This is a genomic window from Pseudomonas sp. HS-18 (assembly GCF_020401845.1).
Lineage (GTDB): Bacteria > Pseudomonadota > Gammaproteobacteria > Pseudomonadales > Pseudomonadaceae > Pseudomonas > Pseudomonas nitroreducens.
In genome coordinates this window covers 169195-393153 of sequence record NZ_CP084413.1, presented here as the reverse complement: position 1 = coordinate 393153, position 223959 = coordinate 169195, and the positions used below count along the sequence as shown (strand labels likewise).

The 223959-nt window shown below is 66.0% G+C and carries 210 protein-coding genes, 1 tRNA gene, 1 other RNA gene and 1 pseudogene (2 of these 213 cut by a window edge); 110 read left to right on the top strand and 103 right to left on the bottom strand.

Going from position 1 to position 223959, the window contains the following annotated elements; genetic code table 11:
- Positions 1 to 922 carry the 5' portion of an ABC transporter permease gene (locus tag LDJ84_RS01830; RefSeq protein ID WP_170858037.1) on the bottom strand. The gene continues 698 nt to the left of window position 1, outside the view, so 922 of the gene's 1620 nt are visible here — the first part of the coding sequence; its start codon is at positions 920 to 922; its stop codon lies off the left edge, out of view.
- Between the two features lie 176 nt (positions 923 to 1098).
- On the opposite strand from LDJ84_RS01830, the gene LDJ84_RS01825 reads away from it, so the two are divergent.
- Positions 1099 to 1437 carry a hypothetical protein gene (locus tag LDJ84_RS01825; RefSeq protein WP_226045823.1) on the top strand — a complete coding sequence of 113 codons (339 nt, stop codon included), beginning with the start codon at positions 1099 to 1101 and terminating at the stop codon, positions 1435 to 1437.
- A gap of 16 nt (positions 1438 to 1453) precedes the next feature.
- Here the strand turns inward: LDJ84_RS01825 and LDJ84_RS01820 are convergent, their stop codons facing one another.
- From LDJ84_RS01820 to LDJ84_RS01795, 6 genes are all read right to left on the bottom strand, one after another.
- Positions 1454 to 2455: an extracellular solute-binding protein gene (locus LDJ84_RS01820; RefSeq protein ID WP_024765739.1), complete on the bottom strand. Its 1002-nt coding sequence runs from the start codon at positions 2453 to 2455 to the stop codon at positions 1454 to 1456.
- A gap of 293 nt (positions 2456 to 2748) precedes the next feature.
- Positions 2749 to 3966, bottom strand: coding sequence for a 2-octaprenyl-3-methyl-6-methoxy-1,4-benzoquinol hydroxylase (locus LDJ84_RS01815; protein WP_226045822.1), 1218 nt, complete (start codon positions 3964 to 3966; stop codon positions 2749 to 2751).
- 50 nt (positions 3967 to 4016) lie between these two features.
- Positions 4017 to 4499: a DUF4442 domain-containing protein gene (locus tag LDJ84_RS01810; protein WP_024765741.1), complete on the bottom strand. Its 483-nt coding sequence runs from the start codon at positions 4497 to 4499 to the stop codon at positions 4017 to 4019.
- A gap of 4 nt (positions 4500 to 4503) precedes the next feature.
- On the bottom strand, positions 4504 to 5688 hold the full coding sequence (gene ubiH / locus LDJ84_RS01805) for a 2-octaprenyl-6-methoxyphenyl hydroxylase (RefSeq protein ID WP_226045821.1): 1185 nt from the start codon (positions 5686 to 5688) through the stop codon (positions 4504 to 4506).
- Between the two features lies 1 nt (position 5689).
- Complete coding sequence (pepP, locus tag LDJ84_RS01800; protein ID WP_024765742.1) at positions 5690 to 7024, bottom strand: Xaa-Pro aminopeptidase; 1335 nt, start codon at positions 7022 to 7024, stop codon at positions 5690 to 5692.
- A gap of 8 nt (positions 7025 to 7032) precedes the next feature.
- Complete coding sequence (locus LDJ84_RS01795) at positions 7033 to 7587, bottom strand: UPF0149 family protein (protein WP_024765743.1); 555 nt, start codon at positions 7585 to 7587, stop codon at positions 7033 to 7035.
- A 182-nt stretch (positions 7588 to 7769) separates the two neighbouring features.
- Between LDJ84_RS01795 and LDJ84_RS01790 the strand changes: the two genes are divergently transcribed.
- From LDJ84_RS01790 to LDJ84_RS01775, 4 genes are all read left to right on the top strand, one after another.
- Positions 7770 to 7979 (top strand): TIGR02449 family protein, encoded by a 210-nt coding sequence (locus LDJ84_RS01790; protein ID WP_017521390.1) that lies wholly within the window; start codon positions 7770 to 7772, stop codon positions 7977 to 7979.
- On the top strand, positions 7976 to 8305 hold the full coding sequence (locus tag LDJ84_RS01785; protein WP_226045820.1) for a cell division protein ZapA: 330 nt from the start codon (positions 7976 to 7978) through the stop codon (positions 8303 to 8305). Before LDJ84_RS01790 ends, LDJ84_RS01785 begins: the two co-directional genes overlap by 4 nt.
- A 32-nt stretch (positions 8306 to 8337) precedes the next feature.
- Positions 8338 to 8516: non-coding RNA, 6S RNA (gene ssrS, locus LDJ84_RS01780), on the top strand.
- 9 nt (positions 8517 to 8525) lie between these two features.
- On the top strand, positions 8526 to 9155 hold the full coding sequence (locus tag LDJ84_RS01775) for a 5-formyltetrahydrofolate cyclo-ligase (protein WP_226045819.1): 630 nt from the start codon (positions 8526 to 8528) through the stop codon (positions 9153 to 9155).
- Positions 9156 to 9179: 24 nt separating this feature from the next.
- Here the strand turns inward: LDJ84_RS01775 and LDJ84_RS30655 are convergent, their stop codons facing one another.
- Entirely contained in the window at positions 9180 to 9314 is a 135-nt protein-coding gene (locus tag LDJ84_RS30655; RefSeq protein WP_128082560.1) for a hypothetical protein, read from the bottom strand.
- Between the two features lie 308 nt (positions 9315 to 9622).
- Here LDJ84_RS30655 and LDJ84_RS01770 point away from each other — a divergent pair, with 308 nt between their 5' ends.
- Positions 9623 to 10084 (top strand): EVE domain-containing protein, encoded by a 462-nt coding sequence (locus LDJ84_RS01770; protein WP_037013444.1) that lies wholly within the window; start codon positions 9623 to 9625, stop codon positions 10082 to 10084.
- A 44-nt stretch (positions 10085 to 10128) separates the two neighbouring features.
- Positions 10129 to 12021, top strand: coding sequence for a diguanylate cyclase (locus tag LDJ84_RS01765; protein WP_024765747.1), 1893 nt, complete (start codon positions 10129 to 10131; stop codon positions 12019 to 12021).
- An 83-nt stretch (positions 12022 to 12104) separates the two neighbouring features.
- Here the strand turns inward: LDJ84_RS01765 and LDJ84_RS01760 are convergent, their stop codons facing one another.
- The 4 genes from LDJ84_RS01760 to LDJ84_RS01745 all read right to left on the bottom strand — a co-directional run bounded on the left by LDJ84_RS01760 (position 12105) and on the right by LDJ84_RS01745 (position 17677).
- Positions 12105 to 13229, bottom strand: coding sequence for an ABC transporter permease (locus tag LDJ84_RS01760; RefSeq protein ID WP_024765748.1), 1125 nt, complete (start codon positions 13227 to 13229; stop codon positions 12105 to 12107).
- A 3-nt stretch (positions 13230 to 13232) separates the two neighbouring features.
- On the bottom strand, positions 13233 to 15965 hold the full coding sequence (gene rbbA / locus LDJ84_RS01755) for a ribosome-associated ATPase/putative transporter RbbA (protein ID WP_226045818.1): 2733 nt from the start codon (positions 15963 to 15965) through the stop codon (positions 13233 to 13235).
- Entirely contained in the window at positions 15962 to 17035 is a 1074-nt protein-coding gene (locus LDJ84_RS01750) for an HlyD family secretion protein (RefSeq protein ID WP_024765750.1), read from the bottom strand. The genes rbbA and LDJ84_RS01750 overlap by 4 nt, the downstream gene beginning before the upstream one ends.
- A 228-nt stretch (positions 17036 to 17263) precedes the next feature.
- Positions 17264 to 17677, bottom strand: coding sequence for a flagellar basal body-associated protein FliL (locus LDJ84_RS01745; protein WP_037013440.1), 414 nt, complete (start codon positions 17675 to 17677; stop codon positions 17264 to 17266).
- Positions 17678 to 17836: 159 nt separating this feature from the next.
- Here LDJ84_RS01745 and LDJ84_RS01740 point away from each other — a divergent pair, with 159 nt between their 5' ends.
- Positions 17837 to 18814: an NADPH:quinone oxidoreductase family protein gene (locus LDJ84_RS01740; protein WP_065086212.1), complete on the top strand. Its 978-nt coding sequence runs from the start codon at positions 17837 to 17839 to the stop codon at positions 18812 to 18814.
- Between the two features lie 124 nt (positions 18815 to 18938).
- Here LDJ84_RS01740 and LDJ84_RS01735 read toward each other — a convergent pair whose 3' ends face one another.
- The 7 genes from LDJ84_RS01735 to LDJ84_RS01705 form a co-directional block, all read right to left on the bottom strand.
- Entirely contained in the window at positions 18939 to 20462 is a 1524-nt protein-coding gene (locus tag LDJ84_RS01735) for a malonate--CoA ligase (protein WP_226045817.1), read from the bottom strand.
- 9 nt (positions 20463 to 20471) lie between these two features.
- A complete protein-coding gene (locus tag LDJ84_RS01730) occupies positions 20472 to 21791 on the bottom strand; it encodes a malonyl-CoA decarboxylase (RefSeq protein ID WP_065086210.1) in 1320 nt (439 codons plus the stop codon).
- A gap of 24 nt (positions 21792 to 21815) precedes the next feature.
- Complete coding sequence (locus LDJ84_RS01725) at positions 21816 to 23276, bottom strand: amidase (protein WP_226045816.1); 1461 nt, start codon at positions 23274 to 23276, stop codon at positions 21816 to 21818.
- Between the two features lie 167 nt (positions 23277 to 23443).
- Positions 23444 to 24478, bottom strand: a complete 1035-nt coding sequence (locus LDJ84_RS01720; RefSeq protein WP_024765756.1) for an extracellular solute-binding protein — start codon at positions 24476 to 24478, stop codon at positions 23444 to 23446.
- 164 nt (positions 24479 to 24642) lie between these two features.
- Positions 24643 to 25449 (bottom strand): ABC transporter permease, encoded by an 807-nt coding sequence (locus LDJ84_RS01715; protein WP_024765757.1) that lies wholly within the window; start codon positions 25447 to 25449, stop codon positions 24643 to 24645.
- On the bottom strand, positions 25449 to 26375 hold the full coding sequence (locus LDJ84_RS01710) for an ABC transporter permease (protein WP_024765758.1): 927 nt from the start codon (positions 26373 to 26375) through the stop codon (positions 25449 to 25451). The genes LDJ84_RS01715 and LDJ84_RS01710 overlap by 1 nt, the downstream gene beginning before the upstream one ends.
- Before the next feature lie 12 nt (positions 26376 to 26387).
- A complete protein-coding gene (locus LDJ84_RS01705; RefSeq protein ID WP_084358385.1) occupies positions 26388 to 27506 on the bottom strand; it encodes an ABC transporter ATP-binding protein in 1119 nt (372 codons plus the stop codon).
- 249 nt (positions 27507 to 27755) lie between these two features.
- Between LDJ84_RS01705 and LDJ84_RS01700 the strand changes: the two genes are divergently transcribed.
- Entirely contained in the window at positions 27756 to 28676 is a 921-nt protein-coding gene (locus LDJ84_RS01700; protein WP_226045815.1) for a LysR substrate-binding domain-containing protein, read from the top strand.
- A 141-nt stretch (positions 28677 to 28817) separates the two neighbouring features.
- Here LDJ84_RS01700 and LDJ84_RS01695 read toward each other — a convergent pair whose 3' ends face one another.
- From LDJ84_RS01695 to trxA, 4 genes are all read right to left on the bottom strand, one after another.
- Positions 28818 to 29786, bottom strand: coding sequence for a CDP-6-deoxy-delta-3,4-glucoseen reductase (locus LDJ84_RS01695; RefSeq protein WP_024765761.1), 969 nt, complete (start codon positions 29784 to 29786; stop codon positions 28818 to 28820).
- Positions 29787 to 29853: 67 nt separating this feature from the next.
- Positions 29854 to 31320, bottom strand: coding sequence for a 4-hydroxy-3-polyprenylbenzoate decarboxylase (gene ubiD, locus LDJ84_RS01690; RefSeq protein ID WP_024765762.1), 1467 nt, complete (start codon positions 31318 to 31320; stop codon positions 29854 to 29856).
- Positions 31321 to 31425: 105 nt separating this feature from the next.
- Complete coding sequence (gene rho, locus LDJ84_RS01685; RefSeq protein WP_015475046.1) at positions 31426 to 32688, bottom strand: transcription termination factor Rho; 1263 nt, start codon at positions 32686 to 32688, stop codon at positions 31426 to 31428.
- Between the two features lie 238 nt (positions 32689 to 32926).
- A complete protein-coding gene (gene trxA / locus LDJ84_RS01680; protein WP_015475045.1) occupies positions 32927 to 33253 on the bottom strand; it encodes a thioredoxin TrxA in 327 nt (108 codons plus the stop codon).
- A 190-nt stretch (positions 33254 to 33443) separates the two neighbouring features.
- Between trxA and ppx the strand changes: the two genes are divergently transcribed.
- A complete protein-coding gene (gene ppx / locus LDJ84_RS01675) occupies positions 33444 to 34946 on the top strand; it encodes an exopolyphosphatase (protein WP_024765763.1) in 1503 nt (500 codons plus the stop codon).
- 149 nt (positions 34947 to 35095) lie between these two features.
- On the opposite strand, the gene ppk1 is transcribed toward ppx, so the two are convergent.
- Positions 35096 to 37300: a polyphosphate kinase 1 gene (ppk1, locus tag LDJ84_RS01670; protein WP_226045814.1), complete on the bottom strand. Its 2205-nt coding sequence runs from the start codon at positions 37298 to 37300 to the stop codon at positions 35096 to 35098.
- 20 nt (positions 37301 to 37320) lie between these two features.
- Positions 37321 to 38340: a porphobilinogen synthase gene (gene hemB / locus LDJ84_RS01665; protein WP_226045813.1), complete on the bottom strand. Its 1020-nt coding sequence runs from the start codon at positions 38338 to 38340 to the stop codon at positions 37321 to 37323.
- A gap of 233 nt (positions 38341 to 38573) precedes the next feature.
- On the opposite strand from hemB, the gene LDJ84_RS01660 reads away from it, so the two are divergent.
- Positions 38574 to 39134 (top strand): DedA family protein, encoded by a 561-nt coding sequence (locus tag LDJ84_RS01660; RefSeq protein WP_226046632.1) that lies wholly within the window; start codon positions 38574 to 38576, stop codon positions 39132 to 39134.
- Here LDJ84_RS01660 and LDJ84_RS01655 read toward each other — a convergent pair whose 3' ends face one another.
- Positions 39135 to 40373: a sterol desaturase family protein gene (locus tag LDJ84_RS01655; RefSeq protein WP_226045812.1), complete on the bottom strand. Its 1239-nt coding sequence runs from the start codon at positions 40371 to 40373 to the stop codon at positions 39135 to 39137.
- Positions 40374 to 40500: 127 nt separating this feature from the next.
- Here LDJ84_RS01655 and elbB point away from each other — a divergent pair, with 127 nt between their 5' ends.
- Entirely contained in the window at positions 40501 to 41151 is a 651-nt protein-coding gene (gene elbB / locus LDJ84_RS01650) for an isoprenoid biosynthesis glyoxalase ElbB (protein WP_226045811.1), read from the top strand.
- An 80-nt stretch (positions 41152 to 41231) separates the two neighbouring features.
- Here the strand turns inward: elbB and LDJ84_RS01645 are convergent, their stop codons facing one another.
- The 6 genes from LDJ84_RS01645 to LDJ84_RS01620 form a co-directional block, all read right to left on the bottom strand.
- Positions 41232 to 41702, bottom strand: coding sequence for a YaiI/YqxD family protein (locus LDJ84_RS01645; protein WP_037013429.1), 471 nt, complete (start codon positions 41700 to 41702; stop codon positions 41232 to 41234).
- Between the two features lie 74 nt (positions 41703 to 41776).
- Positions 41777 to 43681 (bottom strand): cytochrome c/FTR1 family iron permease, encoded by a 1905-nt coding sequence (locus LDJ84_RS01640; protein ID WP_226045810.1) that lies wholly within the window; start codon positions 43679 to 43681, stop codon positions 41777 to 41779.
- Positions 43682 to 43820: 139 nt separating this feature from the next.
- Positions 43821 to 44450, bottom strand: coding sequence for a LysE family transporter (locus LDJ84_RS01635; protein ID WP_024765767.1), 630 nt, complete (start codon positions 44448 to 44450; stop codon positions 43821 to 43823).
- A 243-nt stretch (positions 44451 to 44693) separates the two neighbouring features.
- The gene (locus tag LDJ84_RS01630; protein WP_170858046.1) at positions 44694 to 45452 is read right to left on the bottom strand and encodes a TerC family protein; all 759 of its coding nucleotides are present in this window, start codon (positions 45450 to 45452) and stop codon (positions 44694 to 44696) included.
- A gap of 15 nt (positions 45453 to 45467) precedes the next feature.
- The gene (locus LDJ84_RS01625) at positions 45468 to 46031 is read right to left on the bottom strand and encodes a mechanosensitive ion channel family protein (RefSeq protein ID WP_226045809.1); all 564 of its coding nucleotides are present in this window, start codon (positions 46029 to 46031) and stop codon (positions 45468 to 45470) included.
- The gene (locus LDJ84_RS01620) at positions 46031 to 47941 is read right to left on the bottom strand and encodes an ATP-binding cassette domain-containing protein (RefSeq protein WP_226045808.1); all 1911 of its coding nucleotides are present in this window, start codon (positions 47939 to 47941) and stop codon (positions 46031 to 46033) included. Before LDJ84_RS01620 ends, LDJ84_RS01625 begins: the two co-directional genes overlap by 1 nt.
- Before the next feature lie 47 nt (positions 47942 to 47988).
- On the opposite strand from LDJ84_RS01620, the gene LDJ84_RS01615 reads away from it, so the two are divergent.
- Positions 47989 to 48453, top strand: a complete 465-nt coding sequence (locus LDJ84_RS01615; RefSeq protein ID WP_226045807.1) for a TIGR02444 family protein — start codon at positions 47989 to 47991, stop codon at positions 48451 to 48453.
- A gap of 3 nt (positions 48454 to 48456) precedes the next feature.
- Here the strand turns inward: LDJ84_RS01615 and LDJ84_RS01610 are convergent, their stop codons facing one another.
- From LDJ84_RS01610 to LDJ84_RS01600, 3 genes are all read right to left on the bottom strand, one after another.
- Positions 48457 to 49635 (bottom strand): AlgP family protein, encoded by a 1179-nt coding sequence (locus tag LDJ84_RS01610; protein ID WP_226045806.1) that lies wholly within the window; start codon positions 49633 to 49635, stop codon positions 48457 to 48459.
- A gap of 678 nt (positions 49636 to 50313) precedes the next feature.
- Complete coding sequence (locus LDJ84_RS01605; protein WP_024766399.1) at positions 50314 to 50781, bottom strand: Rsd/AlgQ family anti-sigma factor; 468 nt, start codon at positions 50779 to 50781, stop codon at positions 50314 to 50316.
- Between the two features lie 257 nt (positions 50782 to 51038).
- Positions 51039 to 51524, bottom strand: a complete 486-nt coding sequence (locus LDJ84_RS01600) for a disulfide bond formation protein B (protein ID WP_065086199.1) — start codon at positions 51522 to 51524, stop codon at positions 51039 to 51041.
- Positions 51525 to 51640: 116 nt separating this feature from the next.
- Here LDJ84_RS01600 and LDJ84_RS01595 point away from each other — a divergent pair, with 116 nt between their 5' ends.
- The gene (locus LDJ84_RS01595; RefSeq protein WP_065086198.1) at positions 51641 to 52726 is read left to right on the top strand and encodes a PQQ-dependent sugar dehydrogenase; all 1086 of its coding nucleotides are present in this window, start codon (positions 51641 to 51643) and stop codon (positions 52724 to 52726) included.
- A gap of 48 nt (positions 52727 to 52774) precedes the next feature.
- Here LDJ84_RS01595 and LDJ84_RS01590 read toward each other — a convergent pair whose 3' ends face one another.
- The 6 genes from LDJ84_RS01590 to LDJ84_RS01565 all read right to left on the bottom strand — a co-directional run bounded on the left by LDJ84_RS01590 (position 52775) and on the right by LDJ84_RS01565 (position 58781).
- Positions 52775 to 54007, bottom strand: a complete 1233-nt coding sequence (locus tag LDJ84_RS01590) for a heme biosynthesis HemY N-terminal domain-containing protein (RefSeq protein WP_226045805.1) — start codon at positions 54005 to 54007, stop codon at positions 52775 to 52777.
- Positions 54004 to 55125 (bottom strand): uroporphyrinogen-III C-methyltransferase, encoded by a 1122-nt coding sequence (locus LDJ84_RS01585; RefSeq protein ID WP_169889123.1) that lies wholly within the window; start codon positions 55123 to 55125, stop codon positions 54004 to 54006. The genes LDJ84_RS01590 and LDJ84_RS01585 overlap by 4 nt, the downstream gene beginning before the upstream one ends.
- 27 nt (positions 55126 to 55152) lie before the next feature.
- Complete coding sequence (locus LDJ84_RS01580) at positions 55153 to 55911, bottom strand: uroporphyrinogen-III synthase (protein WP_037014658.1); 759 nt, start codon at positions 55909 to 55911, stop codon at positions 55153 to 55155.
- Positions 55908 to 56846, bottom strand: coding sequence for a hydroxymethylbilane synthase (hemC, locus tag LDJ84_RS01575; protein ID WP_084358393.1), 939 nt, complete (start codon positions 56844 to 56846; stop codon positions 55908 to 55910). The genes LDJ84_RS01580 and hemC overlap by 4 nt, the downstream gene beginning before the upstream one ends.
- Before the next feature lie 113 nt (positions 56847 to 56959).
- Positions 56960 to 57706 (bottom strand): alginate biosynthesis regulator AlgR, encoded by a 747-nt coding sequence (algR, locus tag LDJ84_RS01570; protein WP_226045804.1) that lies wholly within the window; start codon positions 57704 to 57706, stop codon positions 56960 to 56962.
- Between the two features lie 4 nt (positions 57707 to 57710).
- Positions 57711 to 58781, bottom strand: coding sequence for a sensor histidine kinase (locus tag LDJ84_RS01565; protein ID WP_226045803.1), 1071 nt, complete (start codon positions 58779 to 58781; stop codon positions 57711 to 57713).
- A gap of 233 nt (positions 58782 to 59014) precedes the next feature.
- Between LDJ84_RS01565 and argH the strand changes: the two genes are divergently transcribed.
- Entirely contained in the window at positions 59015 to 60409 is a 1395-nt protein-coding gene (gene argH, locus LDJ84_RS01560) for an argininosuccinate lyase (protein WP_037014656.1), read from the top strand.
- Positions 60410 to 60463: 54 nt separating this feature from the next.
- Here argH and LDJ84_RS01555 read toward each other — a convergent pair whose 3' ends face one another.
- From LDJ84_RS01555 to gabD, 3 genes are all read right to left on the bottom strand, one after another.
- Positions 60464 to 61660 carry an HDOD domain-containing protein gene (locus LDJ84_RS01555; protein WP_226045802.1) on the bottom strand — a complete coding sequence of 399 codons (1197 nt, stop codon included), beginning with the start codon at positions 61658 to 61660 and terminating at the stop codon, positions 60464 to 60466.
- Positions 61661 to 61910: 250 nt separating this feature from the next.
- Positions 61911 to 63191 carry a 4-aminobutyrate--2-oxoglutarate transaminase gene (gabT, locus tag LDJ84_RS01550; protein WP_024766390.1) on the bottom strand — a complete coding sequence of 427 codons (1281 nt, stop codon included), beginning with the start codon at positions 63189 to 63191 and terminating at the stop codon, positions 61911 to 61913.
- A 202-nt stretch (positions 63192 to 63393) separates the two neighbouring features.
- Positions 63394 to 64845: an NADP-dependent succinate-semialdehyde dehydrogenase gene (gabD, locus tag LDJ84_RS01545; RefSeq protein WP_024766389.1), complete on the bottom strand. Its 1452-nt coding sequence runs from the start codon at positions 64843 to 64845 to the stop codon at positions 63394 to 63396.
- Positions 64846 to 65501: 656 nt separating this feature from the next.
- Here gabD and LDJ84_RS01540 point away from each other — a divergent pair.
- Positions 65502 to 65578: transfer RNA gene (locus LDJ84_RS01540), tRNA-Arg, on the top strand.
- 239 nt (positions 65579 to 65817) lie between these two features.
- Positions 65818 to 66411: a hypothetical protein gene (locus LDJ84_RS01535; protein ID WP_024766388.1), complete on the top strand. Its 594-nt coding sequence runs from the start codon at positions 65818 to 65820 to the stop codon at positions 66409 to 66411.
- A 35-nt stretch (positions 66412 to 66446) separates the two neighbouring features.
- Here the strand turns inward: LDJ84_RS01535 and LDJ84_RS01530 are convergent, their stop codons facing one another.
- Together LDJ84_RS01530 and LDJ84_RS01525 are read right to left on the bottom strand one after the other, a co-directional pair.
- Positions 66447 to 67160 (bottom strand): hypothetical protein, encoded by a 714-nt coding sequence (locus tag LDJ84_RS01530; RefSeq protein WP_037014652.1) that lies wholly within the window; start codon positions 67158 to 67160, stop codon positions 66447 to 66449.
- A 77-nt stretch (positions 67161 to 67237) separates the two neighbouring features.
- A complete protein-coding gene (locus tag LDJ84_RS01525; protein WP_024766386.1) occupies positions 67238 to 67420 on the bottom strand; it encodes a hypothetical protein in 183 nt (60 codons plus the stop codon).
- 175 nt (positions 67421 to 67595) lie between these two features.
- Here LDJ84_RS01525 and LDJ84_RS01520 point away from each other — a divergent pair, with 175 nt between their 5' ends.
- Positions 67596 to 68030: a CBS domain-containing protein gene (locus tag LDJ84_RS01520; protein ID WP_024766385.1), complete on the top strand. Its 435-nt coding sequence runs from the start codon at positions 67596 to 67598 to the stop codon at positions 68028 to 68030.
- A gap of 15 nt (positions 68031 to 68045) precedes the next feature.
- Here LDJ84_RS01520 and LDJ84_RS01515 read toward each other — a convergent pair whose 3' ends face one another.
- Positions 68046 to 68783, bottom strand: coding sequence for a metallophosphoesterase (locus tag LDJ84_RS01515; protein ID WP_024766384.1), 738 nt, complete (start codon positions 68781 to 68783; stop codon positions 68046 to 68048).
- A gap of 354 nt (positions 68784 to 69137) precedes the next feature.
- On the opposite strand from LDJ84_RS01515, the gene LDJ84_RS01510 reads away from it, so the two are divergent.
- The 6 genes from LDJ84_RS01510 to LDJ84_RS01485 all read left to right on the top strand — a co-directional run bounded on the left by LDJ84_RS01510 (position 69138) and on the right by LDJ84_RS01485 (position 79447).
- Positions 69138 to 71354, top strand: coding sequence for a TonB-dependent receptor (locus LDJ84_RS01510; protein WP_024766383.1), 2217 nt, complete (start codon positions 69138 to 69140; stop codon positions 71352 to 71354).
- Positions 71355 to 71368: 14 nt separating this feature from the next.
- Entirely contained in the window at positions 71369 to 72442 is a 1074-nt protein-coding gene (locus LDJ84_RS01505) for an ABC transporter substrate-binding protein (protein WP_024766382.1), read from the top strand.
- 360 nt (positions 72443 to 72802) lie between these two features.
- Positions 72803 to 74965 (top strand): TonB-dependent receptor family protein, encoded by a 2163-nt coding sequence (locus tag LDJ84_RS01500; protein ID WP_226046631.1) that lies wholly within the window; start codon positions 72803 to 72805, stop codon positions 74963 to 74965.
- 46 nt (positions 74966 to 75011) lie between these two features.
- Positions 75012 to 76607: a GMC family oxidoreductase gene (locus tag LDJ84_RS01495; protein ID WP_226045801.1), complete on the top strand. Its 1596-nt coding sequence runs from the start codon at positions 75012 to 75014 to the stop codon at positions 76605 to 76607.
- A 10-nt stretch (positions 76608 to 76617) separates the two neighbouring features.
- The gene (locus LDJ84_RS01490) at positions 76618 to 78027 is read left to right on the top strand and encodes an aldehyde dehydrogenase family protein (protein WP_226045800.1); all 1410 of its coding nucleotides are present in this window, start codon (positions 76618 to 76620) and stop codon (positions 78025 to 78027) included.
- Positions 78028 to 78256: 229 nt separating this feature from the next.
- Positions 78257 to 79447, top strand: coding sequence for an MFS transporter (locus tag LDJ84_RS01485; RefSeq protein ID WP_226045799.1), 1191 nt, complete (start codon positions 78257 to 78259; stop codon positions 79445 to 79447).
- A 251-nt stretch (positions 79448 to 79698) separates the two neighbouring features.
- Here the strand turns inward: LDJ84_RS01485 and LDJ84_RS01480 are convergent, their stop codons facing one another.
- Entirely contained in the window at positions 79699 to 80430 is a 732-nt protein-coding gene (locus tag LDJ84_RS01480; protein WP_024766378.1) for a class II aldolase/adducin family protein, read from the bottom strand.
- Between the two features lie 339 nt (positions 80431 to 80769).
- Between LDJ84_RS01480 and LDJ84_RS01475 the strand changes: the two genes are divergently transcribed.
- The 7 genes from LDJ84_RS01475 (at position 80770) to LDJ84_RS01445 (ending at position 87680) form a co-directional block, all read left to right on the top strand.
- The gene (locus LDJ84_RS01475; protein WP_024766376.1) at positions 80770 to 81924 is read left to right on the top strand and encodes an LLM class flavin-dependent oxidoreductase; all 1155 of its coding nucleotides are present in this window, start codon (positions 80770 to 80772) and stop codon (positions 81922 to 81924) included.
- A gap of 17 nt (positions 81925 to 81941) precedes the next feature.
- Positions 81942 to 82997, top strand: a complete 1056-nt coding sequence (locus LDJ84_RS01470; protein WP_193452854.1) for an ABC transporter substrate-binding protein — start codon at positions 81942 to 81944, stop codon at positions 82995 to 82997.
- A gap of 86 nt (positions 82998 to 83083) precedes the next feature.
- Positions 83084 to 84139: an ABC transporter substrate-binding protein gene (locus LDJ84_RS01465; protein ID WP_024766374.1), complete on the top strand. Its 1056-nt coding sequence runs from the start codon at positions 83084 to 83086 to the stop codon at positions 84137 to 84139.
- Positions 84126 to 85340, top strand: a complete 1215-nt coding sequence (locus LDJ84_RS01460) for an MFS transporter (protein WP_226045798.1) — start codon at positions 84126 to 84128, stop codon at positions 85338 to 85340. Before LDJ84_RS01465 ends, LDJ84_RS01460 begins: the two co-directional genes overlap by 14 nt.
- Positions 85341 to 86102, top strand: a complete 762-nt coding sequence (locus tag LDJ84_RS01455) for an ABC transporter permease (protein WP_226045797.1) — start codon at positions 85341 to 85343, stop codon at positions 86100 to 86102. It begins immediately after the preceding gene.
- On the top strand, positions 86099 to 86860 hold the full coding sequence (locus LDJ84_RS01450; protein ID WP_037014639.1) for an ABC transporter permease: 762 nt from the start codon (positions 86099 to 86101) through the stop codon (positions 86858 to 86860). The genes LDJ84_RS01455 and LDJ84_RS01450 overlap by 4 nt, the downstream gene beginning before the upstream one ends.
- Before the next feature lie 25 nt (positions 86861 to 86885).
- The gene (locus LDJ84_RS01445; RefSeq protein WP_065086300.1) at positions 86886 to 87680 is read left to right on the top strand and encodes an ABC transporter ATP-binding protein; all 795 of its coding nucleotides are present in this window, start codon (positions 86886 to 86888) and stop codon (positions 87678 to 87680) included.
- A 263-nt stretch (positions 87681 to 87943) separates the two neighbouring features.
- Here the strand turns inward: LDJ84_RS01445 and LDJ84_RS01440 are convergent, their stop codons facing one another.
- A complete protein-coding gene (locus tag LDJ84_RS01440; RefSeq protein WP_024766313.1) occupies positions 87944 to 89581 on the bottom strand; it encodes a SulP family inorganic anion transporter in 1638 nt (545 codons plus the stop codon).
- Positions 89582 to 90053: 472 nt separating this feature from the next.
- On the opposite strand from LDJ84_RS01440, the gene LDJ84_RS01435 reads away from it, so the two are divergent.
- Positions 90054 to 90413, top strand: coding sequence for a multidrug/spermidine efflux SMR transporter subunit MdtJ (locus LDJ84_RS01435; protein ID WP_024766312.1), 360 nt, complete (start codon positions 90054 to 90056; stop codon positions 90411 to 90413).
- On the top strand, positions 90407 to 90736 hold the full coding sequence (mdtI, locus tag LDJ84_RS01430) for a multidrug/spermidine efflux SMR transporter subunit MdtI (protein ID WP_024766311.1): 330 nt from the start codon (positions 90407 to 90409) through the stop codon (positions 90734 to 90736). Before LDJ84_RS01435 ends, mdtI begins: the two co-directional genes overlap by 7 nt.
- A gap of 280 nt (positions 90737 to 91016) precedes the next feature.
- On the opposite strand, the gene LDJ84_RS01425 is transcribed toward mdtI, so the two are convergent.
- From LDJ84_RS01425 to flgB, 12 genes are all read right to left on the bottom strand, one after another.
- Positions 91017 to 92063, bottom strand: coding sequence for a hypothetical protein (locus tag LDJ84_RS01425; RefSeq protein WP_024766310.1), 1047 nt, complete (start codon positions 92061 to 92063; stop codon positions 91017 to 91019).
- 120 nt (positions 92064 to 92183) lie between these two features.
- The gene (flgL, locus tag LDJ84_RS01420) at positions 92184 to 93098 is read right to left on the bottom strand and encodes a flagellar hook-associated protein FlgL (RefSeq protein ID WP_226045796.1); all 915 of its coding nucleotides are present in this window, start codon (positions 93096 to 93098) and stop codon (positions 92184 to 92186) included.
- Positions 93099 to 93266: 168 nt separating this feature from the next.
- Positions 93267 to 94634, bottom strand: a complete 1368-nt coding sequence (gene flgK / locus LDJ84_RS01415) for a flagellar hook-associated protein FlgK (RefSeq protein ID WP_170858059.1) — start codon at positions 94632 to 94634, stop codon at positions 93267 to 93269.
- The gene (locus tag LDJ84_RS01410) at positions 94631 to 95671 is read right to left on the bottom strand and encodes a lytic transglycosylase domain-containing protein (protein WP_226045795.1); all 1041 of its coding nucleotides are present in this window, start codon (positions 95669 to 95671) and stop codon (positions 94631 to 94633) included. Before LDJ84_RS01410 ends, flgK begins: the two co-directional genes overlap by 4 nt.
- Positions 95671 to 96750, bottom strand: coding sequence for a flagellar basal body P-ring protein FlgI (locus LDJ84_RS01405; RefSeq protein WP_141678554.1), 1080 nt, complete (start codon positions 96748 to 96750; stop codon positions 95671 to 95673). The genes LDJ84_RS01410 and LDJ84_RS01405 overlap by 1 nt, the downstream gene beginning before the upstream one ends.
- Before the next feature lie 39 nt (positions 96751 to 96789).
- The gene (gene flgH, locus LDJ84_RS01400) at positions 96790 to 97452 is read right to left on the bottom strand and encodes a flagellar basal body L-ring protein FlgH (RefSeq protein WP_037016153.1); all 663 of its coding nucleotides are present in this window, start codon (positions 97450 to 97452) and stop codon (positions 96790 to 96792) included.
- A 2-nt stretch (positions 97453 to 97454) separates the two neighbouring features.
- Entirely contained in the window at positions 97455 to 98240 is a 786-nt protein-coding gene (gene flgG, locus LDJ84_RS01395) for a flagellar basal-body rod protein FlgG (RefSeq protein ID WP_024766305.1), read from the bottom strand.
- A gap of 27 nt (positions 98241 to 98267) precedes the next feature.
- Positions 98268 to 98996, bottom strand: coding sequence for a flagellar basal body rod protein FlgF (locus LDJ84_RS01390; RefSeq protein WP_024766304.1), 729 nt, complete (start codon positions 98994 to 98996; stop codon positions 98268 to 98270).
- A 9-nt stretch (positions 98997 to 99005) separates the two neighbouring features.
- Positions 99006 to 100193 (bottom strand): flagellar hook protein FlgE, encoded by a 1188-nt coding sequence (flgE, locus tag LDJ84_RS01385; protein WP_226045794.1) that lies wholly within the window; start codon positions 100191 to 100193, stop codon positions 99006 to 99008.
- A 35-nt stretch (positions 100194 to 100228) separates the two neighbouring features.
- Positions 100229 to 100900, bottom strand: coding sequence for a flagellar hook capping FlgD N-terminal domain-containing protein (locus LDJ84_RS01380; RefSeq protein WP_024766302.1), 672 nt, complete (start codon positions 100898 to 100900; stop codon positions 100229 to 100231).
- A complete protein-coding gene (gene flgC / locus LDJ84_RS01375; RefSeq protein ID WP_024766301.1) occupies positions 100900 to 101328 on the bottom strand; it encodes a flagellar basal body rod protein FlgC in 429 nt (142 codons plus the stop codon). The genes LDJ84_RS01380 and flgC overlap by 1 nt, the downstream gene beginning before the upstream one ends.
- A 4-nt stretch (positions 101329 to 101332) precedes the next feature.
- Entirely contained in the window at positions 101333 to 101698 is a 366-nt protein-coding gene (gene flgB, locus LDJ84_RS01370) for a flagellar basal body rod protein FlgB (protein WP_065086310.1), read from the bottom strand.
- Between the two features lie 309 nt (positions 101699 to 102007).
- On the opposite strand from flgB, the gene flgA reads away from it, so the two are divergent.
- Positions 102008 to 102571, top strand: coding sequence for a flagellar basal body P-ring formation chaperone FlgA (gene flgA, locus LDJ84_RS01365; protein WP_263987024.1), 564 nt, complete (start codon positions 102008 to 102010; stop codon positions 102569 to 102571).
- Between the two features lie 163 nt (positions 102572 to 102734).
- Here flgA and LDJ84_RS01360 read toward each other — a convergent pair whose 3' ends face one another.
- The 6 genes from LDJ84_RS01360 to LDJ84_RS01335 all read right to left on the bottom strand — a co-directional run bounded on the left by LDJ84_RS01360 (position 102735) and on the right by LDJ84_RS01335 (position 108541).
- Entirely contained in the window at positions 102735 to 103664 is a 930-nt protein-coding gene (locus LDJ84_RS01360; protein WP_226045792.1) for a phosphatidate cytidylyltransferase, read from the bottom strand.
- Position 103665: 1 nt separating this feature from the next.
- A complete protein-coding gene (locus LDJ84_RS01355; protein ID WP_226045791.1) occupies positions 103666 to 104295 on the bottom strand; it encodes a lysophospholipid acyltransferase family protein in 630 nt (209 codons plus the stop codon).
- Between the two features lie 14 nt (positions 104296 to 104309).
- The gene (locus LDJ84_RS01350) at positions 104310 to 104756 is read right to left on the bottom strand and encodes a hypothetical protein (RefSeq protein ID WP_226045790.1); all 447 of its coding nucleotides are present in this window, start codon (positions 104754 to 104756) and stop codon (positions 104310 to 104312) included.
- Entirely contained in the window at positions 104746 to 106086 is a 1341-nt protein-coding gene (locus tag LDJ84_RS01345) for a phosphatase PAP2/dual specificity phosphatase family protein (RefSeq protein WP_226046630.1), read from the bottom strand. The genes LDJ84_RS01350 and LDJ84_RS01345 overlap by 11 nt, the downstream gene beginning before the upstream one ends.
- A gap of 11 nt (positions 106087 to 106097) precedes the next feature.
- Complete coding sequence (locus LDJ84_RS01340; protein WP_226045789.1) at positions 106098 to 107855, bottom strand: bifunctional alpha/beta hydrolase/class I SAM-dependent methyltransferase; 1758 nt, start codon at positions 107853 to 107855, stop codon at positions 106098 to 106100.
- Positions 107856 to 107920: 65 nt separating this feature from the next.
- Entirely contained in the window at positions 107921 to 108541 is a 621-nt protein-coding gene (locus LDJ84_RS01335) for a CDP-alcohol phosphatidyltransferase family protein (protein WP_037017143.1), read from the bottom strand.
- Positions 108542 to 108847: 306 nt separating this feature from the next.
- On the opposite strand from LDJ84_RS01335, the gene lafA reads away from it, so the two are divergent.
- From lafA to LDJ84_RS01320, 3 genes are all read left to right on the top strand, one after another.
- Complete coding sequence (gene lafA / locus LDJ84_RS01330; RefSeq protein ID WP_054909512.1) at positions 108848 to 109729, top strand: lateral flagellin LafA; 882 nt, start codon at positions 108848 to 108850, stop codon at positions 109727 to 109729.
- Between the two features lie 289 nt (positions 109730 to 110018).
- The gene (locus LDJ84_RS01325; RefSeq protein ID WP_226045788.1) at positions 110019 to 110858 is read left to right on the top strand and encodes a winged helix-turn-helix domain-containing protein; all 840 of its coding nucleotides are present in this window, start codon (positions 110019 to 110021) and stop codon (positions 110856 to 110858) included.
- Positions 110846 to 111334 (top strand): hypothetical protein, encoded by a 489-nt coding sequence (locus LDJ84_RS01320; RefSeq protein ID WP_226045787.1) that lies wholly within the window; start codon positions 110846 to 110848, stop codon positions 111332 to 111334. Before LDJ84_RS01325 ends, LDJ84_RS01320 begins: the two co-directional genes overlap by 13 nt.
- Before the next feature lie 5 nt (positions 111335 to 111339).
- Here LDJ84_RS01320 and LDJ84_RS01315 read toward each other — a convergent pair whose 3' ends face one another.
- From LDJ84_RS01315 to LDJ84_RS01235, 17 genes are all read right to left on the bottom strand, one after another.
- A complete protein-coding gene (locus LDJ84_RS01315; protein WP_226045786.1) occupies positions 111340 to 112371 on the bottom strand; it encodes an OmpA family protein in 1032 nt (343 codons plus the stop codon).
- Entirely contained in the window at positions 112368 to 113240 is an 873-nt protein-coding gene (gene motA, locus LDJ84_RS01310) for a flagellar motor stator protein MotA (protein WP_024766288.1), read from the bottom strand. The genes LDJ84_RS01315 and motA overlap by 4 nt, the downstream gene beginning before the upstream one ends.
- A 13-nt stretch (positions 113241 to 113253) precedes the next feature.
- Positions 113254 to 114015: a FliA/WhiG family RNA polymerase sigma factor gene (locus tag LDJ84_RS01305; RefSeq protein WP_024766287.1), complete on the bottom strand. Its 762-nt coding sequence runs from the start codon at positions 114013 to 114015 to the stop codon at positions 113254 to 113256.
- 6 nt (positions 114016 to 114021) lie between these two features.
- On the bottom strand, positions 114022 to 114507 hold the full coding sequence (locus tag LDJ84_RS01300; RefSeq protein ID WP_024766286.1) for a flagellar basal body-associated FliL family protein: 486 nt from the start codon (positions 114505 to 114507) through the stop codon (positions 114022 to 114024).
- Positions 114508 to 114551: 44 nt separating this feature from the next.
- Entirely contained in the window at positions 114552 to 115706 is a 1155-nt protein-coding gene (locus LDJ84_RS01295; protein WP_226045785.1) for a flagellar hook-length control protein FliK, read from the bottom strand.
- 3 nt (positions 115707 to 115709) lie between these two features.
- Entirely contained in the window at positions 115710 to 116027 is a 318-nt protein-coding gene (locus LDJ84_RS01290; RefSeq protein WP_024766284.1) for a hypothetical protein, read from the bottom strand.
- On the bottom strand, positions 116011 to 116409 hold the full coding sequence (fliS, locus tag LDJ84_RS01285) for a flagellar export chaperone FliS (RefSeq protein WP_037017149.1): 399 nt from the start codon (positions 116407 to 116409) through the stop codon (positions 116011 to 116013). Before fliS ends, LDJ84_RS01290 begins: the two co-directional genes overlap by 17 nt.
- Positions 116406 to 117755, bottom strand: a complete 1350-nt coding sequence (fliD, locus tag LDJ84_RS01280) for a flagellar filament capping protein FliD (protein ID WP_065086317.1) — start codon at positions 117753 to 117755, stop codon at positions 116406 to 116408. The genes fliS and fliD overlap by 4 nt, the downstream gene beginning before the upstream one ends.
- A gap of 431 nt (positions 117756 to 118186) precedes the next feature.
- Positions 118187 to 118627, bottom strand: a complete 441-nt coding sequence (gene flgN / locus LDJ84_RS01275) for a flagellar protein FlgN (RefSeq protein ID WP_226045784.1) — start codon at positions 118625 to 118627, stop codon at positions 118187 to 118189.
- Complete coding sequence (flgM, locus tag LDJ84_RS01270; RefSeq protein WP_024766280.1) at positions 118624 to 118908, bottom strand: flagellar biosynthesis anti-sigma factor FlgM; 285 nt, start codon at positions 118906 to 118908, stop codon at positions 118624 to 118626. The genes flgN and flgM overlap by 4 nt, the downstream gene beginning before the upstream one ends.
- 190 nt (positions 118909 to 119098) lie before the next feature.
- Positions 119099 to 119521 carry a flagellar FliJ family protein gene (locus tag LDJ84_RS01265; RefSeq protein WP_226045783.1) on the bottom strand — a complete coding sequence of 141 codons (423 nt, stop codon included), beginning with the start codon at positions 119519 to 119521 and terminating at the stop codon, positions 119099 to 119101.
- Entirely contained in the window at positions 119521 to 120852 is a 1332-nt protein-coding gene (fliI, locus tag LDJ84_RS01260; protein ID WP_280048316.1) for a flagellar protein export ATPase FliI, read from the bottom strand. The genes LDJ84_RS01265 and fliI overlap by 1 nt, the downstream gene beginning before the upstream one ends.
- A 1-nt stretch (position 120853) precedes the next feature.
- The gene (fliH, locus tag LDJ84_RS01255; RefSeq protein ID WP_024766277.1) at positions 120854 to 121552 is read right to left on the bottom strand and encodes a flagellar assembly protein FliH; all 699 of its coding nucleotides are present in this window, start codon (positions 121550 to 121552) and stop codon (positions 120854 to 120856) included.
- Between the two features lie 6 nt (positions 121553 to 121558).
- Positions 121559 to 122599 carry a FliG C-terminal domain-containing protein gene (locus LDJ84_RS01250; protein WP_024766276.1) on the bottom strand — a complete coding sequence of 347 codons (1041 nt, stop codon included), beginning with the start codon at positions 122597 to 122599 and terminating at the stop codon, positions 121559 to 121561.
- Positions 122577 to 124268, bottom strand: coding sequence for a flagellar basal-body MS-ring/collar protein FliF (gene fliF, locus LDJ84_RS01245; protein ID WP_226045782.1), 1692 nt, complete (start codon positions 124266 to 124268; stop codon positions 122577 to 122579). The genes LDJ84_RS01250 and fliF overlap by 23 nt, the downstream gene beginning before the upstream one ends.
- A gap of 9 nt (positions 124269 to 124277) precedes the next feature.
- Entirely contained in the window at positions 124278 to 124625 is a 348-nt protein-coding gene (locus LDJ84_RS01240) for a flagellar hook-basal body complex protein FliE (RefSeq protein ID WP_084358415.1), read from the bottom strand.
- 25 nt (positions 124626 to 124650) lie between these two features.
- Positions 124651 to 126030, bottom strand: coding sequence for a sigma-54 dependent transcriptional regulator (locus LDJ84_RS01235; RefSeq protein WP_226046628.1), 1380 nt, complete (start codon positions 126028 to 126030; stop codon positions 124651 to 124653).
- A gap of 472 nt (positions 126031 to 126502) precedes the next feature.
- On the opposite strand from LDJ84_RS01235, the gene LDJ84_RS01230 reads away from it, so the two are divergent.
- Genes LDJ84_RS01230 through LDJ84_RS01200 form a run of 7 tightly spaced genes read left to right on the top strand, consistent with a single transcriptional unit; the run spans position 126503 to position 132802 of the window.
- A complete protein-coding gene (locus LDJ84_RS01230; protein WP_065086103.1) occupies positions 126503 to 127342 on the top strand; it encodes a FliM/FliN family flagellar motor switch protein in 840 nt (279 codons plus the stop codon).
- Entirely contained in the window at positions 127339 to 127710 is a 372-nt protein-coding gene (locus LDJ84_RS01225) for a FliM/FliN family flagellar motor switch protein (protein WP_024767369.1), read from the top strand. The genes LDJ84_RS01230 and LDJ84_RS01225 overlap by 4 nt, the downstream gene beginning before the upstream one ends.
- Entirely contained in the window at positions 127710 to 128480 is a 771-nt protein-coding gene (gene fliP, locus LDJ84_RS01220; RefSeq protein WP_413247440.1) for a flagellar type III secretion system pore protein FliP, read from the top strand. The genes LDJ84_RS01225 and fliP overlap by 1 nt, the downstream gene beginning before the upstream one ends.
- 19 nt (positions 128481 to 128499) lie before the next feature.
- Positions 128500 to 128772, top strand: coding sequence for a flagellar biosynthetic protein FliQ (locus LDJ84_RS01215; RefSeq protein ID WP_024767371.1), 273 nt, complete (start codon positions 128500 to 128502; stop codon positions 128770 to 128772).
- A 4-nt stretch (positions 128773 to 128776) separates the two neighbouring features.
- Positions 128777 to 129577: a flagellar biosynthetic protein FliR gene (gene fliR, locus LDJ84_RS01210; protein WP_226045781.1), complete on the top strand. Its 801-nt coding sequence runs from the start codon at positions 128777 to 128779 to the stop codon at positions 129575 to 129577.
- Positions 129570 to 130703, top strand: coding sequence for a flagellar biosynthesis protein FlhB (flhB, locus tag LDJ84_RS01205; RefSeq protein ID WP_226045780.1), 1134 nt, complete (start codon positions 129570 to 129572; stop codon positions 130701 to 130703). Before fliR ends, flhB begins: the two co-directional genes overlap by 8 nt.
- Positions 130704 to 130705: 2 nt before the next feature.
- Positions 130706 to 132802 (top strand): flagellar biosynthesis protein FlhA, encoded by a 2097-nt coding sequence (locus tag LDJ84_RS01200; RefSeq protein WP_038803758.1) that lies wholly within the window; start codon positions 130706 to 130708, stop codon positions 132800 to 132802.
- Between the two features lie 226 nt (positions 132803 to 133028).
- Here the strand turns inward: LDJ84_RS01200 and LDJ84_RS01195 are convergent, their stop codons facing one another.
- A complete protein-coding gene (locus LDJ84_RS01195) occupies positions 133029 to 133391 on the bottom strand; it encodes a PilZ domain-containing protein (RefSeq protein WP_024767259.1) in 363 nt (120 codons plus the stop codon).
- Between the two features lie 356 nt (positions 133392 to 133747).
- Here LDJ84_RS01195 and LDJ84_RS01190 point away from each other — a divergent pair, with 356 nt between their 5' ends.
- The 8 genes from LDJ84_RS01190 (at position 133748) to LDJ84_RS01155 (ending at position 144382) form a co-directional block, all read left to right on the top strand.
- Positions 133748 to 134869, top strand: coding sequence for a PAS domain-containing protein (locus LDJ84_RS01190; protein ID WP_024767258.1), 1122 nt, complete (start codon positions 133748 to 133750; stop codon positions 134867 to 134869).
- 10 nt (positions 134870 to 134879) lie between these two features.
- Positions 134880 to 136316 (top strand): sigma-54 interaction domain-containing protein, encoded by a 1437-nt coding sequence (locus tag LDJ84_RS01185; protein ID WP_054909494.1) that lies wholly within the window; start codon positions 134880 to 134882, stop codon positions 136314 to 136316.
- A gap of 521 nt (positions 136317 to 136837) precedes the next feature.
- The gene (locus LDJ84_RS01180; RefSeq protein WP_024767257.1) at positions 136838 to 137437 is read left to right on the top strand and encodes a dimethylamine monooxygenase subunit DmmA family protein; all 600 of its coding nucleotides are present in this window, start codon (positions 136838 to 136840) and stop codon (positions 137435 to 137437) included.
- On the top strand, positions 137434 to 138402 hold the full coding sequence (locus LDJ84_RS01175; RefSeq protein ID WP_024767256.1) for a PDR/VanB family oxidoreductase: 969 nt from the start codon (positions 137434 to 137436) through the stop codon (positions 138400 to 138402). Before LDJ84_RS01180 ends, LDJ84_RS01175 begins: the two co-directional genes overlap by 4 nt.
- Positions 138403 to 138416: 14 nt before the next feature.
- Positions 138417 to 139433, top strand: a complete 1017-nt coding sequence (locus tag LDJ84_RS01170; protein WP_226045779.1) for a heme-dependent oxidative N-demethylase family protein — start codon at positions 138417 to 138419, stop codon at positions 139431 to 139433.
- A 107-nt stretch (positions 139434 to 139540) separates the two neighbouring features.
- Positions 139541 to 141070: an APC family permease gene (locus tag LDJ84_RS01165; RefSeq protein WP_169889178.1), complete on the top strand. Its 1530-nt coding sequence runs from the start codon at positions 139541 to 139543 to the stop codon at positions 141068 to 141070.
- Between the two features lie 460 nt (positions 141071 to 141530).
- Positions 141531 to 143678, top strand: a complete 2148-nt coding sequence (locus LDJ84_RS01160) for an adenosylcobalamin-dependent ribonucleoside-diphosphate reductase (protein ID WP_065086110.1) — start codon at positions 141531 to 141533, stop codon at positions 143676 to 143678.
- Between the two features lie 17 nt (positions 143679 to 143695).
- Complete coding sequence (locus LDJ84_RS01155; protein WP_038803760.1) at positions 143696 to 144382, top strand: NrdJb; 687 nt, start codon at positions 143696 to 143698, stop codon at positions 144380 to 144382.
- 283 nt (positions 144383 to 144665) lie between these two features.
- On the opposite strand, the gene LDJ84_RS01150 is transcribed toward LDJ84_RS01155, so the two are convergent.
- Both LDJ84_RS01150 and LDJ84_RS01145 read right to left on the bottom strand, forming a co-directional pair.
- Entirely contained in the window at positions 144666 to 145616 is a 951-nt protein-coding gene (locus tag LDJ84_RS01150; RefSeq protein ID WP_226045778.1) for a homoserine kinase, read from the bottom strand.
- Positions 145617 to 145650: 34 nt separating this feature from the next.
- Entirely contained in the window at positions 145651 to 145938 is a 288-nt protein-coding gene (locus LDJ84_RS01145; RefSeq protein ID WP_024766803.1) for a DUF2782 domain-containing protein, read from the bottom strand.
- A gap of 74 nt (positions 145939 to 146012) precedes the next feature.
- On the opposite strand from LDJ84_RS01145, the gene polA reads away from it, so the two are divergent.
- Entirely contained in the window at positions 146013 to 148763 is a 2751-nt protein-coding gene (polA, locus tag LDJ84_RS01140) for a DNA polymerase I (protein WP_226045777.1), read from the top strand.
- A gap of 278 nt (positions 148764 to 149041) precedes the next feature.
- On the opposite strand, the gene yihA is transcribed toward polA, so the two are convergent.
- Complete coding sequence (gene yihA / locus LDJ84_RS01135; RefSeq protein ID WP_024766805.1) at positions 149042 to 149704, bottom strand: ribosome biogenesis GTP-binding protein YihA/YsxC; 663 nt, start codon at positions 149702 to 149704, stop codon at positions 149042 to 149044.
- 180 nt (positions 149705 to 149884) lie between these two features.
- Here yihA and LDJ84_RS01130 point away from each other — a divergent pair, with 180 nt between their 5' ends.
- The 8 genes from LDJ84_RS01130 (at position 149885) to LDJ84_RS01095 (ending at position 159127) form a co-directional block, all read left to right on the top strand.
- Entirely contained in the window at positions 149885 to 150175 is a 291-nt protein-coding gene (locus LDJ84_RS01130) for a c-type cytochrome (protein WP_024766806.1), read from the top strand.
- 47 nt (positions 150176 to 150222) lie between these two features.
- Complete coding sequence (locus LDJ84_RS01125; protein WP_017521245.1) at positions 150223 to 150828, top strand: c-type cytochrome; 606 nt, start codon at positions 150223 to 150225, stop codon at positions 150826 to 150828.
- Positions 150829 to 151007: 179 nt separating this feature from the next.
- Entirely contained in the window at positions 151008 to 151649 is a 642-nt protein-coding gene (locus LDJ84_RS01120; RefSeq protein ID WP_024766808.1) for a thiol:disulfide interchange protein DsbA/DsbL, read from the top strand.
- A gap of 12 nt (positions 151650 to 151661) precedes the next feature.
- Positions 151662 to 152534, top strand: a complete 873-nt coding sequence (locus LDJ84_RS01115; RefSeq protein ID WP_038803481.1) for an endonuclease/exonuclease/phosphatase family protein — start codon at positions 151662 to 151664, stop codon at positions 152532 to 152534.
- Positions 152531 to 154525, top strand: coding sequence for a diguanylate cyclase (locus tag LDJ84_RS01110; protein WP_226045776.1), 1995 nt, complete (start codon positions 152531 to 152533; stop codon positions 154523 to 154525). Before LDJ84_RS01115 ends, LDJ84_RS01110 begins: the two co-directional genes overlap by 4 nt.
- Positions 154526 to 154705: 180 nt before the next feature.
- The gene (locus LDJ84_RS01105; RefSeq protein WP_226045775.1) at positions 154706 to 155476 is read left to right on the top strand and encodes a DeoR/GlpR family DNA-binding transcription regulator; all 771 of its coding nucleotides are present in this window, start codon (positions 154706 to 154708) and stop codon (positions 155474 to 155476) included.
- A 12-nt stretch (positions 155477 to 155488) separates the two neighbouring features.
- Positions 155489 to 157324, top strand: coding sequence for a glutamine--fructose-6-phosphate transaminase (isomerizing) (gene glmS, locus LDJ84_RS01100; RefSeq protein ID WP_226045774.1), 1836 nt, complete (start codon positions 155489 to 155491; stop codon positions 157322 to 157324).
- 498 nt (positions 157325 to 157822) lie between these two features.
- Complete coding sequence (locus tag LDJ84_RS01095; RefSeq protein ID WP_024766812.1) at positions 157823 to 159127, top strand: MFS family transporter; 1305 nt, start codon at positions 157823 to 157825, stop codon at positions 159125 to 159127.
- 13 nt (positions 159128 to 159140) lie between these two features.
- Here LDJ84_RS01095 and LDJ84_RS01090 read toward each other — a convergent pair whose 3' ends face one another.
- Entirely contained in the window at positions 159141 to 160613 is a 1473-nt protein-coding gene (locus tag LDJ84_RS01090; RefSeq protein ID WP_226045773.1) for an MDR family MFS transporter, read from the bottom strand.
- A gap of 361 nt (positions 160614 to 160974) precedes the next feature.
- Between LDJ84_RS01090 and cfaB the strand changes: the two genes are divergently transcribed.
- Positions 160975 to 162162 carry a C17 cyclopropane fatty acid synthase CfaB gene (cfaB, locus tag LDJ84_RS01085; RefSeq protein ID WP_024766814.1) on the top strand — a complete coding sequence of 396 codons (1188 nt, stop codon included), beginning with the start codon at positions 160975 to 160977 and terminating at the stop codon, positions 162160 to 162162.
- Positions 162163 to 162292: 130 nt separating this feature from the next.
- Entirely contained in the window at positions 162293 to 162769 is a 477-nt protein-coding gene (locus tag LDJ84_RS01080) for a GNAT family N-acetyltransferase (protein WP_226045772.1), read from the top strand.
- On the opposite strand, the gene folE2 is transcribed toward LDJ84_RS01080, so the two are convergent.
- Together folE2 and LDJ84_RS01070 are read right to left on the bottom strand one after the other, a co-directional pair.
- A complete protein-coding gene (gene folE2 / locus LDJ84_RS01075; RefSeq protein ID WP_226045771.1) occupies positions 162766 to 163653 on the bottom strand; it encodes a GTP cyclohydrolase FolE2 in 888 nt (295 codons plus the stop codon). The two genes, LDJ84_RS01080 and folE2, sit on opposite strands and share 4 nt — an antisense overlap.
- Before the next feature lie 69 nt (positions 163654 to 163722).
- Positions 163723 to 164124, bottom strand: coding sequence for a hypothetical protein (locus LDJ84_RS01070; RefSeq protein WP_065086381.1), 402 nt, complete (start codon positions 164122 to 164124; stop codon positions 163723 to 163725).
- Between the two features lie 128 nt (positions 164125 to 164252).
- Here LDJ84_RS01070 and dksA point away from each other — a divergent pair, with 128 nt between their 5' ends.
- Genes dksA through LDJ84_RS01055 form a run of 3 tightly spaced genes read left to right on the top strand, consistent with a single transcriptional unit; the run spans position 164253 to position 166513 of the window.
- On the top strand, positions 164253 to 164657 hold the full coding sequence (gene dksA / locus LDJ84_RS01065; protein ID WP_024766818.1) for an RNA polymerase-binding protein DksA: 405 nt from the start codon (positions 164253 to 164255) through the stop codon (positions 164655 to 164657).
- Between the two features lie 21 nt (positions 164658 to 164678).
- Positions 164679 to 165881, top strand: coding sequence for a zinc metallochaperone GTPase ZigA (zigA, locus tag LDJ84_RS01060; RefSeq protein ID WP_037014261.1), 1203 nt, complete (start codon positions 164679 to 164681; stop codon positions 165879 to 165881).
- Positions 165881 to 166513, top strand: a complete 633-nt coding sequence (locus LDJ84_RS01055) for a DUF1826 domain-containing protein (RefSeq protein WP_065086383.1) — start codon at positions 165881 to 165883, stop codon at positions 166511 to 166513. Before zigA ends, LDJ84_RS01055 begins: the two co-directional genes overlap by 1 nt.
- 137 nt (positions 166514 to 166650) lie before the next feature.
- Here LDJ84_RS01055 and LDJ84_RS01050 read toward each other — a convergent pair whose 3' ends face one another.
- Complete coding sequence (locus LDJ84_RS01050; RefSeq protein ID WP_024766821.1) at positions 166651 to 167007, bottom strand: hypothetical protein; 357 nt, start codon at positions 167005 to 167007, stop codon at positions 166651 to 166653.
- A 76-nt stretch (positions 167008 to 167083) separates the two neighbouring features.
- On the opposite strand from LDJ84_RS01050, the gene LDJ84_RS01045 reads away from it, so the two are divergent.
- Together LDJ84_RS01045 and LDJ84_RS01040 are read left to right on the top strand one after the other, a co-directional pair.
- The gene (locus LDJ84_RS01045) at positions 167084 to 168046 is read left to right on the top strand and encodes a CobW family GTP-binding protein (protein ID WP_226045770.1); all 963 of its coding nucleotides are present in this window, start codon (positions 167084 to 167086) and stop codon (positions 168044 to 168046) included.
- 85 nt (positions 168047 to 168131) lie between these two features.
- On the top strand, positions 168132 to 169154 hold the full coding sequence (locus LDJ84_RS01040) for an energy transducer TonB (protein WP_226045769.1): 1023 nt from the start codon (positions 168132 to 168134) through the stop codon (positions 169152 to 169154).
- 145 nt (positions 169155 to 169299) lie between these two features.
- Here the strand turns inward: LDJ84_RS01040 and LDJ84_RS01035 are convergent, their stop codons facing one another.
- From LDJ84_RS01035 to LDJ84_RS01025, 3 genes are all read right to left on the bottom strand, one after another.
- Entirely contained in the window at positions 169300 to 169803 is a 504-nt protein-coding gene (locus LDJ84_RS01035; RefSeq protein WP_084358430.1) for a nucleoside 2-deoxyribosyltransferase, read from the bottom strand.
- A gap of 2 nt (positions 169804 to 169805) precedes the next feature.
- Complete coding sequence (locus LDJ84_RS01030; RefSeq protein ID WP_065086387.1) at positions 169806 to 170888, bottom strand: calcium:proton antiporter; 1083 nt, start codon at positions 170886 to 170888, stop codon at positions 169806 to 169808.
- Between the two features lie 101 nt (positions 170889 to 170989).
- Positions 170990 to 171481: a hypothetical protein gene (locus LDJ84_RS01025; RefSeq protein WP_084358431.1), complete on the bottom strand. Its 492-nt coding sequence runs from the start codon at positions 171479 to 171481 to the stop codon at positions 170990 to 170992.
- A 196-nt stretch (positions 171482 to 171677) separates the two neighbouring features.
- Between LDJ84_RS01025 and LDJ84_RS01020 the strand changes: the two genes are divergently transcribed.
- Positions 171678 to 172628 (top strand): adenosine deaminase, encoded by a 951-nt coding sequence (locus tag LDJ84_RS01020; protein WP_038803473.1) that lies wholly within the window; start codon positions 171678 to 171680, stop codon positions 172626 to 172628.
- A gap of 290 nt (positions 172629 to 172918) precedes the next feature.
- Entirely contained in the window at positions 172919 to 173599 is a 681-nt protein-coding gene (locus LDJ84_RS01015) for an SDR family NAD(P)-dependent oxidoreductase (protein ID WP_024766985.1), read from the top strand.
- Between the two features lie 222 nt (positions 173600 to 173821).
- Here LDJ84_RS01015 and LDJ84_RS01010 read toward each other — a convergent pair whose 3' ends face one another.
- Positions 173822 to 174736 (bottom strand): LysR substrate-binding domain-containing protein, encoded by a 915-nt coding sequence (locus tag LDJ84_RS01010; protein WP_226045768.1) that lies wholly within the window; start codon positions 174734 to 174736, stop codon positions 173822 to 173824.
- Between the two features lie 64 nt (positions 174737 to 174800).
- Here LDJ84_RS01010 and LDJ84_RS01005 point away from each other — a divergent pair, with 64 nt between their 5' ends.
- Complete coding sequence (locus tag LDJ84_RS01005; RefSeq protein WP_024766986.1) at positions 174801 to 175730, top strand: AEC family transporter; 930 nt, start codon at positions 174801 to 174803, stop codon at positions 175728 to 175730.
- Between the two features lie 128 nt (positions 175731 to 175858).
- Here the strand turns inward: LDJ84_RS01005 and znuA are convergent, their stop codons facing one another.
- Positions 175859 to 176800, bottom strand: a complete 942-nt coding sequence (gene znuA / locus LDJ84_RS01000; RefSeq protein WP_024766987.1) for a zinc ABC transporter substrate-binding protein ZnuA — start codon at positions 176798 to 176800, stop codon at positions 175859 to 175861.
- Positions 176801 to 176870: 70 nt separating this feature from the next.
- On the opposite strand from znuA, the gene zur reads away from it, so the two are divergent.
- From zur to cls, 14 genes are all read left to right on the top strand, one after another.
- The gene (gene zur, locus LDJ84_RS00995; RefSeq protein ID WP_015474971.1) at positions 176871 to 177377 is read left to right on the top strand and encodes a zinc uptake transcriptional repressor Zur; all 507 of its coding nucleotides are present in this window, start codon (positions 176871 to 176873) and stop codon (positions 177375 to 177377) included.
- Positions 177377 to 178177 carry a zinc ABC transporter ATP-binding protein ZnuC gene (gene znuC / locus LDJ84_RS00990; protein WP_226045767.1) on the top strand — a complete coding sequence of 267 codons (801 nt, stop codon included), beginning with the start codon at positions 177377 to 177379 and terminating at the stop codon, positions 178175 to 178177. The genes zur and znuC overlap by 1 nt, the downstream gene beginning before the upstream one ends.
- Positions 178170 to 178958 carry a zinc ABC transporter permease subunit ZnuB gene (gene znuB / locus LDJ84_RS00985; RefSeq protein WP_037016176.1) on the top strand — a complete coding sequence of 263 codons (789 nt, stop codon included), beginning with the start codon at positions 178170 to 178172 and terminating at the stop codon, positions 178956 to 178958. Before znuC ends, znuB begins: the two co-directional genes overlap by 8 nt.
- A 37-nt stretch (positions 178959 to 178995) precedes the next feature.
- The gene (locus LDJ84_RS00980; RefSeq protein ID WP_065086392.1) at positions 178996 to 179373 is read left to right on the top strand and encodes a hypothetical protein; all 378 of its coding nucleotides are present in this window, start codon (positions 178996 to 178998) and stop codon (positions 179371 to 179373) included.
- A 323-nt stretch (positions 179374 to 179696) separates the two neighbouring features.
- Positions 179697 to 180707: a methionine ABC transporter ATP-binding protein gene (locus tag LDJ84_RS00975; RefSeq protein ID WP_054910276.1), complete on the top strand. Its 1011-nt coding sequence runs from the start codon at positions 179697 to 179699 to the stop codon at positions 180705 to 180707.
- Complete coding sequence (locus LDJ84_RS00970) at positions 180704 to 181369, top strand: methionine ABC transporter permease (RefSeq protein WP_024766991.1); 666 nt, start codon at positions 180704 to 180706, stop codon at positions 181367 to 181369. Before LDJ84_RS00975 ends, LDJ84_RS00970 begins: the two co-directional genes overlap by 4 nt.
- 40 nt (positions 181370 to 181409) lie before the next feature.
- Positions 181410 to 182192 (top strand): MetQ/NlpA family ABC transporter substrate-binding protein, encoded by a 783-nt coding sequence (locus LDJ84_RS00965; protein ID WP_024766992.1) that lies wholly within the window; start codon positions 181410 to 181412, stop codon positions 182190 to 182192.
- Positions 182193 to 182621: 429 nt separating this feature from the next.
- Positions 182622 to 183431, top strand: coding sequence for an energy transducer TonB (locus LDJ84_RS00960; RefSeq protein ID WP_037016173.1), 810 nt, complete (start codon positions 182622 to 182624; stop codon positions 183429 to 183431).
- 49 nt (positions 183432 to 183480) lie between these two features.
- On the top strand, positions 183481 to 184197 hold the full coding sequence (locus tag LDJ84_RS00955; protein WP_024766993.1) for a MotA/TolQ/ExbB proton channel family protein: 717 nt from the start codon (positions 183481 to 183483) through the stop codon (positions 184195 to 184197).
- A 1-nt stretch (position 184198) separates the two neighbouring features.
- Positions 184199 to 184600: an ExbD/TolR family protein gene (locus LDJ84_RS00950; protein ID WP_024766994.1), complete on the top strand. Its 402-nt coding sequence runs from the start codon at positions 184199 to 184201 to the stop codon at positions 184598 to 184600.
- Between the two features lie 421 nt (positions 184601 to 185021).
- Complete coding sequence (locus tag LDJ84_RS00945) at positions 185022 to 185675, top strand: gamma-glutamylcyclotransferase (RefSeq protein ID WP_024766995.1); 654 nt, start codon at positions 185022 to 185024, stop codon at positions 185673 to 185675.
- A 118-nt stretch (positions 185676 to 185793) separates the two neighbouring features.
- Entirely contained in the window at positions 185794 to 186375 is a 582-nt protein-coding gene (locus LDJ84_RS00940; RefSeq protein WP_065086393.1) for an alpha/beta hydrolase, read from the top strand.
- A 93-nt stretch (positions 186376 to 186468) separates the two neighbouring features.
- The gene (locus LDJ84_RS00935) at positions 186469 to 187866 is read left to right on the top strand and encodes an amidase (RefSeq protein WP_038803471.1); all 1398 of its coding nucleotides are present in this window, start codon (positions 186469 to 186471) and stop codon (positions 187864 to 187866) included.
- 42 nt (positions 187867 to 187908) lie between these two features.
- Positions 187909 to 189342, top strand: a complete 1434-nt coding sequence (gene cls / locus LDJ84_RS00930) for a cardiolipin synthase (RefSeq protein ID WP_226045766.1) — start codon at positions 187909 to 187911, stop codon at positions 189340 to 189342.
- An 80-nt stretch (positions 189343 to 189422) separates the two neighbouring features.
- On the opposite strand, the gene ahpF is transcribed toward cls, so the two are convergent.
- Together ahpF and ahpC are read right to left on the bottom strand one after the other, a co-directional pair.
- Positions 189423 to 190988, bottom strand: coding sequence for an alkyl hydroperoxide reductase subunit F (gene ahpF, locus LDJ84_RS00925; RefSeq protein ID WP_169889215.1), 1566 nt, complete (start codon positions 190986 to 190988; stop codon positions 189423 to 189425).
- A gap of 197 nt (positions 190989 to 191185) precedes the next feature.
- The gene (gene ahpC, locus LDJ84_RS00920) at positions 191186 to 191749 is read right to left on the bottom strand and encodes an alkyl hydroperoxide reductase subunit C (protein WP_037016170.1); all 564 of its coding nucleotides are present in this window, start codon (positions 191747 to 191749) and stop codon (positions 191186 to 191188) included.
- A gap of 467 nt (positions 191750 to 192216) precedes the next feature.
- Between ahpC and xdhA the strand changes: the two genes are divergently transcribed.
- The 5 genes and pseudogenes from xdhA to LDJ84_RS30825 all read left to right on the top strand — a co-directional run bounded on the left by xdhA (position 192217) and on the right by LDJ84_RS30825 (position 198867).
- Positions 192217 to 193641, top strand: coding sequence for a xanthine dehydrogenase small subunit (gene xdhA, locus LDJ84_RS00915; protein ID WP_226045765.1), 1425 nt, complete (start codon positions 192217 to 192219; stop codon positions 193639 to 193641).
- Positions 193634 to 195973 carry a xanthine dehydrogenase molybdopterin binding subunit gene (xdhB, locus tag LDJ84_RS00910; RefSeq protein ID WP_226045764.1) on the top strand — a complete coding sequence of 780 codons (2340 nt, stop codon included), beginning with the start codon at positions 193634 to 193636 and terminating at the stop codon, positions 195971 to 195973. Before xdhA ends, xdhB begins: the two co-directional genes overlap by 8 nt.
- Positions 195970 to 196830: a xanthine dehydrogenase accessory protein XdhC gene (gene xdhC / locus LDJ84_RS00905; RefSeq protein ID WP_084358437.1), complete on the top strand. Its 861-nt coding sequence runs from the start codon at positions 195970 to 195972 to the stop codon at positions 196828 to 196830. Before xdhB ends, xdhC begins: the two co-directional genes overlap by 4 nt.
- Before the next feature lie 108 nt (positions 196831 to 196938).
- Positions 196939 to 197952, top strand: a pseudogene (locus tag LDJ84_RS30830) (cache domain-containing protein); the annotation flags it as partial.
- Positions 197953 to 198129: 177 nt separating this feature from the next.
- Complete coding sequence (locus tag LDJ84_RS30825; protein WP_401236519.1) at positions 198130 to 198867, top strand: methyl-accepting chemotaxis protein; 738 nt, start codon at positions 198130 to 198132, stop codon at positions 198865 to 198867.
- A gap of 471 nt (positions 198868 to 199338) precedes the next feature.
- Here the strand turns inward: LDJ84_RS30825 and LDJ84_RS00895 are convergent, their stop codons facing one another.
- The 4 genes from LDJ84_RS00895 to LDJ84_RS00880 form a co-directional block, all read right to left on the bottom strand.
- Positions 199339 to 199929, bottom strand: a complete 591-nt coding sequence (locus tag LDJ84_RS00895) for an IMPACT family protein (RefSeq protein WP_037009957.1) — start codon at positions 199927 to 199929, stop codon at positions 199339 to 199341.
- Complete coding sequence (locus LDJ84_RS00890) at positions 199926 to 200594, bottom strand: TetR/AcrR family transcriptional regulator (RefSeq protein WP_024766265.1); 669 nt, start codon at positions 200592 to 200594, stop codon at positions 199926 to 199928. The genes LDJ84_RS00895 and LDJ84_RS00890 overlap by 4 nt, the downstream gene beginning before the upstream one ends.
- 160 nt (positions 200595 to 200754) lie before the next feature.
- Positions 200755 to 201237: a hypothetical protein gene (locus LDJ84_RS00885; RefSeq protein WP_143514254.1), complete on the bottom strand. Its 483-nt coding sequence runs from the start codon at positions 201235 to 201237 to the stop codon at positions 200755 to 200757.
- A gap of 184 nt (positions 201238 to 201421) precedes the next feature.
- Entirely contained in the window at positions 201422 to 202258 is an 837-nt protein-coding gene (locus LDJ84_RS00880) for an outer membrane protein OmpK (RefSeq protein ID WP_024766263.1), read from the bottom strand.
- Between the two features lie 573 nt (positions 202259 to 202831).
- Here LDJ84_RS00880 and LDJ84_RS00875 point away from each other — a divergent pair.
- The 20 genes from LDJ84_RS00875 to LDJ84_RS00780 all read left to right on the top strand — a co-directional run.
- Complete coding sequence (locus LDJ84_RS00875; RefSeq protein ID WP_024766262.1) at positions 202832 to 203623, top strand: AraC family transcriptional regulator; 792 nt, start codon at positions 202832 to 202834, stop codon at positions 203621 to 203623.
- A gap of 348 nt (positions 203624 to 203971) precedes the next feature.
- Positions 203972 to 205279, top strand: coding sequence for an MFS transporter (locus tag LDJ84_RS00870; RefSeq protein WP_024766261.1), 1308 nt, complete (start codon positions 203972 to 203974; stop codon positions 205277 to 205279).
- 141 nt (positions 205280 to 205420) lie between these two features.
- Entirely contained in the window at positions 205421 to 206044 is a 624-nt protein-coding gene (locus LDJ84_RS00865) for an ATP-binding cassette domain-containing protein (protein ID WP_226045763.1), read from the top strand.
- The gene (locus tag LDJ84_RS00860; RefSeq protein ID WP_226045762.1) at positions 206041 to 206841 is read left to right on the top strand and encodes an ABC transporter permease; all 801 of its coding nucleotides are present in this window, start codon (positions 206041 to 206043) and stop codon (positions 206839 to 206841) included. Before LDJ84_RS00865 ends, LDJ84_RS00860 begins: the two co-directional genes overlap by 4 nt.
- Positions 206842 to 206890: 49 nt before the next feature.
- Positions 206891 to 207574, top strand: coding sequence for an SDR family oxidoreductase (locus LDJ84_RS00855; RefSeq protein WP_226045761.1), 684 nt, complete (start codon positions 206891 to 206893; stop codon positions 207572 to 207574).
- 278 nt (positions 207575 to 207852) lie between these two features.
- Positions 207853 to 209211 carry an 8-oxoguanine deaminase gene (locus tag LDJ84_RS00850; RefSeq protein ID WP_226045760.1) on the top strand — a complete coding sequence of 453 codons (1359 nt, stop codon included), beginning with the start codon at positions 207853 to 207855 and terminating at the stop codon, positions 209209 to 209211.
- Positions 209212 to 209716: 505 nt separating this feature from the next.
- Entirely contained in the window at positions 209717 to 210919 is a 1203-nt protein-coding gene (locus LDJ84_RS00845; protein WP_413247439.1) for a methyl-accepting chemotaxis protein, read from the top strand.
- 181 nt (positions 210920 to 211100) lie between these two features.
- The gene (locus tag LDJ84_RS00840) at positions 211101 to 211466 is read left to right on the top strand and encodes a response regulator (RefSeq protein WP_024766255.1); all 366 of its coding nucleotides are present in this window, start codon (positions 211101 to 211103) and stop codon (positions 211464 to 211466) included.
- An 11-nt stretch (positions 211467 to 211477) separates the two neighbouring features.
- Positions 211478 to 213379 (top strand): chemotaxis protein CheA, encoded by a 1902-nt coding sequence (locus LDJ84_RS00835; RefSeq protein WP_226045758.1) that lies wholly within the window; start codon positions 211478 to 211480, stop codon positions 213377 to 213379.
- On the top strand, positions 213366 to 213851 hold the full coding sequence (locus LDJ84_RS00830; protein WP_037012409.1) for a chemotaxis protein CheW: 486 nt from the start codon (positions 213366 to 213368) through the stop codon (positions 213849 to 213851). Before LDJ84_RS00835 ends, LDJ84_RS00830 begins: the two co-directional genes overlap by 14 nt.
- 21 nt (positions 213852 to 213872) lie before the next feature.
- Positions 213873 to 215897 (top strand): methyl-accepting chemotaxis protein, encoded by a 2025-nt coding sequence (locus LDJ84_RS00825; RefSeq protein ID WP_038803469.1) that lies wholly within the window; start codon positions 213873 to 213875, stop codon positions 215895 to 215897.
- 358 nt (positions 215898 to 216255) lie between these two features.
- A complete protein-coding gene (locus tag LDJ84_RS00820) occupies positions 216256 to 217098 on the top strand; it encodes a CheR family methyltransferase (RefSeq protein ID WP_065086404.1) in 843 nt (280 codons plus the stop codon).
- Positions 217098 to 217691: a chemoreceptor glutamine deamidase CheD gene (gene cheD / locus LDJ84_RS00815; protein WP_024766251.1), complete on the top strand. Its 594-nt coding sequence runs from the start codon at positions 217098 to 217100 to the stop codon at positions 217689 to 217691. Before LDJ84_RS00820 ends, cheD begins: the two co-directional genes overlap by 1 nt.
- Positions 217692 to 217706: 15 nt before the next feature.
- Complete coding sequence (locus tag LDJ84_RS00810; protein ID WP_038803468.1) at positions 217707 to 218762, top strand: protein-glutamate methylesterase/protein-glutamine glutaminase; 1056 nt, start codon at positions 217707 to 217709, stop codon at positions 218760 to 218762.
- A 190-nt stretch (positions 218763 to 218952) separates the two neighbouring features.
- Positions 218953 to 220941, top strand: a complete 1989-nt coding sequence (gene siaA, locus LDJ84_RS00805) for a biofilm regulation protein phosphatase SiaA (RefSeq protein ID WP_024766250.1) — start codon at positions 218953 to 218955, stop codon at positions 220939 to 220941.
- A gap of 10 nt (positions 220942 to 220951) precedes the next feature.
- Positions 220952 to 221494 carry a biofilm regulation protein kinase SiaB gene (siaB, locus tag LDJ84_RS00800; RefSeq protein ID WP_024766249.1) on the top strand — a complete coding sequence of 181 codons (543 nt, stop codon included), beginning with the start codon at positions 220952 to 220954 and terminating at the stop codon, positions 221492 to 221494.
- Between the two features lie 25 nt (positions 221495 to 221519).
- Positions 221520 to 221900, top strand: a complete 381-nt coding sequence (gene siaC, locus LDJ84_RS00795; protein WP_024766248.1) for a biofilm regulation phosphoprotein SiaC — start codon at positions 221520 to 221522, stop codon at positions 221898 to 221900.
- A gap of 5 nt (positions 221901 to 221905) precedes the next feature.
- Complete coding sequence (gene siaD / locus LDJ84_RS00790; RefSeq protein ID WP_024766247.1) at positions 221906 to 222694, top strand: biofilm regulation diguanylate cyclase SiaD; 789 nt, start codon at positions 221906 to 221908, stop codon at positions 222692 to 222694.
- Between the two features lie 89 nt (positions 222695 to 222783).
- Entirely contained in the window at positions 222784 to 223587 is an 804-nt protein-coding gene (locus tag LDJ84_RS00785; protein WP_024766246.1) for an NYN domain-containing protein, read from the top strand.
- Positions 223588 to 223674: 87 nt separating this feature from the next.
- Positions 223675 to 223959: the 5' portion of a DUF2845 domain-containing protein gene (locus LDJ84_RS00780; protein ID WP_226045757.1), read on the top strand. 30 nt of this gene lie beyond the right edge of the window; 285 of the gene's 315 nt are visible here — the first part of the coding sequence; the start codon lies at positions 223675 to 223677; its stop codon lies beyond the right edge, outside the window.

Sequence of the window (223959 nt, the reverse complement as noted above, 5' to 3'; positions counted from 1 at the left end):
CTTTCTGCCAGACCCACACCACCAGTTGCAGCACCGGGATGACGAAGGCGCAGGCGAATACCAGCAGGCACCAGGCGCTGGCGGCGAGGGCCTTCCAGCCACGCAGCCGATACAGCGCCGCACCACGCGGTCGCTCGTTGGGCACACCGCTGCGGCCGCGGCTGTAGCGCTCGCCCAGCAGCACCAGCATGACGAACAGCAACAGCAGGCTGGCCAGCTGGGTGGCGCTGGAGAGGCTGTAGAAGCCGTACCAGGTCTTGTAGACGGCGGTGGTGAAGGTGTCGAAGTTGAACACCGACACGGTACCGAAATCCGCCAGGGTTTCCATGATCGCCAGCGCCAGCCCGGCGCCGATGGCCGGCCGCGCCATGGGCAGGGCGACGCGCCAGAAGGCGGCCAGGGGCGACAGGCCAAGCACCCGCGCCGCCTCCGTCAGGCCGCGCCCCTGGGCGAGGAAGGCGGTGCGCGCGAGCAGATAGACGTAGGGGTAGAAGACCAACACCAGCACGGTGATCACGCCGCCGGTGGAGCGCACGCGCGGCAGCCGCAGGCCGCTGCCGAACCACTCGCGCAGCAGCGTCTGCACGGGGCCGGAGAAATCCAGCAGGCCGACGAAGACGAACGCCAGCACATAGGCCGGCACCGCGAAGGGCAGCATCAGCGCCCAGTCCAGCCAGCGTCGGCCGGGGAATTCGCAGAGACTGGTGAGCCAGGCAAGGCTGACGCCGAGCACGGTCACGCCCACGCCTACGCCGGCCACCAGCACCAGGGTATTGCCCAGCAGGCGCGTCATCTGGGTTTCCCACAGGTGCGACCAGATTTCGCGGTCGATTTCCGCCCAGCTCAGCAGCAGGACGCTGATGGGCAGCAAAACCAGGGCGGCGACGACAAAGGTGATGGAGGTCCAGCGGTGGGTGCGCATGCGTTGCGTTATTCCAGGAGATCAGCCGGTGTTCGCAGGAAATGTCACCGAAGAACTGACGGAAACTTCCCTCATTGGTATCGAATTCGCCTGATCCTCATGCGACAGGGATAAAGCTCAAGCTAGTGCGGTCGAATCCGCCACTTTGCCATTCCAACCTGCCAAGGAAAAAGCCCATGTCCTCCCCTCGCTCTCTCTGCGGACTGCTGCTTCTGACACTGTGCGGCGCCGTTCAGGCCGACGAGCCCACTCCCATGGAGGCCTGCCTGCAAATGGCAATGACGCTCCTGGCCGAGAATCCGCAAGTACAGGAGCGCTGGCAGCAGACCTGGGTGGAGCCCTCGTCGATCCGCGAAGAGGCCTACGACGGCGAGGTGGACGGGCAGCACGCCAGAAAGCGCCTGACCGCCCAACTGCGCCGCGGCGACCAGTCGGACGGCCAGTTCATCTGCCTGCTGGCGGAGAACGGCAAGGCGCTTTCAGTGGATCACAAGGGCGACGCCGACAGCCAGTAAGGCGCCAGCGCTTCCATCAGTTCCAGCCGGCACGGTCCATCAGCTTGATCGCTTCGGCCTGGCGCTTGCCGGCGATCTCCACCGGAATGCTGTCGGCCTTGAACTCACCCCAGGCGGCCACTTCCTGCGACGGCGCGACCTTCGGGTTGGCCGGGAACTCCTGGTTGATGCCGGCGAACAGCGACTGGGCTTCCGCGCCGGTCATCCATTCCACCAGCTTCTTGGCTTCTTCCGGGTGCGGCGCGTACTTGGTCAGGCCGATGCCCGACAGGTTGACGTGCACGCCCCGGTCGCCCTGGTTCGGCCAGAACAGCTTCACCGGCAGCTGCGGGTTGTCCTTGTGCATGCGGCCGTAGTAGTAGGTGTTGACGATGCCGACGTCGCACTGGCCAGCGGCGATGGCCTGCAGCAGCGCGTTGTCATCGGAGAATACGTCGGTGGCCAGGTTGTTCACCCAGCCCTTGAGGATTTCCTCGGTCTTCTCGGCGCCATGGGTCTCGATCAAGGTCGCGGTCAGCGACTGGTTGTAGACCTTTTTCGCGGTGCGCAGGCACAGGCGGCCTTCCCACTTCGCATCGGCCAACTCCTCGTAGGTCGACAGTTCCTCGGGCTTCACCCGTTGGGTGGAATAGGCGATGGTCCGCGCGCGCAGCGACAGGCCGGTCCAGCTGTCGGTGCCGGAGCGGTACTGCGGCGGGATGTTCGCGTCCAGGGTCGGCGAATCGAAGGGCTGCAGGATGCCCATCTTCTCGGCCTGCCAGAGGTTGCCGGCATCCACGGTGAGCAGCAGGTCGGCCGGGGTGTTGGCGCCTTCGGCCTTGATCCGCGCCATCAGTGGCGCTTCCTTGTCGGTGATGAACTTGATCTTCACCCCGGTCTTTTCGGTATAGGCGTCGAACACCGGTTTGATCAGCTCGTCGATGCGCGAGGAATAGACCACCACTTCGTCGGCGGCCTGGGCGGTGCTACCGAGGGCAGCCAGCAGGAGGGTGGCGATAAGACCTTTGCGCGCGAGCATGAGCGTGTCCTTTGCGGAGAAGAAATCCCGCAAATGATAAGGAACCTCATTTGCTACTGAGGGGCGCGTTTGTGTCGGGGTGTTTCGGGAGGGTGTGGTTTGGGGTCGCGGGGCGATCGGGGCGCAAGGCAAGAGCCCCTCACCCCAGCCCTCTCCCAAAGGGAGAGGGAGCCGTTCGGCGTATCTGAATATCACGGAGTCAGCCGGCGATCTCTGAACGATCAGCGCACGCCGATCAGTCCCCTCTCCCTCCGGGAGAGGGTTAAGGTGAGGGGGACCGCAGGTCGCCGTGATTAAACCCGCGCCAAGCCCGGCAAATCCCCCGACAGCCCCAGCGCCCGCCGCACAAACACACCTTTCGCCTCATGGTGCTTGTCCACCAGCCGCAACCCGGCGTTGCGCAGCCAGCGTACCGCCAGCGGGTCGGCCTGGAACAGGCGCTGGAAGCCTTCCATCGCCGCCATCATGGCCAGGTTGTGCGGCATACGACGACGTTCGAAGCGGCTCAGCACGCGTTCCTCGGCGATGTTCTCGCCACGGGCGTGGGCATGCTCGATCACCTCGGCGAGCACCGCGGCATCCAGGAAGCCCAGGTTCACGCCCTGCCCGGCGAGCGGGTGGATGGTGTGCGCGGCATCGCCGATCAGCGCCAGCCCCGGCTCCACATAGCGTTTCGCGTGGCGCTGGCGCAGCGGGATGCACAGCCGGCGATCGGCGTGTTCGATGGCGCCCAGGCGGTGCTCGAAGGCGAGCCCGAGCGCCTTGCAGAAGCCTTCGTCATCCAGCGCCATGAGCTTCTCGGCCTGCTCGGGGGTCGTCGACCAGACAATCGAACACCAGTGCGCGTCGCCCTCCTTCGCCAGCGGCAGGAAGGCCAGCGGGCCGTCGTCGGTGAAGCGCTGCCAGGCGGTGGCCTCGTGCGGATTCTCGCAACGTACGCTGGTGACGATGGCGTGATGCAGGTAATCCCACTCGCGGGTGGCGCAGCCGGCCAGGCGGCGCACGGCGGAATTCGCGCCGTCGGCGGCGACCACCAGCGGCGTGCGGATCTCGCGGCCATCGGCGAGGGTCAGCAGCCAGTCGTCGCCGGAATGGCGCAGTTGCTCCAGGCGCGCGTTAGGCAGCAAGCCGAGTGCGGACTCGTGCAGGCGCTCCAGCAGGGCGTCCTGCACCACGCGGTTCTCGACGATATGGCCAAGCATCTCGGCATGCACGCTGGCGGCGCTGAAGTGGATCTGCCCGGTGCCGGAGCCGTCCCACACCTGCATCTCGCGGTAAGGTTCGGCGCGGCGCGCGGCGATGCCGTCCCAGGCGTGCAGGCGCTGGAGAATCCGCCGGCTGGCCTCGGACAGCGCACTGACGCGCGGCTCGAAGGGCGCTTCGCGGTCGAACGGTTTGACGCTCAGCGGCGAGCCGTCCAGCAGCAGGATATCCAGCCCGCTGCCTTCCAGGGCCAGGGCCAGCGCACTGCCGACCATTCCCGCCCCGACGATTACCAGATCCGCGTGCATGTGCGTTCCTTCTTCAGCGGCCCGCGCAGCAAGGGCACGGGCATCGAAATTCAAGCGGCCTGCCGCGCGCGCGGCTTGAGCCGGACGTAGAGGGTCTTCTGCACCCGCGCCACCAGGGTGCCTTCGCCGTCACGCACTTCAGCATGCAGGCGCGGCAGGTACTTCTCACCCCCAGCGGTCTGCGCGCGGATTTCGTCGAGCAGGTGCTGGTCGATGCGGAACTCGGCGTACACCGGCCCCTTACCGGGGCTGACGAATTCGATGTTGGCAGCCTTGTCCCAGACGATGTACTCGCGCCCCAGGTTCTCCATCAGCATCAGCATGAAGAAGGGGTCAGTCATGCTGTACAGGCTGCCGCCGAACTGGGTTCCAACGTAATTGCGGTTGAACAGGTTCAGGCCCATCTTCACCCGCACCTCGCGAAAGTCCGCGCTGATATGGCGCACGCGCACGCCAGCGCCGAGATAGGGCGGGTAGAGATTCAGGCCGAAACGCAGCAGACGGGCGCGGCGGGCGCTTTTGCGAGAATCCATCGAATCAGACCGGCCGGGCGCCCAGGCCCATGGCCTGGCGGGCGAACCAGCGTTTGGCCGGCGGCAGCAGGTCAAGGCCGAGCAGGCCGATGTTGCGGCCGGTGGCCAGCAACGGCTGGTCGTTGGAGAACAGGCGGGTGACGCGGTCGGAGAAGCCGACGGTCATCTGCTGGTCGAGACGCTGGCCGTCCAGGTAACGCTGCAGTACGGAGAAATCGCCCGGCGCAGCGTCTTCCTGCAGCAGGCGGTCGCCCAGTGCCTTGGCATCGCGCAGCGACAGGTTGAAACCCTGCCCGGCAATGGGATGCAGGCTGTGGGCAGCGTTGCCCAGCACCACGAGGTGCGGGCGAATCTGTTCGTCGGCCTCGGTCAGGCTCAGCGGGTAGCCATGGCGCACGCCAACCTGGCGCAGGGTGCCCAGGCGGTAGCCGAAGGCGTCCTGCAATTCGGCGAGAAAGGCCGCGTCGGGTAGCTCGCGCAGGCGCTCGGCGTCACGGCCATTGCGGGTCCAGACCAGCGCGCAGCGGTTTTCCGGCAGCGGCAGCAGGGCCAGCGGGCCGTTTTCGGTGAAGCGTTCGAAGGCTTGGCCGCGATGGGCCTCGGACGGGCTGACGTTGGCGATCAGCGCGGTCTGCCCATAGGACGAGGAACGCACGTTGATGCCCAGTTGCTCGCGCAGGCCGGAGCGGCCGCCATCGGCCAGCACGGCGAGGTCGCAATCCAGCTGCGAGTCGTCGTCCAGGGTCAGGCGGTAGCCATCGCCCAGGGCGTCCATCCGGCGTACTTCGGCCGGGCAGCGCCAGCTCACCACTTCCGGGTCCAGCGCATGCCACAGGCATTGGCCGAGCCAGGCGTTCTCGACCACGTAGCCCAGCGCCGGAACGCCCTCTTCCACCGCGGTCAGGCGCGCGGCGCCGAAGCGGCCGCGGTCGGACACATGGATCTGGGTGATGGGTTCGGCGCGCTGGGATATCTGCTGCCAGAGCCCCAGGCGCTCGTAGATCTGCCGGCTGCCGAAGGACAGCGCCGAGGAGCGCGCGTCATAGCTCGGCTGGTAGGCGTCGCCAGGGGCGAAGGGCTCGACCAGCACGATCTGCCAGCCGCGCGCGCGGGCGCCGGCCTGGAGAATCAGCGCAAGGCTCGCGCCGACGAGTCCGCCACCGATGATGGCCAGTTGCGTACGTTGCATGTCAGGCGGCCTGGGCCTTGGCTTCGGCCATCAGCGCTTCGATCTCGGCAACGGTTTTCGGCACGCCGTTGGTCAGCACTTCGCAGCCGGTCTTGGTCACCACCACGTCGTCCTCGATGCGCACGCCGATGCCGCGCCACTTCTTCGGCACGTCGGTGTTGTCCGGGGCGATGTAGATACCCGGTTCGACGGTCATCGCCATGCCCGGTTCGAGCACGCGCCATTCGCCGCCGACGCGGTATTCGCCGACGTCGTGCACGTCCATGCCCAGCCAGTGGCCGGCACGGTGCATGTAGAAGGCCTTGTAGGCTTCGCGCTCGATCAGCTCGTCGACGTCGCCCTTGAGCAGGCCCAGTTCCACCAGTCCGGCGGTGATGACCCGCACGGTGGCCTCGTGGGCTTCGTTCCAGTGGCGGCCGGGGGCGATGTAGTCGAACGCGGCCATGTTCGCGTCCAGCACCAGTTGGTAGATGGCCTTCTGCTCGGGACTGAACACGCCGCTGGCGGGGAAGGTGCGGGTGATGTCGCTGGCGTAGCAGTCGATCTCGCACCCGGCGTCGATCAGGATCAGGTCGCCATCCTTGATCTGTGCGTCGTTCTCCCGGTAATGCAGGATGCAGGCGTTGCGGCCGGCGGCGACGATGGAGCCGTAGGCCGGCATCTTCGCGCCGCCCAGGCGGAAGGCGTATTCCAGCTCGGCTTCCAGGTGGTACTCGTAAAGTCCCGGACGGCAGGCCTGCATGGCGCGGATATGGGCGCCGGCGGAGACTTCCGCGGCGTAGCGCATCACCTTCACCTCACCGGCGCTCTTGTACAGGCGCTGGTCGTGCAGCAGGTGGTCGAGGGCGACGAACTCGTTCGGCGGCTGCGCACCCTGGCGCGCCTTGGAGCGGATCACGTTGATCCAGTCCATCAGACGACGGTCGAACTCCTGGTTGGCGCCCAGCGCGTAATACACGCGGTCGCGGCCTTCGATCAGGCCCGGCAGGATGTCGTCGATATCGCCGATGGGGAAGGCATCGTCGGCGCCGAAGGTGCCGATGGCACCGTCCTGGCCGGCGCGCAGGCCATCCCAGAGTTCACGCTCCGGATCGCGCTCGCGGCAGAACAGCACGTACTCGCCGTGCTCGCGACCGGGAATCAGCGCCAGCACCGCTTCCGGCTCGGGGAAGCCGGTGAGGTACTGGAAGTCGCTGTCCTGGCGGTAGACGTGCTCGACGTCGCGGTTGCGGATGTACATCGGCGCCGCCGGGAGAATGGCGATGCTGTTGGGTTCCATCTGCGCCATCAGCGCCTTGCGACGACGGGCGTATTCCGACTTGGCGATACGGATCATGCGCGACCTCAATGCAGGGAGGGTTTCTCGGCCGGTGCCGGCACCTTGCCGAATTCGGAGAACAGCAGCAGCGGGGCCACGCGCAGGTATTCCTGCACTTCCATGTAGTCGGCCTCGCCATCTTCGGATTCTTCCAGCTGGCCGCCGACCTGGGCGATGGCGGCGATGTCCTGCAGCACTTCGTCGGCTTCGTCCGACAGGCTGGGGGCACGCAGCGCCAGGCCGAAGCCCGCGAGGAAGCCCTGGCACCACTGGCCCAGGGCCACGGCGCGCTCGGCCAGCGGCGCGTCGTCGTTGGGCAGCATCAGCACCACGGCCATCTCGCCCTGGCTGAAGTCCTGCTGGACCATGCCCAGCAGGCCGCCGAGGGCCGCGCTCAGGCGTTCGCCCGGCTCGCCGCCGAGCAGGTCGCTGGCGGCCTGCAGCCATTCTGCCTGGTCGAAGCCACTGCCGGCGCAGACGCGACCGAGCAGGTGGCCGTGCAGTTCGGCAGGGGAAATGGGCAGGGCAGCCTCGGCAAGCAGGGCGGCGAAAGCGGTGTAGGCGGAGCTGGAAGTGGACATGATCGAACCCGGGTGACGGCTAGGCGCCATCAGGCGCCGCGCATAGAATAGGGTCCGTTATCCTAGCACCGGCGCACACCGCAAGACCATGTGACGACTCGTCGGGCCGCCGTGCGTTGACCCACCCCCACGGCAGTCCTATATAGTTCTCGATTACTTAAGCAACTCCCAAGCGAGAGCCCATGGAAGACGCCGACCTGCACGCGCTGATCGCCAAGTTCGACCTGCTGCTCCAGCGCCTGGAACAGCTCAAGGCCGAGAACCGGCTGCTGCGGGCGAACGAGAAAAGCTGGCGGGAAGAACGCGCCCATCTGATCGAGAAGAACGATTTGGCTCGGCAGAAGGTCGAAGCGATGATTTTGCGTCTTAAAGCCCTGGAGCAGGACTCATGAGCCAGTCGAATACCCTGAACGTCCAAATCCTCGACAAGGAGTACTGCATCGCCTGCCCTCCGGACGAGCGCGTCAACCTGGAAAGCGCCGCGCGCTATCTGGACAGCAAGATGCGCGAGATCCGCTCCAGCGGCAAGGTGATCGGTGCCGACCGCGTCGCGGTGATGGCCGCCCTGAACATCACCCACGACCTGCTGCACAAGCAGGAGCGCGTCGAGCAGGACAGCGGTTCCACCCGCGAGCGCGTGCGTGAACTGCTCGAACGCGTGGACCGTGCACTGACGACCGACCCCCTTACCACCGATAAAGAGCAGGGTGAAGTCTGACCCCGGAAATTTCCTTGGGGTATAATCCGTCTCGCTCCCTGGTGTGTTGGCCAGTCGGTGATGTCCCTGAGCCGATAATTGCAACAACGGGGGTTGCCAGTTGGGCTGGTGTGCATGTCCGCACGACGGAAAGCCTTAAAGCCTACTGCAACCACCACCTTGAACTCTCGGGTTCAAGGGCTAACCCGACAGCGGCATGTCCGGGGAGCTTTACCCTTCCATGATCCCTTCTGATGGTCTTTCCCGCCCTGCCCTGCGCCGCCAGCTGCGCCAGGCCAGACGCGCACTCACGCCCCTTCAGCAACGCCTCGCCGCCCAGGCCCTGTACCGCCAGCTTGCGCAACATCCGCTGTTTCGCCGGGCCAAGCACATTGCGTTGTATCTGCCGGCTGACGGCGAGATCGACCCGCGTCCCCTGATGAAGGCTGCGCAGCAGCGTGGCAAGGCGACCTACCTGCCAGTGCTCTCGGACTGGCCACGCACGCACATGACCTTCCAGCAGGTCGGCATTGGTGAGCGCTGGGTACGCAATCGCTTCGACATCGCCGAACCGCAGGCCGACCGTCGGCGCCAACGCCCGGCCTGGGCGCTGGACCTGCTGTTGCTGCCACTGGTGGGCTTCGATCCCCAGGGCGGCCGGCTGGGCATGGGCAAGGGGTTCTACGACCGGACCCTGGCCTACCTGGGAATGCGCAAAAATTGGCAGAAACCGACGCTTTTGGGCCTGGCGCATGAATGCCAGAAGGTCGATAAGCTGGAGCTGGCGAGCTGGGATGTGCCGCTGATGGGCATTGTGACGGATGGCGGCTGGTATGGCCATCTCGCTACGGCATCGCGGTCCTTGCGATAGCCGTCTCGATAGCGCCCCGACAAATCAGGGCTGCTGGGTGACCTGCACCGGGGCGTTGCCCTGGCGTTGTTCCCACAGGCTCTGGGTGTAACCGGTCGTGACGACACCCAGACCGAAAAGTATTACCAACACCCACAAAAGATCAGGCTTGCGCTTCATCGATTGCCTCCCCCTTCCAGGCAATTGTTCATGACGGCCGGCGGTGGTTTTTGGTCCGTCCGGCAGGCCAAGCTAAAAACGGCGGCATTTTCCGACAATGCAGGGCGTCTCGCAATTCTGGCGCCAACCGGTCGTCGGAGGATCGGCCACCCCCGAAACTCCCGGCACTTTCAGGCAATGTTCATGCCGATATTCCTACATATTCTTCCTACATTTTGTTTCCGGCGAGCCGGCAGCTTGTCGCAGGGAAACACCTATCTTTAATAAAAAGCGATCACGACCCGCCACGCACAAGGAGACCCTCGCGGATGGCACGCGCTTACTGGCTGATGAAATCCGAGCCCGACGAACTTTCGATCCACGACCTCCAGCGCCTGAAGTCCGCGCGCTGGGACGGCGTGCGCAACTACCAGGCACGCAACTTCATGCGCAGCATGCAGCCGGGCGATCTGTTCTTCTTCTACCACTCCAGTTGCCCGGAGCCGGGCATTGCCGGCATTGCTGAGATTCAAGGCGAGGCCTACCCGGACCCGACCGCACTGGACCCGAAAAGCCACTACCACGACCCCAAGGCCAGCGAGCAGAAGAATCCGTGGACAGCTCGCGACGTAGGCTTTGTCGAGGCCTTCGCGTCGGTCTTGCCACTGGGCACCCTGAAAGCCCAGGCGGGACTGGAAGAAATGCCCCTGGTGCAGAAGGGCAGCCGCCTGTCGGTGATGCCGGTCACCGCCGAACAGTGGGCGATCGTCGTCGGCCTGGCGCGCAAGTAGAGGCATTGTGCTATTAGGTTACTGAAGCCCCCGGAATTCGCCGTATGCGCCGCCTTCAGTCCTCTCTCGCTACCTATCTCGGGCTTGGCGGTCTGCTCTGCGTGCTCCTGCTCGCCAGCGCCTGGCTGGGCAAGGAGTTGGCGAGCAGCGAACGCCAACGCGTGCAGGAGCGCCTGGTCTACCAGGGGCGCAGCCTGGCGCACCAGCTGGAAGCCAACCTTCACGAGCAGGTCCAAGGCCTGGACCTGCTTGCCCAACTGTGGACCCACCACGGCCGCATGCCCCGTGCCGAATGGGAGTTGGATGCACGCTTCTACGTGCGCAGCTTCCCGGGCTACCAGTCGATCCAGTGGTCAGGGCCGGACCTGCGCATCCGCTGGCTGGAACCCTTGCAAGGCAACGAGGCGGCGCTGGGCTTCCACCTCACCGACCGTCACCCCAACTACGACACCGCCATCGCTGCCCGCAACAGCGGCAAGCCGCGCCTGAGCGACAGCGTGGAGCTGCTCCAGGGCGGCCGCGGCTTCGTACTGTATACGCCGGTATTCATCCGTGGCGCGGACAATGAGCTGCAATTCGACGGGTTCATGCAGGGTGTATTTCGCGTCGGCAACCTCATGGACAACCTGCTGCAACAACTCGACAACCAGCTTTTTTCCGTCCGTCTGCTGGAGCATGGCCGCCCGCTCTACGTGCGCGAGCAGCCCGACAGCGATGCCGAGCAGACCCTGCGCGTACCGCTGCGCCTGCTCAACAACCGCAGCTTCGAACTGGAACTCAGCCCGACGGCGCAACTGGTCAGGTCACTGTCCTCGCCGTTGCCGCTGGTGGTTTTTGGCGGCGGCGTCGCGATCAGCCTCCTGCTGGTGGCAGCGCTGTTCCTCGCTCGAGAGAACGCCCGCCGCGCCACCGCCCTGAGCGCCAGCAACCAGCTGCTCAACCAGGAGGCGGAACAGCGCCAGTCCGTCGAGGCCACCCTGCACGAGAGCCGCGAACGCCTGCAGCTGGCGCTGGACCTCACCGACTCCAGTCGCGACGCGCTATTCATCTTCGATCTGCAGCACCGCGAGCTGCTGCACATGAACCGCGCTACCTACAATGCTCTGGGCTACAGCGCCGATGAGTTCCGCCACCTGCTGCGCGATGACCCCGAACGGCTGATCCCCGGTTTCCACGCCTGGATCCAGCTGGTACAGCAGGCACACCGACTGAATCTGTCGATGATCTTCCAGCGCGAGATGCAGCGCCGCGACGGCAGCCTGCAGCCGGCGGAGATCAATACCCAGCTGATCCACCAGGGCGACCGCGACTACCTGATCGCCGTGGCCCGCGATAACAGCGAGCGCCTGCAGCTCGAGGCACAGTTGCAGAAGCTGTCGCAGCAGGACGGGCTGACCGGGTTGTACAACCGCCGCTACTTCGACCGTCAGTTGCAGAGCGAATGGCGCCGCCTGCGCCGGGCCGATGCGCCGCTGGCGGTGCTGATGCTCGACGTTGACCACTTCAAGCGCTTCAACGACTGCCTCGGCCACCTGGCCGGCGACGACGCATTGCGGCGCCTCGCCAGTTGCCTGCAGGAATGTTTGCAGCGCGAGGGCGACGTGGCCTGCCGTTACGGCGGCGAGGAGTTCGTCATCATTCTTACCGACACCGGCCTGGAAGGCGCCAGCCACGTCGCTGCGCGCATTCATCGGCGGGTCGCCGAGATGGGCATCGCACACCCCGCCGCAGAGCTGGGGCGACTGACGATGAGTATCGGCCTGGCCATCGCCACGCCGGGGCAGGACACCGAGCCGGACCAGTTGATCGCGCAGGCCGACCAGGCGTTGTATGCGGCCAAGCACAAGGGGCGGAATCAGACGTGCGTTTGGCCGCTGGAAGAGCCCCTCGCCCTGCCCCTCTCGCTCAGGGAGAGGGGACCGTTCGGCGCAGGATGACCCCTTTGCATCAGCCGTAGCGTACGGCTGCCTCTCCCTGAGGGAGACCAGCCGCTACAGAGAAAGCCGGCTCTGTGACTCCGTCAGGCCATCTGCCCGATGGTCCGGCGGAAGCGCCACAAGGCGCCCGCGAAGAACGCCGCGCCGATACCGACGATGGCCAGCAGCTGTGGCCAGACGATGGACAGGTCGGCCCCACGATAAAGAATCGCCTGGGCCAGACTGACGAAGTGCGTGGTCGGCGCCGCCAGCATGATGGTCTGCACCAGCTCCGGCATGCTCTCGCGTGGCGTGGTGCCGCCGGAGAGGATCTGCAACGGCATCAAGGTGAGGATCACCAGCAGCCCCAGCTGCGGCATCGAGCGAGCCACGGTGCCGAGGAAGATGCCCATGGACGTGGTGGCGAACAGGTGCAACGCCGCGCCCAGCAGGAACAGTCCCACCGAACCGCTGATCGGCACGTCCAGCCAGCCGCGCACCACCAGTTGCAGCGAAATGGCCGCCGCCACCAGCACCACGGTACCCATGGACCAGACCTTGGCCATCATGATCTCGAAGGCGGTCAGCGGCATCACCAGCAGGTGCTCGACGGTGCCGTGCTCGCGCTCGCGGATCAGCGCGGCGCCGGTGAGGATGATCGACAGCATGGTGATCTGGTTGATCACCTCCATCACCGCGCCAAACCAGGCCTGGGTCAGGTTCGGGTTGAACTCCATGCGCACCGCCAGCTCCGCCGGCATCGCCGCCTCGGCGCGGTAGCGGCTGACGAATTCGCGCACCTCGGTACCGACGATGTTCTGGATGTAGCCGGCGCCGGAGAAGGCCTGGCCGGTCTGCGTCGCATCGACGTTGACCTGGATCGCCGGCTGCCGCCCGGCCAGCACGTCGCGCTGGAAGTCCGGCGGGATGTCCAGGGTGAAGGTGTACAGGCCGACGTCCATGCCCCGGTCCATCTCCGCGTGGCCGATCATCTCCGGCGTGCGGAAATACGGCGGCTGGAAGGCGTTGACGATGCGCGAGGAGAGCTGCGACTGGTCCTCGTCGACGATGGCGATGGGCGCATGGTGCAAGGTTTCCGGTACGCCGGTCGCGGAGCTGTAGACGCCCAGGGTGAAGGCCCAGGCGATCAGGATCAGCATCGCGTAGTCGCGGCCCAGGCTGCGGAATTCCTTGATACCGAGATTGAAGATGTTCGACAGCTTCTTCATGGCTCAGTCCTCCTGCTTCTTCAGGCAGGCCACGCTGAGTAGCGTCAGCACCACGATCATCGCTGCCAGCGGCAGGTAGTAGACCCACAGATCGGGGAAGCCCAGTGCCTTGGAGAAGGCCCCCCGGCTGATGACGAGGAAGTGCGAGGTCGGGTAGAGCTGGCCAACGAAGGCCGCCGCGCCTTCCAGCGACGACACCGGGTGGATCAGCCCGGAGAACTGGATCGCCGGGATCATGGTGGCGATGGCCGTACCGAATACCGCGGCGATCTGACTCTTCATGAAGGTCGAGAGCAGCAGCCCCAGCCCCGTGCTGGTCACCACGTAGAGGAACGCGCCGACCAGCAGTGCGAGGAAGCTGCCCTTGAGCGGCACCTGGAACAGCAGCACGGCCATCGCCAGCATCAGCACGAAGTTGATCATACCCATGCCGATGTAGGGCAGCTGCTTGCCCAGCAGGAACTCCAGGCGCGTGACCGGCGTGACATAGAGGTTGGTGATCGAGCCCAGCTCCTTCTCGCGCACCACGCCCAGGGCGGTGAGCATCGCCGGGATCATGATCAGCAGCAGCGGGATCACCGCCGGCACCATGGCTTTCAGGCTCTCCACGTCCGGGTTGTAGCGGTAGCGCACCTCGGTGCTGGCCGCCGCACCGGTAGAAGCAGCGTTGCCGTTTTGCCTGTCGGCGAGGTAACTGGCATGCAGCCCCTGCACGTAGCCGAGCACAGTGTTGGCGCGGGTCGGCATGGCGCCGTCGATCCACACGCCGATGGCCGGGTCGGCGCCACGCTTGAGGTCGCGGCCGAAGTTCGGCGGGATCTCCACCGCCAGGCTGATTTCGCCGCTGCGCAAGCGCCGCTCCAGGTCGTCCGGGTCCTGGATCGCCTGCTTCTCGATGAAGTAGCGCGAGCCGGCGATGTTCAGCGCGTAGGCCTGGCTGGTGGTGGTCTGGTCGCGGTCGAGCACCGCGTAGGTGAGATCCTCGACGTCCATGTTGATGCCGTAGCCGATGATGAACATCAGCAGCGCCGTGCCGACCAGCGCCAGGGTCAGGCGGATCGGGTCGCGGCGCAGCTCCATGGCCTCGCGCCGCGCATAGCTGAACAGGCGCAGCCAGCTGAACCGATCGCTACCCTTGTAGCGCGTGGATTCAGTGGTCGGCTCTGGAGCAGGTGCCGTTTCCGGCACTGGCGCGCTGCCGGCGGCTTCTTCCAGATAAGCGATGAAGGTGGCTTCCAACGTGGGCAGGCCGCGCTTGTCGATCAACCCCTGCGGGGTGTCGCTGTCGAGCACCTTGCCGGCGTGCATCAGCGAGATGCGGTCGCAGCGCTCGGCCTCGTTCATGAAGTGGGTGGAAATGAAGATGGTCACGCCATCGTTGCGCGACAGCTCCACCATCAGCTCCCAGAAGCCGTCGCGGGCTACCGGGTCGACGCCCGAGGTGGGCTCGTCGAGGATCAGGATTTCCGGTTTGTGGATCACCGCCACGGCCAGCGACAGGCGCTGGCGGATGCCCAGCGGCAGGCTGTCGGGCAGTTCGTTGCGGACCTTGCCGAGGTCGAAGCGCTGGAGCATTTCCTCGACGCGCGGGCCGATCTCGTCGGCCGGAAGGTGGAAGAGTTTCGCGTGCAGTTCGAGGTTCTGCAGCACCGTCAGCTCGGCGTACAGCGAGAACGCCTGGGACATGTAGCCCACACGGCGGCGAGTCTCCATATCGTTGGCGTTGACCGGCTGGCCGAACAGCGCGCAGGTGCCTTCGCTGGCCGGCAACAGGCCGGTAAGCATCTTCATGGTGGTGGACTTGCCACAGCCGTTGGAACCGAGGAAGCCGAAGATTTCCCCGCGCTCGATGCGGAAGCTCACATGGTCCACCGCGACGAAATCGCCGAAGCGACAGGTCAGCCCCTCGGCTTCGATGGCGATCTGCGCTGCACCGTCATTCTGCGGACGCGGGGGAATCACCAGCTTGTGGTGGCCGGCTCGCTTGCTCTCGGGCAGCAGCGCAATGAACGCCTCCTCGAGGTTCTGCGTCGATGTCTGCTCGCGCAATTCGGCGGGCGTCCCGGTGGCGAGCACCTTGCCCTCGTCCATCGCCATCAGCCAGTCGAAGCGCTCGGCCTCCTCCATGTAGGCGGTGGCCACCAGCACGCTCATGCCTTCGCGACCGGCGCGGATACGGCCGATCAATTCCCAGAACTGGTTGCGCGACAACGGGTCGACACCGGTGGTGGGTTCGTCGAGGATCAGCAGGTCGGGGTCATGGATCAGCGCGCAGCACAGCCCGAGCTTCTGCTTCATGCCACCGGACAGCTTGCCCGCCGGCCGCTCGGCGAAAGGCGCCAGCCCGGTGCTCTGCAGCAGATCGGCGATGCGCCGCTCGCGCTCGGCCTTGTCGTGGCCGAACAGGCGACCGAAGAAATCGACGTTTTCGAACACCGAGAGCGTCGGGTAGAGGTTCTTGCCCAGGCCTTGCGGCATGTAGGCGATGCGCGGGCACACGGCGCGGCGATGGCGCACATCGCGCATGTCGCCGCCGAGCACCTGGATCTCGCCGTCCTGCATCTTCCGCGCGCCGGCCAGCAGCGCCAGCAGGCTGGACTTGCCGACGCCATCCGGGCCGATCAGGCCGACCATGCGGTTGGCCGGGATTGCCAGGCTGACGTCGTCCACCGCGCGGGTCTCGCCGTAGCGCAGCGAGACGCCGGTGAGATGCGCCACGCAGCCGGCGCCGCTCATTGCGGGACCTTGATCTGCAGGTCAGCCGGCCATTCCACCTGCGGGTCGAGGCGCAGATAGGCCATGCCCGGCACGCCGGTCTTCACGTAGGTGATGTACTTCTCCAGCAGGCCCGGATCGAGGCGCGCCTTGACGCGGAACATCAGCTTCTCGCGCTCGTTGGCAGTCTCCACGGTCTTGGGCGTGAACTGCGCGACGCTGGCGACGTAGGACACCTTGGCCGGGATCACGTACTCCGGCACCGCATCGATCACCAGGTGCACTTCCTGTCCCAGCTCGACCTTGCCGGCCTGGCCGGACGGCAGGAAGAAGGTCATGTAGACATCGGCCAGGTCGACCATGTTGAGCAGCTTGCCGCCGGCCGGCAGGACCTCGCCCGGCTGCGCCACGCGGTACTGCACGCGGCCGTTGCGCGGGGCCTTGAGGTCGCTGTCGTCGATGTCGGCCTGCAGGCGCACGGTGCTCGCAGTGGCGGCCTCGATGGCCGACTGCGCCTCGATCACCTGGGAGCTGGCAGCAGCGATGCTGGCCTGAGCCGAGATGACCTGGGAGCGCGAAGCGGCCAGCGCCGCCTGGGAGCTCTGCAGGGCAGCGCGATCATCGTCGAGTTGCTGTTGCGGCAGGGCGTTGCGCTTGACCAGCTGCTCGGTGCGGGTGAAGCGCTTCTGCGCAGCGGTGAGCTCGGCCTGGCGCTGGGCGACCATGGCTTCGGCGGTGGCCTTCTCGCTGTGCCGCTGGGCCACCAGGGACTCGGCGGTGAGCTTGGCGTTCTGCGCCCGCCGCACCTCGGCCTCGGCCTGTGCCAGCTGGGCCTTGAGCACCTGGGTATCCATGCGCGCGACGACCTGGCCGGTCTTCACGAAGTCGCCTTCGTCCACGAGGATTTCCGCCACCCGCCCGGCGAGCTTGGTCGCGACGTCCACCTCGGTGGCCTCGATGCGCCCGTTGCCGCTGGCAAAACCTTGGCCCAGCCCGGTCGGCTTGAACGTCTGCCAGGCCAGCGCGGCGAGCACGGCCGCCACCAGCACCGCGAGACCGCGGGTGCGCCAGCTTTTTGCGTTTCCTGTCATCCGATTTCCCCTTGTCCAGGCGCTCGAATTCGAGCGAATCATGAGGGGATGTTCGGCGACCGGCGGCACATGGGGTTTGATTCAGGTCAGGCACGCAGAGGAAATTTCCTATGCGCCTTGCACGGCGGGACTTTCAGACCGGCATTGCGGCGAGTGGCCGCAGCCGGAAAACGGAAGCGCCTGCGGTGCGCAGATGAGTTGCGCTCATGCAGACGCCCCTGGAAGCGCTCAGGGCTGGACGATCAGATTGTTGAACAGCAGGTCGTCGACCAGTGGCTTGCCCTCTTCCTGCTGCAGCACGGTCTGCACCTGTTTCAACGCTTCCTGACGCAGTTTTTCCTTGCCGTCGACGCTGCCGAGGGATTCATCCGTTTGCTGGGCAAACAGCATCACCAGTTGGTTGCGGATCAGCGGCTCGTGGTGCTCGACCTTCTCCGACGCTTCCTTGCCGATGACCTTCAGGGCGATGTCGGCCTTGAAGTACTTCAGCCGCGGACCGCTGCCGTAGTTACCCACCAGGGCCGGCGTCAGGTCGACGAAGACCGGCTTGTTGGCGTCTTCCGGCTTGGCCTCTTCGGACTCGGAGGCGATGACGAAGGGGCTGAAGGAAAGGACCAGCAACAGGGCGAGGAAAGCTCTCAAGGCGATGTCTCCGGATTCGATGGGCAAAGGATAGCCACAGTCGCGCCGCCGCCCAAGCTATATCGGGGCATAAGCCCAGACCATGGTGATTTGCCCCCTGCCACTGCACTCCTACACTGCCCCACTCGGAAACAAGAACCCGCCAACGGAGTACTTCGAATGAAAGCCGTGCTGTGCAAAGCCTTCGGCCCCGCCGAAACCCTGGTGCTGGAAGACATCGCCAGCCCCGAGCCGAAGAAGAACGAAGTCCTGCTGCAGGTGCATGCCGCCGGGGTTAACTTCCCCGATACGCTGATCATCGAGGGCAAATACCAGTTCAAACCGCCCTTCCCGTTCTCCCCGGGTGGCGAGGCTGCCGGCGTAGTCGGCGCGGTCGGCGAGAAAGTCACCCATGTGAAGCCCGGCGACCGCGTGATGGCGCTGACCGGCTGGGGCAGCTTTGCCGAGGAAGTCGCGGTGCCCGGCTACAGCGTGATGCCGATCCCCGACGGCATGGACTTCGCCAGCGCCGCTGCCTTCGGCATGACCTACGGCACCTCCATGCACGCACTCAAGCAACGCGCCAACCTGCAGCCGGGCGAGACCCTGCTGGTGCTCGGCGCCTCCGGTGGCGTGGGCCTGGCTGCCGTGGAAATCGGCAAGGCGATGGGCGCCAAGGTGATCGCCGCCGCCAGCAGCGAAGCCAAGCTGGAAGTGGCCAAGGCCGCCGGTGCCGACGTGCTGATCAACTACAGCGAAGGCAGCCTGAAGGACAAGCTCAAGGAAATCACCGGCGGCCAGGGCGTGGACGTGATCTACGACCCGGTCGGCGGCGACCTGTTCGAGGAAGCCTTCCGCTCCATCGCCTGGAACGGCCGCATGCTGGTGGTCGGCTTTGCCAGCGGCACCATTCCGTCGCTGCCGGCCAACCTGACCCTGCTCAAAGGCGCGTCCCTGGTCGGCGTGTTCTGGGGCTCCTTCGCCCAGCGCCAGCCGCAGGACAACGCGGCGAACTTCCAGCAGCTGTTCGCCTGGTTCGCCGAAGGCAGGATCAAGCCGCTGGTGTCGCAGACCTATCCGCTGGACAAGGCCGCCGATGCCATCAATCACCTGGGCCAGCGCAAGGCGGTGGGCAAGGTGGTGGTGACCGTTCGCTGACCGCTGCCCGCGACATGAAAAAGCCCCGCATCAGCGGGGCTTTTTCACGTCGGAGCAAAACCTGTAGGAGCGTGCCATGCGCGCGATCGCGGGCGCAGCCCGCTCCTACAGGGAGACTCCGGGTTCAGGAATACAGCGCCTTGAACTGCTCGCGCAGTACGTTCTTCTGCACCTTGCCCATCACATTGCGCGGCAGCGCATCGACCACCATCACCCGCTTGGGCTGCTTGAAGCGCGCCAGCTTGCCATCCAGCGCGGCGAGTACCTGGGCCTCGCTCGGCGCCTGGCCCTGGGTGGCCACCAGTACGGCGGTGACGCCCTCGCCGAAGTCCGGGTGCGGCACGCCGATCACCGCCGACTCGACCACGCCCGGCAGGGTGTCGAGGATTTCCTCCAGCTCCTTGGGATAAACGTTGAAGCCGCCGCTGATGATCATGTCCTTGTTGCGGCCGACGATCTGCACATAGCCCTTGTCGTCGATGAAACCGATATCGCCGGTCATGAAGTAGCCGTCTGCGCGCAGCTCCTCGGCGCTCTTCTCCGGCATGCGCCAGTAGCCCTGGAACACGTTCGGCCCACGCACCTCGATCATCCCCGGCTCACCCTGGGGCAGCGGGGCCGGCCCGGACTGCGAAGGATCGGTGATGCGCAGCTCGACGCCCGGCAGCGGGAAGCCGACGGTGCCGGCGATGCGCTCGCCATCCAGCGGGTTGGAGGTGTTCATGCCCGTCTCGGTCATGCCGTAGCGCTCGAGGATCGCCATGCCGGTGCGCTCGGAGAACGCCTTGTGGGTCTCGGCGGTGAGCGGCGCGGAGCCGGAAATGAACAGGCGCATGTGCGCCACCGCCTCGCGGGTCAGGCCGGGCTGGTCGAGCAGGCGGGTGTAGAAAGTCGGAACACCCATCAGCAGGTTCACCTGAGGCAGCAGGCGGAGCATCTGCGCGGCGTCGAACTTGCTGAGGAAGAGCATCGAACCGCCCGCCATCAGCAGGCTGTTGCAGGCCACAAAGAGGCCGTGGATATGGAAGATAGGCAGGGCATGGAGCAGCCAGTCCTCGCCGGTAATCTGCCAGGCATCCACCAGTGCGCGGGCGTTGGAGACGAGGTTGCCGTGGCTGATCATCGCCCCCTTGGAACGCCCGGTGGTGCCGGAGGTATAGAGGATCGCGGCGAGGTCGCTGGAGGCGCGCGGCACGTCGACGAAGCGCCCCGGCTTGCCATGCACGGCGTCCATCAGCGAGCCGTCGACCTGGTCGCCCAGGGTCGCCACACGAGCCACACCGCTGGCTTCGGCCAGTTCACGGGCCTGGGCTTCAAAGGCCGGCGCGCAGACGAACAGCGAAGGCTCGGCGTCGTCGAGGAAGTAGCGCAGCTCGTCGCCGGTGTAGCCGCTGTTGAGCGGCAGGTAGACCGCGCCGACGCGCAGTACGGCGAGGTAGAGCATCACCGTCTCGGGGCTCTTGTCGACCTGCACGGCAACGCGGTCGCCCGGCTGCACGCCGAGTTCCACCAGCGCATGGGCGAACTGCGAAGTGCTGCGCAGCATGTCGGCATAGCTGTAGCCGCCACCCAATGGGGTGCGGATGAAGGGCTTGGACAGGTCGCTGGGCAGGTGTTTGCCGACTTCGGCGAAAAGACTCTGGTTCATGGTGAGGTCCTAGCGTTTTGTTTTCGCCGACAGCGTCGCGAGCTTGCGCACCTCGGGTGAGGCCGCGACCGCGCCCTGGTTGGCGTAGGCTTCGTGGTTCTTTTCGATCTGACGCAGTTCGTAGCGGTAATTGACCATCAGCCCGGCTGCCTGGCGCAGGCCGCTGGCGGAGAGGTCGCCACGCCAGTTCAGACGCTCCAGGCGGGCACCGTTGCCGAGGTGGAAGCGCGCCACCGGGTCCAGCGGCAGCCCGGCGCCATTCTTGGCGTGCAGGAAATATTCGGCGGCCAGCGCCAGCAGCGGCTGCTCGGTGCGCGGCGGTGGCGGCGCGTCGGGCTTGAGCGCCTTGAGCAGGTCGGCGGCGGCCGCGCCCAGTTGCGGGTCGTCGCCCAGGCCGTCGAGCCAGCGACGGAAGCCGGGTACCGGCGACAGGGTGACGTACTGGCGCAGGCCGGGAATCTCCCGCGCCAGCTCCTCCACCACCTGTTTGATCAGGAAGTTGCCGAAGGAAATGCCGCGCAGGCCGTCCTGGCAGTTGCTGATGGAATAGAACACCGCCGTATCGGGTTCCTCTGCCGGCTGAACGTCTGTCGCCGGCTCGAGAATGTCTGCAATCGCGCCCGGCATCGCGCGGGTCAGCGCCACCTCGACGAAGATCAGCGGTTCTTCCGCCAGCGCCGGGTGGAAGAAGGCGAAGCAGCGGCGGTCGGCCGGCTGCAGGCGGCTGCGCAGGTCGTCCCAGTCCTTGATGGCGTGGACGGCCTCGTACTTGATGATCTTTTCCAGGATCGACGCCGGGGTCGACCAGTCGATGCGCCGCAGCACCAGGAAGCCGCGGTTGAACCAGGACGCCAGCAGGTGTTGCAGGTCGTGGTCCACGGCCGCCAACTCGGGTTTACCCTTGAGTTCCCCCAGCAACCGGCGGCGCATGGCGATCAGCTCGGCGGTGCCGCCCGGCGCCTGGTTGAGGCGGCGGAACAGTTCCTGGCGCGGTGGTTCGCTGGCCTCGAACAGCTGGGTGGTGTTGGCCGACGAAGGATCGTCGAGATAGCGCTGGCAGGCTTCGGCCAGCGCGTCATGAGGCGGCGCGAAGTCCATGAGCAGCGTGTCGAAGAAAGCCTTCTGCTGCTCCTCCGGACAGTCGCGGTAGGCGCACAGCACCTGCCGCGCCAGCGCCACGCCGGAAGCCTCGCCGTGGCCGGAGATCAGTTTGCGGCAGGCCTGCGCCAGCGCCTGGGCATTGCCCGGCGCCGGCTCGCGCGACTCCAGCAATTGCCGGCCGCGCTCGCTGATGCTCTGCAGCAGTTCCTGGAAGAAGCTGATGTTCATGCGTCCCCCTCGCTTGTGGATAAATCAGTCGCCTTTCAGCATCGGCGGCGGGCAGCGCTGGTACCAGCGCGAAGCCTGCTCGTAGGCGTGGGCCAGTTGCAGCACGGCCATATCGGCCTGGTGCTTGCCGATGATCTGGATGCCCATGGGCAAGCCCAGTTCATTGAAGCCTACCGGCACGTTGGCCACCGGGCATCCGGACAGGGTGGCCGGAATCACCACCTCCATCCAGCGGTGGTAGGTGTCCATGGCCTTGCCGGCGACTTCCTTCGGCCAGTCCCAGCTCTTGTCGAACGGGAACAGTTGCGCGCTGGGCAGCAGCAGGTAGTCGTAGCGCTCGAACAGCTGGCTGATGGCGCGGTACCAGTCGCTGCGCGCGGCGGAGGCGCGGAACACGTCCATGGCGGACAGCTTCAGGCCGTTCTCCACTTCCCAGATGGCCTCGGGCTTGAGCAGTTCGCGCTTGGCAGGATCGGTATAGGCCGCGCCGAGGGAGCCGGCGACCATCCAGTGACGCAGGGTGCGCCAGGTGTCCCAAAGACGCTCGGCGGAGAAGCCCATGGCAGTGTCTTCGATGTGGCAGCCAATGGCTTCGAAGTCGGCGAAGGATTTACGACACAGCTCCAGCACACCCCGCTCCATCGGCAGGTGGCCGCCCAGGTCGCCCAGCCAGCCCAGGAGCGCGCCCTTGAAGTCGCGCTCCAGCCTGCCGGCGAACTGCTCGCCACTCTCGGAAATGGACAGCGGGGCACGGGCATCGCCGCCGGCCTGCACCGACAGCAGCAGCGCCACGTCACGCACGCTGCGGCCCATCGGGCCTTCGTAGCCGAGCTGGTCGATGAACAGGTCGGCGCTGTCGTCGAAGGGCACGCGGCCCTGGGACGGACGGAAGCCGACGATGTTGTTGAACGCCGCCGGGTTGCGCAGCGAACCCATCATGTCGCTGCCATCGGCCACCGGGACCATCTGTAGCGCCAGCGCGGCCGCCGCGCCACCGCTGCTGCCGCCGGCAGTGCGGTCGGGCGCGTAGGCGCAGCCGGTCGCGCCGAAGATCGGGTTGTAGCTGTGCGAGCCGAGGCCGAATTCCGGGGTGTTGGTCTTGCCAATCAGCACGGCGCCGGCCGCGCGGATGCGCTCGACCATGATGCCGTCGCGCTCGGGCACGTAGTCGCGGAACAGCGGCGAGCCTAGGGTGGTGCGGATGCCCTGGGTCAGCGAGAGGTCCTTCACCGCATGGGGCAGACCGTGCATCCAGCCACGGTATTCGCCGCGGGCCAGCTCGGCGTCGCGCTGGTCGGCTTCGGCGAGCAGTTGCTCTTCGGGCTGCAGGCTGACGATGGCGTTGACCGCCGGGTTGTAGCGCTCGATCTGCGCCAGGTGTGCCTGCATGACTTCGCGGCAGGACACCTGGCGCAGGCGGATGCGCTGGGCCAGTTCATGGGCCTGGAGCTGGACGAGTTCGTTGTTGTGCTTGTACTGGCTCATGGAGCGCGGCCTTCTTTCATCGGGAGCTTCCGGCAGATGGGAAGCCTATGTCGGGTTCAGCAACCCCGCCGGCAGGCGAGGCTTGTTGCGTTCTTCAGGCCGAGCGATGCCGCTGCGCCGAGCTGGCGCACGCGTGCATCGCTGTGCCGTATTCCCGTCTGGCGGGATCAGCGCATCAGGTTGGTCCAGATGCGGTCGGCCAGGCGGATCGCGCCTTCGCCGCAGGTCTTGCTGAACACCACCTTGGTGCCCTCGGGGATGTGCAGTTCCGGCGCATCCTTGAGGCTGGCATCGAGGAAGGGTTCCACGCCCTTGATCGGGCTCTGGTGCTTGAGGAAGTTCTGGGTCATCGCCGAGTTTTCCGGCTGGCTGAGGAAAGCGATGAATTTCTTCGCGTTCTCCGGGTGCTTGGCGCCGGCCGGGATCACCAGGTTGTCCACCCAGGCCATCACGCCCTCTTTCGGGTAGAGGTACTTCAGGCTGGATTTCATCTCACGCGCCCGCATCGACGAGCCGCCCCAGAACATCGACATGTCGACTTCGCCCGAGGCCAGGTTCTCGCGGATCGAGCCGGCCTTGGAGCTGTAGGTCTTCACGAAGGGCTTCTGGGTCTTCAGCAGGGTCAGCACCTGCTGCATCTGCTTGGGGTCCTCGCTGCACAGCGGGATGCCCAGGTAGAGGCTGGCGGTATCGATGACTTCGCTGGCCGAGTCGAACATGTTGATCTTGCCCTGCAGCTCCTTCGGCGGGGTGAACAGCACCGAGTAGCTGTCGGCTGGGCCGCTGTATTTCGCGCTGTCCAGCACCACGCTGGTGGTGCCCCAGATGAAGGGCACGGCGTAGGCGCCTTCCGGGTCCCAGGCGGGCTTCTTCAGGTTGTCCTCGACGTTGGCGTAGTACGGCTGGCCGGCCGGGTCGAAGCGCTCCAGCAGTTTCTCCTGGATCAGGATCGGTACGAAGGCGTGGGAGGGAATCGCCACGTCGTAGCCGGCGCCGCCCTGTTTGAGCTTGGCCAGCAGGGTTTCGTTGGAGTCGTAGGAATCCACGGTCACCTTGATGCCGGTTTCCTTCTCGAACTTCTCCAGGATCTGCGGGGTAAAATAGCCACTCCAGCTCACCACGTTCAGTTGCTCGGCGGCTTGTGCGTGGACGGCCATGGCCAGCGTCAGCGTGGCCCCTACAGCAGCGATCAGTTTGCTCATCTTCTACTCCGGTATGTGGGCGGAGAGTCCGTTCAAGGGCTGGTCGAGCGCTGCCCAGACGAGGCGGGAACAGGTGAGAAAGCGCAGTTTACGGCTGTAAATGAGCATTTCGAGGCTGTTTCCAACGACGCATGGGCAAGCTCGGACAGGCATTGGGCGGGCTCTCAGGCTTTCTTCTTGCCAAGCAGGAAGGACAGGGTTACGAACAGCACGGAAACGCCGAGGATCAGGGTCGACACCGCGTTCACATCGGGCGTCACGCCCATGCGCAGCAGGCCGAAGATGAAGATCGGCAAGGTGGTGGTGCCGGCCTGGGAGACCATCATCGAGATCACGAAGTTATCCAGCGAGACGATGAAGGCCAGCATCACCCCGGAGAAGATCCCCGGCATCAGCAGCGGCAGGGTGACCTTGCGGAAGGTCCGCCAGGGCCCGGCGTAGAGGTCGGCGGCGGCCTGTTCCAGGGACAGGTCCATGTCGTTCAGGCGAGCACGGATCGGCAGGTAGGCGAACGGGATGCAGAACACCGTGTGGGCGATGATCAGGTTGCCGTAGCCCAGCGATAGGCCAAGCGTGGAGAACAGCGCCAGGGTGGCGACGCCGACCACGATCTCGGGCAGCACCAGCGGCAGCATGATCGCTCCCATGGACAGGCGCAGGCCCTTGAACTTGGCCCCGCGCGAGGTGCCCAGCGCAGCCAGCGTGGCGATCGCCGTGGCGATCACGCTGGCGCACACGGCGATCAGCAGGCTGTTGCCGGCGGCCTGGCGCAGCGCCTGGTTGGCGAACGCGGCGCGGTACCAGTCGAGGCTGAAGCCGGTCCACACGGTGGCGGACTGGTTGGCGTTGAACGACAGCACCACCAGCACCACGATGGGCGCGTAGAGGTAGAGATAGAACAGGAAACTCAGGACGCCGAAGCCACGGAAGTCCTGTACGCCCAGACGGCGCTTGGTCAGCAGCGAGAGCATCATTCACCTCCCCGAGCGATACGCAGGCGCTCGGCGCGCATCGCGTAGAACATCAGCACCAGCATCACCGCGGCCATCAGCACCAGCGACAGCGCCGCGCCGAAGGGCCAGTTCCGCGAGTCGCTGAACTGCCGGAAGATCAGGTTGCCGAGCATCATCTTGGTGCCGCCGCCGAGCAGCTCAGGGGCGATCATTGCGCCCAGGCAGGGCACGAAGGTGAGGATGGCGCCGGCCAGGATGCCCGGACGGGCAATCGGCAGGACCACCTTGCGCAGGGTGCGGATGCGCCCGGCGTAAAGGTCCTGGGCCGCTTCGAGCAGGCGCATGTCCATCTTCTCGAGGGTGGCGTAGATCGGCAGCACGACGAAGGGCGCGTAGGTGTAGACCAGGCCCAGCAGCACGGCGCCGTCGGTGTAGAGCAGGTTCAGCGGCTGGTTGATCACCCCCAGGCTCATCAGCGTGCCGTTGACCACGCCGGTGCCGCGCAGCAGCAGGATCCAGGCGTAGGTGCGGATCAGCAGGTTGGCCCAGAACGGCACAGTGATCAGGAAGATCAGCAGGCCGCGACGGTGCGCCGGCTGCATGGCCAGCCACACCGCCACCGGGAAGCCGACCAGCAGGGTGATCACCGTGGTCGCCGCGGCGATACCGATGGAACGCAGGGCGATCACCATGTACGAGTCGGCGAAGGCCAGGCTGTCGTCGAGCTGGCGCTCGAACAGCAGCGAGACGTAGGCGTCGACGCTGAAGTGCGGGTTCACCCCACCGTAGGGGTTGGCCTGCATCAGCGAGTAACCGACGACGATGAAGATCGGCACGATCAGGAACAGGCCGATGGACACCAGCGCGGGCGACACGCCAAGGAAGCTGCGCAGCGCCTGGCGCCGCTCCAGCGCATTGCCGCAGGTTGCGGATAACCGGTTCATGCTCACCTCCGCTCAGTCCACCAGGACGCTGGCGCTGCCTTTTTCGAACAGCAGGCCGGCACGCTGCCCAGCCACCAGGCGCTGACGCTGGCCGGCGCTGTTGGGCGCACGGACGGTCAGCTTGCTGCCGTCCTTGAGCTCGACCTGGTACTGCAGGTCGGTGCCCAGGTAGATCTGCTGGACGACGGTGCAGGGCGCGGCGGACGACGTGTCCTCGGCCACCAGTTGCAGGCGCTCGGGGCGGATCGACAGGGTGACCTCGGCGCCGACCTTCAGGCCCTCGCGGGAGCCGGCCTCGATCAACTGCTCACCGCCGATGCGGTAGTAAGCGCGGTCGCCGTCGAAGTTCTCGACGCGGGCCGGGAGGAAGTTGGTCTCGCCGATGAAATCGGCGACGAAGCGGTTGCGCGGATGCTCGTAGATGTCGTCCGGGCGGCCGACCTGCTGCACTTCGCCCTCGGAGAGCACGGCGATGCGGTCGGACATGGTCAGCGCTTCTTCCTGGTCGTGGGTGACGAAGATGAAGGTGATGCCAGTCTTGGCCTGGATCGCCTTGAGCTCTTCACGCATGGCCTGGCGCAGCTTGAGGTCGAGGGCGGAAAGCGGCTCGTCGAGCAGCAGCACCTTGGGATGCGGTGCCAAAGCGCGGGCCAGGGCGACGCGTTGCTGCTGGCCGCCGGAAAGCTGGGTCGGCTTGCGCTGGGCGAAGCGTTCCATCTGCACCAGGGCGAGCATCTCGCGGACACGCTCGGCGACCTGCACCTTGCTCATGCGCTGGCCCATCGGGTGGGATTCCAGGCCGAAGGCGAGGTTCTCGGCGATGGTCATGTGCGGGAACAGTGCGTAGTGCTGGAAGACGGTGTTGACCGGGCGCTCGAACGGCGGGCGGTCGGCGATGTTCTCGCCGTACAGCTGGATTTCCCCGGCGGTGGGGAATTCGAAGCCGGCGATCATCCGCAGCAGGGTGGTCTTGCCGCAGCCCGAAGGGCCGAGCAGGGTGAAGAATTCGTTGTCGCGGATGTCCAGGTCGACGCATTTGAGCGCGACGGGACCGCTGGCCGGATCGCCGTAGACCTTGCGCACGGAGCGGATCGAAACCGCCGCCGTCTGCAGGCTGTGCAGGGCATTCATGGTGAAACCTCCGCATCCTTCCCGTCCGCCGCACGCTGGCGTTCGGGGGATCTTGTAGTTGTTCTGGCAGGGCTGGAGTAAACGCTGGATGCAGCGCTGGCCGTGGGTTCGGCTCGATATTGTGGTGATGCTGCTGGAGCGGATATTCGAAGAAAGGTGGTTGAGCGAAAAGCTCAATTTTCTTACATTCGATATTAAATAATTTAACAGCTGAAGTTTAACAGCTCAGCCCGCCTTCGAGGTCCAGCCATGTCCATCCAGCGTCTTCCGCCGCTCAATGCCGTCCGCGCCTTCGAGGCCGCCGCACGCCTGGGCAGCTACGTCGCCGCCTCGAAAGACCTGCATGTGACGCAGCCGGCCATCGGCCGACACGTCAAGCTGCTGGAGGATTGGCTGGGCGTGCAGTTGTTCGAGCGCACCCCGCGCGGAGTCAGCCTGACGCCCGCCGGGCAACGCTACTACGCAAAGATATCCACAGCCCTGCAGCAGATCGCCGATGCCGGCCATGAACTGGTCCCCGGCGGCACCGCGCGCTGGCTGAAGATCCTTGTGGTGCCGGCCTTCGCCAAGCGCTGGCTGATGCCTCGCCTGGAGACCCTGCGGCAGCAGCGCCCCGGTCTGAAGGTGGCGGTGGAGCCGAACCCGACTTTCAGCGAAGTGGACGGTAAAAGCGCTGATCTGGGGATTGTCTACGGGCTTCCCGGCGTCTATCCGCAGTGCCACAGCACGCTGGTGCGGCCGGCGGTGTTCCCGGTGTGTTCGCCTGCCTATCTCGAGGAACACGGCCCGCTGAGCAGCGTGCACGAGCTGGCGCAGCACAAGCTGATCCATGTCGACGACGGCGAATGGTGGAACCTCTGGTTGTCCACCATCGGCCTCGACCTGCGGGTGAACTCCGACGTGCTCTACGTCAGCAACGACCACGCGCTGTCCATGGCCGAGGCCGGCCACGGTATCGCCCTGGCCAACCTGGTGCTGGTAAAGCACCAGTTGGCCGCCGGCACGCTGGTGCGGCCGCTGCCCGAGGAAGTGCCGCTGGAAAGCTACCAGTTGCTGCTGCCCACCGGCGCGGTAAGCGCCGACGTCGCCTGGTTCGAGGACTGGATTCGTGCGGCGCTGCAGGAAGAGTTCTCGCCACCCGCGGCCCACATGACTGATTCGACTGAATAGTCGGACGCACAACTCGCCACGAAACTGCAGGGGAGTATTCCACCGGGGCCGCGGGGCTGAGTCGGCTGCATGGCTAGGCGGAGCGCCGAAGACAGTGCGACTTAGTACGACGAGGCGCTCCAACGACGCCAGGCGGTCGAATCAGCCCCGCGGGGCGTAGGCGAAGACGTCGGCGCGCATTTGATGCGGGTCCATGCCCGCCGCCACCAGCGCATCCAACGTGCCATAGACCATCGCCGGCGAGCCGCTGGCGTAGACGCGCAGGCCGGCCAGCTCGGCGAAGTCTTCGCACACCGCTTCGTGCAACAGGCCGCAGCGCCCCTGCCAACCACAAAGGTCGCTGACGATCTTGTGCAGGTGCAGGTTGGGCACGCTTTCCCACTGCTCCCAGTGCGGCAGCTCGTAGAAGTCTTCCGGGCGGCGCACGCCCCAGTACAGGTGCACCGGATGGGCAAAGCCGGCGGCGCGGCAGAACTCGATCAGGCTGTGCATCTGCGCCATGCCGGTGCCGGCGGCGATCAGCACCAGCGGGCCGTCCGGCAGGTCGGCGAGGTGCGCGTCGCCGAAGGGCATCTGCACGCGGGCGAAGCGGTCGCGCTGCAACTGGGTCAGCAGGTCGATGGCGCTGTTCTCGCGGGCCAGGATGTGCAGTTCCAGGTCACGCCCTTCCTGCGGCGCGGAGGCCAGCGAGAAAGCCGCCGGGTCGCTGCCGTCGCGCTCGATCAGCAGGTACTGCCCAGCGTGGTAGCGCGGCGGCTTGCCGGCCGGGGCGCGCAGGCGCACACGCCAAACATCACCGCCCACTGGCTCGCAGAGCGTCACCTGGCAGGAGAGTTTGCGCACCGGCAGCTCGCCAGGCGCCAGCACGCCATCCCAGTGCAGCACGCAATCTTCCAGCGGTTCGGCCAGGCAGGTGAAGAGTTCGCCGTGGTCGCGCACCTCGCCATCCTGGCATACACGGCCTTCCACCAGCAGCGCCGCGCAGATATGGCAGTTGCCGTTGCGGCAGCTCTGCGGGCAGTCGTAGCCCTGGCGCCGCGCACCGTCGAGGATACGTTCCCCGGGTTTCAGCTCGAGCTGAGCACCGGAGGGTTGCAAGGTCACTTTCAAGCGCTGTTCTCGTTCTTCTAGGCGGACGGCCTCTGGCGCATGGCCGCCCTTGGTGTTCGACGGCCCGTCAGTCGATGCCCAGGCTCGCCCAGATTTCGTCGACGCGGCGGGTCACCGCCGGGTCCTTCTCGATCACCCGACCCCACTCGCGACTGGTCTCGCCCGGCCACTTGTGGGTGGCGTCCAGGCCCATCTTCGAGCCGAGACCCGAGATCGGCGAAGCGAAGTCCAGGTAGTCGATCGGCGTGTTGTCGATCATCACCGTGTCGCGCTTGGGATCCATGCGCGTGGTGATGGCCCAGATCACGTCGTTCCAGTCGCGGGCGTTGATGTCGTCGTCGGTGACGATAACGAACTTGGTGTACATGAACTGTCGCAGGAACGACCAGACACCCAGCATCACGCGCTTGGCGTGGCCGGGGTATTGCTTCTTCATGGTCACCACCGCCATGCGGTAGGAGCAGCCTTCGGGCGGCAGGTAGAAGTCGGTGATCTCGGGGAACTGCTTCTGCAGGATCGGCACGAAGACTTCGTTCAGCGCCACGCCGAGGATCGCCGGCTCGTCCGGCGGGCGGCCAGTGTAGGTGCTGTGGTAGATCGGTTTCTGCCGGCGGGTGATGCGCTCGACGGTGAACACCGGGAAGCGGTCCACTTCGTTGTAGTAGCCGGTGTGGTCGCCGTAGGGGCCTTCATCGGCCATCTCGCCGGGATGGATCACGCCTTCGAGGACGATCTCGGCGCTGGCCGGCACCTGCAGGTCGTTGCCGATGCACTTGACCAGCTCGGTCTTGTGCCCGCGCAACAGGCCGGCGAAAGCATATTCGGAGAGGTTATCCGGCACCGGCGTCACGGCGCCGAGGATGGTCGCCGGGTCCGCCCCCAGGGCCACGGCCACCGGATAGGGCTGGCCGGGGTGCTTCTGGCACCACTCGCGAAAATCCAGCGCACCGCCACGGTGGCTGAGCCAGCGCATGATGACCTTGTTGCGGCCAATCACCTGCTGGCGGTAGATGCCCAGGTTCTGCCGCTCCTTGTTCGGCCCGCGGGTGACGGTCAGGCCCCAGGTGATCAGCGGCGCCACGTCGCCGGGCCAGCAGGTTTGCACCGGCAGTTTCGACAGGTCGACGTCGTCGCCCTCTTCGATCACTTCCTGGCACGGCGCGTCCTTGAGGACCTTGGGCGCCATGTTGATGACCTTCTTGAAGATCGGCAGCTTGGACCAGGCGTCCTTCAGCCCCTTGGGCGGCTCGGGCTCCTTGAGGAAGGCCAGCAGCTTGCCGATCTCGCGCAGTTCGGAGACGTCCTCGGCGCCCATCCCTAAGGCGACGCGCTCGGGCGTGCCGAACAGGTTGCCGAGTACGGGTATGTCATAGCCGGTGGGCTTTTCGAACAGCAGGGCCGGGCCCTTGGCGCGCAGGGTGCGGTCGCACACCTCGGTCATTTCCAGCACCGGGGATACCGGCGCCTGGATGCGCTTGAGCTGTCCGCGCTGCTCCAGGGCAGCGATGAACTCGCGCAGGTCGCGATACTGCATGAGGGTCTCGATGGCGGCAGGATGATGCGACAGTCTACCGCCTATCAGCGCCTTGCAGAAACACGAAGGCCGGGTTTCCCCGGCCTTGCGTGGTTCGAGAGGCGCTTACTTGCTGCGCTTCATCGAATCGAAGAACTCGTCGTTGGTCTTCGTCTGGCGCAGCTTGTCCAGCAGGAATTCCACGGCGGCGATCTCGTCCATCGGGTGGAGGATCTTGCGCAGGATCCACATGCGCTGCAGCTCTTCCTCACCGGTGAGCAGCTCTTCGCGACGGGTGCCGGAGCGATTGATGTTGATTGCCGGGAACACGCGCTTTTCCGAGATGCGACGGTCGAGGATGAGTTCCGAGTTACCGGTCCCCTTGAATTCCTCGTAGATCACTTCGTCCATCTTCGAGCCGGTTTCGATCAGCGCGGTGGCGAGGATGGTCAGCGAACCGCCTTCCTCGATGTTGCGCGCGGCGCCGAAGAAGCGCTTGGGCTTTTCCAGGGCGTGGGCGTCGACACCACCGGTGAGCACCTTGCCGGAGCTGGGGATCACGGTGTTGTAGGCACGGGCCAGACGGGTGATGGAGTCGAGCAGGATGATCACGTCCTTCTTGTGCTCGACCAGGCGCTTGGCCTTCTCGATCACCATCTCGGCGACCTGCACGTGGCGGGTCGGCGGTTCGTCGAAGGTGGACGCGACCACTTCGCCGCGCACGGTGCGCTGCATCTCGGTCACTTCTTCCGGGCGCTCGTCGATCAGCAGGACGATCAGGTGGCACTCGGGGTTGTTGCGGGTGATGTTCGAGGCGATGTTCTGCAGCATGATCGTCTTGCCCGCTTTCGGCGGGGCGACGATCAGGCCGCGCTGGCCCTTGCCGATCGGCGAGCAGAGGTCGATCACACGGCCGGTGAGGTCCTCGGTGGAGCCGTTGCCGGCTTCCATGGTCAGGCGCTTGGTCGGGAACAGCGGCGTCAGGTTCTCGAAGAGAATCTTGTTCTTCGCGTTCTCCGGACGATCGAAGTTGATCGAGTCGACTTTCAGCAGGGCGAAGTAACGCTCGCCTTCCTTCGGCGGACGAATCTTGCCGATGATGGTGTCGCCCGTGCGCAGGTTGAAGCGACGGATCTGGCTGGGCGAGACGTAGATGTCGTCCGGGCCGGCCAGGTACGAGGAATCGGCGGAGCGCAGGAAGCCGAAGCCATCCTGGAGAATCTCCAGCACGCCGTCACCGGAGATTTCCTCGCCGCTTTTCGCGTGCTTCTTCAGCAGCGCGAAGATGATGTCCTGCTTGCGCGAACGAGCCATGTTTTCCAGGCCCATGGCATCGGACATTTCCAGCAATTCGGCAATCGGCTTTTGCTTGAGTTCGGTCAGATTCATAGAAGGGACGTAAATACGCTGAAAGGGGAAAAGGGAACAAGCGTGATGCTTGAAGAGCCGCGCCGTAGATGACGGACAGGATCGCTTGGAATTCGAATAGGAAGTGCGTCGGCGACGGCTTGCAGGGGACAACGAAAAACTCGTTGTGGCCCGAATTTAACACCCGAGTTTCAGAGCGTCTAGGGGCAAAAAGAAAAAAGCCCTGCTCGATGGCAGGGCTTTTCACACATTCTCGACCTTAGATGTTGCTGTCGAGGAAGGCCGCCAACTGCGACTTGGACAGCGCGCCGACCTTGGTGGCTTCAACGTTGCCACCCTTGAACAGCATCAGGGTCGGGATGCCACGCACGCCATACTTCGGCGGGGTGTCCTGGTTCTCGTCGATGTTCAGCTTGCAGACTTTCAGCTTGCCCTGATAGTCCTTGGCGATCTCGTCGAGTACCGGAGCAATCATCTTGCACGGGCCGCACCATTCGGCCCAGTAGTCGACCAGCACGGGACCGTCGGACTTCAGTACGTCCTGCTCGAAGCTGGCATCGGTAACATTGACGATATGTTCGCTCATGTATTCTCTCCGTCAATCGGATGCGAAAAAGTGTCCGCCATCATATCCCGCCTCGGCCCGCACCGAAAGGCGCAGCCGATTGAGTGTATCTATCGCTGTCGCGGCGACTTCTGATCGGTGACAACCCCTTCATTGGCACTCCCCGCCTAAAATGGCAGGATGTCTTCCGTATTTACCCGGACCTCACCCCATGCCCCATACCCCTGCCAAGACCTTCCCGATGATCGCGGCCATTGACCTTGGCTCGAACAGTTTCCACATGGTCCTGGCGAAGGCCGATCACGGCGAGATCCGCATTCTTGAGCGCCTAGGCGAGAAGGTCCAGTTGGCCGCCGGCATAGGCGATGACCGCCTGCTCACCGCCGACTCCATGCAGCGCGGCTACGACTGCCTGAAGCAGTTCGCGCAGTTCATCAACGGCATGCCGCCAGGCTCGGTGCGCGTCGTGGGCACCAACGCCCTGCGCGAAGCGCGCAACCGCGCCGAGTTCATCCGCGTTGCTGATCAGATCCTCGGCCACCCGGTGGAAGTCATCTCCGGCCGCGAAGAGGCACGCCTCATCTACCTGGGCGTCTCGCACACGTTGCAGGACAACCCCGGCAAGCGCCTGGTGGTCGATATCGGTGGCGGCAGCACCGAATTCATCATTGGCCAGCAGTTCGAATCGCAATTGCGCGAAAGCCTGCAGATGGGCTGCGTGAGCTTCACCCAGCGCTATTTCAAGGACGGAAAGATCACCCCGGCGCGCTATGCCCAGGCCTACACTTCGGCGCGCCTGGAGCTGATGAGCATCGAGAACAGCCTGCGCCGCCTGGGATGGGACGAGGCGGTCGGCGCCTCCGGCACCATCCGCGCCATCTGCCTGGCGATCCAGGCCGGCGGCCACGGCAACGGCGAGATCAACCCCGAAGGCCTGGCCTGGCTCAAGCGCAAGATGTTCAAGCTGGGCGAGGTCGAGAAGCTCGACATCGACGGCATCAAGCCGGACCGCCGACCGATCTTCCCGGCCGGCATGGCGATCCTCGAGGCGCTGTTCGACGCCCTCGAGCTGACGCGCATGACCCATTCCGAAGGCGCCCTGCGCGAGGGCGTGCTCTATGACCTGCTGGGCCGCCACCACCACGAGGACGTCCGCGAACGCACCATCGGCGCCCTCATGGAACGCTACCACGTCGATCCGGAACAGGCCGCTCGCGTCGAAGCCAAGGCGCTGGAATCGCTGGACCAGGTGGCCAAGGCCTGGAACCTGAACGACGAAGGCCACCGCGAGCTGCTGATGTGGGCCGCGCGCGTGCATGAGCTGGGCCTGGACATCGCCCACTACCACTACCACAAGCACGGCGCCTACCTGCTGGAGCACTCGGACCTGGCCGGCTTCTCGCGCTTGGACCAGCTGACCCTGGCGCTGCTGGTGCGCGGCCACCGCCGCAACATCCCGGTGGACAAGTTCAACGAGCTGGGCGACGAGGGCGACAAGCTGATCCGCCTGTGCATCGTGCTGCGCTTCGCCATCCTCTTCCACCACATTCGTGGCACCCAGGAAATGCCGGCGGTGGCCCTGAAGGCGTCCGGCAAGTCGCTGGACATCCGCTTCCCGGACGGCTGGCTGGCGGCCAACCCGCTGACCCAGGCGGACTTCGAGCAGGAAGCCGAATGGCTCAAGCGCGTGGGTTATTCACTCAGCGTCAGCTGAGTGCCCCGCCACAGGCAAAGGCCCCGGCGCGCAAACGCCGGGGCCTTTTCATTTCCAGCGTCACCCTGACCTTTAGGAGCGAGCCTGCTCCTACGAAAAGCCCAAGAAAAAGCCCTGCCGAAGCAGGGCTTTCGATATCACTGGAGGGATCAGCGAACGCTGATCACCGGCGTGCACAGGCGCTCCAGCAGCGTCGCCTGGGCGTTGCGGGCGTTCTGGTTACCGCTGGGGCTCTGCCGCACGTAGCTGCCGTCGGACTGCAGCACCCAGGCCTGGGTGTTGTCGCTCAGGTAGGATTCCAGCTCCTTCTTCACCCGCAGCACGAGTTTCTTGCCTTCCACCGGGAAGCAGGTCTCCACGCGCATGTCGAGGTTGCGCTCCATCCAGTCGGCGCTGGAGAGATAGAGCTTCTCCTCGCCGCCGTTGAGGAAGTAGTAGATCCGGCTGTGCTCCAGGAAGCGGCCGATGATCGAGCGCACCTGGATGTTGTGCGACACCCCCGGCACGCCCGGACGCAGACAGCACATGCCGCGCACTACCAGGTCGATCTTCACGCCGGCCTGGCTGGCCTTGTACAGCGCACGGATGACCTTGGCGTCGGTCAGCGAGTTGACCTTGGCCATGATGTGCGCCGGCTTGCCCTCGGCGGCCTGGGCCGCCTCGCGGTTGATCATCTCCAGCAGGTTCTTCTTCAGGGTGAAGGGCGCGTGCAGGAGCTTCTTCATGCGCAGCGTCTTGCCCATGCCGATCAGCTGGTTGAACAGCTTGTGCAGGTCCTCGCAGAGCGCCACGTCGGCGGTCAGCAGGCTGTAGTCGGTATACAGGCGAGCGTTGCCGGCGTGGTAGTTGCCGGTGCCCAGGTGCGCGTAGCGGCGCAGTTCACCGTCCTCGCGACGCAGGATCAGCATCATCTTGGCGTGGGTCTTGAAGCCGACTACGCCGTAGATCACCACCGCACCGGCCTGCTGCAAGCGGCTGGCCAGTTGCAGGTTGGATTCTTCGTCGAAGCGCGCCCGTAGCTCGATCACCACGGTCACTTCCTTGCCGTTACGCGCGGCTTCCACCAGCGCGTCGACGATCTCGGAGTTGGCGCCGGAGCGGTACAGCGTCTGCTTGATCGCCAGCACGCTGGGGTCCTTGGCGGCCTGGCGCAGCAGGTCGACCACCGGGGTGAAGGACTCGAACGGGTGCATCAGCAGCACGTCGAGCTTGCCCAGGACGTTGAACAGGTTTTCCTTCTTCTGCAGCAGCTTGGGGATCGCCGGGGTGAACGGCGGCGACTGCAGCTCAGGATGGCTGGCGAGACCGGTGACGCTGAACAGGCGGGTCAGGTTGACCGGGCCGCTGACGCGGTACAGCTCGGTTTCAGACAGGCCGAACTGCTTGAGCAGGTAGTTGGACAGGGGCACCGGGCAGGTGTCCACCACTTCCAGGCGCACGGCGTCGCCGTAACGGCGCGAGAACAGCTCGCCACGCAGCGCGCGGGCCAGGTCCTCGACGTCCTCGGCGTCCACCGAGAGGTCGGCGTTACGGGTCAGGCGGAACTGGTAGCAGCCCTTCACCTTCATGCCGTGGAACAGGTCGTCGGCGTGGGCGTGGATCATCGACGAGAGGAACACGTAGTTGTCGCCGGGGCCGGCGACTTCTTCGGGCAGGCGGATGATCCGCGGCAGCGAGCGCGGCGCCGGGATGATCGCCAAGCCCGAGTCGCGACCGAAGGCGTCCAGGCCTTCGAGCTCGACCATGAAGTTCAGGCTCTTGTTCACCAGCAGCGGGAACGGGTGGGTCGGGTCGAGGCCGATCGGGGTGACGATGGGTGCGATCTCGTCGCGGAAGAAGCGACGGACCCAGGCCTTGATCTTCGGCGTCCAGTAACGGCGGCGGATGAAACGGATGTCGTGCTTGGCCAGCTCCGGCAACAGAATGTCGTTGAGGATGCTGTACTGGCGGGCAACCTGTTCGTGCACCTGTTCGCTGATGCGCGCCAGCGCCTGGTGCGGCAGCAGGCCGTCGGCGCCGGCCTGTTCGCGGGCAAAGGTGATCTGCTTCTTCAGCCCGGCGACGCGGATCTCGAAGAATTCGTCGAGGTTGCTGGAGAAGATCAGCAGGAACTTCAGACGTTCCAGCAGCGGGTAGGACTCATCCAGCGCCTGTTCCAGCACGCGGATGTTGAACTGCAGCTGCGAGAGCTCGCGATGAATGTAGAGGGCACTGTCGTCCACGTTGATCGCCGGAGCCGCGGGCTCCACGGGCGCCGGAGCCGCCTCGGCGGCTTCCGCCACGACGACTTCGGTGATTTCAGCGCTGGTGTCAGCTTCGATAACTTCGGTTTCGCTAATGCCTTCGGTATTCATCGCTCGTCTCATCGACGGGGTCAGCCCCCGCTTTTCATTTTCAATTGTTGTGCCGCGCGCTTGGCGAAGTAGGTCAGGATGCCATCTGCGCCCGCGCGTTTGAAGGCCAGCAGCGATTCGAGGATTACCGCCTCGCTGAGCCAGCCATTGTTGATCGCAGCCATGTGCATCGCGTACTCGCCGCTGACCTGGTAGACAAAGGTCGGCGCACGGAATTCGTCCTTGGCGCGGCGCACGATGTCCAGGTAGGGCATGCCCGGCTTGACCATGATCATGTCGGCGCCTTCGGCGAGGTCAGCGTAGATCTCGTGCAGCGCTTCGTCGCTGTTGGCCGGGTCCATCTGGTAGGTGGCCTTGTTGCCCTTGCCCAGGTTGGCAGCCGAGCCGACGGCGTCGCGGAACGGGCCGTAGTAGGCGCTGGCGTACTTGGCCGAGTAGGCCATGATGCGGGTGTTGATGTGGCCGGTGGACTCCAGGGCCTCGCGGATGGCGCCGATGCGGCCGTCCATCATGTCCGAGGGAGCCACGACCTGGGCGCCGGCTTCGGCGTGGGACAGCGCCTGCTTGACCAGCACATCGACGGAAATATCGTTCAGGACGTAGCCGTCTTCGTCGAGGATGCCGTCCTGGCCGTGGCTGGTGAACGGGTCCAGCGCCACGTCGGTGATGATCCCCAGCTCCGGGAAGCGCTCGCGCAGGGCGCGGGTGGCGCGCTGGGCAATGCCGTCGGGGTTGAAGGCTTCGGCGCCATCGAGGGATTTCTTTTCCACCGGCGTCACCGGGAACAGTGCCAGGGCCGGGATACCCAGTTCCACCAGCTCTTCGGCTTCCTTGAGCAGCAGGTCGATGGACATGCGCTCCACGCCCGGCATCGAGGGCACCGCTTCACGCTGATTCTTGCCGTCGAGGACGAACACCGGAAGGATCAGATCGTTGGCGGTCAGGACGTTTTCGCGCACCAGACGGCGGGAAAATTCGTCACGACGGTTACGACGCAGGCGGGTGAAGGGGAAGGCACGATCGGCGGGAATGAAGCTCACGGCGTACTCCAGGGCCTGATACAGCAGGCACAGTCTGACAGTTATAGCCGTGAATTATGACCGATTGGTAACAACCGGTAACAGTGACCCTTGGTCGCGGCATCCTGCCGCAGCGGCATACCGCCGCTCTGCACCGCCGCAGACTTGTTCCAGGTCAGTTGTGCGGACCGGGGTGCCTTCCCTGCGGGCGACAACCGGGTTAGGCTTCGCGTTCATTTCGCTGCGTTGCCTCGATAATGCTCCAACAATTCCTGCAGGATTTCGGCTACTTCGCGCTGTTTCTCGGCACGTTCTTCGAGGGTGAGACCATTCTGGTCCTGGCCGGCTTCCTGGCATTCCGCGGCTACATGCAGCTGGAGTACGTCATCGCGGTGGCGTTCTTCGGCAGTTACGCGGGTGATCAGCTCTGGTATTTCCTCGGCCGTCGCCACGGTCGCAAGCTGCTCGCGCGCAAGCCGCGCTGGCAGAAGATGGGCGACAAGGCGCTGGAGCACGTGCGCAAGCATCCCGACCTGTGGGTGCTGAGCTTCCGCTTCGTCTACGGCCTGCGCACCGTGATGCCGGTGGCCATCGGCCTGTCCGGCTACCCGCCGGCGCGCTACCTGCTGCTCAACGGTATCGGCGCCATCGTCTGGGCTTCGGTCCTGGGCAGCGCTGCCTTCTACTTCGGCAGCGTGCTCGAAGGCGTGCTGGGCAACATCAAGAAGTACGAACTCATGGTCCTCGGCGGCCTCGTGGTGATCGGCCTGCTGTTCTGGCTGCGCCGCCGTTTCAAGGCATCCAAGGCCGACTGATCAGGCCGCTTGCGGCAGCCGTTCGGCGCGCCGCAGGCCCAGCAGCCCGATCAGGCTGAGCAGCGAGTAGACCGCCAGCGCCCAGGGCGCCCACTGCGGCAACCCGATGCCTCCCCACAGTACCAGCGCCGCCACTGCCGGTACGTTCAGCGCCAATCGCAGCAGTTCCAGGCGCAGCGCCCAGGCGCGGTTCTCCAGCCAGCATCCGATGGCGTAGAGACCGAAAGCCATCCAGGCCCAGCCAATCACCAGCGGCAGCACTTGCCAGCCCTCCCCGACGCCCAGCAACCAGGTGCCGATTATCACGTAGATGGCGAACTGCAGACCGGCGTACCACTGCCGGCCGCGCGTCAGCGGCACCTCGAACTTGCGGAAGGCCGCCAGGTCAGGCTTGGCCATGGGATAGCGCTGGGCGACGTCCGCGGGGCGCCAGCCGGTGCGCATGAACCAGATGCGCAGCTTGTCCCACAGGCTGCCGGCACGGCGCGCATCGTTCCACAGGTGCGCATAGACCTGCAGGTTGGCCCACAGCGGGTTCCAGCTGGCCAGGGGGACGGTCACGCCGAACACCACCGGCTCTTCGTCCAGCTCTTCCTGGAAGGTGCCGAACAGGCGGTCCCAGAGAATGAACACGCCCCCGTAGTTGCGATCCATATAGACAGGGTTCTGCGCGTGGTGCACGCGATGGTTGGAGGGAGTGATGAATATCCATTCGAACCAGCCCAGCTTGGGAATGTGCCGGGTATGAACCCAGAACTGATAGAGCAGGTTCAGTGCGCCGACAGTGAGGAACACCAGCGGCGGCACCCCGGCGATGGCCATTGGCAGGTAGAAGATCCAGCCGAAGATGAAGCCGGTGCTGGTCTGCCGCAGCGCGGTGGAGAGGTTGTAATCCTCGCTCTGGTGGTGCACCGAATGCGCGGCCCAGAGCACATTGCGCTCATGGCCGAGGCGGTGGTTCCAGTAGTAGCAGAAGTCGTAGAAGACGAAGGCGAACGCCCAGACCCACAGGCTCTTAGCCGACAGCTCGAACAGCGCGAGGTGCTGCCAGGCGATGGTGTAGGTCACCAACGCCAGCCCCTTGGTCAGCAGGCCGCTGGTGGTCGACAGGACCCCCGCGCTGAGGCTGTTCAGCGCGTCGCTCAGGCGATAGGTGCGCAGGCCGCGCCAGCGGTCGGCGAGCAGTTCGATCGCAATCAGCAGGAAAAAGAAGGGCACGGCGAAGAGGATGTAGTTCATGGCACGACCGAATCGTTATGCTTATGAGGAAGGATCCTAGTCCCTTGCCCGCCGCCGGCCACGGCCGTCGGCGACAGTCCGGGCGGCATATCGCGACAGCCCCGACCCCCTCGAACAGGAGCAGTCCATGAAGAAAGTTGCCGTTATCCTTTCCGGTTGTGGCGTCTACGACGGCGCGGAAATCCATGAAAGCGTGATCACCCTGCTGCGCCTCTCCCAGCGCGGCGCCAAGGTGCAGTGCTTCGCCCCGAACATCGCCCAGCACCATGTGCTGAACCACCTCACCGGAGAGGAAATGGCCGAGAGACGCAATGTGCTGGTGGAGTCCGCACGGATCGCCCGCGGCGAGGTGAAGGATGTGCGTGAAGCCAAGGTCGAGGACTTCGACGCGCTGATCGTGCCCGGCGGCTTCGGCGCGGCGAAGAACCTCAGCGACTTCGCCTTCAAGGGCGACCAGTGCGAAGTGCAGCCGGACGTGCTGGCCCTGGCCAAGGCCTTCGCCGCGGCGAAGAAGCCGGTCGGCCTGCTCTGCATCGCCCCGGCCCTGGCCGCGCGTATCTATGGCGAAGGCGTGGAATGTACCATCGGTACCGACGAGGGTACGGCCCAGGCACTGACCAGCATGGGTGCCAAGCACATCGACTGCGCCGTGGAAGACATAGTCGAGGACAAGGACCACAAGCTGGTCACCACTCCTGCCTACATGCTCGCGCAATCCATCGCCGAAGCCGCCAGCGGCATCAACAAGGCGGTCGATCGGGTGCTGGAGCTGGCGTGAACCTGTAGACATAGAGTTTCCTACGCCCTGCCCATCCTCGGTGAAAACGAAAACGCCCGGCAGTGCCGGGCGTTTTCGTGTCAGGCCTTGCGGCTCTGCTCCTCGCGCATCAACCGCGTCAGCAGCCGATCCAGGCTGTTGGCGAAGGCCTGGCGATCCTTGTCGCCGTAGGGTGCTTGCCCTCCTCCGACCTGCCCCTGCTCGCGCAGGTCGGTGAACAGGTTGCGCACCGCCAGGCGCTCGCCCATGTTCTTCTCGTCGAATTCGCGGCCGCGCGGGTCCAGCGCATCGACGCCCTTCTTCACCAGCCGGTCAGCCAGCGGCACGTCGCTGCAGATCACCAGGTCGCCCGGCTCAGCCTGCTCCACCAGGTAATCGTCGGCGGCGTCCATCCCGCTGGGCACGACAATCAGGCTGACGCAGGCGAATGGCGGCTTGGCCACGGGCTGGCCGGCGACCATCACCACATCCAGCTTGCGCTTCAAGGCGAACTTCGCCACCAGCTCCTTGGCCGCGCGCGGGCAGGCGTCGGCATCGATCCAGATACGCATCGGGGGAAAACCTTCCTTCGAAAAGCACGACGGCCAGTATCGCACTGGCCGTCGTGTATCGCTTGGCTATTGCCTCAGGACGACGCGGCGACCGCAGCGGCCTTGCGCCGTTCGGAGAAGTAGCTGCGTCCGTAGAGCACGGCCACCGCCAGCAGCGCCACCGCCTGGGCCGACAGCGAGTAGGCGTCGGCCTTGATGCCGAGCCAGTCGAAGTCGAAGAAGGGCACCGGGCGGGTGCCGATCACGCCGGCTTCCTGCAGGGCGACCACGCCGTGGCCGGCGAAGACCACCGACAGGGCGCAGAGCAGCGCGGCGTTGACGGTGAAGAACAGCTTCAGCGGCAGCTTCGCCGAGCCACGCAGGATCACGAAGGCAATGGCGATCAGGATCACCACCGCGGTGCCCGCACCGGCGATCACCGCGTTGTGGCCGGCAGGACCTGCCTGCAGCCAGAGCGTCTCGTAGAACAGGATGACTTCGAACAGTTCGCGGTAGACCGAGAAGAAGGCCAGCACGGCGAAGCCGAAGCGGCCCCCGCCACCCACCAGGCTGCTGCGGATGTAGTCCTGCCAGGCGGCGGCGTGGCGGCGGTCGTGCATCCACACGCCGAGCCAGAGGACCATCACGCAGGCGAACAGCGAGGTAAAGCCCTCCATCAGCTCGCGCTGGGCGCCGCCGATGTCGATGACGTAGGCCGCCACCGCCCAGGTGGCGAAGCCGGCGACGAAGGCCAGGCCCCAGCCGATGTGCACGCCACGCACAGCCTTCTCCTGCCCGGTATTGCGCAGGAAGGCGAGGATGGCCGCCAGCACAAGGATCGCCTCCACGCCTTCGCGCAGAAGGATCAGCAGGGCGGAGATGAAGCTGATGGAGAAGCTCAGCGAGTCGCCGCTCAGGGCCTTGGCGGCGTCCGCCAGCTTGGCCTTGGCCAGTTCCAGCTGCTGGGCAACTGCGGTTTCCGGCAAGCCGTCACGCAGGGCCTGACGGTAGGCCATCAGCTGCTTCTCGGTCGCCTTGCGCAAATCGGCATCGACGTTGTCCAGCGAGGACTCCACCAACTCGAAGCCCTCCAGGTACGCGGCGACGGACAGGTCGTAAGCCTGGTCGTGATCGCCGGAGCGGTACACAACGAAGCTCTTGTCCAGGGTCGCGGTGGTGTAGTCGATCTGCTGCGCCGGGCCACGATGCTCCAGCGGCGGGTGCGCACGCAGGGCACGGAAGCTCTCGGCCGCAGCTTCGCCGTCATGTTCGGCGACATCGGCAGGCGTCTGGGTCGACAGGGTTGCCAGCGGGTAGGCGTGGGCCGGGTCGGGCTTGGCCTGACCGGCACTGAGGCTGGCCACATAGGAGGCAAGGTCCCAGCGCTGACGCTCGTCGAGCTGGTCGGCGAAGGCCGGCATGTCGGTGCCGGCAACGCCCAGGCCAATGACATTGCGCAGATCGTAAAGGCTGAGCTGGTCAAGGCGCGCGCGGTCGGTCAGGTTGGCCGGCGGCGGCTCCAGGCCGATGCCTGCAGGTCCGTCACCCTTGCCGGCGTCACCGTGGCAGATCGAGCACTGCTGAGCGTAGACCTCGGCGCCACGGGCCGGATCCGGGGTGATCGCGGGAGTCTGCACCACCTGGTAGATATCGGCGACACGCACCTCCAGGTGGCGAGCCTGCTGGGCCACCTGCCTGCCCGGCTGGCGCTGCTCGATGGCCTGCTTGAGGCTGGCGGCGTCTTTTTCCAGGTCCGCACGCTCGGGGCGCGCCGGCAGGGTCAGGATCAGCGAGTGGAGATTGCCGACGAACTCGAGCTGCTCCTTGTATTCGCTGTCGTTGATCACCTTGCCGTCGGTCACGGTGGCGGGGTAGTCAGCGGCGAGGTAGCTGAGCAGGTGAAGGGCTTGAGCAGGGTCGACAACCGTGTCGGCTTGAGCTCCAAGGCTGAAGATGCCGGCCAGCGGCAATAGCCAGACGAAAAGTTTGGAGGGGCGCATACGGGAAGTTAAATGAGAATGAAAGAGATTAAATTGTCACCTCAGGTTTCCGTCTATGCAAGGACAATGTCTCGCACAGTTACATCCACAGTGGCCCCACGGCCACTTCGGGACGCCGTCGAAATCCGCGCAAACGCCCTCAGACCGGGGCGCGGCGGACCGTGGCGAGCAGCGCGGCGGCGCCCACGAACAGAGTCGCGAAAGTTCGATTCATGATCTTCTGCTGACGCTGCGAACGCAGGGCGCGCAACACACGGGCGGCCAGGCCGGTGTAGCCGGCCATGACAATCAGGTCCACGGTGATCATGGTCGCCCCCATGATCACGTACTGGATCGCCATCGGCTGGTGCGGGTCGACGAACTGCGGCAGTACCGCGAGCATGAAGATCACCGCCTTGGGGTTGCTGGCGTTGACCAGAAAGCCGCGTAGCACCAGGGTCAGCGGCCGGCCGATAGGGCGCTCGCCGCTCGCCGCCATCACCTGCGGGGCAGCGGTCCACTGGCGATAGGCGAGATAGACCAGGTAGACCACACCGAACCACTTGATCGCGCTGAAGGCCACCGCCGAAGCCGAGAGCAGCGCGCCGACGCCTGCGGCGACGATGGCGATCTGCAGGGCGAGGCCGATCTGCAGGCCCAGGGCATTCCAGTAGCCGCGCCAGAAGCCGTATTGCAGCCCACAGGACATCGAGGCGATGGCCCCTGCGCCGGGCGACAGGCTGATCACCCAGCAGGCGATGAAGAAGGCGAACCAGGTACTGGCGAGCATTGCGGACCTCACGGCGCCCAGGCAGGCGCAATAACTTGTTACGGAGGCCCAGTGTGCCTCAGTCAGGCTGCGCCGCCCAGCGTTGCCGACGAAGGTCGAGGGAGCCCTGAAGAAGCGAGCTGGATCGCAAACAGAGCCTCCAGGGGCTCCAGCGAAGAGGCGATTCGCGAGCGAGCTGGCTCCGGCGAAGAGCCAGAAGAAAGCCCGGCACGAGGCCGGGCTTTCTTCATCCGAATCGAGTGATCAGCTCGGGATGTCCCTGCGCAGCTTCACCGGCTCCTCGCCACGCTTGCGCGCCAGGGCGCCGCGCAGGCGGATGTTGATCGCCTCCACCGCCAGCGAGAAGGCCATGGCGAAGTACACATAGCCCTTGGGCACGTGGATCTCGAAGGCTTCGGCGATCAGCACGGTGCCGACCACGATGAGGAACGACAGCGCCAGCATCTTCAGCGACGGGTGCTTCTCGATGAAGGCACTGATGGTGCCGGCCGACAGCATCATCACACCCACCGAGATGACGATGGCCGCAACCATCACCGGCACGTGCTGCACCAGACCCACGGCGGTGATCACCGAGTCCAGGGAGAAGACGATGTCGATGATCGCGATCTGGATGATGATGCCCATGAAGCCGCGGGACTTGCCGCCCTGCTGGCCGCCCTCCTCCGCGCCTTCGAGGCTGTGGAAGATTTCCATGGTGCTCTTGAACAACAGGAACAGGCCGCCGAAGAACAGGATCAGGTCGCGCCCGGAAATACCGTGGTCGAACACGGTGAACAGGTCCGCGGTGAGGCGCATCACCCAGGTGATCGAGAGCAGCAGCAGGATCCGCGTGCCCATCGCCAGGGCCAGGCCAAAGAAGCGCGCCTTGGGTTGCTGCTCGGGCGGCAGGCGGCCGACCAGGATCGAGATGAAGATGATGTTATCGATGCCCAGTACGATTTCCAGGGCAGTCAGGGTCAGAAAGGCAACCCAGATCTCAGGGCTTGTGAGCCATTCCATAGTGGGAGACGTCCGTCAGGGGGTGGTGGGAAAGTTCGGCCCGCGCCAACGGCGAATGGCCTTCTGGAAGAACAGATTGTTCGGTACTTGCAGCAGTGCGCCGGGCGCGCCGTCCTCGGCAACTTCTTCCAGCGTGGTGTAGAGCAGGTTGATTGCCACCACCCGGCCTTTCACACCGGGCTTGTCGGCGGACTCGATGACTTCCACGCGGTCGCCCAGGCGGAAGGGCCCCATGGTGAAGATCATCAGGGCGCAGAACAGGTTGGAGAGCACGCTCCAGATGGCGAAGAAGGCCACGGCGGCGACGGCCGCAAAGCCGGTCAGCGCAGCCCACAGCACGTCCGCAGACACACCCAGGCGCTCCAGCACCAGCATTACCGCCGAGCCCATGATCAGCCAGCGCAGGCCGCCGCGCAGGGGCAGCAGCAGTTCCGGCGGCATCGGATAGCGCTCGCCGAGGCGGCTGATGGCGCGCGTCACGATGCGCTGCACCACCCAGGCCAGCAGCAGGATGAGGATGATCTGCCCGCCACGCAGCAGTGGTTCGCTCCACGCCACCAGCAGGTTCACGTCACCCATCACTCACTGGCCTCAAGCTGGCGCTGCAGTTCTTCGAGGGTTTCCAGGGCCATCAGCCAGGATTCTTCCAGCTCGCTTTCGCGGGTCTTTAGAGTTGCCTGGCGAGCCAGCAGGTCACGCAGTTCGTCCTTGCGCGCAGCTTCGTAGAGGGCGCTGTCGCCCAGGCGCTCCTCCAGCTCGGCGAGCTGCTCGTGGACCTTGCCCAGCTCTTTTTCCAGCTTGTCGGCTTCGCGCTTGTGCGGGGCGAGTTGCTGGCGCAGCGCAGCGGCCGCCTGGCGCTGAGCGCGCTTGTCGGTCTTGTCGCCGGCGGGAGCCGCGGGTGAGGACGGCGTCTGGCGGGCGCGGAAGTCCACCAGCCAGCGCGCGTAATCGTCGAGGTCGCCATCGAACTCGCGGATGCGCCCGTCGGCCACCAGCAGGAACTCATCGGTGGTGCTCTTGAGCAGGTGACGATCGTGCGACACCACCACCACGGCGCCGGAGAACTCCTGCAGCGCCAGGGTCAGCGCCAGGCGCATTTCCAGGTCGAGGTGGTTGGTCGGTTCATCGAGCAGCAGCAGGTTGGGCTTCTGCCAGGCGATCAGCGCCAGCGCCAGGCGCGCCTTCTCGCCACCGGAGAAGTTCAGCACCGGTTCGTCGCAACGCTCGCCGCGGAAATCGAAGCCACCGAGGAAGTCGCGCAGGGTCTGCTCACGCTCGGCCGGCGCGATGCGCGCCAGGTGCAGCAGCGGGCTGGCCTTGGGGTCCAGCGAGTCGAGCTGATGCTGGGCGAAGTAGCCGATGGCGAGGTTCTCGCCACGGGCGAGCTCGCCGGACAGCAGCGACAGGTTGCCGGAGAGGGTCTTGATCAGCGTGGACTTGCCAGCGCCGTTGGGGCCGAGCAGGCCGATGCGCGCGCCGGGCACCAGTTGCAGCTTGACCTTCTCCAGCACGGTCTTGTCGCCGTAGCCCAGGCGGGCCTCGGAGAGGTTGAGCAGCGGGCTGGAGATCTTGTCGGACTCGCGGAAGGCGAAGTCGAACGGCGAATCGACGTGGGCCGGCGCCAGCTCTTCCAGGCGTTCCAGCGCCTTGATCCGGCTCTGCGCCTGGCGAGCCTTGGTGGCCTGGGCGCGGAAGCGGGCAATGTACTTTTCCATGTGCGCGCGCTGCGCCTGCTGCTTCTCGTACGCCTGTTGCTGCTGGGCAAGGCGTTCGGCGCGGGTACGCTCGAAGGCCGAGTAGCCGCCGCGGTACAGGGTCAGCTTGCGCTGTTCGAGGTGGGCGATGTTGTCCACCACGGCATCGAGGAAATCACGGTCGTGGGAGATCAGCAGCAACGTGCCCGGATAGCCCTTGAGCCACTCTTCCAGCCAGAGGATGGCGTCGAGGTCCAGGTGGTTGGTCGGTTCGTCGAGCAGCAGCAGTTCGGACGGGCACATCAGCGCCTGCGCCAGGTTCAGGCGCATCCGCCAGCCACCGGAGAAGTCGCCGACGCGGCGGTCCATCTGCTCGGGCGTGAAGCCCAGGCCGGCCAGCAGCTTGCGCGCGCGGGCGTCCGCGGTGTATCCGTCAGCGCTGTCCAGTTCGCTGTGCAGGCGCGCCAGGGCAGTGCCGTCGTGGGCGTCTTCCGCCGCGGCCAGATCCGCCTGGATCTTGCGCAGGTGCACGTCGCCGTCGAGCACGTAGTCGACGGCGAGGCGGTCGAGGGTATCGACCTCCTGGCGCATATGCGCGATGCGCCAGTCCGCAGGCAGGTAGCAGTCGCCGGCGTCCTGGCCGAGCTGGCCGCGCAGCAGGGCGAACAGGCTCGACTTGCCGGCGCCGTTGGCGCCGATCAGGCCGACTTTCTGTCCGGCGTGCAGGGTGAGTTCGGCACCTTCCAGCAAGCGCTGGGGGCCACGCTGTAGCGTAAGATTTTGTAGTCGAATCATGGCGGCGGAGTTTATCAGCTTCGCCTGGCAATCGCTGTGGGTGCTCTATGTCTGATGATGTCTGGTCGTATGCGCTGAAACTCTACGCCTGCCCTGGGGTTGAGCCGGCTTGCCTGGCCCTGCAGGAAGGCGGTGCGGATGTCTGCCTGCTGCTCGCTTCGGCCTGGCTGGGAAGCACTGGCGTGACCTTCTCGCCATCGCGGATGAGCGCGCTGGAATGTGCTGCGCGGGAATGGCGAACAGAGGTGATAGTGCCGCTGCGCTCGCTGCGTCAGCGCTGGCGCGAATCGGCGAAGCAGGACGCGGAGCTGACGCCGCTGCGAGAGCGGATCAAGCAGCTTGAGCAGGAAGCGGAAAAGGTGCTGCTGGGAAGACTGGAGGCGGTGGCAGAGGGTTGGCCACGAGGTGAAGCACAGGAACTGGTGTACTGGCTGGAAGCTGCGGTCGGTGAAGCGGGCGGCTTGCGCCGCGATGCGCAGGAAACCCTGCGCATCGCGGCGAGCCTCTCCTGAGCCTCAGGAAGCGCTGGAGGAGGTGCTGCTGGCCGGAGTCGCCGGCGCCGCAGTAGCGCTGGAAACCGGAGCAGCGGCCGGAGTGCTCGGCTGGGCAGCCGGTGCGCTCGGAGCAGCCGGAGCGGCCGGTTTGGCAGCGGTGGCGGGCTTGGGCGCAGCAGGCTTGGCGGCCGGTTTTGCGGCAGGCTTGGCAGCGGCCTTCACCGCGGGTTTGGCAGCCGATTTCGCGGCGGGCTTGGCAGCGGCGGCAGGCTTGGCAGCCGGTTTCGCGGCGGGCTTCGCGGCAGGTTTGGCAGCAGCGGGCTTGGCGGCAGCAGGCTTGGCAGCGGCTTTCGCGGCGGGCTTGGCGGCTGGTTTGGCAGCGGCTTTCGCAGCAGGCTTGGCAGCCGGTTTCGCGGCTGGTTTGGCAGCAGGCTTGGCGGCAGCAGCGGCAGGCTTAGCAGCGGGTTTGGCTGCCGGCTTGGCGACAGCTTTCGCAGCAGGCTTGGCGGCTGGCTTCGCGGCAGCTTTGGCAGCCGGCTTGGCAGCAGCGGGTTTTGCAGCGGCAGTTTTCGCAGCCGGTTTGGCAGCGGTTTTAGCGGCAGGCTTGGCGGCGGGTTTCGCAGCAGGCTTGGCAGCGGCTTTGGCAGCAACAGGCTTGGCAGCGGCAACCTTGGCAGCCGGTTTCGCAGCAGGCTTGGCAGCGGCTTTCACGGCAGGCTTGGCGGCGGATTTGGCAGCGGCTTTAGAGGCCGGTCGGGCGGCGGCCTTGGCAACCGGCTTGGCAGCGGCAGCGACCGGCTTGCGGGTAGCGAGGGACTTGCCAGCGGCTTCCTTCACCTTGGTCACGCCCTGGGCGAGCTTCAGGCTCTCCTGCACATCACGCTTGAGATTGGCGATGTAGGCACGGGTTTCGGTCTGACGGGTCTTCAGGACATCCAAGGCGCCGTCGATATCGGCGATGGTCGACTTGGCTTTTGCCTGCGCCTTCGCCTTGCCGGCCTTGGTCGCGTCCTGCAGTTTGGCGCGAGCCTTGTGCAGCTTCTCCTGTGCCTTGCCGCGTTGTTTCTCGAGCTTGGCGAGCAGCTTTTCGGAATCGACCAGCGCCTGCTTGCAGGCACCTTCGAGGTGTTCGATCAGACTGTTGGACAACTGGTGCAGCAGATGCAACGGAGTGGTGACGGGTTTCTTGTTGGCCGACATGACGTGCCTCCTGGCGGACGTGGTTGCGCCCATACTAGCCCCGCTGATGGCCTCTCGCCAATGTCCCGATTGTGCTGCAGGCCGCAGCGGGCATCGGCTTCAGAGGTTTTCAGCAGTGCGCGAAGGCGCGTTTTCTCACTCACCCAGTGACGCTGCAACTTACACTTGGTTCCCTGGAGTGCGTGCTTCGCTGCGCGCAAAGCCGCATGGCGCTTGAGCTTGAGTGCAGAAAAAATATTTTCTGCACACGCTGCAAAAGCCCATTGCAGAGCCTCCCACGCTACCACGCAGAAGACAGCCAGGCTCGCTCGAAAAGTCGCATCACCGGCCACGATGCAGCGCCAGATGATCGCGCGTGAAGCAGCGAATCGGTGTTCGCTCCCTCCTTGCACGCCGGCGGAAACCAGCCAGCGCGAGCGTCGACTTCACCCCCAAAAAACCATGCATCACCCTCTTCGGGAGCCGCCGGACGGCAGGAGTTTTCGTTGAGGTGCGCGCACTCCGAATCACAGCCTGAAGCTCGAGAACATCGCTGGCAGAAACCGCCCTTGCAGGAGAGACAAGCACCGCGTGGAAGCAGCTCCGTTCGCGATTGCCCGGAGCCGCGCGAGCCCATCACCCAAACGAAAACGGCGCCAGTGCCTGAAGCACTCGCGCCGTTGTCGGACTTCCCTTCGCTCAGGCCAGGACGGCTTTCTGCTCGTGGGCGTTGTGCAGTACTTCGATCAGGCAGTCTTCCAGTTCGAAGCGTTCGTGCAGTTGCTGGCGCAGACTCTTCAGTTCGCTGGTCAGGCAGGTGCCTTCGCGGCAGTCGCCATTGTCGCAACGATCATTGAAGTTCAGCGCGTTGGCGGTGATGGTTTCCAGGCGCGGGTAGATCTGCTTGGCCAGTTCCAGGCCCCGCGTATCGCCGAAGGCCTGCGCCTCGTTCATCAGCTGCTCGTAGACTTCGAAGTGGCCCGCCGACACGTAGTCGAGCAGGAGCTGACAGAAGTTCTGGAGATTCTCGGCGTTGGTCTTCGGCGCCTGGACACCGTCCAGGGAATCGAATGCCCGGACCAACTCATGTCGATCCCGCAACCAGCGGTCGATCAGCTGGTGTACGCCTCCCCAACGTTCCTGGGCATTACGGCAGCTCTCGAGCATGTTGTCCTCACTTCCCTTTTCGCCGTCCCGGCAAAGTCCGCCCCGGGACAATATTCTGTCGAATCTCGACATCCGCGATGTGTGAAGCTTGTTCGGCGGCGGCTTTCCGACGGAGTGGAAATCCAGAGTATGCCCCCCCGTTATCGCCTTCAAGACACCGGTAACGGGAAAATTCATACGAGCGTTTAATCGACAGGCCCCGACGCCTCTGGCCTGCGCCGATGCGGCGCAGGCCATGGCGATTTGAGATGCGACGCTCAGCCGCGGCGGCGGAAGAACTGCACGATGGCGAACAGGGCGAAGCCGATGAAGGCCAGCAGGCTCCACTCCGGGATGCTCATGCCGAGCAGGGTCCAGGAGACTTCGGCGCAGTCGGCCGAACCGTGGAACATGGTCCAGATGATGTCGGCGTAGGGCATGCTCTCCATCATGTATTCCAGCGGCGGCAGGCAGGACGGCAACTGGTCCGGCGGCAGAGTCTGCAGCCAGACCTGACGGCCTGCGGTACCGGCGCCACCCAGGGCGCAGAGCAGGATCAGCACCGAGTACAGCCGCGGAGCACGGCCATGCAGCGCGGCGATCAGCGAGAACAACCCGCAGCCGGCAAAGAAGATGCGCTGCAGAATGCACAGCGGGCAGGGCTCCAGCCCGATCATGTATTGCAGGTAGAAGCCCGTGCCGAGCATGGCGACGCAAGCGAGGAAAGCGAGGAAGAACAGGGACCGAGGGCTGGCCAGATTCATGGCGGCTCCGCTGAAAAGCGCTGTTGCAGGAAAGGCCGCTACGGTAGAGGAAACACCGCGATCAGTTCAAGGTAAGTGTCTAGACTGGCCGTGGCACTCATCCGGGAATCCATGCCATGCGTCGTCATTTCCTGCTTTGCTCGCTGCTTTCCCTGACAACAGTTCCAGCCATCGCCGCCACAGACCTCAGCCACATCCGCTTGCCTGAGGGCTTCCATATCAGCCTGCTGACTGACCAGGTTCCCGGCGCGCGCGCCATGGCCTGGGGTGACAAGGGCACGCTGTTCGTGGGCAGTCGCTCCTCCGACAAGGTCTACGCGGTGAAGCCCGACGGCCAGGTGAAGGTGCTCGCCGATGGCCTGCAGATGCCCGTAGGCGTGACCTTCCATAAGGGCGACCTGTACGTGTCCTCGCTCAGCCGCATCGTCGTGCTGCGCGATATCGAGGCACATCTCGATGCTCCCCCAAAGGCTGAGGAGCTGCGCGCACAGTTTCCGAAAGAGACTGCGCACGGCTGGAAGTTCATCGCCTTCGGCCCGGACGACAAGCTCTATGTGCCGGTCGGTGCGCCGTGCAACATCTGCCGCCCGGATCGCGAGCAGTACGCCAACCTGCAACGCATGAACGCCGATGGCAGCGCGCGGGAGGTGGTCGCCTACGGCATTCGCAACACCGTCGGTTTCACCTGGCACCCGCAGACGAAGCAGCTGTGGTTCACCGACAATGGGCGCGACCTGCTGGGCGATGACAAGCCCGACGACGAGTTGAACAAGGTCAGCACGATGGGCGAGGATTTCGGCTATCCCGACTGTCACCAGGGCGACATCGCCGACCCGGAGGAAGGCAGGAAACCCTGCTCCGCCTTCACCCCGCCAGTGGCCAGACTCGGCCCGCACGTGGCCGCGCTGGGGCTGCGTTTCTACACCGGCGAACAGTTCCCGGCCGAGTACCGCAACAACCTGTTCATCGCCGAACACGGCTCGTGGAACCGCACGCAGAAGATCGGCTACCGCGTGGCGCGGGTCGAACTCAACGAAGACGGCACGCTGAAGCGCCAGGGCGTCTTCGCCGAAGGATGGCTCGACAAGGACGGCGAGGTGCACGGGCGGCCGGCGGACGTCTTGGTAGCGCCGGACGGCTCGCTGCTGGTCAGCGACGATCAGAATGGCGCGATATACCGCATTCGCTACGGCAACCCCTGAAAACGAAAACGGCGCCCTCGGGCGCCGTTTTCACCGCTGGCGGCGGGATCAGGCACGCACCGCCAGCGCCGACGAAGTCGGCGAGGCCAGCAACCCCAGGCCTTCCTGGAACAGCTGGTTGCTGCGCTCTACTTCACCAAGCTGCGCCAACAGGCGCGCCAGTTCGGCGCAGGTTTCCGCGCTGCGCTGGCGGTCCAGGCTGGCTTCCAGGTATTCGCGCGCCTTGCCCCACAACTTGTTCTGCAGGCACAGGCGACCAAGGGTGAGCAGCAGCTCCGGATCGTCGCCGTGCTGCTTCAGCCAGCCTTCGGCGGTCTTCAGCTGGTGGGCACCATCACGGCCACGGGCACGGCCATAGAGGTGCACCAGACGGCTGTCGTAGCCCTCCTTGAGCGCCTTGCGCAGTACTTCCTCGGCCTCTTCCGGCGCCCCCAGGCGCAGCAACTGATCGGCGTATGCGGCCACCAGCGGCGGTTGCGCACGAAGGTTGGTCGGCACGTTCTGCCAGCGCTGGGTCAGCGGCTGCAGGCTGCCTTCGCCCTGGCCAACGCCCTGCTCGCCCGCCTCCCCCAGCGCGGCCATCCAGGTACGGCGCTCCAGATCGGCCAACTCGGCGTTCTGCAGCACGCGCTCCTTGCGCAGCTCGGGCAGCAACACGCACAGCGCCTGCCACTCGTGGAGGCTGACGTACAACTGCTGGAGCAGGCGCAGCACAGTCGGGTGACGCGGGTGATCCTGGTGCAGCTTGTCCAGCACCACGCGGGCGCGGGCGAAATCGCCCCGGTTGATCAGCAGCTGCGCGCGGGTCAAGCCCACGGCGAGCTCGGTGCCGGGCTCGCGCTCCTGCGCGCGGTCCAGCAATTCGTCGCATTCTTCGGTCTTGCCCAGCTCGTTGGCCGCGCGGGCGGCGCCCAGGTAATGCGGCAGTGGGCGATCGCTCAGCTCCGCGGCACGACGCAGGTGACGCAGCGCCTGCGCCCAGTGGCCTTCAGCGAGATCACGCTGGCCATGCTCCTCGGCCAGCTGCGAGCGGCGGCGGCGATTGAAGCGCGACCAGGGATTCACCACCCGCCCGGACACGCCCAGCAAGCGCAGTACCAGGCGCACGGCGAGATAGATCACCCAGAGCACCACCAGCAGCGCGAGGAAGGTCCACAGGCTGGATTCGTAGCGGAAGCTCTTGTAGGCGATCAGCACGTAACCCGACTGCTCGGCGATAGCCAACCCGACCAAGGTGGCCGCCAGGACCACGGCGAGGATCAGGACATAGACGCGGCTCATGGCTGGGTCCCCGCGTCCGGCGCCACCGCCTCCTGCTGCTGCACCGCGCTTTCGCGGCGCGACAGGTAGGCCTGCAGCGAACTCAGGGCCGGGCCGAGGTCCGGCGTCTGCACGGTGACGGCCTGGCCGCTGAGCTCATCCAGGCGCGCAATCAGCGCACGGCTGTCGGCGAGGTCAGCGTTGAAGAAGTCGCCGACGATCTGCTTGGCCTGCTTCAGTGCCTGCTCGTAGACGTCCTGCTTGCCATTCAAAGCGGCCCACTGCGCCTGTTCCAGGGCGAGGCTCAGAGCCAGGCGCACACGGTCCAGTTGCTGGCCGGAGAGCAGCGGGCGGATGTCCTGGCCGGCGTTGAAATCGATGCGCACATAGCGAGAGATGCGTTCCCACCACTGGTCCCAGGTGCTGCTGCCATCACCCCAGGCGGTGCTCGGGCCGGTGCCGCCCTCGGAGGGCTTGAACGCCGGGTTCAGTGGTTGCAGCTGGGCAGCCTGGTCACGCAGCGCGCCCAGTTGCAGGAACAGCCCGGTGCGGTCCGGGCGCGGCAGGGCGCGCAGCGCTTCGAGGCTCTTGGCCAGTTGCGCACGAGCGGCGAAGGCGCCCGGATCATTGTTCACGCGAAGAATGTCGTCCGCGCCCTGGACCAGTTCGGTCGCGCTGTCGATGTCCTGCAGCGCGGAGAGGCGCAGCGCGGCCAGACGCAACAGGTGCTCCGATTCGGCCAGTCGCCACTGCTGGCGGCTTTGCCCCAGCACCTGCTTGACCTGCTTGGCCAACTGCTGCTGGTCGCCCTGCAGCTCCACCACCAGGCGGCGACGGGCTTCCAGCTCATCGGCGTTGGGCAGGGTGTCCAGGCGCTTGCTCAGGTCCGCGTTGGCACTCTGCACACCCTGCGCCTGGGCGCGGGCATCTTCCAGTTGCGCAGCGCGCTGCTGCTCGGCGCCTTTGAGCTGCTGGACCTGCCAGATGCCCCAGCCGCCTGCGACGAGGCCAGCGGCGCCGACCAGCAGGGCCAGCAGGGCCAGCAGCGCGATACCCGTGCCACCCTTGCGCGGGGCCGGCGCGGGGGCCGGACTGGGCGATGTTGGTGAAGTCTCTTGGGGAGTGACGGCTTCGCTCACAGATCCATCCTTCGCTCAGAAATTATTCTATTCGGCGCTTCTCAGCGCCTCCATCAGTGCCACAGCGCTGGCGCCCCGACAATCGATCACTCGCTGCGCCCCCATCTCCCGCGCCTGCTCAGCCACACGCGGGCTGGGCACGAACAACGGCATCGCACTCACCTGCGGCCAATCCTGTGCGGCGAGCAGCTGCAGATGTTCCAGCCCCTGCCCACTACTGACCGCGATGGCATTCAAACGCTCCCGCTGAATTCGCCGCAGCAATTCGCCTTCGGGGTAGCACGGCATTTCGCGCCGGTAGAGTTCCAGATAGTCCACCGCCACGCCTTGGCCGCGCAGGCGCTCGGCAAGAAATTCTCGGCCACTCTCGCCGCGCATGATCAATACCTTCGGATCATGCACCTGCAGGGCCTGCTCGAACGCTGGCAGGGCCAGCAGGGCTTCACTGTCGTCACCGCCCTGCGGGCAGACCACATCCAGACCGTAGTCTTCCAGGATAGCCGCCGTGGCCGCGCCCACGGTAAACCAGCGCTGGGTCAGCGGCGGTTGCGGCCAGTAGCGGTCGAGCCGCTCCAGGCCCAGGCGCGCCGCGGGCTTGCTGACCACGATAACCGCGCAGTAGCGGTCCAGGTCAAGGATCAGGCTGCGTTCGGCGGGTGTCTCTTCGCGAGGCGTGATCGTCAGCAAGGGCAGGCAGTCGCCGTGGATACCGTACTCGGCGAGGGTCGCGGCGAGTGCCGCGCAGTCCTCTTCGGGACGGGTCAGCAGCAGCCGCCAGCGGCTCACGGGTGACCGGCCTCGCCGTAGACTGCGGTGAGGATTTCCTCGGCGCCCTGGCCCAGCAGGTCTTCCGCGACCTTCACGCCGAGGGTTTCGGCTTCGGCCAGCGGGGCGCGAGCTTCGGCGCGCAGCAACTGGCTGCCGTCGGGCTGGCCGACCAGGCCGCGCAGCCACAGTTGCTCGCCTTCGAGGATGGCGTAGCAGGCGATAGGCACCTGGCAACCACCGTTCAGGCGCTTGTTCAGCGCGCGCTCGGCAGTGACGCGCAAGGCCGTCTCGCGGTGATGCAGCGGCTGCAGCAGGGCGTGTATTTCCGCGTCGGCAGCGCGGCACTCGATGCCCACCGCACCCTGGCCGCCGGCCGGCAGGCTGGCTTCGACGCTGATGGAGGAGCGGATGCGGTCTTCGAAACCGAGGCGGATCAGACCTGCGGCGGCAAGGATGATGGCGTCGTATTCGCCGGCATCGAGCTTGGCCAGTCGGGTATTGACGTTGCCGCGCAGGAAGCGGATCTGCAGGTCCGGGCGGCTGGCCAGCAGTTGGGCCTGGCGGCGCAGGCTGGAGGTGCCGACCACGCTGCCGGCGGGCAGGTCGTCGAGGCTGGCATAGGTGTTGGAGACGAAGGCGTCGCGCGGGTCTTCACGTTCGCAGATGCAGTACAGGCCCAGGCCTTCGGGGAAATCCATCGGCACGTCCTTCATGGAGTGCACGGCGATGTCCGCGTCGTTCTCCAGCAGGGCGGTTTCCAGCTCCTTGACGAACAGGCCCTTGCCACCGATTTTCGCCAGTGGCGCATCCAGCAGCTTGTCGCCGCGGCTGGTCATCGGCAGGAGGGTCACGGTCAGGCCGGGGTGGGCCTGCTCCAGGCGGGCCTTGACGTATTCGGCCTGCCAGAGTGCCAGGGCGCTCTGGCGCGTGGCGATACGGATTTCGCGAGACATGGGCATTTCCAGGCAAAGGAAGCGTGCAAGAAAGTGCCCGCATGATAACAGCTCACGCAAACGAAAAGCCCGGGGGCCGCCCCCCGGGCTTCAGGCGCTGCGGCACTGTGTCGCTACAGGTTGTGCATGAGCCGCCGGACACCGGCGACATGACGGCGGCTGACAGTCAGCGCATCGCCGTTGAGTCCTTTCAGGTACAGCTGGAAGTGCCCCAGCGGGGTGCGCTGCAGGCGCTCGATACGTTCGCGGGAAACCAGCGCGTTGCGGTGGATGCGCACGAAGCGATCACCGAACTCGTCTTCCAAGGCTTTCAGCGGCTCGTCCAGCAGCACTTCGCCGCCAGCGTGGCGCAGGGTCACGTACTTGTGGTCGGCGATGAAGAAGATCACGTCTTCCAGCGGAATCAGCTCGATGCCCTTGCGGGTCCGCGCGCTGATATGGCTGCGCGGGGCGGGGCCGCCGGCCGCCGGGGGCTTGGTCAGCGCCGCCAATTGCACGCGATTGGGCCGCGAGGCCTTCTTCAGGGCCTCGGCCAGGTCCTCGCTGCGGACCGGCTTGACCAGGTAGCCGACCGCACTGACCTGGAACGCCTCCAAGGCGAATTCATCATGGGCGGTGCAGAAGATCACCGCCGGCGGGGCTTCGCGCTCGCACAGCTTGGCGGCGACCTGAAGCCCGTCCAGGCCGGGCATGCGGATATCCAGCAGGACAATATCCGGCTTCAGGCTGTCGATCAGCGTCAGCGCTTCTTCACCGTTGCTGGCGGAGGGCTCGAGGACACGATAGCCGTCCAGTTGCCCCACCAGCCGGGCCAGGCGCTCTCGCGCCAGGGGTTCGTCATCGACGATCAGGACATTCATAAGATCAGGCTTCCTGCATGAGACGCGCACATGGATAGCGTAGACAGGTGAAGTGCCGTCCGTCACGGCGCTCGACGCTGAGACTAGCTTTTGGCCCGAAAAGTGCCGCAAGTCGCGCTGCAATATTTTGCAGGGCCTGCTTGGTCCCCTTCGTGGGCAGCGTCTCGGTCGATTCGTCGTACGGGTTGCTCACGCAGAGCTGGAACACACCGTCACGGTAGTCCGCCTCAACTTTCACCAGCCCGCCTTCGATGCGCGGCTGGATGCCATAAATCAATGAGTTCTCGAGCAATGGCTGCAGCGTCAGCTGGGGAATCGGCACGCCGTCGGGCACACCGCTCACCTGCCAGTCCATTTGCAGCCGGTCGCCAAGACGGAACTGCTCAATGGAAAGATAGCGTCTGGCCAGCTCAAGTTCCTCTCCCCATGAAATTAATGTTCCAGGTTTGGCCAGGCTGGCGCGAAAAAGATCCGAAAGATTCAGCACCGCCAGCTCGGCCTTGCCCGGATCGATCTCGATCAGGCTGGCGATGCTGTTCAGGCTGTTGAACAGGAAGTGCGGACGGATGCGCGCCTGCAGCGACTCGATCCGCGCCCGCAATTCGGCCTGTTCCTGCCGCCGCCACTGGCTCTGGAGATAAAAGTAGCGTAGCAAGAGCGTGGACATGATGAGCGCAATCAACGCGTGGCGCAGGTAGAGGTTGACTTCGCCGGTGCGCGACATGGGGCCGCCGAGGGAGAAATAATCCGCCACCGCCGTGCAGCCCAGCGTCAGCAGGACCACCAGGACGCAGCTGAGCAACCCGGAGAACCACGCCGGCCAGCGCGCCATCAACGGGCGCAACTGGCACAGCAGGCCGGCCGAGAGCAGCACGATCCACTGCACGAACAGCGAGGACAGCGCCAGGCGCACCCAGTTGAAGCTGGGGGTCATCGGCTCGGCGAGCACCAGCACGAGTACCAGCAGCTCGGCGAGCAGCACGAGGCTGAACAGCGCTTCGGGCTGACAGAGTTCGGGGATGAAGAAGTCTTCGTTGGGCGCCGGCTGGGCGCCGGTCTTCGTCAGTCTGGGCATCGACGCAGTTTCCGTAAGCGCCTGCGCGGCGGCAAGCACCGCATGCGACCAAAAGCCTGGAATTGTCGGCCAGCGCAAGGATCGGCGACCGCCCCCGCGGCGATTCGCCGCCGCTAGCCTGCCGCAACCCGCCAAAGCGCCGCCGGTTTTGTCCCTCAGCCTGCTATTATCGTCGCACTTTGCCCTTCATGCAGGCCGCGCGCCGCGCCTGCCCGTTTCAGCGAGAGAGATTCATGAGCGTAGAGAAGACCAACCAGTCCTGGGGCGGCCGCTTCAGCGAACCCGTCGATGCCTTTGTCGCCCGCTTCACCGCTTCCGTCGACTTCGACAAGCGCCTCTATCGCCACGACATCATGGGCTCCATGGCCCACGCCACCATGCTGGCCAAGGTCGGCGTGCTGACCGACGCCGAGCGCGACACCATCATCGATGGCCTCAAGCAGATCCAGAGCGAAATCGAGGCCGGCACCTTCGACTGGCGCGTCGACCTGGAAGACGTGCACATGAACATCGAAGCGCGCCTGACCGACCGCATCGGCATCACCGGCAAGAAACTGCACACCGGCCGTTCGCGCAACGACCAGGTGGCCACCGACATCCGCCTGTGGCTGCGCGACGAGATCGACCTGATCCTCGCCGAAATCACCCGCCTGCAGCAGGGCCTGCTGGGCCTTGCAGACGCCGAAGCGGACACCATCATGCCCGGCTTCACCCACCTGCAGACCGCGCAGCCGGTGACCTTTGGCCACCACCTGCTGGCCTGGTTCGAAATGCTCAGCCGCGACTACGAGCGCCTGGTTGACTGCCGCAAGCGCGCCAACCGCATGCCCCTGGGCAGCGCCGCGCTGGCCGGCACCACCTACCCGATCGACCGGACCATCACCTGCGAACTGCTGGGATTCGAAGCGATCTCCGGCAACTCGCTGGACGGCGTGTCCGACCGTGACTTCGCCATCGAGTTCTGCGCCGCCGCTGCTGTGGCGATGATGCACCTGTCGCGCTTCTCCGAAGAACTGGTGCTCTGGACCAGTGCCCAGTTCCAGTTCATCGACCTGCCCGACCGCTTCTGCACCGGCTCCTCGATCATGCCGCAGAAGAAGAACCCGGACGTACCGGAGCTGGTGCGCGGCAAATCCGGCCGCGTGTTCGGCCACCTCGCCGGCCTGCTGACCCTGATGAAGGGCCAGCCGCTGGCGTACAACAAGGACAACCAGGAAGACAAGGAGCCGCTGTTCGACGCTGCCGACACCCTGCGCGACAGCCTGCGCGCCTTCGCCGACATGGTTCCGGCGATCAAGCCCAAGCGCGAGATCATGCGTGAAGCGGCCCGCCGTGGCTTCTCCACCGCCACCGACCTCGCCGACTACCTGGTACGCCGCGGCCTGCCGTTCCGTGACTGCCACGAGATCGTCGGCCACGCCGTGAAATACGGCGTGGACAGCGGCAAGGACCTCGCCGAGATGAGCCTGGACGAGCTGCGCCAGTTCAGTGACCAGATCGACGACGACGTGTTCGCCGTGCTGACCCTGGAAGGTTCGGTGAATGCCCGCGATCACATCGGCGGCACCGCGCCGAACCAGGTCCGCGCCGCTGTCGTGCGCGGCAAGGAACTGCTGGCTTCGCGCTGATCGCGCTACTCGCCAGAAGCAAAGGCCGCGTCAATCGACGCGGCCTTTTTCGTTTCAGCTTCTGCCTAGAAAGCCCAGCTGCGCCGGCGTCAGCCGCAACATCCGCGCCGCCTTGTGTTCGGTCAGCGTCGGCAATTCATCCTCTGGCAAGCGCGCTGCGCTGGAAGCCAGGTTGACGATCAGCGCCTCGCGGCTGAACACGCCGTTGTCGATGGCGTAGGCCGCGGCGATCAGGTTGCGCAGTTCCAATGGCAGGCGCCAGCGGGTGCGCAGGGCGGAGCCAAAGCTCGCGCCGTGCTCCTTCAGAGACTTCTCCACCTCCGCCTCGCTCAGCGCGCCACCGGCGCTGTGCCAATCCTGCAGGCTGCGCAGCAGCGCGAGGTCCCCCAGGCAATGCAACAGCCCGGCGGTGAAGCAGCGGTCGGCATCGGCCCCCAGGGACTCGGCCAGGGCGAAGGCGCCATCGGCAGTGTGCCGCGACAACTCCCAGAAGCGCTCGGCGCGCTCTTTCAGCAACGGGTCGGCCAGTGTCGCGGCGCGCTGCAACGCGACCGCCAGCATCAGGTTCAACGCCTGCGCCACACCCAGGCGCGACAGTGCCTGCATCAGCGTCTGGCAGGGCATTCCGACATGCCGTGCAGCGCTGTTGGCGGCAGAGATCAGGCACGCGGTGATCTGCGGATCATGGCCGAACTCCTGTTCGAGCATTTCCAGGTTGATGTCACTGGCTTCCATGCAGCGATTCACCGCTGCACCGACCTCGCCCATCAGCGGAGCGCCCTCGGTGGCGTCGCGTTCGGTTTGCAGGAAGCGCTCCAGCGACAGGCTCTGCTCCAGCGTGGGCAGCTCGCAGACGACATTCTCGCCCGGCGCCAGCAGCAGCGAGCGCAGCCGCTCGCGCAGGTTCTCGGCGTTGAAAGGTTTGACCAGGTAGGCCGTAGGCGCCAACGGCAAGGCAGCACGCACGCTGGCGGCATCGGCCTTGGAGCTGATCAGGATGAAAGGCTGGGCAACCGGCCCGCGACGGCGCATGCGCACATGGCGCAGCAACTCCAGGCCGTCGCTGCCGGGCAGCTCGCGCTCGGCCAGGATCAGGGCAAAGGGATGACGGCGACAGGCCTCGATGGCGGTATCGCCGTCTTCGCAGAATTCGACGCTCGCGTCGCAGCGTACGCTCAGCACCAGCTGGCCAAGCAGCTCGCGGCTCCAGGGATCGCTGGCAGCCACCAGCACGCCGGGAGAAACGCTCATGGATCACACCTCATTCGGGACGAATGCCGTCGCGGGCGGAAACAACCGATCCAGAGCCTTCCCTGCCGAGTGCCCGGTCCTTCGGATGCCGCCGGCCAGCGGCCTACGGATACTGCGCAGCGTAGTCCAAAGCCCTCAGGCTTCCCATGCGCGCCATCAACTTCGGAGGACAATTCTCACAAAAAAAAGCGCACAAAAAGAAAGGCCCGCTTGCGCGGGCCTTTCTCCTGAACGGCTAGGGCGATGAAGCTCAGGCCAGTTCGTCGAAGCACTCGGCCAGGATGGCCAGGCCTTTGTCCAGCTGCGCGTCCGGGATGGTGACGGGCATCAGGAAGCGGATCACGTTGTAGTAGGTACCGCAGGAGAGCAGGATCAGACCTTTCTCACGGGCACGAACCACGATCTTGCTGACCAGTTCAGCGGCCGGCTTGTTGTGATCGCCGCCTTCGAACAGCTCGATGGCGATCATCGAACCCAGGCCACGAACGTCGCCGATCACCTTGTGCTTGGCCTGGATGTCGCGCAGGCCAGTCTTCAGGCGCTCGCCAACGGCTTGCGAACGGTCCAGCAGCTTCTCTTCGTCGAACACTTTCAGCACGGCCAGGGCCGCGGCGCAAGCGATCGGGCTACCGGCGTAGGTGCCGCCCAGGCCGCCCGGAGCGATGGCGTCCATGATCTCGGCCTTGCCAGCAACGCCGGAGATCGGGAAGCCGCCGCCAACGGATTTGGCGAAGGTGGTCAGGTCCGGGACGATGCCCAGTTGCTCGGTGGCGAAGAAGGTGCCGGTACGGCCAGCGCCGGTCTGCACTTCGTCAGCGATCAGCAGGATGCCGTGCTCGTCGCACAGGGCGCGCAGGCGCTGCATGAAGGCCTTGGAGTTGACGTAGAAGCCACCCTCGCCCTGAACCGGCTCGATGATGATGGCAGCGATGTCGCGCGGCTGAGCGTCGTTCTTGAAGATGCGCTCGATGCTGGCGATCGACTCGTCTTCGCTCACGCCGTGCAGTTCGCACGGAGCCAGGGCGCGGAAGATGCCGCCCGGCATCAGGCCCATGCCCGCGGAGTACGGAACGACCTTGCCGGTCAGGCCCAGGGTCATCATGGTACGGCCGTGGTAGGCACCGGTGAAGGCGATCACGCCAGCGCGGCCGGTGGCGGCACGGGCGATCTTGACGGCGTTCTCAACGGCTTCGGAGCCGGAGGTGACCAGCAGGGTCTTCTTCGGGAAGTTGCCCGGAACGCGCTTGGCGATTTCTTCAGCCAGCTCGATGTAGGGCTCGTACGCCAGCACCTGGAAGCAGGTGTGGGACAGCTTGGTCAGTTGCTCCTGAACGGCAGCGATCACTTTCGGGTGCAGGTGACCGGTGTTCAGTACGGCAATGCCGCCGGCGAAGTCGATGTATTCACGACCTTCGACGTCCCACACGGTGGAGTTCTCGGCGCGCTCGGCGACGACCGGGTGGATCTGGCCTACACCACGCGGTACGGCGGCCTGACGACGTTGCAGCAGGGATTCGTTGGTTTTGCTCATAGCTTCCTCAGTGGCCGCTCATCGGGCGACCGGATCAAAGGATGAAAGCGGGGGAGAAGCCTCACGCGACAGCATACGATGATCGACTGTCGTGGAACTTGCGGCCCGCCAGACGGGTTGTCCGGTGCTACCACCGGAAAACGCCGACGCGAAGGTGGCTGTCAGCTCTTGCCTGCCACCTCGCGCCCACGGAAAAAACGGATCAGATACCGCCGAGGCAGAGGTATTTGACTTCGAGGTAGTCCTCGATGCCGTACTTCGAACCTTCGCGACCCAGGCCGGAGGCCTTGATGCCGCCGAACGGCGCCACTTCGTTGGAGATCAGGCCGGTGTTGATACCCACCATGCCGTATTCCAGCTGCTCGGCAACGCGGAACACGCGGGCCAGGTCGCGGGCGTAGAAGTACGAAGCCAGGCCGAACTCGGTGTCGTTGGACATGGCGATGACTTCTGCCTCGTCCTTGAAGCGGAACACCGGCGCCAGCGGGCCGAAGGTTTCGTCCTTGGAGACCAGAGCGGACTTCGGTACGTCGACCAGGATGGTCGGCTCGAAGAAGGTGCCGCCCAGGCTGTGCGGCTTGCCGCCAGTGAGGACTTTGGCGCCCTTGGAAACGGCGTCGGCGATGTGCTCTTCGACCTTGGCAACAGCCTTGGAGTCGATCAGCGGGCCGGTGGTGACGCCCTGCTCCAGGCCGTTGCCGATGTTCAGCTTGGCCACGGCGACCTTCAGCTTCTCGACGAAGGCGTCGTACACGCCGTCCTGTACGTACAGGCGGTTGGCGCAGACGCAGGTCTGGCCGTTGTTGCGGTACTTGGAGATCAGCGCGCCTTCGACGGCGGCGTCCAGGTCGGCATCGTCGAACACGATGAACGGAGCGTTGCCGCCCAGCTCCAGGGACACTTTCTTGATGTCCTTGGCGCATTCGGCCATCAGCTGGCGGCCGATCTCGGTGGAACCGGTGAAGGTCAGCTTGCGCACGATCGGGTTGCTGGTCAGCTCGCCGCCGACTTCGCCGGCGCTGCCGGTAACCACGCTGAACACGCCTTTCGGAATGCCGGCGCGCTCGGCCAGCTCGGCCAGGGCCAGGGCGGAGTACGGAGTCTGCGAAGCAGGCTTGAGTACCATGGTGCAGCCAGCGGCCAGGGCCGGGCCGGCTTTACGGGTGATCATCGCGGACGGGAAGTTCCACGGGGTGATAGCCGCGGTCACGCCGATCGGCTGCTTGATCACGATGATGCGTTTGTCGGGCTGGTGACCCGGAATGGTGTCGCCGTAGATGCGCTTGGCTTCTTCGCCGAACCACTCGAGGAAGGAGGCGGCGTAGGCGATTTCGCCCTTGGCTTCAGCCAGCGGCTTGCCCTGCTCGATGGTCATCAGGCGAGCCAGGTCGTCCTGGTTGGCGATCATCAGGTCGAACCACTTGCGCAGCTTGTTGGCGCGCTCCTTGGCGGTCAGCGCACGCCAGGCCGGCAGGGCCTTGTCGGCGGCTTCGATGGCGCGACGGGTTTCGTCGGCACCCATCTTCGGCACGGTGCCGATGATCTCGTTGGTGGCCGGGTTGTTCACGCTGATGGTCTTGCCGTTGTCGGCATCGACCCAGGAACCGTCAATGTAAGCCTGTTGGCGGAACAGCTTGGGATCATTGAGTTGCATGACCTGTCTCCTTTCGAGGAAAGCCTGTGGACGGCGGGTCTACCTGGAGTCCCGCCTGCCTTGTTGTCTGGATAGGAGAGACCGCAGTCTCTGCCGTTCATTCGCCCCGGCCGAGCATTATCGCCGCCAGATGCGAATGTCGCCCTGCGAACGGGGCGACGCCAGGCGAACGGCTCTTAGTTCGCTCGGCATGCGGACACGAAAAAACGCAGGCCGGGGTCATTGCCCGGTCTGGTTGAACTCGTTCACGCACAGGTTCCCAGGCTCGGCCCAGGAGTACGACTGCCCTACAACCTTCCGGTACGCTGATCGACGGAAGCCGCACGGAGACCTGCCACAAGGGACATGCGGTGGGTGCAACGGAAGACTGTCATCCCGCAGGCTGATGGCCGGCTGGTGTGATGCCAATGCTCCGGTCTCCTGTTGTTGTGATGGGGAGGCGTTTGAAATCTCAAACGAATCCTAGGGCCCCCGACTGCAAAGGGCAATAGCTCGTTCGACAAAACCAACGAAGGTATCAGATTGAAGCGGGTTTTCGAGGTACCTCTACCGACAAGCGGCTGTTTTCGTTCGATATCATGAACGAGCGTACCCGCATTGGACGCCCGCGAAGGAGATGCGTATGATTGCCGCCTGCCGCGCCAGCCGCGGCATACGCACCAGTAGCTCAGCTGGATAGAGTACTGCCCTCCGAAGGCAGGGGTCGTGGGTTCGAATCCCGCCTGGTGCGCCATCTGCCTTGTTTCGAGTTGCCTCCGGCAATCTGCGAAACCGCCTGAAAGGCCCGCTCTTAGCGGGCTTTTTCGTTTCTGCCTGTAAAGCCTTGCGCCGCTTGCCGGCGCCCCACTGTGCGAACCGGGCATCCCGGCAGGCCCGGAGGCGAGGGTTATCCTCGGCGCCCGACGATTCCTCTTCGCCACCCAAGGTTGTATAAGCCTTGCGCCATCGCGCGCGAAAAGGACAAACCGCCCCATGCTCCGGCTTCTGCTGCCAGCCCTCCTCCTGGCCCTTTCCGGGTGCGCCACCCAACCTCCGGCGCACCCCGAGAACCTCTGCGAGATCTTTCGCGAAAAGCCGAAATGGCACGAAGCGGCGCTGAAGGTGCAGAAGCGCTGGGGCGGGACGATCCAGGTGCCGATGGCGATGATGTACCAGGAGTCTTCCTTCAGGCACGACGCCCTGCCACCGCGCTATTACTTCCTCGGCTTCATTCCCTGGGGCCGGGTCAGTTCCGCCTACGGCTACGCCCAGGCCAAGGACGAGACCTGGGCGGACTACAAGAAGGAAGCGGGAGGCTGGGGCGCCGACCGCGACGACTTCGCCGATGCGCTGGACTTCATGGGCTGGTACATGAACAAGACCTACAGCGTGAACCGGGTCTCCAAGTGGGACGCCTATGCCCAGTACCTGAACTACCACGAGGGTTGGGGCGGCTATCGGCAACGCAGCTACGATGCCAAGCCATGGCTGAAGGCGACGTCACAGAAGGTCCAGGCTCGCGCCTCGCTATACGGCGCCCAGTACAAGAGCTGTGAACAGGAACTGTCGAACAGCGGCTGGTTCTAGCAACCCCGAATGTTCGCGCGACGGTGCAGGGGCGCTCAGCGCCCCATGATCCGCTGATATTCGTCGCGGTATTCCTCGTATGGCAGGTTGCGCCGCTGCAGCTCCATCAGGCGCTGCTCCTTGGTCAATGGCTGGGAGACATGGGCGACCGTTTCCGCCGCGGTGGGCGAAACCGGCTGCGGCACGGCCTCCGGCGGCTGCGCCGGCGTGCGGGCAGGCAGGCTGCGCGACGGGCGGGCGACCAGCAGGGCTCCGGTGATCTCTTCGACTATCTGCTCGGACACGGCGCCGACTTCGGACGAACTCATGGAACGGAACAGATCACCATCGGCTTCGCTTTCGTAGCGCCGCGAGGCGAGCAACTGGCCGGTCAGGCCATCGTGATAACGCACGGTGGAGGTGATCCACTCCTCACCGTCGCTGCTCGTGCGGTTGTTGGCGCTATGACCGGCGCCCACTTCGATCACCACCAGGGTGGACAGGGTATCGGTGGCGCGCGGTTCGCCATCCTGCTCGGTGAGCTGGTAGTCCGCCGAATCCGCCTCGTCACGCAGCGCCTCGCGCCAACTGGCTTTCAGCGCTCCCCAGCGCGGGTTGGCCGCTACCGTGGCGTCGGGCTGGAAATTCACCACCATCACATGGCGGGTGTCTCGATAGAGGGAGATGGGCGCGGTGCGGTCATCCCGGCGGACGTCCGAGGAACATCCGCAAAGCAGGGAGACGGCCAGGGCGAGCGTGACGTAGCGCATGGTGCTTTCTCTTTATTGTCTGGCCGGCATTCTGCCAGCCAATCATGACGCCCGGATATCGTCCGGAGGTCGGTCCTCTACCAGTCCTCGTCATCCAGGCCCGACTGATACTCGTCCGCTTCCTCGTCGCCGTCCTCATGATCGTCGGGCTGATCCTCGAAGAACGCCGCGTCCTCCTCCAGCAGGCCGTCGAGGTCGTCGTCGAGGTCCAGAAGATGGTCGTGTTCGGGCTCGTGGAGGTCGAGATCGTCGTCAGTCATGGCCGGTCTTTCGTGGGGGGAAACGGGGAAGGGAATCACAGTATAAGTCGCGTCGCGGGCGGATGACGCTGTCGTGACGGCGGACGCCGCTTTGCGGCCTTGCCGGATCGCGATTCGTCCACGATTCTCTATGAACCACGGGCATCGCGCCGTGAACGACGAACAGGGGGTAGGAATGAAGACTGTGGCTCAGCTGTTGAACGCCAAGGCGGACCAGCAGGTTTACACCATCGCCCCGGACGCGATGGTGGTCGACGCGTTGCGCCTGATGGCGGAGAAGAACCTCGGCGGCCTGCCGGTGGTGGAGGCCAACCAGCTGGTCGGCTTCTTCAGCGAGCGCGACTACGCCCGCCGCCTGGCACTCAAGGGGCGCAACTCGGAAGACACGCCGATCAGCGCAGTAATGACCGCGCCGGTGATCACCGTGGACACCCACCTGAACGTCGACAAGTGCATGGGCATCATGACCGAGCGCCACCTGCGCCACCTGCCGGTGGTCGAGAACGGCGAACTGCTCGGGCTGCTGTCCATCGGCGACCTGGTGAAGGCCGCCATCGCGGAACAGGCCGAGCTGATCCAGCAACTGGAACAGTACATCCGCGGCGAGTGATCGCCCGGCGGTCGCTCAGCGTGCGGCCGCCGTTTCCACGTCACCACTGCGCATGTCGACGATGCTCAGGCACCCGTCGGTATAGCCGCTGCCCGTGTCGATGTAGTGGGTGTTGCCCAGCGAGCGCACGGCACTTTGCGCGGTATGGCCGACGTACAGGCGCTCCAGCCCGGCGATGGCAGTCGCGTCCTCTTTCTCGATCCGCGTACGCGCCCACATTGCCAGGCCAACGGCGTTGCGCCGGGCGCTGTCGCCCAGTTCGCCGGCCAGCGCGGCAACGCCGCTGCTCCAATCCGGGAAGGCCGGCGAAACCGGCGCCTCCGCGTGGACAATGCCGATACGCTGGCCTTCGTCCAGCTCGACCTCGATCACCAGTGGCAATTGCAACAGACGCCGGGCGATGCGCTCACGGGTCACCGGCGTGAGCTTGTACAGCCAGGCGCCACCGTTACGGAAATGCAGGTCGCGGTCCTCGCCAGCCAGCACCACGTCGATCACCAGTTGTTCGTGGTTGCCGCGTACCGAGGCGAACCAGGGCTTGGCCAGCCAGTCGAGCACCTGCGGCGAATAGGGACCGCGGTCCACCAGGTCGCCGGCGGCAAACAGGCGGTCGGCGGATGGATCGAATCCGACCCGGTCGAGCAAACGCTGCAGCAGTTCGAAATGGCCGTGCACATCCCCCACCACGAAATCGCGCCCCAGCTGGTTACGCGGGAAGCGTTGCAGAGGCTGCTCCGGCAAATGCGTGTTCATTGCCAACTCCAGGGCTTTCGAGAGACCAGCTTATCAGCTGCAAATGGCGTTCCCGATATCGTTCGACGAAAGCCTCAAGCGCCTGCTGACTCGCTGTTGCCCAGGCAGCGGCGGCCCAGCATGCACTGCTGCCACAGCAGCACAGCCGCCGCAACGATCTATAAAAATACTTATATATCAGTACCTTAATATTCAATCAGAAAGCGGTACGGATGTTGCGATGTCCCCAGCAGCCTTCCGGCCTTCATCACGCGTGAGCCAGCACAAGAGCAACGCAATAACAGCTTCATGCCTTGCGGCGACGACCGAGCACCACAGAGCCAGCCGTCCTTTCGCCGCCCTCCTGGGGACACCATGTTCAAACGCAATACCCTTTCCCTCGCCATCCTGGCGAGCCTCGCCAGCATCACCGTGCAGGCTGCCGACGGCGATACGCAGAACAAAGAAGACAGCGGCGCCGCAACGACCCTCGGCAAGGTGGTGGTGACTGCACAGAAACGCGAGGAGTCGGTACAGGAAGTGCCGGCGCCGATCACCGTGCTGAGCGGCGAAAAGATCCGCGATTCGTCGCTGCAATCGGCCAACGAAGTCACCCGCTATACCCCCAACGCCTCCGCCGGCACCACCGACGGCCACGGCCGCCCGCGCTGGTGGATTCGCGGCCTGGGCACCGGCGACCAGGGCGCTAACACGGTGAGTCCGATCGGCATCTACGTCGACGACGTCTACATCGCCAACATCAGCGCCACCGGTTTCCCGCTGTTCGACCAGGAACGCGTGGAAGTGCTGCGCGGCCCGCAGGGCACGCTGTGGGGCAAGAACACCACCGGCGGCGCGATCAACTTCATCTCGCGCAAGCCGACCTTCAGCCCCGAGGGCTACTTCAAGGTCGACATGGGCAATTACGCCAACCGCATTGTCGAAGGTGCGGTGAGCGATGCGCTGGTGGATGACAAGCTCGCAGGGCGCGTGTCCTTCCACCACCAGGGCCGCGACGGCTACACCGAGAACAAGAACGACGGCAACGACCAGGGTGCGCTGGAAGACGACGCCGTGCGCCTGCAACTGGCCGCGCGGGTCAATGACAACCTGGACGCCAACCTCAACGTCCACGCCCGCCACTACCACGACACCGCCAGCTACAACACCGTGAGCTACGGCACCCGTCCGGACGGCACCAACCAGTTCGGCTACTCCATCGACCCGAAACTGGGCAAGGCCAACTTCAACGCCAAGTACCAGGCCGAAATCGACCAGGCCGGCAGCAACCTCAATCTCGTCTGGCAGCTGGGCGAGCTGGAGCTGACCTCCATCACCGCCTTCGAACACTTCACCCGCGACGGCTGGACCGACAGCGACAACACCCCGCTGGAACTGCAACGCAGCTACAGCTATGCCGACAGCCAGCAATGGTCACAGGAACTGCGCCTGGCCTCGCCGCGCAGCGACCGGCTGAACTGGGTGCTGGGCTTCCACTACTTCAACGAGGACCTGGAGTCGAAGAACGCCAACGCGGCGCTGCCCAACGTCTACGTGCCCAGTTACTACAACAACGTCAGCTACGACCAGAAGACCGAGAGCTACGCCATCTTCGGCAGCACCACCTACAACTTCACCGACGACTTCAGCCTCACCGCCGGCCTGCGCTGGACCCGTGAAACCAAGGACATCGACCTCGAGCGCCTGGTCAACCGCGGCGCGGCGAGCTTCGGCGATGGCCACTGGTGGCAGCCGGGCAACGTCGACTCGCCGCTGATCGTCAACGCCACCCAGGACGAGAGCAACACCTGGAGCGACTACAGCTGGGACCTGACGCCGGAATACCGGATCTCCGACAACGCCCGCGCCTACTTCCGCTATGCCCGTGGCTTCCGTTCCGGCGGCTACAACGCTGGCGTCACCAGCCAGGCCACCGTGGCCAAGGTCGATCCGGAATACCTCACCTCCTACGAGCTGGGCTTGAAGTCGGAATGGTTCGACGGCCGCCTCAACGCCAACGCCAGCGTCTTCTACTACGACTACAAGGACATCCAGCTCAACATCGTCACCGCGGTGAACAACCAGACCGTCTCGCGCCTGGCCAACGGCGCCCAGGGCGAGGCCTACGGCGCCGAGTTCGAGCTCGAAGCCATCCCGGTGCAGAACCTGCACGTCAACTTCGGCCTGGGCCTGCTGCACACCGAGTTCACCGACTACACCTCCGGCCCGAACGATTACTCCGGCAACCACTTCGTCCGCGCACCGAACGTTTCTGCAGTCATCGGCGCCGACTACCGCATCCCGCTCAACGTCGGCGGCGCGGTGGTACTGGGCACCGACTGGAACACCCGCAGCCGCCAGTACTTCTTCACCAACGACCAGAGCCAGAACATGCGCACCGGTGGCTACACCCTGGGCAACGCGCGGGTGACCTACGAACTGCCAGGCGAGACCACCCGCGTCACCGCCTACGTGAACAACCTCACCGACAAGGAGTACCGCAACCACACCCTGCCCACCGGCTACCAGACCGCCGCAGTCATGTTCGGTGATCCGCGCACCTTTGGCGTCTCGGTCACCACCGACTTCTGAGTGAGGACAAGACCATGAACCTTCTGCATCGCGCGCTGCGCCGGCTGCTGCCGGCCGCCACCGTGCTGCTCGCAGGCTACGCCCTGGCCGTCGAGCAGCCCACTACCCTGCGCATCGCCACCGTGGCCTACGCCAACGCCGGGCAAATCACCTTCAACGGCCCGGCCGCCGTCATCGACCGCGACAAGTGGCTGGAACAGCAACTGGCCCAGCGCAACATCAAGCTCGAGTGGGTGCCCGCGACCACCGGCTCGGTGGGTACCTTCGTCAACGAAGAGTTTGCCAACAAGCGCATCGACTTCGCCTTCTATGGCGACCTGCCGTCGATCATCGCCAACGCCTCGGGCGTACGGACCCAACTGATCGTCCCCGGCGGCATCGGCAACAACGTCTACCTCGTGGTGCCGCCGGGCTCCACCGCGAAATCCATCGCCGACCTCAAAGGCAAGCGCATCGCCCTGCACCGGGGCCGGCCGTGGGAGCTGTCGTTCGCCAAGCTGCTGGAGGCCAACCACCTGGGCTTCGAGGACTTCCGCATCTTCAACCTCAACCCGCAGGCTGGCGCCGCCGCGCTGAGCGCCGGGCGGGTGGATGCCTTCTTCACCCTCAGCGATGCCTTCCTGCTGGAAGACAAGCAGGTCGGCCACATCATCTGGTCGAGCAAGGAGGCCCCGGCCGACTGGAAGATGCGCGCCGAAGTCTGGGGCGCACGGGACTTCGTCAAGGATCATCCCGACCTCACCCAACTGGTGGTGGACGCCTACCTGAAAGCTGCCTGGTGGGTCTCCCAGGACGCCAACCAGGCGGCCTACCAGGAAGCGCAGTCGCGCTCCGGCGTGCCGCTGAGCGTGCTGCAGCGCGAGGTCTCCGGCGAACCCTGGCCCGCGCATTTCTCGCCACTGTACGACGACGCCTTGCGCCAGCATTACACCGACGGCATCGCCTATAGCCTCAAGGCAAAACTGATCCGCAACGAGGTGAAGGTGGATGACCTGCTGGAACCGAAGTTCGTCGAGCAGGGTTTGAAGAATCAGCAGCTCGAGGGATTCTGGAAAGAGCAGGCAAAAACCGTCGCCAGCCAGCCCTGATATTCCTGAAGCCACTCCAAACAATAAGGCCCCGTTATCGGGGCCTTATTGTTTTGTCGAAAACTTCCAGGAACAACTGTTCATAACAAGTAGTTGCTCCAGCACCACGTTATACGCAGTTGCTGCAGCAACAGCAGAAAAACACCCAGAAACTGGCTTGAACCCCTCTAAAACGCATGGCACAGAGCTTGCTCAAGATTGCTCACAACGTATTTAAATCCCCGAGCGACCGCCATGAAGCATGCAAGAGATTTCCGTTTCAAACCGCTGGCCATAACATTATCCAGCGCTCTTTTATTAAACGCGGAAGTTGCACTTTCCGATAATTCGAAATCCCCGGAAGGCGTCACATTGAGTACCGTGACCGTCCAGGGACAAAGCCAGGAAACCCAGGTCGGCGATGCCCGCAAGGAAGTCGCCCCAGTCTCCAAGGGCACCCTCACCAAATCCCAGCTGGAAAAGTTCGTCGGCCTCGACAGCGCCGTCACCGGCGCCCTCAAATACCTGCCCGGCGTGCACGTCAGCGGCGGTGACAACAGCGGCATCACCGAAGGCGGATTGAACATCCGCGGCTTCTCCCAGGACCAGATCGGTTTCGTCCGCGACGGCATCCCGCTCAACGACCCGCAGTTCCTCACGCCCCACGCCGATTTCATGGGCGACCCGGAAAACTACGAGTCGGTGTCGGTGCTTTACGGCTCCTCCTCGATCAACGCCCCGACCCTTACCGCCAGTGGCGGCAGCGTGCTGATCAAGTCCGTCGCGCCGACCAGGGAAAGCGGTTTGCTGGTGAAGCAGAACGTCGGCAGCGACAGCCTGTTCCGCACCTTCGCGCGGGTCAATACCGGCGAGGTGAACGGCTTCTCCGCCTGGCTCTCGGCCTCGCGCACCACCGCCGACCTGTGGGACAACAGCGGCGGCGAGCTGTCCTCCAACCGTTACGAAGGCAACCTGCAGTACGAGTGGGACGGCAACCGCATCAACGGCATCTTCTCCAGCTTCCTGATGCGCACCAACAGCTACAACCACCCGACGCTCGCCGAGTACCGCGCCAACAAGTACGACCAGGGCTACCCGCGCGACATCTACCCCACCAAGGGCAACGGCACCAACGGCGTGCCCGACGTCACCGTGCCGGGCCAGAGCGCGGCGGCCTCGCGCGCGGACTTCAAGATCCAGACGTATGCGCTCAATGGCCTGTTCAACCTCTCCGACAAGGTCCAGCTGAAGGTCGACCCGTACTTCGTCCGCGTCACCGACGGCACCGCCGCCGTGGCTGTGGTGCCGGTCAATGAGAACAAGGTCAACGCCGATCTCAACGGCGACGGCGACCGCATCGATCCCCTGGTGACCGGCGCGCTGAGCGTCTACCCGACGCAGTACCGCATCGGCTCCACCAACACCCTGGACTTCCTGGTCAACGACGATCACACCCTGCAACTGGGCCTGTGGACCGACTACACCCACGCGCGCAACCAGTTCCCGGTGGTCGAGATCAAGGGTAACGGCAAACCCGCCGGCATCGACGGCAGCCACAAGCTGCGTGACGGCAATGGCAATGCCATCTACTTCACCGACCAGCGCAACGAGATCACCACGCAGAAGCTCTGGGTGCAGGACACCTGGGACATCACCTCGCAGCTCGTCCTCACCGGCGGCCTGGCCTGGCAACACACGCAGAACAAGGGCGACAACCGCCTCAGCGGCTTCAGCGACAGCGCCGACTACAACCGCTTCCTGCCCAGCCTGAGCCTGAGCTACCAGCTCGACCCGCAGCAGCAGCTCTACTACAACACCACCTCGAACATGCGCACCCCGGCGGTGGCGGCGGTGTACGGCCAGGCTAACGGCGGCGACAAGCAGAAACCGGAAGTCACCTGGAACCAGGAGATCGGCTGGCGCTACAGCACCGACGACGTACTGCTCAGCGCCGCACTGTTCTACGACAAGTTCAAGGATCGCCAGGCGGCGTTCGAGGAAGTCTCCGGCGTCACCTCCTACTTCAACGCCGGCGACGTCACCACCAAGGGCCTGGAGCTGTCGCTCAACGGCCTGCTGCCGGCGAACTTCAACTACTTCGCCTCCTGGACCTACCTGCGCTCGACCCAGGACGACGACTACAGCGCCGGCGGCGCCAGCCTCGACACCCAGGGCAACCAGCTCTACGACACCCCGCGCAACCTGTTCAGCGCCGGCATCGGCTACGACAACCAGACCTTCTACGCCAACTTCCTCGGTCGCCACACCGGCAGCTTCTACGGCGACCTGGCGAACAACGAGAAGATCGGCGGCTACACCGTGTTCGACGCCAACCTGGGCTACCGCCTCAAGGACCTGGGCAGCGCGCTGAAGGAAACCACCCTGACGCTCAACCTCAACAACGTCTTCGACAAGCACTACCTGTCGGGCGTGAACTCGGGGACGGTCTCCGCCGACCCGGCCGACGGCGACTTCTATGGCGCGCCGAAGTACTACAAGGGCGCCCCGCGCGCTCTGGTCGCCGGCATCTCCGTCGGCTTCTGATCACCCTGCACGCGCCCGGTGCGGGAGCGCCGGGCCGGGAGGCGACATGACCACTCCTCGCTACGACCACATCATCGTCGGCGGCGGCAGCGCCGGCAGCGTGCTTGCCAGCCGCCTCAGCGCCGACCCGCAACGCCACGTCCTGCTCATCGAAGCCGGCCCGGACACCCCACCCCACGCCACGCCGGCGGAAATCCTCGACGGCCACAACCCCTTCCGCCTGCGCCTGGAACTGCGCGATCGCTATTTCTGGCCGGACCTGAGCGTCCGCCACGGTGCGCAGCCCGAAGGCATCGAGCGCCCCGAGCGCTATCTCGAGCAGGCCCGCGTGCTCGGCGGCGGCTCCAGCGTCAACGTGCTGGTGGCCAACCGTGGTCTGCCGCGCGACTACGACCAGTGGGCAGCGCTGGGTGCCGAAGGCTGGGGCTGGGACGACGTGCTGCCGTACTTCCGCAAGCTCGAACGCGACACCGACTACGCCGGCCCGCTGCACGGGCATGACGGGCCGATCCCGATCAGCCGCGTCTCCACCCGCGACTGGACGCCCTTCACCCGCTCCGTGGTCTCGGCACTGCAAGCCGAAGGCCTGCGCGACATCGGCGACCAGAACGGCGTGTTCGACGACGGCTACTTCGCCCCCGCGGTAAACTTGGAGCATGGCCAGCGCGTGTCCGCCGCCCGCGGCTACCTCGATGAAGCAGTGCGCGCACGGCCCAACCTGACGCTGTGGACCGACAGCCAGGTACTCGGCCTGCAACGCGAGGGCACGCGCATCACCGGCGTCGAACTGCAACGTAACGGTGAGCACGTCACCGTGGGGGCTGGCGAAGTCATCCTCGCCGCCGGAGCGCTGCAATCGCCGGCCTTCCTGCTGCGTAGCGGCATCGGCCCGGCCAGCCAGTTGCAGGAGATGGGCATCGAGGTGATCGCCGACCGCCCCGGCGTCGGCGGCAACCTGTGGGAGCACAGCTCGCTGGGCACCCTCGCCACCCTGGGCGATGCCGCCCGCTCGGACGCCGTGCTGGCACGGCCCGGCACCTCGCATCAACTGGGTATCCGGGTGTCCTCGGGCGTCGATCCGGACACGCCCTCGGACCTCTACCTGGCCATCGGCGCGGACGCCGAGCGCGGCGTGGCCCACGCGCTGTTCTGGATCAACAAACCCAGCTCCAGTGGCCGCCTGACCTTGCGCGATCGCGACCCGGCAAGCCCGCCGCACGTCGATTTCAACCTGCTCTCCGACCCTCGCGATCTGCAACGCGCACGTGTGGCGCTGCGCACCATCCAGCGCCTGTTCAAGCACCCGGTCCTGGCGCGCTACGAACTGCAATTGGCGCTTACCCCCTTCGCCGTGCCGCAACCGGGCGGGCCGAAGCTGGAAACCCTGCTGGCCGACGACACGGCGCTGGAAGCCTACCTGCGGCAGCACATAGGCGGCGTCTGGCACCCCAGCGGTACCTGCCGCATCGGCACCGCCGATGACCCGCAGGCCGTGGTCGACAGCGCCGGTCGCGTCCATGGCGTGGAAGGCCTGCGTGTCGCCGACGCCTCGATCATCCCGGTGATCCCCACCGCCAACACCAACCTGCCGACCCTGATGCTCGCCGAGAAAATCGCCGACGCCATCCTGGGCGGTGCCTGAGGAACTCGCCATGTCACGCTATGAACTGCTGATCGATGGTCGCCTGCAGGCGGCCGAGCACTACGACCAGGTGATCGACCCGGCCAGCGAAGAAATCGTTGGCGAAGCCGCCCGCGCCAGCCTGGAGCAGGTCGACGCGGCGGTGGATGCCGCACACCGCGCCTTCCCTGCCTGGGCCAGCGATCTCGACGTCCGCCGCCAGAGCCTGGCCCGAGCCGCCGAACGAGTACGCGAGAATGCCCAGGCGCTGGCCGAGCTGATCACCCGCGAACAGGGTCGCCCACTGCGCTCGACCCTGGAGGAAGTGGCTGGCGTCGCCGCCACTTTCGAGCACCACGCGCAGCTGGAGCTACCCGCCGACACCCAGTTGCGCGACGACGGCGAGCGCCTGGTGCGCATCACCCGCAAACCGCTGGGGGTGGTCGCCGCGATCACCCCGTGGAACGTCCCGCTGATCCTGCTGGTATTGAAGATCGCGCCTGCCCTGCACGCCGGCAACACCGTGGTGGCCAAGCCCTCGGAGCACACGCCGCTGTCTACCCTGCTGCTGGCGCGACTGCTGGGCGATGTGTTCCCCGCTGGCGTGTTCAACGTGGTTGCCGGTGCGGGCGAGGTTGGCGAACACCTGGTACGTCATCCGCGAGTGCGCCACGTGACCTTCACCGGCAGCGTCGCCACCGGCAAGCGCCTGTATGCCGGCGCGGGGGACGACCTCAAGCGTCTTACCCTGGAACTGGGCGGCAACGACGCCGCGCTGGTACTGGAAGACGCCGACCTCGACGCCATCGTCGAACCGCTGTTCTGGGGCGCCTTCTGGAACAGCGGCCAGGTGTGCTTTGCGATCAAGCGCCTGTACGTGCATGACAGCCTGTTCGAACCGCTACTGGCGAAACTCGCCGAGCGCGCCCAGCGCACCCGCCTCGGTCATGGGCTCGACCCGCAGACGGAACTGGGGCCGCTGACCAACGCACAGCAACTGGAACGGGTCATCGCCCTGGTGGAAGACGCCAAGGCTCACGGAGCACGCATCCGCAGCGGCGGCGTACGGCCCGACGGTCCCGGCTACTTCTACCCGCCGACCCTGGTCAGCGGCGTGGCGGCCGGCGCCGCGCTGGTGGACGAGGAACAGTTCGGCCCGGTGTTGCCGGTGATCTCCTTCCGCAACGAAGAGGACGCCATTACCCAGGCCAACGCCAGCCACTACGGCCTCGGCGCCTCGGTGTGGACCCGGGACCTGGCGCGCGGCGAAGCCATCGCCGGGCGGCTGGAGGCGGGCCTGGCCTGGGTCAACCAGCACGGCCACATCCAGCCCGGCGCGCCCAAGGGCGGGCACAAGTGGAGCGGGCTCGGCTACGAAGGCGGGCAGCGCGGCTATGAGGCCTTCAGCGAGCTGCAGGTGCTGAACATTTCGCGGCGCTGAGGCGCGGCTTATCCAGATCAAAGCCTCCTCACCCTGCCCCCTGGCTACGCGCCCCGCTCCTCAAGCGGGAAAGGGCACCGTTCGGCGCCGGATGGAACCACCGCATCAGCCGGCGCGGACCACCCCCTCTTCTTGAGGGAGAGGGCTGGGGTGAGGGGGAAAGCGCCGGCACAGGCTTTCCCGGAAAACAGACAGCCATTCCAACCCAACTCTCAAAGAGGATTCCCCGATGCGTGCCGGAAGCTGGCCCTCGATCCTGCTCACCCTGGCCTTCGCCGTGATCATCGCGGCGTGCCACGGCAAGACCATCCTGCTGGTCGCCGACATCGCCAACGCCTTCTCGGTCAGCCCCTCGCGGGCCAGCTGGGTCGTGTCGGCGGTGGCGGTGGTCGCCGCCCTCGCCTCGCCGCTGGTCAACTGGATCGTGGCGCGGGTCGGCGAACGCCGTGCCATCGTCTTCGGCCTGTTGCTGGCGGCGGCGTGCAGCTACCTGGCGAGCCACACTGAAGATTTCACCACGCTGATCACCCTGCGTGTCATCGAAGGCGCCGGCTACATCAGCGTGGTGCTCGCCGCACTCGCCCTGCTGGTGCACACCACCGAAGGCCATCGCCGCACCACCGCGCTGGCGTTCTGGTCGGTAGCCTCGCCCCTGGGCGGCGCCATCGCCATCTTCGCCGTGGCACCCTATGTCGGCGGCCAGCATGGCGAATGGCGCAACGCCTTCAGCGGCCACGCACTGGTGTTGCTGGTCCTGCTGCTGGCGACGCCGCTGCTGCCATCGGTGAACCTGGCGACCCGCAGTGAGCGCCACTCCCTGCGCCAGACCTTCCGCCTCTACGCCGACCCGTCCGTGCTGCGCCTTGCGCTGGCCGTGGGCGCACCGCTGACCGTGGCGCTGGGCCTGGTGACCATCACCCCCGACTATTTCATCCACAGCCTGGGCGTTGCGCCGTCGACCATCGGCGTGATCTCCACCATCGGCATCCTCTCCAGCGTGCTGGCCGGGCTGCTCGCCGGCTTCGTGCTCAACCTGCGCTTCTTCGGCCCGCTGGCCGTGGTCGGCGGCGCGTTGATCGGGGTGGTGCTGGAGGTGCTGGTGTTCATCCCCGGCATCGCGGCATCCACCGCCATCGTGGCGAAGATCGTCCAGGGCTTCGTTGGCAGCTTCGTCGTCGCCTGGGTGTTCACCAGCATCCCGCGCATGAGCCGTGGCGGCGACGTGATGGGCGCCGGCGGCGTGGCCGAGCAGGCGCTGTACCTGTCGATGTTCCTCGGCCCGGTGCTGCTGTTCCCGCTGTTCAGCCTGCCCTCGCGCCTGCCGTTCTTCGCCGTGCTGATCGTCGCCAGCCTGCTGCCGCTTTTCCTGCTCCCGCTGGGGCTGCGTTGGCGCGCTGCGGAACCGCCGGTAGCCGCCTGACCGAGTCGACATCGACAGGACGCTTCCTCTCGCGCTTTCCGTAGGATGGGTGGAGCTTGCGATACCCACCAGCCATGGTCGGGCGAACGCGATGGGTATCGCTTCGCTCCACGCCATCCTACAAAGGCGCGCCGGAAAGCCGCGAATGTGAGCTCGCTCCTACAAAAGACGCGCAATGCGCGCAGCACCCGGAAGAATCCAGGCCAAAAGAAAAGCCCTCGCAAGAGGGCTTTTTCAGTTCAGGCGAATACTCAGGCCGCCGCGCCCAGCAGCTTCTGGCCCTGCTCCCAGAGGCCGGTCATTTTCCATTGCTGCTCCAGCACGCCGGGGCCGAATTCCTGGGAGCCGCCGAGGCCTTCGGCGAGGCCCTGGAAGTAGGCGCCTTCCTCGATCAGCAGGATCAGCTTGGACGCCTTGATCAGGTCGTCGCTCCAGAAGGTCGCGCCGCCGTTGGCTTCGAGGATGGCCGGGGTGTGCGGGTTCTCGGCGATACGGTCGAGGATGAACAGTGGTTCGGGCTGGCGGCGGTCGATGTAGATCGGCAGCTCGCGGGCCAGGGTCACACGCTGGGAAGCGGCGTAGCGGATCGGCAGCACGCGATGGGCGCTGGCCCAGCCGCCGAGGTACGGCGTGTGGACGTGGATCACCACATTGATTTCCGGGCGTGCCTGAAAGATCGCCGCATAGCGTTTGCCGTTGCCACCAGCACCACGGCCACTGAGCGGAGTCGCGCCGGGGATGCTTTCGTCGAGGATCACTTCGCCGTCATAGGTCGCAACCACCGCGCGGATTTCCTGGTCGTCGGCCCAGGGGGTCGGCGCGTGGACGGCGATCACCTGATCGCTGTCCGGCACGCGCACATAGGCCTGGTAGGTGTTGGTGGCGGTGAGGGTGCGGCTCTCCTTGAGCACGCGGAAGGCCTTGGCGAAGTCGCGGCGGACCTGTTCGAGCTGGCTGGCGAGTTGCGGATCGAGAGTGGACATGGAATGCCTCCTGGCAGTCGGGGATGGATGAACCGCGTGGCGGTGTTGCAGAGACTGAGCAGGACTTGTGCCACATAAAAATATCCATATTAATCAGGTAGTTAAGAAATAAATTCGATCACACCAGCACACTAGCCACGGCTGAGCGGGCGAAATTGCTGCCCCCCCAGCATCCCCTGCTGACCCACTGCTGCTGTACAGACAAACGCCCTGCTGCCGTAGCAGCACACCACCCTGAAAGCCTCGCCCTGCCTGGCCTGCAGCCTTTGGGCACAGCCCTTGCTGAAGACCTTGCACGAGCAGCACGACGCTGCCCCCGCAACGTAAAGGAGCAAGGCCATGAGCACCGAATTCTTCTGGCGACTGCCGCTGGGCAGCGACGGTCCCTATCTCGCCTCGGACAAGAACAACCGCGGCAGCCACATCGATCGCCCCGGCAACATCGCCCCGGGCCGCCTGCCCAACGGCGAACCGGACGGTTTCACCTACATCGACTACATCGCCCAGGTCGCCAAGGCCGCCGAGATCGCCGGCTTCGAAGGGGCGCTGTTGCCCACCGGACCGGAGCCGTGGATCGCTGCCGCCGCGCTGGCCCGCGAGACCCGCCGAATCAAGTTCCTCATTGCCTTCCAGGCCGCCTGGACCTTGCCGGCCTACGCTGCGCAGCAGGCCGCGATCCTCCAGCACCTGTCCCGCGACCGCCTGGAGTGGAACATCATCACCGGCGGCAACCCCGCCAGCCAGCGCGCCAACGGCGACTTCCTCGAGCACGACAAGCGCTACCAGCGCACCGGCGAGTTCCTCGACATCATCGACGGCCTGTGGAAGAACGAGCAGTTCTCCTACCAGGGCGATATCTACCAGCTGGAGAACGGATCACTGCCCATCGCGCTGCGCAACGTGCGCAAACCGGGCGTGTACTTCTCCGGCTTCTCCGACCCGGCACTGGATGTCGCGGCGAAGCACGCCGACGTCTACCTGAACTGGGCCGAACCCATCGACAAGCTCAAGCCGCACCTGGAGCGCGTGCGCGAGCTGGCCGACAAGCAGGGCCGTGAAATCCGCTTCGGCATCCGCATCGACCTGTTCGCCCGCGAAACCGAAGAGGCCGCCTGGAGCGAGCTGCGCCGCCAGTACGAGCGCATCGACGCGCGCACCAGCGCCTTCATCAAGAACTTCGCCACCGGCTCGGATTCCGTCGGCGCCGCGCGGCAGACCGCCTACCACCAGAACGTCGAGCGCTTCGACGACCTGATCCTGGGCCCCAACCTCTGGGCCGGCTTCGGCAAGGCCAAGCCGGGGCCGACCATCGGCCTGGTGGGCAGCCACGAGAACGTCGCCGAGCGTCTCGCCGAATACCGCGACGCCGGTTTCTCCACCTTCATCCTCGCCGGCAATCCGCACCTCGAAGAAGCCCTGCGCATCGGCCAGGAAGTGCTGCCGCTGGTGCAGGGCAAACGGGCCGACGTCCACGAACTCAAGGCCCGCGCCTGACCCACAAGGAGCTGCACATGTCCCGTCCCCTCGATACCCTCTGGTACACCCGTTGCCCGGTGCCCACCGGCCTTGGCATCGCCGTGCAGAAAGGCTGGCTGGAAGAAGCCCTTGCCGAGCAGGGCACGCAGATCAAGTCGCTGCGCGAGTCCGCCGACCAGGCAGTGCGAGAGTCGCACTTCGACCACACGCTGCAGAACTCGGTACGCCATGGCGGCAACATCCCGGCCATCTGGGCCCGCGCCAGCGGCCGCGAGACCCGAGTGATCGGCCTGTCCTGGGCCGATGAAGCGCAGCTGATCCTGACCACCGCCGAGAGCGGCATCCGTACCGTGCGCGACCTCAAGGGCCGGCGCTTCGGCCTGCCCGACTGGAGCGGCGCGCAAATCGACTTCACCCGCGCCCAGGCAATCCGCGGCCTGGAAAACGCCTTGCGCCTGGAAGGCCTGGAAGTGCGTGACCTGGAGCTGGTGGACTTCGGCCTGAAGGGCACCTTCAGCGACGAGGCGCCGAGCAACATCGTCGGCATCACCGGCCATGGCGGCAGCCGTCGGCGCAGCCAGAACCCGGAACTGGTCGGCCTGCTGCGTGGCGAAGTCGACGCGATCTTCCTCAAGGGCGCCCATGCCGTGCAGCTGGCGCAGCAGTTCGGCCTGCACACGGTGATCGACACCGGCGCGCATCCGGAGCCGCTGATCCGCTCCAACAACGGCACGCCGCGCACCCTGAGCGTCGACCTCAACCTGCTGGAGCAACACCCCGACGCCGCCACCGCGATCCTCGCCTCGGTGCTGCGCGCCGAGGACTGGGCCCACCAGCACCCGGATGACACCCGCCGCTACCTGGCGCGAGAAACCAACAGCAGCGAATTCTGGGTCGCCACCGCCTACGGCGAGGACGCCCACCTGCGCCTGCGCACCAACCTGGACGAAGGCTCGATCCTCGCCCTGCAGGACTTCACCGACTTCCTGCAACGCTGGAACTTCATCCCGGCAAGCGTCGACGTGCGCGCGTGGATCGACCCTCGCCCGCTCGAAGCCCTGCGCAGTCGCCTGGCACAGAAGACCGGCTGATCAACGTCACGAGGGCGACTCCCTCCGTTTCTCGACCTGGGTCCCCGCGCGACGGCGCGGGGGCTTTCTTACCCCGACGGACACCCATGAGCACACCGCTGGAAACCCTCTGGTACACCCACAGCCCCGTTCCCACGGGACTCGGCATCGCCGTCGAATCCGGGCGTCTGGCCCAGGCCTTCCGCCCGTTCGGCACACGCATCCAGTCGCTGCGCGAATCCTCCGAGCGTGAGGTGCGCGAGGCGCATTTCGATCACCACCTGCCCTACTCGGTACGCCAGGGCGGCAACATCCCGGCCATCTGGGCTCGCGCCAGCGGCGCGAGCACGCGGGTGATCGGGCTGTCGTGGAGCGACGAGGTGCAGCTCATCGTCAGCGCGCCGGACAGCGGCGTACGCAGCATCCGCGACCTGCGCCACCGGCGCTTCGGCCTGCCGAAGTGGGCCAACGTGCAGATCGACTTCACCCGTGCCCAGTCCCTGCGCGGCCTGGAAAACGCCCTGCGTCTGGAAGGCCTGGAAGTGCGCGACGTCGAGTTGGTGGACTACCCCTACGGCGGCACCTACAGCGACGACCCGGTGCGCCATGTGTTCGGCGCCCAGGTGGCGCTCAAGGGCAACCGTGTGGTGCAGCGCAACAACGAGCTGATCGGCCTGCTGCGCGGCGACATCGATGCCATCTTCCTCAAGGGTGCGCATGGCCTGCAGCTGGCCCATGAGTTCGGCCTGCACGTGGTGCTGGATGTCGGCTCGCACCCCGAGCCGCTGGTACGCTCGAACATCGGCACGCCACGCACCCTGACCGTCGACCAACGGTTGCTGGACGAGCATTTCGACGCCGCCGTGCGGGTGCTCGACACCATCCTGCGCGCCGAACAATGGGCCTGGGCGCACCCGGAGGAGACCCGCCGCTTCCTCGCTCGCGAGCTGAACACCAGCGAATTCTGGGTGGCCAGCGCCTATGGCGAGGACGCCCACCTGCGCCTGCAGACCAACCTCGCCGAGCGCTCGATCAACTCGCTGCGCGATCTCACCGGCTTCCTGCAACGCTGGGATTTCATCGCCCGCGACTTCTCCGTGGACGACTGGATCGACCCGCGCCCGCTGGAAGCCCTGCTGGGGAAGATCGATGTCGCCATCTGACCCGCATGGGAAGCCCGGGGCCTTCCTGCTCAACTTCATGCTGCTGGCGGCCTTCAGCGGCGCGACCATCGGCATGGCGAAGATCGTCACCACGCTCTACGCCATCAGCATCGGCGCCAACGCCATGCAGATCGGCATCATCTCGGCCATGGAAGCCCTCGGCATGGTGATCCTCACCCTGCCGGCCGGCTTCGTCATCGCACGCTTCGGTGCGCGCCGGGTGTACTTCCTCGCCAGCCTCGGGCCGATGCTGCTGAACCTGGCCATTCCGCTGTTCGGCGGCTGGCTGTGGCTGGCCTTCGCGCGGCTGCTGATCGGCCTGTGCATCCCGTTCCGCATCGTCGCCATGAACAGTGCCTTCCTGCGCCAGCTCAAGCGCATCGGCAACGACAAGGCCGGCTGGTACCGCGGTTCGCTGACCCTGGGCATGGGCCTGCTCGGCCCGCTGCTGGGCAACTGGCTGAGCGGCGCGACGAGCTTCAGCTGGGGCTTCGCCGCCATCGGCCTGTGCTTCGGCCTGATGGCCTTCTACAGCCTCGGCTTCTGGGAAGGCGAAGCCCCCAGCGAAGACGTGCCCGTCGCGGCCGCCACCGGCGGCTTGCCGCAACAGGTCGGCGCCATGCTGGCCAATGTCGAGATCGCCGAGAGCTGCCTGATCGAACTGCTCAGCGCCGCCACCAGCGCGCTGTTCGGCACCTTCATCCTGCTGCTGGCGATGGACGTCGCTGGTCTCTCGCAAGGCCAGGCCGTGAGCCTGGTGATGATCCAGGGCCTGGCCTCGGTGCTCGGCCTGTTCGGCTTCGGCTACCTGATCGAGCGCAGCGGCCGGCGCCTTGCCTACATCGGCAGCCTCAGTGCGGCACTGCTCGCCCTGCTGCTGCTCGGCAGCGCGCACAACTATTGGCTGCTGGCCCTGGGCGGCGTGCTGCTCAGCGCCGCGGCGGCGCTCATCCACCTGGTGAACATGGCCCAGTTGGGCGAGCACGCCATGGACAAGAGCAAGATTTCCGGCCTGTTCAACCTCGCCTCGATGTCCGGCAGCTTTTCCGGCGCGCTGCTGGGCGGGGCGATCAGCCACTTCGTCGGGCTGGGCAACCTGTTCCTCTGCTGGATTCCCCTGGTGCTGCTGGCTGCGCTGTTCTGCTGGCAACGCAAGCTGCGCCGGCAAACCACCGAGCCGCTGCTCGGCCAGGAGGGCTGAATGGCCACGCGTACCCTGGATCGCCTGAGCTGGTTTGTCTCGCCGCTGCTCCTGCTGCTCGCCTGGTTCATGGCCGCGCGCGCGGGCTGGTTCCCCCCGCAACTGCTGGTGCCGCCGGCGGAAGTCTGGGCCAGCTTCAAGGTCCTGCTGGCCAGCGGCGAGCTGCGCGAGCACGTGGTCAACAGCCTGTCGCGCCTGGCCATCGGCTTCACCATCGGCGCGCTGGGCGGCCTGGTCTTCGGCACCGCCATGGCGCTGTCGAAAACCGTTGAAGCCTACTGCGCACCGTTGTTCCACACGCTGCGCCAGGTGCCGTCGATCGCGCTGATCCCGATGTTCATCCTGTTCTTCGGCGTGGAAGAAACCTTCAAGATCCTGATCGTCACCAAGGCCGCCTTCTTCCCCGTGGCGCTGGCCGCCAGCGAGGGGGTGAAGGGCATCCCGCGCGGCTACTTCGAGGTCGCCAGCGTGTACCGCCTGCCGCTGTGGAGCCTGCTGCGCGACGTCGCCTTCCCCGCCGCCGCGCCACCCATCGTCACCGGCCTGCGCATCAGCCTGAGCCGCGCCTGGATGGTACTGGTGGCCGCCGAGCTGCTCGCCGCCGACAGCGGCCTGGGACAGATGATCGAGCTGAGCCGGCAGATGCTGCGCATCGACATCGTGATGGTCGGGGTGATCGTCACCGGCGCCATCGGTTTCATGCTCGATTTCGCCTTCCGCCTGCTGGAGAGGCACCTGCTGCGCTGGAGACCGACGCCATGACCCGCACGCTCAAATCACTGCGTGGCCTGGTGCTGCCGGCGCTGCTGATCGCCGCCTGGCACTGGCAATCGCAACAGGGCGCCAGCGCCGCCTATGCCTTCGTGCCGCTGGAGCGCATCGGCGCCGGTTTTGCCGAGCTGATCCGCACCGGCGAGCTGTGGCTGAGTGTCGCCGCCAGCCTGCAACGCACCTGCCTCGGCCTGCTGATCGGCGCGCTCGCCGGTTTCGCACTGGGCGCCGGGATGGCCTTGTCGCGACCCGTGGAGCGGCTGTTCGCACCGCTGTACCACACGATCCGCCAGGTGCCGATCCTCGGCCTGATCCCGCTGATCGCCCTGTGGTTCGGCAGTGGCGAGCCGTCCAAGGTGCTGATCGTCAGCCTCGCCGCGTTCTACCCGATGACGCTGAACGCCTTCGAGGGCTTCCGCGACGTGGAAAAGCGCTACCGCGAGGTCGGCCGACTGTATGCCTTCGGCCCCTGGCAGCAGTTCCGCGAAGTGCTGCTGCCCGGCGCGCTGCCCAGCCTGAGCAACGGCGTACTGCACGCGCTGGCCTTCGCCTGGGTCAGCTCGGTGGGTTGCGAGCTGTTCCTCTCCACCGGCATGGGCCTGGGCAACCTGATGATGAACGCCGAGACCGGCTCGCGCATGGAGATCGTAGTGATCGGCGTGCTCAGCATCGGCCTGCTCGGCTACGCCATGAACCAGCTGTTCGCCCGCCTCAGCCGCCACCTGCTGCGCTGGCGCAACCTGCGCTGACCCTATTGCCATGAGTGCCTCGATCATGAACGCGATCCTTGACCCCGCCATCCTTCCTGCCCAGCAGGCGCAATCGGGCGCGCTGGCCATCCAGGGCCTGAGCAAGGCCTATTCCATCGATGGCCGCAGCCTGCCGGTGCTGGAGAACATCGACCTCACCGTGCGCCCCGGCGAGTTCGTCAGCATCGTCGGCGCCAGCGGCTGCGGCAAATCCTCGCTGCTGCGGCTGATCGTCGGGCTGGAGAACGACTACAGCGGGCGCATCCTGCTCGACGGGAAGGCCGTTGCCGGCACCAGCCTGGAGCGCGGCATCGTGTTCCAGGACCACCGGCTGTTCCCCTGGAAGACCGTGGAAGACAACGTCGCCCTGGCGCTGAAGAACCAGAAGCTCGGCCGCGCCGAAAAGCGCGAGCGGGTCGCCGAGCACCTGGAGCTGGTCGGCCTGACCGGCTTCGAGCAGGCCTATCCGCACCAGCTTTCCGGCGGCATGGCGCAACGCGCGGCCATCGCCCGCGCGCTGATCACCCAACCCAAGGTGCTGCTGCTCGACGAACCCTTCGGCGCCCTCGACGCCCTCACCCGCGTGCGCCTGCAACACGAACTGCAACGCATCTGGGTGCAGCAGCGCAGCACCATGATCATGGTTACTCATGATGTGGAGGAAGCGCTGTACCTGGGCGACCGGGTGGTAGTGATGGACGCGCGGCCGGGGCGGATTCGCCATGAGGTGCGGGTCGACCTGCCGCACCCACGCGAGCGTGGAGAGCCGGTGCTGACGAAGTTGAAGGAAGAGTTGCTGGCCGAACTGATGCAGGGCTGATCTTCGCGTAGGAGCGGACTCCGTCCGCGATCGGTCCGCATCGCGCCGGATTCGCGGACGGAGTCCGCTCCTACGCGATCTGTCAGCTCGCAGCGATGGCTTGCCCTCTCCCTAACCCTGGCTGCGCGCCCCGCTCCGAAGGGAGAGGGGGCTGTTCGGCTTCAAGCGAAACTCCGAGCACGCCGGTAACGCCGATCTGCTCCCTCTCCCTTCAGGGAGAGGGCTGGGGAGAGGGTGCCAAACCAACGCACCCAATCCTCCCGTTACTGATCCACACCCGCCGCCAACGCCGCCGGGAAATCCGGGTGATACCCGGTGCCAATCTCCTCCAGCACCCCGGCCTTGCGCAGCTTGCCCAGCACCCGCGCATTGGCTTCGCACAGCCGCACTTCGATACCACGGCGCTGCAGCTGCTCGATCACTTCCTGCAGGGTCTGCAGGCCGGTGATGTCCATGAACGGCACATGGCGCAGGCGGATGATCAGCACCTTCGGGTCGGTATGGGTCTTGGCCAGCGCGCGCTCGAAGGTCTCCGCCGCGCCGAAGAACAGCGGCCCCTCGATGCTGTACACCAGCACCCCCGGCGGCAGGTCGCCAAGGCCACGGCCGCGCAGCTCCACGTCCAGCTCGGGGCCGTCGTCGGCGTGGACTTCCACCGAGGACGCCATGCGCCGCAGGAAATGCAGCATGGCGAGGATCACGCCGATGTTCACCGCGATCACCAGGTCGCTGAACACCGTGAGCAGGAAGGTCACCAGCAGGATGGCCACGTCCGCGCGCGGCGCGCGCTTGAGCATGAACAGGAAATGCCGTGCCTCGCTCATGTTCCAGGCCACCACGAAGAGGATCGCCGCCAGCGCGCAGAGCGGGATGTTCGAGGCCAGCGGCGCGAGAAACAGCAGGATCAGCACCAGCGTGGCCGCATGGGTGATCCCGGCCAGCGGGCTGTTGCCGCCGTTGCGGATGTTGGTCGCGGTGCGCGCGATGGCGCCGGTGGCAGCGATGCCGCCGAACAGCGGGGTAACCAGGTTGGCGATGCCCTGGCCGATCAGCTCCTGGTTGGAGTCGTGACGGGTGCCGGCCATGCCGTCGGCAACCACCGCCGAGAGCAACGATTCGATGGCGCCGAGCATGGCGATGGCGAAAGCCGGGCCGATCAGCTCGAGCACGCGCGGCAGCGTCACTTCCGGCAGGCTGAAGCTGGGCAAGCCCTGGGGAATGCCGCCGAAAGCGCTGCCGATGGTGGCCACGCCGTCGAAATGGAACAGCGACTGGATCGCCGTCACCACCACCATCGCCACCAGCGGGCCAGGGACCCGGCGCAACGCGGCGATGCGCGGGGTGAACAGCACCAGAGCCAGGCTCAGCAGCGCCAACAGGGTCGTCGCGATGTGCAGTTGCGGTAGGGCCTGGATCAGGTGCCAGAGCTTCTGGTGGAAGTGTTCGCCGGTCACCGCAGGCAAGCCGAAGAAATCCTTCCACTGGCCGACCCAGATGATCACGCCGATACCGGCGGTGAAGCCGACGATCACCGGCGCGGGGATGAAGCGGATGATGCTGCCCAGGCGACTGACGCCCAGCAGCACGAGGATCGCGCCGGCCATCAGCGTGGCGATCTGCAGGCCGTCGACGCCGTACTTGGCGGTGACCCCGGCGAGGATGACGATGAAGGCGCCGGTCGGCCCGGCGATCTGCACCCGGCTGCCGCCCAGCAGCGAGACCAGGGCGCCGGCGAAGATCGCCGTGTAGATGCCTTGCTCCGGCTTCACCCCGCTGGCGATGGCGAAGGCCATGGCCAGCGGCAGGGCGACCACCCCGACGATGACGCCCGCCACCAGGTTGCGCGTCCAATGCTCACGGCCGAAGAGTCCGGCCTTCCAGGCTTCTCGCAGGGCGATCATCACAGTCTCCGACGGGATATCGATGCTGGATGCTAACAGGCCGGAGCGGAAAACGGCCTGGCGCAGGTCATGACTGTGGCGCGCTGTCGCAGGCAAAACAAGGTGAACAAAATATTGCACAACCCTGACGGCGCGCTGCTTCCAGCAGGCTTTTGAAATGCCGGAACATGGGCGTTTCACCGCGAAATAGAGGCCGTCGATTTGCCAGGCGACCTGAAATTTGGCACAATTTGTTCATTATGTTGAACATCAAGGCTCTACCTCTCCCCACTTCCCGCCTGGTGTCGCGCGAGCGCCACTGGACCGGTGACCTCTAGCTCCTCCCTTCGGCTGCTACCTGTTGGTGGTGCCAAGCGCGGCGAACACTCATAGGTGATTGCCGCCCGAGTCGGCGCCACGAAACCCGAACCGAAACCGCCGCAAGGATGCTCTTAGCGAGACTGCGCGCGGCTGCCCGTGGGAGGGCTCCACCATGCGTTCCTGGATCTATCTGTTTGCCGCCATCGGCTTTGAAGTCGTTGGCACCACCTCGATGAAATTCACCCATGCGCTGTACCCGGTCGCGGGTCTGCTGCTGATGTACGTGATGATCGGCCTGTCGTACTACTTCCTGTCGCTGGCCATCAAGCATGTGCCGGTCGGCGTGGCCTACGCCCTGTGGGAAGGCATCGGCATCGTACTGATCACCCTGGTCAGCGCCTTCTTCCTCGGCGAGCACCTGAGCCTGGACAAGGCCCTGGGCCTGGCCGTGATGATCGCCGGTATCCTGCTGGTGAAATCCGGCACCCGCACCACCCCGCGTGAGAAGAACCTGGAGGTGGTGACATGCTGAACCATGACCTGATTCCCATGGCCTGGCTGGGCCTGGCCATCGTCCTGGAAGTGATTGCCAACCTGCTGCTGAAGTACTCCGACGGCTTCCGCAAGCGCCTGATCGGCGCGGCCTCGATCCTCTGCGTACTGGGCGCGTTCACCGCGCTGGCGCAGGCGGTACGCGGCATCGAACTGTCGGTGGCCTATGCCATCTGGGGCGGCTTCGGCATTCTCGCCACCGTCGCCATGGGTTGGGCGCTTTTCGGCCAGCGCCTGGTGTGGCGCGGCTGGGTCGGCCTGGCGATGCTGGTGCTGGGCATGGGCTTGCTGAAGCTGGCGTGATCATCGAATGTGAAATGAAAAAGGCGGAGCTGGGCTCCGCCTTTTTTGTTGTCTTGAGGAAGGTGCCGTGCGGTTCGCGAGCAAGCTCGCTCCTACAGAAATCCTGACGGAGTGGATGCCCCTTGTAGGATCGAGGGGGACGCCTAGTTCTTGCGCGCGAACAGCCCTTGCGCCGGCGTATCAGGATCGTAGGGCGCATAACCTGGAACAGGTTATCCGCCGGCATGTTCGCGGCGGATAACGCTGGCGCGTTATCCGCCCTACGAAAGCCCCACGCGAATCACGCCAGCAGGCTCACCACTGCGAAGCGACTGAGATTCGCCTGAGCCACCACCGTCTGCGCCGCTGCGCTGTAGTGGGTGGCACTGCGGCCCATGCGATCGAGCATCGAGGCGGCGAAGGTGTGCGCCCATTCGCGCTCATCCTCGCTGGCGTGGCGGTCGAGGAAGTCGCGGATGTCGTCCTGGCGGTGGCGCAACTGATCGCGCAGGCCGCCGATACGATCCAGCGCCGAAACCACCGAATCGAGCAACTGGCGCTGCTCACGGAAGGCATCGGTCCTGATCTCGGTGGGGAATGCCAGCAGCCCTTCTTCCTGGCTTTTCAGCCGGGTGTTCTTGCCCTTGGCGAACAGCTTGCCCTCGCCCTGCACCGCCAACTGGCCCTTGAGCTGTTGCCAGTCGGCCTCGGGCGCGGAGAATTTCAGCGCGCCGTCGCTATCGAGTTCGGCGCGGATGCCGGCCTGGCCGAGTGTCGCGTTGAAGCGGCGCAGCACCTGTTCCGTGCTCATGCCATCGTCCAGGACCACCGCCGCCGGTTCGGCGAGTTGGCGGCCAGCACTGAACAGCAGGGTTTCCTTGCCGGAACGCTGGATCGCATCCACCGATTCCAGCCCCTCCAGGCTGAAACGGCTGCGCACCGGTTCGTTGAGGCGCAGGCGGAAGTTGGCGTCGAGGCTGCCGTCCGAGCGCTGGGCGCGCTGCTCCAGCAGCTCGTTGACCTGCCGGGTAGCCTGGCGCACGCCTTCACGGTCCTGGGATTGCGGCGCGCTGAGTTCGCGGCTGAGGTTGAGCTTGAGGCCGCCGAGGCGGTCCTGCAGGTCGCCCAGGTAGCTGTCGGCGGACTGCATGGACGACAACTGCTGGTTGAGCTGCAGGTTGAAGCTGCCGCTCTTCTGCGCACCGCGAGCCATCTGCGCGGCGCTCTCACCCTTGTCCTCACCCTTGCGCAGGGCATTCTGCCGCTCGCCGGCAGCCGGCAGGATGACGTCACGGCGGGCGCTCGGGTCGAAGACGGCGGCGGCCGGCAGTTGTTTGATGACCTTCATGGTGACCTCTGCACCGATGTGCCTCCGCCCGGCGCAAGGGCCGGGCGGTGGCGGGATAAAAAGTAGGGGCGATCCGCCGATTGGCGTCCAGACCTCCGTGCGGAGCCCCTACGAAGAAACTTACAGGCGGCTGAACAGCGACAGGTCGTTGAGCTTCAGGTAGGTCTTCTGCGTGGCCTGCAGCGCGAGCTGGTAGGTGTTCAGGTCGATGCTGGCGCCGGCGTAGTCCAGCTGCGACAGCTCGCCATTGATCTTCTGGTTCACCAGCGAGACTTCCTCGTTGCTCGAATTGAGCATGGTCAGGGTGTTCTGCCGACCGCCCAGTTCGGTAATCGCGCCGAGTACGCCATCGTGGGCGCTATCGAGGCTGTCGATGGTCGCGGTGATCTGCGCGTGCACCGTCGGGTCGGTGACATCCAGCGCCGGGTCCTTGAGCATCTTCACCGTGGCGTGCAGCTGGTTGAGGAAGTCCATGTTGCTGCCGAACACCCCGAGCGCGGTGACGTTCTCTTCCACCTGTACGCCGTTGGCCACGGCGGCCTGGCGCGACTTGTCGTTGCCGGTGGCGACGTAGCTGTCGGTCAGCGGTTCGTAGGTCGCGGCGGCGGTGTCGCTGAGCGTGCCGGAGAACAGGTAGCGGCCCTCTTCGTCGCGCACGTTGACGAAGCTGACGATGGTCTTCTCGATATTCTCCAACTCGCCGGCCATGGCGTTGAGGTCGCCGCCGGTGTTGGAGCCGTTGGCCGCCCAGAGCAGCAGGTCGCGCACGTTGAGCATCGCGTCGGAGGTGGCCTGCAGATTGGTTTCCTGGGTCGACAGGTTGCCCGAGACGTTGCCGATGTTGGTGCGGTACTGCGCCAGGCTCGCCTCCTCGCGCTGGATGCGCAGCATGCGCACGCTGGCGATGGGGTCGTCGGACGGCTGGAGGATGCGCTGGCCGCTGGACATCTGCTGCATCAGCTTGCCCAGGGCCGCCGAGTTGCTGTTCATCGAGCCGCCCATCAGCGCGGTGATCTGTGCGTTGGTAATGCGCATACTGCTTTCCTTCACAAAGGCCCTTAAGACCTGTTTACGACCTGCTGCGCGTCGGCATAACTGCGTTAAAAACAGGCTAAAAAATGCTCATTTACACCGCGTAAACTCCGCTTTTTTAGCCTGTTTTTGCCTTGTTCTGCTCTAGCTCGCGAGATCGTAAAAAAGGTCTTAGAAGGCCGCGAGCATCGAGTCGAACAGCTCCTTGGCGGTGCTGATGACTTTCATGTTGGCCTGGTAGGCCTGCTGGTAGGTGATCAGGTTGACCGCCTCTTCATCCAGGCTGACCGCGCTGACGCTATCGCGGCTGGCTTGCGCCTGGGCCGCCACGGTGGTGGCGGTCTTCTGGTCGGCCTGGTTCTGCCGGCTGGCGCTGGCGACCTTGCCGAGCAGCCCGGCGAAGGCATCGTTGAGCGTCACCTGGCTGCCGGAGAGGGTGATGTTCCGGCCCTTGAGGTCGAGCAGCTTGAGCAGGTTGACGTTGTTGCCGGACTCGCCAGCGGTGTCGGACAGCGCCAGCTGCTCGGGCTTGAGATCGTTGAGCGAGAGCATCGCCGTGGTGCTGCCGACGTTGTAGGTCAGCAACGCCTGGCCGGGGTTGCCGTCGAGGTCGAAGCCGCCCGCCAGGGTGTCGTTGACCAGCTGGGCGAACTGGCCGGCCATCTCGTGCAGGGCGGTCTGGTTCGGGCGCAGCGAGTCGTACTCGGTGTCGTACAAGGCGCCGAGTGAGCCGCCCATGCCGTCCTGGGCCAGCGGGAAACTGGTGCCGGCGAAGGTCAGGGCGATTTCCTGCTCGCCGCTGGCGGTGCGGCTGATCGCCAGCTGGCCGGCGGAGTTGCCGGCCACCAGCGGCTGGCCATTGGCGAGCGACACGGTGAGCGAGCCGTCGGCCACTTCGTTGACGCGGATCGAGGCGTACTTGGACAGGTCCGCCACCAGGCTCTCGCGGTGGTCGCGCAGCGCGGTGGTGTCGCCGCCGGAGGAGCCGACCTCGACGATCTGCTTGTTCAGCGCCGCCAGGTTGGCGGTCAGCCCGTTGATCTCCCCGACCATGGCGCCGCGCTGTTCCTGCAGGGCGCGCAGCTGGCTGTCGATGTTGCCGGACAGGCCGTTGAAGCGCTGGGCGAGGTTCTTGGTCTCGTTGATGATCTGCTGGCGCAGGGCAACCGAGCCGGGCGTGGCGGTAGCCTCGCTGAGCGCGGCGAAGAAGTTGTCGAGGCCGACGCTGATGCTCGAACCCTCGCCGCCCATCAGTCCTTCCAGCGCGGACAGGTACTGCTGGCCGCTGTCGTAGTAGCTCTGCTCGGTGGTGGCGCGCCACAGCTGCTGGTTCTGGAAGTCGTTGGCCATGCGGCGGATGCTGGTCACCACCACACCGCCGCCGACGTTCAGGCCGCCTTCACCGGCCAACGAGGCAAGGATCGGGCTCAGCCGGCTGAAGCCGGGGGTGTTGGCGTTGGCCACGTTCTGCCCGGAGGTGGCCAGGGCAATCTGCGCCGCACGCAGGCCGCTGTAGCCGATCTGGCTCAACATACTCAAGACGCACTCTCCTTCGACTCGATGCGGATCGGCTGGGCGAACGCTGCCGAGGCCGGTCGGGAAACAAATTCAGGCTGTTGCCCCTGATAGGCGACGGAATCGGCGTGGCGCTTAAATCCTTCCTGCGGCGCGTGCTTCAGGCCGCTCTCCGGCGACAGGCCGCTGCCGGGGATACGCGCCGGCGCCTGGGCCTCACGCACGCGGCGGAGTACGCCGAGGGTGTAGTTGCGGGTTTCGTCGTAGGGAATGCTGCGCACCCAGTCGGCCATGCCAATCTGCCCGCTGCGCGGGTCGCCGTTGCTCTTCAGCCACTCGTCCACCTTGCCGGGGCCGGCGTTGTAGGCGGCCAGGGCGAGCACGTGCTGGCCGTCGTAGCGGTCGAGCATCTTGCCCAGGTAGGCGCTGCCCAGCGCCTTGTTGTAGGCCGGGTCGCTGGTCAGGCGCTGCTCGTCGTAGGGCAGGCCGAGTTCGCCGGCGACTTCGCGGGCGGTGTCGGGCATCAGCTGCATCAGGCCGCGCGCGCCCTTGGGCGAGACGGCGGCAGCGTCGCCGCCGGACTCCTGGCCGATCACGCTGTCCACCAGCGTGCGGAAACCGGCGCTGCCCTGCTGCCAGGCGTGGGCGAGACGGTCCACCCCGCGCTGCCAGGTATCCACCAGCGGGTTGCGGCTGGACACCGAAGGCCGGCGCAGCGCCTCGCCGCCATCGGCAAGCGCGACGGGCTCGGCGCTATCGGTCGGCTCGGCGGAAAGCTGGCGCACCAGCAGGTCGGCGATGCCGGTCTGCTTGCGCGAGGCCAGGTGCTCGGCCAGCGCCTCGTCGTAGAAATCGCGCATCGTATCGAGGTCGCGGCTGCGCAGCGGGCTGCCGGCGGAGAGCACGTCGCCGGCCTTGCGCATCTGCTTGAGGATCTGTTGCAGGAACATCGCCTCGAACTGCTCGGAGGCCGCCTGTAGCTGCTCGCGGCGGATCGCCTCGGGCGACTCGCCGGGCTGGCCGGTCGGCACGATTGGACGGTTGAGCGAGGTGATGCTCATCAGATGACCACCAGCTCGGCGTTCAGGGCGCCGGCCTGCTCCAGCGCCTGGAGGATGCTCATCACGTCGTCCGGCGTCGCGCCCAGGCTGTTCACCGTGTTGATGATGCTTTCCAGGCTGGTGCCTTCAGGCCACTTGAACATCGGCTTCTTGTCCTGGCTGACCGACACGTCCGACTGCGGCGTGACCGCCGTGGTGCCGTTGGAGAAGGGCCCCGGCTGGCTGACCTGGGGGTTCTCGCTGATGGTCACGGTAAGCGTGCCGTGGGCCACGGCGGCGGCCTTCACGCGCACGCCCTGGCCCACCACCACGGTGCCGGTGCGGCTGTTGAAGACGACCTTGGGCCGGGTGCGGCCTTCCTGCACCTCCATGCCTTCGAGCATGGCCATGAAGCTGGTGCGCTGGGCGCTGCTGACCGGCGCGCGCACCGACACCCTGGTGCCGTCCAGCGCAGTGGCAGTGCCGGAGCCGAAGCGCTCGTTCACCGCGTTCATCACCTGGGTGGCGGTCTGGAAACTGGGCTTGCGCACGCTGAGCATCACGTCCGGGCGCTGGGTGAAGTCGCTGGGAATCATCCGCTCGATGGTCGCGCCGTTGGGGATCAGGCCGCTGTTGGCGCTGTTGATCGACACGCTGGAGCCGCTCTGCCCCTGCGCGTGCAGGCCGCCGACCACGAGATTGCCCTGGGCCAGCGCATAGACTTCGCCGTCCACACCCTGCAGCGGCGTCATCAGCAGCAGGCCGCCGCGCAGGCTCTTGGCATCGCCCAGCGAGGACACGGTGACGTCGATGGTCTGCCCGGCGCTGTAGGACGGTGGCACGCTGGCGGTGACGCTCACGGCGGCGACGTTCTTCAGTTTCGGGTCGACGTTCGGCGGCAGGTTCACGCCGAACTGCTTGAGCATGTTGGCCACCGACTGGTTGGTGAACTTCACCTGGTTCTTGTCGCCGGTACCGTCCAGGCCGACCACCAGGCCGTAGCCGATCAGCTGGTTCTCGCGCACGCCCTCGATGTCGACCAGGTCGAGCAGCGGGATGGCCAGCGCCTCGGCCTGCCAGAACAGGCAGAGCAGTGCCATCAGGCGGGAAAGATTTCTACGCATGGAGTGCTCGCCTGCTTACATCGGGAACAGCGGATGGGTGAAGAAGCGCGTCAGCCAGCCGGCCGAGTTGCTGTCGTTGAGCACGCCGCGCCCGGCGTAGGAAATCTTGGCGTTGGCGACGTTCTGCGAAGACACCTGGTTGGCGCGGTTGATGTCGTCCAGGCGCACCAGGCCGGTGAGGCGGATGAACTCGTCGCCCTGGTTCAGGCGCAGGGATTTCTCGCCCTTCACCAGCAGCACGCCGCCGGGCAGCACCTTGTGCACGGTCACCGCGATGGAGCCGGTGAGGGTGTTCTGCTGCGAGCTTTTCGCCGAGCCATTGAAATCGCGGTTGGCCGTGGCGGAGGTTTCCAGGCCGCCGTACTCCTTGGTCAGGATGGTCGGCACCGGCACGTCCAGGCTGGATTTCTTGCCGAAGCTGGTGCCCGCGCTCTTGCTCGACTGGGTGGACTCGCTGAGCACCACGGTGACGATGTCGCCGACGCCGATGGCGCGCTTGTCGCGCAGCAGCGAGCCGCCGTAGCCGGAGCGGAACAGCCCGCCGCTGGTGGTGGGCGGCAGGCTGTAGTCCAGCTCCGGCGGCTGGTAGAGCGAGGAATCCTCGTCCGGCAGCATCTCGTTGAAGCTCTGGCAGCCGGCGAGCAGCGCCAGGGCGAGCAGCAGGGCAAGGCGCGTCATGGTCAGACCGTCTGGTTGAGGAACTGCTGCATGCCCGACGCGGCGTCGAGCACCTTGGCGTTGGCCTCGTAGGCGCGCTGGATGGCGATCATGTTCACCATCGCTTCCACCACCTGCACGTTGGAGCCTTCCAGAACGCCCTGCTTGAGCGTGCCCAGCCCCTCCTCGCCCGGCGTGCCTTCCTGCGGCTCGCCGCTGGCAGCGGTTTCCTTGTAGAGGTTACCACCGAGGGCTTCCAGACCGGCCGGGTTGGTGAAGCTGACGAGGGTGATCTGGCCCAGCTCGGTAGGCAGCGTCTCGCCGGGAAGGATGGCGGTGACGATGCCGTCGCTGCCGACGGTGAAGCGGCTGGCGCCGGCCGGCACTTCGATATTCGGCGTCAGCGGCAGGCCCTGGGCGTTGACCACCATGCCTTCGTTGTTCAGCTGCAGCTGGCCGTTCTCGGTGTAGTAGGTGTCGCCGTTGGGCGCCTCGACCTGGAAGAAGCCGCTGCCGACGATGGCCAGGTCCATCGGTTGCCCGGTGGTCTGCATGCTGCCTTCGGTGAACACCTTCTGCGTGCCGACGACGCGCACGCCGCTGCCCAGCTGGATGCCGGACGGCACGGTGTTGACCTGGTCAGCCTGGGCGCCGGGTTGCAGCTGCACCTGGTAGAACAGGTCCTCGAACACCGCGCGGTCGCTCTTGAAGCCGACGGTGTTGACGTTGGCCAGGTTGTTGGCCACGGTGGACATCGCGGTGTCCTGTGCCGCCAGGCCGGTCTTGCTGACCCAAAGTGCCGAACTCATGCTGTGCTCCTGTCTGCGCGCCGCGCGTTAGCCGCCACGGATCATGCGGTCGCCGGCCTCGGCAAGATCCGAGGCGGCCTTCATCATCTTCACCTGGGTCTCGAACCGCCGGTTCAGGCTCATGGTGCCCACCAGCTGGTCGATGGCCGAGACGTTGCTCTGCTCCAGGTGCCCGGAGACCAGGCGCACGTCGTCGCTGGCGGCGACGTTCTGGCCGTCCTTGCTGACGAGCAGGCCCTGGGCGTTCTTCACCAGCGACGCGGCCGGTGCGTCCACCAATTTGAGGCGGTCGACGTCGGTCATCATGAAATCGCCGCGCGGCATCACCGAGATGGTGCCGTCGCTGCCGATGGCGATGGCGTCGTACTCCGGCAGGGTGATCGGGCCGCCCTCGCCGAGCACGGCGCGGCCGTTGATCATCAGCTGGCGGTCGGCGTCGATTTCCAGGTTGCCTTGGCGCGTGTATGCCTCGCCGTTGCCGCTCTGCACGGCGAGCAGGCCCTGGCCCTGGATGGCGACGTCGAGGTCGCGCCCGGTGGCCATCAGGGTCCCGGCGCTCATGTCGACGCCGCTGCTCTCGATGCGCGCCAGGTGGCGGCTGTCGTAGCCGGCGCCGCTCACGTCCACGGCGGTGGCGTGCTCCAGGTCGGCGCGAAAGCCGGGGGTGTTGACGTTGGCCAGGTTGTTGGCGCGGATGTCCAGCGCAGACATGCTGCGGCTGGCCGCCGTCATCGCGGTGTAGCCGAGACGATCCATGGGATTTCCTTAGATGGCCGAGAACAGCACTTGGGTGAGTTCCTTGTCGGTGGTCATCACCTTGGTGTTCGCCTGGTAGTTGCGCTGGCCTTCCATCAGGCCCACCAGCTGCTGGGTGATGTCGACGTTGGAGCCTTCCAGGTTGCCGGCCGAGAGCGAGCCGAACTGGCCGATGCCGGGCACGCCGATCAGCGGTGCGCCGGAGGCGGAGGTCTCGGTCCAGGCGGTGCCGCTCTGGTTCTGCAGGCCGCCGCTGTTGACGAAGTTGGCCAACGCGACCTGGCCCTGCAGCATGCGCTGGCCGTTGCTGTAGTTGACGTAGACCTTGCCGTCGTTCTCCACCGCGATGCCGGTCTGCTCGCCGGCCGCGTAGCCGGTGGTGCGGTTGGTGGTGACGACGAAGTCCGAGCCGTACTGGCTGGTGCCGGTGTAGTCGAGGGCGATGTTCATCGGGTTGACGCCCGGCAGGTTGAAGCTCACCGGCACCGCGGCGATCGGCGTGGACAGCGAGCCGTCCGGGGCGAAGGTCAGCGACTGGGTCGCGCCCACGGCATTGCCATCCACTGCGTAATGCGCGTCCCAGGTGTTGCTGCCGGTCAGCACGAAGTACTGGGTCAGGGTGTGTTCCTTGCCCTGGGAGTCGTAGATCTTGCTGGTGTAGGTGGAGTTGTAGGTCGCCACGTTCTGCGGGTCGAACGGCGCAACGGTCGGCACTTTCTCGTTGGAGTCGAGGTTGGCGACGAACTCCAGCCTGTCGGTGGCCTTGGCCGGCAGGTTGGCGGTCTTCACCTGCAGGTCGGACACGGTGCCCACCAGCAGGTTGCCGGCCGCGTCGGTCGGGTAGCCCTGCAGGCGCTGGCCGGTGGCGTTGATCAGGTAGTTGGCGTTGTCCTGGCTGAACACCCCGGCGCGGGTGTACTGGGTGTCGCCGTTGCCGCTCTTGACGACGAAGAAGCCGCCGCCGGAAATGGCCAGGTCGAGGTTGCGGTTGGTCGACACCAGCGAGCCGCCCTGGCTGATGCTCTGGGTGGTGCCGGTGACTTCCACGCCCATGCCCTTGGTGTCGGCGTAGACGCTGCCGAACTCGGTGCGCGAGGACTTGAAGCCGACGGTGCCGGAGTTGGCGATGTTGTTGCTGATGGTGTCCAGCTGCTGGGTCACCGCGTTCAGGCCGGTCAGGGCGATGTTGAAGCTCATGGCGTTAGCTCATCCTAAGTGGGGGGAACAGGCGCTCAGGCGGCCTGGCCCTGACTGAATTCGACGATCTTGTAGAAGGGCACGGAACCGGCGCCCGCGACTTCCAGGACCGGGCCGTCGGCGCTGACGCGGACGTTATGGACCAACCCGGACACTTCGATGCCCGGCGTCTCGCCGCTCTCGGTCTTCACTGCGAGGCTGTACTTGCCCGGCTTCAGGCCGAGCGCTTCGGGGTCCACGGTGAAAGGCACGGCGCCCGGCTCCTGCGGGCCGAGGGTGATGTCGGTGCGCACGCCGTTGGCATCGGTGAGCTGCAGCACGGTGGTGGCAGAGGCGTGTTCCAGGTTGATCTGCCCGCTGACCTTGTCGCCGTCCAGTTGCAGGCTGTCGGCGCTGACCTTCACTTCCTGGCCGACCAGGCCGGCGGCGGTGAGGGTCTGCAGGTTGTCCATCAGCACCAGGTTGTTCTGCTGCAGGGTGGTCATGTTCTGCATGCTCTTCACCTGCGCCATGGCCGAGTACTGGTTGATGAACTCGGTGCTGTCCACCGGCTTGGTCGGGTCCTGGTACTGCACCTGGGCGACCAGCAGGGTGATGAAGCTGTTCTCCATGTCGCCCATCTCGCCGAGATTCACCGCCTGCTTGGGCGTGCCGGACGACGTGCCGTTGGTGCTGGTACCGCTGGTGTCGTTGTTCACCGTGCTCATCAGGCGTCTCCCAGTTTCAGCAGGCTGGACTGCATGCTCTTCACCCGGTTGAGCACTTCCACACCGGTCTCGAAGCTGCGGGTGGCGGACATCATGTCGGTCATCTCTTCGATCTCGTTGACGTCGGGGTAGTAGACGTAGCCGGTGGCGTCGGCCAGCGGGCTGCCCGGCTCGTAGCGGCGCTGCGGGGCGCGGCCGGAGGTGACCACGTCGAGCACCTGCACGTGGGCGCCGCCCATGCCGGCGCTGCGGGTGAGCTGGTCGTTGTCGTAGACGGCGGCGAACATCGGCTTGCGCGCCTGGTACACGTCGTCGGGCCTGGCGGCCGCGGAGTCGGCGTTGGCCAGGTTGCTGGCCACGGTGTTCAGGCGCACGGTCTGCGCGTTCATCGACGAGCCGGCGATGCGGTAGATGGAATCGAATGCCATGGCGTCAGCGTCCCTCGATGGCCTGCTTGAGGCCGCGGAATTTCATGGTCAGGAAGGTCAGGCTGGTCTGGAAATCCATCGCGTTGCGCGAGAATTCCGCCTGCTCGGTGGCCAGTTCGACGCTGTTGCCGTCCTGGGAAGGCTGGTTGGGAATGCGGTACTTCAGCTCCATCGATTGCGGGCCTGCGCTGGCCAGCACTGCCGACGGATTGCCCTGGCGCTGCATCTCGGCGGCGAAATCGATGTCCCGCGCCTTGAAGCCGGGGGTGTCTTCGTTGGCCAGGTTGGAGGCCAGGATTTCGCTGCGCTGCATGTGCAGCGAGAGGGCTCTCTCGTGGAGACCCAGGGTCTCGTCAAACCGTATACTCATTCCCGCAACCCATTCTCATCGTTCGGCGTGCGTGGCCATTCAGCACAAAGCATGCCGACCCCTGAAGGTCGCTTCATGTCGTTGATTTACAAGGCGTTTATTGAAACCAAAAAACGCGGGCGCAACGCGTCGTTTCCGCTTTTCGCGCGCCACAGCGGGGGATGCGGAAAAGCGCTTTCCGCCTGCTTCCTCGTCCTCCTTCCCGCTCTTGCGCAAGCGCAGGATGCCCGCGCGCAACTCGACGCCGCCGCACAGCGACTGATCGCCAGCGAACTGAAGAGCGAAGCGAAAAAACAGGGCTGGAACGGCATGACCTTCAGGGTCGCCAACAACCTGCCCAACAGCCTGGCCAAGCTGCCGGCCTGCCCGAACGAGCCGCAATTGCGCGAGAGCGAAGCACCCGCCTCGGCCACCGCCCGGCGCCGGCTGGAGGCCGATTGCGTGGGGCAACCCGGCTGGCCGGTCTACTTCACCAGCCAGCCCGCGGTGTTCCTGCCGGCCGTGGTCGCCAGCGGCGAGATCGAGCGCGGCCAGACGCTGGAGCCGGGGCAGCTGAAACTGGCACCGCTGGAGATCGGCAAGAGCGCGCGGGGCTACTTCACCCGCATCGATGAGGTCACCGGCAAGACCGCCCGCCGGCGCATCCGCGCCGACCAGCCGCTGAGCCCGGCGCTGCTCGACGGCGCGCTGCTGGTGCGCCGCGGCCAGCAGGTGAAGATCGTCGCCAGCCAGGACGGCATCCAGGCCAGCGCCGCCGGCGAGGCGCTGGCCAACGGCAAGCAGGACGAGGTGATCCGGGTGAAGAACCTGCGCAGCCAGAAGGTCATCGACGCGAAGGTGCTGGCCTCGGGAGAGGTGAGTAGCATCTTCTGAGTGCCGCGGACCGTTTTACGTTGGATGAGCCCTGCGTGACGGTGGCTAACCGCACGGCAGACCGTAGGGCGCATAACGCGCCAGCGTTATCCGCCGCAGAGTCGCTGGCGGATAACCTGTTCCAGGTTATCCGCCCTACGGTCCTACGAAGGTAATACCCGCCTCAGGTCCACCAATACCGCACGAAGTGGAAGAACACCGGCGCGGCGAAGCACACCGAATCCAGGCGGTCGAGCATGCCGCCGTGGCCTTCGATCATGTGCCCCCAGTCCTTCACCCCGCGGTCGCGCTTGATCGCCGACATCACCAGCCCGCCGAAGAAGCCGAGGATGTTGATCATCAGCGCGATCAGCAACGCCTGCCAGAAGGCGAACGGGGTGATCCACCACAGCGCGCCACCGATCAGCGTGGCCAGCGCCACGCCTCCGACGAAGCCTTCCAGGGTCTTGGACGGCGACAGGTTGGGGGCGATCTTGCGCTTGCCGAAGAGCTTGCCGCAGACGTACTGCAGCACGTCCGACAACTGCACGACGATCACCAGGAAGGCGATCAGCAGCAGGTTGCGGCCCTCGTAACCATCGATGTTCAGGGTCAGCAGCGCCGGCACGTAGGAGATGCAGAACACCGCCAGCATCAGCGCCCACTGCACCTTCGAGGCGCGTTCGAGGAAGTGCTTGGAGTCGCCGCCCAGCGAAGCGAGGATCGGCAGCAGCAGGAACACGTAGACCGGAATGAAGATGGAGAACAGTCCGTACCACTGGATGCCGATCAGCAGGTACTGCATCGGCAGCACGAAGTAGAAGGCCGCGACCAGCGCCGGGTAGTCGCTGCGCCGGGTCGGCATCAGCGTGAGGAACTCGCGCAGGGCGTAGAACGACACGCCATAGAACAGCAGGATCACCGCCCAGTAACCGAGGGCGAAGGCGCAGCCGATCACCGCGACCATCACCCACCAGGCATTGATCCGCGCGTTGAGGTTGTCGATCACCGCGTGCGGTCCCGCCGGCGCGCGCCAGCGCAGCACCGCGCCGACCAGCGAGGCGAGAACGAGGATGCCGCCGATACCGGCGAACAGCAGCCAGGTCTGGTTCATCTCAGCGACCCTCCGGCGCGGCGAGTTTCAACAGCGCCTCGCGGGCGCGTTCGAGGAAGGCGTCCTTGGCCTCGCCCTCCTGCACCGCCAGCGGCGCACCGAAGCTCAGGGTGCACAGCAGCGGCAACGGCAGTGCGCGGCCCTTGGGCATCACGCGGCTGAGGTTGTCCAGCCATACCGGCACCAGCTCGACCTGCGGATGCGCCTTGGACAGGTGATAGATGCCGCTCTTGAAGGGCAACAGGCGCACCTCCTCGTCGAGGTTGCGCGTGCCCTCGGGGAAGAGGATCAGCGAGTCGCCGTCGGCCAGTGCCTGCTCCACCGGCTCCAGCGGATTGCCGCCTTCTGCGCCGCGCGTGCGTTCGATCAGCACGCCGTGGAACACGCGGTTGATGATGAAGCCACGCAGGCCGCCCTTGCCCCAGTAGTCCATCCCGGCGACCGGACGCGTACGCGCGCGCAGTTCGGGCGGCAGCGAGGCCCAGAGCAGCACGAAGTCGCCGTGGCTGCTGTGGTTGGCGTAGTAGATGCGCTGCGCCGGGATCGGCGTGGTGCCGATCCACAGGCTGCGCAGGCCGGTCACCGCGCGGGCACCGGCGATGATGGCGTAGGCGAACAGTCGTTCCAGCATTGCGGGGGCGTTCCTCAGGATTGGAAAGTCAGGGCGATCAGGCACAGCAGCGCAACCAGCCACTGCACCGCACACAGCGTCACCTGCCGACGCAGGAGTTTCAGTGCGCCACGGCTGCGCTCGCTCCAGGTGCGGCCGGACATTTCCGCGGGCACACCGACATGGGTGGCGAGGGCGTCGTCCAGTTGCCGGGTTTTCTCCGGCAGCGCCTCTCCGGCGTTGGCCATGGCCTCGAACAGATCGGCGTCCAGCGCCACCCGCATGGCGTAGAACTTCTGCACCAGGCCGAGCAGCACCAGCAGCGCCATGCTCAGGCTGAACGCCAGCGTGGCGCTGGCCATCAGCGCGCCGTAGAAGCCCAGCGCCAGTGCGAGCACCGTCAGCGCCGAAGACAACCCATTGAGACTGCTGCCGCGGCGCAGCAGGCTGGCCACCAGGATCAGGCCCGGATCAACCGACATGACTCACCTCCCGTGATAGTTGCGGCTGACCGGCGACCTGCGCCAGCACCGCCAGTTGTTCGGCCTTGAGCACGATGCGTGGACGCGCGCGGCGAATCTGCGCCACCGCGTCCTCGACCGTGGCCGCCTGGCCGGATAACAGCAGCCACGCGGCCAGGACCGTCGCACTGCGCGAATAACCCAGGGCGCAGCAGACCAGCAACGGGCCAGGCGCGCGAAGTTCGTCGATCAAGGCGGCGCCCAGTCGACACTGATCGACGCTGGGCGCAATCAGGTCGAGCAGCGGCAGGCTCGCGTAACGATCGTCATGCGCAGTGCAGGGAAGCTCCGCGCACAGGTCGAGCACTCCCAGCTCGGGCCGCGCCTTGCGCTCCGCCGCGCCGGGCAGGCGCCCCAGCCAGAGCCCGGGCAGTACCTCATCGGGCTGCGGGTGCTGGCGTGTCCAGGCGCGGGAATTGATCCCGGCGGCCAGCCGATAAGGCGCCAGCAGCCAACAGGCAGCCAGCGAGTGGCGGCCCTCCGCGCGCTTCTGGTAGCCCTCCGCGCCGATGCCCAGGTAGCACAGCGCAACCAGCGCCAGCGATACCGCCGGCCAGCACAACCAGAGCCAGATGCCACCTCCGCTCAGGGCCAACATCCCGCAAAGCGCCGCGCCGATGGCGTAGAAGACGGCTAGTCGAAGTCGTCGCGGATCGCTGCTCAGCGTCCAGGCGGCCAGCGGCGAACGCCCTTCCCGCGGCCACAGCCAGAGGCAGAAGAAACCGGCCAGGGCACCCGTCGGCACATCGATGAAGTGGTGCTGCCAGGTGGTCAGTACCGACAGCCCGATGAGCGCGAACCAGCCATGCAGCAGCCAGCGCCAGACTCCGCTGGCGTAGCGCCCGTAGGCCGCCCAGAGCACCACCAGCAACGCGATATGCAGCGAGGGCGCCTGGTTGAACGGCTTGTCGAAGCCCATCAGCACATCGAACAGCCAGCCGAACAGGCCGTCCAGCGCCGGGCGCTCGAAGCTGAAGCGCAGCGGGAACAGCAGGAAACAGCTGACCGCGATCACCTGCGCCATGAGCAGCCGCAAGCCGTGGCTGTCCAGTTCGCGGCGGGTGCGTGGCAGCAGGAAGGACAAGCCGTAGAGCAGGTCGATCGACCAGTACGGAATGATCGTCCATGGCCACAGCGGCATGCCGCGTTCCCAGTCGAACACCAGCACGCCGACCGTCTCGCGCTGCCCCGTCACCCAGTTGGCGAAGCCGTAGCTGGCGAAGAAGAACGGCGCGAGGCACAGCAGCCAGATCACCGCCCGGCGAAACACGCCGGGGTCGCGCGGCGGCATTGCTGCACCCATCAACGGCGCTCCCGGCGCGCCAGCGACACGCTGAAGATGCCGTCCTCGTCGATGCGCTGGGCCAGCTTGCGGAAGCCCGCCGCCTCGACCAGTTGGTCCATCTCCAGTTGCGTGCGGCGGCGCATCACCCAGGCCTGCCCGGCGCGGTGGCTGGTCAGGGCGCGGGCGATCAGCTCCAGCTGCGGGTGCCAGGGCTGGCCGGTGTAGATCAGGTAGCCGCCCTCTTCCACCGCTGCGCCAAGGCCTGCCAGCGAGCCGCTGACCATGGCGTTGTCGGCGAACAGCTCGTAGAGACCGGACACCACCGCCAGGCTCGGTTTCGGCTCTACAGCGGCCAGGTCAGCGCCATCGAAGGCATCGCCCTGGACGAAGCGCGCATGCTCCTTCAACCCCAGGCGCTCGATCAGCGCAGAGCCTTCGCGCACGTTCAGTTCGCTGTAGTCGCGCAGCAGCACGCTTTCCGGCAGCGGCTCGACGCCCTGCAGCGCTTCGAGAATGTAGCGTCCGTGGCCCGCGGCGATATCGAGGATGCGCACCTCGCGGCCCTGCTCGCGCAGGCTGGCCATGGCCAGGCGCAGCAGTTCCTCGATATGCACCTTGCGCTGGCGGATGCCGCGCCAGCCGGCGGACTCCAGGTAGGTGCGGTCGATCATCCGCCCCACGGGCCCCGCGCCGGCGGGCTGGTTGCGGTAGACGTAATCCAGCGTGCTGCCGGAATCGAAGCCGGTCTGGAAACCGAGGTTGATGCCGTCCGACAGCAACCGGCCGAGGCGCATGTTGGCGCGGGTCGCGCGCCAGTAGAGGTCGCGGATCGACCAGCTGGGCAGTGGGGTCGCCAGGGCTTCTGCTTCGGCGCAGGTGTAGCCGAAGCGATCGGCGTCGCGCAGGTCCGGGCGCTCCGGCGCGCGGGCAAAGCATTCGAGAATGAAGCGCCGGGCACGGGTCACCGCCTGCTCGCGGTTCAGCTCGCCGAGGGTGTCATGGAAGAAGCCGGGCAGGATGTGCAGTTCCTTGCGCGCCGTGCCGAGGTTGTCGAAGAAACGTTGCTGCGGCTTGCGGTGCACCACGAAGTCCGAACCGGAGATCAGCAGCTGGGTTGGCACCTGGATCGCCTGGGCGTCGGCGACCACCCGATCAGCCGCTTCGTAGAGGCCCAGCAGCACGTTCACCGAGATCGCCTTGGCGATCAGCGGGTCGCTGTCATAGGAGGCGATCCGCTCGGGATCGTGGGTGAGGAATTTCGCCTTCACGTAGCTGTTGACGAAGAAGTTGCCGCGCCACGCCCTTGCCAGCTTCAGGCCCGGCCGGGCGAAAGGCACGTAGAGCTTGACCTTGAACGCCGGCGAAGCGAGCACCAGGCTGCGGATCGGCGGGGCGTAGTCGTGGACCCAGGTGGAGGCGACCACCGCGCCGACACTCTGCGCCACGACGGCCATGTCGCTGATGGCGATGCCGTGGGTAGCAGCGATGTGCTCGACGAAGGTTTGTACATCACGAACGCTGGTACCGAAGCTTGGACTATCGCCGCGCGCTCCCGGCGACTGGCCATGGCCGCGGGCGTCCCAGGCGAAAACATCGAAGCCGGGCAGGTCGAGCTCGTCGGCCAGGTGGCCGATGCGGCCGGAGTGTTCGTGGCCCCGGTGGAACAGCACGACCGCGCGGCGCGGCTCATCGTCGGCGGGCACCGCCGGCCAGTGGCGATAGAACAGCTCGACGCCGTCGTGGGTGATGAAATGGTGATTCGAAGACTCGCGCATAACTTCCTCTGTTTCGATGGCTTGCGGGGCAGTCCTGTCCCCTTCCTGACACGACAGGCCCTTGTTCAGCCGGCCTGTTGTTCCTTCTGTTCAGCCAGCCCCTGGCGCACCCGGTTGACGATAGTCAGCACCAGCAGCAGCGCCAGCAGCACCAGCAGCGGGTCGAGCCAGGACAGCGGCAGCAGTCCACTGGCCACGCCTGCACCGAAGACGCCGAAGCACAGTGCGCGGTCGCTCTTGCCCATCGGCCCGTCATAACGCCGCGAGGCGCCGACCATCACGCCCAGCACCCCGGCGTATTCGCTGATCATCGCCAGCAGTACCACCAGCACCACCAGCGCCGGGGTCACGCCCGGCAGCAGGGCGAACGGCAGGTACAGCGCGCTGTCGGCGATCACGTCGGTCAGTTCATTGAGGTAGGCGCCCAGCTTCGACTGCTGGCCGAATTCGCGGGCGAGCATGCCGTCCATGGCGTTGAGCGCCATGCGCAGGAACATCCACAGGGGAATCAGCAGGAATATCCAGGCGTGGCTGGCGAGCAGCGCGACGCTGAGCGCCACCAGCAGCGACAGGCCGCAGGCGGCCAGCGTCACCTGGTTGGCGGTGACGCCGCGCTCGTGGAGACGGGTGACCTGGGGGCGAAGCAGGTTCTGGAAACGGGACTTGAGCTGGTAGACGGAGATCATGAGGTTCCTTTCTCGGGGTTCGCACTGAGCGGTTCACACGAACTATCCACAGCCTTGTGGACCTGGGGAGCTTAGCTGCACCTCGGCGTCGGGGCTGTCAGACATGTCTCAACAAGATAGATGATCGATCCCTGGCAAAAGGACACATGACCGTGTACGACGATGTCGGCAGCGTGACTGCCGGTAGCGTCGGAATCCCCGCGCCAAAAAATTTTCCAACACCCTTAATCCTTCCCCGCGAGCTGTCGCCTTACCCCTTCAGCAGGCACAACGCCGGCTTCATTCAGCTCATACAGGAAGTCCACCATGGCCTTGTCGATTCAAACCAACTACTCCTCCCTGATCACCCAGAGCAACCTGGGCAAGACCAACAACCTGCTGGCCACCAACCAGCAGCGCCTGGGCACCGGCCTGCGGATCAACTCCGCTGCCGACGACGCCGCCGGCCTGCAGATCGCCACTCGCCTGAACGCCCAGTCCCGCGGCATGGACGTGGCCATGCGCAACACCAGCGACGCCATCTCCCTGATGCAGACCGCCGACGGTTCCTTCAGCGAACTGACCGACATCACCCAGCGCATGAAGGACCTGGCCACCCAGGCCGCCAACGGCACCAACTCCACCGACGACGGCAAGGCGCTGTCCGCCGAGTTCAACGAGCTGGGCAAGGAACTGAAGAACATCATCGCCAACACCAAGTTCGGTGGTGACGCGCTGTTCGGCGTCGATGGCGCCAGCGGCAAGTTCGGCACCACCGGCGGCGTGACCTTCCAGATCGGTTCGGACAAGGCCGAGACCCTGACCGTCGACGTCACCACCCAGCTAAAGGCCGTGACCGATGCCTTCGGCGCGTTGACCACTCAGTTCCAGGCCACCAGCGCCGACGGTACCGAGCTGGAAACCATCACTGGCGCCAACGGCTCCATCGACAAGGCCAACGATGCCCTGGACGCCATCGGCGCCCTGCGCGCGCAGTTCGGTGCGAACATCAACCGCCTGCAGCACACCTCCAATAACCTGGCCAACATGAAGGACAACACCGACCTGTCCAAGGGCCGCATCATGGACGCCGACTTCGCCGTCGAAAGCGCCAACATGAGCAAGAACTCCATGCTCATGCAGTCCGGCATCTCCATGCTCAAGCAAGCTGGCCAGATGCCCAGCATGATCATGGGCCTGCTGGGCTAAGGCCCGGCCAGCGCGAGGCCCCCGCCTCGCGCGCCCTGATTCTGCAGCGCCCCGCCTCGGCGGGGCGTTCTGCTGTCTGCGGGTACGCTGACAAGCGGTGTTACGACGTGCGGTCGCGGCGCAACCCGCCTGCGCCAGCGGTTTCGAGACTCGTGTGAAAATTGCAAGCACGAGTGTGCAAAATTCAGAACTTGCACCCACATTTTTCTGACGTCAAAATAATGCCTCTGCCTCCATGGACAAATGGAGTTTCCCCGCGACCGTCAAGAGCGCGGCTGGCAAGGGCTCGATGAACACACTCATTTCACCGCTACCGGACGGACGGCCGATCGCCTGCCTGAAGCTCCGGACTGGCCGTTCCGATTGCATCGCGCAGTTCTATCCCGCGCTCTATCAACTCGACCTCGACCGTGACGGCCAGGTGGAGCGGATCGACCTGGGTTTCTCCGGCAGCCGGGTACTCGAACGCCTGTTGCAAAGCCCAGGAGACGTGGTCGCACGCGACGAGCTGCTGACCCACGCCTGGTCCGACCGCGTCGTCGGCCAGGGCAGCCTCAACCAGCAGATCTACACCCTGCGCCAGGTGCTGGCGGACGAGAAGCAGCGGCAGATCATCCAGACGCTGCCGCGCCGCGGCTACATGTTCAACCCGCAGTATCTGGTGGGCCAGGCGAGCGAGCCGGAAGTGGAAGCAGAAATGGTCGATGCCACGCCGGAAGTGATTCCGCTGAGGAGCCCCGCAGCCGCGCCGCGAGCGCCGAATCTACGGCGCCTGAAATTCGCCGCGGCCAGCCTCTGCATCCTCGGCCTGCTGGTCCTCTGCGGCGCCTTCTACTACACCCAGTTGCGCAGCCCGGTCCTCACCACCGAACAGAACCTGGGCTCGCTGCAGATCACCTACGTCGAAGACAACGAACAGGACCTGCAACGCCTGATCCGCAACACCCGGCCGCTGGCGCACCAACTGGCCGACCTCGCCACCCGCCCCATCGGCCTCATGCTGCACATGACCTCGGGCTTCTACGAACTGGTCTGCGTGCAACCCGAAGGCCACTCCAACTGGTTGCTGATCCACGAGAGCCAGGTCGCCCGGATTCCCCAGGAGCAGTTGCGCAAGTGCCTAAACTGAACCTACGCCGCCAGGCCGGCGTGGCCCGCCGCTGCCTGGTGATCTCGCTGTTCGGTATCGCCTGCCTGGCGCTGGCGCTGGGCATGCTGTGGAAGCACGCGCGCAGCACCTCGGCTATCGACGGCCGCTACGCGTCCTCCGGGCAGGTGCTACTGGGCAGCGGCAAGGTGCTGGAAATCGCCCAGACCACCATGTTCCACGAAGGGCGCTTCTACTCGATGATCCAGCAGGACGCCAACATCCTCGAGGTCTCGGGCAACGTCGGCAGCGACCTCGGCGGGCGCTACCAGTTGCAGGTGGAAGAGAACAGCATCAGCAACCTGCAGGCCGACAGCGGCCTGGACAGCGAACTGATCTTCAACCTGCTCTACGGGCGCCAGCGCGGCGCACGCATCACCCTCGAACCCCTGGGCGAATGCCTCTACGGCGTGGAAACGCGCCAGGTATTCTGTCCGCGTCACCCGCGCGATCGCTGACCCGCTCACAACCGCAACGCCGGTTTGGCCGCTGCCGCGGGTGTCGACGCCTCGACGGCCGCCGAAGCCGGCGCCTCGATCTTCTCCGGCTGTGCTGGCTGCGGCTCGACCAGCTTCGCGCCGGAGGCCGAGTAATGCACCTGTGCGTAACTCTCGCCGAAGATTTCCCGGTAGAGGCTCTCCGCCCTGTGGGTCAGCAGGAGGATCTCGATGCGCCGGTTGGCGCCGCTCTCCGGGTCCTCCGGACGTAGCGGCATGACGTCGGCCTGGGCCGCCACCTGCAGCACATGCGCGGCAGGCAGGCCGCTGTCGACCATCACGTTGCGCGCGCGCAAGGCGCGGTCGCCGGAGAGGTTCCAGTTGTTGTAGCCATCGGGCCGGCGGTACTGCACCGCATCGGTGTGGCCGCTGAGGATCAACTTGTTCTGCACCTTGGACAGCACGCCGGACAGCGCACCGAGCAGCGTCTGGAAATGCGGATCGAGGGTCGCCTGGCCACGGGCGAACATGAAGCGCTGCTGGTCGTCCTTGATCAGGATGCGCAGCCCCTGCGGCACCACCGTCACCTCGATGTTGGCCAGCGCATCGACCTTGCCGGACACCTCGCGGATCAGCTCGGCCAGCTCGCGCAGGTCCTCGTTGCTGTCGTACTGGCGGCCGTCCTGCTGCGTGCTGGCGTCCTTCGCCTGCTCGCCGGCCTTGCCCTGCTTGCCGGCGTCCAGGGCGAGTTGCGGCGCCGGTTTCTCCGGCGTCTTGATCGGTTGCGGCATGCCGTCGAGCTCGATGGGCGTGCGGCTGGCGCCATCGAACACGCCGGCGCCGCCATCCACCACCGGGTTGGCATCCTGGTCGCCCACCGCCACCGGTTGCGGCTCGGTCTGCGGGTGAACGATCCACAGCACCATGAACAGCGCCATCATCGCCAGGGTGAAGTCGGCGAAGGCGACCTTCCAGGCGCCGCCGTGCTCGTCATCGTGGCCCTTCTTGCTGCGGCGCTTGATGATGACTTCGCTGTGCTTGTCGGCACGTTTCTTCATGCTGCGTCCCGCTCTTCCTCGAAGCGGGTGACCCAGGTCTCCAGCTGCTTGAAGGCCGGCTTGACGTCCTGCTCGATCAGCTTGCGGCCGGCGTCCACCGCCAGCAGCGTGGGCTTGCCGGCGACGTGGGCGACCAGGGTGGTGCGCACGCATTCAAGCGCCGAGAGCTCGGTCTTCACCCGCTGCGCCATGGCGTTGGACAGCGGGTCCATCAGGCAGTAGCAGACGAAGATGCCGAAGAAGGTGCCCACCAGCGCGGCGGCCACGTGGGCGCCGATCTCGGCCACCGAGCCGCCGATGTTGCCCATGGTGATGATGATCCCCAGGATCGCCGCGAGAATGCCGAAGCCGGGCATCGCCTCGCCGACCTTGTGCAGCGACTTGGAAGGCTGCAGCAGGGCGTGCTCCATGGCGTCCAGTTCCTGTTCGAGGAAACCTTCCAGCTCGTGGGCGCTGATCTTGCCCATGGCCATCAGGCGGAAGTTGTCGGCGATGAACGCCATCAGGTTCTTTTCCTGGAGGATCAGCGGGTAGCGGGCGAACAGCTCGCTCTGGTCCGGCTCCTCGATGTGCGCATCGAGCACCTTCAGGCCGCCGACGTCGACCATCTCCAGCAGCTCGTAAAGCAGCATCAGCAGCTGGCGCTGGAATTCCTCGCCGCGGCGCTTGAAGACGAACACGCCCTTGATCTGCGAGCACATCTCCAGCAGCACTTCGCGGGGGTTGGCGACGACCAGGGTGCCCAGGCCCGCGCCGAGGATGATGATCATCTCCGCCGGCTGCCAGAGCGCGCGCAATTCGCCGTGGGCCATGGCGTAGCCGCCGAGCACGCAGGCGATGATGATCAGGGCGCCGATGATTTTCTGCATGGTTTGGGATTCTTCAGGGAGTGTCGGGGGTGTTGAGGAAACGGCTGCACTTGCCGATCGCCTGCTTCATCAGCTGGCAGATGCGCGCATCGGTCAGCTCCAGCACCAGGGCGATTTCCTTGAGGTTCAGTTCGTGCTGGTAATACAGGTTGAGGATCAGCCGCTCGCGCTCATTCAGGCGCTCCAGCGCCTGGGCCAGCAGGCGTTCCTTGAGCACGCGCTCTTCCAGCGCATCGCCGCTTGCCTGCACGCCGTCGTGGCCGCTCTGCAGCAACGCGTCGAAGCTCTCGATGGCCTCGGAGGACTCGGCGCGCAGGTAATCCTGGTAGCCCGCCTCGTCGAGGCCGGTGGCGGCCAGCACTTCCTCGTCGCTCGGCACGCGGCCGAGTTGGCGCGCCAGCGCGCGGATCGCATCGCGCACCTTGTGCGCCTGCTGCCGCACCTGGCGGGGGCGCCAGTCCTGGCGGCGCAGTTCGTCGAGAATGGCGCCGCGGATGCGCAGCGCGGCGAAGCGGCCGAACTGCTCGTCCGGCTCGCCGTAGCGACGCAGGCCTTCGAGCAGGCCCATCAGGCCGATCTGCTCCATGTCCTCGCGGTCCAGCACCTGGTTGGCCTGCAGCGACAGCTGGCTGACGATGCGCCGCACCAGCGGCAGGTACTGCATCATCCAGCGCTGCTCGGCCGCCGGCGACAGGCGCGCATGGCCGCCTTCGGGGCTGTCGTAGCCGCCGACGCCACTGGCATAGCCGTGAGCAGGATCGCGAAGGGCGTGCATGGCGGCCTACTGGACGATCATCTTGCTGAGCAGCACGTGCTCGAAGGGCACCACCACCTTGCGCGCGGCGAAGTCGTCGATCACCGCCTTCTCCAGGCGCGTCTGCACCTCGCCGATGGGCATGGCGCGCAGCACTTCGAACTTCTCCGGCGTCAGGTTGGCGACCACCGAGCTGCGCACCATGGGCGCGACGCTCTCCAGCTTCTTGCGCTCCTGCTCGGCCCTGGCCTGCAGCACCAGGTCGATCACGAAGTAGTGCTCGCGGTCTTCGCCGCGGGAACTGACGATGATCTTCTCCACCGGCACGAAGAGGTATTCGGCGCTCTCCTGCTCCTCCTCCGTTGCATCTTCCTTGGCTGCCTCCTTGTCGGAAGCGGCGGCGGCCGGGGCGAGGCTGGCGGACTTGATCATCTTGTAATTGACGAACACGCCGCCCAGCACGACGGCGATATTCACGATGAGCATCAGTAGAACGAGACGCGGCGTGGACATGGGGTTTCTCGAAAAATCCTGTGGGGGTACGGGCCGCGGGCGGCCTACACGGTAATCAGTACGTCGCTGTCGCCACGCGGCGCGGAGCGCTCGCCCACCTGCGCATCACGCGGGTTGGCGGCGACCGCGAGCGGTTCTTCGGCAAAGCGCTGGCGGTTCTGCTGGCCCTGCTGGCCGGACTGCGAATCGGACGAAACCTGCACGTTGACCTGCAGGAAGTTCTGCCCGACCAGTTCCTGGCGCAGGCGCTCACTGGTGTTCTGCAGCAGGCGCACGACGTCGCCGCTGGACGCGGAAATCTGCACGTTGAGCTGCCCGGCCTCATGGCGCACGAGGATTTCCATGGCGCCCAGCTCTGGCGGATCAAGGCGGATCGTGGCGTTCTGCACGCGCTGGCCGAGTTGCAGCTCGACGTTGTCGCGCAGGGCGCTGACCATCTGCTCGCCCCAGTGGGCCTCGTTGCTGCCCTTGAGGTGCAGCGGCTTGTCGAACAGCGGCGACGCCGGTGCAGTAGACGAGGCGGGCGTGCTGCTGTCGGTCACCGGAAGACGCGCGTCGAGCGCGCCGGCGGGCAACGTCGGTACGGCGGAGTCCGGGGTCTGTGCGGCAGCAGCCAGGTGCTGTTGCAGCAACGTCTGCGCCTGGCTCTGGGTCGCCTCGCGCGGTGCCGGCTGCGTGGGTACGGCCGGCTCTTCGGGCAGGTCGGCGGGCGGCAGCAGCACGTCTTCGGGCTTCACTGCGGCGGGCGCCGGCTGCGCCTGGCCATCCACCGCCTGGGTGGCGAAACCGGCCACCTGGGCGTGGGTCCGGACCGCCGGGTTATCCCGCGCCTGCACCACCAGCCCAGCCTGGCCAAGCATGCCGGCGAGCCAGTTTTCCGCGCCGGAGGGCGATGCTTCTTCGCTTGCCCGGCCCTGCGTATCGTCGTCGCGGGTATCGACGGGCAACGCCTCCGGCGGCAGCGCAGCCTCGGCTTGCTGCACCGGCTCCTCGGCCTGCGCGGTATCGAACTGGGCGAGGAACGACTGCACGCTGATGGTTCGCTCGCCGGCATTCGACTGCGCCGGCGGCTGCGCACGGAATCCCGCCACAGCAGCAGTGTCGCCGCCGTCGCGGCGCGAGTCCTGCGAACGCGCCTCGGCCACCGGGCGTGTAGCACGGTCGGTGGTCGGCAGCGCTTGGGTCGGCAACTGGATCACGGTCTATCGACCCTCCTGGTACGTATCCACCTGCATGTACGCCGAGCGACCCTCGGCGTATTCCAGGTGCGAGAGCAGCAGGCGGCGCAGGCGCTCGCACTCTTCGGCACAGGCCTGTGACGCCTGCTCGTGCAGACGTTTCAGGTGCTTCTTGGCCAGCAGCACGTCGGCGGCCAGCCCGGTCTGCGATGACATCGCCACCAGTTGCGCGCGGATCGCCAGGTCGACCTGCCCCATGGCTTTCCAGTCCTTGCGCTGCAGCGCCGCGCCGAGCCGTTCGTACAGCTCGAGCAGGCGCCGGCGATCATCCACGGGCGGCACTCACGCCCTCCCAGCCTTCACGCAGGATGCCCAGCAGGCGCACGACCTCATCGATCCCGGCAACTTCCAGCGACACACTGACGTCGGAGAGCCGGTAGATGCAGTAGTCATACAGGCGCGCCAGGCCCTGCACGGTCTCGCCGCCGTTCTCGTAGTCGAGTGCGCCGTTGAGGCCGTTGAGGATGTTCAGGCACTTCTCCAGGGAGCGGCCCTTCTGCTGGTAGCGCTTGTGCTCGATATGCCCGCGGGCGCGGGCCAGTTCGTCGAGCAGGCCGTCGAACAGCACCAGCACCAGTTCGTAAGGCGAGGACGAGGCGGCCTTGGATTCCAGGTCGATCATCCGGTAGCTGTCGTAGCTTTCGTTCATGCCGTAGGCGGTCATCCGAACATCCCGCTGGTCTGGTCCATCGACTGCATGGTTTGCATCATCGAGGTGTATTGCTTGAGGTAGCGCGCGTAGTAGGTGTCGTACTGCTTCTGCAGGTTGTCGTAGTCATCGTCGACGCGGCGCAGGCTGTTGTTCAGGGCGTCCTTGCGGTTCTTCATGACGCCATTGGTGCTGTTGGTGTAGACGGCGACACCCTTGTCCAGGCTGTCGAGCAGGTTGCCCTTGCCCATGAACAGCTTGTCCAGGGCCTCGGGTTCGCTGGCGATGGCTTTCTCGAAACGAGTGGCGTCGAGGGTCAGCTTGCCGCTGCGGTCGGCGCTGATGCCCAGGGTGATCAGGTTGGCGCCGCCGAAGCTGGTACGGACCATCTGGTTCAGCGCGTTCTCGATGGCACGCACGCTGGAGTCGCCGGCCAGGGCGCCGCGGGCGTTGCCGTTCTGGTCGCCGGCGGCGGTCAGGCTGTCGATGGTGCTGGCCAGGGCGTTGAAGGCGTCGATGAAGGTCTGCACCTTCTTCTTGGTTTCGCTCTGGTCCTGGGCGACGGTCAGGCGGATCGGCTGTTCGCCGGACTTCTGCGCCTGGGTGAAGGTTGCGCTGACACCATCGATGATGTTGTCGAAGGTGTTGCTGGCGTTGGTCAGCAGCATGCCGTTCTCGCCACCCAGGCGGACTCGGGCGTCCTGGGCCTTGGACAGCTCCTGCGGGTTGCCGATGGCGTTCTCGAAAGCGCTGTTGGCGCTGTCGGTGCCGCTCAGCGACAGGCTGATGGCATTCGCCGCGCCGGACTTCTCCGCGCCCAGCACCAGCGAGACCTGGCCGTTGCTGCGCACCAGGGTGGCCTTGACGCCGGTATTGTCGGTGGCCTTGTTGATTGCGGCGGCCAGTTCGTCCAGCGAGTTGGCGCCGTCGCCGTCGGTGTCGATCTTGCTCAGGTCGATGTCGAACGACTTGCCGTTCTGGCTGAGGGTCAGGGTGCCCTGGGTATCGATGTCGCCGGCCTGCAGGCCGGAGAACGACAGCTGGTGGCTGGTGGCGAGCTGCTCGACGAAGAAGTCGTAGCTGCCGGGCACGGCGTTCTTGTCCACCTTGGCGCTCAGGTAGCCGTCCTTGCTGGTGGTGGCGCTGTTGACCAGCATGCTGGTGTTGCTGCCGGTCACGCCCTGCAGGCTCTTCACTGCCGAGGAGAAGGTCTTGAGCGCCGACTCCAGGGAAGTCACCGCGGTCAGCTGGGACTGGTACGACGACTTGTTGCGATCAGCCTTGTTCAGGCCGTTCTGCACTTCGTACGTGGCCAGCTGCTGAGCCATGCTTTTGACGTAATCGGAATCTATGGTCGCCATCTGAATCCACCTCTTTGTGCCCCCTCTGCATAAGGTCAGGAGCAATTACGATGCCAATGCCGTAAGGCCCGCCGTTCAAGGCTTTGCAGGCTTTCCGGGGAGAAGGCGAACTTCCGCCCGGCGTGGTTTGGCGCGCAGCGGGAAGCGGCATTTCCGCCTACCGGGCGCGCGCCCTGATGCAGAGGAAGGGCGACCGTGGGGAGGGATTCGTTAAGCCATTTCGGCAGGTTGTTTTTCGAGGGAATCCTGCGCGGGGGCTGCCCTCTCCCCCGCCCTCTCCCTGAAGGGGAGAGGGCGCCGATCGGCGTGGCCGAGAGGCACGGAGTTCCGCTTGATGCCGTACGGTCCCCTCTCCCGCTTGCGGGAGAGGGCTAGGGTGAGGGGCTTTGTGCGCTGCACAGAGGCACAGGAGTCCGCTCCTACGGATTCGGTCAGTACAACTGCCGCGAATACACCGGCTGCTCGCGCGGATCGCCCATCAGTTGGCTGAGAATGTCGTGGTGCATCGCCAGCAGCTTGCCGTTGCGCTCGTTGAGGCGCTTGCACTGGGCGGTGAGCTGGCCCAGCTGCTGCCACTCCTGCTGGAGCTCCTCGCGGCGCGGCGGCTGGTAGCTGGACAGCAGCGTACGCATGCCTTCAGCATCCATCGGCAGCTGGAAGGCGCGCAGCACGCGGCTACGGCGCTGCGCACGGCCGGCGACGGCATCGAGCAGCGCCTGGATATCGGGATTCAGCACTTCGATCTGCGCACTGTCCCGCGCCAGCAGGTGGCGATACAGCTCCTGCAGGCGCTCGCGCAGCGCCAGGCAATCGCGGCCATCCTGCTGGATGTCCTGCTCGATCACCTGCAGCAACCGCGCGCGCTGGGTCATGCGTCGCTGCCGCGATGGTAGGAAAGAATGCTGGTGGCGAGCAGGCGGGTGTCGTTGGCCAGGTCGCCATTCATCAGGGCGCGGCGGATTTCGGCAACCCGGTCCTGGTCCACGTCAGGCATGGCGCGCAGGGTTTCCTGCATCTCGTCCAGGCGCAGTGAATCGCTGACCGGCGCGCTGGCGCCGGCCTCTGCCACGGGAGCGGCGCGCTCGCTGCGTGCGCTCTTGGCGGACTCGCTGGTGGCCAGCGCGACGCTGGTCAGTTGCCGGGTGATTTCCATGGTGGGTATCCGAATATTTTTGGGCTTTCCCTCAGAGGGCGACCGCCCCGGAGGAAAACTTAAATGCCGTGTTGCAAGTTCACCAGACAGCCGGCGGATAACCGCAAGCGGTTATCCGCCCTACGGATTGAAGCTCCGGCGTAGGGCGCATAACGCGGAACGCGTTATCCGCCATTTCCGCAGGCCACACTCAAGCCCTGGCCCGCCACCAGGACTGCGCGGCGAGGCCATCCTGGATTTTCTGCTCCTGCTGCGCAAGTTGCAGCTGCCATTGACCGACCTTGGCCTCGATTACCTGGGCCAGCACCTTCTCGCTGCGCATGGCCGCCATCAGTTCGCCCTGGATGCGCGCCAGAGTCTGCTCGGCGACCTCCAGCTCGCAGCGCTGCAACTGCAGCATCTTGTGCAGGGTCGCCTTGTACTGCTGCTGGTTGTGCCGCTGCAGCGGCGTGCTGGTGGCCACGCTGAAGCCGCACAGGCGATCCAGCCCGGTGATGTTGTTGCGGTAGCGCTGGCAAAGATTCTGCTGGTAATTCACGCGACCCAGCAGCTCGCGAACCTTGCCGCCGCGCACGTCGGCCAGGCGCCCGAGCATGTCGATCTGCGCCTTCATCAGCGTCCCCCGACGATGCTTTGCAGGGTGGCGACGCTGTTGCCCAGCTCGGCGCCGTCGGCCGTCTCCTGGCGCAGGTAACGCTCGAGCATGGGAGCCAGTTGCACCGCGCGGTCAGTCTTCACGTCCATGCCCGGCGTGTAGCCACCCAGCGGGATAAGCTCCTTGATGCGCTCGTAGGTGCCGCTGAATTCCTTGAACTGGCGCGCCGCAGAGAGATGCACCGGGTCGGCGACCTGGCTCATGCAGCGGCTGACCGAGGCGCCGATGTCGATGGCCGGGTAATGCCCGACATCCGCCAGACGCCGCGAGAGCACGATGTGCCCGTCGAGGATCGCACGGGCGCAGTCGACGATCGGGTCCTGGTGGTCGTCGCCCTCCGCCAGCACGGTGTAGATGGCGCTCAGGCTGCCCATCTCGCCTTCGCCGTTGCCGGCGCTCTCCACCAGTTCCGGGAGCATGCCGAACACCGACGGCGGGTAGCCCTTGGTCGCCGGCGGCTCGCCCAGGGCCAGGGCGATCTCGCGCTGGGCCATGGCGTAGCGGGTCAGCGAATCCACCAGCAGCAGCACGTCCTTGCCCTGGTCGCGGAAGTAGGCGGCGATGCTGTGGCACAGCTCGGTGGCCTTCAGGCGCATCAGTGGCGATTCATTGGCCGGCGCCACTACCACCACGGCCTTCTGCAAGCCTTCCGGGCCGAGGGAGTGCAGGATGAACTCCTGCACCTCGCGGCCGCGTTCGCCGATCAGCCCGACGACCACCACATCGGCCTTGGTCTGCCGGGTGATCATGCCCAGCAGCACGCTCTTGCCCACGCCGCTGCCGGCGAACAGGCCGACGCGCTGGCCCTTGCCCAGGGTCAGCAGGCCGTTGATGGCGCGCACGCCAACGTCCAGTGGCTCGGACACCGGGCGTCGGCGCAGCGGGTTCACCTGCGGCAGCTCGGTGGGCAGGGGATGTCGGCCGGCGAGCTTGCCGAGGCCGTCCAGAGGCTCGCCAAGGCCGTTGACCACGCGCCCCAGCCAGGAATGATCGATATGCAGCACGGCTTCGTCCGGCGCCGGGAAGACCCGCGAGCCGGAGGTCAGGCCGACGGGCTTCTTGAAGGGCATGAGGTAGGTGATGTCACGGTTGAAGCCGACCACCTGCGCCTCCAGGCGCTCGCCGTCGGCGACTTCCACGTAGCAGCGCTGGCCGGTCATGCGCCGGCAGCCGAGGCTTTCCAGCAGCAGGCCGGAGACCCGCACCAGGCGACCGCTGACCCGCGCCAGCTGGACCGAATCCAGCGAGCGCAGCGCTTCCTCCAGCTTGAAGCCGTCGCCCAGGGCCACGTCAGTCTTCGTCCTGCAGGTGCGCGCTCAGCGCTTCCATGCAGCTGTCCAGGCGCTGCTGGCAACCGATATCGGCTTCCGCCTGGGCGGTGACCACACGGCACTCGCCCAGCGCCAGGCGCTCGTCCGGCACCAGGCGCCACCTGGCGGCGCGCTCGGGGTTCAGCTCGCGGATGCGCGCGCACTCTTCCGGGTTGAGCAGGATCTGCACCTCGCCCTGCTCGCCCGGCATGGCGGCGAGGGCTTCCTCGGCCAGCGTCAGCAACTGCGTGGGATTGAGCGTGAGTTCGACGCGGATGACCTGCCTGGCGACTTTCTGCACCAACTCCAGCAGCTCTTTCTGCCGCGCGTGCTGGAAGGCCTGGTGATAGTCGGTGAAGGCCGCGACGGCGGCCTGCAATGGCGCACTGGCTTCGTCGAACACTTGCCGGCCAGCGGCTCGACCTTCCTCGCGGCCCTTGCGCAGGCCGTCCTGGCGACCGGCTTCGAAGCCTTCGCGCAGGCCTGCCTCGCGGCCTTCGCCGACGCCGTCCTGGTAGCCCTTCTCCAGGCCTTCCTGGAAGCCTTCGGAGATGGCGCGCTGGCGCGCGGCCGGGTCGCTGTCCCAGCCGTGGTTGTCGGCGCTGGCGGTCGCGCAGCGCGGCGGGAAGCGGTACGGGCGCCAGGCGCGGCTGTCGGCCTTGATGACTTTGATCGCCATGCGCGGTTACTCCACCGTCTGCTCGCGGAACAGCTGCACCTGCAGGTCGCCCTCGGCGGCGAGATCGCGCACAACGCCCATGATCTCCTTTCGCACCTGCTCCACGCGGCTCAGCGGCACCGGGCCCTGGCGGCGGTTGATCGATTCCATCTGCTGCATCTGGCGCTTCGGCATGGCGCCCTGGATGGCGCGCACCAGCTCGGGTTCGGCGCCTTTCAACGCGACCACCCACTCGTCCAGCGGGATGACTTCCAGCAGGGTCTGCAGCACTTCCTGGTTCTGCCGGGAGAGGATGAAGAAGTCGTACATCTCATCCTCGATCCTGCCGACCAGGCTGTCGTTGTGGGCGCGCAGCAGCTCGAACATCTGGTTCCGGTCGCCCTTGAAGCGGTTCATGATGTCCGCCGCCTGCTTGACCCCGCGCACCTGCGAACCCTGGGTGGAGAGCACGCGCAGGCTGCGGTCGATCAGCTGCTCCAGCTCGGCGATGACGTCGCTGTTCACTTCGCTGAGGTTGGCGATGCGGAACAGCAGCTCGTCCTGGCGCTCGGCCGGCATGGCTTCGAGCACGTCGGTGGCCATGCCCGGCGGCAGGAAGGCGAGGAACACCGCCTGCATCTGCGCGTGTTCCTTGGCGATCAGCGCGGCGAACTGCTTGGGGTCGATCCACTCCATGCGCGCCATCTTGGCGCGGATTTCCTCGCCGTAGATGCTGTCCAGCAGGTTGCGCGTGATGTCGCTGCCCAGCGCCTTGCCGAGCATGCCGGCGAGGTAGGAGCGCGACGCGCCCTTGATGCTGGACTGCAGCTTGTAGTCGTCGAAGAAGCGCCCGATGACGTCGGAGACGGTGTTCTGCTTGACGTTGGACAGCCGCGCCATTGCCTGGCTGATGCTGACAATCTCCTCGCGGCTGAAATTGCGCAGGATGCCCGCGGAGGCTTCGTCACCCATGCTCAGCATGAGGATCGCCGCCTGTTCCAGCGAGCTCACGGCGCGCATCTGCGGGCCGCGCTTTTTCGGTTCTTCAGGCAGGCTCGTGTCGGTCATTGCGGCCAATCCAGTGCTTGATCACTTCCGAGACCCGTTCCGGGTCGTTCTTCGCCAGCATCTGCAGATGCTCGATCTGGTGTTCCAGCCCCGACCCCGGCGCCGGCAGGCGGATCTCCGAGAGCGGGTTCAGCTCGCCGAGAACGTTGAGGCCGCCGACGGTTTCGTTGGAAAGCGCCAGGCGGCGCTCGGCATCCAGGGCCAGCGGGTAGTCGCCAGCGCCTTCGGGTAGCGCGGCGGTAGCCGCCGGCTGCGCGCGCTGGGTCAGGCTGCGCACTGCCGGGCGCACGCCGAACAGCAGAAACAGCAGCGCGATCAGGCCGAGCACGCTGTAGCGCACCAGGGATTGCAGGGCGCTGCTTTCCCACCAGCTCTCCGCGGACTCTTCCACCGCGGTGGCGGCGAACGGGAACACGCTGACGGTGATCAGGTCGCCGCGCTGGGCGTTGAAGCCCACGGCGCTCTTCACCATGGCCTCCAGGTCGGCGCGGGCCTTGTCGGTCCAGCCGCCTTCGGGCGCCGTGCTGGCGTTGATCACCACCGCCACGCTCTGCTGGCGCAGGGCAAAGGCCGGGTACTTGATGTGCGTGACGCTCTGGTCGAAATCGTTCTGCCGGGTGGTCTCGTTGCGGGTCGAGGTCGCGGCCTTGTTGTCGGTGCCGGCGGTCTTGCCGTTGCCGGCCGGGGCGTTGGCGTTCTGCGCCTGGCCCTGCTGCGCCTGCGGCGGCGGCTCCGGCGGACGGTTGCTCAGCGAGCCGGGTACGCCGAGGGCCAACTGGTCGAGGGTGGTCTCGTTGCGCAGCGATTCACTGCGCAGGCGCGGCGCCTCGCCGTAGGCCTGCAGGGTTTCTTCCTTCTGGCTGAAGTCGATGTCGGCGGAAACGCTGATGCGGTAATTGCCCAGGCCCAGCACCGGCGCCAGCACTTCCTCGACATTGCCCACCGCCTTGCGCTGGTACTCGTCCACCGCCTGCCAGTTCTGCGACGGGCCGCCGGCACCGTTGATGCCGCGCGACAGCAGCACGCCGTTCTGGTCCACCACGCTGACGTCCTCGGGCTTGAGCTGCGGCACGCTGCCGGCCACCAGGTTGACGATGGCGCCGACCTGCTCCGGGCTCAACCGCTGGCCGGGCGCGAGTTGCAGCAGCACCGAGGCCTTGGCCGGATCGCGACGGCCCACGACGAAGGAATTGCTGTCCTCGCGGGCGACGTGCACACGCGCCTGCTCGATGCCCTTCAGGCCCATGATGGTCCGCGCCAGCTCGCCTTCCAGGCTGCGCTTGAGGCGCACATCCTGGAGGAAATGGCTGGTGCCCAGCGGCTCGTCCTTGTCGAACAGCTCGTAGCCGGCCGGCACCGATACCTTCACGCCCTTGGCCGCCAGCAGCATGCGCGCGCGGGCCAGGTCTTCCTCGCGCACCAGCACCTGGCCGCTCTGCGGGTGCAGGCGATAGTCGAAGGCTTCGGCGTCGAGCACCTGCATCACGTCGGCGGCCGGGTAGGCTTCGCCGGCGCCGTACAGCGGGCGATAGGCCCCCTGGTCGCGCCACAGGTAGAAGACCACGGCGGCGGCCAGCAGCGCGGCGCCCAGGGCAATGCCGAGCAGCCCCAGGCGCGGGTCGAGCTTGAGTTTGTCGAGCGGCAGGCGCCCTTTGAGTTTCTGCAGCACTGTCAGTCCTTACAGCGGCATGCGGATGATTTCGTCGAAGGCGCCGGTGAGCTTGTTGCGCACCTGCAGCAGCGCGGAGAACGACACGCTGGCCTTCTGGCTCTGGATCATGGCGCCGACCAGGTCGTCGCTCCGGCCGCTGTCCACCGCAGCCATGGCGGCGCTGGACCGGTGCTGCTCGGCATCCACCGAGCGCAGCGCCTGCTCGAAGCTGGCGCCGATGCCCTGTACCGGCGCACTCTCGTCGAGTTGCGTGGCGAACTGCGCGGCGGGCCGCACGGCTGGCCCGCTGGCCAGGTCGGCGTAGCGGTTCATCCGGTCCAGCATGTCCTGCTGCACCTGCATGATCGAACTCATGGAAGGTCTCCCCCGGAAGACGAAATCAGAAGTGCACCTGCACGCCCTGCTCACGCATCGCGTTGAGCCGGTAGCGCAATGCGCGGGTGGTCATGCCCAGGCTCTCGGCGGCCTTGGTCTTGTGCCCGCCGAAACGGCGGATGGTGTCGATCACGTGCTGGTACTCGGCGAGCTTGCCGCTGGCGCGCAGCGCGGCGCGGCCGCCCTCGGCCGCCAGCGGGATCACCGCGGCAACGCTGGCCATGGGCGCTTCCGGCGCGGCCAGGCCGAGGTCGCGGGGCTGGATGAACAGGCCGTTGCGCAGCACCAGGGCGCGTTGCAGGGTGTTCTCCAGCTCGCGCACGTTGCCCGGCCAGTCGTGCTGCAACAGCGCGCGGCTGGCGGACTCGGTGAGCAGGTCGTGCTCGGCGTCCTGCGGGGCGTACTGGCGGATGAAGCGCCGCGCCAGCGGCAGCACATCTTCCTTGCGCTCGCGCAGGGGCGAGATGTGCAGGGGCAACACGTCGAGGCGGAACATCAGGTCGGCGCGGAAGCGCCCTTCGTTGACCTCGGCCTGCAGGTCGCGGTTGGTGGCGGCGATGATGCGCACGTCCAGTTCGATCTCGCGGCGCCCGCCCAGGCGCTCCACGCGCTGCTCCTGCAGCACGCGCAGCAGCTTGGCCTGCAGGGCCAGCGGCAGTTCGCCAATCTCATCCAGCAGCAGGGTGCCGCCGTTGGCCAGTTCGAACTTGCCCGGCTGGGCATTCACCGCGCCGGTGAAGGCGCCGCGTTCGTGGCCGAAGAGGATGGATTCGAGCATCGCCTCGGGGATCGCCGCACAGTTCACTGCGATGAAGGGCGCGTCCGGGTTGGCGATGCCGTGTATGTAGCGGGCCAGCAGTTCCTTGCCGGTGCCGGTCTCGCCGGTGATCAGGATCGGCGCGCGGGTCTGCGCTACGCGTTGCGCCATCGCCAGCAGGCGGCGGCCGGCCTGGGAGCGCGAGACGAACAGTTCCTGGGCGGCGCTGGAGGCTTCCTGGCGACGCAGCAGCGCGGCCAGCTGGCCGGCGCCAAAGGGTGACAGCAGGTAGTCGACGCAACCGAGGTCGAGCAGGATGGCGGCCTTGTCCTGCTCTTCATAACCGACGATGGGCACCACGTCGCGCTCGCGGCCATCGCTGAGCAGCGCGCCAACCTGCGCATAGAGGTCGGGAGCGGGGAAAGCGCCGGCGAGGATGAACAGCAGCGCAGCGTCGCTGCGCGCACGGGCCAGTTCGGCGAAGCCGGAAAAGCGTTCGACACGGCAGCCTTCGGCCAGCAGCGTCTGCAAAAGGAGGGCGTGAGCGGCGTCCGAGGACGGCCCGATGATCGCAACTTTTTTCTGCGCTGGCCGCTCTACGAGCAGCGTTTCACATAATTGATCGATCGACTGGCTTACACTGTTCACCGCAACTTTCCATTCGCTAGTGCGTTCGAAAAGCCTTTCGTTGGTCAATCGCCAGCGTCTGCCGATCAAATTCTCGGCGACTGCGAAACCTTTTAACGAAATGGCTATCTCACGGGTGGCATTGCAACAACTTCGTCACACATGAAGTTACTGCAACCTGTAACTAACCCACCCACACTAACAAGTGCCAGCACTACGCCATAGCTTCCCGCCGATTAATTAAGATCAATAGACAAAAAGTTCCGTCAAAAACAGCATTTGATATCTATTGATTTAATCGGGCGACCTCAGATCGCTATCATTGCGCCACGTCAGCAGCCTGTGATGCAGCAATTTCAGGCCCTGGCAGACAGAGCATGCCGCGAGCAACGATCAGCCGACCCCGGCGGTCACGACACTTCCCGTGTCCTTGGGCAGATGGCAGATCGAACCTGGAAGTACGACGCTGAGCATGACTGGCAAATCAAAAGTCCACCATGGTGTGCCCGCCGACAGTCTGATCCGACTGAAACCGCAGAAACTCGGCCGGCATTATCACAAGATTCCGCAGTACATCAAAGAGATCTCCGGAAAGTATCCGCGGATCATCAGCGACTATTTCCTGCGGCATTATCGAATCAATCTCGAACTGGATAACCTGCGCATTCACGAGGAACTTCCCCGTGAACTGGAATGCCTCTTCGATTCGCCCCTGGGCAAGTTCGGTTTCGCCATGGACCGCGCCCTGCTGACCGAAGTCATCGAGTGTTACTACGGCGGCACCCTGGTCGCCAATCGCGACACGCCGCCGATCAGCAGCTCCGAGCAACGCATGCTCGACCGCCTCGGCCTGGACGTGGTCGACCTGTTCGGCCGCGCCCTGCTGATGGGTGAGTCGGTGGGCCGCCTGCAGCAGATCGACCCCACCTACGAAGAGGTGCAGTGGGAGTATGTGGCCGAGTTCAGCTACGTCAGCCACCTGACTGGCGAACGCTCCTCGCTCTACCTCTACCTGGACAATCCGCTGGCGGACGAACTGACCCGCCGCCTCGCCGGCCCGCCACCGCCGCGAGTGACCGGCAACCCGGTCGAGCACATCAAGCACCTGCCGCTGCGCCTGGATTGCGTGGTCGCCGCCGCCAGGATGCCGCTCTCGCAGGTGCTCGGCCTGGAGCCTGGCGATGTGCTGACGATCCGCCCGCTGGACCGCGTCGAGGTCCGCGTGAACCAGCAGAAGCTGTTCCGCGGCGCCATCTTCGAAGACGACGGCACCCTCTTCCTCTCCTCCCTGGAAAGCGTGAAAAACCCATGACCGGTTCTCTCTCCGACTCCGAGTTCGAGTCGCTGATCAACGATGGCGACCTCGACCTGACCCAGGATGCCGCCGACATTCCCGCCGAGCCCGTGCGCGCTTCGCTGCCGCAACAGGACCTGAGCTTCTTCGGCAAGATTCCGGTGAACGTCACCCTGGAAGTCGCCTCGGTGGAGATTTCCCTGAAGGAGCTGATGGATGTGGACGCCAACAGCGTGATCATCCTCGACAAGCTCGCCGGCGAGCCGCTGGACGTGAAGGTCAACGGCGCGCTGTTCGCCAAGGCCGAAGTGGTGGTGATGAACGGCAACTACGGCCTGCGCGTGCTCGAACTGTGCGGCGCCAGCCTCGACGCCCTGACTGCCTGATGATGCGGCGCCGCTCCCTGACAGGCAGATCGCTGGCCACGCTGGGCCTGCTCATCGCCGCACTCTGCCCGCTCTACGCGCAGGCAGCCGGCGGCGAGGTCACGCTGTTCAACCTGCACGACACGGCGGACGGCCAGGCCTTCAGCGTCAAGCTGCAGATCCTCATCGTCATGACGCTGCTGGGCTTCCTCCCGGCGATGCTCATGCTGATGACCTGCTTCACCCGCTTCGTCATCGTGCTGGCGATCCTCCGCCAGGCCATCGGCCTGCAGCAGAGCCCGCCGAACAACGTGCTGGTGGGCATCGCCCTGATCATGACGCTGCTGGTGATGCGCCCGGTGTGGCAGGACATCTACGCCAACGCCTACCAGCCCTTCGAGGCCGACCAGATCAGCCTGGAAGACGGCCTCGGTCGCGCCAAGCAGACGCTGAGCCGCTTCATGCTGGCGCAGACCAACCGTACCTCGCTGGAAACCATGGTCTCGCTGGCCGGCGAAACCCTGCCGGAGAAACTGGATGACCTGGACTTCTCCCTGCTGCTGCCGTCCTTCGTGCTCAGCGAGCTGAAGACCGCGTTCCAGCTGGGCTTCATGATCTTCATCCCGTTCCTGGTGATCGACCTGGTGGTGGCCAGCGTGCTGATGGCGATGGGCATGATGATGCTCTCGCCAATGATGATATCGCTGCCGTTCAAGCTGATGATCTTTGTGCTGGTGGACGGCTGGGCCCTGATGATGGGCACGTTGACCAGCAGCGTGCAGCCGTTCTAGCGGCCTTGCGGAGAACGCCATGCTCACCCCGGAAAGCGCCGTCGATATCGTCTCCAATGCCGTGCACATCACCGCGCTGATCGTCTGCGTGCTGATCGTGCCGAGCCTGCTCGGCGGCCTGCTGGTCAGCATTTTCCAGGCCGCCACGCAGATCAACGAACAGATGCTCAGCTTCCTGCCGCGCCTGCTGATCACCCTGGGGATGCTGGTATTCGCCGGGCATTGGATCCTGCGCACCCTCTCCGAACTGTTCATCGAGTCGTTCCATCAGGCAGGCCGCCTGGTCGGCTGATGCCATGCAGCAAGGTGCATCCATTCTGCAGGCGTTCGACACCCTGCAACTCCTGCAGGCCTGGTGGTGGCCCTTCTGCCGGATCATGGCGGTGTTCGCCCTGACGCCGATCTTCAGCCACAAGGCGATCCCCATGCGCCTGCGCATTCTCCTCGGCCTGGCGCTGACCGTCGCCCTCGGTGCCGCGCTGCCGCGCCCGCCGGCCATCGATCCGCTGTCCGCCCAGGGCCTGCTGGTAGCGCTGGAGCAGATCGCCTTCGGCCTGATGCTGGGGCTTTCGCTGATGCTGGTGTTCACCGTGTTCACCCTGGTGGGCGACGTGATTTCCACCCAGCTCGGCCTGAGCATGGCGGTGTACAACGACCCCATGAACGGCGTGTCGTCGTCCTCGATCCTCTACCAGCTGTACTTCATCCTGCTGGTGTTCCTGTTCCTCTCCATCGACGGCCACCTGCTGGTGGTGAGCATCCTCTACCAGAGCTTCGTCTACTGGCCGGTGGGCAGCGGCCTGCATTACCTGGGGCTGGAGTCGGTGGCCGGCAGCCTGGCCTGGGTGTTCGCCGCCGCGGTGCTGATCACCCTGCCGGTGGTGTTCTGCATGACCCTGGTGCAGTTCTGCTTCGGCCTGCTCAACCGCATCTCGCCGGCGCTGAACCTGTTCTCCCTGGGTTTTCCCATGGCGATCCTGGCGGGCCTTGCGTGCATCTGGCTGACCCTGCCGGACATCCCCGAGAACTACCTGAAGCTCACCCGCCAGCTGCTCGACGCCATCGGCGTGATCTTCCGCGAGGGCGGCCATGGCTGAGCAGCACAGCGCCCAGGAAAAGACCGAAGAGGCCTCCCAGCAGAAGCTCAGGAAGAGCCGCGAGGACGGCCAGGTCAGCCGCTCCAAGGACCTCTCCACCACGCTCTCGCTGCTGGCCACGCTGATCGCCCTGAAGTTCTGCGTGGAGCATTTCTACGACGGCCTGAAGCAGGGCTTCGCGCTGTCCTTCATCGACCTGAGGAACAGCGAGATCGGCCTCGACGACCTGCCGCTGGTGCTTGGCCACCACCTGGTGCTGTTCATCACCACGCTGCTGCCGCTGCTGGTCACGCCGCTGCTGGTGGTGCTGTTCTCGATGATCCCCGGCGGCTGGATCTTCTCCAGCAAGAACTTCATGCCCAAGCTGTCCAAGCTCAATCCCATTACCGGGCTCGGACGCATCTTCTCGCTGCAGAACTGGACCGAGCTGGCCAAGTCGCTGCTGAAGATCGCCGTGCTGATCGCCGTCGCCCTCTACCAGCTGCACGGTGCCCTGCCCGGCCTGCTCGCCTTGCAGCGCGGCGACGTGCGCACGGCCATCGCCACGGCCTTCGGCACCTTCTACGACATCACCCTGTCACTGCTGGTGGTGTTCATCCTGTTCTCGGTCATCGACATCCCGATCCAGTACTTCTTCTTCAAGAAGAAGCTGCGCATGACCAAGCAGGAGCGCAAGGAAGAGCACAAGAACCAGGAAGGCCGCCCGGAAGTGAAGGCGCGCATCCGCCAGTTGCAGCGCCAGCTGGTGCACCGGCAGATCAGCAAGACGATCAAGACCGCCGACGTGGTGATCGTCAACCCGGTGCACTTCGCCGTGGCGCTGCGCTACGACCCGAAGAAGGCCCAGGCGCCCTACGTGGTCGCCAAGGGCCTCGACGAGACCGCGCTGTACATCCGCAAGATGGCCAAGGCCCACGACCTGGAAGTGCTCGAACTGCCGCCGCTGGCCCGTGCGATCTACGCCACCACCCAGGTGAACCAGCAGATTCCTGCGCAGCTGTACAAGGCCGTCGCCCACGTACTCACCTACATCCTCCAGCTCAAGGCCTGGCGCTCCGGTCGCCGTGAACGCCCGGAGCTGATCCAGAACGTCCCCATTCCCGAAGAACTGCTGAACAGAGTCTGACCATGCGCCTACTGCAGTCACTATTGCCGACCTTCCAGAGCGGCCGCATCGGCATCCCGCTGATCATCCTTTCGATCCTCTCGATGATCATCCTGCCGCTGCCGCCGCTGGTGCTGGACGCCCTGTTCACCTTCAACATAGTGGTCGCCATCCTGGTGCTGCTGGTCAGCGTGTCGTCGAAGAGCCCGCTGGACTTCTCGCTGCTGCCCACCGTGATCCTGGTCACCACGCTGCTGCGCCTGACCCTCAACGTCGCCTCCACCCGCGTGGTGCTGCTCGACGGCCACACCGGCACGGGCGCAGCGGGCAAGGTGATCGAGGCCTTCGGCCACGTGGTGATCGGCGGCAACTTCATCGTCGGCCTGATCGTCTTCGTGATCCTGATGATCATCAACTTCATGGTCATCACCAAGGGCGGCGAGCGTATCTCCGAGGTCACCGCGCGCTTCACCCTGGACGCCCTGCCCGGCAAGCAGATGGCCATCGACGCCGACCTCAATGCCGGCCTGATCGACCAGAACGAAGCCAAGCGCCGCCGCTCGGAAGTGGCCAAGGAAGCCGACTTCTACGGTGCGATGGACGGCGCCTCGAAGTTCGTCCGTGGCGACGCCATCGCCGGCATCCTGATCCTGCTGATCAACCTGTTCGGCGGCCTCGCCATCGGCGTGTTCGTCTACGACCTGCCCGCCGGCGCAGCCTTCCAGCGCTACGCCCTGCTGACCATCGGCGACGGCCTGGTGGCGCAGATCCCGGCACTGCTGCTGTCCACCGCCGCGGCGATCATCGTCACGCGGGTCAACGAGTCCGCGGAAATCACCAGCCTGGTGCGCCGGCAGATGCTCGCCTCGCCGTCGCTGCTGTACACCGTCGCCGGCATCCTCGTGGTGCTCGGCCTGGTGCCGGGCATGCCGCACACCGCCTTCTTCGCCTTCGCCGCGCTGGTGGCGTTCATCGCCTGGCGGCTGTCGCTGGCCGGCCCGCCCATCGAGGCGCAGACGCTGGAGCAGACCCAGGCCCTGACGCACGCGATGGACCAGGAAAAGGCGCAACAGCTGGCCTGGGAAGACATTCCGCTGGTGGAGCGGCTGTCGATCTCGCTGGGCTACAAGCTGGTCAGCCTGGTCAACGAGGCCAGCGGCGCGCCGCTGCCGCAGCGGATTCGCGGCGTGCGCCAGACGCTCTCGGAGAACCTCGGCTTCCTCCTGCCGGAAGTGCAGATCCGCGACAGCCTGCGCCTGAAGGCCTCGCAGTACGCCATCCACATCAACGGCGAGCGCATCGACGGCGCGGAAATCCACGCCGACCGGCTGATGGCGATTCCCTCGCCGGAGCTGTACGGCGAGATCGACGGCATCCTCGGCGTCGACCCGGCGTACCGCATGCAGGTGGTGTGGATTCTGCCGGCCGACAAATCCCGCGCGCTGAACCTGGGCTACCAGGTGATCGACTGCGCCAGCGTGGTTGCCACGCACCTGAACAAGGTGGTGCGCGAGCACCTGCCGGACATCTTCAAGCACGACGACGTCGAACACCTGATGCAGCGCCTGACCCTGCAGGCGCCCAAGCTCGCCGAAGCGCTGAAGGCACAGTTGAGCTACTCGCAGCAGCACCGGGTGTTCCGCCAGCTGCTGCAGGAGGAAGTGCCGCTCAAGGACATCGTCACCATCGCCAGCGCCCTGCTCGAAGGCAGCGAGACCACCAAGGACCCGGTGCTGCTGGCCTCCGACGTGCGCTATGCGCTGCGTCGCAGCATCGTCTCGTCGATCGCCGGCGACCGTCCGGAGCTGACCGTGTTCGTCCTGGAGAACGCCCTGGAAAACACCCTGCTCGGCGCCCTGAGCATCGCCCAGCAGGCCGGCCCGGTGAGCCTGGACAACATCCCGGTGGAGCCCAGCCTGCTCAACCAGCTGCAGCACAGCATGCCGGTGGTGAAGGAAAAACTGCGCAAGGAAGGCCACCCGCCGATCCTCACCGTGATGCCGCAATTGCGGCCGCTGCTGGCGCGCTATGCGCGGGTGTTCAGCCCGGGGCTGCACGTGCTGTCGCAGAACGAGATTCCGGAGCGGGTGGGGGTGCAGATACTGGGGACGCTGGGGTGATGGGGTCTGGCGGAGCGGGTGCTTTTCTGAGCGTTCGCCGCGGGGTCTCCCCCTCACCCTAACCCTCTCCCAATGGGAGAGGGGACTGTCTGCAGCGGGCTGATATTTCCACGCTCGCCGACTGACTCCGGAATAGCCACAACACACCGATCGGCCCCCTCTTCCCCTGGGAGAGGGCTGGGGTGAGGGCCCGCCCGAGCGCCGAACTACCCCTCCCGAAGATCCATCACGATAACCGCGCCCGCCCCAACAGACTGCGGTTGAAGCTCACCGACATCGACGTCACCAGCTCGGTAAACGCCGCACTCGGCCGATCCAGCTTGAACCCCTGCTCGAAGCGCGCGTTCTTGGCATCCTTCTTCGACCACTGGCAGATCGCAGTGATATCCACCGAACGGGTGTGATCCTCACGCACCGGAATCTCCAGGCGCATGTCGTAGCAACTGCCCGGCGCCAGCGGTTCCTCCGTCACCAGCCGCAACCCGCCCATCGAGACATCGAGTACCGTCCCCATGGCATCGCCGCTCAGGCGGTTGGTCACGTTGATCTGGCCGATGTGGCGGAAGGTCAATCGACGGTGCTTGCGCATGCTGGCCTCTTGTAGGGATCGGGCTCTGGGACGGACGGGGAAGAAAAACGCGCGCGCATCCTAGCAGCGCCAGTCGCTCAAACGAACTCAAAAGCTATCAACTGGCCAGTATTTGCGGCAGATCCCACTCGCCTTCCATCGCCGCGCGCGCCGCTGCAGCAATGCAACGGATATTCTGCAAACTGCGCTGCACGCTTGCATGGAGTGCTGCGATTTTGCACACACCCCTTCAGCACCCCCGCGGCGCACGGGCGTTTCAGGCTGGCATGCAACATGCCTTGCTCTCCCTGCGGGCCGCCGAGTGGCCGCACCGTCGTGTAGGGAATCTGCATTGGAGATCTGCCTTGGAGGGAGAAATGGACCCGCTAAAACTGCTGCTGGACAGAGGCCTGTTGCTGTCCGACAGCCTGACGTCCCAGGGACGCTTCATCGAAGTCTCCGCCGAGCAGACCGACCAGCTCGGGTACCCGCCTGGCTCGCTGGACGGCCAGGGTGCCGAACTGATCTACACCGCCGACTCGCTGAACGCGCTGATGCAGCTGTTTGCCAACCCGCCGGCCGATGAGCGCGTGCAGGACCTCGAGTTGACCCTGATCCGCCACAGCGGCGGCCTGCTGCCGGTGCTCGCCAGCGGCGTGCTGCAATGGCGCGACGGCGAGCCGGCGCGCCTGCATCTGGTGAAGATGCCGCTGGGGCCGGTCAGTCGTCGCCTGGGCGAGCTGCAGAGCGCCAATGAAGTGATGAGCCAGATGCTCTTCAGCGCGCGAGTGGCCTACTGGTGCATCGAGTTCGCGGAGTCGGTGGACGTGCGCGAGACGCCCGACGAGATTGTCCGCCAGGTGTTCGAGAACCGCTCCTACTGGCGCATGTGCAACCGCGCCATGGCCAACATCTACGAGATGCCCGCCGACGTCGATTTCAGCGAACAGCCGGTGCGCCTGTACTGGCCGCGCAGCCCGGCCAACGAGGAGTTCGTGCGGCGCCTGATCGAGGCGGAATTCCACGTCGATGGCGCGCTGTCGGTGGACCGCCGTCATGACGGCTCGCCGGCCTACGTGGAGAACGACGTGCGCGCCAGCATCCACAACGGCCGCCTGCTGCGCATGTGGGGCAGCCTGCGCGACGTCAGCCAGGAGCTGCGCATGCAGCACGACGCCGAGCAGCGTATCGAAGCACTGCGCCGGGTGTTCGACGCGGTGCCCGACGCGGTGCTGGTGATCGACGAGGCGGCCCAGCCGCAATGGCGCAACGCGGCCTTCGAGCAGACCTTCGGCATCACCCGCGCCGCCGGCCTGGCCTCGACACTGAACCGCATGCCGCTGCCCGAACGCACCTGGCAGGTGCTCGACCTGCCGGACCAGTTCGGCAACTACCAGTCCTTCAACAGCCACTGCTCGCGCATCCTCATCCGCGAGGGCGTGGCCTGGCGCGTCTTCGTGCTGCGCTTGGCGAACAAGGCGACGGAGCTACATCCATGAGCAAAGAAGCATGAGCGAAGAAGGCTTCTTCGCGCCGCTACGGATGGGCATGCGCTCCTCGGTCAGCGCGTCCGGGGAGATGCTCTCCGCGCTGCTGGAGACGCCGGCGTTGCATGCCCTGCTCGACAGCTTCAGCGAGGCGCTGATCGTCTGCGACGGCGACTCGCGGGTGCGCTTCATCAACCTGGCGGCGGAGCGGGTCAACCGCGTCACCCGCGTCGATGTGCTGGGCCTGCCCGACGTGGACTTCTTCCAGCGCTCGGCGCTGCAGTTCGACGATTTCCAGCAGGCTCTGCGCCGTGGCGGCAAGAGTGCACTGACCCGCTCCCGCGATGGCCGGGTGTTCCTCACCCGCGCCCAGGCCGTGCCCACCGGTGCCTACGAGAAGCCCTACAACCTGCTGATCCAGCGCGAATACGAGCCGGGCACCGCCGGCAGCCTGCGCAGCCCCTCCGGGCGCGCCTCGACCACGGACCTGCAGGGCCTGGGCGACCCGCAGGACAATGCGCTGCACATGTCGCCGCTGCTCTCCTCCATCGCCGACATGGGCGTTCGCGCCTTCCGCCGCCGCGCGCGCCTGCTGCTGCTCGGCGAGCCCGGCGTCGGCAAGACCGCCATCGCCCGGCACATCCACCGCGCCGCCGGCTGGGGCGACCGGCCCTTCATCGACGTGAACTGCGCGAGCATCCCGGAAACCCTGTTCGAGTCGGAAATGTTCGGCTACGAGCGCGGCGCCTTCACCGGCGCATTGCAATCGGGCAAGCGCGGCTATATCGAGAGCGCCTCGGGCGGCACGCTGTTCCTCGACGAAATCGGCGAGATCCCGCTGCAGGTACAGGCCAAGCTGCTCAAGTTCCTGGAAGACGGCACCATCCAGCCGGTGGGTTCACCGCTGTCGAAACAGGTCCAGGTGCAGGTGATCGCCGCCACCAACAAGGACCTGCGCGCCCAGGTCGCGGCCGGCGAATTCCGCGCCGACCTCTACTACCGCCTGGCCGTGCTGCCGGTGGAAATCCCGCCGCTGCGCGCCCACCGCGACGACCTGCCAGTGCTGATGGACATCCTCCTGGCACGGATCAACCGCGACCGCCAGCCGCCGCTGCGGTTGTCCTCGGCATGCCGCGAACGCCTGCTGGGCTATGACTACCCTGGCAACATCCGTGAGCTGGTGAACATCTTCGAACGCCTGGCGGTACTGGCCGACGATGTCGCCGATGAACTGCACCTGCCGCCGGAGCTGCTCGGCGCACCGCCGGCCGGCAGCCCCGTCGCGCTCGACGAACCGGCTGCGGCCATCGACGACCAGCCGCTCAAGGCCCAGGTGCAGCGCTACGAACGCCAGGTCATCCTGCGCGCGGTGCGCCTGTGCGGTAGCAAGCGCAAGGCGGCGATCCACCTGGGCATCGACGTCGGCACGCTGATCCGCAAGTTGCAGCGGGACGACTGAGCGCCGCCTGACACAGCGCGCCTTGTACCGAAGCCCCTCACCCTAACCCTCTCCCAGAGGGAGAGGGGACTGATCGGCGCAAGCTTCACCTAACGAGCTCGCCGGCTACCCCCAGCTTTCAGAGCGCTCCAGACGGCCCCCTCTCCCTCTGGGAGAGGGCTGGGTGAGGGCAGCCGCAGGCACCGAGGTACGACAAGGTTCGCGAACAAGGACTAAGCACTCCCTTCTCTCCTGCAAAAGCCCACCATCCATGCATCCGCGGGACTACCCGGTCACGCGGCTTTTACGCATCCAGCACAAATGCCCCTGCGACAATCCACCGCTGCATCCCTGCCTACAGCCGTTGTCATTTCTGCTTACACCTCTGATCTCGTATTTTTACTTTTCCTTTAAATTTCAATTACTTAACTATTTGGCACAGTCTGTGCCCTGTCTCCTTCGACCCGTGACCGTGCGCGGGTCCTCGAATCGCGCTGGCGCTCCTGACCGAGAGAGCCGGCAGTTCTGGAGGCACAAGAATAATGCTCATCACAGGTATCAAGAGCCGGCCGGTCTACGACCAGTTGCGCCCGCTCGCCGGTGGCAACCACCACATCATCGCCGGCCAGGGCAGCGGCGGCAGCGCCATGCTCCGTCTGCTCGCCGAAATGCCGCGCACCGCGCCCATCCGCGTGCTGTATTCCAGCGAATCCTTCTCCGGCCAGGATCACCTCGCCGCCCTGCGCGACATCACTGACGTCGAGCTTTCGATCTACCCGAGCAACCGCGCGCTGGTCGACGACCTGCACGCCCTGCTGGGCCAGTCGCGCATGGGCACCCGCCTGTACCTGGCCGGCTCCGAGAGCTTCATCGGCACCGCCATGCAGGCCGCCGACGCGATCAACCTGAACAAGGACGAAGTGCTGCGCGAGCACGCCGGCTCCTTCGTCCGTCGCGTCTGGTGCGTGCATTGCGACGGCTACACCGAGAACGTCACCCAGCGCGTCTTCGACTGCCCGCATTGCGCCCGCACCCTGGTGGTCCGCGACCACTACTCCCGCCGCCTCGCCGCCTTCCAGGCCGTGAAGGCTGACGCCGAAGTCCCCGGCGAACTGCCGGAAGCCGAGGAGCTCGACACATGAGCCAGTCCAACGGAACCCTGAATGTCCGCGTTACCCATATCGAGCAGGTGACCCCGGAGATCAAGCGCTTCACCCTGGCCTCCACCGACGGCGCGCACCTGACCCCATTCTCCGGCGGCAGCAACGTCGTGGTGCTGATGCCCCACGCGGCCGGCACCTACCGCAACGCCTACTCGCTGATGAGTTCGCCCTACGACGCCAGCGCCTACCAGATCGCCGTGCGCCGCGTGGAAGAAGGCCGTGGCGGCTCGAAACACATGCACGACGTGGTGAAGGAAGGCGACGAGCTGGAAATCCTCCGCCCGGTGAACCTGTTCCCGCTGAGCAAGCACGCGCGCCTGCACCTGTTCATCGCCGGCGGCGTGGGCATCACCCCGGTGTGCTCGCAACTGGCCGAACTGCGCCTGCGCGGCACGCCCTTCGAAGTGCACCTGGCGGTGCGCGGCGATGCCCATGCGCGCCTGGGCGAAGAACTGCTGCAGGAATACGGCGATGCCGTGCGCCTGTACCGCGACGACCGTGGCGAGCGCCTGGACATTTCCGCCGTGCTGGCCGACCGGCCGCTGGGCAGCGACGTCTACGTCTGCGGCCCCGAGGGCATGATCCAGGCGACGATCGACGCCGCCCACGCCCACGGCTGGACCGACAGCCACATCCACTACGAGCGCTTCCTCGAACAGGGCAGCGTCGGCGAGGCGTTCCAGGTCACCCTGGCGCGCAGCGGCGCGACCATCAACGTGTCGCCCGACCAGAGCCTGCTGGAGGCCGTCGAGGCTGCCGGCCACGACATCCCGTACCTGTGCCGCGGCGGCGCCTGCGGCATGTGCGAGACCAACGTCCTCGAACTGGAGGGCGAAATCCTCCACACCGACGACTGGCTGTCCGACGAGGACAAGGCCGCCAACAAGAAAATCATGCCCTGCGTGTCGCGTGCCAAGTGCTCGCGGCTGGTCATCGACTGCTGAGCCGGAGAACGACCATGACCATCCAATTCCGCCCCGACGAAACCTACCGCGACGATTACACCTACGCCAACAGCCAGGCCTGCATCGACCGCGCGCCCTGGCCCTTCCCGGACGACGAGTACATGTACTCGATGAACCTGGAGCCGCACGTCAGCGTGGGCAACGATGCCTTCCGCGCGGTGTTCGACATCGACGAGCACTACATCAGCGAGTGCCGCGACCGTGCGATCACCCTGGAGAAGGACCCGGGTATGCACTACGTCTCCGCGCCACACATGATGGAGGCGCAGTGGGACCTGCTCGAGCTGATCATGGAGTCCTATGCCAAGGACTACCCGGAGTACTTCTCCCTGGAGAAGGACGGCACCCGCTGGCACTGGACCAACAAGCTGCTGAACATCGACGACACCTTCACCTTCGGTGATCCGGCGACCCTGCCCTACGAGCCGATGGAGTACGTCACCCGCCAGGCCCAGGGCGACTGGGTATTGCAGGAAGAACGCGACGGCACCCTGTACTGGGGCGCGGGCATCGCCACCCAGCGCGCCGACTACTCGCTGCGTTTCAACCTGGGCATGGCCTGGCACGAGTTCCACGGCCCGGTGCCGCTGGTGAAGGAAACCGGCATGCTCGACCGCGCGTTGAAGTTCCTCCTGCGTCTGCGCAACGGCCACCCGGTGCGCCGCCTGAACTGGTCGCTGACCGTCAACCCGCGCCTGGACGTGTCCGCCGAGTCCCTGCCCGAGTGGGCGCCGGACCGCACCACGGTGACCGCCGAGAACGCCGGGAAAAAGGTCTACTTGCGCATCGAGCTGCAGCCGCTGCACCGTCTGCCGCGCAGCAATGCCATCGTGTTCCCGATCCGCACCTACCTGCTGAGCCTGGAAGACATCGCCACCAACCCGGCGTGGGCCAAGCGCATGCACCGCGTGCTCAAGTCCCTCAACCAGGAACTGGTCGACTACAAGGGCTTCACCCGCTACCACCAGCAGGCGGTGGAGTGGCTCTCGCAGTTCGACGACGGCCAATAACGGTCGCGCAGCACACACAACTACAACCCCGAAAAGGGAACCGGCGGGCGTCGTGAGGCCCGCCGGACGAATGCCTTCTGCCCATCAACCCCTGAGAGGAAACAACGATGAGTGGGTCCCCTGCCAAGCGTGCCGCTGGCGTTACCGATCAAGACGCCGAGCAGCTCGCTGCCCTCGGCTACAGCTCCAACTTCGAACGCAGCATGGGCCTGTGGGAGAACTTCTCCCTGGGCTTCACCTACCTGTCGCCGGTCGTCGGCGTCTACACCCTGTTCGGCCTGTGCCTGGCCGCAGGCGGTCCGCCGATGTTCTGGACCTACCTGCTGATCGGCCTGGGCCAGTTGCTGGTGTGCCTGGTGTTCTGCGAAGTGGTCTCGCAATTCCCCATCTCCGGGGGCGTCTACCCCTGGGCCCGTCGCCTGGTGGGCAAGCGCTGGGCGTGGATGGTCGGCTGGGTGTATGCCTGGGCGTTGTGTACCTCCATTGCCGGCATCGCCGTGGGTGCCAGCCCGTACATGGCCGCCATGCTCGGTTTCGACATGCACGGCAACGCCGCCATCGGCATCGCCCTCGGCCTGATCGCCCTGTCCACCGTGCTCAACCTGTCCGGCACCAAGCTGCTCGCCCGCGTCGCCATGTTCGGCTTCATCTGCGAGCTGGGCGGTGCACTGCTGGTGGGCGGCTACCTGCTGATCTTCGAACGCCACAACGACTTCAGCGTGCTGTTCAACACCTTCGACATCAAGGTCGACGGCAGCTACTGGCCGGCCTTCCTCGCCGCATCGCTGGCGGGCCTGTTCCAGTACTACGGCTTCGAAGCCTGCGGTGACGTCGCCGAGGAGACCCCGAACCCCGGCAGGATGATCCCCAAGACCATGCGCATGACCATCTACATCGGTGGTGCGGCGGCGATGTTCGCCTGCCTGGCGCTGATCCTCTCGGTGCCGGATATCCAGCGCGTGATCAACGGCGAAGACACCGATCCGGTGACCACCATCCTCGCCAACGCCTTCGGCCCGGTAGGTTCGAAGCTGGTGATGGCGGTGGTGATGGTGTCGTTCGTCTCCTGCGTGCTGAGCCTGCAGGCCGCCGCCAGCCGCCTGCTGTTCGCCTATGCCCGCGACGAGATGATCGTCGGCAGCAAGGCCCTGTCGAAGCTCAACAGCAACCACGTACCGGCGGTCGCGCTGATGGTGGCGGGCGTGATGCCGGCAGCCATCGTCTGCCTGGGCCTGTTCATGGCCGACGCCGTGGCCACCATCGTCGGCTTCGCCGCGATCGGCATCTACATCGCGTTCCAGCTGATCGTCGTCGCCGCGCTGATCGCCCGCGCCAAGGGCTGGGCACCGGGTGGCCAGTTCACCCTGGGCAAGTGGGGCGTGCCGGTGAACGTCGCTGCGCTGATCTATGGCGTGGCGGCGATCACCAACATGGTCTGGCCGCGCACCCCGGACGCGCCCTGGTACATGAACTACTCGATGATCCTCACCACGGTGATCGTGCTCGGCGCCGGCCTGCTCTACATGCTGCTGGCCAAGCCCTACGACAAGGGCACTGCGCCAGCGGGCGACGCCCACCGGATTTCCCGCCGCCAACCATCCGTGCGCGCTGCGGGCGCGCTGACCGAACCGGCTTGATCGCAACGTTGACGCAATTCGGGCCATACGCCTGAGGGGCTGCGTCTGGAGCGCCACCTTTCCCCGGTGACGCTCCCCCGCGTTTGCGCAACGGACCCTCCATCCCCGCGATGGCCGGTCCGTTTTTTTATGGGCGAGGTAAAACACTTTTGCAGGAGCGGACTCCGTCCGGGCTGTTCCACCGGCCAGCTCGGAACCGATGATGCTGTGCTGCGTCTTCGCCGCGCCTGATCGTCGCACCATTCCTGCCTGAAATTTCCCCACGTGATTTGCGGCCGACGCCCCGCCAATCGTCGCTTTCGTGCATCTTTTTCAGCGTCTTCCGATCAACCGTCTATCGTGTGTAATGGTGCGAGCCAGGCACAAGATATTGATGCCGGTCAGTCTTCTGTGTCTACATATTGGGTCTACTCGCGCTCCTTTGCGCCTGCCACCCAACCGACAGGAGGTTATTTCTCGGATGGCCAAGACCGATGCGCGCCCCCGCGGCGCCGACCAAGGAGTTCTCGCCCTGCAACCTGCCTCGCAGGACATCTGGGACAGCAAGTACCGCCTCAAGCACAAGAGCGGGAAACCCATCGACGGCAGCGTCGACGAGACCTGGCAGCGGGTCGCCCGTGCCCTGGCCGACGTCGAGGCGAACAAGGCCCTGCGCGAGCACTGGTACGAGCGCTTCCTCTGGGCATTGCGCAATGGCGCGATCCCTGCCGGGCGGATCATCTCCAACGCCGGCGCCCAGGGACACAAGCCGGCCACCTCGACCATCAACTGCACCGTGTCCGGAATCATCCGCGACTCCATGGACGACATCCTGGAGAAGGTCCACGAGGCCGGCCTGACCCTCAAGGCCGGCTGCGGCATCGGCTACGAATTCAGCACCCTGCGCCCGCGTGGCGCCTACGTTTCCGGTGCAGGCGCGCACACCAGCGGGCCGCTGTCGTTCATGGATATCTACGACAAGATGTGCTTCACCGTCAGCTCCGCCGGCGGCCGCCGCGGCGCGCAGATGGGCACCTTCGACGTCAGCCATCCGGATGTACGCGAGTTCATCCGCGCCAAGCGTGAAGACGGCCGCCTGCGCCAGTTCAACCTCAGCCTGCTGATCACCGACGGCTTCATGGCGGCGGTGGAGAACGACGAGGACTGGCCGCTGATCTTCCCGATCCACGAGAAGGAGCGCGACGAGGTCGACCTCAAGGCCCCGGACGAAGTCGTCTGGCGCGATTGGCCGGTGCACGACAACTACCTGGTCGGAGACGACGGCCGCGTGGCGTGCAAGGTCTACGGCCGGGTCAAGGCGCGGCACCTGTGGGACATGATCATGGTGTCCACCTACGACTACGCCGAGCCCGGCTTCATCCTCATCGACCGGGTCAACGAGATGAACAACAATTGGTGGTGCGAGGCGATCCGCGCCACCAATCCGTGCGGCGAGCAGCCGCTGCCGCCCTACGGCTCCTGCCTGCTGGGCTCGGTGAACCTGACCACCTTCGTGGTGGATGCCTTCGGCGGCAACGCGCGCTTTGACTGGGAGCGCTACCGCGAAGTGGTCCGCGTCTTCACCCGCATGCTCGACAACGTGGTGGAGATCAACGGCCTGCCGTTGGAACAGCAACGTGCGGAAATCCTCGGCAAGCGTCGCCACGGCATGGGCTTCCTCGGCCTGGGCTCGGCGCTGACCCTGCTCAAGCTGCGCTACGGCAGCCCGGAAGCCTGCGTGTTCACCGAGGAAGTGGCGCGCGAGATGGCCCTGGTCGGCTGGGAAGTGGCGCTGGAGTTGTCCCGCGAGAAAGGCCCGGCGCCGGCGCTGGTCAAGGAATACGAAGTCACCGCCGAGATGCTGCGCAAGCGGCCGGAAATGAAGGCCGATGGCTTCAAGGTCGGCGACAAGGTCGCAGGACGCGTGCTCCACGCCAAGTACTCGCGCTACATGCAGCGTGTCGCCGAGCATGCGCCGCAGCTGATCGAGGAACTGGCCCAGCATGGTGCGCGCTTCACCCACCACAGCTCCATCGCGCCCACCGGCACCATCAGCCTGAGCCTCGCCAACAATGCCTCCAACGGTATCGAGCCGAGCTTTGCGCACCATTACTCGCGCAATGTGATCCGCCCGGGCCGCAAGACCAAGGAGAAGATCTCGGTCTTCAGCTACGAGCTGCTGGCCTACCGCGACCAGATCGACCACCACGCCGTGCCGGGCGCGGAGGAGGAGAAGCACCGCCTGCCGGACTACTTCATCACCGCCGACGACATCACCCCGCAGCAGCACGTGGACATCCAGGCCGCCGCGCAGAAGTGGATCGATTCGTCGATCTCCAAGACCGCCAACGTCCCCACCGACTATCCGTTCGAAGACTTCAAGGACATCTACCTCTACGCCTGGCGCCAGGGCCTGAAGGGCTGCACCACCTTCCGCTTCAACCCGGCGGCCTTCCAGGGCGTGCTGGTCAAGGAGTCGGACCTGGAGAAGACGGTGTACCGCTTCGAGCTGGAAGATGGCAGCGTGGTGGAGCTCAAGGGCAACGAGGAAGTGGAGTACGACGGTGAGATCCATACCGCCGCCAACCTCTTCGACGCCCTGAAAGAAGGCTATTACGGCAAGTACTGATACCCCTGGAGAATGCTATGAGCGTCAAGATCAACCAGAAGATCAAAGGCTTCCAGGTGGTGGACGTGGCCGAGGAAAAGGCCCGTGTGGAAGCCGCCGCGGCCGCCGCCGTGGTGAAGATGGACGAAACCCTGCAGCGCCCCGAGCTGCTGGTGGGCGCCACTTACAAGATCAAGTCACCGCTGTTCGAGCACGCGCTGTACGTGACCATCAACGACGTGGTGCTCAACCCGGATACGCCGTATGAGCAGCGCCGGCCCTTCGAGATCTTTATCAACTCGAAGAACATGGACCACTTCCAGTGGATCGTCGCGCTCACCCGGATCATGTCCGCGGTGTTCCGCAAGGGCGGCGACTGCACCTTCCTGGTCGAAGAAATGAAAGCCGTGTTCGACCCACGCGGCGGCTACCTGAAGCGCGGCGGCATCTATATGCCGTCGATCGTCGCCGAAATCGGCGCGGTCATCGAGCGCCACATGGTTGCCATCGGCCTGATGGAAGGCCCGCAGCTGGACGAGGAACAGCGCCTGTACCTCGCCGAAAAGCGCGCCGCCTACGAAGCCGCCCAAGGCACTAACAAGGCCGAACCCGGCGAAGGCTTCCCCGCCGGCGCTCAGCTTTGCGGCAAGTGCAACACCATGGCGGTGGTGCAGATGGACGGCTGCGCCACCTGCCTGAACTGCGGGCATTCGAAGTGTGGGTGAGACGGAGCGACGCGACGTATACGTCGCGCCGGCGAACGCCTGCCCATGGATGGCCAGGCTGGGGTTGAACTCGAGCAGAGGAGCAACGGCAAGGATGCCAGCTCCGAATTAGATCTTTACGACGCCCGCACTCGTCGCCCGGCGAACGACCGGCCATGGATGGCCGGGCCGGGGCTGACCTTGAGCAGAGGAACATTGGCAGGGATGCCAGCTACGAGCTAGATCTTTACGCCACCCGATTCACGCCGGGTTGTTCTTTTGTAGGAGCGAGCCGTCGGAGCGTTTACAGCGCAAATGGCAAATGAATAGCCACCTTCTGCCGTTGCACCAGGCGTCGCTCGAACTCGCTCGGGTCGTGAATCAGCACGTCCTGCCCGGCGAATGCCTCGGCGGCAATGAGCCGCGACAGCCAGAAGCGCACGCACGCCACGCGCAGCGTCTCCGGCCACAACTCGGCTTCCAGCGCAGTGAACGGCCGCTTCGCCGCGTAGGCTGCCAGCAGCGCGCGAGCGCGCGGACCGTCAAGGGCGCCGTCGTCGTTGGAACACCAGTCGTTCACGGTGATCGCCAGGTCGTAAAGCATCCAGCCGGAGCTGGCGTTGTAGAAGTCAATCACCCCCGCCAGGTGCGGGCCATCGAACAGCACGTTGTCGCGGAACAGGTCGGCGTGCAGGTTGGCGCGCGGCAGTGCCGGTTGTTCGGCAAGCAGGCGGGCAATCTCTTCGAGTGCATCGCCCAACAGCGTGGCCGCAGCACCGGAGAGGTGCGACTGCATCGCCTCGCCCTCGTGCAGCATCCAGCTCAGGCCACGGTCGCTGGGGCGCTCGATGATCCGCTCGCGGGTCGCCAGATGCAGGCGCGCCAGCAGGTCGCCGACTTCCTGGCAGTGATGGTTGTTCGGCGAGCGCTCGTGGCGGCCGGCCAGGCGCGGTTGCAGCAGCGCCGGTTTGCCTTCGAGCTGGCGCAGGGCTTCGCCGTCCTTCGTGCGCAGTGCATAGGGCACCGGCAGGTCGGCTTCGTGCAGCACGTCGAGCAGTTCGATGAAGAACGGCATCTCCTGCACCGGGCCGCGCTCCACCAGGGTCAGGACGAATTCGCCCTGTTCCAGGCTGACGAAGAAGTTGCTGTTCTCCGATCCTTCCGCGATTCCACGAAAGTCGCGCAGGCGGCCGAGGCCGTAAGGAGCGAGGAAGTCTTCGAGAACCGGACGTTCCAGAGGCGTGAATACCGACATGCTCAATCCTCTGGAGCGTCGTGGTGGGAAGGGTTTACCAGCTGAAGATCTGCCACTGCGGAATCAGCTTGTCGGGCTGGTCCGAGCGGATGAAGTTGCCGTCGCTGCCGTCCTGGCGCACCAGGAAGTACGGCTTGCCGTGCTTGGGCACGACCTTGATGGCGTAGAGGAAGCCGTTCACGCGGTATTCCTGGATGGTCTTGTCGCCCTCCTGGCGGATGGTCACATCCGGTTCCGGCGTCGGGGCATCGTCCGCCGCCATGACGGAAGTCGCGCCAAGACCCAGTAGAGCGGCGAGCAACAGGCGGTTCAACGTACGCATGATAACCTTGTCCCTTTGTCGAATTGGCTACGGACATTTTAGCCCGAGCCCTTCTGAAAAGGTTGATTCCCCTCATGAGCCAAGCACCCCTCGTCCTCGTGGACGGCTCGTCCTACCTGTATCGCGCCTTCCATGCCCTGCCGCCGCTGATGACCTCCACCGGCATGCCCACGGGTGCGGTGAAGGGCGTGCTGAACATGCTCAAGAGCCTGCGCAAGCAGTACCCGGACAGCCCTTTCGCGGTGGTCTTCGATGCCAAGGGCGGGACCTTCCGCGACGAGATGTTCGCCGAATACAAGGCCAACCGCCCGTCGATGCCGGACGACCTGCGGGTGCAGGTGGAGCCGTTGCACGCCACGGTGCGCGCCCTCGGCCTGCCCCTGCTCTGCGTGGAAGGCGTGGAAGCGGATGACGTGATCGGCACCCTCGCCCGGCAGAGCGCGGCTGGCGGTCGGGCGGTGGTGATCTCCACCGGCGACAAGGACATGGCGCAGCTGGTCGACGGGCACATTACGCTGGTCAACACCATGACCGGTAGCGTGCTCGACGTGGATGGCGTGAAGGAGAAATTCGGTGTCGGTCCTGAGCTGATCATCGATTACCTGGCGCTGATGGGCGACAAGGTCGACAACATTCCCGGCGTGCCCGGCGTCGGCGAAAAGACCGCCCTCGGCCTGCTCACCGGCGTGGGTGGCGGCCTGGATGTGCTCTACGCCAGCCTGAACAAGGTGCCCGAGCTGCCGATCCGCGGCGCCAAGGGCCTGCCGGCCAAGCTCGAAGAGCACAAGGACATGGCCTATCTGTCCTACAAGCTCGCAACCATCAAGTGCGATGTCGAACTGAACATCGAGATCGATGCCCTTCACCCCGGCGAGCCGGACCGTGAGGCGCTGACCGAGCTGTACCGTACCCTGGAGTTCAAGACCGGGCTGGATGACCTGCAGCGCCAGGCGGCCAAGGCCGGAAGTCCGCAACTGGCGCTGGAAGAGGCCCCGGCTGCGACGGCGGAGAAGCGTTACGAGACTGTCCTGGAGCAGAGCCAGTTCGATGCCTGGCTGAAGAAGCTGGAAGCTGCCGACCTGATCGCCTTCGACACCGAGACCACCAGCCTCGACCCGCAGCAGGCGCAGGTGGTGGGCGTGTCCTTCGCGGTCACGGAGGGTGAAGCCGCCTACGTACCGCTGGCGCACAGCTACATGGGGGTGCCGGCCCAGCTGGACCGCGATGACGTGCTCAAGGCGCTCAAGCCGCTGCTGGAGGATCCGAAGAAGCGCAAGGTCGGCCAGCACGCCAAGTACGACATGAACGTCCTGGCCAACGCCTCGACGCCCATCGCCGTGCAGGGCATCGCCTTCGACACCATGCTCGAATCCTACGTGCTGGACTCCACCGCGACCCGTCACGATATGGACAGCCTGGCGCTGAAGTACCTCGACCACAGCACCATCCGCTTCGAGGACATCGCCGGCAAGGGCGCCAAGCAGCTGACCTTCGACCAGATCGCCCTGGAACAGGCCGGCCCCTACGCCGCGGAAGACGCCGACGTCACCCTGCGCCTGCACCAGACCCTGTGGCAGAAACTGGAGGCCATCCCCTCGCTGGCCAAGGTCCTGACCGAGATCGAGATGCCGCTGGTGCCGGTGCTGGCGCGTATCGAGCGCAACGGTGCGCTGGTCGATGCCAACCTGCTGGGCAAGCAGAGCGTCGAGCTGGGCGAGAAGATGGTCGAGCTGCAGCGCCAGTCCTTCGACCTGGCAGGCGAAGAGTTCAACCTCGGCTCGCCCAAGCAGCTGGGCGCCATCCTTTATGAAAAGCTGGGCCTGCCGGTGCTGTCGAAGACCGCCACCGGCCAGCCGTCCACCGCCGAGAACGTCCTCGCGGAACTGGCCGAGCAGGATTACGAACTGCCCAAGGTGATCATGCAGTACCGCTCCCTGAGCAAGCTCAAGAGCACCTACACCGACAAGCTGCCAGACCAGATCAACCCGCGCACCGGGCGCATCCACACCAGTTACCACCAGGCGGTGGCGGCCACCGGCCGGCTGTCCTCCAGCGACCCGAACCTGCAGAACATCCCGATTCGAACCGCCGAGGGCCGGCGCATCCGCCAGGCCTTCGTCGCGCCCCAGGGTTACAAGCTGCTGGCGGCGGACTACTCGCAGATCGAGCTGCGCATCATGGCTCACCTGGCCAAGGACGAGGGCCTGCTGGACGCCTTCCGCCATGATCGCGATGTGCACCGCGCCACCGCCGCCGAAGTCTTCGGCGTGCCGCTGGAGGACGTGACCTCCGACCAGCGCCGCAGCGCCAAGGCGATCAACTTCGGCCTGATCTACGGCATGAGCGCCTTCGGCCTGGCCAAGCAGATCGGCGTCGAACGCAAGGAAGCCCAGGCCTACATCGACCGCTATTTCGCTCGCTATCCGGGCGTGCTGGCCTATATGGAGCGTACCCGCGCCCAGGCCGCCGAGCAGGGCTTCGTCGAGACCCTGTTCGGCCGTCGCCTGTACCTGCCGGAAATCGCCTCGAAGAACGGCGCCATGCGCAAGGCCGCCGAGCGCACCGCGATCAACGCGCCGATGCAGGGCACGGCGGCGGACATCATGAAACGCGCCATGGTGGCTGTGGATAACTGGCTGCAGGAAAGCGCCATCGATGCCCGCGTCATCCTTCAGGTTCACGACGAACTGGTGCTGGAAGTGCGCGAGGACCTGGTCGACCAGGTTCGCGATGGCATTCGGCCACTTATGAGTGGTGCGGCGGAACTGGACGTACCGCTGGTCGTCGAAGCAGGTGTGGGAGCGAACTGGGACGAGGCCCACTGATCGGCTGGACGAGCGGTCGGAAAGCACGCCAGCCGGGCTTTCCGGCTCGATTTGCCGAGCGCTTTCGGGCCTGCCGGAAAAAATCTTTTGTGACCTGCTGAACTTTCCCACAAAGAGCTGAGTCAGAACTCGTGAATGGCTGGTGAAGCCCTTCGATGCTCCTTTGCAGTGTTTAGTGTTGGCAGATTACTGGACCCCGCCCTAGCGGTCCGGACTTAAACCCCGAACTTCCCCCTCCCCATACGAAGCTCGGGGTTTTTTTTGCCTGCGATTCGGCCTCAGGCCTCCTCGCCGGCCTCCTCTTCTTCCTCATCCAGCAGCCCCAGCCAGCCGGCCAGGACCAATTGCGCCTCTTCCACACCCTGGCGCTTGGGCGCCGAGAACAGTTGCAGGGTCGCGACATCACCCCAGCCGTCGAGGATTTCCTTGCGGGTCTTGAGCAGTGCGTTCTTCGCCGCGCCGTAGGCCAGCTTGTCGGCCTTGGTCAGCAGCACGTGGATCGGCAGCTGGCTGGCCTGGGCCCAGTCGAGCATCAGGCGGTCGAAATCGGTCAGCGGATGACGGATATCCATCATCAGCACCACGCCGGCTAGCGCATTGCGGCTGGAGAGATAAGCTTCCAGGTGCTGCTGCCAGTGCAGCTTCAGCGGAATCGGCACCTTGGCGTAGCCGTAGCCGGGCAGGTCGACCAGGCGGCGCTGGTCATCCAGGCGGAAGAAGTTCAGCAACTGGGTGCGGCCGGGGGTCTTGGAGGTGCGCGCCAGGTTCGCGTGGGTCAGCGCATTCAACGCGCTGGACTTGCCCGCGTTGGAGCGGCCGGCGAAGGCGACTTCCAGGCCGGAGTCTTCCGGGCACTGGTTCACCTTGGCGGCGGAAATGAGGAAAGTGGCCTGTTGGCAGAGGCCGAGAATCGGGTTTTTCGTAGCGTTATTCGAGGACATGGGTAACTTCGCGGCGGGTGCGACGCGGTGTCGCGGGGGGCGGTTTCGTTTCCGTTTGGGCATCTGAAGTATATAATGCCGCGGATTTTGTGTGCGCTTTATCCCCCAGGGTCGAGCCACACGGGAACGTTGGAGTCCGCGCAATCAAGAACGCGGATGTTCCCTGCGATGAGGATAATCATGAAGAAACTGCTGTTCGCAGCCATCGTTGCAGCGCTGGCGTCCAGCGCCCTGGCGGCCCAGGATCCGGAAGCCGTTTTCAACAGAGCCTGTGGCGCCTGCCACAATGGTCAGTTGCCAATGGCGCCGAAGAAGGGCGACGCCACCGCTTGGAAGCCGCGCCTGGACAAGGGCATGGACACGCTGGTGCAACATGTGACCAACGGTTTCAACGCGATGCCGCCTCGCGGCCTGTGCACCGACTGCAGCGCCGAGGATTACCAGACAATTATCCAGTGGATGTCGAAGTAACTTCTCAGGCCTTACTCTTTCACCCTTAGCCGTTATTGGATTAGCTGATGAACAAATTGATCGTGAGTCTGCTGTTGACCCTGGGTCTTGTCGGTGTGGCGCACGCCGCTGGCGATGCCAAGGCCGGTCAGGCGAAAGCTGCTGTCTGTGGTGCCTGCCACGGCGCCGATGGCAACAGCATGGCGCCCAACTTCCCGAAACTGGCCGGGCAGGGTGAGCGTTACCTGCTCAAGCAGATGCACGACATCAAGGACGGCAAGCGCACCGTGCTGGAAATGACCGGCCTGCTGACCAACCTGAGCGATCAGGACCTGGCCGACATCGCCGCCTACTTCTCCAGCCAGAACGGCAGCGTCGGTGCCGCCGATCCCAAGCTGGTCGCCCAGGGTGAAGCCCTGTTCCGCGGCGGCAAGCTCGCCGAAGGCATGCCGGCCTGCACCGGTTGCCACAACCCGGCTGGCCAGGGCAACGCCGAAGCCGGCTTCCCGCACCTGGGTGGCCAGCACGCGGCCTACACCGCCAAGCAGCTGACCGCCTTCCGCGAAGGCGAGCGCACCAACGATGGCGACGCCATGATCATGCGCAGCATCGCCGCCAAGCTGTCCAACAAGGACATCGCTGCGATCTCCAGCTACATCGAAGGCCTGCACTAAGCAGCCGGCCGGCTCCAACGCCGGATCGAAAAACTGCTTCGAAAAAAAGGGTGGCCTCGGCCACCCTTTTTTGCATCCTCCGCCACTACAATGCTGGAACCGTGTCTGGCCCTTCCGGTCAAACCGCTTCATCCCGCCGCGCGGCAGCGCGGCGGTTCCGCTCAGCCAAGGAGTGAACCATGCGTAACCTGATTTTCACCGCCGCTCTTGCCTTCGCCGGCCTGTTCGCCGTCAACGCGAACGCCGCCGACTTCGAAGCGGGCAAGAACTACACCGAGCTGAACCAGGCCGTCCCGGTCTCCCAGCCCGGCAAGATCGAGGTGGTGGAGCTGTTCTGGTACGGCTGCCCGCACTGCTATGCGTTCGAACCGACCATCAACCCGTGGGTCGAGAAGCTGCCGGCCGACGTTCACTTCGTGCGTATCCCGGCCATGTTCGGCGGCCTGTGGAACATCCACGGCCAACTGTTCCTGACCCTGGAATCCATGGGTGTGGAGAAGAAGGTGCACCACGCCATCTTCGAGAAGCTGCACAACAATCCCAAGGCCCTGACCACTCCGGAAGAAATGGCTGACTTCGTCGCCGAGCAGGGCGTGGACAAGGACAAGTTCCTCAGCACCTACAACTCGTTCGCCATCAAGGGCCAGATCGAGAAAGCCAAGAAACTGGCGATGGCCTATCAGATCAGCGGCGTGCCGACCCTGGTGGTCAATGGCAAATACCGCTTCGACATCGGCTCGGCCGGTGGCCCGGACGAGGCGCTGCAGCTGGCTGACCAGCTGATCGCCAAGGAACGCGCCAGCGCCAAGGCCGCTCAGTAAGGGCCGATGACGATGCTGCGCCGGCGGACTCGTGAGCGTGTCGCGGGAGCCTGCGTCCCTCGGGTGAATACGGCCCAGGGGACTTCCGCCGGCCTGCCCGACGACGGCCGGCTGCGCCTGCTCAGCTTCAACATCCAGGTCGGCATCAGTACCGAAAGGTACCGTCACTACCTGACCCGCGGCTGGCAGCACCTGCTGCCCGCCGCCGGTCGCGCTACCAACCTGCAGCGCATCGGCGAACTGCTCTCCGACTACGACGTGGTCGCCCTGCAGGAAGCCGACGGCGGCAGCATCCGTTCCGGCAACATCAACCAGGTCGAGCACCTGGCACAGCTCGGTGCCTTCCCCTACTGGTACCAGCAGCTCAACCGCAATCTCGGGCGCATCGCCCAGCACAGCAACGGCCTGCTCAGCCGCCTGCAGCCCACTGCGCTGGAAGACCACCCGCTGCCCGGCCCGCCCGGCCGCGGCGCGATCCTCATGCGTTTCGGCGAAGGCAAGGACGCGCTGGCCGTGGTGATGATGCACCTGGCCCTCGGCGCGCGGACCCGCACCCGCCAGCTCGCCTATATCCGCGAGTTGCTGCAGGACTATCGCCACCACGTGCTGATGGGCGACATGAACACCCATGCCACCGACCTGCTGGAAAGCTCGCCATTGCGCGACCTCCAGCTCATCGCCCCGCAGGTCGAGGCCACCTTCCCCAGCTGGCGTCCGCAGCGCTGCCTGGACCACATCCTGCTCAGTTCCGAGCTGGCGCTGGAACGCGTCAGTGTCCTCCCGCACCCGATTTCCGACCACCTGCCCGTGGCCGTGGAAATCCGCCTGCCGGATGCCCTGCGTTCGTCCTCGTCGCTCGCCTTGCGCGGCGAGGCCCCTGAATGAGTCGCGACGACGACCAGCGCTGGAAACAGAAGTACCTGGATAACCTCGAACAGCAGGAGAAGCTCGAGCGCCGTTGGGATGCTCGCCTCGACCTGCTGCGTCGCGGCCTGGTGCGCAGCAGCCTGGCGGCCGAAGGCAGCGACAAGGCGGTGGACGCCTGCATGAAGGAGCTGCGCGAAGTGCTGCGCCGCGACGACATGGACGCCGGCCTGTCGCGCCTGATCCCGCAGCTGGAAAAGGCCGTGCTCGACTCCGAGCAGCGCCGCCAGCAGCGCATCGAGCAGAATGTCGCTGCGCTCAGCCAGCTGTCGCAGCAACTGCTGTCCCTGGACATGCCGGGTGACGTGCGCAAGCCGCTCAAGCGCCTGTCCAAGGACATTCCCAGCCGTGGCAGTTCCTCCCGCGAGCTTCCCGCGCTGCTGGGCGAACTGAGTCGTCTGCAGCGCCAGGTGCTGGATCATTTCGGCAACGGTGGCGGGGAGCAGCGCCCCGGTTTCCTGCAGCGGCTGTTCGGCAGCCGTGACGGCGATGAGGTGGAGGAGCCGAACTCGGCATCCAGCACACCAGCCACCCCTGCAGACAGAACGCCGGTGACGGAAGCGGCGGTGGTTCTTCCACCGGCCAACGAAATTCCATCTGCTGCACCTGCACCTGCATCTGCCGAGGCGGCCGTCGTTGCAACGGCGGCCGAGCACGTCGTGGCGCAAGTCGAAATGGCTCCCCGGGTGGTAACGCCGGAACCTGCCGCCGCGCCTTCGCCGGTCGTGCGATCGGAGCCTGCCGCCGCTGCGCAGGTCATCGACAGGCCGACTGCAGTAGAGTCAGCCCGCCACGATGATTCCAGCCTGCTCGACAGCCTGCCGGTACCGCCGGGGTTGTTCGGCACGCCCGAAGACGCGCGCCAGGCCAATGACCCCTACGCCTTGCCGCCTCGTCCGGAGCCCGGCTACAGCGCGGTGGCGCCGCATATCGAGGCGAGCCTGCTACGCCTGCTGGACGAGATGCACCTGCCGGCCGCCCAGCAGGTCCAGGCCGAGGCGCTGCGTTCGCGGATCCACGGCAGCCTCAACTGGTACGAACTGGTGCCGGTGCTGGATGACCTGGGCGTCCTCGTACTCTCGCTCAACGACAGCGGCCAGCACGAGTTCGAAGGCTACCTGCACCAGCTCAACGAACGCCTGGGGGCTTTCCTCGACGGCCTGCAGGCCGTCCAGGAGAACCACAGCGGCTCCAGCTCCAGCGCCCGCGATCTGGACGATAGCCTGCGCGAGCAGGTCAGCGGGCTGCAGGAAAGCGTGCTGGAGGCCACTGACCTGGAGGGTCTCAAGCGCCATGTCGAGTCACGCCTGCAAGGCCTGGTCGGCACCATGGACCGCTTCCGCGAGGAGCGCGAGGTCCGTGAGCGCGAAGTAAGCGAGCGCATCCAGTCACTGGTGACCCGTGTCGCCAGCATGGAAGAGGAGGCCCGCACCTTCCAGGCGAACATCGAGGACCAGCGCCAGAAGGCCATGACCGACGCCCTGACCGGCCTGCCAAACCGCGCCGCGCTCACCGAGCGGTTGGACCTGGAAGTGGCGCGCTGGCAGCGCTACGGCGGCGACCTGCTGCTGGCGGTGCTGGACGTCGATCATTTCAAGCGGATCAACGACGACTTCGGCCACCTCGCCGGCGACAAGGTGCTGAAGATCATCGCCAACGAACTGGCCAAGCGCGTGCGCAAGACCGACTTCATCGCCCGCTTCGGCGGCGAGGAGTTCGTCGTGCTGCTGCCCGCCACGCCGCTGGAAGGCGGACAGCAACTGCTCGACGTGCTGCGCGGCGCCATCGAAGCCTGCCCGTTCCACTTCAAGGGGGAACGATTGAGCATCACCTGCTCGGCGGGCCTCACGGCCTTCCGCGAAGGCGAGCGCGCCGAAACGGTATTCGAGCGAGCCGACCAGGCGCTGTACCGTGCCAAGCGCGGCGGGCGTAACCGTCTCGAAGTCGACTGAGCACACTGCGTTTCCTGCAGGAGCGAGCTTGCTCGCGAACCCCGGCACCGCCGGTGAGTATCGCGAACGGGGCTCGCTCCTACAGAAGATCGCTTCCGTTCGTGCCAGAAAATCTTGACGAACGAAACAACATAGGTTTTGATTCGCACACTTATCTTTCGAATCGAAACTTAATCGTTCATGTCGAAACGCAATACCCCCCAACGCCGCCACGACATCCTGGCGCTGCTCGCCGACCAGGGCGAGGTCAGCGTGGACGACCTCGCGCGCCGCTTCGCCACCTCCGAGGTGACCATCCGCAAGGACCTGGCCGCCCTGGAAGGCAACGGCCTGCTGCTGCGCCGCTACGGCGGCGCGGTGCCGATGCCCCATGAGCTGATCGCCGAGCCGAGCCAGCCGCTGTCGCGCTACAAGCAGGCCATCGGCCGGGCAGCAGCCGCCTGCATCCGCGAGCACGCGCGGATCATCATCGACTGTGGCAGCACGACGGCCGCGCTGATCCCGGAACTGGGCCGCAAGCCCGGCCTGGTGGTGATGACCAACTCCCTGAGCGTGGCCAATGCCCTGCGCGAGCTGGAGCGCGAACCGGTGCTGCTGATGACCGGCGGCACCTGGGACCCGCATTCCGAATCGTTCCAGGGCCAGGTGGCCGAACAGGTGTTGCGCTCCTACGATTTCGATCAGCTGTTCATCGGCGCCACCGGCCTGGACATCGAGCGCGGCACCACGACCTTCAACGAACTGCTGGGCCTGAGCCGGGTCATGGCCGAGGTCGCCCGCGAGGTGATCGTCATGGCCGAGGCCGACAAGCTGGGCCGGCGTATTCCCAACCTGGAGCTGCCCTGGAGCAGCGTCCAGACCCTGATTACCGACGAACGCCTGAGCGATGAAGCGTTCGAACTGATCCAGGCGCGCGGGGTGAAAGTGATCCGCGCGCGCTGCGAAGACTAAGGAGACCAAACCATGTGTGGAATCGTAGGCGCCATCGCCGAGCGCAATATCACCCCGATCCTCGTCGAAGGCCTCAAGCGCCTGGAATACCGTGGCTACGACAGCGCCGGCGTGGCGGTGATCCAGGCTGACGGTGCGCTGGACCGCCGCCGTCGCGCAGGCAAGGTTTCCAGCCTTGAGCAGGCCCTCGAAGAGCAGCCGCTGCTCGGTCGTTTGGGGATCGCCCACGTTCGCTGGGCCACCCACGGCGCGCCGACCGAGGCCAACGCCCACCCGCACTTCTCCCGTGGTGAAGTGGCCGTGGTGCACAACGGCATCATCGAGAACTTCGAGCCCCTGCGCGAAATGCTCAAGGCGCGTGGCTACGAGTTCACCTCGCAGACCGACACCGAGGTCATCGCCCACCTGTTGCACCTGCGCCTGGGCGAGCTGGGTGACCTGACCGTCGCGCTCAAGGCCGTCGTCAAGGAACTGCACGGAGCCTACGGCCTGGCGGTGATCAGCAGCAAACAGCCGGACCGCATCCTGGCCGCCCGCAGCGGCAGCCCGCTGGTGGCGGGCCTGGGCCACGGCGAGAACTTCCTCGCCTCCGACCAGCTGGCGCTGCGTCAGGTGACCGACCGCTTCATCTACCTGGAAGAGGGCGATATCGCCGAGATTCGTCGCGACGGCCTGCAGCTGTGGGATGTGAACGGCAACCCGGTGCAGCGCGAGGAAGTGCGCTACCACGAGGGCGCCGAGGCGGCCGACAAGGGCGGCTACCGCCACTTCATGCTCAAGGAAATCCACGAGCAGCCGGCCGTGGTGCAGCGCACCCTGGAAGGCCGCCTGGGCAGTGGGCAGGTGCTGGTGGACAACTTCGGCCCGCAGGCCCGCGAGCTGCTGGCCAAGGTGCGCACCGTACAGATCGTCGCCTGCGGCACCAGCTATCACGCCGGTATGGTCGCCCGTTACTGGCTGGAAAGCCTGACCGGCATTCCCTGCCAGGTCGAAGTGGCCAGCGAATTCCGCTACCGCAAGGTCGCGGTGCACCCGGACTCCCTGTTCGTCACCATCTCCCAGTCCGGCGAAACGGCCGATACCCTGGCCGCGCTGCGCTATGCCAAGGAGCTGGGCTTCCTCGCAAGCCTGGCGATCTGCAACGTCGCCACCAGCTCGCTGGTGCGCGAGTCGGACATGACCCTGCTGACCAATGCTGGCCCGGAAATCGGCGTCGCCTCCACCAAGGCCTTCACTACCCAACTGGTCGCCCTGCTGCTGCTGACCCTCGGCATCGGCCAGGTGCAGAAGCGCCTGAACGACGGCGTCGAGGCCGAGCTGGTGAACGAGCTGCGCCGCCTGCCGACCCATCTGGAAGAAGCCCTGTCCATGGACAAGGTGGTGGAGAAGATCAGTGAGCTGTTCGCCGAGAAGCACCACACGCTGTTCCTCGGTCGTGGCGCCCAGTACCCGGTGGCAATGGAAGGCGCGCTGAAGCTCAAGGAGATCTCCTACATCCACGCGGAGGCCTACCCGGCCGGCGAGCTGAAGCACGGCCCCCTGGCCCTGGTGGACGCCGACATGCCGGTGGTGACCGTGGCGCCGAACAACGAGCTGCTGGAGAAGCTCAAATCCAACCTGCAGGAAGTGCGCGCCCGCGGCGGTGAGCTGGTGGTCTTTGCCGAAGGTGGCAGCGGCATCAGCGACGGCGAGGGTACCCACGTGGTGGGCATGCCGGCGATCCACGACTGCCTGGCACCGATCCTCTACACAGTGCCGCTACAGTTGCTGTCCTACTACGTCGCCGTGCTCAAGGGCACCGACGTCGACCAGCCGCGCAACCTGGCCAAATCCGTGACGGTGGAATAAGCGCGCAGGCGCCAGGAGAAAGGTCCCTTCGGGGGCCTTTTTTCGTTTCAGGGTGCTGGAATTCGAGAAGGGAGTGTGGGGGAAGATCAACATTCCCCCGGTGCCTGCACGTCCGGGGGTGTGGACGGGGCACCGAGGCCAGGCGGCTTGAGCCGCTACACGAGGGGAATGGAAATCGACCTTGTCTTGTGGACAAGGTCGGGCTCCGGCCCTGCGAGGGGTACCTGACAAGTCTCCCGCAGGGTGGGGAGCGGGCCAACGATAGAAGCTGGCTACTGGCCGGTCAATCGGAAACGACAAACGCGCGTTTGTGAGTGTCCGATATTCGAACCGAAAGGCCCGGTCCAGGCCGCGAACTTCGTTAGCCGGCTATCGGAAGCGTCTATACTGTTTCTGATTGTGTCAGTGAAAAATGCCTGGCGGCAATTCGCTGGCAAGGGCGGCGAGGGAGTTCCGTCCTCACGTCCGGGATGCAGTTAAACCGACAAGAGAATCCCCATGAACGCACCTGCCGCACCGCAGTATTCCGCCCACGAGCGCCGCTCGCGCATCCTCGCCATCGTCGGCGCCTCGTCGGGCAACCTGGTGGAGTGGTTCGACTTCTACGTCTACGCCTTCACCGCCCTGTACTTCGCCCACGCCTTCTTCCCCTCGGACGATCCGACGGTGCAGTTGCTCAACACCGCCGGGGTTTTCGCCGCCGGCTTCCTGATGCGCCCCATCGGCGGCTGGCTGTTCGGCCGCATCGCCGACAAGAAGGGCCGCAAGACCGCGATGATGATCTCGGTGCTGATGATGTGCGGCGGCTCGCTGGCCATCGCGGTGATGCCGACCTACGCCACCATCGGCGTCGCGGCGCCGGCGCTGCTGTTGCTCGCGCGGCTGTTCCAGGGGCTGTCGGTGGGCGGCGAGTACGGCACCAGCGCGACCTACATGAGCGAAGTGGCGCTCAAGGGGCAGCGCGGCTTCTTCGCCTCCTTCCAGTACGTGACCCTGATCGGCGGCCAGTTGCTGGCCGTGCTGGTGGTGGTGATCCTGCAGCAGTTGCTGACTACCGACGAGCTGAAGGAATGGGGCTGGCGGATTCCCTTCGTGGTCGGCGCCATCACCGCGGTGATCGCCTTCTACCTGCGCCGCTCGCTGAACGAGACAGCCAAGGAAGCCAACCTCAAGCGCAAGGAGTCGGGCACCCTCACCGAGCTCTTCACCCACCACAAGCGCGCCTTCTTCACCGTGCTCGGCTTCACCGCCGGCGGCTCGCTGATCTTCTATACCTTCACCACCTACATGCAGAAGTACCTGGTGAACACCGCCGGGATGGACGCCAAGGTGGCCAGCGGCGTGATGACTTTCGCGCTGTTCTGCTACATGTGCATGCAGCCGCTGTTTGGGGCTCTGTCCGACCGCATCGGCCGCAAGACGTCCATGCTCTGGTTCGGCGCGCTCGGCATGCTCTGCACCTGGCCGATCCTCGCGGCGCTGAAGACTGTCAGCAGCCCCTATGCGGCGTTCGGCCTGATCATCCTGGCCATGGCCATCGTTAGCCTGTACACCTCGATCAGCGGCCTGATCAAGGCGGAGATGTTCCCGCCGCAGATCCGCGCCCTGGGCGTGGGCCTTTCCTACGCGGTGGGTAACGCCATCTTCGGTGGCTCCGCCGAGTACGCTGCGCTGGGACTGAAGAGCATCGGCATGGAGGACGTGTTCTACATCTATGTCTCGGTCATGTGCGGCGTGGCGCTGCTGGTCTGCCTGCTGCTGCCGGACCTGCGCAAGGTCAGCTACCTCAACGACGAGGACTGACCCGCGCCATTCGCTAATCGTTGCTCCGGCCGCGCAGTGCGTGGTCGGGCAGCGACAGGGCGATCAACAGGGCCAGGGCGCCGAACCCGGCGTTGATCAGGAACAGGTGCCCGAATACCCCATCCAGCACCAGCCGCTGCGCTTCATGGCCGTCGCCGCTCAGGCTGGCCAGCAGGGCGCTGGCCGACAGGCCATGGCCGGCGTCGCCTGCCAGCGGTTGCAGCATCGCCAGCAGCAGGGCCGACATCAGTGCGATTCCCACCGCACCGCCCAGTGAGCGGAACAGCGTGATGTTGCTGGTCGCCACGCCCAGGTGCTTGGTCTCGACCGCGCTCTGCGCCGCCACCAGGCTGGTGGGGAATTGCGTGCCGGCGGCAATGCCGGTGAGCAGCATGCAGACCCCTGAAAGGAAGTATGCGCTCGGCGGCGTCAGCGCCAGGCCGGCAATCGCCAGCGGCATCAACAGTCCGCCGCCGACGATCTGCGGCTTGTAGCGGCCGATGATCGCCGTGAGACGGCCGCAGCAATACGCGCCGATGGGCACGCCCATGGCCAGCGGCAGCAGGTGCAGCGCGGCGCTGTCGGCGCCCGCGCCGGTCACCGACTGGAAGCGCAGCGGCACCAGCACCGACAGCGAGATGACCTGGAAGCTGGCGAAGAAGCTGATCAGCCAGCTCAGGGTGGCCGCGCGAATACCAAACAGGTGCATCGGCACCAGCGGCTCCGGCGCTCGGCGTTCCTGCACGACGAAGAGCGCGACCAGCACCAGTGCGGCGGCGAATAGCGCCAGCATCTGCGGATCGTTCCAGCGTGCGCCCTGGCCGACCTCGGTGATCGCCAGCAGCAGGCTGCCCAGGCCGGCGATCATCAGCATGGTGCCGAGGTAGTCGATCACCGGCTTGCGCCCCGGCACCGGCAATCCGCGCAGGGACCGGCGGGATACCGCGAGGGCGACCAGTCCCACCGGCAGATTGATCAGGAACACCCAGCGCCACGACAGGTATTCGGTGAGCAGCCCACCCAGCACAGGGCCGGCGATGCTCGCCACCGCGTACATGCTGCTGAAGTAGCCCTGGTAGCGGCCGCGTTCGCGGGGCGGGACGATGTCGCCGATGATCGCCTGGCTCACCGACATCATGCCACCGGCACCGATGCCCTGCAGGACTCGCGCGATGACCAGTTGCTCCATGCTCTGGGCGGCGCCGCAGAGCAGCGAAGCGAGGGTGAACAGGGCGATGGCGAAGAGCATCAGCACGCGGCGGCCGTAGAGGTCGCCGAGCTTGCCGTAGATCGGCATGGAGATGGTCATCGCCACCATGTAGCCGGAGATGACCCAGGCCAGCAGGTCGAAGTCGCCGAAGCCGGCGGAGATCGCCGGCAGGGACACGGCGACGATGGTCTGGTCGAGCGCACCGAGGAAGATCGCCAGCATCAGCCCCACCAGCACGGTGCGGACTGCCGGTCGCGGCTCGGAAAAGGTAGTCAAGACAGCCCCCTTCACTTCAGAGGATCTCCGTCCGGGAGGCGGGCGGAGGGCCCCCAGTGTAGTGCAATGCAACGGCCATCTGTCACAGCAGCGTCATCGTTGCGGGGCAGTAAAGGCTCTATCTCGGTGCTGGCAAGGATGCTTCCCGAATCCGCTGCTACGCTTGCGTAGCGAACTATTCTTCCATTGCAGCCTGCGGATTTTCCGGGAACGCACACCTTCGCAATGGGCTCCAATGCAAAGGAACCGGCACGTCCCGCGGTGGCCGGCGCCACGATAGTTTTTATGCGGGCCAGGCCATAGGGGAAGACTATGGGTACGCTGGTCTATAGTTTTTCAGCCCTGTGACCAGGAGGTATGCATGAACGCCAACCTGCCCTCTGAGTTGCTGTCCCTGCAGTTGCCGCTGCGTATCCGCATCGGCGAGGCCCAGGCTTTCGACCTTGGGCCCGATCCGCAGGTGACGCTCGTCGTTCGCGATCCGACCCTGCTGGCTGAGATCACCCATCCCAGTCTCGATATCCTCGGTCGCGCCTACGTCGAGAAGCGTATGGACATCGAGGGGCCGATCGGTGAAGTGATCGCCACTGCCGATGCCTTGAGCAGCGCGCTGGGCGACGACGACGACGGCGATGCCCACTACGTTCGCGAAAGCCACGACAAGGCCACCGACGCCGAGGCCATCCATTACCACTACGACCTGTCCAATGCGTTCTACCAGCTCTGGCTCGACCCGGAGATGGTGTACTCGTGCGCCTACTACGAGACCGGCACCGAGGACCTGGCCACGGCCCAGTTGGCCAAGCTGCGCCACCTGTGCCGCAAGCTGCGGCTGAAGCCGGGCGAGAAGTTGCTCGATGTCGGCTGCGGCTGGGGCGGGCTGGCGCGCCTGGCCGCGCGAGAATTTGGCGTGCAGGTGCACGGCATTACCCTCAGCGAGGAGCAGCTCAAGCTCGGTCGCGAGCGGGTCAAGGCCGAGGGCCTGGAACACCAGGTGACGCTGGAGCTGCTCGACTACCGCGACCTGCCGCGTGACGGCCGCTACGACAAGGTGGTGAGCGTCGGCATGTTCGAGCACGTCGGCCACGCCAACCTCGGGCTCTACTTCCAGCAACTGTATGATGCGGTGCGCCCGGGTGGGCTGGTGATGAACCACGGCATCACCTCCAGCCATACCGACGGCCGTCCGGTGGGGCGCGGCGCCGGGGATTTCATCGACCGCTACGTGTTCCCCCATGGCGAGCTGCCGCACCTGTCACTGGCCGTGGCGCGCATGAGCGAGGCGGGACTGGAAGTGGTCGACGTCGAAGGCCTGCGCCTGCACTACGCGCGCACCCTGGACTTCTGGAGCGCCAACCTCGAAGCGAAGCTGGCCGAGGCGGCAAAGCTGGTGCCCGACCAGGCCCTGCGCATCTGGCGCCTGTACCTGGCCGGTTGCGCCTATGGCTTCAAGAAGGGCTGGATCAACCTGCACCAGATTCTCGCCAGCAAGCCCTATGCGGATGGCGGCCAGGAGGTCCCCTGGAGCCGGCGCGACATCTACTCCTGAGTCTTTTCTGCCCCTGCATCGGGCCCGCTTCGGCGGGCTCGATGCGTTTCTGGCGCGGGGCAAAAAGCTTGCATCGAGGAGCACGGGGAGCTAAACCCCCTGTCCCCACTGGCTCTTTGGTAGATGAATCATGGTGAACTTCTTCCCGGACCTATCCCTCGTCGAATTGTCGCCCGCACAGGCGCCCTGGTCCTTGCTGCTCAAGGCCGACCCCAGTCGCGATCAGATCGAGAGCTATCTGTACGACTCCCGCCTGCTGGCGCTGAACGAGGCGGACTCCGTGCGCGGCGTCCTCACGCTGACGCCGCGCGAACCCGGCGTCGCCGAGATCACCAGCCTCGCGGTGGAAGATGAATGGCAGGAGCGTGGCCTGGGCCGTCGCCTGCTGCTGGCCGCCATCGAGCAGGCGCGCGACGCCGGGCTGCAGCGCCTGACCATTGCCACCGGCAACTCCAGCCTGGCGCAGCTCGGCCTGTACCAGCGGGTCGGCTTCCGCATCGTCGGTATCGATCCGGATTACTTCGTGCGGCATTACCCCGAACCGATCTTCGAAAGCGGCATCCAGTGCCGCGACCAGATCCGCCTGGCGCTGGACCTCGCCGACTAGTCGCGTTCCCAGCGACTCACCGCCACCGCATCGTGGGCGTGCAGGCTTTCCGCATGCACCACACGCACCTCGAAGCCCGACACCTCTTCTCGCGGCACCAGCGCCCGGTGCAGCCGGCGTGCGGCGTCCTCGCAGAACATCAGGTTCTGCCCGTTGGCCAGGGCGAAGGCCTGCTCGTCGGCACGCTTCACCGCCGTCTGCACGGCGGTGCCAAGGGCGTCTTCGGCGTGATCGATCAGCTCGCTGAAAGCGAATGCCGTCGCGGCTGGGGCGAGTCGCAGGTGCAGCCGGGCCTCGCTGCGCTGGCTGTGCGGCGTGGCGACTATGCCCTGCGGGCTGCCGAGCCAGGCACGTACCTCGCTGGCTTTCAGCGGGCGGCCGGCGAAGTCGGCGTCGAAACGCTCCTGGATCAGTTGGCGCGCCAGCGCCGCCGAGCAGGGGCAGGTCGAGGAGTAAGGCAGGGTCAAGCGCAGCTCCAGTTGCATCGCGTCGTCTTCCAGTTGCGCGTGGATCTCGCAGGGGTAGCGCTTCCAACCGCTCAGCGGGCTGACCAGCGCCGGGCGCCGCAGCATCAGGTCGAAACGCAGTGCCAGGCTGGAGCGTCGGGACAGCTGCGCGTGGCTGCGCAGGAACTGTCTGAGCAGGTCACGTAGCAGCATCGGCGAAAGCTCGGTTTCTGCCAGTGCTTCCAGCGCCAGATACAGCCGCGACATGTGGATGCCGCGCGCATCGGCTTCGTCGAGGCTGACACCGGCGTCGGCGTATGCGGCGACTCGCTCGCTGGCAATACGCAGCGGCACGGCGATGCCCTGCATGCCGACCCAGTCGAGCGGGATGGGCAGGCGGGTGGATTGGCAGGCGATGTCGGGAAGCAGGGTGGTCATGGGCGGGTCACGGCTGGCAATTGTTATAATATAACGTATTTGCTTCCCGGCGATCCCGCAATGGGTTCTTCAGCGCTCCTGCTGCTTGCAGCCGCTCACGCGCCCGCAGGTCAGCCGGGCGCTGTCGCCTGACGAGCTGCTGAAGCGGCTGACGTTGGTCCAGCCGATGCCGCGGCTGGTACCGACCCATACCTGGCCGTCGCTGGCCACTCCGCTGAAGAAGGTCAGGCTGCCGTAGCGCGTGCCGGTCTGCGCCCAGCGCCGGCCGCTGCTCGCCTCGAAGCCGCGCAGGTAGGTGTCGTGGCCCTGGGTGGCGACGCTGTAGAGATTCCCCGAACCGTCCATGCAGGCCAGCACCGAAGCCGACCAGGCGCAGCGCGCCGGTTCCTCGCCGGGAAAAGGCAGTGGCGCGGAACCGCTGGCGTGGGCGAAGGGAGCGAACAGGCAGAGCAGCAGGGCGCGGCGCAGCATCGAAGGTCTCGGCGGGCGGGTGGAGCGGAACATCGGTATCGCACGTCGTCGGGCGGCTGTCGATTCCCGATTGCGGGCAATGCATCGTTATAATATAACATAAAGATCACGCCCTTCCGGAGACGGTCATGACCGAACAGGAACTGCTTGCCCAGCCCGGCGAGGCCTACATGAGCGAGGCGCAACAGGGCTATTTCCGCGCGCTGCTGCTGGACCAGCGTGACGAGTTGCAGGGGCGCATCGACGAGGAATTCCAGGCGTTGCAGGACACCGAGCGGGCCAGCGATGAGGCCGATGTCGCCAGCCGCGAGGAGGCACGCCAGTGGCAACTGCGTCTGCTGGAGCGCGAGAAGAAGCTGCTCGACAAGATCGACCAGGCGCTGGAGCGCCTGGCCCGGGGCGACTACGGCTGGTGCGAGGAAACCGGCGAACCGATCGGCCTGCGCCGCCTGCTGCTGCGCCCCACCGCCTCATTATGCATCGAGGCCAAGGAGCGCCAGGAACGGCGCGAACTGCACGTCCGCGAAGCCTGATTTCCCTGGAGTCCCACCGTGATGAATGCGCCACTTCCCGTAACTGTGCTGTCCGGCTTCCTTGGCGCCGGCAAGAGCACGCTGCTCAACCACGTCCTGAAGAACCGCGAGAATCTCAAGGTCGCGGTCATCGTCAACGACATGAGCGAAATCAACATTGACGGCCGCGAGGTGCAGCGCGACGTCAGCCTCAACCGCGGCCAGGAACGCCTGGTGGAGATGAGCAACGGCTGCATCTGCTGCACCTTGCGCGAAGACCTGCTGGAAGAGGTCAGCCGCCTCGCCGGCGAAGGCCGCTTCGACTATCTGCTGATCGAGTCCACCGGCATCTCCGAGCCGCTGCCAGTGGCCGAGACCTTCACCTTCCGCGACGAGCAGGGCCGCAGCCTGTCGGACCTGGCTCGGCTGGACACGCTGGTCACGGTGGTCGACGGGCTGAACTTCCTCGCCGACTACCAGGGCGCCGACAGCCTCGCCGAACGGGGTGAAACCCTGGGCGAGGACGACGAGCGCTCGCTCAGCGACCTGCTGGTGGAGCAGGTGGAGTTCGCCGACGTGATCCTGGTGAGCAAGATCGACCTGATCGGCAGCGCCGAGCGCGACGAGCTGCTGGCGATCCTGCGCAGGCTCAATCCCGACGCCGATATCCAGCCCATGGTCATGGGCCAGGTGCCGCTGGCGCGCATCCTCGACACCGGCCGCTTCGACTTCCAGCGCGCCGAGCGAGCGCCGGGCTGGCTCAAGGAGCTGCGCGGCGAGCACCTGCCGGAGACGGAAGCCTACGGCATTTCCTCCAGCGTCTACCGGGCGCGCAGGCCCTTCCACCCGCAGCGCTTTCATGACTTTCTCGCCCGGCCCTGGAGCAACGGCCGGTTGTTGCGCTCCAAGGGCTTCTTCTGGCTCGCCAGCCGCTACCGCGAGGCGGGCAGCTGGTCCCAGGCCGGTGGCCTGATGCGCCACGGCCTGGCCGGACGCTGGTGGCGCTTTGTCCCGCGCGAACACTGGCCACAGGACACCACCGAGCTGCAGAGCGTCCTGCGCCACTGGCGCGAGGACAGCGGCGATTGCCGCCAGGAGCTGGTATTCATCGGGCAGAACCTGGACTTCCAGCGGCTGTTCGGCGAACTGGACCATTGCCTGCTGGATGACGAGGAAATGGCCGCCGGCACCACCGCCTGGAAACGCCTGCCCGATCCCTTCGAACCCTGGGAGGCCGGCGCCTGATGCTCGCCCTCGAAACCCCGGCCTGGCCGCGGCAGGTGCTTGGCGGCGATCCGCAGGTGCTCGCCGAAGTGCTCAAGGAAGACGTCAATCTGGCTGTCTGGCAACGCACGCTGTACCCGGAGATCAGCACCTTTGCCGGTTGGTTGAGCGCCCAGCCGCTGGACCTGACGCAGAGCCTGGATGTGCTCGAGGAGCGCGTCGAACTGGGCGACCTGCTGCGCCAGTACGCCATGCTTGAGGGTTGCACGCTGTTTCGCAGCGACCTGCAATGGCTGGCCGAAGCCTTCGCCTGCCTGACCGGCGCGCAGCGTATCGGCCTGCGCCTGCGCAGCCTGGACAAGGCCATGTGCCCGCGCTTCCACGTCGATCACGTACCGCTGCGTCTGGTCACCACCTATGCGGGGCCCGCCAGCCAGTGGCTGGAGGAGTGGGCCATGGCCCGCGCGCGGCTGGGCGACGCGGCGGCCGAACCGGCCAGCCGGGCGGAGATCCGCCAGATGGCGGCGGGTGACGTAGGCCTGTTCAAGGGTGAGAAATGGGCCGGCAATCTTGGCTCCGGCATCATCCACCGCTCGCCGTTGCCGGCACCCGGCGAGCGCCGCCTGCTGCTCACGCTCGACTGGCTGGGTTGAGCTGTCGCCCGGGCAAAAAAATAGGCCGCCCGGGGAGAGCGGCCCAATTCACCAAGATCATGTCCGGCGTGGGGCGCCGGGAGGGTGTGAGGTACCCGGGGACAGTAGGCCCGAAGCGTGTGACAGGGCGATGACCGTTACTGGGGTTTGCGCCAGTGGCCGTTGCTCTGCTGCTCGCAGAACGGCTGGAGAATGCGCGCATCGCTGGCCACGCCGTAGTAGTGGATGTCCTGACGATAGGGCACGCCCTGGGTCTGGGCGTTCTCGCAGACGCCGAAGGCGCCGCTGGGGCAGTTTTCGGCGTAGGTCACCTCGACCTTCTGGTCCTTCAGCTGCGGCTGGCAGAAACCCTCGCGGAAGAGTTTTTCCGGGATGGTGCGGTTCTGCTGGCAGACCTTCACGTCGACCTGCTTGCCCTGGGTATGCACCACGCAGGCCTCGCCGTGGGCGAACAGGGGCAGGCAGGCGAGAGCAAAAGGCAGCAACAGGCGCATGATCGATCCGGGGTGGCGAGGGGAAGCCGCGACTCTAGCGCTTTTCCCGGCGAGCGTCAGGCGGCACCATGGGCGAATGTTGAAGCAGATCCCGACTCATCTCATCGCCGGCCCCCTCGGGGCCGGCAAGACCAGCCTGCTGCAGTCCTTGCTGGCGCAACGTCCCGCAGGCGAAAGCTGGGCGGTGCTGGTCAACGAATTCGGCCAGGTGGGGCTCGACGCCGCGCTGCTGTCCCGCGACGAGGACGGCATCGCCCTGGGCGAGGTCGCCGGTGGCTGCCTGTGCTGCGTGAATGGCGCGCCGTTTCAGGTCGGCCTTGGCCGGCTGCTGCGCAAGGCGCGGCCGCAGCGACTGTTCATCGAGCCGTCCGGCCTCGGCCATCCTGCGCAACTGCTGGCGCAACTGCGTGCGGCGCCCTGGCAGGGCGTGCTGGCGGTGCAACCGATGGTGATGGTGCTCGATGCTGCCGCACTGGCGGTCGGCCAGCCCCTGCCCGAAGCGCAGCAGCAGGCGCTGGGCGAGGCGGCGCTGCTGGTGATGAACAAGTCCGAAGCCCTGGATGGCGCGGCGCGTGCGGCTCTGGCCGCGCAGCTGCCGGACGTGCCGTTGTGCTGGACGATCCAGGGGCGTCTGTCGCTGGGCGAGCTGCCAACGACGCCAACTGAACCGGCGGGCGCTGATTTGCCGCAGGGTGCCTCGCCTGGTGAACCTGCGATCCTGTTGCGCCGTGAAGCCCCTCTGCGCCAGGTGCGAGTGGACGACGGCCGACAGTCGGTCGGCTGGCGCTTCCACCGAGACTGGCGCTTCCGCACGGACGAACTGGATGCCTGGCTGGGCGGGATTTCCGGCCTGCTGCGGGCCAAGGCCGTGCTGCATGGCGAAACCGCCTGGCTGGCCTGCAACCGCACCGTCGGTCCGGCGCCCTGGACGCCCAACGCGTGGCGCAAGGACAGTCGGATAGAGCTGATCCTGGCCGCCGAAGCCGATCCGCAGGCCCTGCAGGACGGCCTTTTACGCTGCGCCATCGCACCGATCTGACGGATAAGGTTGCCCTCGCGCAACTAGTGAATGATAATAATTATCAGCAGATACTGCTTCGTGAACTCTTCCCGCAGGCTTTCTCATGTCGTTACCCCAACCGCGCAAGGCGGCGGACGCCAGTCCAGCCGCAGACGCTGAGGAACAGCTGTTCACTTCCGCCACGGCGGATGACGGCGCCCATTTGCCCAGCGTGAATGCCCAGCGCGTCAATGAGGCCACCCTGCGACTCGTCAGTTGTGCCGGCCCCCGCCGCGACGAGGACGTGGTTACCGAAGAGGTCCTGATCCCCTACGCGGCGCCGGTCGAAGGCGTGGAAGACGGCGAGCAGCCCCCGCCCCTCGGCGGCTGGTGGAAGTCCTCGGGCCTGGCGATCGCCATGCACCTGGCCATCGTCGCCGCGCTGGTCTGGGTGATGCCGACTCCGGCGGAACTGAATCTGGGCGCCGGCGAGATGCCCAAGGCGATGCAGGTGAGTGTCGTCACCCTGCCGCCCAAGCCGGAAGTGCAGCAGCCGCCTGCTGCCGCGCCGACTCCGCCGCCGCCGGAACCCGAGCCGCCCAAGCCCATCGAGCCGCCCAAGCCGGTGGAAAAGCCCAAGCCCAAACCCAAGCCGGTCGAGAAGGCCGTGCCCAAGGTGTCGCCCAAGCCCAAGCCGAAACCCAAGCCCGAGCCTGACCCGGAACCGGCCGAGGAAACCGCCGCGCCGCCGACTCCGGCCGCCCCGCCGCCGCCCGCCGCGCCCACCGTTGGCCAGTTCACCCAGGGTGCCCAGGCCGCGCCGACCGGTTCGCAGGGCCCCGCCGGCCTGCCCACCGGCAGCCTGAACGACAGCGACATCAAGCCACTGCGCATGGACCCGCCGGTCTATCCGCGCATGGCGCTGAACCGTGGCATCGAAGGCCGGGTGAAGGTGCTGTTCACCATCACCAGCGATGGCCGCATCGCCGATATCCAGGTGCTGGAGTCCTCGCCGCCGCGCATGTTCGACAATGCCGTGCGCGACGCCATGGACAAGTGGCGCTTCGAGCCCCGCGTCAGTGGAGGCCGCATCGTCGCCCGCCAGGCGACCAAGGTGTTCTTCTTCAAGCTCGAAAAACGTCGCTGACTATCATTGCGAGCCCAACAAAAACGCGCCCCTGGGCGCGTTTTTTGTTGCCGGCAATTCGCTGTGCCATGACGAGGCACAAGAGCGGCCCCCGCCCGCAAGGGCATCCAACGCGATGCGGACCTATCGCAAACCGAGTCCACTGCTACGAAAGCAACTCTTCCCGCAGCAACTCCAACGCTTCCCGCGCCCCTCCCACGGCGATCTTCGCCGGCACGCCGAGCATCAGGTTCAGCGGCAGGCCGAACCCCTCGATCTGATTGCCGTCGCGATCGCGACCCGGCTGGTCACCCTTCCATTCGCAAGGCAGGCGCTCGGTGCAACTGCCGCCTTCATCGATGTAGCCGAACAACGGCTTGCCCAGCGCAGCGGCGTAGCCCAGTTCGAAGGCGGTGCCGCTGTCCGGTTCGGCGCCGCGGAATGGGTTGAGATTGGCCAGCACCGCGTCGGCCTGGTGGATCAGCTCGAGGTTGGCCTGGTAGATCCAGCGGGCCTGCTCAACCGGCTCGACGATGCCCTCGGGCACCGAATGATCCAGCGGATAGAGTCCCTGCACGCCGAACTCGGTGCACAGTGCCTTGAGCCGCTCGCCCTGCTCGACGGCGTCGGGGCGGAACACGTCGGGGCCGGCGAGGTACAGCTTGAGCATGCTCAGAGTCCCATGAACGACAGCATCAGGAAGGTGGCGAACAGCACGAAGTGGGTCATGCCCTCGATGGCGTTGGTCTTGCCGTCATGCAGGTTGTAGCCGGCAACCATCAGGGTGATGAACATCATGCCGGTCTGCAACGGGGTCATGGCCATCTGGATCGGCTGGCCCTTGAACAACGCCAGGGCCTCGATCACCGGCACGGTGAGGATCACGGTCGACAGCGACGCGCCCAGGGCGATATTGACCACCGGCTGCATGCGGTTGGCCATGGCGGCGCGCAGTGCGGTGAGAATTTCCGGGCTGGCGGAGATCGCCGCCACCAGCAGCGCCGGCACGATGGGCGGCACGCCGCTGCCTTCCAGGCCGACGTCCAGGGCCTTGGACATCACCTCCGCCAACGCGCCGATCAGTACTACACCGACCACCAGCAGCGCCATGGACTGCTTGCTGTTGCCGGCCGCCTCGTGGCCTTCGCCCTGCTCGCCATGGGTGGCGTAGTTGTAGCTGAAGAAGTAGCTGTGCTGGCCGGTCTGCATGCGCAGGAACAGCGCGTAGAGCATGACCATGCAGCCGATGGTGAAGAAGGAGTAGAGCTTCCACTGCTCGGCCGGTATCAGCTCCGGCACCACCATGGAGATGCCCACGGCGGTGAGGATCATGGTCACGTAGGTCTTGCCCGAGTCGTCGTTGTACGACTGCTCACCGTGCTTCAACCCGCCGAGCAGCGCGGCCAGGCCGAGGATGCCGTTCATGTCGAGCATCACTGCGGCGTAGATGGTGTCGCGAGCCAGGGTCGGGGAATGGTTGTGGCCCATCATGATCGCCAGGATCACCACCTCCACCAGCACCGCCGCCAGTGTCAGGATCATGGTGCCGTAGGGCTCGCCGACCTTTTCCGCGAGGATTTCGGCGTGGTGCGCCACGCGCAGCGAGACGCTGATGATTACCGCCAGCAGCGCGGCCGCGGTGAGCCCCGCGAGCATCTTGCCGCCACCCAGCAGGCTGTGCTCCAGCGGGTAGACCGCAATCGCCACCAGCAGGGCGAGGAGGAGGAATTTTTCTTCTTTGAGCGCGCGCAGCATCGAGGGGGATGTCCATTCCGTAAGAAAGCGAGAGCGCCATCTTAGGCAATGGACCGGAGGCGCACCAGCGACCTGCCGATCGCCGTCGCCGACTCGTTAGCTCAGTGGGGCAGGTCGGCGCGCTCGACGAATTGCTTCTGCGCCGCCAGGACCTGGTCGGGCAATACGCGCAACGCCTGGTACGCGTCGTCGAGTTCCTGCGCGAGCGCCTCTTTCCTTGCCTTGTCGCTGGATTCCGCATAGCGCCTGAGTTGCTGGTAGTAACCGATCTGCCGTTCGTAGTAGCGCGACAGGCTGCTGGCGTAGCGGCCGGCATCCTCACCGTGCGGCAGTTGCTGCACCTGGTTGAGATCATGTTCGAGTTCGACGATGTGGCCAGCCGGGCTTTCCACCGCTCGCGTCGCGGCGACGGCACCGCCGGAGTCGAAATCGCCTTTGCTCAGTCTTCTCATGTCCCGATCGATGCGCTGCACGTTATGCAGGAAAGCGGGGGTCACCACCTCGTTGTACCTAAAGTCGGAGGAAGACGAGGCGTCGCAGGCGGCCAGGGCTAAGGGCAGCAGAGCCAGTACGGCCAGCAGGGTCTTGTTCATGGAACGGGCTGCTGTGGGGGAGGTGCTGCGATTCTAGAAAGGGGACCGGTCGGAAGATTTCGCGGATATCTGTCTTTTGCGTCAGAATTATCTCTGTCCACGCATGCCGGGGCCTGTTGCCCCGCTGCCAATTGCTTGCCGGATCAGCCTGTGTGCCAATGTTGGCGCCTGATCCACCCATAACGAGACCTCCCCCATGTACGACTGGCTCAATGCCCTGCCCAAGGCCGAACTGCACCTGCACCTGGAGGGTTCGCTGGAGCCCGAGCTGCTGTTCGCCCTGGCCGAGCGCAACAAGGTCGCCCTGCCCTGGGGCGACGTCGAGAGCCTGCGCAAGGCCTATGCGTTCAACAACCTGCAGGAGTTCCTCGATCTCTACTACGCCGGCGCCGATGTGCTGCGCACCGAACAGGACTTCTACGACCTGACCTGGGCGTATCTGGAGAAGTGCAAGGCGCAGAACGTCATCCACGTCGAGCCGTTCTTCGACCCGCAGACCCATACCGACCGTGGCGTGCCCTTCGAGGTGGTGCTGCGCGGCATCCAGGGCGCGCTCAAGGAGGGTGAGAAAAAACTTGGCATCCGCCATGGCCTGATCCTCAGCTTCCTGCGTCACCTGTCCGAGGAAGAGGCGTTCAAGACCCTCGACCAGGCCATGCCGTTCCGCGACGCCTTTATCGCTGTCGGCCTGGACAGCTCCGAAGTCGGCCACCCGCCGAGCAAGTTCCAGCGTGTGTTCGACCGCGCCCGCAGCGAAGGCTTCCTGACCGTTGCCCACGCCGGCGAAGAAGGGCCGCCGGAGTACATCTGGGAAGCCCTGGACCTGCTCAAGATCGAGCGCATCGACCACGGCGTGCGCGCCATCGAGGACGAACGGCTGATGCAGCGCATCATCGACGAACAGATCCCGCTGACCGTCTGCCCGCTGTCCAACACCAAGCTGTGCGTGTTCGACCACATGCGCGAGCACAACATCCTCGACATGCTCGAACGTGGCGTGAAGGTGACGGTGAACTCGGACGACCCGGCCTACTTCGGCGGCTACGTCACCGAGAACTTCCAGGCCCTGCATGAGCATCTGGGGATGACCCAGGAGCAGGCGCAGCGGTTGGCGCAGAACAGCCTGGATGCGCGGTTGGTGAAGTAGGCGTTTGAGGGTTGGCCCCGCTGCGGGGCCAACCCTCACCCCAGCCCTCTCCCGGAGGGAGAGGGCGTCGATTGTGCCGGCTGACACCGTGCTGCCACTTCGCTGCAGACAGTCCCCTTTACCTCTGAGCGGGGCGCGCAGCCAGGGTCAGGGTGAGGGCTGTGCCTAGCGCGAACCTGCCCGGAAATCCCCCGTCCCGATCCGTCCCCTCATCTGGCGCCCGCGACCTTTCACGCCGGGCCTGCTAACCCTATAAGTGCGCCTCCCACTTCTTCGCGAGGAAGCACCACATGAACAGGATCGTCGCCATCACCGGCGGCTTCGGCCATCTGGGCAGCGTGGTCGGCCAGGCGTTTGCCGATGCCGGCTGGCAGGTCGCCCTGCTCGACCGTGCCGTCGGCCCGCGTTATCCACAGGCCGGGGCGCTGTCCATCGGCGGTATCGACCTCACCGGTCCTGCCGCCGCCCGCGCGGCGCTGGAGCAAGTCAACGAGCACTTCGGCGGCCTCGATGCGCTGATCAACGTGGCCGGCGGCTTCCACTGGGAAACCCTGGCCGACGGCGACGTCGACACCTGGGACCTGATGTACCGCATCAACCTGCGCACCGCAGTGGTCTCCAGCCAGGCCGCCCTGGGCCACCTGAAGACGCGCGGGCGCGGGCGCATCCTCAATATCGCCGCAGCAGCGGCCAACCGCGCGGCGTTGGGCATGGGCGCCTATGCGGCGTCCAAGGCCGGTGTCATGCGCCTGACCGAAGCGCTGGCGGAAGAGCTGAAGGACGCACGGATCACCGTCAACGCGCTGATGCCGAGCATCATCGACACCCCGCAGAACCGGGCCGACATGCCCGATGCCGAGTTCGACCGCTGGGTGCGGCCGGAGCAACTGGCGGCGACCCTGCTGTTCCTCGCCTCCGATGATGCGGCGGCGATCACCGGCGCATGCATTCCGGTGACCGGGCGGGTGTGAGCGGACACCCCTGTGTCATTTTCTGGAATATTTGTGCCTGCGTTTCCCCCTCACCCCAGCCCTCTCCCCAAGGAGAGGGTGCTGTCCGTGCCGGCTGACGCCAAGCTTTCGTCCTTCACCGAGTGGTCCCCTCTCCCTTTGGGAGAGGGTTAGGGTGAGGGATGGCCTGAGCGCAGGATCGCCATGCCTGCAATCGCGCGTGTGGCGCGCTCCTGAAGTTGTCTAGACCGCACCCGCGCTGCGCAGAAACGCCGCCAGGCACGGGTTGTCGTTGTGCGGGCTCCAGGCCGCGCCGTACTCCACCTGCGGCGAGTCCGCGATGGAACGGAAGGCCACGCCGGGCAGTTGCATGCGCCGCATCGAGTCGGGCACCAGCGAGACGCCCAGCCCCTCGGCGACGAGGTTGACGATGGTCTGCTGCAGGTGCGTTTCCATGCGTACGGACGGGGCGAACCCATGCTGGCGACAGCAATCCATCACCGACTCGTGCAGCGCCGGCGCCGTGGCGGGCGGGAAAGTGATGAAGGGCTCGCCGGCCAGCTTCGCCAGGTCCAGCTCGGCGGTCTGCGCCTGCGGATGAACCGTCGGTAGCACCGCGCACAGCGGCTCGCGTTGCAGGGTGCGGTAAAGGCGCTGGCCCGGCTCGCGCTCGGGGAAGGTCAGGGCGACGTCCACTTCGCCGTTGTCCAGCGCCGGGCCGAGGTCGCGGGGCAGAACCTCGTTGAGCACCAGTTTCACTTCCGGGTGGCCATCGGCGAAGGCCTTCAGCAGGCGCGGCAGCAGCGTCCAGGCGGCGAGCATGGTGAAGCCGATCCGCAATTCGCCACGCTCCCCGCGCGCGGTGGCACGGGCAGCGCGCACCGCGAGATCCAGGCCCGAGAGCAAGGCGCGGGCGTGCTGCTGGAAATCGCGGCCGGCGGCGGTCAGTTCCACCGAGCGGGAATGCCGGGCGAACAGCGGAGTGCCCAGCTCTTCCTCCAGCGCGGCAATCTGCCGGCTCAGCGGCGGCTGGGTGATGTGCAGCGCCTCGGCGGCACGGCCGAAGTGCAGGTGCTCGGCGAGGGAGAGGAAATAGCGCAGCTGGCGGAAGTCGATCATCGATACGGGAATGGTATGGATGGGCGCCCTAGTAAGCATTGGACGGTATCGATTGGCAACCCTATGCTCGCGTGCCGCCCCCGCTTCTCCAGGTTTCCCTGCCATGCACACCGTCTTCGCCGTCGTCCTGCCGATCTTCGCGCTGATCCTGGTGGGCTGGCTGTGCCGACGCAGCAACCGCCTCGGCCCGCAGGCCGCGTCGGAGGTGAATAAGCTGGTGGTCTGGCTGTGCCTGCCGGCACTGCTGTTCAAGGTCACCGCCACCACGACCTGGGCGGAAATCTGGCAACCGGGCTTCCTTGCCGCCTTTACCGGCGGCTGCCTGCTGGTTTTCTTCGCCACGCTGGCCTGGCGCCTGCTGCAGGGCCGGCCGTTGCCGGCGGCGAGCATCGACGGGCTCAGCGCGTCCTACGCCAACACCGGCTACATGGGCATCCCGTTGTGCCTGCTGGTGTTCGGCCAGGATGGCCTGGAGCCGGCGCTGATCGCCTCGTTGCTGGTCGTCTGCGTGCTGTTCGCCATCTCGGTGGTGTGCATCGAGGTCGGCCTGCAAGAGGAGAAACACATTGGCCGCGCCGTGTGGGTAGTGACCAAGGCGCTGGGCAAGAACCCGCTGGTGGTATCGCCGATCATCGGTGGGCTGTGGGCGCTGACCGACATCGGCCTACCGGCGCCGCTGCTGCATTTCCTCGACATGCTGGCTGCCGCGACCACGCCCTGCGCGCTCGTGTCCCTGGGCCTGTTCCTGGCCCAGCGCCAGGAAGGCGAGCAGGTCGGCGCCTGGCCGCTGGTGGCGATCAAGCTGATCGGCCAACCTCTGCTCACCGGCTTCCTCGCCTACAAGGTCTTCGACCTGCCGCCGCTGTGGGCCGATTCGGCGCTGCTGCTCAGCGCACTGCCCACTGGCACCGGGCCGTTCATGCTCGCCGAGTACTACCAGCGCGAGGCGGCGGTGGTGTCGCGGAGCATTCTGCTGTCCACCCTGGGTTCGCTGGTGACGCTCTCGCTATGTCTTCTCTGGATTGCCCGATAGCTGGCCCCGGCTAGCGGACGCAGCCACCATGCTGTCAAGCGCGAGGCGAACCTATCGCGGACGGAGTCCGCTCCTGCTCTCGGGGCAGGCCTGGAGTAGCCCCGAGTAAGAGCCCCGGCAAGCCAGACTCAGAGCTTCTCCAGGCACCCCGCGAACTCATCCGCCAGATTGCCCAGCAGATGTTCGTAACCCTGCGCATCCACCTTCACCCCCACGCCCAGGTCATCCAGCTCGGCCAGCCGCACCGGCAGGCCCTGGCTCAGGGTATCGGCCAGGCGCGGGCGGATCGGCGGTTCGCTGAAGATGCAGGCCGGGCCGGCCTTCTGCAGCTGCGCGCGCATGGCCGCGACATGGCGGGCGCCCGGCTGAACGTCGGCAGACACCGCAAAGACACCGGCGTGTCGCAGGCCGTAGGCCTCCTCGAAGTAATCGAAGGCCTCGTGGAAAACGAAGAACGGCTTGCCCTTGAGTGGATCCATGCGCTGCTTCAAGCGCGTATTCAGTGTCTCCATGCGTTCGTCGAAGGCTTTCAGGTTGGCCTGGTAGCGGCTGGCATTGGTCGGGTCGGCGATGGCCAGGTCTTCGGCCATGCGCGCGGCGATCACCTGGGCGTTGGCCGGCAGCAGCCAGAGGTGGGCGTCGATCATGCCGGGACGGTGGTCGTGATCATGGCCAAGGTCGTCATGATCGTGGTCGTCGTGGTCCGGGTGGTTCGACTCACTGAAATCGGCAAACTTGCGCAGATGCATGCCGGCCTGGTCCTGCACGGCCACGCTCGGGCCCTTGCGGCTGTCCAGCACCTTGGGCAGGAAGTTCTCCAGGTCCGGGCCGACCCAGTAGAACAGCTGCGCATCGCGCACGCGGCGGATGTCCGAGGGGCGCAACGAGTAGCTGTGCGGCGAGGCGCCCGGCGGCAGCAGCACGTCCGGCGTCCCTTCACCGTCCTGGATGGCAGCGGCGATCAGTTGCAGCGGCTTGATGCTGGTCAGCACGCTGACCTCGGCACGCACGGGGAGGCTGAGCAGCAGCGCGCAGCAGGCGGTCAGCAGGGCGACGGGACGGAAGGACACGGCGGCACTCACACAGGGGAGACATGAAAGAGTAATATAATAACGTCTCTGAACCCGAGCGTCGCCGCGCATGTACAAGATCGCCCCCAAGACTCCCCTCGCCTGCCGCCCGCACGACCACGCCAACTGCGTGGCCAGCGCCCTGGCCGACGCCGACGCGCTGTGCGCGCGCCAGGGCGTGCGCCTGACCGAGCTGCGCCGGCGCGTGCTGGAGCTGGTCTGGGCCAGTCACAAGCCGCTGGGCGCCTACGACATCCTCGCCGTGCTGAGCGAGGAAGACGGCCGCAAGGCGGCGCCGCCGACGGTCTACCGCGCGCTGGACTTCCTCCTGGAAAACGGCCTGGTACACCGCATCGCCTCGCTCAACGCCTTCATCGGCTGCGCGCACCCGGAACACGCCCACGAAGGCCAGTTCCTGATCTGCCGCGCCTGCCACACCGCCATCGAGCTGGAACAACCGGCCATCAGCGAGGCCATCGTTGCCGGCGCCAAGGGTGTCGGCTTCGCCGTGGAAAGCCAGACCGTCGAGATCGTCGGCCTCTGCGGCGCCTGCGCGCCCGGCCAGCGGGAGGCGTGATGAGCGACGCCCTGATCCGCCTGCAAGGCGTCGGCGTCAGCTATGGCGGCCAGGCGGTGCTGCAGAACGTCGACCTGACCATCGCCCCCGGCGAGATCGTCACCCTGATCGGCCCCAACGGCGCCGGCAAGACGACCCTGGTGCGCAGCGTGCTCGGCCTGCTCAAGCCCGATACCGGCAGCGTCTGGCGCGCGCCGAAGCTGTCCATCGGCTACATGCCGCAGAAACTCCACGTCGATCCGACCCTGCCGCTGACGGTCTTCCGCTTCCTCCGCCTGGTGCCGGGCGTACAGCGCCCCCAGGCGCTCGACGCGCTGAAGGAAGTCGGTGCCGCCCATGTGCTCGACAAGCCGCTGCAGAGTGTCTCCGGCGGCGAACTGCAGCGCGTGCTGCTGGCCCGCGCGCTGCTGCGCAAGCCGGAACTGCTGGTGCTCGACGAACCCGTGCAGGGCGTCGACGTCGCCGGCCAGGCCGAGCTGTACCGCCTGATCGGCCGCCTGCGCGACCGCCTCGGCTGCGGCGTGCTGATGGTTTCCCACGACCTGCACCTGGTGATGAGCGCCACCGACAAGGTGGTCTGCCTGAACCGCCACGTCTGCTGCTCCGGGCATCCGGAACAGGTCAGCGGCGACCCCGCCTTCGTCGAGCTGTTCGGCCAGGACGCCCGCAGCCTGGCGGTCTATCACCACCACCACGACCATTCCCACGACCTGCACGGCGAGGTGGTGAAACCCGCCTTCCCCGCCGGCACGCGCTTCACTCCGGTCCACCAGCACGGCCCCGACTGCAACCATGGCTGATTTCCTGCTCAACGCCCTCCTCGCCGGGCTGGCCCTGGCGGTGGTTGCCGGGCCCCTCGGTTCGTTCGTCGTCTGGCGACGCATGGCCTATTTCGGCGACACCCTGTCCCACGCCGCCCTGCTCGGCGTCGCCCTCGGCTTCCTGCTGGACGTCAGCCCGACCCTGGCAGTGACCGTCGGCTGCGTGCTGCTCGCCGTGCTGCTGGTCACCCTGCAGCAGCGCCAGCCGCTGGCCGCCGACACCCTGCTCGGCATCCTCGCGCACAGCACGCTGTCGCTGGGCCTGGTGACGCTGAGCTTCATGAAGGAAGTGCGCGTCGACCTGATGGCCTACCTGTTCGGCGACCTGCTCGCCGTCAGCCAGACCGACCTCTTGTGGATAGTCGCCGGCAGCGCCCTGGTGCTGGGGCTGATCTGCTGTCTGTGGCGGCCGCTGCTGGCGATCACCGTGCACGAGGAACTGGCGCGGGTCGAAGGCCTGCCGGTCACCGCCATCCGTCTGGCGCTGATGCTGTTGATCGCCATCGTCATCGCCGTGGCCATGAAGATTGTCGGCGTGCTGCTGATCACCTCGCTGCTGATCATCCCCGCCGCCGCTGCCCAACGGCACGCGCGCAGCCCTGAGCAGATGGCCTTCGGCGCCAGCCTGATCGGCCTGGTGGCAGTGTGCGCCGGCCTCTCGCTGTCCTGGTTCAAGGACACTCCTGCCGGCCCCTCCATCGTGGTCAGCGCGGCGGCCCTGTTCCTGCTGAGCTTTGTCCTGCCGCGCCGGACGGTGTAGAATTTGGCGATTTTTTGATCAAAAGAGACCCTGACGCATGAAGTCGTTCGTCATCCGCCTGTTCGCGCTGATGGCCATGGCGCTTGCCCTGGCAGCCTGCCAGAGCACCGCGACCACCCCAACCAGCAGCAGCGCCTTCGAGACCGAACTGGCCGCCGGCCGTCTGGAATCCGCGCAGCTCGCGCTGGGTTCCGAGCAGGAAGACACCACCCAGCTCGCCGAGCGGCGCAAGCGCCTGGCCGACGCCTACCTGGAGCGCAGCCGCGAGGCCCTGGCCAAGGGCGACGTCAACGGCGCCACCACCGCCCTGACCCGCGCCCGCTCGCTGATGCCCCGCGCCCCCGGCGTCGCCGCCGATGTCAGCGGCCTGCAGAAGCCCGCCGCACCCGGCGCTCAGCCAACCTGCACGCCGTAAGCCCATGGGCACCCGTTCGCGGTGCCCGTTATGCCCTTTTGTTCCGCAGTTAGTTGAACAAAGATTAATCAGCCATAAAAAAGCAGGTTAAAATGCGCGGTTTTGGCTGACCGCCTACGTTTGTCGTTTATCCCTCGACAACTTAGTAGGTCCCGAATCTGTTTAGGGCTTGCGAGCTAGAGCAGTACAAGGCGAAAACAGGCGAGAAAGCGGAGTCTACTCACGCGTAAATGAGCATTTCTCGCCTGTTTTCAACGCAGTAATGCCGACGCGCAGCACGCCATGAACAGGTTCCCACACGCCGTACCCACAAGGTTTGCTACGTGATCGAATTCCACGACGTCCACAAGACCTATCGCGTCGCCGGACGCGATATCCCGGCCCTGCAGCCGACCCGCCTGTCCATCGAGGGCGGCCAGGTGTTCGGCCTGATCGGCCATTCCGGCGCCGGTAAAAGCACCCTGCTGCGCCTGATCAACCGCCTGGAAGAACCCAGCGGCGGGCGCATCGTCATCGACGGCGAAGACATCACCGCCCTAGACGCCGACGGCCTGCGCCGCTTCCGCCAGCGCGTCGGGATGATCTTCCAGCACTTCAACCTGCTGGCCTCCAAGACCGTCGCCGACAACATCGCCATGCCGATGAAGCTCGCCGGCACCTTCAGCGCCGCCGAGATCACCGCGCGGGTGGACGAACTGCTCGAGCGCGTCGGCCTCCAGGATCACGCCCGCAAGTACCCGGCACAGCTGTCCGGCGGCCAGAAGCAGCGCGTCGGCATCGCCCGCGCCCTGGCTTGCCGGCCCACCATCCTGCTCTGCGACGAAGCCACCAGCGCCCTCGACCCGCAGACCACCGGCCAGGTCCTGCAACTGCTGGCGGAGATCAACCGCGAGCTGAAGCTGACCATCGTCCTGATCACCCACGAGATGGACGTGATCCGCCGGGTCTGCGACCAGGTCGCCGTGATGGATGCCGGGCGCATCGTTGAACAGGGCGACGTCGCCGACGTGTTCCTCCACCCGCAGCACGAAACCACCCGCCGCTTCGTCTTCGAGGCCGAGCGTGTGGACGAGAACGAGCAGCACGATGACTTCGCCCACGTGCCGGGCCGCATCCTGCGCCTGACCTTCCGTGGCGAGGCGACCTACGCGCCGCTGCTGGGCACCGTCGCGCGCCAGACCGGCGTGGACTACAGCATCCTCGCCGGCCGCATCGACCGCATCAAGGACCAGCCCTACGGCCAGCTCACCCTGTCCCTGGTGGGCGGTGACATCGAGGCCGCGATGACGCAACTGAATGCCGCCGAAGTTCACGTGGAGGTGCTACGCGCATGAGCGACTTCTTCGTGAATATCGACTGGTCCGAGATTCTCCAGGCCAGCCTCGACACCTTCTGGATGCTCGGCGGCTCGCTGCTGTTCACCGTCATCCTCGGCCTGCCGCTGGGCGTGCTGCTGTTCCTCACCGGGCCCAAACAGATGTTCGCCAACCGCGGCATCTACGGCGTGCTGGCGTTCATCGTCAACGTGCTGCGCTCGCTGCCGTTCATCATCCTGCTGATCGTGCTGATCCCGCTCACGGTGATCCTGGTCGGCACCTCGCTAGGCGTCGCCGGGGCCATCCCGCCGCTGGTGGTGGGTGCCACGCCATTCTTCGCGCGCCTGGTGGAAACCGCCCTGCGCGAGGTGGACAAGGGCATCATCGAAGCCACCCAGGCGATGGGCGCCAGCACCCGGCAGATCATCTGGAACGCCCTGCTGCCCGAAGCCCGCCCAGGCATCATCGCCGCCATCACGGTCACCGCCATCACCCTGGTGTCCTACACCGCGATGGCCGGCGTGGTCGGCGCCGGCGGCCTCGGCGACCTGGCGATCCGCTACGGCTACCAACGCTTCCAGGACGACGTGATGCTGCTCACCGTGGTGATGCTGGTGGTACTCGTCCAGATCCTGCAGACCGTCGGCGACAAGCTGGTGGTCCACTATTCCCGCAAATAACCACAAGGCCCGCCGGATGCGGGCCGCCAAGGAGCCAACCATGAAGAAACTGTTCGCCGCGTTCGCTGCCGCCGCCGTGATTGCCGCCCCGCTGGCCCAGGCTGCCGACAGCCTGACCGTCGCCGCCACTCCGGTGCCGCACGCCGAGATCCTCAATTTCGTCAAACCCATCCTGGCCAAGGAAGGGGTCGAACTGAAGGTGAAGGAGTTCACCGACTACGTGCAGCCCAACACCCAGGTCGCCGAGAAGCGCCTGGACGCCAACTTCTTCCAGCACCAGCCGTACCTGGATGAGTTCAACAAGACCAAGGGCACCAGCCTGATCGCCGTCACCGGCGTGCACATCGAGCCGCTGGGCGCTTACTCCACCAAGTTCAAGAAGCTCGAAGAGCTGCCCTCGGGCGCCACCGTGGTGATCCCCAACGACGCTACCAACGGCGGCCGCGCCCTGCTGCTGCTGGACAAGGCCGGCGTGATCAAGCTCAAGGACAACAAGTCCATCACCGCGACCCCGAAAGACATCGTCGAGAACCCGAAGAACATCAAGGTGCGTGAGCTGGAAGCGGCCACCCTGCCGCGCGTGCTGACCCAGGTCGACCTCGCCCTGATCAACACCAACTACGCCCTGGAAGCCAAGCTGAACCCCACCAAGGACGCGCTCGCCATCGAAGGCGCCGACTCGCCCTATGTGAACATCCTGGTTGCCCGCCCGGACAACAAGGACAGCGCCGCCATGCAGAAGCTGGCCGCCGCCCTGCACAGCCCCGAGGTGAAGCAGTTCATCCTCGAGAAGTACAAGGGTGCCGTCGTTCCGGCGTTCTGATCGCCGACGCAGCTTCACCTTCTGAAAAGCCCGGTCGAATGACCGGGCTTTTTCGTTTCCGGCTTTTGGTTTTTTGTAGGAGCGAAGGGGATGCCTGGTTCTTGCTCGCGAACCTACCCAGCTCCGCTGCCATCGGCGAGCACCGTACGCGAGCAAGCTCGCTCCTACAGGAAGGCTCTGCCGCAAGGGTTTGAGCATTTTTTCGCCAACCTTCCCTGCATATTTTCCATGCCGCAAAGGCATCGGTTTTTTACGATTTCGCTCAAAGGCACGAATGGCGCGGCCTGCAGCGACCCAGCAAAACCGTATAGTCCAGAAAGTTATTTCAATAACGAAAATAATCACTTCAAGAGCTAAGACGCTCCGCCAATCATGCAGGTCCGTTTCAAGCGCGTCGTAGAGCCGCGCAGACCTGCAAGGAGATCGTTCATGGCTCAACCCCAGCATGCCCTCGCGCCGGATGCTTTCCTGCGCCACGTGCCCGGCGGCGACCTGGTCGATCTCGGCCGCCCGCTGCGCCACGCGCTGGAGCTGGGCCGCCACGTGCCGGCGAAAGCCCGCGCGCTGAGCCGCCGCGAAGGCGTGCTGCTCGGCCTGTTCGCCCTGACATTGCACGGCGCGGTGATCTACTGGCTGAGCCAGCAGCCCACGCCCAAACTGCCGGAGGTACCGCCACAGGTGCCGCCGATGACCATCGAATTCACCGCGCCGACGCCGCCGGTGGTGGAACCGCCGCCGCCCGAGCCGATCCCCGAGCCAGTGGTGCAGGAGCCGCCACCTCCGGTGGTGGACGAAAACGCGGTGAAACCGCCGCCGCCCAAGCCGATCCCCAAACCCAAGCCGAAACCGGTTCCCAAGCCCGTGCCCAAACCGGTCGAGCAACCAGCGCCGCCCAAGGCTGAAACTCCGCCGCCGCAACCGGCGCCACCTGCTCCGCCAGCGCCGGCTCCAGCCCCGCTGACGCCGCCCTCGGCCAGCGCCGGTTATCTGAAGAACCCGGCGCCGGAATACCCGCCACTGGCCCAGCGTCGCGGTTGGGAAGGCACCGTCCTGCTACGTGTGCACGTACTTGCCAGCGGTAGCCCGAGCGAGATCCAGGTGCAGAAGAGCAGCGGCCGCGACGCCCTGGACGACGCCGCGGTGCGCGCAGTGAAACGCTGGAGCTTCGTCCCCGCCAAGCGCGGTGATGTGGCCCAGGACGGCTGGGTCAGCGTACCCATCGACTTCAAATTGCATTGATTCAACTTGCCCAGATCAGCCGCACGAGAAACGCGGAAGGAGAACACCCATGAGTCTGCCCCTGAACCCCCTGGAATCCGTCGAAGGCGCAGTCATCTGGCTGCTGGTCGGCTTCTCCGTCGTCACCTGGGCGCTGGCCCTGGTGAAAGGCGTCCAGTTCACCCGCCAGAAGTCCCAGGACAAGCGCTTCCAGAAGCAGTTCTGGAGCGCCACCAGCCTCGAATCGGCCGGTGACCAGGCCGCCGGCAAGCCCGGCGCCGGCGCCCGCGTGGCCCAGGCCGGTTTCGCCGCCATCCAGGTGCAGGACAACGGCCAGCCGGACCTGGCCCAGTCGATCAACCACCAGGACCGCCTCGAGCGCGCCCTGCGCCAGCAGATCCAGCGTGAGCGCCGCTCCCTGGAATCCGGCCTGGCGGTGCTCGCCTCGATCGGTTCCACCTCGCCCTTCATCGGTCTGTTCGGCACCGTGTGGGGCATCATGGAAGCGCTCAAGGGCATCAGCGCAGCCGGCTCCGCCAGCCTTGAAACTGTCGCCGGCCCCATCGGCAGCGCACTGATCGCCACCGGCGTGGGAATCGCCGTCGCCGTGCCGGCGGTGCTGGTCTACAACTACTTCCTCCGTCGCCTGAAGCTCACTGCGGCCGACCTCGACGACTTCGCCCACGACTTCTACAGCCTCGCGCAGAAGAGTGCCTTCCGCGTCGTCGCCCTGCCCACCGCCGCGCGCAAACCGGCTGCCGGCGCCAGCGTGAAGGAGGCGAGCTGACATGGCCTTCTCGACCCAGGACAGCGACGAGGTTCTCTCCGAGATCAACGTCACCCCGCTGGTGGACGTGATGCTGGTGTTGCTGGTGGTGTTCATCGTCACCGCGCCGCTGCTGACCAACGCCATCCCGATCAACCTGCCCAAGACCGAGGCGGTCGCCCCGCCGGAGCAGAAGGACCCGCTGGTGGTGAGCATCGACGGCGCCGGCAAGTGGTTCATCAACAAGGACGAGATCCAGCCGGACCTGCTGCAAAGCAATCTGGCGGCGGCCAAGGCCAAGGACGCCGAAGTCCGCGTGCAGCTGCAGGCCGATGAAACCGTGAACTATGGCCAGGTGGCCAAGGCCATGGCCTCCATCGAGAAGGCCGGCATCACCAAACTGGCGGTCATCACCGCGCGCTGAGGAACCTGTAAGACGCCTGAAACAGAGCGGGTGTAGAAAGGGACCTCCACAACGTACCGAGCTTCAAGGCCGCTCTCCCAATACTCAGGCAGGGGTGAGCGGCCTTTTTTTATTCGCGATTCCCAGGGACCGAGCAGCCGGTAGCACCCTCTCCCGAACCCTGGCTGCGCGCCCCGCTCCGAAGGGAGAGGGGACTGAATGGCATCAAGCGGAACCCCGTACCTCCCGGCAACGCCGATCGGCTCCCTCTCCCTTAAGGGAGAGGGCGGGGGAGCGGGGCTTTGGCGCTAACATCCACAACCTCGCCTCCGCCGTTCGTCGTCATCCCCGCCTCGGCAATAAACCTATGCCTTTCAGGCTCTTCCGTGGCCGCCGCTCTTCCACTAAGTTGATGACAGTTCGGAGACCTGAGGGGTACCGCATGACATCGTCTCCCGCTTCGGAAGGCCCGTTTTATCCGCCGACACTGGGGGTGCCGGAACGCTTCACACCACAACAGCTGCGCGCCTCGCTCGACATCACCATGAGCGAACATGGCGCCGGTCCGGTGTGGCTGTTCGCCTACGGCTCGCTGATCTGGCGCCCGGAGTTCCCGGTGGCCGAAGCGCGCCGCGCGCGGGTGCACGGCTACCATCGCGGGCTCTACCTGTGGTCCCTGACCCACCGCGGCACCCCGGAAGCACCCGGCCTGGTACTCGGCCTGGATCGCGGCGGCTCCTGCTCAGGCTTCGCCTTCCGCCTGCCGGAAGATCACCTCGACGCCAACCTCTACGCGCTTTGGGAAAGGGAGATGCCCTACGCCTCCTATCGCCCGGAATGGCTCAACTGCCGCCTCGACGACGGCACGCGCGTGCGCGCCCTGGGCTTCGTCCTCGAACGCCATCTGCCCAGCTACGCCGGCTCCCTGCCCGACAATATCGTCGAGCACGTGCTGGCCAGCGCCCAGGGCCACTTCGGTACCACCCGCGACTACGTCGAGCAGACCGCCCGCGCACTGCGAGAATACGCCATGCCCGACCTCAACCTGGAAGGCATCCTGGCGCGCTGCTGCCCGTTGCGCCGGGCGCAGGAATAACCGCTTATAGCCATTCGTTTAGCTTAAATACTGCATAAGCAAAGAATTTCTTATTCCTTAACGAATATTAAAACCCTCCCTAGAATGCCTTCTCATGACGATTCGAGAGGGCCGCCCCATGCGCAACGACCGCATCCGCTACCTGATCGTGCCGGGCTGGCACGGATCCGACGACGCCCATTGGCAGAGCCACTGGCAGCGCGCCCTGCCAAACGCCGCGCGGGTGCAGCAGCAGGACTGGATCACCCCGCAGCGTGCCGACTGGGTCGCCGAACTCGACCGCGAAATCCGCCGCGAGCCCGGCCGCGTGGTGCTGATCGCCCACAGCCTGGGCTGCGTCACCGTCGCCGCCTGGGCGGCCCGCGCCGATCGTCGTGCGCTGGCCCAGGTATCCGGCGCCCTGCTGGTTGCGCCAGCGGATGTGGAACGGGAAACCTGCCACGACGCGCTGCGCAACTTTGCCCCCATTGCCGCCCAGACGCTGCCGTTCCCGACGGTGCTGGTAGGTTCGGACAACGACGCCGCCTGCAGCCCGCAGCGCGCCATGGCGCTGGGTCGCATCTGGGGTGCCGAAACCGTGATCCTGCCCTCCGCCGGGCACATCAACGTGAAATCCGGCCACGGCGCCTGGGAAGCGGGCTACCGTCATCTGTATCGCCTGCAGTACCTGATCGACCAGCAGTCGCGTCAGCGCGCCTGAGCCACGCAAGCGGGTGCGGCATGAGTGCCGCACCCCATCCCCTCGGCGCGCGGATTCGGTTAGGGTGAGGCACAGCCCCCGCCGGAGACCGCCATGCCACCGTTGCACGATCTGTCCGCCGTCGAACTGCTCGCCCTCTACCGCTCGCACCAGCTTTCCCCGGTCGAGTACCTCGACCATCTGATCGCCCATATCGAACGCTGGGAACCGCAGCTCTGCGCCCTCTATGCCTTCGACCCGCAGCGCGCGATCGAGCAGGCGCGGCGCTCCGAGGCGCGCTGGATCCGCTGCGCTCCCTGCGGCGAGCTGGACGGCGTACCGGTGACCATCAAGGAACTGATCGCCACCACCGGCGACCCGATTCCGCAGGGCAGCGCCGCCACCCTCCTGCAACCGGCGACCGGCAACGCTCCGCCCGCCGCGCGGATGAACGAGGCCGGCGCCATCCTGCTGGGCAAGACCACGGTGCCGGACTTCGGCATGCTCTCCTCCGGGCTGTCCAGCTTCCACAAGCTGGCCCGCAACCCCTGGGACCTGCGCATGAACCCGGGCGGCTCCAGCGCCGGTGCAGCCTCGGCGGCAGCGGCCGGCTACGGGCCGCTGCACATCGGCACCGACATCGGCGGCTCGGTGCGCCTGCCGGCGGGCTGGTGCGGGCTGGTCGGCTTCAAGCCGAGCCTGGGGCGAATCCCCATCGATCCCTACTTCACAGGGCGCTGCGCCGGCCCCATGACCCGCACACTGGACGACGCGGCGCTGATGATGAGGCACCTGGCGCGCCCCGACTGGCGTGACGCTACGGCCCTGCCGCCGGCCGATCTCGACTGGCACATCGACTACGCCGAGGTGCGCGGCCTGCGCATCGGACTGCAGCTGGACCCCGGCTGCGGCCTGCGCCCCGAGCCCGAGGTGTGCGCTGCGGTGGAAGCCGCCGCAAGACAGTTCGCCGATGCCGGCGCGGAAATCATCGAGGTTCGGCCGATCCTCGACCGCGAGCTGCTCGAGGGCCTGGACAGGTTCTGGCGCGCGCGCCTGTGGGCCGAGCTGGAGAACCTGCCGGTGGAGCGCCAGGCCAAGGTGCTGCCCTACATCTTCCAGTGGGCCGAGGGCGGCGCGGCGGTAAGCGGTGCCGAAGCAGTGCGCGGCTTCAACCAGACGTTCGAGATGCGCCGCCGGGCCGCCGAGCAGTTCCAGGAGATCGACTTCCTGCTCTCGCCGACCAACCAGGTCGCCGCTTTCCCGGCCGAATGGGCATCACCGACCAACGACCCGGCGCAGCCCTTTGAGCACATCGGCTTCACCGTGCCGTGGAACATGTCCGAGCAACCGGCACTCTCAATCAACTGCGGCTTCACCGCCGACGGCATGCCCATCGGCCTGCAGATCGTCGGCCCGCGCTTCGCCGACATCGAGGTGCTGCGCCTGGGCAAGGCCTACGAACACTGGCGCGGCCCCATCCACCGTTGGCCGCAGTATCCGGCAGCCAGCTAAGCTCAGCCCAATCGCCGACCACAAGGAACCGATCGCGCGCCCATGCATTACTCCGCCTACATCGCCCACTTCCTGGTGGTGGTCCAGTTGCTCGGGATCATCGCTGCGGTCCATGCCGTGCTCAGCGTGCGCACCGCGCAGGGCGCCATTGCCTGGGCGACCTCGCTGGTATTCATGCCGCTGCTGACCCTGGTGCCCTACCTGGTCTTCGGCCGCAGCCGCTTCGACGCCTACATCGGCGCGCGCCGGCAAGCCAACGAGGAGATGCACGTGGCCGCCGCCGAGCTGGACTGGCGCCCCTGGGTGGAAGAAGCGCTCGCCGCCCGCCAGTACGATGGCTACAAGGCGCTCAAGGCGATGGTCGGGCTGGCGCGCATGCCGACGCTGGCGAACAACGAGGTGCGCCTGCTGGCGAACGGCAAGGCGTCCTTCGATGCGATGTTCGAAGCCATCTCGGCGGCGAAGAAAGTCGTGCTGGTGCAGTTCTTCATCATCCGCGACGACGCCCTCGGCCAGCGCCTGGCGCAGCTGCTGCTGGAGCGCGCGGCGAATGGCGTCGACGTGTTCCTGCTGTACGACGGCATCGGTAGCCACGCGCTGCCGCGCCGCTATATCGACAAGCTGCGCCAGGGCGGCGTGCAGGTGCATGCGTTCAGCACCGGCAGCGGGATGATCAATCGCTTCCAGGTGAACTTCCGCAACCATCGCAAGATAGTGGTCGTCGATGGCCTGCGCGGCTTCGTCGGCGGGCACAACGTCGGCGTCGAATACCTGGGCGGGAAGCCGCCGCTGGCGCCCTGGCGCGATACTCACATCGAACTGCGCGGGCCGGCGGTGGCGTGCCTGCAGGAATGTTTCGCCGAGGACTGGTTCTGGGCCACCCATACCCTGCCGACGCTGATCCTGCCCGATGGCTACGACGATGCCGGGATGCTTTGCCAGGTCGTCCCCAGCGGCCCGGCGGACCCCCAGGAAACCTGCTCGCTGTTCTTCGTCGAATCGATCAACGCGGCGGTTGAGCGGGTGTGGATCACCACGCCCTACTTCGTCCCGGACGAAGCCGTCGCTGCTGCCTTGCGCCTGGCGGTGCTGCGCGGCGTGGATGTGCGCATCCTGTTGCCCTCGCGGCCGGACCACAAGACGGTGTACGCCGCCTCCAGCCTCTACGCCCTGGAGGCCGTGCGTGCTGGCGTGCGGGTGTTCCGCTACCAGCCGGGGTTTCTGCACCAGAAGGTGGTGCTGATCGACCACGACAGCGCCGCGGTGGGCAGCGCCAACCTGGACAACCGCTCCTTCCGCCTGAACTTCGAGATCATGGTGATCACCGTCGACGAAGGCTTCGCCCGCGACGTGGAAGCCATGCTGGAAGAGGACTTCGCCCAGTCGGTGGAGATGACCCTGGACGACCGCAGGCGCGTGCACCGGCTGCAGCAACTGGGGATGCGGGTGGCGCGGCTGGTGTCGCCGATTCTCTGAGAGTCCGGCAAATTCCGCACAAAAGAAAACGCCCGACTCACTCTCGTGAGCCGGGCGTTTCTTTCTCTAGCGCGAGGTCATCAGGCTGGCGCGGAGGAGCGGATCAGGTGATCGAAGGCGGAAAGCGACGCCTTGGCGCCTTCGCCGACCGCGATCACGATCTGCTTGTACGGTACGGTGGTCACGTCGCCGGCGGCGAAGATGCCGGGCAGCGAGGTTTCACCACGGGCGTCGACGATGATCTCGCCACGCGGGCTCAGCTCAATGGTGCCTTTGAGCCATTCGCTGTTGGGCAGCAGGCCGATCTGCACGAAAATGCCTTCCAGGTCGATGGACTTGAACTCTTCCGAGTTGCGGTCCTTGTAGACCAGGCCGGTGACCTTCTGGCCATCGCCTTTCACTTCGCTGGTCAGCGCGCTGGTGATCACGTCCACGTTCGGCAGGCTGAACAGCTTGCGTTGCAGCACGGCGTCGGCGCGCAGCTTGCTGTCGAACTCCAGCAGGGTCACATGGGAGACGATACCGGCCAGGTCGATGGCCGCTTCGACGCCGGAGTTGCCGCCGCCGATCACCGCCACGCGCTTGCCCTTGAACAGCGGGCCGTCGCAGTGCGGGCAGAAGCACACGCCCTTGGCCTTGTACTCCTTCTCGCCCGGCACGCCCATTTCGCGCCAGCGGGCGCCGGTGGCCAGGATCACGGACTTGGCCTTCAGGCTGCCGCCGCCCTCGAACTGCACTTCGTGCAGGCCGCCGACGCTCTTGGCCGGAATCAGCGCGCTGGCGCGCTGAAGGTTCATGATGTCGACTTCGTAGTGCTTGACGTGCTCTTCGAGCTGGCGCGCCAGTTTCGGGCCTTCGGTCTCGGTCACCGAGATGAAGTTCTCGATGGCCATGGTGTCCAGCACCTGGCCGCCGAAACGCTCGGCGGCAACGCCGGTGCGGATGCCCTTGCGGGCGGCGTAGATCGCAGCCGCAGCGCCGGCCGGGCCACCGCCGACGACCAGGACGTCGAACTCTTCCTTGGCCGACAGCTTCTCGGCTTCGCGGGCAGCGGCGCCGGTGTCGATCTTGGCGAGGATTTCTTCCACGCCCATGCGGCCCTGGCTGAACACTTCGCCGTTCAGGTAGATGCTCGGCACCGACATGATCTGGCGCTGCTCGACTTCATCCTGGAACAGCGCGCCGTCGATGGCGACGTGGCGGATGTTCGGGTTGAGCACGGCCATCAGGTTCAGCGCCTGCACCACGTCCGGGCAGTTCTGGCAGGACAGCGAGAAGTAGGTTTCGAACTCGAACGTGCCCTGCACGCCCTTGACCTGCTCGATCACGTCGGCCTCGAGCTTGGACGGGTGGCCGCCGACCTGCAGCAGCGCCAGCACCAGGGAAGTGAATTCGTGGCCCATGGGGATACCGGCGAAAGTCAGGCCGATGTTCGCCCCCGGGCGGTTCAGCGAGAACGACGGCTTGCGGGCATCGCTGCCATCTTCTCGCAGGGTGATCTTGTCGGTCAGGCCGACGATGTCGTGCAGCAGTTCGCTCAGTTCGCGGGATTTGTCGCTGTCATCGAGGGAAGCGACGATCTCGAACGGCTGCTGAACCTTTTCCAGGTAGGCCTTCAACTGGGTTTTAAGAGTGGCGTCCAACATGATCCAGATCCTCGGAATTTGAGCAAAGGGGTTCCCCGGCGAGCCTTCTGGCCCACCCTACGCACGCTTTTGGCTTTAGGTAGGGAGGATGCCGGTAGGCATCCTCGGGGTACTGCAAAACGGTGGGGGAAGCGCTGTGGGCGGGCGCCCGGTGGTTGCGCGGCAGGAGCTGCCGCGCAACCGCTTCCCGGCCGTTCTTAGATCTTGCCGACCAGGTCCAGGGACGGAGCCAGGGTCTTCTCGCCTTCTTTCCACTTGGCCGGGCAGACTTCGCCCGGGTGAGCGGCGGTGTACTGGGCAGCTTTCAGCTTGCGCAGGGTCTCGCCGACGTCACGAGCGATCTCGTTGGAGTGGATTTCGACGGTCTTGATCACGCCTTCCGGGTTGATCACGAAGGTGCCGCGCAGGGCCAGGCCTTCTTCCGGGATGTGCACGCCGAAAGCGTTGGTCAGCTGGTGGGTCGGGTCGCCGATCAGCGGGAACTGAGCCTTGCCAACAGCCGGGGAGGTTTCGTGCCACACCTTGTGGGAGAAGTGGGTGTCGGTGGTCACGATGTAAACCTCGGTACCAGCGTCACGGAACGCAGCGTAGTTGTTGGCGGCGTCTTCGATCTCGGTCGGGCAGTTGAAGGTGAAGGCTGCCGGCATGAAGATCAGTACCGACCACTTGCCCTTCAGGGACTGCTCGGTGACTTCGATGAACTTGCCATTGTGGAAAGCGTTGACCTTGAACGGTTGGACTTGGGTGTTGATCAGGTTCATTAGGCAATTCCTCGTAGAGAGTTGTCGTTTAATCGAGTGGGTCGATCGTTAGAAATTCGACAGGTAGAAGATTATCGTCTGATGACAAAAAAGGCCCATTGATTTAGGGCATTAGGAATATTGAGTATTTCTATGAGGGTGGCTATAAAAGGAAGAAGTTTCCTATCAAGCGAAACGCGGGATCCTACACCTGAATTCCCGCTTCAAGGGCTCTGCCTGGCGGCTTCAAGCCCTCCCCCCGAGTCCGGCGGCTTGCACCGGTCTTCACACCTTGGCGCGAAAGCCGCTCGAGGGCAACGGCAAACGCGACGTACGGTGCCTCGCCCTGCCTTGCCAGCCCCTGCTTTTTTGCCCTGCCCGCCCACGCGCCTATGCTTGTTTGCGTGGGCCGCTAACGCAGGGTTCTCGCCCGTTCCGGTCAGCCTTCGCGAAGCGGCACGCCGCACGCATGACGACGAGGACTCCCGATGATCCAGTTCCTGCTCGGCGAAGAAGCAGTCCAGGCCGACGGGTTCGCGCCCGAGACCAGCCTGCTCGACTACCTGCGCATCCACCGCGCCGGCACCGGCACCAAGGAGGGCTGCGCCTCGGGCGACTGCGGCGCCTGTACCGTGGTGCTCGCCGAGCCCGAGGGCGAAGCCTTGCGCTACCGTGCGGTGAACGCCTGCATCACATTGCTTGGGGCGGTCCACGGACGCCAGGTGCTGACCGTTGAGCACCTGGGCGAACCCGGCGCGCTGCACCCGGTCCAGCAGGCCATGGTCGATTGCCACGGCTCGCAGTGCGGCTTCTGCACACCCGGCATCGTCATGTCGCTGTTCGCCTGGCACCATTCACCGCCGCCACATAGCCGCGAGACGGCGCTGACGGCACTTTCGGGCAACCTGTGCCGCTGCACCGGCTACCGGCCGATCCTCGATGCCGCCGCGCAGATCGCCGGACAGCCGTGCCTGGACAGCTTCGAGCAGAACAGTGCCCTGACGGTCGCCCGCCTGCGGGACATCTCCACAGCCGGCGCCCTTTGCGAAGGCACGGCGCAGGCCTGGTTGCCCGGTTCGCTGGACGAATTGGACGACTTGCTTCAGCGCCATCCGCAGGCGCGGCTGATCGCCGGCGGCACCGACCTGGCGCTTGAAGCGACGCAGAACCTCAAAGCGTTCACGGCGCTCATCCACCTCGACCGCGTCGACGAGCTGCAACGCCTGGAACGCCATGCCGACCACCTGCTGATCGGTGCCGCGCGCCCCTATGCCGACTGCCTCGCTGCACTGGACGAATTCCCCGGCGTGAGCGCCTTGCTGGAACGCCTCGGCTCCCTGCAGATCCGCCAGCGCGGCACCCTGGGCGGCAACATCGCCAACGCCTCGCCCATCGGCGACATGCCGCCGGTATTGCTGGCCCTGGATGCGACGTTGCGCCTGCGCCAGTCGGGAGCCGTGCGCGAGGTGCCTGTCGATGGATTCTTCACCGGCTATCGCAAGACCGTCCTGCAGCCCGGCGAGTACATCGAAGCGGTGTTGATCCCGCGCCTGGGCAGCCACCAGCGGTTCCGTGTCGACAAGGTGTCCAAACGCCGCGACGACGACATTTCCGCCGTGTGCATGGCGCTGCGACTGGACCTCGATGACAACGCCATCGTCACCGACGTGCGCCTCGCCTGCGGCGGCATGGCGGCCACGCCCCTGCGCGGCCTGCGGACCGAAGCGGCGCTGCGCGGCAAGCCATTCGACGCGGCGGCCGTCGTTGCGGCGCAGGCCGCGATCCCGGAGGATTTCCAGCCCATCGACGACCTGCGCGCCAGCGCCGCCTATCGCCTGAAGGTGGCGCAGAACCTGCTGCAGCGCGCACTACTGGAATGGTCCGACAATGCCGCGGAGGTGCGCCATGCGTAGCCTGCCACCGCTGGCCAGCAATGGCGTCGCGGTCGCCATCCACAGTGCGGGCCAGCCCCGCGAACACGACAGCGCAGCGCTGCACGTCAGCGGCGCCGCGCGCTACGTGGACGACCTGAAGGAGCCGCGCGACCTGCTGCACGCCGCCGTCGGCGTCACGGAAATTGCCTGCGGCGCCGTTCTTTCCCTCGACCTCGACGCGGTGCGAAGCGCCCCCGGCGTAGTGGCCGTGCTGACCCTGGACGACGTGCCCGGCCACACCGACATCGGCCCGGTGTTCCCCGGCGACCCGTTGCTGGCCGGCGAGCGGGTGAAGTACCACGGGCAAGCACTGTTCGCCGTCGCGGCGCACAGCCTGATCCAGGCACGCCGGGCGGTACGCCTGGCGAAGGTCGAATACGCGCAGGAAGACCCGCTGATCGATCCGCTCAAGGCAAAGGCCGAGGAACGCTTCGTACGCCCACCGCACCACATGCGCCGGGGCGATGCGCAAACGGCGCTGGAGAAAGCCCCGCACCTGCTGGAAGCCCGCCAGTTCATCGGCGGCCAGGAGCATTTCTACCTCGAAGGCCAGGCCTCGCTGGCGCTGCCCGGCGACGACGGCGGCATGCTGGTGCACACCTCCAGCCAGCACCCCAGCGAAGTGCAGAAACTGGTGGCCGAAGTGCTGGCGATCCCGTTGGCCAAGGTCACCGTGGAAGTGCGCCGCATGGGCGGCGGCTTCGGCGGCAAGGAAACCCAGGCCGCGCCCTTCGCCTGCCTCGCCGCGCTGCTCGCCCGCAAGACCGGGCAAGCCGTGAAGCTGCGCCTGCCACGCGCCGACGACATGCGCCTGACCGGCAAGCGCCACCCCTTTCACAACCGCTACCGCGTCGGCTTCGACGAAGAAGGCCGGTTGCTCGCCGCGCAGCTGGAAGTGGTGGGCGACTGCGGCCATTCGCCGGACCTCTCCGACGCCATCGTCGACCGCGCGATGTTCCACGCCGACAACGCCTACTTCATCCCCGACGTGGCCATCTCCGGCTACCGCAGCTTCACCAACATCGTCTCGCACACCGCCTTCCGCGGCTTCGGCGGGCCGCAGGGGATGATGGTCATCGAGCGCGCCATGGACGACATCGCCCGCGCGGTGGGCAAGGACCCGCTCGATGTGCGCAAGCTCAACCTCTACGGAGGAACGGGGCGCGAGCTGACGCCCTACCACCAGAAGGTCGAGCACAACCTGCTGGGCGAGCTGATCGCGCGCCTGGAAACGAGCAGCGACTACGCCGCGCGCCGCTTGGCGATCCATGACTTCAACACGCGGAGCCCAGTGCTGAAGAAAGGCCTCGCCCTGACACCGGTGAAATTCGGCATCTCCTTCACCGCGCAGCACCTGAACCAGGCCGGCGCGCTGATCCACCTCTACACCGACGGCAGCATCCAGCTGAACCACGGCGGCACCGAGATGGGCCAGGGCCTGAACACCAAGGTCGCGCAGATTGTCGCCGAGGAATTCCAGGTACCGCTGGAGCGCGTGGTGATCACCGCCACGCGCACCGACAAGGTGCCCAACACCTCGCCCACTGCCGCTTCCAGCGGCACCGATCTCAATGGCATGGCTGCCCGCGATGCGGCGCGGACGCTGAAGAAACGGCTGGTGGACTTCCTTGCCGAACGCGACGAGGTGAAGCCGCAGGAAGTACGTTTCGAACACGGCGGCATAACGGTGGGAACCCGGCACCTCGACTTCGTCGAGGCCATCCAGGCTGCCTACTTCGCGCGCATCCAGCTTTCCGCCACCGGTTTCTACCGCACGCCGAAAATCTTCTACGACCGCGAGAAGGGCCAGGGCCATCCGTTCTTCTACTTCGCCTACGGCGCGGCGGTGTCCGAGGTGGAAGTGGACACGCTGACCGGCGAGTACCGCGTACTGCGCGTGGACATCCTCCATGACGTCGGCCGCAGCGTTAACCCGGCCATCGACATCGGCCAGATCGAGGGTGGCTTCATCCAGGGCATGGGCTGGCTGACCACCGAGGAACTGCGCTGGGACGATGCGGGCAAGCTGCTCACGGTGGGGCCGGCGACCTACAAGATTCCGGCGGTGAGCGACACGCCGGAAGACTTCCGCGTGGCACTGTTCGAGCGCCCCAACGAGGAGGACAGCGTGTACTTGTCCAAGGCCGTGGGCGAGCCGCCGTTCATGCTGGCGATCTCGGTGTGGTCGGCACTGCGCGACGCCATCGCCAGCCTCGCGGATTACCGCCTGAGCGCCGACCTGGATACACCGGCGACACCAGAGCGGGTACTCTGGGCCTGCGAGGCGATGCGCCAGGAGAACCGAGCATGACCCGAACCTGGATGGACGCCGTCGCCGGCCTGCGCGACAGCGCCGAGGGCTACGTGCTGATCACGGTGATCGGCGTGCAGGGCTCCACGCCCCGCGAGTCCGGCAGCAAGATGCTGGTCACCGCCGGGGAAATCTTCGACACCATCGGCGGCGGTCACCTGGAGTTCGCTGCCATCGAGCACGCCCGCCAGTTGCTGCTGGCCGGCAAGGATCGCCAGGCGCTGGAACACTTCCCCCTCGGCGCGCGGCTGGGCCAGTGCTGCGGTGGGCGCGCCAGCCTGCTGTTCGAGTGTTTTGCCGCGCGTGGGCCCCAGGTCGTGCTGTTCGGCGCGGGGCACGTCGGCCGCGCCCTCGCGCCATTGCTGGCAGGTTTGCCGTTGCGCCTGGAATGGGTGGACAGCCGCGCGGCGGAACTTCCCAAGGCCGTCCCTGACGGCGTGCGCACGCGCCTGCTGGAGGAACCCGAGGACGCCGTGCACGAAGCGCCGCCGGGCAGCTACTTCCTGGTCATGACCCACAACCATCCACTGGATTACGCCATTGCCGAAGCCGTGCTCAAGCGCGGCGACGCCGGCTTTCTCGGCATGATCGGCTCGCGCACCAAGGCGCGGCGCTTCCAGATGAGGCTGGAGCAGCACGGTTATCCACCGCAGGTGATCGAGCAGATGCATTGCCCCATCGGTCTTGGCGAAGTGCCCGGCAAACGCCCGCTGGAAGTGGCCATCTCGGTCGCCGCCCAGGTCATCGCCCGTTATCACCAGGACGCCCCTGCCCGGCAGACGCGCGAAGGCGTGGAATGGGCCGCGCTATGTAGCGAAGGTGCGTGCGGCGACACGCCAGCGGACGCAAAAACCTGACCAGTGGGACAACAGTTTTTCCCGCTGCCGCCGATACACTCAACGACCCCGTCTCTTCGCCCGCCGCCCGGCGGGCGTTTCGTTGTGCGTCCGGAGGAAAACAAGAAAATGCGCCTGCGAAGTATCCAGACCCAGCTCATCCTCAGCATGGGCGCCGCCCTGCTCATCAGCCTGCTCATCGTCCTGGGCCTCTATGCCGTGCTGGTCAACCGCCTGAGCGAGCGCTACCTGCTCGAACAGGCGCTGCCCGCGAGCATCCAGGCGATTGCCAATGACTTCGAGAAGCGCCTCACCGGCCCCATCACCGCAGCGGCCGGCATCGCCGACAACACCCTGGTGCAGGACTGGCTGGCCGCCGGCGAAAGCCCCGCGCAACTGGCCGAGTTCACCCGCTATCTGGGCGGCATCCGCGCCTCGCAGAAGGCCTTCTCCGCGCTGATCACCTCCAACGCCAGCGGCGCCTACTACAGCGACAAGGGCAAGGAACGCACGCTGAGCCGCAGCGAGCCGAAGGACAGCTGGTACTTCCAGTTCATCGACAGCGGCAAGCCGCGCATGTGGAACATCGACACCGACGGCAGCACCGGCGAACTGGCGCTGTTCATCGACCAGCGTGTGGAGCGCGACGGCAAGCTGCTCGGCATCGCCGGCCTGGGCCTGGAGATGCGCGAACTGTCGACGCTGATCAGCGACTTCCGCTTCGGCCAGTCCGGGCGCGTGTATCTGGTGAAGAACGACGGCCAGGTGCAGATTCATCCCGATGCCACGCTGCCCAAAGGGCGCAGCCTGGGCGACCTGATCGGGCCCGGCGCGGCGGGCGCACTGCTCGGCCAGCAGGGTTTCCACAGCGCTCGCTTCGAACGCAACGGCGAGACCTACCTCGCCGCCAGCCTGCCGCTGCATGACCTGGGCTGGACCCTGGTGAGCGAAGTGCCGGAGGCGGAAATCTATGCCGACGCCCGCGAGGCGCTGGCCTTCTCCGGCCTCGCCGGAGCAGTGGTCGCCCTGCTCTGCCTGGCGCTGGTGGTACTCATGGCGCGCAGCCTCGCCAGGCCGATCCGCCAGGTGACCAGTGCGCTGCTGGAGATCGGCGGTGGCGGGGGTGACCTCACCCGCCGCCTGGACGACAGCCGCGCGGACGAACTGGGCGACCTGGCGCGCGGCTTCAACCGCTTCCTCGAAGGCCAGCGCGCGCTGATCAGTGCCGTGCTTGGCACCAGCCAGCAACTGCTGCGCACCGTCGGCGAAGTGGCGCAGGTGGTGGACAACACCGCCGACCGTGCCGGCCGCCAGCAGGAAATGACCGACATGGTCGCCACGGCAGTGAACGAGATGGGCAGCACGGTGCAGGAAATCGCCCGCAACGCCGAGCAGGCGGCCAGCGCATCGCAGCAGGCGCGCGACGAAGCCGGCGAAGCGCGGCGGGTGGTCGGCGGCTCGCTGCAGGTCGGCCAGCGCATGTCCGGGGAGATCGGCGAGGCGGCCGGCGCGGTCGGCGAACTGGCCGGGCAGGTGGCGAGCATCGACCAGGTGCTGGCAGTGATCCGCGGCGTCTCCGAGCAGACCAACCTGCTTGCCCTCAACGCCGCCATCGAGGCGGCGCGCGCCGGCGAACTGGGCCGTGGCTTCGCCGTGGTCGCCGATGAGGTACGCACGCTGGCCAGCCGCACCCAGGGCTCCACCGACGAAATCCTCACGATCATCCAGCGCCTGAAGGGCGGCGCGGAGGCCGCAGTGCGCTCGATGCAATCCAGCCAGCAGACCACCGGGCAGAGCCTGGCGGCCAGCGAACAGGCCGGCGCTTCCCTGGGCGCCATCGCCGACCAGGTGGAGCGCATCAGCGACATCAACCACCAGGTCGCCACGGCCACCGAGGAGCAGTCGGCGGTGACCGAGGAGATCAACCGCAACGTGCAGGGCATCGCCGATCTCGCCCACGCCACCACCCGCGAAGTGCAGCATGGCCGCGAGCAATGCCGCGAGCTGCGAACCCTGGCCGACGACCTGGCGCGGCAGATGGCGCAATTCCGTCTTTGAAGGCACTGGCGCCGGCCATGCGCCGGCGCCTTTTCCCCAGAGTTACCCACAGATTTTCAAAGCGAAGCGGCAGGCTTTTCGCCAAGGCTGGCGGTGGATGACGGCCGATAAACTCACGATGTGTCTCAACGACGAGACACCTTGCCCACACGTTGCCCACAGATTGTCCAGAGAGTTGCCCCCAACCTGTCGGGTGCCGTCCGCCCATCCAGCCAAAAGCCCGGACCCAGGCCCCGCAAGCCCTGCATCAATCCAGTGAATAATTTACCGAATGGTCAGGAGTGATCCCGAGCGGCGTTTCCGGCGCAATTCATCCACAACTTTTCCACAGCTTGTTCATATTTTGCTCAACAGGCCGGCGACGAATTGCTCAGAAAATGAGCGATGCCCTGCAGCCTCCGGACGGCGCAGGCAGGAGCCGACCTGCCACAGGTTATCCACAGGTGGTTCCACGGGATTTGGGGAGAAGAATCAGGCGTCCAGCAAGCGCGCCCGGATACGACCGCGGCTGAGGTCACCGAGCAGCTTCTGCAACGGCTCGATCCGGGTGGTCGGCAGGACCGCCGTCACCTGCACGCCCTCCCCACCGAAGGTTTCGTCCTCGATGCTGGCACCGAGCGCAAGGACTCGCGCCTTGAACAACGCATGCTCGGCGAAGGTGCAATCGAAGGCCAGCCGGCTGCTGGGCACCAGTTCGACCCGCTCGGCGTCCTGCAGGCATTTCGCCGCGCAACCCCCATAGGCGCGGGCCAGGCCGCCGGTACCGAGCTTGATACCGCCGAACCAGCGGCTGACCACGACGACCACGCGGTCCATGTCCTGCCCTTCGATGGCCACCAGCATGGGCCGGCCGGCGGTGCCGCCGGGCTCGCCGTCATCGCTGAAGCGGTACTGGTTGCCCAGCTTCCACGCCCAGCAGTTGTGCCCGGCACTGGCGTCCCGGTGCGCGGCGAGGAAGGCCTGGGCCTCGGCCTCGCTGGCAATAGGTGCGGCCACGCACTGGAAGCGGCTCTTGCGGATGTCTTCTTCGTAGCGGGCGAGGCCGGCCAGGGTGAAACTCATGCGGAGGTCGGCGGCGTCAGCCCGCAACCCTTGAGGATGATGCGGATGAGGTTGTCGCTGGCGTCGCTGAAGTCCTGCCTGGACATGCGCTTGCGACCGGTGACGAAACCGATCTGGGTAGCGAAGTCGGCGTAGTGCTGGGTGCTGCTCCAGATCAGGAAGATCAGGTGCACCGGGTCCACGGTGTCCATCTTGCCGGCCTCGATCCAGGCCTGGAACACGGCGGCGCGGCCGGCGAACCAGGTGCGGTAGTCCTGGCTGAAGTGTTCGGAGAGGCATTCGCCACCACTGATGATCTCCATGGCGAAGACCCGCGAGGCCTGCGGGTAGCGGCGGGAGAATTCCATCTTGGCGCGGATATAGGTGGCCAGGGCCACCGCGGGGTCATCATCCACGGTGAGGTGGTTGAAGGTGCTGTCCCACAGTTCGAGGATGTTGCTCAGCACCGCTACGTACAGCCCCAGCTTGTTGCTGAAGTAGTAGTGCAGGTTGGCCTTGGGCAGGCCGACGCGCTGGGCGATGGTGTTCATGCTGGTGCCCTTGAAGCCGTGGCGAGCGAACTCCTCCTCGGCGGCGGCGAGGATGGCTTCCTCGTTCTTCTGGCGAATGCGGCCGGCGGGCTTTTCGCCGTTGGGTGCGGTATGGGCGGGTACCTGGAGGGTCATGCGGGATATCCGTGCATTGAGCGGTGGCGCTGCATGGATAACCCAGGCGGGTAGCGGGATTCAAGCGCAACAAGGAAAAAGCTGGGAACCGGCCTGCGGGCAGCGGCCGGTTCCAGCCTTGAGACAGCAATGCCCCCGGCACAGACCGGAGGCACTGTGGTTAGCGGGTTGTGCCAGTGGTGCCGGAAGAGCTGTGGTGCCCGCCGCCACCATGGTTGCCGATGGCAGCACCGACGGCGACGATGGCGGCGCCGATACCGACGGCAGCACCTACCGACATATTGCCGTAGAGCGGACGAGCAAGACCCAGCCCCGCGCAACCGTCCGGAACCGGCACAACCGCGACACCGCGCTGCCTGGCATCCTGATCATCCTGGCGCGCCTGCTCAGCCGCCGCCTGGTCATCCTGCTTGCCGCCGCCCCACAACGGTTGGCATTCGGTCGTGGCGACCACAGCCTTTTCTTCCCGCGCTGGCTCCTCGGGAGCTGCTGGCTGCGTGTGCGTTACCACGTCCTGGTAGAAGCCGCCCGCGTGCGTCCTGTCGTGGAGCTCAGTGGGAGGAATGCTCGGATGCCCGAGTGGCGCTGCTAGCACGGGGGTGCATATGCTCGCGACGATGGTCGCGATCAACAGTTTCTTCATGGCTCACATCTCCTTGGTGAAGCTAAAGAGAGACAAAGCTAGAGCAGCGCAGCGCCTCGACCAATTGGGGCGCAGCTGTTCGGAATGTCGGCAATTTCCGAAGTTTTTGCGGGACAATCTACGAAAGGTGCAGCGGCGACATCAGAAAGAACCACCCCGCCAGGCGGCGGGGTGAGTCGTGACATCAGAAGTGGTACTTGACCAGTGCGCTGACGGTGTTCTGGTCGGTGGTGAAGAACTGCGAGTCCTTGATGCCGTACTTGTCGGACCAGTAGTCGTACTCGATACCGACGTACAGGTGCTTGGCCTCGTAACCCATGGCCTTGCCCAGGTCGTACTTCACCTGCGGGTTGAAGTGCAGGTTGGCGTGGTAATCCGACTGGTTGCGGCGGCTGGAGCTGGCGTCCTTGTTGTTCACGACCCAGTCCATGAAGCCGTCGAACAGGATGTCGGAGTTGCCCACCGGGAAGGTGATGGCCCAGGCCGGGGTGATCTGCCAGGCGCCGGACGGCACGCGGTTGCCGTCGGGCTTGCGGTAGTAGAAGTTCAGCTGGAAGTAATCGAAGCCCGGCAGCGCCAGGTCGAAGCCCGGGCCGAGCAGGTAGGACTCGACGTCGCCTTCGCCGAACTCGTAGGTGCTGGCCAGCAGCACGTCCTTGATCGGGCCGAAGGACAGGTCGGTGCCGGTGATCTTGCCGAACGACAGGCGCGGGCTGAACTCGCCGTAGTAGGTGTTCTTGCCGTTGGTGGCGCTTTCCTTGCCGTTGTAGTTGATCTGGTCGACGAAGAACCAGATGTCACCCCAGGTCCAGGCGCTCGCGCTCTCGAAGGTGAAGGTCTGCTGGATCGGCGGGTCTACCTTGAAGTTCTTGCCCCACAGGTAGGTCAGGCTTTCGTTGTGCCAGATCAGCGGGCCGTCATTGGATGCCGGAGCCGGGGTCAGGTCTTCACCGCCAGCCATGGCCTGCCCGGCCGCGAGCAGCCCGCCGGCGAGCAGCAGGGATGCGAGAGTGCGAGTCATGCGTTGCTCCTAATCAGTGCAGTCGTGTTGCGTTTTTTAATTGTCGGTGGAACCTGTCCGGTCGGTCAGGCCTGGCGAGGAAAAGCAAGATTGGAGCCAATCCTGACCAGATGTTCCATTTTTATGACGAACCCCTCGGGATCCGCTCCTTTGGCAGAGAAGACGCAGGTGCACGGGCCGGGCCATTTCTTGACCCACAGGACAACTTCGCCTGATTCAAGGGCATCGCGCCATCGGCAAGCACAGGAATGGCAACTACTAACCGGTAGATTGGATACATGGGAAACCTGTGTTGAAACGAATCAACACAAATTATGTATACAAGTCTCTTGTGGGAAATCTACCCAACAGCCCTCGGTGCACACCACGCGTTTTTCCGGGCGCGGATGATGCCAGACAAGAGCATCGACTACACCTGTCAGGTTGACTCGGGCCGCCGGGCGGTCTCGCTTTGCGCCGCCGCCGAGGGCACTGGACACTGCGGTTTCCCGGCACAGCCAGGCGCCGTGCTTGAGGCTCCAGGGCTGGCCTGCCAGACTTTGGCCATCAGCGACACTTTCCAAAGATGTACCGATGAAAGGACAACCCCCCGAGCTACAACGCCTGATTCCGGTGCTCGACCGCCTGCCGCGGCCAGTCTACGCGCGTGCCGAGCGGCTACGCGCGGGCTCCTGGACCAGCCGGCACCACCATGCGTGGGTGCAGCTGTCCTATGCCATCACCGGCGTACTGGGTGTACACACGGCCGAAGGCAGCTTCTTTGCCCCGCCGCAGCGGGCCATCTGGATTCCGGCCTTCCTTGACCATGAGGTGGTGACCTCGACCCAGGCGGAAATGCGCAGCCTGTACATCCGCGACGACGCCTGCCGTTGGGCGCCGGACCGCTGCCGGGTGCTGGAGGTGACGCCGCTGGCGCGCGAGCTGGTCAAGAGCTTCTGCGAGCTGCCGGTGGATTATCCACAGGGCGACAGTGCCGAATCGCGGCTGGTGGAAGTGCTCCTGGACCAGCTGCGCCACCTGCCGGAGGTCGCCTTCTCCCTGCCGATGCCACAGGAGGGACGGCTGCTGCAGTTGTGCCAGACGCTGATCGACCACCCCACCGACAGCCATACCCTGGGTGACTGGGCGCAGCGCATCGGTACGTCGGAGAAGACCTTGTCGCGGCTGTTCCAGCGCGAGACCGGCATGACCTTCCGCCTGTGGCGCCAGCGCCAGCGTCTGCTCGCCTCCCTCGGCTCGCTGGAGGCGGGCGACAGCGTCACGGCGGCGGCGCTGGATTGCGGCTACGACTCCACCTCGGCCTATATCGCCTCGTTCAAGGGGTTGTTCGGCTTTACGCCGGGGGATTTGTTCCGCCAGCGGTGACCGTGCCGGCGGGTACCGATTGCGGACGAAGTCCGCTCCCGCCCAAAGCCTGACCCCGCGTGGGAGCGGAGTCCGTCCGCGATTGGCTGAGCCCCCCAGACGAAGCTGAAGCGCCCTTCTACAGGCGCCCACCTATCGGCGGATTTCCGCTCAACATCCCCGCCAATCGGCGCCGCTTCGCCTGCCGCCGCCACCCCATAAATAGACAAGACCCTAGTGCCACGCGGCTTTCTGGCCTTGGCACGGTGCCTGCTATCGCCCTCGGCACTGCGCCGCCCTCGCGGCGCGCCGGCGTGACGTAACCCGTAGTCCGCACGCCTGACGACAACAACGACAAGAGGAATACCCATGGATAGCGCAAGCGCCGTCTCCGCTTCTGCCGCACCCCGCACGACTTCCCAGCGCATCAAGTCGATCTTCAGTGGCTCGGTCGGCAATCTGGTCGAGTGGTACGACTGGTACGTCTACGCCGCCTTCTCGCTGTACTTCGCCAAGGCATTCTTCCCCCAGGGCGACATGACCGCCCAGTTGCTGAACACCGCCGCGATCTTCGCCGTGGGCTTCCTGATGCGCCCGATCGGCGGCTGGCTGATGGGTATCTATGCCGACCGCAAGGGCCGCAAGGCCGCCCTGCTGGCCTCGGTCCTGCTGATGTGCTTCGGCTCGCTGATCATCGCCCTGACCCCCAGCTATGAAACCATCGGCGTCGGCGCACCGATCCTGCTGGTGCTCGCGCGCCTGCTGCAGGGCCTGTCGGTCGGCGGCGAATACGGCACTTCCGCAACCTACCTGAGCGAAATGGCCAACAAGGAGCAGCGCGGCTTCTTCTCCAGCTTCCAGTACGTGACCCTGATCTCCGGCCAGCTCATCGCCCTGGCGGTACTGATCGTGCTGCAGCAGACCCTGACCGTCGAGCAGCTGGAAAGCTGGGGCTGGCGTATTCCGTTCTTCATCGGCGCACTGTGCGCGGTCGTAGCCATGTTCCTGCGTCGCGGCATGGAAGAGACCGAATCCTTCAGCACCAAGAAGGACGAGCCCAAGGAAAGCCTGATCCGCACCCTGTTCCGCCATCCCAAGGAAGTCCTGACCGTGGTCGGCCTGACCATGGGCGGTACGCTGGCCTTCTACACCTACACCACGTACATGCAGAAGTACCTGGTGAACACCGTGGGCATGAGCAAGAACGACTCGACCATGATCTCGGCGGCCACGCTGTTCCTGTTCATGCTGCTGCAGCCCATCGTCGGCGCGCTGTCGGACAAGATCGGCCGTCGCCCGATCCTGATCGCCTTCGGCGTGCTGGGCACCGTGTTCACCTACCCGATCCTCAGCACCCTGCACACCATCGACACCTGGTGGGGCGCGTTCTTCCTGATCATGGCCGCGCTGGTCATCGTCAGCGGCTACACCTCGATCAACGCCGTGGTGAAGGCCGAGCTGTTCCCCACCGAGATCCGCGCCCTGGGCGTGGGCCTGCCGTACGCGCTGACCGTGTCCATCTTCGGCGGCACCGCCGAGTACGTGGCGCTGTGGTTCAAGAGCATCGGCATGGAGAGCGGCTTCTACTGGTACGTCACCGCGTGCATCGCCTGTTCGCTGCTGGTCTACGTGACCATGAAGGACACCCAGAAGCACTCGAAGATCACCACCGACTGATTGGGCTGCCTGCCCTGGCCCCGGTGCACTCTCCGGGGTTTTTCATCCACAAGGCCCGGCATACGCCGGGCCTTGTCGTTTCTGCGGTGACCCGCGACGCTGCGCTATCCTCGCCAGCGTCACGATCGCGTAGGCATTTCCATGAACCTCTCTCCCTTTCCTGTCGGCACGTTGAGCGCCCGCGGCCTGCGCGGCGCGCTCAGCGGGCCCTTCGATCTCGACCTGGAACCCGGCCACTGCACGGTCCTCAGCGGCCCGTCGGGCATCGGCAAGAGCCTGCTGCTGCGCATGCTCGCCGATCTCGACCCGAACCAGGGCGCGATCAGCCTCGGCGGGGTGAACCGCGAGAGCCAGCCGGCCCATGTCTGGCGGCGGTGGGTGACCTACGTACCGGCCGAATCCGGCTGGTGGGAAGACGACGTCGCCGCGCACTTCACCGATCTCGACGGCGCCCGCCGGCTGCTCCCGCAGCTCAATCTCGATCCCGCGAGGCTGCAGGCCCAGGTGGCGCACCTGTCCACCGGCGAGCGACAGCGCCTGGCGCTATTGCGCGCACTGGTGCAACGCCCGCACTTCCTGCTGCTGGACGAACCCACCGCCGCGCTGGACCCGGACAATCGCGAACAGGTCGAACGCCTGTTGCTGGCGGTCAAGGCGCAAGGCATGGGCCTGCTGGTGGTGACCCACGATGCCGACCAGGCGCAACGTCTCGGCGAGCGGCAACTGCACCTGGACCACGACGGACTGACGGAGCGACACCCATGACACCGCTGCAATTGAGCGTGCCGGAACTGGCCCTGGCGGCGCTGCTGATCCTTGCGGCGGCGGCGCTGTCCTGGGCGCTGCGCCTGGGCCTGCAACGCACGCTGCTGGTTTCCGCTGCACGCCTGGTGGTGCAGTTGGTACTGGTCGGTCTGTTCCTGCGCCAGGTATTTGCGCTGTCTTCGCCCTGGCTGACGGCGCTGGTGGTCGCCGTCATGCTGGGCGCGGCGACCTTCGAGGTCGGCTCGCGGCAGCGGCGGCGACTGACCGGCTTCTGGCACCTGGGCATCGGCGGCGGCGCGGTCGGTATCGCCACCCTGGGCACCGCCCTGTTCGCCCTCGCCGGCAGCCTGCGCCCGACGCCCTGGTACGACGCGCGCCACGCCATTCCGCTGGTGGGTATCATCCTCGGCACGGCGATGAACGCCGCCAGCCTGGCGCTGAACCAGGTGTTCGCCAGTGTCACCCGCGAGCGGGCGGCCATCGAAGCGCGCCTGGCCCTGGGCGCCGACCGCCATACCGCGCTCAGCGGATTGATTCGCCGCGCGCTCTACACCGGGCTGATTCCCACCCTGAACCAGATGGCTGCCGCCGGTATCATCACCCTTCCGGGCATCATGACCGGTCAGATACTCGCCGGCATGGACCCACTGGACGCCGCGCGCTACCAGATCCTGCTGATGTTCCTGCTCGCCGGCGCCGGATTCATCGCCGCGCTGGGCGCGGTCTACCTGTCGCTGTGGCGGCTCACCGACCCGCGCGAGCGCCTGCGCCTGGATCGCCTGCGTGCCGACGATTGAGCGGCGCTGGCGTATGCTGGGCAACCTTCCCCCGCCACAGGAGCCTGCCATGACCACCCCGAAATCCGCCTTGATCATCGGCGCCTCGCGCGGCCTGGGCCTGGGCCTGGTGCGCGAGCTGCTGGACCGTGGCTGGGACGTCACCGCCACCGTGCGCGACGCCGCCCATCCCGGCGAACTGGCCGCACTGCCGGTGCGCGTCGAGTCGCTGCTGCTGGACGACGTGCACTCCCAGGACCGCCTCGCCGAAGCCCTGGCCGGCACACGCTTCGATCTCATCTACATCAACGCCGGCATCTACGGCCCGCCGCACCAGTCGGCCATCGACGCCAATCTCGCCGATGTCGGCCAGCTGTTCATGGTCAACGCCATCGCCCCGCTGCGCCTGGCCGAACGCCTGCTGCCGCGCCTGGACGGCGACAACGGCGTGCTGGCCTTCATGACCTCCGAACTGGGCAGCGTCGCCGGCAATGAATCCGGCGGCATGGCGCTGTACCGCGCGAGCAAGGCGGCGCTCAATTCGCTGACCCGCAGCTTCGTCGCCGAACTGGGCGAAACCGGCATCACCGTGCTCAACCTGCATCCGGGCTGGGTGCGCACCGACATGGGCGGCGAGTCCGCGCCGCTGGACGTGCAGACCAGCGTGAAAGGCCTTGCCGACCAGGTCGAAGGCCACGCCGGCCGTGGCGGCCAGTTCTACCTGGACTACCAGGGAACGACGATCGACTGGTGACGACGGCATTCGAGCCCGTTACTATGAGCGTTCTCTTGACCCCCATGTCAGGTTCTGCGAGCTAGAGCCAGGCAAGGCGGCGGTTGGCGAGAAAGCGCAGTTGACTCCAGTCAATGAGTATTTCTCGACAATCGCCAACGCCGCATGGCCGACGCGCAGCGAACCGCTAGGGTGCGAGGGAACCTGGATCAGCAGACAGGGTGAACACTGAGCTGGCTTCCCATGAACCCATGGAGCCGGCTCGAACGAACGGCTCCGTCCGTTTGGAGAATTCATCCATGTCTTCCCCGCGTCTCTGGCTGCGCAACCCGCTGGCCATCTTCACCGCTAATGATCAGGACGCCCGTGGCGGCATCGTCGTCCAGGACGGCCGCATCGTCGAACTGGTCGCTGCCGGCCAGCAGCCTTCGGCCCCCATCCAGCAGACCTTCGACGCCAGCCAGCACGTGCTGACGCCCGGCCTGATCAACACCCACCACCACTTCTACCAGACCCTTACCCGCGCCTGGGCGCCGGTGGTGAACCAGCCGCTGTTCCCCTGGCTGAAGACGCTCTACCCGCTATGGGCGCGCCTGACCCCTGACCAGCTCGGCGTGGCCACCAAGGTCGCCCTGGCCGAACTGCTGCTCTCGGGCTGCACCACCGCCGCCGACCACCACTACCTGTTCCCCGACGGCCTCGAGCAGGCCATCGACGTGCAGGCCGGCGTGGTCCAGGAACTGGGCATGCGCGCCATGCTCACCCGCGGCTCCATGAGCCTGGGCGAAGCCGACGGCGGCCTGCCGCCGCAACAGACCGTGCAGAGCGCCGAGGCCATCCTCGACGACAGCCAGCGGCTGATCCGCGAGTACCACCAGCGCGGCGAAGGCGCCCAGGTGCAGATCGCCCTGGCACCCTGCTCGCCCTTCTCGGTCACCCCGGAAATCATGCGCGCCAGCGCCGAACTGGCCGAGCGCGAAGACGTGCGCCTGCACACCCACCTCGCCGAAACCCTGGACGAAGAGGACTTCTGCCTGCAGCGCTTCGGCCAGCGCACCGTGGATTACCTGGACAGCGTCGGCTGGCTCGGCCCGCGCACCTGGCTGGCCCACGGCATCCACTTCAACGATGAGGAAATCCAGCGCCTGGGCGCCGCCGGCACCGGCGTCTGCCACTGCCCCAGCTCGAACATGCGCCTGGCCTCGGGCATCTGCCCGACCGTGGCGCTGGAAACCGCCGGCGCGCCGGTGGGCATCGGCGTGGACGGCTCGGCCTCCAACGACGCCTCCAACATGATCCTCGAAGCCCGCCAGGCCCTGTACATCCAGCGCCTGCGTTATGGCGCCGAGCAGATCACCCCGGAGCGCGCGCTGGGCTGGGCGACCAAGGGCTCGGCCAAGCTGATCGGTCGCAGCGACATCGGCGAACTGGCCGTGGGCAAACAGGCCGACCTGGCGCTGTTCAAGCTCGACGAACTGCGCTTCTCCGGCAGCCACGACCCGCTCTCCGCGCTACTGCTGTGCGGCGCCGACAAGGCCGACCGGATCATGATCGGCGGCACCTGGCGCGTCGTCGACGGTGAGGTCGAAGGCCTCGACCTCAAGCGCCTGATCGCCGACCACACCCAGGCGGCGCGCAAGCTGCTCGGTACGCTGTAAATACCTTCCGCGCCCATACGAGCGGAGCCCCTCACCCTAACCCTCTCCCGCAAGCGGGAGAGGGGACCGTTCGGTGCAGGGAGAACCTCCAGCGTCAGCCGGCACAATCTGCCCCCTCTCCCTATGGGAGAGGGTTGGGGTGAGGGCAAGCCCCGAGCGAATATCGGCTCGCCTGTAATCCGCTCTACCCAGCCTGCCGACAAGCTTCCTGACCGAAGACCATCACGTGGCTCCGGATGCCATTCCAGCCGGCACGTTTTGTCATCGAAAAATCGCTACAACCCGCGCCACACAAGGGCTGCGCACTACCGCCCGTCGCCATCCAAACAGCCGCGATAAGCGGTCATTCAGTGAAAACCCCTCTAGATCAAGGGTCTATCCCTTGCGACGGGAATATGCCGTCAGTTTGACATCACCCATTGGCACTCTAGTTTTAAATCGCCGGGCCGAATTCCTGCTCAAGAGGTTGTCAGCAGCCGTTTGGCCCGGTCACCGGCGCCCGGCAATGGAGTGCACGTCAATGCGCGATTCACAGTTGGACCCTCTGGCGGTTCAAGGAGCCGGCCAGGATTGGCCGCGGCGCCTCATCATCCAGACCCTGCCCTGGGCGGTGGTCGCCGTGCTCTGCGCGGTCGGCGTGCCGTTCTGGTGGATGCTGCCGGTGGGCTGGATCTCCAGCCTGGTGCTGAGCAGCCTGCTGTGCGGCACCGGCAAGGCCGCCGCCGAGGCGCAGGCAGTCAAGCTGCAAGGCGACGAGTTGCCTCAGTGGCGCCCGCTGCAGGAAGCCGTGGAAGGCCACCTGGCCCAGCTCAACGGCCATACCCACCAGATCGACAGCCTCCTGCACCAGGCGATCCGGCAACTGACCGACAGCTTCCACGCCCTCGCCGATCGCATCGACACCCAGCGTGGCCTGTCCCACTCGCTGATCGAGCGCTACGACGGCCGCGGCCACATGGACGGCGACATCGATTTCCAGCGTTTCATCCACGCCACCCAGGAAACCCTCGGGCTGTTCGTCGAAGCCACCCTGGAGACCAGCCGCACCTCACAGCAACTGGTGGAGCGCATGGACCGCGTGACGCACAAGATCGCCGAGATCCTGCAATCCACCCAGGACATGGACGCCATCGCCAAGCAGACCAACCTGCTGGCCCTCAACGCCGCCATCGAAGCCGCCCGCGCCGGCGAAAGCGGCCGCGGTTTCGCCGTGGTAGCCGACGAGGTACGCGCGTTGTCCACCCGTTCCACGCACTTCTCCCAGGCCATCCGCGAGCACGTCGACGTGGTCTACCACGAGATCAAGGACGCCGAGGGCGCCATCAGCCAGTTGGCCGACAAGGACATGACCTTCGCCCTGGATTCACGCCAGAAGATCCAGCACATGCTCGACGATCTCGACGCCATGAATCAGCACACCGTGAAGGTAGTGCAGGAGCTGGACCGCATCTCCCTGGAAGTGGGCGACGGCGTCAACGCCGCGGTCACCGCCCTGCAGTTCCAGGACATGAGCAGCCAACTGCTCGGCCAGGTCGGCAAGCACAGCGCGCGCCTCGGCGCCCTCGCCGTCGGCCTCGGCGCGCTGGATGGTCGCGAACCCGGCGAGTGGGGCGAGCGCCTGCGTGGCGAAGTCGCCGAACTCGGTCGCCCCCTGAGCAACCCGGTCGCCCAGACCAGTCTCAGCGCTGGCGAAGTGGAACTGTTTTGACGTGATCCGAGCCCAGGAGGCATCGCCATGTTGCAGTCCGTCATTGCCCACTTTAACGAACACTGGCTGGCCAACCTCGCCCTGATCGGCTGAGCCCCACACCCTTTCCGCGCGCCGGGATGGCGCGAGTTCCGCGCGCCTGGCGACAAGCAACGCATTGCACCCAAGGAGAATCAACGCAATGGGAAAACAGATTCTGATCGTCGATGACTCGGCCTCCATCCGGCAAATGCTGAGCTTCACGCTCAAGTCCGCCGGCTACGAGGTGGACGAGGCCGTGGACGGCAAGGACGGCCTGGGCAAGGCCCAGCGCAAGTCCTACCAACTGGTCTTCACCGACCAGAACATGCCGAACATGGACGGCCTGTCGCTGATCCGCAGCCTGCGCGACATGGCCGGCTACCGCAGCACGCCGATCCTGATGCTCACCACCGAGTCCAGCGACGCCATGAAACAGCAGGGCAAGAGCGCCGGCGCCACCGGCTGGCTGGTCAAGCCGTTTGACCCGCCGAAACTGCTGGAAGTGACCCGCAAGGTCCTGCCCTAGGGGAACCCTGAATGGCTACCGGTATGGAGCAATTCCTCCAGGTCTTCTTCGAGGAAACCGACGAACACCTGGCGACGCTCGAACTCCTGCTGATCGGGCTCGACCTCGATCAGCCGGACGCCGAGACGCTCAATGGCATCTTCCGTGCGGCGCACTCGATCAAGGGCTCCAGCGGCATGTTCGGCTTCGACGACCTGACCGCCGTGACCCACGAACTGGAGACGCTGCTCGACCGCATCCGTTGCGGGCAGACTGCCCTGCACGTGGACATGATCGGCGCCTTTCTCGAAGCCCGCGACGTATTGCAGCGCCTGCTCGACGCACACCGCAGCCAGGTACCCGATCCGGACGTGCCCGTCGCCGCCACCGTGGAGCGCCTGCGCGCCTGGCTGGCAGCACCGGCTGCAGCCACCGCCGATGACCACTCCGGCCTGTTCGAAGACGCCCTTGTCGCGGCAGAAGCCGGCGCCAGCGACGAGGACTTCGGCTTCTTCGACGATGCGCCCGGCACGCCCGGCGCCAGCGCAGCGGTCGCCAGCAGCGACGACGATTTCGGTTTCTTCGACGACGCCCCCGGCGCGCCAGGCGCCAGCCCCGGCGAGCCCTACGGCATCTTCGACAAGGCACCGGGCGCCCCCGCCGCAGCTCCAGCCGCCGCCAGCGAAGCGCCGAAAGCCGCACCGACCGTGGCGAAAGCAGCCGCCGCGCCGCGCACCGACAGTGAATCCAGCTCCATCCGCGTCAGCGTCGAGAAGATCGACAGCCTGATCAACCTGGTGGGCGAGCTGGTGATCACCCAGGCCATGCTCAGCCAGCTCAGCGAAGACCTCGACCCGACGCACTTCGAGCGCCTGCAGCAGGCCCTGGCGCAGCTGGAACACAACACCCGCGACCTGCAGGAATCGGTGATGTCGATCCGCATGCTGCCGATCAGCTTCATCTTCAGCCGCTTCCCCCGCCTGGTGCACGACACCTCCGCGCGCCTGGGCAAGCAGGTCGAACTGATCCTCCAGGGCGAGCACACCGAGCTGGACAAGAGCGTCATCGAAAAGCTCAGCGACCCGCTCACCCACATCGTGCGCAACAGCATCGACCACGGCATCGAAACGCCCGCCGAACGCCTGGCGGCCGGCAAGCCGGCGCAGGGCTCGGTGAAACTCGCCGCCAGCCACCAGGGCGGCAGCGTGGTGGTGGAAATCTCCGATGACGGCCGCGGTCTGTCCCGCGAACGCATCCTCGCCAAGGCCCGCGAGAAGGGCCTGCCGGTGCACGACGGGATGAGCGACGCGGACGTCTGGCAATTGATCTTCATGCCGGGGTTCTCCACCGCCGAAGCGGTCACCGAGCTATCCGGCAGGGGCGTGGGCATGGACGTGGTGCGGCGCAACATCCAGGCCATGGGCGGGCGGATCGACATCGACTCCGCGCCCGGCATGGGCACCCGCATGAGCATCCGTCTGCCGCTGACCCTGGCCATCCTCGATGGTCTGATCGTCGCGGTGGAGCAGGTCAACTACGTGGTACCGCTGACCTACATCGTCGAATCGCTGCAGGCCCGCGCCGACGATGTGCGCGGCCTCGCCGGCGAGGAGTCGACGGTGATCCGCGTGCGCGGCGAATACCTGCCGCTGTTCTCCCTCAACCAGTTGCTGCGCATCGGCGCCGAGCCCATGCCGGCGGAGCAGGGGATCGTGGTGATCCTCGAATCCGAGGGCAAGAGCTTTGCCCTGCAGGTGGACGAACTGGTCGGCCAGCAGCAGGTGGTGATCAAGAGCCTGGAACAGAACTTCCGCCGGATCGACGGGATCGCCGGCGCCACCATCATGGGTGACGGCAGCGTCGCCCTGATCCTCGATGTCGATGCCCTGCCACGTCTGGCGGCACAAGGAGAGCCCACCCATGAGCGCAGCTGAAGCCAGCGCAGCAAGCAGCCCGGTGCAGGAGTACCTGACCTTCACCCTGGGCCGCGAGGAATACGCCATCGATATCCTGCGGGTGCAGGAGATCCGTGGCTACGACCAGGTCACGGCGATCGCCAACGCCCCTGCCTTCATCAAGGGCGTGATCAACCTGCGCGGCGCCATCGTTCCCATCGTCGACCTGCGCATCAAGTTCAACCTGGCCGACATCAGCTACGACCAGTTCACCGTGGTGATCATCCTCAACGTCGGCCGGCGCATCGTTGGCGCGGTGGTGGATTCGGTCTCCGACGTGATCGCCCTGGCCGGCGAGGAAATCAAGCCGCGCCCGGAATTCGCCGCCAGCTTCGACACCGAGTACCTGCTGGGCCTGGCCACCGCGGGTGAGCGGATGCTCATCCTGGTGGACATCGAAAAACTCATGACCAGCCGTGAGATGGCGCTGGTCGACGAAACCGCCGCCTGATAGCGACCGAGGACAAACAACATGGGTCTGTTCAACGCACACGCCGTGGCGCAGCAACGCGCCGACCGCATCACCGCCATCCTCCACAGCCTGGTCGACGGCAACCTCGACGTCGCCATCGGCGAAGCCCCGGCCGCCGGCTACGAGCGCCTGTACGACGGGCTGCGCAATGTCCAGCGCAGCCTGCGCGAGCAGCGCACTGAACTGGCCCAGGCCGAAGCCCTGGAGGCCGGGCTGGTGGAGATGACGCGCCAGCACGAGCTGGGCTGGATCGACGAGGTGATCCCGGTGGACAAGTTCGCCGGCCGCCCGGCGCGCATCGCCAAGGGCATCAACGACCTGGTCGCCGCGCACATCGCGGTGAAGATGAAGGTGGTTGCTACCGTGACCGCCTACGGCAAGGGGGACTACTCGGTGGAGATGGACCGCCTGCCGGGCAAGAAAGCCATCATCACCGAGGCCATCGACGGCGTGCGCGACAGCCTCAAGGCCAACGCCGATGCCGCCGAGTACAACGCGCGGATCAAGAGTGCGCTGGATAACGTCTCGGCCAACGTGATGATCGCCAACAACGATCTCGACATCATCTACATGAACCGCACCGTCACCGAGATGCTCGGCAATGCCGAGGCCGACATCCGCAAGCAACTGCCGAACTTCAACGCCAGCCGCCTGATGGGCGCGAACATCGACATGTTCCACAAGAACCCGGCGCACCAGCGCGGCATGCTCGCGCACCTCACCGCGCGGCATAAGGCCGAGCTGAGCCTGGGCGGCCGCCGCTTCGCCCTGGACGTGGTGCCGGTGTTCAACGATGCCGGCGAGCGCCTGGGTTCGGCGGTGCAATGGACCGACCGCACCGAGGAGTTCCGCGCCGAGCAGGAAGTCTCGCAACTGGTGGACGCCGCCGTCGCCGGCGACTTCAGCAAGCGCATCGAGGCCTCCAACAAAGAGGGCTTCTTCCTGAAGATCGCCACCGGTCTGAACAGCCTGGTGGACACCGCCGACAAGGGCCTGCGCGATGTCACCCGGGTGCTCGGCGCCCTGGCCCAGGGCGACCTGACCCAGCGCATCGACGCCGATTACCAGGGCACCTTCGGCGAGCTCAAGGACTACGCCAACGAGACCGCGCAGAGCCTGTCGCGCATGCTCGGGCAGATCCGCGAAGCCGCCGACACCATCCACACCGCCGCCAGCGAGATCGCCAGCGGCAACGCCGAACTCTCCACCCGCACCGAGCAGCAGGCCTCCAGCCTGGAAGAGACCGCCTCGAGCATGGAAGAGCTGACCAGCACGGTGAAGCTCAACGCCGAGAACGCGCGCCAGGCCAATTCGCTGGCGGTGAACGCTTCCGAAGTCGCCACCGAGGGCGGCAGCGTGGTGCAGAAGGTGGTGGGCACCATGTCGGCCATCAACGACTCGGCGCGCAAGATCGCCGACATCATCGGGGTGATCGACGGCATCGCCTTCCAGACCAACATCCTCGCGCTCAACGCCGCGGTGGAAGCCGCCCGCGCCGGCGAGCAGGGCCGCGGCTTCGCCGTGGTGGCCGGTGAAGTGCGCACCCTGGCGCAGCGCTCCGCCGCCGCCGCCAAGGAGATCAAGACGCTGATCAACGACTCGGTGGACAAGGTCGAGAGCGGCAACACCCTGGTCGCCCAGGCCGGCCAGACCATGAGCGACATCGTGGTGGCGATCAAGCGCGTCACCGACATCATGGCGGAGATCGCCGCCGCCAGCGCTGAGCAGAGCAGCGGCATCGAGGAGGTGAACGGCGCCGTGTCGCAGATGGACGAAATGACCCAGCAGAACGCCGCGCTGGTGGAAGAAGCCGCCGCCTCGGCCGAGGCCCTGCAGGAGCAGGCCGGCATGCTCAACCAGCAGGTCGGGGTGTTCAAGCTCGAATCCATCGCGGCCACCGTGGTGCCGCTGGCCTCCGCCCGCCCGGCCCGCGCCGAGCCGGTGGCGCACGCCTCGCGCGCCGCTCGCGGCGTGGCCAAGGCGGTACGCGCCAAGGGCAAGGAAGACGACTGGGAAGAGTTCTGATCGGGCGGGGCTGAAGGATGGCGGCGGCCGGAGCAATGGGAGGGTCGGCTGCCGCGCGCGGGCCAGGGATGGTCAGGCGATGGTTGCTGGTGTGGGTGCCAAAAGCCCCTCACCCTAACCCTCTCCCAAAGGGAGAGGGGACTGATAGGCATGGCTGGAAGTACCGCGACACCCGGAGACACCGAACGGCCCCCTCTCCCCCTGGGAGAGGGCTGGGGTGAGGGAAACGTCCAGCACAGAACCTTCCCGATCCAACGAAGCAGGGCGGATAACGCCAAAGGCGTTATCCGCCATCGCGGCCAATCACCCATTCCGGGTCATGCGCCTCGGCAATCCGTCCACGCAGTGAGACCCACCAATGCCCATCCACCTGCCCGCCCCCGAGCACGAATTCCACTACACCCGCCGGGACTTCCAGCAGGTGCGCGAGCGCTTGTACCGGCACGCCGGCATCAGCCTCTCGGAGAACAAGCAGCAGCTGGTCTACAGCCGCCTCTCGCGACGCCTGCGCAGCCTGCGCCTGGGCAGCTTCGCCGAGTACTTCGCCTACCTGGAAAGCCATGAGGAAGAGTGGCAGCAGTTCGTTAACGCACTGACCACCAACCTCACCGCCTTCTTCCGCGAGAAGCATCATTTCGACCACCTGGGGCGCTTCGCCGCCGAGCAGCTGGGCGACCACCAGCCGCTGCGCTTCTGGTCCACCGCCTCGAGCACCGGCGAGGAGCCCTACTCCATGGCCATGACCCTGGTGGACGCACTGGGCAGCTTCGCCCCGCCCATCGAGCTGATCGCCTCGGACATCGATACCGGCGTACTCGGCCAGGCGCGCCAGGGCATCTATCCGCTGGAGCGCATCGAGGCGCTGAGTCCTGCGCAGAAAAAGCGCTTCTTCCTCCGCGGCACCGGCGGCAACGCCGGCAAGGCGCGGGTGGTGCGCGAGCTGCGGCAGATGATCGATTACCGGCAGATCAATCTGCTGGACCGCGACTGGGGTATCCCCGGCAACCTGGACGCAATCTTCTGCCGCAACGTGATGATCTATTTCGACAAGCCGACCCAGACCCGCCTGCTCGAACGCATGGTGCGCCTGCTGCGGCCGGGCGGGCTGTTCTTCGCCGGGCACTCGGAAAACTTCGTCCACGCCAGCCACCTTGTCCGTTCGGTAGGGCGCACAACCTACCAGGCGGTGGGGAGCCATTGATGGGCGCCGCCCTCGACCAACCCAATCGCTACTACGACCCGCGCTTCGGCATGGAAGCGGTGAAGCTGCTGCCCGGCGAGTGCTACGTCACCGCCGAGCCGCTGATGCTGGTCACCGTGCTCGGCTCCTGTGTCTCGGTCTGCCTGCGCGACCGCAGCAGCGGGCTGGGCGGCATGAACCACTTCATGCTGCCCGGCGACACCGGCGTGCAGGGCCTGCTGTCCAACTCCGGGCGCTACGGCGTGCACGCCATGGACCTGCTGATCAACGGCCTGATGCGTCGCGGCGGCCAGCGCCGGCACTTCGAGGCCAAGGTGTTCGGCGGTGGCTCGGTGTTGAAGAATCTCAGTGCCGACGTCGGCCAGCGCAACGTCGAATTCGTCCTCGACTACCTGGACAACGAAGGCATCCCGCTGGCCGCCCAGGACTTGCTCGACGTGCACCCGCGCAAGGTCTACTTCTTTCCCGGCAGCGGCCGGGTGCTGGTGCGCAAGCTGCGCACCCTGGCCAACGATACGGTGCTGCAACGCGAGCGGCAGTACTGCCAGCAACTGTCCCGCCGGGAGCGCGGCGGGAGCATTGATCTGTTCTGAACGGAGGGACGCCCGATGACCGTCAAGGTGCTGATCGTCGACGACTCGGCGCTGATTCGCAGCCTGCTCAAGGACATCATCCAGAACGACCCGGAACTGCAGTTGGTGGGCGCCGCGCCCGACGCCTTCGTTGCCCGCGACCTGATCAAGCAGCACGCGCCGGACGTCATCACCCTCGACGTGGAAATGCCGCGCATGGACGGCCTGACTTTCCTCGACAAGCTGATGAAAGGCCGACCGACGCCGGTGCTGATGATCTCCTCGCTGACCGAGAAGGGTTCCGAAGCCACCCTGCGCGCCCTGGAGTTGGGCGCCATCGACTTCATCGCCAAGCCGCGCCTGGGCATCGCCGAAGGCATGCAGGCCTATGCCGAGGAAATCTGCGCCAAGCTCAAGGCCGCCGCCCGCGCCCGGCTGCCCCGCGCCCGCCCCGCCACCGTCGCGGGTGCACCGGCAACGAGCAGCGCGCCGCTGCTGAGCACCGAGAAGATTTTTGCCATCGGCGCCTCCACCGGCGGTACCGAGGCCATCAAGGAAGTCCTGCTCGGCTTGCCGCCGGACTGCCCCGGCACCGTCGTGACCCTGCACATGCCACCAGGCTTCACCAAGTCCTACGCCGAGCGACTGGACCGTCAGACGCGCTTGTCCGTGCGCGAGGCCCGCGATGGCGACCGCATCCTCCCCGGCCACGTGCTGCTCGCCCCTGGCGATTACCACATGGAAGTGCAGCGCAGCGGTGCCAACTACGTGGTGCGCCTGCACCGCGAGGCGGCGGTGAACGGCCACCGGCCGGCGGTGGATGTAATGTTCAATTCCCTCGCCCGCTGTGCCGGGCGCAACCTCATCGCTGCCCTGCTCACCGGCATGGGCAAGGATGGGGCCCGCGGCCTGCAGGCGATCCGCCAAGCCGGCGGCCACACCGTCGCCCAGGACGAGGCCACCTGCGTGGTCTACGGCATGCCCCGCGAGGCAGTGGAACTGGGCGCCGCCAAGGAAGTCCTGCCGCTGGAGCGCATCGCCGGGTCTCTCCTACAACAGGCGCGACAGAGCGGAAGTGGGAACCGCGTCTAGTTATGAGGGAATCATCCGGTACAGCTGAGCGACTTTTCATACAGGGTCTAGACTCGGGCCAATTGACCGGCGCCAATTATATGGCGATCCGATATCAATTTGGTTTGATTGTGCCCGTATACAAAATGCACAATTGAGCTTTCGCCAAAAGACCGGCACACGGCGGGCGACACGGGGATATGAGATAGCCATGGCGGCAAGATGGGGGTTGCGCGGCAAATCGGTGGTGGCATTGCTCATCGCCTGTCTCCTGGCGCTGGTACCGGCGGTGATGCTGGGCTGGAAGGCCATGGAAGACATCCGCACGCATTTCGGCCTCGCCTTCGCGAGAAACTTCACGCTGCTCAACCAGCAGAAGATCATCGCACCGGTAATCCGCGAACTGGCGCTGTCGCGGCGCCTGGCCGAATCGGTGGTGACCCAGGACTGGCTGCTGGCCGAAAACGACCCGGCGCGCCGCTCGCTGTTCTTCCGCGAGGCCGAAGGCTTCCGCGCCGACCAGCACAACTATTCCTATTTCGTCGTGGTGGACTCCTCGCGGCACTACTACTTCAACGACTCCAGCTCGCCGCTCTCCAACTCCCCGCGCTACACCCTGAGCGACACCGACCCGCAGGACCGCTGGTACTTCGATACCCTCGCCCGCGACGAGACCTACAACATCAACGTCAACTACGACGCCAAGCTGAAGGTCACCAAGGTCTGGTTCAACATGGTCGTACGCGCCGGCAACGAGAAGGTCGGCCTGGCCGGTGGCGGCCTGGACCTTACCGAATTCCTCGACCAGTTCATCTCCCGCCGCGAGGCCGGGGTAACACCCATGATCGTCGACCCGGACGGCGCCATCCAGGCGCACCCGGACACCAGGCTGATCGCCTATTCCTCCGGCTCCAGTGGCCAGGCCAAGCACCACGTGTTCGACCTGCTGGGCAATGACCAGGAGCGCACCGCCCTGCGCCAGACCCTGCGCCAGGCCGAGGCCAACCCCGGCGAAGTGGAAACCATGTGGGGCACCATCGACGGCAAGGAACAGCTGATCGCCACCGCCTACATCCCGCAGCTGCGCTGGCACGTGCTCAGCGCCATCGACCTGCACGCCGCCCAGGTGCTCGACAGCCGCTGGATCTGGCCGCTGGTAGGCACCCTCGCCGGGTTGCTGGCGATCCTGCTGATCGGCTTCGCCTACACCGTCGACCTGCTGGTGCTGCGCCCGCTGCGCGGCCTCAAGCAGTCGGCCAAGGCGATTGCCGCCGGGCAGTACGACAGCCCGCTGCCGCGCACCCGCCCGGACGAGATCGGCGAGCTTTCCAGCGCCTTCGCCAGCATGGCCGACCAGGTCCGCCGGCACACCGAGGAGCTGGAAGACAAGGTCCAGCAGCGCACCCAGGCGCTGGAAAAGGCTAACCGCGAGATGGCCGCCGCACAGAAGAAGATCGGCGACTCCATCGACTACGCCAGCCTGATCCAGCGCGCCATCCTCCCCGACCGCCAGCTGAAGGCGTCCCTGGGCGAGCACCACTTCGTCCTGTGGAAGCCGCGCGACGTGGTCGGTGGCGACTTCTACATCTATCGCGAAGGCCCAGTGGACAGCCTGATCGGCGTGGTGGACTGCGCTGGCCACGGCGTGCCCGGCGCGCTGATGACCATGCTCGCCCTGGCCGCCATCGACCACGCCATCGACAGCGTAAAAAGCCACGATCCGGCCGCCATCCTGCATGAAACCGACCACGTGATGCGCGGCATGCTCGGGCAGGAGGAGTTCACTCACTCGCTGGCCACCAACATGGACGCAGGCCTGGTGCGTGTCGACCACCAGAGCAAACTGCTGCATTTCTCCGGGGCGAAGATTTCCCTGTTCGCCAGCGACGGCAACGACGTGCGCGAATACAAGGGCGCGCGCCGAGCCATCGGCGACAAGCGCCAGGGCGACTATCAGGACGTGGAAATCCCGATGGAAGCCGGCTGGACCTATTACCTGTGCACCGACGGCTTCCTCGACCAGGCCGGCGGCGAGCACGGCTTCGGCTTCGGCAACAGCCGCTTCGCCGCCCTGCTGCGCAACCACGCCCGCCGACCATTGGCAGAGCAGGCCGACGTATTCGCCGCTACCCTCGCCCAGTATCAAGGCGAGCAGCCGCAGCGCGACGACATCACCATTCTCTCTTTCCGCTTCGACTAGGGGTTAATCCATGGAATCGCTAGATCTGTTGGCCATGCGCGAGAGCTACACCCGGCAACGCATATTGCTCTGCTTCAACGGGCCCATCTCGCGCAGCCTGATCGAGGAGATCGGCCACGCGCTGCGCAACTACATGCAGGCCGAGCAGGCCCACCCCAGCGAAGCGATGGACGTGTTCGCCGTCTACATCGAGATGACCCAGAACATCCGCCACTACGCCTCCCTGCGCGGCTACAACGACCAGGAAGCCTCGGCCACCGTGGCCATTGCCCGCGACGACGAAGGCCACTACGTGGTCTCCGCCGGCAACCTGGTGGAGCTGGCCGACGGCCAGGGCCTGGTACGCAGCATCGAGGCCATCGCCGGGCTGGACAAGGCCCAGCTCAAGGCCGCCTACAAGGAACAGCTGCGCCGCCCGCGCGACGCCGAAGCCTCCACCGGCGCCGGCCTGGGCCTGCTGGACATTGCCCGCAAGTCCAGCGCGCCACTGAAGACCTCACTCACCGAACAACCCGACGGCCGCGCCTTCTTCAGCCTGCGCGCCGTGATCTGATCTGCGAAATTCAGGAAGACCCGATATGAGCGATCTCCACGTCAACGGCACCCAATCCACCCCACAGATCCACGGCGACTGGCAGGCCGGCATCCTCGCGATGCAGGGCGACTCCTACCCGGAGAACTCCTATGAGCTGTTCGGCCAGGTCATCGAATGGGTCGAGCGCTTCCTCACCCAGGAACAGCGCCCGCTGGAACTCGACCTGCGCCTGCTGTACCTCAACACCAGCTCGATCAAGGCCATGATGGACATCTTCGACCTGCTCGAAGAAGCCCACGGCCAGGGCCGCACCACCCGCGTGGCATGGCACTATGACCGACGCAACGAACGCGTCGCCGAACTGGCCGAGGAATTCCGCGAGGACTGTACCTTCCCGTTCGTCATCCAAGCCTACGACGAGTAAGTGCCATGACTAGCGAGCGCGAGCTGGACCTGCTGATCGAAGACCTGCTGGCCGACCCACAGTACGAAGGGCACCCCCTGCGCGAGGCCCTGTACCAGAAGCACCAGCAGTCCCTCGACCAGCTCGCGCGCCTGGAGCGCATCGCGCGGATTTCCGACGGCTTCCAGTCCATGGCCCGGCAGCAGAACAGCACACTGTCCGAGCGCTACCACAAGCAACTGCGCCAGCTGGAAAAGGTCGCGCGCATCTCCGACCGCTACCAGGACATGATGCGCGACCTCAACGTCGCGCTGAAGGAAGCCTCGACCCACGACACCCTCACCGGCATCGCCAACCGCCGACTGCTGATGGAGCGCCTGCGCGAGGAAAGCGAGCGCGCCCAGCGCCACGGCGAGTCCTACGTGCTGGCCATGCTCGACGTCGATCGCTTCAAGCAGGTCAATGACACCTGGGGCCACGAAGTCGGCGACCGCGTGCTGGTGGAAATCGGCCGCGCCATGGAGTCCGCCCTGCGCCAGTACGACCTCTGCGGCCGCTGGGGCGGCGAGGAGTTCCTGCTGATCCTGCCGGATACTCGCCTCACCGACGCCGCCGCGATCATCGAGCGCGTGCGCAACGACATCCGCTGCCTCGCCGTGCGCGTGGGCACCAATGCCCTGTCCGTGACCGCCAGCTTCGGCGTCGCCGAGCATCATCCGGGCGAAAGCTATTCCCAGACCCTGAGCCGGGCCGACGCCGCCCTGCTGGACGCCAAGCGCAGCGGGCGGGACAAATGCGAGTTCGCCACCGATTGAACGAACGCCGACGCGAGCACGCGTTCACGCAGGTGGTATCCGCAGCCCAATCCGATTAAGGTCCAAGGACCGCAAGGAAAGGATGCAACATGGCCACCAGATCCCCCACCCCGCGCCAGCAGACGCACCTCGCCGTCCTGATCGACGCCGACAACGCCCCCGCCGCCATTGTCGAGGGCCTGTTCGAGGAAATCGCCAAGTACGGCGTCGCCAGCGTCAAGCGCATCTATGGCGACTGGACCAAGCCCAACCTGGGCAAGTGGAAGCAGGTGCTGCTGGACCACTCCATCCAGCCCATGCAGCAGTTCGCCTACACCAGCGGCAAGAACGCCACCGACAGCGCGCTGATCATCGACGCCATGGACCTGCTCTACACCCGCCGCTTCGACGGCTTCTGCCTGGTCTCCAGCGACAGCGACTTCACCCGCCTGGCCGCACGCCTGCGCGAGGAAGGGCTGACGGTCTACGGCTTCGGCGAGGAGAAGACGCCCAAGCCGTTCGTCTCCGCCTGCGACAAGTTCATCTACACCGAAATCCTCCGCGCCACGCCCGAAGCCCCCGTCGAGCCGGTGCCCGTCACCGACAAGACGGCCGCCCCGAGCGCCAACGACACGCCCAAACCCGCGGCCAAGCGCAAATCGCAAAAGGTCCCGCTGGACTTCATCGCCAAGGTGCTCGACGACATCGACGGCGACGATGACGACTGGGTCCAGCTGGGCGCTCTGGGGCAGAACATCGGCAAGCTGCAACCCGCGTTCGACCCGCGCCTGTATGGCTTCAAGAAGCTCAGCGACCTGATCAAGGGCCACCCCAAGCGCTTCGAGCTGCAGGCACGCGGCGGCGGTAGCGGCGGCAAGGACCTGTATGTGCGCAACGTGGGCACCGCGCGCTGAGAACATCGCCCTGCACTGCCCCCGCTCAACGAACACGCCACGCCTGACGGTTAAAGTCGGGCGTGAGCACCTCTGCGGAGCAATCCCATGCGCTTCCTGCTGATCCCCCTGCAGGCCCTGCTCGCTGCGAGCGGCGCCCATGCCGGCACATTGCGCTGCGGCACCAGCCTGATCAACGAAGGCGATCCGATGGACGAAGTCCTCGCCAAGTGCGGCGAGCCTGCCAAACGCGTGATCGTCCCTCCCAGGCCTCCTCGGCGCGACTCGACCGGTAAGCTCATTCCTGGCGAAGCCCAGCTGGAAACCTGGATGTACGGCCCCAGCGGCGGGGCCTACCGTTACCTGTTCTTCCGCGATACCAAGCTGCTGTCG

What these genes read in the sequence shown, in the direction of transcription:
- LDJ84_RS00830 (WP_037012409.1), top strand. Translation starts at nt 213,366, where the DNA reads ATGAGCGCAGCTGAAGCCAGCGCAGCAAGCAGCCCGGTGCAGGAGTAC.
- lafA (WP_054909512.1), top strand. Translation starts at nt 108,848, where the DNA reads ATGGCCTTGTCGATTCAAACCAACTACTCCTCCCTGATCACCCAGAGC.
- xdhB (WP_226045764.1), top strand. Translation starts at nt 193,634, where the DNA reads ATGCGTAGCCTGCCACCGCTGGCCAGCAATGGCGTCGCGGTCGCCATC.
- LDJ84_RS01510 (WP_024766383.1), top strand. Translation starts at nt 69,138, where the DNA reads ATGTTCAAACGCAATACCCTTTCCCTCGCCATCCTGGCGAGCCTCGCC.
- LDJ84_RS01725 (WP_226045816.1), bottom strand. Translation starts at nt 23,276, where the DNA reads ATGAGCCAGTACAAGCACAACAACGAACTCGTCCAGCTCCAGGCCCAT.
- LDJ84_RS01790 (WP_017521390.1), top strand. Translation starts at nt 7,770, where the DNA reads ATGGAAGACGCCGACCTGCACGCGCTGATCGCCAAGTTCGACCTGCTG.
- LDJ84_RS00825 (WP_038803469.1), top strand. Translation starts at nt 213,873, where the DNA reads ATGGGTCTGTTCAACGCACACGCCGTGGCGCAGCAACGCGCCGACCGC.
- LDJ84_RS30825 (WP_401236519.1), top strand. Translation starts at nt 198,130, where the DNA reads ATGACCGACATGGTCGCCACGGCAGTGAACGAGATGGGCAGCACGGTG.
- LDJ84_RS01335 (WP_037017143.1), bottom strand. Translation starts at nt 108,541, where the DNA reads ATGATCTCCGTCTACCAGCTCAAGTCCCGTTTCCAGAACCTGCTTCGC.
- LDJ84_RS01735 (WP_226045817.1), bottom strand. Translation starts at nt 20,462, where the DNA reads ATGAACCAGAGTCTTTTCGCCGAAGTCGGCAAACACCTGCCCAGCGAC.
- LDJ84_RS01515 (WP_024766384.1), bottom strand. Translation starts at nt 68,783, where the DNA reads ATGAACACGCATTTGCCGGAGCAGCCTCTGCAACGCTTCCCGCGTAAC.
- cls (WP_226045766.1), top strand. Translation starts at nt 187,909, where the DNA reads ATGCATTACTCCGCCTACATCGCCCACTTCCTGGTGGTGGTCCAGTTG.
- LDJ84_RS01485 (WP_226045799.1), top strand. Translation starts at nt 78,257, where the DNA reads ATGCGTGCCGGAAGCTGGCCCTCGATCCTGCTCACCCTGGCCTTCGCC.
- LDJ84_RS01150 (WP_226045778.1), bottom strand. Translation starts at nt 145,616, where the DNA reads ATGTCGGTATTCACGCCTCTGGAACGTCCGGTTCTCGAAGACTTCCTC.
- LDJ84_RS01225 (WP_024767369.1), top strand. Translation starts at nt 127,339, where the DNA reads ATGACCGGTTCTCTCTCCGACTCCGAGTTCGAGTCGCTGATCAACGAT.
- mdtI (WP_024766311.1), top strand. Translation starts at nt 90,407, where the DNA reads ATGCTGAACCATGACCTGATTCCCATGGCCTGGCTGGGCCTGGCCATC.
- LDJ84_RS00965 (WP_024766992.1), top strand. Translation starts at nt 181,410, where the DNA reads ATGAAGAAACTGTTCGCCGCGTTCGCTGCCGCCGCCGTGATTGCCGCC.
- xdhA (WP_226045765.1), top strand. Translation starts at nt 192,217, where the DNA reads ATGATCCAGTTCCTGCTCGGCGAAGAAGCAGTCCAGGCCGACGGGTTC.
- LDJ84_RS01405 (WP_141678554.1), bottom strand. Translation starts at nt 96,750, where the DNA reads ATGGCACTGCTCTGCCTGTTCTGGCAGGCCGAGGCGCTGGCCATCCCG.
- LDJ84_RS01775 (WP_226045819.1), top strand. Translation starts at nt 8,526, where the DNA reads ATGATCCCTTCTGATGGTCTTTCCCGCCCTGCCCTGCGCCGCCAGCTG.
- LDJ84_RS01590 (WP_226045805.1), bottom strand. Translation starts at nt 54,007, where the DNA reads ATGAGCCGCGTCTATGTCCTGATCCTCGCCGTGGTCCTGGCGGCCACC.
- siaB (WP_024766249.1), top strand. Translation starts at nt 220,952, where the DNA reads ATGGAATCGCTAGATCTGTTGGCCATGCGCGAGAGCTACACCCGGCAA.
- znuC (WP_226045767.1), top strand. Translation starts at nt 177,377, where the DNA reads ATGAGCGACGCCCTGATCCGCCTGCAAGGCGTCGGCGTCAGCTATGGC.
- LDJ84_RS01495 (WP_226045801.1), top strand. Translation starts at nt 75,012, where the DNA reads ATGACCACTCCTCGCTACGACCACATCATCGTCGGCGGCGGCAGCGCC.
- LDJ84_RS00880 (WP_024766263.1), bottom strand. Translation starts at nt 202,258, where the DNA reads ATGACTCGCACTCTCGCATCCCTGCTGCTCGCCGGCGGGCTGCTCGCG.
- LDJ84_RS00955 (WP_024766993.1), top strand. Translation starts at nt 183,481, where the DNA reads ATGAGTCTGCCCCTGAACCCCCTGGAATCCGTCGAAGGCGCAGTCATC.
- flgN (WP_226045784.1), bottom strand. Translation starts at nt 118,627, where the DNA reads ATGACCCAGCGCGCGCGGTTGCTGCAGGTGATCGAGCAGGACATCCAG.
- LDJ84_RS00935 (WP_038803471.1), top strand. Translation starts at nt 186,469, where the DNA reads ATGCCACCGTTGCACGATCTGTCCGCCGTCGAACTGCTCGCCCTCTAC.
- LDJ84_RS00870 (WP_024766261.1), top strand. Translation starts at nt 203,972, where the DNA reads ATGGATAGCGCAAGCGCCGTCTCCGCTTCTGCCGCACCCCGCACGACT.
- zur (WP_015474971.1), top strand. Translation starts at nt 176,871, where the DNA reads ATGTACAAGATCGCCCCCAAGACTCCCCTCGCCTGCCGCCCGCACGAC.
- LDJ84_RS01165 (WP_169889178.1), top strand. Translation starts at nt 139,541, where the DNA reads ATGAGTGGGTCCCCTGCCAAGCGTGCCGCTGGCGTTACCGATCAAGAC.
- LDJ84_RS01525 (WP_024766386.1), bottom strand. Translation starts at nt 67,420, where the DNA reads ATGACTGACGACGATCTCGACCTCCACGAGCCCGAACACGACCATCTT.
- LDJ84_RS01825 (WP_226045823.1), top strand. Translation starts at nt 1,099, where the DNA reads ATGTCCTCCCCTCGCTCTCTCTGCGGACTGCTGCTTCTGACACTGTGC.
- LDJ84_RS01565 (WP_226045803.1), bottom strand. Translation starts at nt 58,781, where the DNA reads ATGCCCAGACTGACGAAGACCGGCGCCCAGCCGGCGCCCAACGAAGAC.
- LDJ84_RS00845 (WP_413247439.1), top strand. Translation starts at nt 209,717, where the DNA reads ATGGAGTGCACGTCAATGCGCGATTCACAGTTGGACCCTCTGGCGGTT.
- LDJ84_RS00960 (WP_037016173.1), top strand. Translation starts at nt 182,622, where the DNA reads ATGGCTCAACCCCAGCATGCCCTCGCGCCGGATGCTTTCCTGCGCCAC.
- LDJ84_RS01615 (WP_226045807.1), top strand. Translation starts at nt 47,989, where the DNA reads ATGTCTGATGATGTCTGGTCGTATGCGCTGAAACTCTACGCCTGCCCT.
- gabT (WP_024766390.1), bottom strand. Translation starts at nt 63,191, where the DNA reads ATGAGCAAAACCAACGAATCCCTGCTGCAACGTCGTCAGGCCGCCGTA.
- LDJ84_RS01360 (WP_226045792.1), bottom strand. Translation starts at nt 103,664, where the DNA reads ATGAACCAGACCTGGCTGCTGTTCGCCGGTATCGGCGGCATCCTCGTT.
- LDJ84_RS01345 (WP_226046630.1), bottom strand. Translation starts at nt 106,086, where the DNA reads ATGCCGCCGCGCGACCCCGGCGTGTTTCGCCGGGCGGTGATCTGGCTG.
- LDJ84_RS01555 (WP_226045802.1), bottom strand. Translation starts at nt 61,660, where the DNA reads ATGAGCGTTTCTCCCGGCGTGCTGGTGGCTGCCAGCGATCCCTGGAGC.
- LDJ84_RS01030 (WP_065086387.1), bottom strand. Translation starts at nt 170,888, where the DNA reads ATGCTGCGCGCGCTCAAAGAAGAAAAATTCCTCCTCCTCGCCCTGCTG.
- LDJ84_RS01230 (WP_065086103.1), top strand. Translation starts at nt 126,503, where the DNA reads ATGACTGGCAAATCAAAAGTCCACCATGGTGTGCCCGCCGACAGTCTG.
- ppx (WP_024765763.1), top strand. Translation starts at nt 33,444, where the DNA reads ATGCCCCATACCCCTGCCAAGACCTTCCCGATGATCGCGGCCATTGAC.
- glmS (WP_226045774.1), top strand. Translation starts at nt 155,489, where the DNA reads ATGTGTGGAATCGTAGGCGCCATCGCCGAGCGCAATATCACCCCGATC.
- LDJ84_RS01535 (WP_024766388.1), top strand. Translation starts at nt 65,818, where the DNA reads ATGCTCCGGCTTCTGCTGCCAGCCCTCCTCCTGGCCCTTTCCGGGTGC.
- LDJ84_RS00970 (WP_024766991.1), top strand. Translation starts at nt 180,704, where the DNA reads ATGAGCGACTTCTTCGTGAATATCGACTGGTCCGAGATTCTCCAGGCC.
- LDJ84_RS00865 (WP_226045763.1), top strand. Translation starts at nt 205,421, where the DNA reads ATGAACCTCTCTCCCTTTCCTGTCGGCACGTTGAGCGCCCGCGGCCTG.
- LDJ84_RS01460 (WP_226045798.1), top strand. Translation starts at nt 84,126, where the DNA reads ATGTCGCCATCTGACCCGCATGGGAAGCCCGGGGCCTTCCTGCTCAAC.
- LDJ84_RS01250 (WP_024766276.1), bottom strand. Translation starts at nt 122,599, where the DNA reads ATGACCGACACGAGCCTGCCTGAAGAACCGAAAAAGCGCGGCCCGCAG.
- LDJ84_RS00850 (WP_226045760.1), top strand. Translation starts at nt 207,853, where the DNA reads ATGTCTTCCCCGCGTCTCTGGCTGCGCAACCCGCTGGCCATCTTCACC.
- LDJ84_RS01765 (WP_024765747.1), top strand. Translation starts at nt 10,129, where the DNA reads ATGCGCCGCCTTCAGTCCTCTCTCGCTACCTATCTCGGGCTTGGCGGT.
- LDJ84_RS01200 (WP_038803758.1), top strand. Translation starts at nt 130,706, where the DNA reads ATGCGCCTACTGCAGTCACTATTGCCGACCTTCCAGAGCGGCCGCATC.
- LDJ84_RS00840 (WP_024766255.1), top strand. Translation starts at nt 211,101, where the DNA reads ATGGGAAAACAGATTCTGATCGTCGATGACTCGGCCTCCATCCGGCAA.
- LDJ84_RS01125 (WP_017521245.1), top strand. Translation starts at nt 150,223, where the DNA reads ATGAACAAATTGATCGTGAGTCTGCTGTTGACCCTGGGTCTTGTCGGT.
- siaD (WP_024766247.1), top strand. Translation starts at nt 221,906, where the DNA reads ATGACTAGCGAGCGCGAGCTGGACCTGCTGATCGAAGACCTGCTGGCC.
- LDJ84_RS01645 (WP_037013429.1), bottom strand. Translation starts at nt 41,702, where the DNA reads ATGCGTATCTGGATCGATGCCGACGCCTGCCCGCGCGCGGCCAAGGAG.
- yihA (WP_024766805.1), bottom strand. Translation starts at nt 149,704, where the DNA reads ATGTCCTCGAATAACGCTACGAAAAACCCGATTCTCGGCCTCTGCCAA.
- LDJ84_RS01700 (WP_226045815.1), top strand. Translation starts at nt 27,756, where the DNA reads ATGTCCATCCAGCGTCTTCCGCCGCTCAATGCCGTCCGCGCCTTCGAG.
- LDJ84_RS01240 (WP_084358415.1), bottom strand. Translation starts at nt 124,625, where the DNA reads ATGAGTTCGATCATGCAGGTGCAGCAGGACATGCTGGACCGGATGAAC.
- LDJ84_RS01070 (WP_065086381.1), bottom strand. Translation starts at nt 164,124, where the DNA reads ATGCTGCGCCGCGCCCTGCTGCTCTGCCTGTTCGCTCCCTTCGCCCAC.
- LDJ84_RS01610 (WP_226045806.1), bottom strand. Translation starts at nt 49,635, where the DNA reads ATGTCGGCCAACAAGAAACCCGTCACCACTCCGTTGCATCTGCTGCAC.
- rho (WP_015475046.1), bottom strand. Translation starts at nt 32,688, where the DNA reads ATGAATCTGACCGAACTCAAGCAAAAGCCGATTGCCGAATTGCTGGAA.
- LDJ84_RS01055 (WP_065086383.1), top strand. Translation starts at nt 165,881, where the DNA reads ATGCTCGCCCTCGAAACCCCGGCCTGGCCGCGGCAGGTGCTTGGCGGC.
- LDJ84_RS00890 (WP_024766265.1), bottom strand. Translation starts at nt 200,594, where the DNA reads ATGACCCTCCAGGTACCCGCCCATACCGCACCCAACGGCGAAAAGCCC.
- LDJ84_RS00950 (WP_024766994.1), top strand. Translation starts at nt 184,199, where the DNA reads ATGGCCTTCTCGACCCAGGACAGCGACGAGGTTCTCTCCGAGATCAAC.
- LDJ84_RS01740 (WP_065086212.1), top strand. Translation starts at nt 17,837, where the DNA reads ATGAAAGCCGTGCTGTGCAAAGCCTTCGGCCCCGCCGAAACCCTGGTG.
- LDJ84_RS01155 (WP_038803760.1), top strand. Translation starts at nt 143,696, where the DNA reads ATGAGCGTCAAGATCAACCAGAAGATCAAAGGCTTCCAGGTGGTGGAC.
- LDJ84_RS01265 (WP_226045783.1), bottom strand. Translation starts at nt 119,521, where the DNA reads ATGAAGGCGCAGATCGACATGCTCGGGCGCCTGGCCGACGTGCGCGGC.
- LDJ84_RS01170 (WP_226045779.1), top strand. Translation starts at nt 138,417, where the DNA reads ATGACCATCCAATTCCGCCCCGACGAAACCTACCGCGACGATTACACC.
- LDJ84_RS01480 (WP_024766378.1), bottom strand. Translation starts at nt 80,430, where the DNA reads ATGTCCACTCTCGATCCGCAACTCGCCAGCCAGCTCGAACAGGTCCGC.
- LDJ84_RS01445 (WP_065086300.1), top strand. Translation starts at nt 86,886, where the DNA reads ATGAACGCGATCCTTGACCCCGCCATCCTTCCTGCCCAGCAGGCGCAA.
- ppk1 (WP_226045814.1), bottom strand. Translation starts at nt 37,300, where the DNA reads ATGAATACCGAAGGCATTAGCGAAACCGAAGTTATCGAAGCTGACACC.
- LDJ84_RS01795 (WP_024765743.1), bottom strand. Translation starts at nt 7,587, where the DNA reads ATGTCCACTTCCAGCTCCGCCTACACCGCTTTCGCCGCCCTGCTTGCC.
- siaA (WP_024766250.1), top strand. Translation starts at nt 218,953, where the DNA reads ATGGCGGCAAGATGGGGGTTGCGCGGCAAATCGGTGGTGGCATTGCTC.
- LDJ84_RS01440 (WP_024766313.1), bottom strand. Translation starts at nt 89,581, where the DNA reads ATGATCGCCCTGCGAGAAGCCTGGAAGGCCGGACTCTTCGGCCGTGAG.
- LDJ84_RS00785 (WP_024766246.1), top strand. Translation starts at nt 222,784, where the DNA reads ATGGCCACCAGATCCCCCACCCCGCGCCAGCAGACGCACCTCGCCGTC.
- LDJ84_RS01110 (WP_226045776.1), top strand. Translation starts at nt 152,531, where the DNA reads ATGAGTCGCGACGACGACCAGCGCTGGAAACAGAAGTACCTGGATAAC.
- LDJ84_RS01080 (WP_226045772.1), top strand. Translation starts at nt 162,293, where the DNA reads ATGGTGAACTTCTTCCCGGACCTATCCCTCGTCGAATTGTCGCCCGCA.
- LDJ84_RS01475 (WP_024766376.1), top strand. Translation starts at nt 80,770, where the DNA reads ATGAGCACCGAATTCTTCTGGCGACTGCCGCTGGGCAGCGACGGTCCC.
- LDJ84_RS01710 (WP_024765758.1), bottom strand. Translation starts at nt 26,375, where the DNA reads ATGAACCGGTTATCCGCAACCTGCGGCAATGCGCTGGAGCGGCGCCAG.
- LDJ84_RS01425 (WP_024766310.1), bottom strand. Translation starts at nt 92,063, where the DNA reads ATGAAGGTCATCAAACAACTGCCGGCCGCCGCCGTCTTCGACCCGAGC.
- rbbA (WP_226045818.1), bottom strand. Translation starts at nt 15,965, where the DNA reads ATGAGCGGCGCCGGCTGCGTGGCGCATCTCACCGGCGTCTCGCTGCGC.
- flgL (WP_226045796.1), bottom strand. Translation starts at nt 93,098, where the DNA reads ATGCGCATTACCAACGCACAGATCACCGCGCTGATGGGCGGCTCGATG.
- LDJ84_RS01035 (WP_084358430.1), bottom strand. Translation starts at nt 169,803, where the DNA reads ATGCTCAAGCTGTACCTCGCCGGCCCCGACGTGTTCCGCCCCGACGCC.
- LDJ84_RS01340 (WP_226045789.1), bottom strand. Translation starts at nt 107,855, where the DNA reads ATGCGCGAGTCTTCGAATCACCATTTCATCACCCACGACGGCGTCGAG.
- LDJ84_RS01350 (WP_226045790.1), bottom strand. Translation starts at nt 104,756, where the DNA reads ATGTCGGTTGATCCGGGCCTGATCCTGGTGGCCAGCCTGCTGCGCCGC.
- LDJ84_RS00860 (WP_226045762.1), top strand. Translation starts at nt 206,041, where the DNA reads ATGACACCGCTGCAATTGAGCGTGCCGGAACTGGCCCTGGCGGCGCTG.
- ubiH (WP_226045821.1), bottom strand. Translation starts at nt 5,688, where the DNA reads ATGCAACGTACGCAACTGGCCATCATCGGTGGCGGACTCGTCGGCGCG.
- siaC (WP_024766248.1), top strand. Translation starts at nt 221,520, where the DNA reads ATGAGCGATCTCCACGTCAACGGCACCCAATCCACCCCACAGATCCAC.
- LDJ84_RS01355 (WP_226045791.1), bottom strand. Translation starts at nt 104,295, where the DNA reads ATGCTGGAACGACTGTTCGCCTACGCCATCATCGCCGGTGCCCGCGCG.
- LDJ84_RS00835 (WP_226045758.1), top strand. Translation starts at nt 211,478, where the DNA reads ATGGCTACCGGTATGGAGCAATTCCTCCAGGTCTTCTTCGAGGAAACC.
- LDJ84_RS00810 (WP_038803468.1), top strand. Translation starts at nt 217,707, where the DNA reads ATGACCGTCAAGGTGCTGATCGTCGACGACTCGGCGCTGATTCGCAGC.
- polA (WP_226045777.1), top strand. Translation starts at nt 146,013, where the DNA reads ATGAGCCAAGCACCCCTCGTCCTCGTGGACGGCTCGTCCTACCTGTAT.
- LDJ84_RS01620 (WP_226045808.1), bottom strand. Translation starts at nt 47,941, where the DNA reads ATGATTCGACTACAAAATCTTACGCTACAGCGTGGCCCCCAGCGCTTG.
- flgG (WP_024766305.1), bottom strand. Translation starts at nt 98,240, where the DNA reads ATGAGTTCGGCACTTTGGGTCAGCAAGACCGGCCTGGCGGCACAGGAC.
- LDJ84_RS00940 (WP_065086393.1), top strand. Translation starts at nt 185,794, where the DNA reads ATGCGCAACGACCGCATCCGCTACCTGATCGTGCCGGGCTGGCACGGA.
- LDJ84_RS01630 (WP_170858046.1), bottom strand. Translation starts at nt 45,452, where the DNA reads ATGGAATGGCTCACAAGCCCTGAGATCTGGGTTGCCTTTCTGACCCTG.
- LDJ84_RS01470 (WP_193452854.1), top strand. Translation starts at nt 81,942, where the DNA reads ATGTCCCGTCCCCTCGATACCCTCTGGTACACCCGTTGCCCGGTGCCC.
- flhB (WP_226045780.1), top strand. Translation starts at nt 129,570, where the DNA reads ATGGCTGAGCAGCACAGCGCCCAGGAAAAGACCGAAGAGGCCTCCCAG.
- LDJ84_RS01325 (WP_226045788.1), top strand. Translation starts at nt 110,019, where the DNA reads ATGAACACACTCATTTCACCGCTACCGGACGGACGGCCGATCGCCTGC.
- cfaB (WP_024766814.1), top strand. Translation starts at nt 160,975, where the DNA reads ATGAACGCCAACCTGCCCTCTGAGTTGCTGTCCCTGCAGTTGCCGCTG.
- LDJ84_RS01190 (WP_024767258.1), top strand. Translation starts at nt 133,748, where the DNA reads ATGGACCCGCTAAAACTGCTGCTGGACAGAGGCCTGTTGCTGTCCGAC.
- LDJ84_RS01720 (WP_024765756.1), bottom strand. Translation starts at nt 24,478, where the DNA reads ATGAGCAAACTGATCGCTGCTGTAGGGGCCACGCTGACGCTGGCCATG.
- LDJ84_RS01785 (WP_226045820.1), top strand. Translation starts at nt 7,976, where the DNA reads ATGAGCCAGTCGAATACCCTGAACGTCCAAATCCTCGACAAGGAGTAC.
- LDJ84_RS01160 (WP_065086110.1), top strand. Translation starts at nt 141,531, where the DNA reads ATGGCCAAGACCGATGCGCGCCCCCGCGGCGCCGACCAAGGAGTTCTC.
- LDJ84_RS00820 (WP_065086404.1), top strand. Translation starts at nt 216,256, where the DNA reads ATGCCCATCCACCTGCCCGCCCCCGAGCACGAATTCCACTACACCCGC.
- LDJ84_RS01010 (WP_226045768.1), bottom strand. Translation starts at nt 174,736, where the DNA reads ATGCTTACTAGGGCGCCCATCCATACCATTCCCGTATCGATGATCGAC.
- LDJ84_RS01625 (WP_226045809.1), bottom strand. Translation starts at nt 46,031, where the DNA reads ATGGGTGACGTGAACCTGCTGGTGGCGTGGAGCGAACCACTGCTGCGT.
- LDJ84_RS01705 (WP_084358385.1), bottom strand. Translation starts at nt 27,506, where the DNA reads ATGAATGCCCTGCACAGCCTGCAGACGGCGGCGGTTTCGATCCGCTCC.
- LDJ84_RS01005 (WP_024766986.1), top strand. Translation starts at nt 174,801, where the DNA reads ATGCACACCGTCTTCGCCGTCGTCCTGCCGATCTTCGCGCTGATCCTG.
- LDJ84_RS01130 (WP_024766806.1), top strand. Translation starts at nt 149,885, where the DNA reads ATGAAGAAACTGCTGTTCGCAGCCATCGTTGCAGCGCTGGCGTCCAGC.
- LDJ84_RS01605 (WP_024766399.1), bottom strand. Translation starts at nt 50,781, where the DNA reads ATGCTCGAGAGCTGCCGTAATGCCCAGGAACGTTGGGGAGGCGTACAC.
- zigA (WP_037014261.1), top strand. Translation starts at nt 164,679, where the DNA reads ATGAATGCGCCACTTCCCGTAACTGTGCTGTCCGGCTTCCTTGGCGCC.
- LDJ84_RS01195 (WP_024767259.1), bottom strand. Translation starts at nt 133,391, where the DNA reads ATGCGCAAGCACCGTCGATTGACCTTCCGCCACATCGGCCAGATCAAC.
- LDJ84_RS01390 (WP_024766304.1), bottom strand. Translation starts at nt 98,996, where the DNA reads ATGGATCGTCTCGGCTACACCGCGATGACGGCGGCCAGCCGCAGCATG.
- LDJ84_RS01120 (WP_024766808.1), top strand. Translation starts at nt 151,008, where the DNA reads ATGCGTAACCTGATTTTCACCGCCGCTCTTGCCTTCGCCGGCCTGTTC.
- LDJ84_RS01820 (WP_024765739.1), bottom strand. Translation starts at nt 2,455, where the DNA reads ATGCTCGCGCGCAAAGGTCTTATCGCCACCCTCCTGCTGGCTGCCCTC.
- pepP (WP_024765742.1), bottom strand. Translation starts at nt 7,024, where the DNA reads ATGATCCGTATCGCCAAGTCGGAATACGCCCGTCGTCGCAAGGCGCTG.
- LDJ84_RS01655 (WP_226045812.1), bottom strand. Translation starts at nt 40,373, where the DNA reads ATGAACTACATCCTCTTCGCCGTGCCCTTCTTTTTCCTGCTGATTGCG.
- hemC (WP_084358393.1), bottom strand. Translation starts at nt 56,846, where the DNA reads ATGTCTCGCGAAATCCGTATCGCCACGCGCCAGAGCGCCCTGGCACTC.
- LDJ84_RS01730 (WP_065086210.1), bottom strand. Translation starts at nt 21,791, where the DNA reads ATGAACATCAGCTTCTTCCAGGAACTGCTGCAGAGCATCAGCGAGCGC.
- LDJ84_RS01750 (WP_024765750.1), bottom strand. Translation starts at nt 17,035, where the DNA reads ATGACAGGAAACGCAAAAAGCTGGCGCACCCGCGGTCTCGCGGTGCTG.
- LDJ84_RS01180 (WP_024767257.1), top strand. Translation starts at nt 136,838, where the DNA reads ATGCTCATCACAGGTATCAAGAGCCGGCCGGTCTACGACCAGTTGCGC.
- LDJ84_RS01215 (WP_024767371.1), top strand. Translation starts at nt 128,500, where the DNA reads ATGCTCACCCCGGAAAGCGCCGTCGATATCGTCTCCAATGCCGTGCAC.
- LDJ84_RS01715 (WP_024765757.1), bottom strand. Translation starts at nt 25,449, where the DNA reads ATGCTCTCGCTGCTGACCAAGCGCCGTCTGGGCGTACAGGACTTCCGT.
- LDJ84_RS01770 (WP_037013444.1), top strand. Translation starts at nt 9,623, where the DNA reads ATGGCACGCGCTTACTGGCTGATGAAATCCGAGCCCGACGAACTTTCG.
- LDJ84_RS01465 (WP_024766374.1), top strand. Translation starts at nt 83,084, where the DNA reads ATGAGCACACCGCTGGAAACCCTCTGGTACACCCACAGCCCCGTTCCC.
- LDJ84_RS01490 (WP_226045800.1), top strand. Translation starts at nt 76,618, where the DNA reads ATGTCACGCTATGAACTGCTGATCGATGGTCGCCTGCAGGCGGCCGAG.
- LDJ84_RS01050 (WP_024766821.1), bottom strand. Translation starts at nt 167,007, where the DNA reads ATGCGCCTGTTGCTGCCTTTTGCTCTCGCCTGCCTGCCCCTGTTCGCC.
- flgB (WP_065086310.1), bottom strand. Translation starts at nt 101,698, where the DNA reads ATGAGTATACGGTTTGACGAGACCCTGGGTCTCCACGAGAGAGCCCTC.
- ahpF (WP_169889215.1), bottom strand. Translation starts at nt 190,988, where the DNA reads ATGTTGGACGCCACTCTTAAAACCCAGTTGAAGGCCTACCTGGAAAAG.
- ahpC (WP_037016170.1), bottom strand. Translation starts at nt 191,749, where the DNA reads ATGAACCTGATCAACACCCAAGTCCAACCGTTCAAGGTCAACGCTTTC.
- cheD (WP_024766251.1), top strand. Translation starts at nt 217,098, where the DNA reads ATGGGCGCCGCCCTCGACCAACCCAATCGCTACTACGACCCGCGCTTC.
- LDJ84_RS01095 (WP_024766812.1), top strand. Translation starts at nt 157,823, where the DNA reads ATGAACGCACCTGCCGCACCGCAGTATTCCGCCCACGAGCGCCGCTCG.
- LDJ84_RS01815 (WP_226045822.1), bottom strand. Translation starts at nt 3,966, where the DNA reads ATGCACGCGGATCTGGTAATCGTCGGGGCGGGAATGGTCGGCAGTGCG.
- LDJ84_RS01015 (WP_024766985.1), top strand. Translation starts at nt 172,919, where the DNA reads ATGAACAGGATCGTCGCCATCACCGGCGGCTTCGGCCATCTGGGCAGC.
- fliS (WP_037017149.1), bottom strand. Translation starts at nt 116,409, where the DNA reads ATGACCGCCTACGGCATGAACGAAAGCTACGACAGCTACCGGATGATC.
- motA (WP_024766288.1), bottom strand. Translation starts at nt 113,240, where the DNA reads ATGCAGAAAATCATCGGCGCCCTGATCATCATCGCCTGCGTGCTCGGC.
- folE2 (WP_226045771.1), bottom strand. Translation starts at nt 163,653, where the DNA reads ATGACCACCCTGCTTCCCGACATCGCCTGCCAATCCACCCGCCTGCCC.
- LDJ84_RS01175 (WP_024767256.1), top strand. Translation starts at nt 137,434, where the DNA reads ATGAGCCAGTCCAACGGAACCCTGAATGTCCGCGTTACCCATATCGAG.
- LDJ84_RS01760 (WP_024765748.1), bottom strand. Translation starts at nt 13,229, where the DNA reads ATGAAGAAGCTGTCGAACATCTTCAATCTCGGTATCAAGGAATTCCGC.
- fliP (WP_413247440.1), top strand. Translation starts at nt 127,710, where the DNA reads ATGATGCGGCGCCGCTCCCTGACAGGCAGATCGCTGGCCACGCTGGGC.
- LDJ84_RS00980 (WP_065086392.1), top strand. Translation starts at nt 178,996, where the DNA reads ATGAAGTCGTTCGTCATCCGCCTGTTCGCGCTGATGGCCATGGCGCTT.
- fliH (WP_024766277.1), bottom strand. Translation starts at nt 121,552, where the DNA reads ATGGCGATCAAAGTCATCAAGGCCGACAGCCGCGCCTGGCGCCCGTAC.
- LDJ84_RS01145 (WP_024766803.1), bottom strand. Translation starts at nt 145,938, where the DNA reads ATGCGTACGTTGAACCGCCTGTTGCTCGCCGCTCTACTGGGTCTTGGC.
- LDJ84_RS01115 (WP_038803481.1), top strand. Translation starts at nt 151,662, where the DNA reads ATGCTGCGCCGGCGGACTCGTGAGCGTGTCGCGGGAGCCTGCGTCCCT.
- argH (WP_037014656.1), top strand. Translation starts at nt 59,015, where the DNA reads ATGAGCGTAGAGAAGACCAACCAGTCCTGGGGCGGCCGCTTCAGCGAA.
- LDJ84_RS01435 (WP_024766312.1), top strand. Translation starts at nt 90,054, where the DNA reads ATGCGTTCCTGGATCTATCTGTTTGCCGCCATCGGCTTTGAAGTCGTT.
- LDJ84_RS01635 (WP_024765767.1), bottom strand. Translation starts at nt 44,450, where the DNA reads ATGCTCGCCAGTACCTGGTTCGCCTTCTTCATCGCCTGCTGGGTGATC.
- flgE (WP_226045794.1), bottom strand. Translation starts at nt 100,193, where the DNA reads ATGAGCTTCAACATCGCCCTGACCGGCCTGAACGCGGTGACCCAGCAG.
- LDJ84_RS01595 (WP_065086198.1), top strand. Translation starts at nt 51,641, where the DNA reads ATGCGTCGTCATTTCCTGCTTTGCTCGCTGCTTTCCCTGACAACAGTT.
- flgH (WP_037016153.1), bottom strand. Translation starts at nt 97,452, where the DNA reads ATGACGCGCCTTGCCCTGCTGCTCGCCCTGGCGCTGCTCGCCGGCTGC.
- LDJ84_RS01380 (WP_024766302.1), bottom strand. Translation starts at nt 100,900, where the DNA reads ATGAGCACGGTGAACAACGACACCAGCGGTACCAGCACCAACGGCACG.
- LDJ84_RS00945 (WP_024766995.1), top strand. Translation starts at nt 185,022, where the DNA reads ATGACATCGTCTCCCGCTTCGGAAGGCCCGTTTTATCCGCCGACACTG.
- LDJ84_RS01520 (WP_024766385.1), top strand. Translation starts at nt 67,596, where the DNA reads ATGAAGACTGTGGCTCAGCTGTTGAACGCCAAGGCGGACCAGCAGGTT.
- LDJ84_RS01640 (WP_226045810.1), bottom strand. Translation starts at nt 43,681, where the DNA reads ATGCGCCCCTCCAAACTTTTCGTCTGGCTATTGCCGCTGGCCGGCATC.
- LDJ84_RS01300 (WP_024766286.1), bottom strand. Translation starts at nt 114,507, where the DNA reads ATGTCCACGCCGCGTCTCGTTCTACTGATGCTCATCGTGAATATCGCC.
- LDJ84_RS01025 (WP_084358431.1), bottom strand. Translation starts at nt 171,481, where the DNA reads ATGAACAAGACCCTGCTGGCCGTACTGGCTCTGCTGCCCTTAGCCCTG.
- LDJ84_RS01530 (WP_037014652.1), bottom strand. Translation starts at nt 67,160, where the DNA reads ATGCGCTACGTCACGCTCGCCCTGGCCGTCTCCCTGCTTTGCGGATGT.
- LDJ84_RS01105 (WP_226045775.1), top strand. Translation starts at nt 154,706, where the DNA reads ATGTCGAAACGCAATACCCCCCAACGCCGCCACGACATCCTGGCGCTG.
- xdhC (WP_084358437.1), top strand. Translation starts at nt 195,970, where the DNA reads ATGACCCGAACCTGGATGGACGCCGTCGCCGGCCTGCGCGACAGCGCC.
- gabD (WP_024766389.1), bottom strand. Translation starts at nt 64,845, where the DNA reads ATGCAACTCAATGATCCCAAGCTGTTCCGCCAACAGGCTTACATTGAC.
- fliR (WP_226045781.1), top strand. Translation starts at nt 128,777, where the DNA reads ATGCAGCAAGGTGCATCCATTCTGCAGGCGTTCGACACCCTGCAACTC.
- LDJ84_RS01455 (WP_226045797.1), top strand. Translation starts at nt 85,341, where the DNA reads ATGGCCACGCGTACCCTGGATCGCCTGAGCTGGTTTGTCTCGCCGCTG.
- ubiD (WP_024765762.1), bottom strand. Translation starts at nt 31,320, where the DNA reads ATGCAGTATCGCGACCTGCGCGAGTTCATCGCTGCCCTGGAGCAGCGC.
- LDJ84_RS01505 (WP_024766382.1), top strand. Translation starts at nt 71,369, where the DNA reads ATGAACCTTCTGCATCGCGCGCTGCGCCGGCTGCTGCCGGCCGCCACC.
- LDJ84_RS01045 (WP_226045770.1), top strand. Translation starts at nt 167,084, where the DNA reads ATGTTGAAGCAGATCCCGACTCATCTCATCGCCGGCCCCCTCGGGGCC.
- algR (WP_226045804.1), bottom strand. Translation starts at nt 57,706, where the DNA reads ATGAATGTCCTGATCGTCGATGACGAACCCCTGGCGCGAGAGCGCCTG.
- LDJ84_RS00855 (WP_226045761.1), top strand. Translation starts at nt 206,891, where the DNA reads ATGACCACCCCGAAATCCGCCTTGATCATCGGCGCCTCGCGCGGCCTG.
- LDJ84_RS01020 (WP_038803473.1), top strand. Translation starts at nt 171,678, where the DNA reads ATGTACGACTGGCTCAATGCCCTGCCCAAGGCCGAACTGCACCTGCAC.
- LDJ84_RS01315 (WP_226045786.1), bottom strand. Translation starts at nt 112,371, where the DNA reads ATGAAGAAACGTGCCGACAAGCACAGCGAAGTCATCATCAAGCGCCGC.
- LDJ84_RS01185 (WP_054909494.1), top strand. Translation starts at nt 134,880, where the DNA reads ATGAGCGAAGAAGGCTTCTTCGCGCCGCTACGGATGGGCATGCGCTCC.
- LDJ84_RS01410 (WP_226045795.1), bottom strand. Translation starts at nt 95,671, where the DNA reads ATGAGCATCACCTCGCTCAACCGTCCAATCGTGCCGACCGGCCAGCCC.
- dksA (WP_024766818.1), top strand. Translation starts at nt 164,253, where the DNA reads ATGACCGAACAGGAACTGCTTGCCCAGCCCGGCGAGGCCTACATGAGC.
- elbB (WP_226045811.1), top strand. Translation starts at nt 40,501, where the DNA reads ATGAAGAAAGTTGCCGTTATCCTTTCCGGTTGTGGCGTCTACGACGGC.
- flgC (WP_024766301.1), bottom strand. Translation starts at nt 101,328, where the DNA reads ATGGCATTCGATTCCATCTACCGCATCGCCGGCTCGTCGATGAACGCG.
- LDJ84_RS00895 (WP_037009957.1), bottom strand. Translation starts at nt 199,929, where the DNA reads ATGAGTTTCACCCTGGCCGGCCTCGCCCGCTACGAAGAAGACATCCGC.
- LDJ84_RS01810 (WP_024765741.1), bottom strand. Translation starts at nt 4,499, where the DNA reads ATGGATTCTCGCAAAAGCGCCCGCCGCGCCCGTCTGCTGCGTTTCGGC.
- trxA (WP_015475045.1), bottom strand. Translation starts at nt 33,253, where the DNA reads ATGAGCGAACATATCGTCAATGTTACCGATGCCAGCTTCGAGCAGGAC.
- LDJ84_RS00885 (WP_143514254.1), bottom strand. Translation starts at nt 201,237, where the DNA reads ATGAAGAAACTGTTGATCGCGACCATCGTCGCGAGCATATGCACCCCC.
- LDJ84_RS30655 (WP_128082560.1), bottom strand. Translation starts at nt 9,314, where the DNA reads ATGAAGCGCAAGCCTGATCTTTTGTGGGTGTTGGTAATACTTTTCGGT.
- flgM (WP_024766280.1), bottom strand. Translation starts at nt 118,908, where the DNA reads ATGGAAATCACCCGGCAACTGACCAGCGTCGCGCTGGCCACCAGCGAG.
- fliD (WP_065086317.1), bottom strand. Translation starts at nt 117,755, where the DNA reads ATGGCGACCATAGATTCCGATTACGTCAAAAGCATGGCTCAGCAGCTG.
- znuB (WP_037016176.1), top strand. Translation starts at nt 178,170, where the DNA reads ATGGCTGATTTCCTGCTCAACGCCCTCCTCGCCGGGCTGGCCCTGGCG.
- LDJ84_RS00875 (WP_024766262.1), top strand. Translation starts at nt 202,832, where the DNA reads ATGAAAGGACAACCCCCCGAGCTACAACGCCTGATTCCGGTGCTCGAC.
- LDJ84_RS01600 (WP_065086199.1), bottom strand. Translation starts at nt 51,524, where the DNA reads ATGAATCTGGCCAGCCCTCGGTCCCTGTTCTTCCTCGCTTTCCTCGCT.
- LDJ84_RS01305 (WP_024766287.1), bottom strand. Translation starts at nt 114,015, where the DNA reads ATGCACGCCCTTCGCGATCCTGCTCACGGCTATGCCAGTGGCGTCGGC.
- LDJ84_RS01450 (WP_037014639.1), top strand. Translation starts at nt 86,099, where the DNA reads ATGACCCGCACGCTCAAATCACTGCGTGGCCTGGTGCTGCCGGCGCTG.
- flgA (WP_263987024.1), top strand. Translation starts at nt 102,008, where the DNA reads ATGACCTTCAGGGTCGCCAACAACCTGCCCAACAGCCTGGCCAAGCTG.
- LDJ84_RS01040 (WP_226045769.1), top strand. Translation starts at nt 168,132, where the DNA reads ATGTCGTTACCCCAACCGCGCAAGGCGGCGGACGCCAGTCCAGCCGCA.